The sequence below is a fragment of the Hafnia alvei genome, from assembly GCF_964063325.1.
GTDB lineage: Bacteria > Pseudomonadota > Gammaproteobacteria > Enterobacterales > Enterobacteriaceae > Hafnia > Hafnia alvei_B.
In genome coordinates this window covers 974709-1205394 of the sequence record NZ_OZ061315.1, presented here as the reverse complement: position 1 = coordinate 1205394, position 230686 = coordinate 974709, and the positions used below count along the sequence as shown (strand labels likewise).

The 230686-nt window shown below is 47.9% G+C and carries 218 protein-coding genes, 1 tRNA gene, 1 other RNA gene, 3 pseudogenes and 1 riboswitch (1 of these 224 running past the window's edge); of the genes and pseudogenes, 120 read left to right on the top strand and 103 right to left on the bottom strand.

Annotated elements, in window-relative coordinates:
• The 5 genes from AB3Y96_RS05725 to yiaA all read left to right on the top strand — a co-directional run.
• Positions 1-474 carry the 3' portion of an amino acid permease gene (locus AB3Y96_RS05725; protein WP_072308942.1) on the top strand. It extends 810 nt beyond the left edge of the window, so the window shows 474 of its 1284 coding nt (coding positions 811-1284); the start codon falls outside the window, past its left edge; it ends in the stop codon at positions 472-474.
• Positions 475-609: 135 nt separating this feature from the next.
• Entirely contained in the window at positions 610-2127 is a 1518-nt protein-coding gene (locus tag AB3Y96_RS05720; RefSeq protein ID WP_367298709.1) for a sigma-54 interaction domain-containing protein, read from the top strand.
• 415 nt (positions 2128-2542) lie between these two features.
• Positions 2543-3181: an OB-fold-containig protein gene (locus AB3Y96_RS05715; RefSeq protein WP_367298708.1), complete on the top strand. Its 639-nt coding sequence runs from the start codon at positions 2543-2545 to the stop codon at positions 3179-3181.
• A gap of 44 nt (positions 3182-3225) precedes the next feature.
• On the top strand, positions 3226-4947 hold the full coding sequence (locus tag AB3Y96_RS05710) for a flotillin family protein (protein WP_072308996.1): 1722 nt from the start codon (positions 3226-3228) through the stop codon (positions 4945-4947).
• Between the two features lie 321 nt (positions 4948-5268).
• Positions 5269-5718 carry an inner membrane protein YiaA gene (yiaA, locus tag AB3Y96_RS05705; RefSeq protein ID WP_072308939.1) on the top strand — a complete coding sequence of 150 codons (450 nt, stop codon included), beginning with the start codon at positions 5269-5271 and terminating at the stop codon, positions 5716-5718.
• A 38-nt stretch (positions 5719-5756) separates the two neighbouring features.
• On the opposite strand, the gene AB3Y96_RS05700 is transcribed toward yiaA, so the two are convergent.
• From AB3Y96_RS05700 to AB3Y96_RS05690, 3 genes and pseudogenes are all read right to left on the bottom strand, one after another.
• Positions 5757-6422: a hypothetical protein gene (locus tag AB3Y96_RS05700; protein WP_367298707.1), complete on the bottom strand. Its 666-nt coding sequence runs from the start codon at positions 6420-6422 to the stop codon at positions 5757-5759.
• A gap of 455 nt (positions 6423-6877) precedes the next feature.
• Positions 6878-7055 (bottom strand): annotated as a pseudogene (locus AB3Y96_RS05695) (integrase); the annotation flags it as partial.
• Positions 7056-7409: 354 nt separating this feature from the next.
• Positions 7410-7730, bottom strand: coding sequence for a S24 family peptidase (locus tag AB3Y96_RS05690; protein ID WP_367298706.1), 321 nt, complete (start codon positions 7728-7730; stop codon positions 7410-7412).
• Positions 7731-7882: 152 nt separating this feature from the next.
• Here AB3Y96_RS05690 and AB3Y96_RS05685 point away from each other — a divergent pair, with 152 nt between their 5' ends.
• From AB3Y96_RS05685 to AB3Y96_RS05675, 3 genes are all read left to right on the top strand, one after another.
• Entirely contained in the window at positions 7883-9004 is a 1122-nt protein-coding gene (locus AB3Y96_RS05685; RefSeq protein WP_367298705.1) for an acyltransferase family protein, read from the top strand.
• Positions 9005-9010: 6 nt separating this feature from the next.
• Entirely contained in the window at positions 9011-10012 is a 1002-nt protein-coding gene (locus AB3Y96_RS05680) for an acyltransferase (protein WP_096388193.1), read from the top strand.
• Between the two features lie 153 nt (positions 10013-10165).
• A complete protein-coding gene (locus AB3Y96_RS05675; protein ID WP_096388194.1) occupies positions 10166-11152 on the top strand; it encodes an acyltransferase family protein in 987 nt (328 codons plus the stop codon).
• A gap of 32 nt (positions 11153-11184) precedes the next feature.
• Here AB3Y96_RS05675 and AB3Y96_RS05670 read toward each other — a convergent pair whose 3' ends face one another.
• The 7 genes and pseudogenes from AB3Y96_RS05670 to AB3Y96_RS05640 all read right to left on the bottom strand — a co-directional run bounded on the left by AB3Y96_RS05670 (position 11185) and on the right by AB3Y96_RS05640 (position 18033).
• Positions 11185-12348, bottom strand: a complete 1164-nt coding sequence (locus AB3Y96_RS05670; RefSeq protein WP_367298704.1) for a hypothetical protein — start codon at positions 12346-12348, stop codon at positions 11185-11187.
• 189 nt (positions 12349-12537) lie between these two features.
• Positions 12538-13716 (bottom strand): annotated as a pseudogene (locus AB3Y96_RS05665) (IS3 family transposase).
• 222 nt (positions 13717-13938) lie between these two features.
• The gene (locus AB3Y96_RS05660; protein ID WP_367298703.1) at positions 13939-14619 is read right to left on the bottom strand and encodes a Gp138 family membrane-puncturing spike protein; all 681 of its coding nucleotides are present in this window, start codon (positions 14617-14619) and stop codon (positions 13939-13941) included.
• The gene (locus tag AB3Y96_RS05655) at positions 14619-15554 is read right to left on the bottom strand and encodes a phage protein (RefSeq protein ID WP_004094721.1); all 936 of its coding nucleotides are present in this window, start codon (positions 15552-15554) and stop codon (positions 14619-14621) included. Before AB3Y96_RS05655 ends, AB3Y96_RS05660 begins: the two co-directional genes overlap by 1 nt.
• Positions 15529-15870, bottom strand: coding sequence for a phage baseplate plug protein (locus tag AB3Y96_RS05650; protein WP_004094718.1), 342 nt, complete (start codon positions 15868-15870; stop codon positions 15529-15531). Before AB3Y96_RS05650 ends, AB3Y96_RS05655 begins: the two co-directional genes overlap by 26 nt.
• Positions 15870-16580, bottom strand: coding sequence for a phage baseplate protein (locus AB3Y96_RS05645; protein WP_149228641.1), 711 nt, complete (start codon positions 16578-16580; stop codon positions 15870-15872). The genes AB3Y96_RS05650 and AB3Y96_RS05645 overlap by 1 nt, the downstream gene beginning before the upstream one ends.
• 1 nt (position 16581) lies before the next feature.
• A complete protein-coding gene (locus tag AB3Y96_RS05640) occupies positions 16582-18033 on the bottom strand; it encodes a tape measure protein (protein WP_367298702.1) in 1452 nt (483 codons plus the stop codon).
• Positions 18034-18065: 32 nt separating this feature from the next.
• Between AB3Y96_RS05640 and AB3Y96_RS05635 the strand changes: the two genes are divergently transcribed.
• From AB3Y96_RS05635 to AB3Y96_RS05540, 20 genes and pseudogenes are all read left to right on the top strand, one after another.
• Positions 18066-18335, top strand: a complete 270-nt coding sequence (locus tag AB3Y96_RS05635; RefSeq protein ID WP_367298701.1) for an antitermination protein N — start codon at positions 18066-18068, stop codon at positions 18333-18335.
• A 38-nt stretch (positions 18336-18373) separates the two neighbouring features.
• Positions 18374-18604 (top strand): hypothetical protein, encoded by a 231-nt coding sequence (locus AB3Y96_RS05630; RefSeq protein WP_367298700.1) that lies wholly within the window; start codon positions 18374-18376, stop codon positions 18602-18604.
• Between the two features lie 38 nt (positions 18605-18642).
• The gene (locus AB3Y96_RS05625) at positions 18643-19134 is read left to right on the top strand and encodes an HNH endonuclease (protein ID WP_367298699.1); all 492 of its coding nucleotides are present in this window, start codon (positions 18643-18645) and stop codon (positions 19132-19134) included.
• A 75-nt stretch (positions 19135-19209) separates the two neighbouring features.
• Positions 19210-19404, top strand: a complete 195-nt coding sequence (locus AB3Y96_RS05620) for a hypothetical protein (RefSeq protein ID WP_061553682.1) — start codon at positions 19210-19212, stop codon at positions 19402-19404.
• Between the two features lie 32 nt (positions 19405-19436).
• On the top strand, positions 19437-19568 hold the full coding sequence (locus AB3Y96_RS05615; protein WP_257574499.1) for a hypothetical protein: 132 nt from the start codon (positions 19437-19439) through the stop codon (positions 19566-19568).
• A gap of 331 nt (positions 19569-19899) precedes the next feature.
• Entirely contained in the window at positions 19900-20907 is a 1008-nt protein-coding gene (locus tag AB3Y96_RS05610) for a cell envelope biogenesis protein TolA (RefSeq protein WP_367298698.1), read from the top strand.
• 189 nt (positions 20908-21096) lie between these two features.
• A complete protein-coding gene (locus tag AB3Y96_RS05605) occupies positions 21097-21297 on the top strand; it encodes a hypothetical protein (RefSeq protein ID WP_367298697.1) in 201 nt (66 codons plus the stop codon).
• A complete protein-coding gene (locus AB3Y96_RS05600) occupies positions 21294-21464 on the top strand; it encodes a hypothetical protein (RefSeq protein ID WP_367298696.1) in 171 nt (56 codons plus the stop codon). Before AB3Y96_RS05605 ends, AB3Y96_RS05600 begins: the two co-directional genes overlap by 4 nt.
• Positions 21442-22113: an exodeoxyribonuclease X gene (exoX, locus tag AB3Y96_RS05595; RefSeq protein WP_367298695.1), complete on the top strand. Its 672-nt coding sequence runs from the start codon at positions 21442-21444 to the stop codon at positions 22111-22113. The genes AB3Y96_RS05600 and exoX overlap by 23 nt, the downstream gene beginning before the upstream one ends.
• 4 nt (positions 22114-22117) lie before the next feature.
• Positions 22118-22984, top strand: coding sequence for an ATP-binding protein (locus AB3Y96_RS05590; RefSeq protein ID WP_046360915.1), 867 nt, complete (start codon positions 22118-22120; stop codon positions 22982-22984).
• Positions 22985-23485 carry a single-stranded DNA-binding protein gene (locus AB3Y96_RS05585; protein WP_367298694.1) on the top strand — a complete coding sequence of 167 codons (501 nt, stop codon included), beginning with the start codon at positions 22985-22987 and terminating at the stop codon, positions 23483-23485.
• Between the two features lie 12 nt (positions 23486-23497).
• On the top strand, positions 23498-24010 hold the full coding sequence (locus AB3Y96_RS05580; protein WP_367298693.1) for a hypothetical protein: 513 nt from the start codon (positions 23498-23500) through the stop codon (positions 24008-24010).
• A gap of 9 nt (positions 24011-24019) precedes the next feature.
• Positions 24020-24388: a hypothetical protein gene (locus tag AB3Y96_RS05575; protein ID WP_367298692.1), complete on the top strand. Its 369-nt coding sequence runs from the start codon at positions 24020-24022 to the stop codon at positions 24386-24388.
• Entirely contained in the window at positions 24375-24599 is a 225-nt protein-coding gene (locus tag AB3Y96_RS05570; protein ID WP_115103017.1) for a hypothetical protein, read from the top strand. The genes AB3Y96_RS05575 and AB3Y96_RS05570 overlap by 14 nt, the downstream gene beginning before the upstream one ends.
• Positions 24589-24978, top strand: coding sequence for a hypothetical protein (locus tag AB3Y96_RS05565; RefSeq protein WP_367298691.1), 390 nt, complete (start codon positions 24589-24591; stop codon positions 24976-24978). The genes AB3Y96_RS05570 and AB3Y96_RS05565 overlap by 11 nt, the downstream gene beginning before the upstream one ends.
• Positions 24971-25849 carry a DUF551 domain-containing protein gene (locus AB3Y96_RS05560; RefSeq protein ID WP_367298690.1) on the top strand — a complete coding sequence of 293 codons (879 nt, stop codon included), beginning with the start codon at positions 24971-24973 and terminating at the stop codon, positions 25847-25849. Before AB3Y96_RS05565 ends, AB3Y96_RS05560 begins: the two co-directional genes overlap by 8 nt.
• Positions 25849-26868, top strand: coding sequence for a DNA cytosine methyltransferase (locus AB3Y96_RS05555; RefSeq protein ID WP_367298689.1), 1020 nt, complete (start codon positions 25849-25851; stop codon positions 26866-26868). Before AB3Y96_RS05560 ends, AB3Y96_RS05555 begins: the two co-directional genes overlap by 1 nt.
• A 213-nt stretch (positions 26869-27081) precedes the next feature.
• Positions 27082-27321 (top strand): DUF4060 family protein, encoded by a 240-nt coding sequence (locus AB3Y96_RS05550; RefSeq protein ID WP_367298688.1) that lies wholly within the window; start codon positions 27082-27084, stop codon positions 27319-27321.
• Positions 27318-27859 (top strand): annotated as a pseudogene (locus tag AB3Y96_RS05545) (phage N-6-adenine-methyltransferase). The gene AB3Y96_RS05550 and the pseudogene AB3Y96_RS05545 overlap by 4 nt, the downstream one beginning before the upstream one ends.
• Positions 27860-28281: 422 nt before the next feature.
• Positions 28282-29448, top strand: coding sequence for a tyrosine-type recombinase/integrase (locus AB3Y96_RS05540; protein ID WP_367298687.1), 1167 nt, complete (start codon positions 28282-28284; stop codon positions 29446-29448).
• Positions 29449-29458: 10 nt separating this feature from the next.
• Here the strand turns inward: AB3Y96_RS05540 and AB3Y96_RS05535 are convergent.
• Positions 29459-29535: transfer RNA gene (locus AB3Y96_RS05535), tRNA-Arg, on the bottom strand.
• A 204-nt stretch (positions 29536-29739) separates the two neighbouring features.
• Here AB3Y96_RS05535 and folD point away from each other — a divergent pair.
• The 3 genes from folD to ybcJ all read left to right on the top strand — a co-directional run bounded on the left by folD (position 29740) and on the right by ybcJ (position 32640).
• Positions 29740-30597, top strand: coding sequence for a bifunctional methylenetetrahydrofolate dehydrogenase/methenyltetrahydrofolate cyclohydrolase FolD (folD, locus tag AB3Y96_RS05530; RefSeq protein WP_072308917.1), 858 nt, complete (start codon positions 29740-29742; stop codon positions 30595-30597).
• Positions 30598-30873: 276 nt separating this feature from the next.
• Complete coding sequence (locus tag AB3Y96_RS05525; RefSeq protein WP_367298686.1) at positions 30874-32241, top strand: NAD-dependent succinate-semialdehyde dehydrogenase; 1368 nt, start codon at positions 30874-30876, stop codon at positions 32239-32241.
• A gap of 186 nt (positions 32242-32427) precedes the next feature.
• Positions 32428-32640 carry a ribosome-associated protein YbcJ gene (ybcJ, locus tag AB3Y96_RS05520; RefSeq protein WP_367298685.1) on the top strand — a complete coding sequence of 71 codons (213 nt, stop codon included), beginning with the start codon at positions 32428-32430 and terminating at the stop codon, positions 32638-32640.
• Between the two features lie 65 nt (positions 32641-32705).
• Here the strand turns inward: ybcJ and cysS are convergent, their stop codons facing one another.
• Positions 32706-34091 carry a cysteine--tRNA ligase gene (gene cysS, locus AB3Y96_RS05515; protein ID WP_072308914.1) on the bottom strand — a complete coding sequence of 462 codons (1386 nt, stop codon included), beginning with the start codon at positions 34089-34091 and terminating at the stop codon, positions 32706-32708.
• A 298-nt stretch (positions 34092-34389) separates the two neighbouring features.
• On the opposite strand from cysS, the gene ppiB reads away from it, so the two are divergent.
• Both ppiB and AB3Y96_RS05505 read left to right on the top strand, forming a co-directional pair.
• A complete protein-coding gene (gene ppiB / locus AB3Y96_RS05510) occupies positions 34390-34884 on the top strand; it encodes a peptidylprolyl isomerase B (RefSeq protein ID WP_072308913.1) in 495 nt (164 codons plus the stop codon).
• Positions 34885-34895: 11 nt separating this feature from the next.
• Complete coding sequence (locus AB3Y96_RS05505) at positions 34896-35621, top strand: UDP-2,3-diacylglucosamine diphosphatase (protein WP_072308912.1); 726 nt, start codon at positions 34896-34898, stop codon at positions 35619-35621.
• 18 nt (positions 35622-35639) lie between these two features.
• Here the strand turns inward: AB3Y96_RS05505 and dnaC are convergent, their stop codons facing one another.
• The 3 genes from dnaC to AB3Y96_RS05490 form a co-directional block, all read right to left on the bottom strand.
• The gene (gene dnaC / locus AB3Y96_RS05500; RefSeq protein ID WP_072308911.1) at positions 35640-36386 is read right to left on the bottom strand and encodes a DNA replication protein DnaC; all 747 of its coding nucleotides are present in this window, start codon (positions 36384-36386) and stop codon (positions 35640-35642) included.
• A 2-nt stretch (positions 36387-36388) separates the two neighbouring features.
• Complete coding sequence (gene dnaT, locus AB3Y96_RS05495; protein WP_367298684.1) at positions 36389-36952, bottom strand: primosomal protein DnaT; 564 nt, start codon at positions 36950-36952, stop codon at positions 36389-36391.
• 211 nt (positions 36953-37163) lie between these two features.
• Positions 37164-38543 (bottom strand): GGDEF domain-containing protein, encoded by a 1380-nt coding sequence (locus AB3Y96_RS05490; protein ID WP_367298683.1) that lies wholly within the window; start codon positions 38541-38543, stop codon positions 37164-37166.
• Positions 38544-39058: 515 nt separating this feature from the next.
• On the opposite strand from AB3Y96_RS05490, the gene purE reads away from it, so the two are divergent.
• Together purE and purK are read left to right on the top strand one after the other, a co-directional pair.
• Positions 39059-39583 (top strand): 5-(carboxyamino)imidazole ribonucleotide mutase, encoded by a 525-nt coding sequence (purE, locus tag AB3Y96_RS05485; RefSeq protein ID WP_072308908.1) that lies wholly within the window; start codon positions 39059-39061, stop codon positions 39581-39583.
• Positions 39580-40650 (top strand): 5-(carboxyamino)imidazole ribonucleotide synthase, encoded by a 1071-nt coding sequence (purK, locus tag AB3Y96_RS05480; RefSeq protein WP_072308907.1) that lies wholly within the window; start codon positions 39580-39582, stop codon positions 40648-40650. Before purE ends, purK begins: the two co-directional genes overlap by 4 nt.
• A 191-nt stretch (positions 40651-40841) precedes the next feature.
• Here purK and AB3Y96_RS05475 read toward each other — a convergent pair whose 3' ends face one another.
• The 3 genes from AB3Y96_RS05475 to ybbA all read right to left on the bottom strand — a co-directional run bounded on the left by AB3Y96_RS05475 (position 40842) and on the right by ybbA (position 45590).
• Positions 40842-42260 (bottom strand): MASE4 domain-containing protein, encoded by a 1419-nt coding sequence (locus tag AB3Y96_RS05475; protein WP_367298682.1) that lies wholly within the window; start codon positions 42258-42260, stop codon positions 40842-40844.
• Between the two features lie 241 nt (positions 42261-42501).
• Positions 42502-44907, bottom strand: coding sequence for a putative ABC transporter permease subunit YbbP (ybbP, locus tag AB3Y96_RS05470; protein WP_367298681.1), 2406 nt, complete (start codon positions 44905-44907; stop codon positions 42502-42504).
• On the bottom strand, positions 44904-45590 hold the full coding sequence (gene ybbA / locus AB3Y96_RS05465) for a putative ABC transporter ATP-binding protein YbbA (RefSeq protein ID WP_072308904.1): 687 nt from the start codon (positions 45588-45590) through the stop codon (positions 44904-44906). Before ybbA ends, ybbP begins: the two co-directional genes overlap by 4 nt.
• Between ybbA and tesA the strand changes: the two genes are divergently transcribed.
• The 9 genes from tesA (at position 45561) to AB3Y96_RS05420 (ending at position 55184) form a co-directional block, all read left to right on the top strand.
• Complete coding sequence (gene tesA, locus AB3Y96_RS05460; RefSeq protein WP_367298680.1) at positions 45561-46199, top strand: multifunctional acyl-CoA thioesterase I/protease I/lysophospholipase L1; 639 nt, start codon at positions 45561-45563, stop codon at positions 46197-46199. The genes ybbA and tesA overlap by 30 nt on opposite strands.
• 54 nt (positions 46200-46253) lie before the next feature.
• Positions 46254-47027 (top strand): SDR family oxidoreductase, encoded by a 774-nt coding sequence (locus AB3Y96_RS05455; RefSeq protein ID WP_072308901.1) that lies wholly within the window; start codon positions 46254-46256, stop codon positions 47025-47027.
• A 74-nt stretch (positions 47028-47101) separates the two neighbouring features.
• The gene (locus tag AB3Y96_RS05450) at positions 47102-47956 is read left to right on the top strand and encodes a co-chaperone YbbN (protein ID WP_072308900.1); all 855 of its coding nucleotides are present in this window, start codon (positions 47102-47104) and stop codon (positions 47954-47956) included.
• A gap of 319 nt (positions 47957-48275) precedes the next feature.
• Positions 48276-49202 (top strand): hypothetical protein, encoded by a 927-nt coding sequence (locus tag AB3Y96_RS05445; protein ID WP_367298679.1) that lies wholly within the window; start codon positions 48276-48278, stop codon positions 49200-49202.
• Positions 49203-49273: 71 nt separating this feature from the next.
• Positions 49274-49618, top strand: coding sequence for a hypothetical protein (locus tag AB3Y96_RS05440; RefSeq protein WP_072308898.1), 345 nt, complete (start codon positions 49274-49276; stop codon positions 49616-49618).
• Positions 49619-49628: 10 nt separating this feature from the next.
• Positions 49629-50084, top strand: a complete 456-nt coding sequence (locus AB3Y96_RS05435; RefSeq protein WP_072308896.1) for a DUF5071 domain-containing protein — start codon at positions 49629-49631, stop codon at positions 50082-50084.
• A 341-nt stretch (positions 50085-50425) separates the two neighbouring features.
• Positions 50426-52114: a urocanate hydratase gene (hutU, locus tag AB3Y96_RS05430; protein ID WP_367298678.1), complete on the top strand. Its 1689-nt coding sequence runs from the start codon at positions 50426-50428 to the stop codon at positions 52112-52114.
• Positions 52114-53649, top strand: a complete 1536-nt coding sequence (gene hutH / locus AB3Y96_RS05425) for a histidine ammonia-lyase (protein ID WP_367298677.1) — start codon at positions 52114-52116, stop codon at positions 53647-53649. Before hutU ends, hutH begins: the two co-directional genes overlap by 1 nt.
• Positions 53650-53750: 101 nt before the next feature.
• Positions 53751-55184, top strand: a complete 1434-nt coding sequence (locus tag AB3Y96_RS05420; RefSeq protein ID WP_367298676.1) for an amino acid permease — start codon at positions 53751-53753, stop codon at positions 55182-55184.
• A 119-nt stretch (positions 55185-55303) separates the two neighbouring features.
• Here AB3Y96_RS05420 and AB3Y96_RS05415 read toward each other — a convergent pair whose 3' ends face one another.
• The 3 genes from AB3Y96_RS05415 to AB3Y96_RS05405 form a co-directional block, all read right to left on the bottom strand.
• Positions 55304-56026 carry an amino acid ABC transporter ATP-binding protein gene (locus AB3Y96_RS05415; RefSeq protein WP_367298675.1) on the bottom strand — a complete coding sequence of 241 codons (723 nt, stop codon included), beginning with the start codon at positions 56024-56026 and terminating at the stop codon, positions 55304-55306.
• On the bottom strand, positions 56013-56777 hold the full coding sequence (locus AB3Y96_RS05410; RefSeq protein ID WP_025800562.1) for an amino acid ABC transporter permease: 765 nt from the start codon (positions 56775-56777) through the stop codon (positions 56013-56015). Before AB3Y96_RS05410 ends, AB3Y96_RS05415 begins: the two co-directional genes overlap by 14 nt.
• Before the next feature lie 95 nt (positions 56778-56872).
• Positions 56873-57640, bottom strand: coding sequence for a basic amino acid ABC transporter substrate-binding protein (locus AB3Y96_RS05405; protein ID WP_367298674.1), 768 nt, complete (start codon positions 57638-57640; stop codon positions 56873-56875).
• A gap of 354 nt (positions 57641-57994) precedes the next feature.
• Between AB3Y96_RS05405 and AB3Y96_RS05400 the strand changes: the two genes are divergently transcribed.
• Entirely contained in the window at positions 57995-58222 is a 228-nt protein-coding gene (locus AB3Y96_RS05400; protein WP_072308888.1) for a YdcH family protein, read from the top strand.
• A 114-nt stretch (positions 58223-58336) separates the two neighbouring features.
• On the opposite strand, the gene eno is transcribed toward AB3Y96_RS05400, so the two are convergent.
• Together eno and pyrG are read right to left on the bottom strand one after the other, a co-directional pair.
• Positions 58337-59641 (bottom strand): phosphopyruvate hydratase, encoded by a 1305-nt coding sequence (eno, locus tag AB3Y96_RS05395; protein WP_025800559.1) that lies wholly within the window; start codon positions 59639-59641, stop codon positions 58337-58339.
• An 83-nt stretch (positions 59642-59724) separates the two neighbouring features.
• Entirely contained in the window at positions 59725-61362 is a 1638-nt protein-coding gene (gene pyrG, locus AB3Y96_RS05390) for a glutamine hydrolyzing CTP synthase (RefSeq protein ID WP_025800558.1), read from the bottom strand.
• Positions 61363-61958: 596 nt separating this feature from the next.
• Here pyrG and AB3Y96_RS05385 point away from each other — a divergent pair.
• The 5 genes from AB3Y96_RS05385 to AB3Y96_RS05365 all read left to right on the top strand — a co-directional run bounded on the left by AB3Y96_RS05385 (position 61959) and on the right by AB3Y96_RS05365 (position 68982).
• Positions 61959-63986 carry a DUF6531 domain-containing protein gene (locus tag AB3Y96_RS05385; protein WP_367298673.1) on the top strand — a complete coding sequence of 676 codons (2028 nt, stop codon included), beginning with the start codon at positions 61959-61961 and terminating at the stop codon, positions 63984-63986.
• Between the two features lie 4 nt (positions 63987-63990).
• Positions 63991-65976 (top strand): RHS repeat-associated core domain-containing protein, encoded by a 1986-nt coding sequence (locus AB3Y96_RS05380; RefSeq protein ID WP_367298672.1) that lies wholly within the window; start codon positions 63991-63993, stop codon positions 65974-65976.
• A gap of 1 nt (position 65977) precedes the next feature.
• The gene (locus AB3Y96_RS05375; protein WP_367298671.1) at positions 65978-66367 is read left to right on the top strand and encodes a hypothetical protein; all 390 of its coding nucleotides are present in this window, start codon (positions 65978-65980) and stop codon (positions 66365-66367) included.
• A 635-nt stretch (positions 66368-67002) separates the two neighbouring features.
• The gene (locus AB3Y96_RS05370) at positions 67003-68328 is read left to right on the top strand and encodes an RHS repeat-associated core domain-containing protein (RefSeq protein WP_367298670.1); all 1326 of its coding nucleotides are present in this window, start codon (positions 67003-67005) and stop codon (positions 68326-68328) included.
• 42 nt (positions 68329-68370) lie between these two features.
• A complete protein-coding gene (locus AB3Y96_RS05365) occupies positions 68371-68982 on the top strand; it encodes a hypothetical protein (protein WP_367298669.1) in 612 nt (203 codons plus the stop codon).
• Positions 68983-69371: 389 nt separating this feature from the next.
• Here AB3Y96_RS05365 and mazG read toward each other — a convergent pair whose 3' ends face one another.
• Positions 69372-70166: a nucleoside triphosphate pyrophosphohydrolase gene (gene mazG, locus AB3Y96_RS05360; protein ID WP_367298668.1), complete on the bottom strand. Its 795-nt coding sequence runs from the start codon at positions 70164-70166 to the stop codon at positions 69372-69374.
• Positions 70167-70237: 71 nt separating this feature from the next.
• Positions 70238-72310 carry a phenylacetic acid degradation bifunctional protein PaaZ gene (gene paaZ / locus AB3Y96_RS05355; protein ID WP_367298667.1) on the bottom strand — a complete coding sequence of 691 codons (2073 nt, stop codon included), beginning with the start codon at positions 72308-72310 and terminating at the stop codon, positions 70238-70240.
• 319 nt (positions 72311-72629) lie between these two features.
• Here paaZ and paaA point away from each other — a divergent pair, with 319 nt between their 5' ends.
• The 13 genes from paaA to paaY all read left to right on the top strand — a co-directional run bounded on the left by paaA (position 72630) and on the right by paaY (position 84107).
• Entirely contained in the window at positions 72630-73574 is a 945-nt protein-coding gene (gene paaA, locus AB3Y96_RS05350) for a 1,2-phenylacetyl-CoA epoxidase subunit PaaA (protein WP_211095620.1), read from the top strand.
• A 14-nt stretch (positions 73575-73588) separates the two neighbouring features.
• The gene (gene paaB / locus AB3Y96_RS05345) at positions 73589-73876 is read left to right on the top strand and encodes a 1,2-phenylacetyl-CoA epoxidase subunit PaaB (protein ID WP_043491508.1); all 288 of its coding nucleotides are present in this window, start codon (positions 73589-73591) and stop codon (positions 73874-73876) included.
• An 8-nt stretch (positions 73877-73884) separates the two neighbouring features.
• Positions 73885-74646, top strand: coding sequence for a 1,2-phenylacetyl-CoA epoxidase subunit PaaC (paaC, locus tag AB3Y96_RS05340; protein ID WP_367298666.1), 762 nt, complete (start codon positions 73885-73887; stop codon positions 74644-74646).
• Positions 74647-74673: 27 nt separating this feature from the next.
• The gene (paaD, locus tag AB3Y96_RS05335) at positions 74674-75183 is read left to right on the top strand and encodes a 1,2-phenylacetyl-CoA epoxidase subunit PaaD (protein ID WP_043491501.1); all 510 of its coding nucleotides are present in this window, start codon (positions 74674-74676) and stop codon (positions 75181-75183) included.
• A 15-nt stretch (positions 75184-75198) separates the two neighbouring features.
• Positions 75199-76257, top strand: coding sequence for a 1,2-phenylacetyl-CoA epoxidase subunit PaaE (gene paaE, locus AB3Y96_RS05330; RefSeq protein WP_367298665.1), 1059 nt, complete (start codon positions 75199-75201; stop codon positions 76255-76257).
• 9 nt (positions 76258-76266) lie between these two features.
• Positions 76267-77040 carry a 2,3-dehydroadipyl-CoA hydratase PaaF gene (gene paaF / locus AB3Y96_RS05325; RefSeq protein ID WP_367298664.1) on the top strand — a complete coding sequence of 258 codons (774 nt, stop codon included), beginning with the start codon at positions 76267-76269 and terminating at the stop codon, positions 77038-77040.
• A gap of 4 nt (positions 77041-77044) precedes the next feature.
• Positions 77045-77845 (top strand): 2-(1,2-epoxy-1,2-dihydrophenyl)acetyl-CoA isomerase PaaG, encoded by an 801-nt coding sequence (gene paaG / locus AB3Y96_RS05320; protein ID WP_149225980.1) that lies wholly within the window; start codon positions 77045-77047, stop codon positions 77843-77845.
• A 2-nt stretch (positions 77846-77847) separates the two neighbouring features.
• Positions 77848-79392 carry a 3-hydroxyacyl-CoA dehydrogenase gene (locus tag AB3Y96_RS05315; protein WP_367298663.1) on the top strand — a complete coding sequence of 515 codons (1545 nt, stop codon included), beginning with the start codon at positions 77848-77850 and terminating at the stop codon, positions 79390-79392.
• Positions 79392-79841, top strand: coding sequence for a hydroxyphenylacetyl-CoA thioesterase PaaI (gene paaI / locus AB3Y96_RS05310; RefSeq protein ID WP_367298662.1), 450 nt, complete (start codon positions 79392-79394; stop codon positions 79839-79841). The genes AB3Y96_RS05315 and paaI overlap by 1 nt, the downstream gene beginning before the upstream one ends.
• A complete protein-coding gene (pcaF, locus tag AB3Y96_RS05305) occupies positions 79838-81043 on the top strand; it encodes a 3-oxoadipyl-CoA thiolase (RefSeq protein ID WP_072307959.1) in 1206 nt (401 codons plus the stop codon). Before paaI ends, pcaF begins: the two co-directional genes overlap by 4 nt.
• 81 nt (positions 81044-81124) lie before the next feature.
• Positions 81125-82429, top strand: coding sequence for a phenylacetate--CoA ligase PaaK (gene paaK, locus AB3Y96_RS05300; protein WP_367298661.1), 1305 nt, complete (start codon positions 81125-81127; stop codon positions 82427-82429).
• A 127-nt stretch (positions 82430-82556) separates the two neighbouring features.
• Complete coding sequence (gene paaX, locus AB3Y96_RS05295; RefSeq protein WP_367298660.1) at positions 82557-83483, top strand: phenylacetic acid degradation operon negative regulatory protein PaaX; 927 nt, start codon at positions 82557-82559, stop codon at positions 83481-83483.
• A 27-nt stretch (positions 83484-83510) separates the two neighbouring features.
• On the top strand, positions 83511-84107 hold the full coding sequence (gene paaY / locus AB3Y96_RS05290) for a phenylacetic acid degradation protein PaaY (RefSeq protein WP_025800543.1): 597 nt from the start codon (positions 83511-83513) through the stop codon (positions 84105-84107).
• Between the two features lie 109 nt (positions 84108-84216).
• Here the strand turns inward: paaY and AB3Y96_RS05285 are convergent, their stop codons facing one another.
• From AB3Y96_RS05285 to rlmD, 4 genes are all read right to left on the bottom strand, one after another.
• Positions 84217-86799: an EAL domain-containing protein gene (locus tag AB3Y96_RS05285; protein WP_367298659.1), complete on the bottom strand. Its 2583-nt coding sequence runs from the start codon at positions 86797-86799 to the stop codon at positions 84217-84219.
• Positions 86800-86811: 12 nt separating this feature from the next.
• Positions 86812-87837 carry a GGDEF domain-containing protein gene (locus AB3Y96_RS05280; protein WP_072307963.1) on the bottom strand — a complete coding sequence of 342 codons (1026 nt, stop codon included), beginning with the start codon at positions 87835-87837 and terminating at the stop codon, positions 86812-86814.
• Positions 87838-88190: 353 nt separating this feature from the next.
• A complete protein-coding gene (gene relA / locus AB3Y96_RS05275; protein ID WP_072307964.1) occupies positions 88191-90434 on the bottom strand; it encodes a GTP diphosphokinase in 2244 nt (747 codons plus the stop codon).
• Positions 90435-90468: 34 nt separating this feature from the next.
• Positions 90469-91785, bottom strand: coding sequence for a 23S rRNA (uracil(1939)-C(5))-methyltransferase RlmD (gene rlmD / locus AB3Y96_RS05270; RefSeq protein WP_367298658.1), 1317 nt, complete (start codon positions 91783-91785; stop codon positions 90469-90471).
• A gap of 76 nt (positions 91786-91861) precedes the next feature.
• On the opposite strand from rlmD, the gene barA reads away from it, so the two are divergent.
• Positions 91862-94603: a two-component sensor histidine kinase BarA gene (gene barA, locus AB3Y96_RS05265; protein ID WP_367298657.1), complete on the top strand. Its 2742-nt coding sequence runs from the start codon at positions 91862-91864 to the stop codon at positions 94601-94603.
• An 82-nt stretch (positions 94604-94685) separates the two neighbouring features.
• On the opposite strand, the gene acpS is transcribed toward barA, so the two are convergent.
• The 11 genes from acpS to rpoE form a co-directional block, all read right to left on the bottom strand.
• Positions 94686-95066: a holo-ACP synthase gene (acpS, locus tag AB3Y96_RS05260; RefSeq protein WP_072307967.1), complete on the bottom strand. Its 381-nt coding sequence runs from the start codon at positions 95064-95066 to the stop codon at positions 94686-94688.
• Positions 95066-95797: a pyridoxine 5'-phosphate synthase gene (gene pdxJ, locus AB3Y96_RS05255; RefSeq protein ID WP_025800536.1), complete on the bottom strand. Its 732-nt coding sequence runs from the start codon at positions 95795-95797 to the stop codon at positions 95066-95068. The genes acpS and pdxJ overlap by 1 nt, the downstream gene beginning before the upstream one ends.
• A gap of 131 nt (positions 95798-95928) precedes the next feature.
• A complete protein-coding gene (gene recO / locus AB3Y96_RS05250) occupies positions 95929-96657 on the bottom strand; it encodes a DNA repair protein RecO (protein ID WP_025800535.1) in 729 nt (242 codons plus the stop codon).
• Positions 96658-96669: 12 nt separating this feature from the next.
• Complete coding sequence (era, locus tag AB3Y96_RS05245; RefSeq protein ID WP_025800534.1) at positions 96670-97575, bottom strand: GTPase Era; 906 nt, start codon at positions 97573-97575, stop codon at positions 96670-96672.
• Positions 97572-98252, bottom strand: coding sequence for a ribonuclease III (gene rnc, locus AB3Y96_RS05240; RefSeq protein WP_008812639.1), 681 nt, complete (start codon positions 98250-98252; stop codon positions 97572-97574). The genes era and rnc overlap by 4 nt, the downstream gene beginning before the upstream one ends.
• A 308-nt stretch (positions 98253-98560) precedes the next feature.
• Positions 98561-99535, bottom strand: a complete 975-nt coding sequence (gene lepB / locus AB3Y96_RS05235) for a signal peptidase I (RefSeq protein ID WP_367298656.1) — start codon at positions 99533-99535, stop codon at positions 98561-98563.
• Positions 99536-99650: 115 nt separating this feature from the next.
• Entirely contained in the window at positions 99651-101444 is a 1794-nt protein-coding gene (gene lepA / locus AB3Y96_RS05230; protein WP_072307969.1) for a translation elongation factor 4, read from the bottom strand.
• 132 nt (positions 101445-101576) lie between these two features.
• Positions 101577-102041: a SoxR-reducing system protein RseC gene (rseC, locus tag AB3Y96_RS05225; protein ID WP_040046817.1), complete on the bottom strand. Its 465-nt coding sequence runs from the start codon at positions 102039-102041 to the stop codon at positions 101577-101579.
• Positions 102038-103000, bottom strand: coding sequence for a sigma-E factor regulatory protein RseB (rseB, locus tag AB3Y96_RS05220; protein WP_072307970.1), 963 nt, complete (start codon positions 102998-103000; stop codon positions 102038-102040). The genes rseC and rseB overlap by 4 nt, the downstream gene beginning before the upstream one ends.
• The gene (gene rseA, locus AB3Y96_RS05215; protein WP_072307971.1) at positions 103000-103644 is read right to left on the bottom strand and encodes an anti-sigma-E factor RseA; all 645 of its coding nucleotides are present in this window, start codon (positions 103642-103644) and stop codon (positions 103000-103002) included. Before rseA ends, rseB begins: the two co-directional genes overlap by 1 nt.
• Before the next feature lie 29 nt (positions 103645-103673).
• Positions 103674-104249 (bottom strand): RNA polymerase sigma factor RpoE, encoded by a 576-nt coding sequence (rpoE, locus tag AB3Y96_RS05210; RefSeq protein ID WP_008812634.1) that lies wholly within the window; start codon positions 104247-104249, stop codon positions 103674-103676.
• A 214-nt stretch (positions 104250-104463) separates the two neighbouring features.
• Here rpoE and nadB point away from each other — a divergent pair, with 214 nt between their 5' ends.
• Complete coding sequence (nadB, locus tag AB3Y96_RS05205) at positions 104464-106065, top strand: L-aspartate oxidase (protein WP_367300276.1); 1602 nt, start codon at positions 104464-104466, stop codon at positions 106063-106065.
• Positions 106066-106275: 210 nt separating this feature from the next.
• Here the strand turns inward: nadB and AB3Y96_RS05200 are convergent, their stop codons facing one another.
• On the bottom strand, positions 106276-107025 hold the full coding sequence (locus AB3Y96_RS05200; protein ID WP_367298655.1) for a tRNA1(Val) (adenine(37)-N6)-methyltransferase: 750 nt from the start codon (positions 107023-107025) through the stop codon (positions 106276-106278).
• A 149-nt stretch (positions 107026-107174) separates the two neighbouring features.
• Here AB3Y96_RS05200 and srmB point away from each other — a divergent pair, with 149 nt between their 5' ends.
• Entirely contained in the window at positions 107175-108503 is a 1329-nt protein-coding gene (srmB, locus tag AB3Y96_RS05195) for an ATP-dependent RNA helicase SrmB (protein ID WP_072307974.1), read from the top strand.
• A 304-nt stretch (positions 108504-108807) separates the two neighbouring features.
• Here srmB and grcA read toward each other — a convergent pair whose 3' ends face one another.
• A complete protein-coding gene (grcA, locus tag AB3Y96_RS05190) occupies positions 108808-109191 on the bottom strand; it encodes an autonomous glycyl radical cofactor GrcA (RefSeq protein ID WP_025800524.1) in 384 nt (127 codons plus the stop codon).
• Positions 109192-109572: 381 nt separating this feature from the next.
• Between grcA and ung the strand changes: the two genes are divergently transcribed.
• Positions 109573-110268: a uracil-DNA glycosylase gene (gene ung / locus AB3Y96_RS05185; RefSeq protein ID WP_367298654.1), complete on the top strand. Its 696-nt coding sequence runs from the start codon at positions 109573-109575 to the stop codon at positions 110266-110268.
• Between the two features lie 62 nt (positions 110269-110330).
• Here ung and grpE read toward each other — a convergent pair whose 3' ends face one another.
• Positions 110331-110918: a nucleotide exchange factor GrpE gene (gene grpE / locus AB3Y96_RS05180; RefSeq protein WP_072307976.1), complete on the bottom strand. Its 588-nt coding sequence runs from the start codon at positions 110916-110918 to the stop codon at positions 110331-110333.
• Positions 110919-111041: 123 nt separating this feature from the next.
• On the opposite strand from grpE, the gene nadK reads away from it, so the two are divergent.
• The 3 genes from nadK to bamE all read left to right on the top strand — a co-directional run bounded on the left by nadK (position 111042) and on the right by bamE (position 114142).
• The gene (gene nadK, locus AB3Y96_RS05175) at positions 111042-111920 is read left to right on the top strand and encodes an NAD(+) kinase (protein ID WP_025800521.1); all 879 of its coding nucleotides are present in this window, start codon (positions 111042-111044) and stop codon (positions 111918-111920) included.
• A 97-nt stretch (positions 111921-112017) separates the two neighbouring features.
• Positions 112018-113679, top strand: a complete 1662-nt coding sequence (recN, locus tag AB3Y96_RS05170; protein WP_367298653.1) for a DNA repair protein RecN — start codon at positions 112018-112020, stop codon at positions 113677-113679.
• A 112-nt stretch (positions 113680-113791) separates the two neighbouring features.
• Complete coding sequence (gene bamE, locus AB3Y96_RS05165) at positions 113792-114142, top strand: outer membrane protein assembly factor BamE (RefSeq protein ID WP_040046809.1); 351 nt, start codon at positions 113792-113794, stop codon at positions 114140-114142.
• A gap of 58 nt (positions 114143-114200) precedes the next feature.
• On the opposite strand, the gene AB3Y96_RS05160 is transcribed toward bamE, so the two are convergent.
• On the bottom strand, positions 114201-114485 hold the full coding sequence (locus AB3Y96_RS05160) for an RnfH family protein (protein WP_025800518.1): 285 nt from the start codon (positions 114483-114485) through the stop codon (positions 114201-114203).
• Positions 114478-114912 carry a type II toxin-antitoxin system RatA family toxin gene (locus tag AB3Y96_RS05155; RefSeq protein ID WP_025800517.1) on the bottom strand — a complete coding sequence of 145 codons (435 nt, stop codon included), beginning with the start codon at positions 114910-114912 and terminating at the stop codon, positions 114478-114480. Before AB3Y96_RS05155 ends, AB3Y96_RS05160 begins: the two co-directional genes overlap by 8 nt.
• Before the next feature lie 157 nt (positions 114913-115069).
• On the opposite strand from AB3Y96_RS05155, the gene smpB reads away from it, so the two are divergent.
• The 3 genes from smpB to AB3Y96_RS05140 all read left to right on the top strand — a co-directional run bounded on the left by smpB (position 115070) and on the right by AB3Y96_RS05140 (position 116680).
• Positions 115070-115552 carry an SsrA-binding protein SmpB gene (gene smpB / locus AB3Y96_RS05150; RefSeq protein WP_025800516.1) on the top strand — a complete coding sequence of 161 codons (483 nt, stop codon included), beginning with the start codon at positions 115070-115072 and terminating at the stop codon, positions 115550-115552.
• A gap of 49 nt (positions 115553-115601) precedes the next feature.
• Positions 115602-115965, top strand: a transfer-messenger RNA (tmRNA) gene (gene ssrA, locus AB3Y96_RS05145).
• 454 nt (positions 115966-116419) lie between these two features.
• The gene (locus AB3Y96_RS05140) at positions 116420-116680 is read left to right on the top strand and encodes a DinI-like family protein (RefSeq protein ID WP_367298652.1); all 261 of its coding nucleotides are present in this window, start codon (positions 116420-116422) and stop codon (positions 116678-116680) included.
• An 84-nt stretch (positions 116681-116764) separates the two neighbouring features.
• On the opposite strand, the gene dgcJ is transcribed toward AB3Y96_RS05140, so the two are convergent.
• Entirely contained in the window at positions 116765-118273 is a 1509-nt protein-coding gene (gene dgcJ / locus AB3Y96_RS05135) for a diguanylate cyclase DgcJ (protein WP_367298651.1), read from the bottom strand.
• Between the two features lie 451 nt (positions 118274-118724).
• Here dgcJ and AB3Y96_RS05130 point away from each other — a divergent pair, with 451 nt between their 5' ends.
• Together AB3Y96_RS05130 and AB3Y96_RS05125 are read left to right on the top strand one after the other, a co-directional pair.
• A complete protein-coding gene (locus AB3Y96_RS05130) occupies positions 118725-119915 on the top strand; it encodes an MFS transporter (RefSeq protein ID WP_367298650.1) in 1191 nt (396 codons plus the stop codon).
• Positions 119916-120156: 241 nt separating this feature from the next.
• Entirely contained in the window at positions 120157-120507 is a 351-nt protein-coding gene (locus tag AB3Y96_RS05125) for a hypothetical protein (protein WP_367298649.1), read from the top strand.
• Between the two features lie 177 nt (positions 120508-120684).
• Here AB3Y96_RS05125 and AB3Y96_RS05120 read toward each other — a convergent pair whose 3' ends face one another.
• A complete protein-coding gene (locus tag AB3Y96_RS05120) occupies positions 120685-121662 on the bottom strand; it encodes a TDT family transporter (RefSeq protein ID WP_367298648.1) in 978 nt (325 codons plus the stop codon).
• Between the two features lie 106 nt (positions 121663-121768).
• Here AB3Y96_RS05120 and AB3Y96_RS05115 point away from each other — a divergent pair, with 106 nt between their 5' ends.
• From AB3Y96_RS05115 to AB3Y96_RS05105, 3 genes are all read left to right on the top strand, one after another.
• Complete coding sequence (locus AB3Y96_RS05115; RefSeq protein ID WP_367298647.1) at positions 121769-122650, top strand: LysR substrate-binding domain-containing protein; 882 nt, start codon at positions 121769-121771, stop codon at positions 122648-122650.
• A 344-nt stretch (positions 122651-122994) separates the two neighbouring features.
• Positions 122995-123531 carry a fimbrial protein gene (locus tag AB3Y96_RS05110; protein WP_367298646.1) on the top strand — a complete coding sequence of 179 codons (537 nt, stop codon included), beginning with the start codon at positions 122995-122997 and terminating at the stop codon, positions 123529-123531.
• A 10-nt stretch (positions 123532-123541) separates the two neighbouring features.
• A complete protein-coding gene (locus tag AB3Y96_RS05105) occupies positions 123542-124543 on the top strand; it encodes a fimbrial protein (protein ID WP_367298645.1) in 1002 nt (333 codons plus the stop codon).
• A 266-nt stretch (positions 124544-124809) separates the two neighbouring features.
• On the opposite strand, the gene AB3Y96_RS05100 is transcribed toward AB3Y96_RS05105, so the two are convergent.
• From AB3Y96_RS05100 to AB3Y96_RS04960, 29 genes are all read right to left on the bottom strand, one after another.
• The gene (locus AB3Y96_RS05100; protein ID WP_080723920.1) at positions 124810-125010 is read right to left on the bottom strand and encodes a FaeA/PapI family transcriptional regulator; all 201 of its coding nucleotides are present in this window, start codon (positions 125008-125010) and stop codon (positions 124810-124812) included.
• A gap of 191 nt (positions 125011-125201) precedes the next feature.
• Positions 125202-125903 (bottom strand): LuxR C-terminal-related transcriptional regulator, encoded by a 702-nt coding sequence (locus AB3Y96_RS05095; protein ID WP_367298644.1) that lies wholly within the window; start codon positions 125901-125903, stop codon positions 125202-125204.
• Between the two features lie 19 nt (positions 125904-125922).
• A complete protein-coding gene (locus tag AB3Y96_RS05090) occupies positions 125923-126585 on the bottom strand; it encodes an EAL domain-containing protein (protein ID WP_367298643.1) in 663 nt (220 codons plus the stop codon).
• Positions 126582-128309, bottom strand: coding sequence for a Wzy polymerase domain-containing protein (locus AB3Y96_RS05085; protein WP_367298642.1), 1728 nt, complete (start codon positions 128307-128309; stop codon positions 126582-126584). The genes AB3Y96_RS05090 and AB3Y96_RS05085 overlap by 4 nt, the downstream gene beginning before the upstream one ends.
• A gap of 63 nt (positions 128310-128372) precedes the next feature.
• Complete coding sequence (locus AB3Y96_RS05080; protein ID WP_367298641.1) at positions 128373-128903, bottom strand: fimbrial protein; 531 nt, start codon at positions 128901-128903, stop codon at positions 128373-128375.
• Between the two features lie 50 nt (positions 128904-128953).
• Positions 128954-129577 (bottom strand): fimbrial protein, encoded by a 624-nt coding sequence (locus AB3Y96_RS05075; protein WP_367298640.1) that lies wholly within the window; start codon positions 129575-129577, stop codon positions 128954-128956.
• Between the two features lie 11 nt (positions 129578-129588).
• Positions 129589-130311, bottom strand: coding sequence for a fimbria/pilus periplasmic chaperone (locus AB3Y96_RS05070; protein WP_367298639.1), 723 nt, complete (start codon positions 130309-130311; stop codon positions 129589-129591).
• Positions 130312-130315: 4 nt separating this feature from the next.
• Positions 130316-132871, bottom strand: a complete 2556-nt coding sequence (locus AB3Y96_RS05065) for an outer membrane usher protein (protein ID WP_367298638.1) — start codon at positions 132869-132871, stop codon at positions 130316-130318.
• A 187-nt stretch (positions 132872-133058) separates the two neighbouring features.
• Positions 133059-133586 carry a fimbrial protein gene (locus AB3Y96_RS05060; RefSeq protein ID WP_367298637.1) on the bottom strand — a complete coding sequence of 176 codons (528 nt, stop codon included), beginning with the start codon at positions 133584-133586 and terminating at the stop codon, positions 133059-133061.
• A 151-nt stretch (positions 133587-133737) separates the two neighbouring features.
• Positions 133738-134283, bottom strand: coding sequence for a fimbrial protein (locus AB3Y96_RS05055; RefSeq protein ID WP_367298636.1), 546 nt, complete (start codon positions 134281-134283; stop codon positions 133738-133740).
• Between the two features lie 786 nt (positions 134284-135069).
• The gene (cobT, locus tag AB3Y96_RS05050; RefSeq protein ID WP_367298635.1) at positions 135070-136119 is read right to left on the bottom strand and encodes a nicotinate-nucleotide--dimethylbenzimidazole phosphoribosyltransferase; all 1050 of its coding nucleotides are present in this window, start codon (positions 136117-136119) and stop codon (positions 135070-135072) included.
• Between the two features lie 34 nt (positions 136120-136153).
• On the bottom strand, positions 136154-136702 hold the full coding sequence (gene cobU / locus AB3Y96_RS05045) for a bifunctional adenosylcobinamide kinase/adenosylcobinamide-phosphate guanylyltransferase (protein ID WP_367300275.1): 549 nt from the start codon (positions 136700-136702) through the stop codon (positions 136154-136156).
• 2 nt (positions 136703-136704) lie between these two features.
• Positions 136705-138243, bottom strand: coding sequence for a cobyric acid synthase (locus AB3Y96_RS05040; RefSeq protein WP_367298634.1), 1539 nt, complete (start codon positions 138241-138243; stop codon positions 136705-136707).
• Between the two features lie 9 nt (positions 138244-138252).
• Complete coding sequence (locus AB3Y96_RS05035; RefSeq protein ID WP_367298633.1) at positions 138253-139083, bottom strand: ATP-binding cassette domain-containing protein; 831 nt, start codon at positions 139081-139083, stop codon at positions 138253-138255.
• A complete protein-coding gene (locus tag AB3Y96_RS05030) occupies positions 139080-139757 on the bottom strand; it encodes an energy-coupling factor ABC transporter transmembrane protein (protein ID WP_072307999.1) in 678 nt (225 codons plus the stop codon). The genes AB3Y96_RS05035 and AB3Y96_RS05030 overlap by 4 nt, the downstream gene beginning before the upstream one ends.
• Positions 139744-140025 (bottom strand): energy-coupling factor ABC transporter substrate-binding protein, encoded by a 282-nt coding sequence (locus tag AB3Y96_RS05025; RefSeq protein WP_072308000.1) that lies wholly within the window; start codon positions 140023-140025, stop codon positions 139744-139746. Before AB3Y96_RS05025 ends, AB3Y96_RS05030 begins: the two co-directional genes overlap by 14 nt.
• A 1-nt stretch (position 140026) precedes the next feature.
• Entirely contained in the window at positions 140027-140755 is a 729-nt protein-coding gene (locus AB3Y96_RS05020) for an energy-coupling factor ABC transporter permease (RefSeq protein ID WP_072308001.1), read from the bottom strand.
• A 140-nt stretch (positions 140756-140895) separates the two neighbouring features.
• Entirely contained in the window at positions 140896-141609 is a 714-nt protein-coding gene (locus AB3Y96_RS05015; RefSeq protein ID WP_367298632.1) for a cobalt-factor II C(20)-methyltransferase, read from the bottom strand.
• Positions 141609-142400, bottom strand: coding sequence for a sirohydrochlorin cobaltochelatase (locus AB3Y96_RS05010; RefSeq protein WP_072308003.1), 792 nt, complete (start codon positions 142398-142400; stop codon positions 141609-141611). Before AB3Y96_RS05010 ends, AB3Y96_RS05015 begins: the two co-directional genes overlap by 1 nt.
• Positions 142397-143188, bottom strand: coding sequence for a cobalt-precorrin-6A reductase (locus tag AB3Y96_RS05005; protein WP_367300274.1), 792 nt, complete (start codon positions 143186-143188; stop codon positions 142397-142399). Before AB3Y96_RS05005 ends, AB3Y96_RS05010 begins: the two co-directional genes overlap by 4 nt.
• Before the next feature lie 58 nt (positions 143189-143246).
• Positions 143247-143972, bottom strand: a complete 726-nt coding sequence (locus tag AB3Y96_RS05000) for a precorrin-3B C(17)-methyltransferase (RefSeq protein ID WP_367298631.1) — start codon at positions 143970-143972, stop codon at positions 143247-143249.
• Positions 143972-145081, bottom strand: a complete 1110-nt coding sequence (locus AB3Y96_RS04995) for a cobalt-precorrin 5A hydrolase (RefSeq protein WP_367298630.1) — start codon at positions 145079-145081, stop codon at positions 143972-143974. The genes AB3Y96_RS05000 and AB3Y96_RS04995 overlap by 1 nt, the downstream gene beginning before the upstream one ends.
• Positions 145062-145835, bottom strand: a complete 774-nt coding sequence (locus tag AB3Y96_RS04990) for a cobalt-precorrin-4 methyltransferase (protein ID WP_367298629.1) — start codon at positions 145833-145835, stop codon at positions 145062-145064. Before AB3Y96_RS04990 ends, AB3Y96_RS04995 begins: the two co-directional genes overlap by 20 nt.
• Positions 145828-146397 (bottom strand): decarboxylating cobalt-precorrin-6B (C(15))-methyltransferase, encoded by a 570-nt coding sequence (locus AB3Y96_RS04985; protein WP_072308008.1) that lies wholly within the window; start codon positions 146395-146397, stop codon positions 145828-145830. The genes AB3Y96_RS04990 and AB3Y96_RS04985 overlap by 8 nt, the downstream gene beginning before the upstream one ends.
• A complete protein-coding gene (locus tag AB3Y96_RS04980; RefSeq protein WP_072308009.1) occupies positions 146387-146989 on the bottom strand; it encodes a cobalt-precorrin-7 (C(5))-methyltransferase in 603 nt (200 codons plus the stop codon). The genes AB3Y96_RS04985 and AB3Y96_RS04980 overlap by 11 nt, the downstream gene beginning before the upstream one ends.
• Entirely contained in the window at positions 146986-148161 is a 1176-nt protein-coding gene (cbiD, locus tag AB3Y96_RS04975; protein WP_367298628.1) for a cobalt-precorrin-5B (C(1))-methyltransferase CbiD, read from the bottom strand. Before cbiD ends, AB3Y96_RS04980 begins: the two co-directional genes overlap by 4 nt.
• Positions 148158-148802 (bottom strand): cobalt-precorrin-8 methylmutase, encoded by a 645-nt coding sequence (locus AB3Y96_RS04970; protein ID WP_367298627.1) that lies wholly within the window; start codon positions 148800-148802, stop codon positions 148158-148160. Before AB3Y96_RS04970 ends, cbiD begins: the two co-directional genes overlap by 4 nt.
• Positions 148803-148928: 126 nt before the next feature.
• The gene (gene cbiB, locus AB3Y96_RS04965) at positions 148929-149882 is read right to left on the bottom strand and encodes an adenosylcobinamide-phosphate synthase CbiB (RefSeq protein ID WP_367300273.1); all 954 of its coding nucleotides are present in this window, start codon (positions 149880-149882) and stop codon (positions 148929-148931) included.
• A complete protein-coding gene (locus AB3Y96_RS04960) occupies positions 149882-151246 on the bottom strand; it encodes a cobyrinate a,c-diamide synthase (RefSeq protein WP_367298626.1) in 1365 nt (454 codons plus the stop codon). Before AB3Y96_RS04960 ends, cbiB begins: the two co-directional genes overlap by 1 nt.
• Before the next feature lie 149 nt (positions 151247-151395).
• Positions 151396-151592, bottom strand: a riboswitch (cobalamin riboswitch).
• A 128-nt stretch (positions 151593-151720) separates the two neighbouring features.
• Here AB3Y96_RS04960 and cobD point away from each other — a divergent pair.
• The 13 genes from cobD (at position 151721) to AB3Y96_RS04895 (ending at position 163922) form a co-directional block, all read left to right on the top strand.
• Positions 151721-152800, top strand: a complete 1080-nt coding sequence (cobD, locus tag AB3Y96_RS04955; protein WP_367298625.1) for a threonine-phosphate decarboxylase CobD — start codon at positions 151721-151723, stop codon at positions 152798-152800.
• Positions 152793-153656 carry a GHMP kinase gene (locus tag AB3Y96_RS04950; RefSeq protein ID WP_367298624.1) on the top strand — a complete coding sequence of 288 codons (864 nt, stop codon included), beginning with the start codon at positions 152793-152795 and terminating at the stop codon, positions 153654-153656. Before cobD ends, AB3Y96_RS04950 begins: the two co-directional genes overlap by 8 nt.
• Positions 153657-153819: 163 nt before the next feature.
• The gene (locus AB3Y96_RS04945) at positions 153820-154374 is read left to right on the top strand and encodes a Dps family protein (RefSeq protein WP_367298623.1); all 555 of its coding nucleotides are present in this window, start codon (positions 153820-153822) and stop codon (positions 154372-154374) included.
• Between the two features lie 127 nt (positions 154375-154501).
• On the top strand, positions 154502-155323 hold the full coding sequence (locus AB3Y96_RS04940) for an AraC family transcriptional regulator (protein WP_072308016.1): 822 nt from the start codon (positions 154502-154504) through the stop codon (positions 155321-155323).
• 98 nt (positions 155324-155421) lie between these two features.
• A complete protein-coding gene (locus AB3Y96_RS04935; RefSeq protein WP_072308017.1) occupies positions 155422-156399 on the top strand; it encodes a DMT family transporter in 978 nt (325 codons plus the stop codon).
• 302 nt (positions 156400-156701) lie between these two features.
• Positions 156702-157226 (top strand): PTS sugar transporter subunit IIA, encoded by a 525-nt coding sequence (locus AB3Y96_RS04930; protein WP_367298622.1) that lies wholly within the window; start codon positions 156702-156704, stop codon positions 157224-157226.
• Entirely contained in the window at positions 157223-157501 is a 279-nt protein-coding gene (locus AB3Y96_RS04925) for a PTS sugar transporter subunit IIB (protein WP_072308019.1), read from the top strand. The genes AB3Y96_RS04930 and AB3Y96_RS04925 overlap by 4 nt, the downstream gene beginning before the upstream one ends.
• Positions 157502-157593: 92 nt before the next feature.
• Complete coding sequence (locus AB3Y96_RS04920; protein ID WP_072308020.1) at positions 157594-158994, top strand: PTS galactitol transporter subunit IIC; 1401 nt, start codon at positions 157594-157596, stop codon at positions 158992-158994.
• 54 nt (positions 158995-159048) lie between these two features.
• The gene (locus AB3Y96_RS04915) at positions 159049-161112 is read left to right on the top strand and encodes a BglG family transcription antiterminator (RefSeq protein WP_367298621.1); all 2064 of its coding nucleotides are present in this window, start codon (positions 159049-159051) and stop codon (positions 161110-161112) included.
• A 68-nt stretch (positions 161113-161180) separates the two neighbouring features.
• Positions 161181-161837, top strand: coding sequence for a class II aldolase/adducin family protein (locus AB3Y96_RS04910; RefSeq protein ID WP_367298620.1), 657 nt, complete (start codon positions 161181-161183; stop codon positions 161835-161837).
• Between the two features lie 129 nt (positions 161838-161966).
• On the top strand, positions 161967-162983 hold the full coding sequence (locus AB3Y96_RS04905) for a dihydroxyacetone kinase subunit DhaK (RefSeq protein ID WP_367298619.1): 1017 nt from the start codon (positions 161967-161969) through the stop codon (positions 162981-162983).
• A 5-nt stretch (positions 162984-162988) separates the two neighbouring features.
• The gene (locus tag AB3Y96_RS04900) at positions 162989-163636 is read left to right on the top strand and encodes a dihydroxyacetone kinase subunit L (RefSeq protein ID WP_367298618.1); all 648 of its coding nucleotides are present in this window, start codon (positions 162989-162991) and stop codon (positions 163634-163636) included.
• A 19-nt stretch (positions 163637-163655) separates the two neighbouring features.
• Positions 163656-163922 carry an HPr family phosphocarrier protein gene (locus AB3Y96_RS04895; protein WP_072308025.1) on the top strand — a complete coding sequence of 89 codons (267 nt, stop codon included), beginning with the start codon at positions 163656-163658 and terminating at the stop codon, positions 163920-163922.
• A 52-nt stretch (positions 163923-163974) separates the two neighbouring features.
• Here AB3Y96_RS04895 and dhaL read toward each other — a convergent pair whose 3' ends face one another.
• Together dhaL and AB3Y96_RS04885 are read right to left on the bottom strand one after the other, a co-directional pair.
• Positions 163975-164619 (bottom strand): dihydroxyacetone kinase subunit DhaL, encoded by a 645-nt coding sequence (gene dhaL / locus AB3Y96_RS04890; protein WP_367298617.1) that lies wholly within the window; start codon positions 164617-164619, stop codon positions 163975-163977.
• Position 164620: 1 nt separating this feature from the next.
• Positions 164621-165625: a dihydroxyacetone kinase subunit DhaK gene (locus AB3Y96_RS04885; protein ID WP_367298616.1), complete on the bottom strand. Its 1005-nt coding sequence runs from the start codon at positions 165623-165625 to the stop codon at positions 164621-164623.
• 572 nt (positions 165626-166197) lie between these two features.
• Here AB3Y96_RS04885 and AB3Y96_RS04880 point away from each other — a divergent pair.
• From AB3Y96_RS04880 to emrB, 14 genes are all read left to right on the top strand, one after another.
• Entirely contained in the window at positions 166198-166947 is a 750-nt protein-coding gene (locus tag AB3Y96_RS04880) for a DUF4123 domain-containing protein (protein WP_367298615.1), read from the top strand.
• 34 nt (positions 166948-166981) lie between these two features.
• The gene (locus tag AB3Y96_RS04875) at positions 166982-171760 is read left to right on the top strand and encodes an RHS repeat-associated core domain-containing protein (RefSeq protein WP_367298614.1); all 4779 of its coding nucleotides are present in this window, start codon (positions 166982-166984) and stop codon (positions 171758-171760) included.
• A 670-nt stretch (positions 171761-172430) separates the two neighbouring features.
• Positions 172431-172661: a hypothetical protein gene (locus tag AB3Y96_RS04870; RefSeq protein ID WP_168780215.1), complete on the top strand. Its 231-nt coding sequence runs from the start codon at positions 172431-172433 to the stop codon at positions 172659-172661.
• A gap of 315 nt (positions 172662-172976) precedes the next feature.
• Positions 172977-173132, top strand: coding sequence for a GH-E family nuclease (locus AB3Y96_RS04865; protein WP_367298613.1), 156 nt, complete (start codon positions 172977-172979; stop codon positions 173130-173132).
• A gap of 41 nt (positions 173133-173173) precedes the next feature.
• Positions 173174-173593: a hypothetical protein gene (locus tag AB3Y96_RS04860; protein ID WP_367298612.1), complete on the top strand. Its 420-nt coding sequence runs from the start codon at positions 173174-173176 to the stop codon at positions 173591-173593.
• 138 nt (positions 173594-173731) lie between these two features.
• Entirely contained in the window at positions 173732-174142 is a 411-nt protein-coding gene (locus AB3Y96_RS04855; protein ID WP_254663930.1) for an AHH domain-containing protein, read from the top strand.
• Positions 174139-174360 (top strand): hypothetical protein, encoded by a 222-nt coding sequence (locus AB3Y96_RS04850; RefSeq protein ID WP_367298611.1) that lies wholly within the window; start codon positions 174139-174141, stop codon positions 174358-174360. The genes AB3Y96_RS04855 and AB3Y96_RS04850 overlap by 4 nt, the downstream gene beginning before the upstream one ends.
• A gap of 855 nt (positions 174361-175215) precedes the next feature.
• Entirely contained in the window at positions 175216-175710 is a 495-nt protein-coding gene (locus tag AB3Y96_RS04845) for a DUF1198 family protein (RefSeq protein WP_072309004.1), read from the top strand.
• A 238-nt stretch (positions 175711-175948) separates the two neighbouring features.
• Positions 175949-176707 (top strand): AzlC family ABC transporter permease, encoded by a 759-nt coding sequence (locus AB3Y96_RS04840; protein ID WP_072309005.1) that lies wholly within the window; start codon positions 175949-175951, stop codon positions 176705-176707.
• 25 nt (positions 176708-176732) lie between these two features.
• Complete coding sequence (gene ygaH, locus AB3Y96_RS04835; protein WP_072309034.1) at positions 176733-177074, top strand: L-valine transporter subunit YgaH; 342 nt, start codon at positions 176733-176735, stop codon at positions 177072-177074.
• A 156-nt stretch (positions 177075-177230) separates the two neighbouring features.
• Complete coding sequence (gene mprA / locus AB3Y96_RS04830) at positions 177231-177749, top strand: transcriptional repressor MprA (protein ID WP_046458672.1); 519 nt, start codon at positions 177231-177233, stop codon at positions 177747-177749.
• A gap of 32 nt (positions 177750-177781) precedes the next feature.
• Entirely contained in the window at positions 177782-179239 is a 1458-nt protein-coding gene (locus tag AB3Y96_RS04825; RefSeq protein WP_072309006.1) for an efflux transporter outer membrane subunit, read from the top strand.
• A 24-nt stretch (positions 179240-179263) separates the two neighbouring features.
• A complete protein-coding gene (emrA, locus tag AB3Y96_RS04820; protein WP_367298610.1) occupies positions 179264-180439 on the top strand; it encodes a multidrug efflux MFS transporter periplasmic adaptor subunit EmrA in 1176 nt (391 codons plus the stop codon).
• A gap of 17 nt (positions 180440-180456) precedes the next feature.
• Positions 180457-181992: a multidrug efflux MFS transporter permease subunit EmrB gene (gene emrB / locus AB3Y96_RS04815; RefSeq protein ID WP_040046772.1), complete on the top strand. Its 1536-nt coding sequence runs from the start codon at positions 180457-180459 to the stop codon at positions 181990-181992.
• Positions 181993-182019: 27 nt separating this feature from the next.
• On the opposite strand, the gene AB3Y96_RS04810 is transcribed toward emrB, so the two are convergent.
• From AB3Y96_RS04810 to dgt, 4 genes are all read right to left on the bottom strand, one after another.
• Positions 182020-182361: a type II toxin-antitoxin system RelE/ParE family toxin gene (locus tag AB3Y96_RS04810; RefSeq protein ID WP_367298609.1), complete on the bottom strand. Its 342-nt coding sequence runs from the start codon at positions 182359-182361 to the stop codon at positions 182020-182022.
• A complete protein-coding gene (locus tag AB3Y96_RS04805; protein WP_072309009.1) occupies positions 182358-182642 on the bottom strand; it encodes a damage-inducible protein J in 285 nt (94 codons plus the stop codon). The genes AB3Y96_RS04810 and AB3Y96_RS04805 overlap by 4 nt, the downstream gene beginning before the upstream one ends.
• 265 nt (positions 182643-182907) lie before the next feature.
• Positions 182908-184335, bottom strand: a complete 1428-nt coding sequence (gene degP / locus AB3Y96_RS04800) for a serine endoprotease DegP (protein ID WP_072309010.1) — start codon at positions 184333-184335, stop codon at positions 182908-182910.
• A gap of 259 nt (positions 184336-184594) precedes the next feature.
• On the bottom strand, positions 184595-186103 hold the full coding sequence (gene dgt / locus AB3Y96_RS04795; protein WP_367298608.1) for a dGTPase: 1509 nt from the start codon (positions 186101-186103) through the stop codon (positions 184595-184597).
• Positions 186104-186334: 231 nt separating this feature from the next.
• On the opposite strand from dgt, the gene mtnN reads away from it, so the two are divergent.
• The 3 genes from mtnN (at position 186335) to AB3Y96_RS04780 (ending at position 188699) form a co-directional block, all read left to right on the top strand.
• Entirely contained in the window at positions 186335-187036 is a 702-nt protein-coding gene (gene mtnN, locus AB3Y96_RS04790) for a 5'-methylthioadenosine/S-adenosylhomocysteine nucleosidase (RefSeq protein WP_072309012.1), read from the top strand.
• A gap of 20 nt (positions 187037-187056) precedes the next feature.
• Positions 187057-187884, top strand: coding sequence for a vitamin B12 ABC transporter substrate-binding protein BtuF (btuF, locus tag AB3Y96_RS04785; RefSeq protein ID WP_367298607.1), 828 nt, complete (start codon positions 187057-187059; stop codon positions 187882-187884).
• A gap of 200 nt (positions 187885-188084) precedes the next feature.
• A complete protein-coding gene (locus AB3Y96_RS04780; RefSeq protein WP_072309014.1) occupies positions 188085-188699 on the top strand; it encodes a TRIC cation channel family protein in 615 nt (204 codons plus the stop codon).
• 71 nt (positions 188700-188770) lie between these two features.
• On the opposite strand, the gene AB3Y96_RS04775 is transcribed toward AB3Y96_RS04780, so the two are convergent.
• Both AB3Y96_RS04775 and AB3Y96_RS04770 read right to left on the bottom strand, forming a co-directional pair.
• Entirely contained in the window at positions 188771-189094 is a 324-nt protein-coding gene (locus AB3Y96_RS04775) for a cupin domain-containing protein (protein WP_367298606.1), read from the bottom strand.
• A 63-nt stretch (positions 189095-189157) separates the two neighbouring features.
• Positions 189158-190447, bottom strand: a complete 1290-nt coding sequence (locus tag AB3Y96_RS04770) for a PTS ascorbate transporter subunit IIC (protein WP_367298605.1) — start codon at positions 190445-190447, stop codon at positions 189158-189160.
• Positions 190448-191013: 566 nt separating this feature from the next.
• On the opposite strand from AB3Y96_RS04770, the gene yjdN reads away from it, so the two are divergent.
• Positions 191014-191442: a VOC family metalloprotein YjdN gene (gene yjdN, locus AB3Y96_RS04765; protein WP_072309017.1), complete on the top strand. Its 429-nt coding sequence runs from the start codon at positions 191014-191016 to the stop codon at positions 191440-191442.
• 54 nt (positions 191443-191496) lie between these two features.
• On the opposite strand, the gene erpA is transcribed toward yjdN, so the two are convergent.
• Together erpA and clcA are read right to left on the bottom strand one after the other, a co-directional pair.
• Complete coding sequence (gene erpA / locus AB3Y96_RS04760) at positions 191497-191841, bottom strand: iron-sulfur cluster insertion protein ErpA (protein ID WP_025800446.1); 345 nt, start codon at positions 191839-191841, stop codon at positions 191497-191499.
• Positions 191842-191965: 124 nt separating this feature from the next.
• Entirely contained in the window at positions 191966-193414 is a 1449-nt protein-coding gene (clcA, locus tag AB3Y96_RS04755; RefSeq protein ID WP_367298604.1) for a H(+)/Cl(-) exchange transporter ClcA, read from the bottom strand.
• 249 nt (positions 193415-193663) lie between these two features.
• Between clcA and hemL the strand changes: the two genes are divergently transcribed.
• Positions 193664-194950, top strand: a complete 1287-nt coding sequence (gene hemL / locus AB3Y96_RS04750) for a glutamate-1-semialdehyde 2,1-aminomutase (protein ID WP_072309019.1) — start codon at positions 193664-193666, stop codon at positions 194948-194950.
• A 57-nt stretch (positions 194951-195007) separates the two neighbouring features.
• On the opposite strand, the gene AB3Y96_RS04745 is transcribed toward hemL, so the two are convergent.
• The 3 genes from AB3Y96_RS04745 to guaB all read right to left on the bottom strand — a co-directional run bounded on the left by AB3Y96_RS04745 (position 195008) and on the right by guaB (position 198485).
• Entirely contained in the window at positions 195008-195166 is a 159-nt protein-coding gene (locus AB3Y96_RS04745; RefSeq protein WP_367298603.1) for a YqaE/Pmp3 family membrane protein, read from the bottom strand.
• Positions 195167-195336: 170 nt separating this feature from the next.
• Complete coding sequence (gene guaA, locus AB3Y96_RS04740) at positions 195337-196914, bottom strand: glutamine-hydrolyzing GMP synthase (RefSeq protein ID WP_072309021.1); 1578 nt, start codon at positions 196912-196914, stop codon at positions 195337-195339.
• A 104-nt stretch (positions 196915-197018) separates the two neighbouring features.
• Complete coding sequence (gene guaB, locus AB3Y96_RS04735) at positions 197019-198485, bottom strand: IMP dehydrogenase (protein ID WP_040046758.1); 1467 nt, start codon at positions 198483-198485, stop codon at positions 197019-197021.
• 170 nt (positions 198486-198655) lie between these two features.
• Here guaB and xseA point away from each other — a divergent pair, with 170 nt between their 5' ends.
• The 3 genes from xseA (at position 198656) to AB3Y96_RS04720 (ending at position 203182) form a co-directional block, all read left to right on the top strand.
• Complete coding sequence (xseA, locus tag AB3Y96_RS04730) at positions 198656-200032, top strand: exodeoxyribonuclease VII large subunit (protein ID WP_367298602.1); 1377 nt, start codon at positions 198656-198658, stop codon at positions 200030-200032.
• Between the two features lie 376 nt (positions 200033-200408).
• A complete protein-coding gene (gene malX / locus AB3Y96_RS04725) occupies positions 200409-201980 on the top strand; it encodes a maltose/glucose-specific PTS transporter subunit IIBC (RefSeq protein ID WP_367298601.1) in 1572 nt (523 codons plus the stop codon).
• Between the two features lie 14 nt (positions 201981-201994).
• Positions 201995-203182 (top strand): MalY/PatB family protein, encoded by a 1188-nt coding sequence (locus AB3Y96_RS04720; RefSeq protein ID WP_367298600.1) that lies wholly within the window; start codon positions 201995-201997, stop codon positions 203180-203182.
• Positions 203183-203236: 54 nt separating this feature from the next.
• Here AB3Y96_RS04720 and AB3Y96_RS04715 read toward each other — a convergent pair whose 3' ends face one another.
• The 11 genes from AB3Y96_RS04715 to ndk form a co-directional block, all read right to left on the bottom strand.
• Positions 203237-203461 (bottom strand): zinc ribbon domain-containing protein, encoded by a 225-nt coding sequence (locus AB3Y96_RS04715; RefSeq protein ID WP_367298599.1) that lies wholly within the window; start codon positions 203459-203461, stop codon positions 203237-203239.
• 9 nt (positions 203462-203470) lie between these two features.
• Positions 203471-204427 (bottom strand): AEC family transporter, encoded by a 957-nt coding sequence (locus AB3Y96_RS04710; protein WP_072309026.1) that lies wholly within the window; start codon positions 204425-204427, stop codon positions 203471-203473.
• A gap of 131 nt (positions 204428-204558) precedes the next feature.
• Positions 204559-206046: a ribosome biogenesis GTPase Der gene (gene der / locus AB3Y96_RS04705; RefSeq protein WP_043491279.1), complete on the bottom strand. Its 1488-nt coding sequence runs from the start codon at positions 206044-206046 to the stop codon at positions 204559-204561.
• Between the two features lie 147 nt (positions 206047-206193).
• Positions 206194-207372 carry an outer membrane protein assembly factor BamB gene (gene bamB / locus AB3Y96_RS04700; RefSeq protein WP_025800434.1) on the bottom strand — a complete coding sequence of 393 codons (1179 nt, stop codon included), beginning with the start codon at positions 207370-207372 and terminating at the stop codon, positions 206194-206196.
• 11 nt (positions 207373-207383) lie between these two features.
• The gene (locus tag AB3Y96_RS04695) at positions 207384-208004 is read right to left on the bottom strand and encodes a YfgM family protein (protein WP_367298598.1); all 621 of its coding nucleotides are present in this window, start codon (positions 208002-208004) and stop codon (positions 207384-207386) included.
• A gap of 14 nt (positions 208005-208018) precedes the next feature.
• Positions 208019-209293 (bottom strand): histidine--tRNA ligase, encoded by a 1275-nt coding sequence (hisS, locus tag AB3Y96_RS04690; protein ID WP_072309028.1) that lies wholly within the window; start codon positions 209291-209293, stop codon positions 208019-208021.
• Positions 209294-209426: 133 nt separating this feature from the next.
• Positions 209427-210551, bottom strand: a complete 1125-nt coding sequence (gene ispG, locus AB3Y96_RS04685) for a flavodoxin-dependent (E)-4-hydroxy-3-methylbut-2-enyl-diphosphate synthase (RefSeq protein WP_025800431.1) — start codon at positions 210549-210551, stop codon at positions 209427-209429.
• 203 nt (positions 210552-210754) lie between these two features.
• Positions 210755-211765 carry a cytoskeleton protein RodZ gene (gene rodZ, locus AB3Y96_RS04680; RefSeq protein WP_367298597.1) on the bottom strand — a complete coding sequence of 337 codons (1011 nt, stop codon included), beginning with the start codon at positions 211763-211765 and terminating at the stop codon, positions 210755-210757.
• Positions 211755-212507, bottom strand: coding sequence for a type IV pilus biogenesis/stability protein PilW (gene pilW / locus AB3Y96_RS04675; protein ID WP_072309030.1), 753 nt, complete (start codon positions 212505-212507; stop codon positions 211755-211757). The genes rodZ and pilW overlap by 11 nt, the downstream gene beginning before the upstream one ends.
• Positions 212508-212594: 87 nt before the next feature.
• Entirely contained in the window at positions 212595-213806 is a 1212-nt protein-coding gene (locus AB3Y96_RS04670) for a bifunctional tRNA (adenosine(37)-C2)-methyltransferase TrmG/ribosomal RNA large subunit methyltransferase RlmN (RefSeq protein WP_367298596.1), read from the bottom strand.
• A gap of 345 nt (positions 213807-214151) precedes the next feature.
• Positions 214152-214583: a nucleoside-diphosphate kinase gene (ndk, locus tag AB3Y96_RS04665; protein ID WP_025800427.1), complete on the bottom strand. Its 432-nt coding sequence runs from the start codon at positions 214581-214583 to the stop codon at positions 214152-214154.
• A gap of 428 nt (positions 214584-215011) precedes the next feature.
• On the opposite strand from ndk, the gene AB3Y96_RS04660 reads away from it, so the two are divergent.
• The 7 genes from AB3Y96_RS04660 to AB3Y96_RS04630 all read left to right on the top strand — a co-directional run bounded on the left by AB3Y96_RS04660 (position 215012) and on the right by AB3Y96_RS04630 (position 221902).
• Positions 215012-218551: an RHS repeat-associated core domain-containing protein gene (locus tag AB3Y96_RS04660; protein ID WP_367298595.1), complete on the top strand. Its 3540-nt coding sequence runs from the start codon at positions 215012-215014 to the stop codon at positions 218549-218551.
• Complete coding sequence (locus AB3Y96_RS04655) at positions 218548-219060, top strand: M91 family zinc metallopeptidase (protein ID WP_367298594.1); 513 nt, start codon at positions 218548-218550, stop codon at positions 219058-219060. Before AB3Y96_RS04660 ends, AB3Y96_RS04655 begins: the two co-directional genes overlap by 4 nt.
• Positions 219061-219068: 8 nt before the next feature.
• The gene (locus AB3Y96_RS04650) at positions 219069-219533 is read left to right on the top strand and encodes a hypothetical protein (RefSeq protein ID WP_367298593.1); all 465 of its coding nucleotides are present in this window, start codon (positions 219069-219071) and stop codon (positions 219531-219533) included.
• Positions 219534-219598: 65 nt separating this feature from the next.
• A complete protein-coding gene (locus AB3Y96_RS04645; RefSeq protein ID WP_367298592.1) occupies positions 219599-220681 on the top strand; it encodes an RHS repeat-associated core domain-containing protein in 1083 nt (360 codons plus the stop codon).
• A complete protein-coding gene (locus AB3Y96_RS04640; RefSeq protein ID WP_367298591.1) occupies positions 220678-220929 on the top strand; it encodes a hypothetical protein in 252 nt (83 codons plus the stop codon). The genes AB3Y96_RS04645 and AB3Y96_RS04640 overlap by 4 nt, the downstream gene beginning before the upstream one ends.
• A gap of 35 nt (positions 220930-220964) precedes the next feature.
• A complete protein-coding gene (locus AB3Y96_RS04635) occupies positions 220965-221315 on the top strand; it encodes a hypothetical protein (protein ID WP_367298590.1) in 351 nt (116 codons plus the stop codon).
• 227 nt (positions 221316-221542) lie between these two features.
• Positions 221543-221902, top strand: a complete 360-nt coding sequence (locus AB3Y96_RS04630; RefSeq protein ID WP_367298589.1) for a hypothetical protein — start codon at positions 221543-221545, stop codon at positions 221900-221902.
• A gap of 437 nt (positions 221903-222339) precedes the next feature.
• Here the strand turns inward: AB3Y96_RS04630 and pbpC are convergent, their stop codons facing one another.
• The 3 genes from pbpC to sseB all read right to left on the bottom strand — a co-directional run bounded on the left by pbpC (position 222340) and on the right by sseB (position 230646).
• The gene (gene pbpC / locus AB3Y96_RS04625) at positions 222340-224661 is read right to left on the bottom strand and encodes a peptidoglycan glycosyltransferase PbpC (protein WP_367298588.1); all 2322 of its coding nucleotides are present in this window, start codon (positions 224659-224661) and stop codon (positions 222340-222342) included.
• 13 nt (positions 224662-224674) lie between these two features.
• Complete coding sequence (locus AB3Y96_RS04620; protein WP_367298587.1) at positions 224675-229672, bottom strand: alpha-2-macroglobulin; 4998 nt, start codon at positions 229670-229672, stop codon at positions 224675-224677.
• A 137-nt stretch (positions 229673-229809) separates the two neighbouring features.
• Positions 229810-230646 (bottom strand): enhanced serine sensitivity protein SseB, encoded by an 837-nt coding sequence (gene sseB / locus AB3Y96_RS04615; protein ID WP_072307672.1) that lies wholly within the window; start codon positions 230644-230646, stop codon positions 229810-229812.
• Positions 230647-230686: the final 40 nt, after the last annotated feature.

The window sequence follows — 230686 nt, the reverse complement described above, 5'->3', positions numbered from 1 at the left end:
ATGAGCCACGAGCAAGCCGTAGAAGCCTTTAACCTAAATATTTCTGCTCTTGCCATGGCAGCAAAAGTTATCCCTGGAACACTCGTCCACGTTATGACTACGCTGCTCAACATTTTTGCAGTATTAACGGCTTTTTTGGGTATCTATCTAGGTTTTCAAGAAGCGGTTAAAGGCATTTTAGTTAATATTATTCAGCGCTTCATTCCAGAAGATAGGATCAACCATAAAGCGCTTGGGCTTGGTGTTTACGTCTTTATCGTCCTTCTATTGTTTGCTTGGGTTTCTCTCGGGTTCTCTGTGGTGATATTTTTCCATATCGGCAGCCCACTTTACGGCATCGTATCATGCTTAATCCCATGCTATCTTGTCTATAAAGTCAAAAAACTACATAAATTCAAAGGAGTGCAAACCTGGTGTGTGTTGGCGTTTGGCATTTTACTGGTCATATCACCGTTCCTTAAATTTTTTGAATAGCGGTTAGTCCATTCCAAAAATCTCTCAGTATTGTGATGTCCGGCGGGTACCAAATCACTCGCCGGACAATCTGCAATTGCCCAACGAACAAACATTGCTACCATAGTCGGCATACATTTGACTCTGGTGGTTATCATGCTTACCGTTGGATGGAATATAAAAACTATCGATCGCACTGCCATGATTGCTGATGTAATTAGTGAGTTCAGCAACATGGATATTTATATTGATACTTTGCACGTATCATCTTGTGAAATTTTTATTCGTTTTAGCATTCCCTCGGAAAAAAAACTTCAGTTTCTTTTAGGCAACCTTCTGGTTAATAATGATATTTTGAGTATTTACCCGGCTAAAGACGAATCCACTGTATTATCACTGTCCAACTATGCCCATATCGTTATTTCAAATTATGGCGTCATTAATGACTTTAGCCCTAGCGCAGAGGCAACATTCAACCTCTTACGCCACGAAGTGATTGGTAGGAATATATCTACACTTATTGACTGGGAGGAAGTTAAGGATTTTCGCTGTGGTAAAGTCAGCACTAAAGAAATTGGAAACAAGATAACAGGGGCATTTATTAGCTGCACTATCCGCCCCATTTTGCATAACAACAAAATTACTGGTGCTAATATCATTCTTGGCAAAGCCAAGAATGCATCGCTGACACACAAGCCCAAGAGTAAAAAACTATCTTCTGATTTCGATGAGCTCATTTACGCAAGCCCCATTATGGCTGACTGCTTAGCCGCAGCACGCAAAATAGCGCAAAGCAAATACACCGTCCTCATTCGCGGCGAAACGGGGACAGGTAAGGAGCTGATTGCGCGATCTATTCACGATTCCAGTGAACGACGCAATAATGCATTTGAAGCCATAAACTGCGCTGCGATCCCCGAATCTTTAGTTGAAAGTGAACTGTTTGGCTATGAATATGGCGCTTTTAGCGGTGCACTTAAAGGCGGGAAAATGGGTCTGTTTGAAAGTGCCAATCACGGCACTGTTTTTCTTGATGAATTTGGTGAGCTTTCACTTTCCCTTCAAAGTAAGCTCCTGCGAGTGTTGCAAGACGGAATGATTAAACGCGTAGGAGGACTCAAAACACAGCATGTTAATGTGAGAGTGATTGTTGCCACCAACCAAAATCTAGAGCATCTGATTGAACAGAAGCAGTTTCGTGAAGATCTCTATTATCGCGTAAATATCCTGCCTATCGTCATCCCTCCACTTAGAGATCGTAAAGAAGATATCCTTCCACTAGTCAGCTATTTTTTCCAAAAATACAGCCTAGAATTGGATAAAAAGCTCACTCTGCTACCTAGCGCTCTCGCGACGCTAACCGCGTACTCATGGCCTGGGAATGTTCGTGAATTAAAGAATATCCTACTCAGAACTATGCTATTAGCAGATAAACAAGAGATTGCTGATATCGATATTCCGTTGCCACGAAATAATAATCTAGAAATGCACACTCACGATGATAGCATTAAGGCTATGATTGAAAAGCAAGAGTACGAGATTATTAGAAAACATCTAGTTTCATTAGGTTCTGCCAGAAAAGTCGCAGGCCAAATCGGGCTATCCCATACCACAGTGCTCAATAAAATTAAGCAGTATCATTTAGAGCATTTGCTATCACGTAACAGAAAGTAGCCTCTTGGGGTTCAAATATTTTTATTATTACTATGTTTTATATGAATAAGATTATTTGTATCTCAAATTGAGGCCCCCACATTTACAGAGTGAATTACACAGATAACCCCAGAAGCACGAAAAATTCATTCATAGCCAGATAAGATCACAGTCTCACCGTACTATCATGAAGTAGCCAACTGCTCTATGCCTAAAAAGCATTAAATTACGATTATTTATATCGTTAAATTTATTTTCGGCGAGATAAAAACCCATCTAAGGCAAAAAAAACTTAAGCCTCAATAAATTCCTTTTAAATATAATTAAAGATTATTTCACCTCAGTATTTTCCTATATCTCTGTGCCTCCGTATCCGAAATAAAAAAATAACGTTAGAATAGTCGCTATTACGGATATACATAGAAAGGATCTCCTAGTGGTACTACTATCAGCCTATAACGCTCCTTTTCTTTTCGCGCTCGCATTCATCATTTCACTAGGTGTATTAGAGGTATTATCGTTATTAATAGGCGCAAGTGCATTCAGCCATATAGATTCCTCTCTAGAAACTCATCTTGATCTTGCTAGCGGAGATAATCTGCTAGTACAAGCGCTAAGCTGGTTGCATATTGGCAGGCTTCCGTTGCTGGTTGCACTCGTTTTGCTACTGGGTAGTTTTGCTATTATTGGCATCAGCGGGCAATACCTAATGATTAGCCTGCTTCAAACGCCGTTATCTGCAGGGGCAATGGCCCTGATTTCATTTGCTCTATCGCTGCCGACTTTACATTTCATAGGTCGATGGCTTGCCCCTTACCTTCCGAAAGATGAATCCTTCGCCGTATCAGAAGATAGTTTTGTTGGCTCAATGGCTCTCGTTACTCAATCAGCAGAGCAACCCGGCATGTCTGCCGAATGCAAAATTATTGATACCTTCGGCCAATCTCACTATTTATTGATTGAGCCAGAAAGTTCAGACGTTATTTTTATCCGAGGAGAACGTGTGCTAATTATTGCCCAAATAACGGCAGCGCGATTTTTAGCAAGTAAAAACCCTTGGCCTAATTTACTGTAGTTCTATATTACTTAATGATATCAAAAGGAAATTTTATGTTTGAAATGGATAGCATCCCTTATTGGGGATTTGTTTCATTTGGCGTATTAATCGTATTGTTGGTGATCGGGATTATTTTTTCTCGACTCTATGAGCGTGCTTCTGCCGAGCAATCTTTTGTTCGAACCGGTTTAGGGGGGCTGAAAGTCGTGATGAGCGGAGGTGCTATTGTACTTCCTATATTTCATGAGCTTATCCATATCAATATGAATACCCTCAAGCTGGAAGTCAGCCGCTCCATGAAAGACAGCTTGATCACCAAAGACCGTATGCGAGTCGATGTGGTCGTCGCATTCTTTGTTCGTGTTAAGCCAACGATTGAAGGCATCGCAACCGCTGCACAGACGTTAGGACAAAGAACGCTGTCACCAGAGGATCTGCGGATCCTTATCGAAGATAAATTTGTAGATGCACTGCGTGCAACGGCATCACAAATGACCATGCATGACCTGCAAGATACCCGCGAACACTTCGTTCAAGGCGTACAAAATACGGTCGCAGAGGATTTAACCAAGAACGGCCTAGAGCTGGAAAGTGTTTCATTAACCAACTTTAACCAAACCTCAAAAGAGTTCTTCGACCCTAACAATGCGTTTGATGCAGAGGGGCTAACCAAGCTGACTCAGGAAACCGAACGCCGCCGCCGTGAACGTAACGAAGTCGAACAAGACATAGAAGTGGCCGTGCGTGAAAAGAACCGCGATGCCATGTCACGTAAGCTAGAAATTGAGCAGCAAGAATCGTTCATGACCTTTGACCAAGAGCAGCAGGTGAAAACCCGTAGCGCTGAGCAAAGCGCCAACATTGCTGTATTTGAGGCTGAACGTCGTCGAGAAGCTGAACAGAGTCGTATTAGTACTGAACGTCAGATCCAGGAAGCAGAAATCGCGCGAGAGCAGGCTGTTCGCACTCGTAAGGTGGAGGCTGAACGTGAAATTAGAATAAAAGAAATTGAACAACAGCAAGTTACCGAAATCGCAGCACAGGACAAAGATATTGCTATTGCCAGTAAATCTGAACAGCAATCCCAAGCTCAAGCAAGGGCAAACGATGCATTAGCCGAGGCAGTCCGAGCCGAAGAGCATGTGGTGACAACCAGAGAAACTGCAGAGGCGGATCGTGCAAAACAGGTTGCACTAATCGTTGCTAAACAATCTGCAGAAACCGAAGCCGTACAGTTAACGCTAAAGGCACAAGCCGAGAAAGAAGCAGCGGAACTGCAAGCATCAGCCATCATTAAACTTGCTGAAGCAACATTGAAGAAAGGGTTGGCTGAAGCTGAAGCCCAGAGGGCGTTAAACGATGCGGTCAATATACTGTCGGATAATCAGACCAGCTTAAAATTCAAATTGGCGCTATTGCAGTCCCTGCCTAGCATCATTGAGAAATCCGTTGAGCCAATGAAATCTATCGACGGAATTAAAATAATTCAGGTTGACGGTTTAAACCGTAATGGTTCTGCCACAGCCGGAAGCTCATCAGAACCAAGCAACAATGGTGGCGGTAATCTCGCAGAACAAGCGATGACGGCTGCATTATCCTACCGTACGCATGCACCTATTGTAGATTCTCTGCTCAAAGAAGTCGGCCTTTCAGGTGGTTCACTAGCCGCACTCACAGCAGCATTACCCAACACTCTTGGCCATGCAGACCTAACAGCGGCTGAGCATCCTGTACAAGAAAATATATCGGTTGTTAGCAACGAAAATCCTCCGCTACCTGCTTAAGATATTTTCAGCATAACTAGGCCGTGTCAGACGTTTTTCAGTAGAGTTTTGCGATAAACATCTGACGCGGCCTAGCGTCATGCCACAAAAAATGGCCTACTAAGACTAAGGCTAATTTGACGCACGGGTAAGTGGCCGCCATTGTAGCGATGGGCGCGTCGTGTGACCTCCTCACGTACAATCAGCGGCCGCATGTTTGCGAATCAAAAATTATTCTTGGAGTCACTATCTTGGAATGATGCGTTAGTCCATATGGACCAACCAAAAATTGAGTAGCGGATAGTTCCCGTGCTCTAAAATCAACAAGGAACGAGGTTTTTAATGAAAACAGCTTTGAAAAATACTTCTCAGGCTTTTAATGCTATGTCTTGGCTGGCACTGGGCGGTGGCGTTGTGGTCTACCTGATAGGACTCTGGCGTTCTGATATGGCATTGAACGAAAGGGGATACTATTTTGCCGTGATGTTGCTCGGGTTATTTGCATCAGTATCACTGCAAAAAACGGTGCGGGACCGTATTGAAGGCATTCCTACCAGCCACATCTATTACATATCTTGTGTTGCCTCTTTTGCCATCTCTATTGTTCTGTTGGCGATTGGCTTGTGGAATGCCGGGTTGTTGCCAAGCGAAAAAGGCTTCTATGCCATCGCCTTTTTCCTGAGTTTATTTGGTGCTATTTCAGTACAGAAAAACGTCCGGGATTCTCAGGCTGAGTACGGCGATGTCATTCAGAATAAAGTGAATGAAACGCCGCTTGCCGAAGAAGAGTAATTCTTCCAGTGTGCAGGTATTCCTGCACACACAAAATATCAATGGTGGGTAGCAACGGAAACGATAAGAAACTGTAAAGGTAGCGTCACCACGTCTAATGCTAGCGTGACCGGCAACAGAACCCAAGCCGATCTTGGCCCAATGAGGTCTCTTTTATACTGATAGAATTCAACAACAAATGGGTGGTAAAAAGGGAGAAGTTTTACTGCATTCTGATCGCTATTTTTCTGATGGATGGTTCCGCTTAAATTGTTTATCGATAGTGAACATGTGATGGCGTTATCTTTACAAATAAATCCATAGCCTATCGCCGCAGTTTTATCTTTTTCATTAGTCCACGTGTAGCTTAGTGTAATTTCTCCCTCGAATTCTTTTTTATCTGGATTAATTAGAAAATGTACGTTGTTAGCAACCTTTATTTTTTCCCGGTAGATAGCGGGATCCATTAACAGTTCAACAACGTTATCCCCGCCTTTTGTAAGAAGGTAGTCAAAATGTTTTCCGACAAATACCCAACCGGTTATTCCGTTACTATCTTTGCCTAACGAGAGCGCGGTGATGGTATCGGATTTCCAAGTTGATTTATGGAAATCATTATTCCGATCGGTAGAGAGCATCAGACCCAATGATATACAGCCTGATAACGAGGAACAAACTAGCAAAAGGCATAACATTCTGATAATTAATTTTTTGTAGCGAAACATACTTTAAATTTTTCACGAATTGAATTGGTCTAGCCACGTTACTAATAAAAGTTAATATTTGCAACCCATGCAGAATAAATTAGGAATATCGGATATCTTTTCACGTCAAACACTTGAAAATAAAGAATTTAAAAAAAATTCATGAAATTGACGCCACTATTTTTAATGGAGCCCACAGATAAAAAATCCATATAAACAACATCCATTATAAATAACGCAAGACTTCCCTATAAGCTTGGCAACTTAACGCACTAGATTGAATTAAAAATTCATTTATCTTAAAAAATAGAGCCGTAATGAAATCAAACTCGGGAATAAGCTGAAATGAAAATAGACGTATTTATGATGATGCCTTATAGCGCTCAATGACATTATCAGAACCACATTCTGGCATGTCGTTGTCATATTCATTTATCCCTTCATCACGTTAAAAAGAAAATAAGCTCAAGCTATATGGCAATTGCTTGGCTGGAAAGTGGCACAAGGTGAGAACGACGCAATTTCATCATCTCAATAACCCACCAAGTACACTTATCGAAATCTATCCAACCATACGCAACGAACGCCTGTTAGCATCAAAAGCAGTGTAGCCAACCGCGTGATGGGGCTACCGGTATACATGGCGAGTGCTTGAGACAGAAAAATCCAGTGATTTCAGAGAGTATAAAGGAGAAAAAGCGAATTCAGTTGAGGTGTGTTGACTTGAAAATGGTACGCCCTACAGGATTCGAACCTGTGACCTACGGCTTAGAAGTTCATAGATCCACATTATAAACCAGTAACTTACCGCACCACACGGCGCTCACACGTCCCAATACACTGAAAGTTACGGTAACTGACTGAAGGCAACCTTTGGTAACCAGTCCCAAATCTGTCCCAGAGAATTACCGCAGGCCACCAAGTGGGTGATCTGCGATAGTGCTCTCTCCCATCAAATACACGGGTTGTCATCGAACTCGCTCATCGTCATATCGTTGACTACATGCGTCACCCCCCGAATATCTCAAATCCCGTCTCTTCATCAGCAAACGTCACATCATCATAATTTTCCAGCTTCGCTAAGCAAGGCACAGGCATCGTTAGCAACCGACGCAATACGAACTCACCACAGAGCGCTGCAACAACGACGCTTCCGTGGACCGCCCTTTTAGAGCTATCGATCACTAGTAGCGCGTCTTTCAACACGCCAGCGCTCGGGCAATAGTCGGGACACTTCATGAAGTATGTGGCGTGTGGTGTTTTAATGCATAGCTTATCAAGGCTTATTGGTTTGTCGATGTAGTCTGCTGCGGGGGATGGAAAGCCCATATGTCACCTATAAAACACACTGTTTATGCATACAGTATATTTATGGTGTAGGCGGTTGTGAAGAGAGCAGACGTCAGATTAGTTCAGAAATCATCTTCGGTGCTTGCGTGTGATCTGATTCTGCCGTTCTATTCATTCAACAACCCCACCTGATGATGTTATACTCCTCTAAACACTACAATTATTTTGATGACATGAAGATTACCCCCACTCAATCTCTATCACTAAGTTATGTGCAGGCAATAGGAATTTCTTTTGTTGTCATAGGGCACTTGTCGATAACTTTATTTGATCTATTCAAGCCATATGTTTTTCATATGCCACTGTTCTTTTTCCTCGGAGGAGTTCTTTATAAGGATAGAGCTGCATTCAAGTCAGTATTAAAAATATTAAAGAAACATATTCCTTATATAATTTACACATATATTATAATTTCAATTATAGCTATATATCTCAGTAACAAGTTTGGATTTTATGTTGGAACTATTTACGAACCAACAATAGGAGAAACAATAAAAACCATTTTTAAAAGAAACTTCAATAATAATAGCTTTTTCCTTGTTGCTTGGTTTTTATTTGCATACGTACTTGTTTCAGTTTTAATGACATTTATACTAAAGATTAAAAGCAATTCAATACTTTTTATTTTTTCATTATTATCTGGGTATTACGGAATGACATTCCTATCATTGGAATACATCCACAGTGATAATCAAGTATTTAATTTGGCGTCTCAGGTATCTGTTGGCAGTATGTACTATGTTTTAGGGCATTTATTCAAGGATGCATATCTAAAAATGAAGTCCCCTTACATAATCCTAATTTCATTTATTATTCTTGTATCAATAAATAATGTAACACCAATAATACCTATAGGTATGGCTTGGAGTAAATATGGAATGAGTTTCTATTTGCATCTAATTACATCAATGCTATGCATAACTACCATTTTTGTTATATCAAATATCGTGGCGGAATACTACAAAGAGCTGTCACTTGTTAAGTTAATAGACGGTTACAGCAAGTCAATAATGAGTTATCATTTATTAGCTTTTTTATTGGTAGATTTTGTTTTTTATTATCTAGGAATGTATGATATAAAAAACAGTAGTGGTACAAAACATTATGCCAACAAGCAATTCTTCACGTTATATTTTATGGCTGGTTTGTTTATTCCGGTATTGGCAACATACATGATCAATAGTTCTATTAATAGAATGAAGATAAAATATCAAAGCACAATTGCGTCGTTCAATAGCCATCAGGATATTTGATTTATTATGGAATTAAAAAACCTTCAAATAATTAGAGGTATCGCTGCACTAATGGTTGTAACTAACCATTTCTTAAGTGGCACATATGCTGGTATTTTTAAGTTAAATGGTGGATTTGGTGTTGATATCTTTTTCGTGCTTAGTGGTTTTTTGATGATTCACACGCTAAGACCAGAAAAGACTCCATTAAATTTCTTTTTTTCAAGAGTTAGACGAATTTATCCATTGTATATAATTTTATCTCTACCACTAATACTAACGACCATAGCGCTTAAGGATAACTATTTTTTTATCGGTAACATATTGCTCCTTCCCGGTTTTGGCTTTGAAAAATATCACATGGCAAACGGCCCTGCATGGACTCTTGTTTATGAAATGATATTTTATTCCATTTTCACAATTGCACTTATATTTTCTAAAAATAAAATAATAACATGTGCATTCGTTTGCATTGTAATATTTATATGCGTTTACAGCATAAGCGGCCATGCTCGAATGGGTTGGGTAAATATTGGTTACATCCTAGGTGATGCGTTGATGATTAATTTTGCCCTAGGATGTATTTTAGGGTGTATATACCCTATGATGAAAGATAGAATAAGTATAAGGTTCATGGTTTTCTTTGCTATATTCATTCTCATATGCTATATAGCCCTCGATACACTATCATCTTACGATAGATTCTTTAAGTTTGGCATCCCCGCCCTTATAATAGTATTATTGGCTACCATAACTCAATCTGGTAGTGGTTTCGTTTATAATATATTCCACAAAATTGGTGACGCCTCATATAGTATATATTTGTCGCACATCTACATTACATTTATATATCATGATTTTGTAAAGGTTAACGGAAACAACTGGGTGATTTCTCAATATTCATCCATAGCATTTGCTGTTGCGTCAGTAATTTTCGGTTTATTCATACACTTAGCTATCGAAAAAACTATCGATTCAAGGTTGAGAATGATCAATAAAAATAATAACAGAGTAAGAATCCTGTCATGACCACTCGCTGGTATGCCGTCTATTAGACGGCGGCATGCCACACGATAGCGCCATACTAGTGATAACAATCGTTTAAAAGCTATTTTAATTGATACCAATTTTGCAATTGCTACGTTACAATAATTTATATTAATCATTCTCTGAGTAGATGTAATGGAAAGAGATAACAGCATTGACATCGCACGCGTAGTTTCATGTTTTTTGGTGGTAATGACACATGTAACTGCATACTGGAATTATAAATTTCAACCTGTCTGGGAAACGGTCAATTTTTATAATTCACTATCAAGATGCGCAGTTCCAATATTTGTTATGATATCAGGAATTTTGTTAATCAAAGATAATATTGATCCACTAACATTCTATAGAAAAAAACTACCGAAAGCTGTATGTGTACTTTTTTCATGGTCTTTATTTTATTACATATTTTATAACAAGGACATTTCATCTCTAGGCTTTATTGTCAAGATTTTCACAGGACAGGCAATGTATCACCTTTGGTACTTGTACTTCTTGATAGGGATGTATTTCATGACACCATTTATATCTTTTTCCTATTACAAAATGAATGAAAAACAAAGATTCTTTGTTTTCATGATCATATTAGCTTTATTTCAGTTGAATGTATTTAAGTCATTAACCGGTATAAGTATTCAGTCTAAATTCAATCTTGACTCCATGGTTTCTTTGACTTGGTATATGTTTGTTGGAAAATTAATTTATGACTCGAGAGAAAAAGTAGCTAAATCCACAATTCTTTTTTTGACCTTTCTTTCATCAGTATTTTCCACAGCTGCATTTACCAGCATATATTCAAATTATATCGGGAGACCAGAGCAGGCGTTTTTAGATAATTTTGCTTTAAACACTTTTATTGCAGCTTGTTCTTTGTTTCTACTATGCACGAAAATCAATAACAAGTTTATTGTTAACCTTTCAAACAAGATTAGCGGATATACATTTGCAATCTATTGCATACATCCTGCCATATTGATACCTCTGAAACAAAATGTATGGGAACTAAGTTGGACAAACCCTATGATTTACTTCCTTCCACTGGTATGCGTGTTTATGTTTACGTCATCGCTAATTGTAGCAGCAATATTGAAGAGGATACCTATTATTCGCTATGTTTGCTGATTAACTACGCCCTGTTTGAGGGCGCTAGTTATTTATAGCCTTCTTATTCTCCATCTCGGAGTTGTTGTAGATAAACCATTTAATGTGAATACACCATTCATGACATATGTAGTAGTTCCAAGCCTAGTGGCGTTGGAAACACTATGAGAAATCGTATATTCATAAGCATCCGTTGTATCATCATAACCATTTGAAGTAACTGTAAATGATGGATCTGATAGTAGAGATGAGTTATCTTTTGCTGATGAGTGCAATTTTACAACATACACTCCCGATCCAGCTTTAGATGACTCAGGCAAAGTTATAGCTATCATATACTTTTCTAAGCCTTGTATATAAGCCTCACTAATACTTTTAGTTAAAGCAGAAATTTCAAGCATCATTTGCCGAGGATTTTGCCCAACTGGAACGTAAACCTTAAAAACATCTACTGGGGAGGTGGAGATATGTGACTTATAATTTACATAAGAGGGAATTATAGAGTTCCAGTCGATTATTGACTGTGGCCTTGGGTCCAAATGTATAGCAGCACTATGCATGGCAGACCCATCCCACAACCCCGTCCTTCCATAATCAGCTCCGTCAGCAAAGCCACCTGCTATCTCACGGTAACGATGGAACCAAACTTTAGTATTATTGGCATTTAATGTGACGCTTGGAGAATTGGACCAACCACCATCGAAGTAGACTGTAATGTTTTTACCAAGGCTCCCTAGAGTACTACCCAGCCGTAACATGCAGTCTTTAACTGTGACACTTTGAGAGGTGCTTTGCCCTTCGATAAGGTATACACCACCAGTAGAAATATCGTTTTCGACATAGCAATTATCTATTAAAACATCATAAGGGATTATTGTGGTATAGAATTTTACTCTCGCCTCACCTATCGTTTCGAGTGATCCCCCTGTGAATTTAATAGCCTGAAGTCTGCAATATATCGCCAGAGAATGTTTTTGAGGTTCAGCGCACCACACACTGCTAAATTCAAGATTATTCACTTCTTCCGTTGGGTAATTGAAACCAAGACGTATGTGAGCCCCTTTAAGCACAACAGAAGATGAGCTTCGTCTAAACCTAATATTTCGATATACCGAGTACCAGCATTTATCGATATCCAGTCCGAAGTGGAAGTCCTCAAGGATACAGTTCAGTACACCGCCATTATCTGAATTATAATAGCTTGAAATACCCTTCATATTCTCGTTATCTTTATTTCCTTTCAGCGCGATAGTGTCTACTCGTGAACGGAACCCTGTCAGAGTGATCAGATATCCTGTATTAGTGTTTTCCGATGAATCAATTATGGTGAATAAGTCCTCGCCGATTAGAGACGTTCCGTTAGGCAAAGCGATCCCCGCCCCGTTGTAGATATATGTTTGAAGTGGTCAACAAAAACTGGCCACAGTTTTAGAGTTTTTCCAGAACAATCGCTCTGATTCATTGGGTGTTAAGCCACCGTTATATTGGTGGGGTCTGAGCTGGCTGTAATAACCAATGATGTAATTCGTTATTGATCTATTTGCTTCGCTAAAATTAGCGTATCCACAGTTCGGGACCCATTCTGATTTCAGGCTGCGGAAAAATCGTTCCATTGGGCTGTTGTCCCAGCAGTTCCCTCGTCGACTCATGCTTTGCTTTATACGATAACGCCACAATAACCGTCTGAATTCCCTGCTGGTATAGTGACTTCCCTGGTCAGAATGATACATAACGTCAGCCGGTTTTCCCCTGGTTTCCCAGGCCATCGTTAATGCTTTTCCTGTCAGAACTGAGTCCGGAGAAAACGACATCGCCCAGCCTATTGGCTTGCGAGAAAATAAATCCAGAACAACCGCCAGATAAGCCCAGCGTTTGCCCGTCCAGATGTAGGTCACGTCGCCGCACCATGGTCTGATTAGGTTCCGTTACTGCAAACTGGCGATCCAGATGATTAGGGATATCCACATGCTCTTTTGTGGCTTTTTTGTAGCGATGCTCCGGTTGCTGGCAACTAATAATATTCAGCTCTTTCATTATCTTACTGGCCCGCCAGCGACTCAACGGAACACCTTTTGCGCTGACCATATCGGCAATGCTCCGGGCCCCCGCAGAGCCATTACTGGCATGATGAACTTCACGAACCAGGCTAAGTATAACGATGTGTTTTGCATCAGGTTTCTGCGGTCGGCTTAGCCAGTACCGATAGCTACTGCGATGGATCCCGAACACATTGCAAATAAAGGCAACAGGAAACCGCGTCCTGAGTTTCTCAACTAACGAGAATTGTTCAGGGAGTCTGACATCAAGAGCGCGGTAGCCTTTTTTAATATATCGTTTTCCATTTCAACACGTTGTAGTCGTTTTTCTAATTCACGAATGCGAAGTTGCTCAGGCGTCATCGGAGAGGCCTTTGGGGATTTCCCTGCGCGTTCTTCTTTAAGCTGGCGAACCCATTTATCCATCGTGGATTTACCGACATTCATTGCTGTTGCAGCGGCGGCAACGCTGTAGTGCTGATCGAGTACAAGCTGGGCAGCTTCGAGGCGAAACTCGGGGCTAAAATTGCGTCTGTTACGTCCGGTCATAATGTCACCTGTTTTGACTATGAGGCGATGATATCACCTCTATTCAGGTGGCCAGATTTAGTATTCCACTTCAGGTTGCTATTTTTTCCAGTAGCTCAATAATCCTCTTTTGATTATCAATATGCTCTTGAATCTTCCAGTACCAAAGGTTGAATTTTCTAAATACAACAAAGAGCACAATACAAATGACTAATACCGTTAATAGGTTTTCCATGTATCACCTTAATTAATTGGTCCATCAGTAATGCCGCCGCCATCACCGTTTTCCTGATGTTTGTGAGAGCTTATTTTAATACCATTAATCACTACATCACCAGTTACATTCATTGTCCCTGTAATGCTCGCCACCGAACCAACTCCGCCAGAACCGGTCATTCCACCTTGATAGGTGAACATATTTTCAACGGTCATTTTTCCCTTAACCGTATGTAGGGGAGTGGTTTCCTCTATTCCGCCCGGCGCATTTATCGTTATTTTTCCATTGGCATCTATCGCTATAAATGCATCACCATGATACATGCGCATATCGTCATTACCCGGAACGGCGTCACTATAGCCAGCTCCCGGTATTACGTAAGAATCGATTATGTCGAAACGGCGAGTATCATCACTACCATCTATTGCTTGCTGACAAACAATCAAGAAACATTGGTCACCAGCCATAACTGGCCCTTTAATGCCAGCTTGACCACCGGCGAACTGTGGCCAGATCATTCGAAGGTCGCTTAAAACTGGGTAAGCATTCGCATCACCATCTGAATAGATTTTCTCCCCATCTGGCTTTATGGTTACCCTTCCAGCGTTATAACTGACGACTGTACACGGTAATGCAGTGTTAACTGTGTCCATTTCAGTGCTTACGAGCCGTCTTAAAGCTTCAACCACATCACTGTTATCAGCCATTAAATGAACCTCAATAGCGCCTCTACGCTCCATTCCTGCCCATGTGTATCACCGCTGTAACGCGCCTCTTCCACACGAAAGAACTCACCATCAATCCCGCGCGATTTCACCTGCACATAAGCGCCCGGATAAATCGCCGGATTAAGGAGTGATTTCACCCTGTAGCCCTGCACCTCAAGCGTCACCCTGTCCTTCAGCTTCGCGGTAGGGTCTTCGACATCAACAACGGTACGCACTATCCCTTTTTGACCGTACTTAATCCCCTGCTTGGCGGCAGTCTTCTCAGTCATCGTCTTTGCTTCGCGGCGTGGGTATCCAATCATCCCAGTGTCTTTCGACAGGACAACCGCCGTATCTGCGTAAACTCCGCCCTTCTTGATGATCTGAATTTCCCCATCCTGTGCGCTCCACTCAAGCCCAAGATAGTTACAAACCCTATCCATAGCATCACGCACCCTGCCGTTATAGGCGAACCCTCCTACATACTGCTTATCCTGTACCTTGCTAATGCTTTTCTTAATGGGTAATCCAAAGTTTTTGGCAACGCCATCAAGTACCGTCATCGCAGAGGTGTTTGGGGGGAATGAAACACTGATCTTCGCGTCACGAAGAGGAATAACGCTATCTAGCAGCTCCATTTCTGTAATGGTGTCTGGACCGTCCTGATAGGTTAGGCTGCGGCAATTGGTTCCCGTGAATATGGTGATTGCCCCAATATCTTTTACGTAGCCAGCTTTGATGATGACGATATTATTAATCGTCTCAAGCATGGTGATCGTGCTAGGGGCTGCATTGTAGATTTTAAGAGAGGCTTGATTGGCTGTTTTGCTGGCTGTTTTTGTGATGTCGAACTCGAATCTCAGGTCTTTAATGCTTACCGCATCGCCTTGTGGCTGACCAACAACTATCTCACCCGTTCGTAGAAATAAACTCATTTATCTCTTCCTTAGAGGCATAGAGCAAAAGGTGATCTCCACCAATGGAGTCAATATCTGGTCTGGTTTTCTCGCCATAGGTACGAATGAAATACAGATCGCCAGTAAAGTTATCTAGGCTGAAGTTCTTTAGTAAAGGGTAATTCTGAACAAGCTTTACTCCAGTTATGATGGGAACAGATTCACGATCATAAATACCTAAGGACCAGAATCCGAACCTCTCATTCCATCGCAATCTTAGAGATACAGGAGTGTCATCAAACACAGCCTGAAGCGTCTGGTCAGTAAACCCTGCTTGAAAATTTAATGGGGTCATTACGTAACACCGCCTATAATTTTACCTAGATAATCACCCAACTTTCCGCTAGCCCCAGATAAACCATCAGATGCCTGTTTGAGAATTGAACCGGTATTTTTGCCGTTATCCTTTGTGGGAGTTGCTCGATTAGCTGTTGCCGGATCTGATGAGTTGGATGTTCCAGCCTTCGAAGTCCCAGACGTTCCATTGCCAGATTTTTTTACGCCAACACCGGGTGGAAGTTCAGTAGTTGCAGTGCTAACGATATTGCATTGAACGGCATCTATAGTGAAGTTAACCGCATCCCCATCGCCAGATCTACGAGGTATATTTATTGCTTGAATAAGCATGTTCTCGTAGGTGTAATTTTTGGTATAGATGGTGACTAATTCGTTAGATTGGTAAAGCGAATCAAGTAGCTTGATTGCTGTGTTGACCCGATCCTCACCTGAAAACCCGCTAGCTAAGGCATTTGATAACTGTGTTAAAACACCGGTTACCGGCGCATTGCTAATCATGCCAGCAACCGTGAGCTTTCTTGGCTGCCTGATGATATGGTCAGATATCGGTGAACCATTCTCTACAGGGTTCATGGTGACATCACGATTCCACTCGTGTGTCTCCTGATCTAGCGTGTCGAATTCTAGATTGCCGATAGATGGGTCATTAAGTCGGAATGTACTGTCGCCAGATGTATTCCATAGAAAGCCAAGCACATCTGTCGCCATGCTAGCCCCCTGTATTAAAGTTAAGAGTATTGCCTAGCGCGTTCCAGCCAACATCATTAAAAGTGCTCTGAGCGCTATCACGCAAGAATTGAGCTTGCTCCTCTGATGTGCCAGCAGGAACAGAAATATTGCCAATATGTACATCAACCTTTGGGCCAGACATCGAAGATGATTGAGGGGATGATAGAGACTGATAACTTGGCAGCAGGGTGTTTGCGCTAGCTGAATCACTGTTGTACTGAGCCATCCCAGAAATCATATCAGACCACATTCTAGGCACATCAAAAGCACCATTAGTCTGATTATTCCCCCATGACGCCCACTGCCCTAAATCTTGAGTCAGCCAGCCAGCTTTCTCTTTTAACCACGGACCAAACTTAGTCGTACCGAGTTTATCCCCCCACTCCTTCACAGTGTCCTGACTGGAATTGAAGAAATCGGCCAAGCTATTAAGAATATTCAAAGCCCAGACAGCCATGTCTTTCATATCAGTCAAGGCTACCTTCAGTGAGTTAATCGCATCCGTATACTCTGTTACTGGGCCTATCATGTCGCCTAGCAAAGACGGGCTACCACTCAGCCACTTATTAACATCCTCACCGACCAGAAAGAGCGCGGCTAACGCAGCAATAATTAAGAAAACTGGGCTAGTTAACGCAGTAAATGCAGCGGAGAGAAGGTAAACAGCACCGACCAATCCAGCCGCGCCTAACGCTACGCCAAGTATCTTTACAGCGTTCTCAGCACCACCAAGCGCCTCAGTAACAACATCCAGAGAGTATTCAACCTTGTCAGCTAGCCATAGAAAATTACTCGCTATCCAAGAAATCGCGGTTGTACTGCGGTTTAACCGGTGAATAAACATATCCCACCGATTACCAATGATCTCCATAGCTTGATGGACTGTCATCGGCATTGAGGCGAATTCCTTTTTAACCTCACCAGACATATTTCTTAGCGCGTTAACGATTTTATCTGCGCCGATGCCACCGCCATTACCTTGAGTGGCTTTCACCATTTCATTTAGCGTCATGCCTAATGACTTGGCCAATCGTGACGCGAATGCATCCGAGTTTTGCATAATGATACGCATATCAGCCCATTGCAGTTTCCCCACTGCAATAGCCTGAGTTAACTGCATCATGACACTGGTTGTTTGCTGAGTGTTTGCACCAGCTAGCTGCAATCCCATTGCCACTGAGTCAGTAACATTAAGCAGATCTTGTTCAGACTTGATTAACTCATGTGTCGCTGCACCAATTCCCGTGTAAGCCTCTGCATACGACTCGATATTTACACGGGCATCACTAGCATGCTTTGACAGGTTTTCGATGGCCTCTGCGCCACCGTTCGTTGAAGTGATCATCTGACCGAGACGAAACTCTAGTGATTGCATCTCATCAGCAACGTCAATGATGGATTTTAGGCTAAACCCAGCAAGAGCACCGGCCACAACACCGCCAAAGTTTATTGATAGGAGGTTGTATGGATTCTCAAGCTCGTCGTCGTGAACGCCGCAAGGCTAAGCAGGAAGAATATAAACGTTCCAACCCACTGGTTGTTGGGATATGCGCTAAGCCTTCAGGTCGCCCTCTTCTCACGCTTAATCGAAAAGTTAACCGAGTAGAGAAAGCGCTGATCGCTCGTGATGAAGTGATATATGACAGCGCTGATAACCGTTGTCTTCCTGATGTCGCGCTATACGCAGCAGGCCATCGTAATACACGCAAAGAAGCGGTTCATATTATTAAGTAGATTCGCGGGAAGAGCATTCCCTTAATTTGAGGTGGAGCATGTCGAGCAAACCAAACCATGTGTTGCTTACATCAATTAACAGTAATGCCAACGCAGAAAATAATCTTCGCAAACAACGGATGATGGTCAGTGTTGCTATATCAGCGTGGGATAAAGGGGGAGATTGCCATGAAAGAAATAATCATATTCAAGGCTACTGTGAGCAGCAAAAAGAATATTTCGTCGAGGCGTTAACCATCATTGACAAACATCTTAAAAAATTTAACTAACAGGTCGCTAAGGCGGCATCATTTAGTGTGAGGAAAGCATGGAACTGGATTATGAGCATGTTAAGGAAATGCTGGCATATGACCCAAACTCTGGAACCTTAACTTGGAAGTTGAGCCGAGGGTTTAAAGCGAAAAAGGGGGATGTTGCTGGTTATGTAAATAAGCTTGGCTACAGGCTTATTTCAATTAATGACAAGCCCTATTTTGCTCATAGGATTGCATGGCTTCTTTCTACAGGAGAAATGCCAAAGCTATATATCGATCACATTAATGGCAACCCATACGACAATCGACTCTGCAATTTGCGAGAGGTTACCCACCAACAAAACATGGTAAACAGAAAGATAGGTAAAAATAACACATCTGGATTTAAGGGGGTCACCTTTAATAAATACCAGAAAAAGTGGCAGGCTAGCGCAAGGGTGAATGGCAAAAGAATTCATCTCGGCTACTTTAACAATCCATCTGAAGCAAGTTCAATTTACACTGAATTTACCAAGAAAGTTCACGGTGAGTTTACCCGAGAATAATAGCGAAAAAATTTATATTTAAATCAACAAGGCCGCTTTGAGCGGTTTTTTTATTGGGTGAGCAAGGGGGGTGAGATGGAAGAAGCAAGAAAAGAGTTTGAGCTTTTATGTCCGCTCAACGGATTGAAAAAAGACAACCCAATCATTCTTTCTGCAAATGCTGGCGTTGTCTATCGTGATGCCAAAACCCAGCAGGCATGGCGCTTCTTCTTAAAAGGATGGAGAGCTAAATCAAAAGCACTGGCAAAGAATAGTGAACAGGCCGCCTAGCGGTCTTTTTTATACCCAGAATGGAGATAGATATGAAGCGCTACCACGTTATCTGGTCACATAAAGGTGCTGAAGTTGGACGCCGCACTTGCTACGACTGGAATGGTGCTCGGCAGTTTGCAGAGCAAAAACGCAAAGAAGGTTACATCGTAGAAATTGAATAGAAGTCGAGTATGCACCTAGCAGGTATTCACTGAGTATCTGCTGTGAGCAATCCTGCTCATAACTGGAGAATGACTGTTCTCTGGTTAGATGACACGTTTTGCCCCTCTCGTTAGGGGCTTTTTTATACCCGGATTTCAGGCAAAAAAAAGACCTGATACGGACGCAGGGTATCAGGTCTAAAAAGGCCATATAGCGATATATGACAAGTCAAAGTTCACTTCTAGGATGGACGGCAATCATACCAACTAATCTCCACACAGATTTTGTGCTTATAGCGACCGTTCAGAAAGCGTTGATATACCCCATCTAAACAAACAAAGGAGATAGCCAGTGAGCGAGGAAAAGAACGAAATTGCATTAGTCATTCTGCCGAGCGTACCGGCTGAACTAGAAGCCGCTTTTATCAATGACGAATTCATTGAAGGATTAATTAAAGACATCCGTGAAAAAGCATCTTCTGTAGTTGGTGACCTGAATACAGTTAAGGGACGCCGTTCATACATCAGCATGGCGGCGAATGTCCGTAGCACTAAGACAGCTATTGATGAGGCTGGTAAGAAGTTAGTTGCAGAGATGAAGAAGCGCCCTGCTCTGGTCGATGCCAGCCGTAAAAAAGTTAGGGATTCACTGGACGAACTGGCGGTTGAAATTCGCAAGCCAGTGACTGATTGGGAGGCTGAGCAGAAAGAAAAAGAGTTCAACGCTATGTGGGATGAGGCATTAGAGCTGGATGCCAAAATTACAGCGGAACGCGCCGCGGCTTTGGCGGCGAAGATTGAATCCGATCATGAAATGGCTTTACTCATGAACGAGAAGATTGACCGCGAACGCGAAGAAGCACGACAGAAAGCCGAGCAAGCCAAACGCGAGCATGAAGAACGCATTAAGCGTGAGGCCGAAGAGAAAGCACGGCGCGAAGCAGACGAATCGGCAAAGCGTGAAATAGAAGCGGCAGCCGCCAGAGAGCGTGAAGCGACATTAGCTAAGGAACGCGCCGAACGTGAAGCCAAAGAGCTGGCAGAGAAAGCAGAGCGTGAGCGCATCGCCGCCGAGGAAAAAGCTAAGCGTGAAAAAGAAGAAGCCATTCAGCGTGAACGCGCAGCGGCAGAGGCCAGAGAACAAGCTCGATTAGCCGAAGAAAAGCGCATCAAGGATGAAGAAGCTCGCCGCGCAGCTAATATCGCTCACCAGAAGAAAATCAATAATGCAGCTATGGCGATTCTTATGAGTACAGGCTTAAGCGAAGCAGCAGCTCGTGAATGTATTTGTGCCATCGTTAAGAATCAAAAAGCGTTAGCCGCATCCGGCCAGCGCCCACCTATCAGCATCAACTACTAATCAAATTCAAGGAATAGCCCATATGCAACTTGCACTTGCTGGGCAGTCCGCATCGGGCTGCTCTACTAACTATTTGTTAAAAATCCAGCATCACCCATCTAACCGCCTTACCTCTGCCAGCTTCACCCCACCACCTCGTAAAAGCTGGTTAGACAAACTAGTCGATATGTTGAGACAGGAAGGTAGACCATGAAACTTCAATTTTTATGCAGCAACGTCACCACGCGATGCGGTGACCGAGCAGGAGAAATGCGAGTGATTGCTGAAAATACCGCTCTCTTCGGTGAGACAGATACGAAAGAGATTATGACTCAGCTCGATATGGCGGCCGTTTTCGAATACTTGAACGAGCTCGGCTACAGCGTTAGCGAAAAGCAGGTGGCAGCATGAGCGAAACAATAGACCCACTGGAACAGCAGCTAATCCAGTGGATGCGTTCCCCAGAGATGATTCCGATTATGAACGACCAGATTGCTCAACTAGAAGCGGTGGCAGATCACCGTACAAACATGCAAGAGAAAAGGATGGGAATTAATGAGTGTGCTCAGAGTTATTGATACAGAGACATGCGGGTTGAATGGCGGTGTTGTTGAGGTGGCAAGTGTGGATATTGAAAACTCATTATCCATCATCAATCCAATGAGTGATTTCGTTAAACCAGACCGCCCTATCGAATTCAGCGCAATGGCTATTCATCACATCACAGAGGATATCGTTGCTGATAAGCCATTGATTGATGATGTGGTTGGTCGCTATCAAGGGGCTGATTTCTACATAGCCCACAACGCAAACTTTGATAAAGGCGTACTTCCTGAAATGGGCGGCGAATGGATATGCACCAGAAAGTTAGCAGCGCGTCTTTATCCAGACCTTGATAGCCACGCCAACCAGTTCCTACGTTACGCGCTTGGGCTTGATGCGTGGGTTCCTGAAAAACTACACGCCCACCGTGCGCTATATGACTGCTATGTAACTGCTGCACTTTTTATTCGCATCTCAAGTGATTCTTCTTGGTCAGTTGACGAAATGCTAGAGATCAGCGCTCAGCCAGTCCTACTAAAAACACTGAGAATTGGGAAGCACAAAGGTAAGACGTTCGCTGAGGTAGCAAAAGAGGATCCTAGCTGGCTCAAGTGGGCTTTAAGCACCATCAGCGACATGTCAGATGACATGCGATTTACGATACAACACTACCTAAGAGACTAATTTAATGAAATTTGAAAAAGCCATGAGAAAGAAAGCCAAGCTACGGCTGGCACTTACTGGGCCAAGCGGGGCTGGGAAAACGTATAGCGCCCTTGTTATCTGTAAAAGTATGGGGGGAAAAACGGCAGTTATAGATACAGAGAAAGGGAGCGCGTCACTTTACTCAAATGAGTTCGATTTCGATGTTCTTGAATTAGACCCGCCATTTAGCCCCGAGAGATTTATTGAGGCTATAGCAGCCGCCGAAGCTGCTGGGTATGACAACCTTGTTATTGATTCTATCTCTCACGAGTGGGGTGGCGTTGGTGGTTGTCTTGATGATCTGGATACGATCGCAAAAACAAAATTCAAAGGAAACACACACGCAGCATGGAGTGCATTAACCCCACGACATCGCAAGTTCCTTGATTCAATACTACGAGTGAATTGCCATGTCGTAGCGACTATGCGAAGCAAGACTGAAACAGCGCAACAGGAAGGTAGCAAAAAGGTCGTAAAACTTGGAATGAAATCTGAGCAGCGCGATGGTGTTGAATACGAGTTCACAACCGTTCTTGATATTAACCACGAAACTCACACAGCCACAGCATCCAAAGATAGGACAGGTCTTTTTTCCAATGTGGATTACACGGTAATTGACGATTCGGTAGGGAAAAAGCTTGTCGATTGGCTTAACGATGGAAGAACTAAAGCTGAAATAGACTTAGCCCACTTCGTTCTTGTTGCTGAGAAGTCCCAATCATTTGATTCCCTGAAGTCTGCATGGGCTGAGGCTTACCGTTCATTGAGAGATACGCCAGAACAAGCCAAGGCACAAGAAATATACGAAGCAAGAAAATCAGAACTATTACCAACTGAGGAAGCTGAATAAATGGCGAGCAGAGGCGTAAATAAAGTAATCCTTGTCGGGAATTTGGGAAATGACCCAGAAGTTCGTTATTTACCGAATGGGGGCGCAGTGGCAAACATCACGCTGGCCACATCAGAAAGCTGGCGAGACAAGCAGACTGGTGAGCAGAAGGAAAAAACTGAGTGGCATCGCGTAGTGCTATTCGGAAAGCTGGCTGAGGTTGCGGGTGAATATCTGCGTAAAGGCTCTCAGGTTTATATCGAAGGTGCTTTGCAGACTCGTAAGTGGACCGATCAGGCTGGCGTTGAAAAATACACCACTGAAATCGTCGTAAACGTTGGAGGCACCATGCAGATGCTGGGTGGACGTCAAGGTGGCGGTGCGCCTATGGGCGGCGGTCAGGCACAGGGTAATCAGTTCAGCGGCGGCTTACTGCCAGCGGCTCGCCCTCAGAGTGCTCCAGCAGCTCAGCCACAAAGCAATGAACCTCCAATGGACTTTGACTCCGACATCCCCTTCTAACAGGTAACCACCATGACGCCGCAGAGCATCCTGCGCGTCCTCAGCCAGCACCCCGACAATAACATCACCGAATTCCACCGAGCACTTAACTCAGTGGGCGGCAAACTATTGGGCGGTGGTGCCACTGGCGGGGTGACGCTGAACTACAAAGAACTTTATTACACCTGGCGCAACACAAAGAGTTGCGAGTACATCCAAATCAACCACCTCTTCGCAATCAGGGAATACCTAACAGCGGAACCTTGGGGAAATGACGAGCTAGGCGGTACGGTTTACCGGCTAAGAGATGATATCGATGTAGATGCTGTTATCGAGAAAATCACACCAAAGCGACCACCACCTAAGCCCATCGTTATTCACCAGCCAAAAGCTGGTCAACGATATATAGGCAAGCGCGGCATTGAGTACACCATTATTTCAGCCTCCGACCGCAGCATCGTTTATAGCTTCAACGGCAAAACTCATCAGTCACTCGAACCTACCAAATTCATGTACGGCATGGAGCTTATAGCCGATGCCGCATAGGAGATATTCATGAACAACCTACCAATCCAGAAATACGAATCAGTAGTTCATCAGCGTGATGCGCTGGAGAAGAAGTTAGCTGATGTGGTGGCTGAGAATACCAAAATGCGTAATGCCATTGAGTTCGCCACGGCACCAGATATGTGGATTGAGCAGCACGATGGCATGCTCGAATATCGCTATGTTGACTGGTATGTCGATGTGCTAAACGAAGCAAAAGAAACGCCGGCCACCGAAGCATTCACCAGGGAGATGATGGCGCGTGGTGTGGAAGCGTTTGCCAAAGACTGGAAAGGAGCCGCTAGCTATAGCCAAATATCAGAGATGGCTAATAAGTTCGCAGCTCAGCTTCGCAAGGGGATTAATGATGCACAGTAACAGCAAAGAGAAAAAGCTCATCATAAATTGGCTTGAATGCGACTTATGCGGCTCAAGCAATATTGAAGTCACAACCACTTACGGCAACCCAGAATTGCTATATGCAGAAGACAAATGCCAGTGCTTGGATTGCGGCGCGGACGGTGTAATTGAATGTGATGATGGCATTGCGTGGGCGAACTGGCATGAGGTGCAGCCTAATGACCAGTAACAGCAAAGAGAGCGAGTACTTCATTTTGAGCGTTCATCACTGTTCTAGCGAGGATTCATTCATTTTGATGTTTAGAAGCGATGATTCTGGATACACATCCCGACTTAATGCTGCTGGGCGTTATACCGAGCAACAAGTGATAAAGCGTCTTGGATATTACAACGATGGTAACTGCAATATAGCCGCCCCATGCGATGTGATTGAGTCTTTATCCTCCCCTGCTCCAGATGGTTACTTTGACGATAACGGCGGTGTTGTTGTTCTGAACAATGCCAAGAACTGGCGAAAGGCCATAAAGAACGCTGTAGCCAAACCAAAGTATGAGCCAAAGCCAGAATATCCACGCGCACGTAGAAATAAGGAGCAGAGTCATGAATAAGTTAACAACTGATCGTTTAGAAAAATTCGTCAGCGATATTAAAACTGATGGGATGTGCGACGTAACTGATCATCAAGTTGCACTGGCGTTGCGACAGCTTCTGGCATACGAGCAAGCAGCTAAGAATCCTGTGGCTTGGGTAGCAGCAGATAGTGAAGGCTTTCCAGAATACAACGGTCATAACGAGTTTAGCGCTGACTGTGGTGCGGGAACACCACTCTATGCAGCACCGGTATTACCTAAACAGCCTGAACTTGTAGATTTGAGTCAGCAAGTGGAAATACTAAACAGAATCTTGAATTGGATATTAAAAGAGCTTCCAGTCCCGACTCAAAAAGCAACGGTGATGGCTATTCGATTAAGTTCGGTAATTGGCATTATTTCAGACCTTGAGGTTTCAGCACCGGCACAACCTGTAATACCAGAACAAAACGATTTGAGCGAAAAACTAATTGGACTTGCAAATCACATAGCCAGCGCAGCGAATGGTATTCCGTTCGGTTGGCAGGATTGGGCTGATGAGATTGTTACTGATTTACGCTCGCTCGCGTCTACAACACAACCTGTAAGCGAGCCTTACAAGTTGCCGGTAATTCCGGATGGCTGGGTTGCTTGCAGTGATCGGATGCCGGAGCCTAAAAGATGGCTTGCGTTATATGGAGCGCGTGTTTTTACACATGGCGATAAGAGCTGGCAGCCATACGAGGAACTTTGCGTCGATCAAGGGTATCTTGGTTGTGATGGTAAATTTTACCTTTTAAATTGGGACTATCCAGGAATATTAGGCGACAACTATAACAACGATTTAGCTGTAGCAACGCACTGGATGTACTGGGAATTGCCAGAGCCACCAATGCAGGAGATCGAATAATGGCGGCCTATTACAACGAAATAGACCCATACGCTGCTCAGTGGCTAAGAAACCTTATTGCAGCTGGCCATATTGCAGCCGGTGATGTTGATGAACGCTCTATTGAGGATGTAACTCCAGATGACCTACGAAATTACACACAATGCCACTTCTTTGCTGGAATTGCAGTCTGGTCTTACGCACTGCGACGAGCTGGGTGGTCAGATGACAAACCAGTCTGGACAGGTTCATGCCCATGCCAACCTTTCAGCGCGGCAGGCCAAGGCGGCGGGTTTGATGACGAGCGGCACCTATGGCCTCATTTCCACTATCTCATCGAGCAGTGCCGACCTCCGGTCGTGTTTGGTGAACAAGTTGCAAGCAAAGACGGCCTTGGCTGGTTCGACCTTGTACAAGCTGACTTGGAAGGAGCGAACTACGCCGCAACAGCTGTCGATATCTGCGCTGCGGGCGTGGGTGCTCCGCATATCAGACAGCGCCTTTTCTGGGTGGCCCACTCCGAACGCGAGCAACGTCAAAAACGCGTATCAGGATCCATTGAAAGTTATAGCCAGAATGATGGCGGGCAGGCAGTCGAATCTGCAAGATTTTGCCTGCCTAGCGGGGTGGAATACTCCAACAGCAACGGATGGGAAAGGGGGGTATCAGGGAGGGAGGATTCGCAACGGGAAGCTGCCAACGGATCGGCTGGATGTGACAGCACAGTTATCCGGTTGGACAACTCCGAGTGCATCGGACGGAACCAGGGGCGGGAGGGGGATCACTCCGGCGATGACGGGCAGCAGTCTGACCCAGCAATCAAAAATGATTGGCCCCATCAGGTTAACGGCTTCTGGCAAGATGCTGACTGGCTCTTCTGCCATGATGGAAAGTGGAGGCCAGTTAAACCCGGACTTAAGCCGTTGGCTAATGGCATTACCGCAAGAGTGGGACGATTGCGCGCCTACGGAAATGCCATCTGCGCGGAAGTCGCAGAAACGTTTGTAGGGGCTTATATGGCAGCACAGGAGCAGAAATAGATGCTGATAGCCGGTTATATCCTTCTAGTCAGCGCCTGCGGATTAGATGCTTGCGACGCCCTCCCCGTTACACCTGAAGTCATGCCAAAAGAAACCTGTGAACAATGGATAAAGCTGATTCATGAGAAGCGGCCTAACCACGTTCTAATGTGCTTACCTGTTAACCAAGATTAATAGCCGCTAACCAGCGGCTTTTTTATTGCCGGAGGATGCATGCGACACATCATCAAGGGTAATCCAACACCGATAGAACGCTCAGCAATGAAAGCGGCGCTTAATCAGCATCAAGACAAGTACGGTGATTACGCTCCCTCTAAAGAGTCAGAAAACTACACCGTTTTGGTTGATGGAATGAAAATCGTCGTTGAAATCATGAACCGTAAAAAATCATATGTGGCTACGTCAATGATGCGGCCTAGGGATTTATCGAAAGTGTGGGGTAATGCAGCGTGAGTGAATTTGCTAGCAATACGCCGCTAGAACATAAAGACCGGTGGCAGACGCCGATAGAGGTATTCGCCGCGCTTGATGCTGAGTTTGGTTTCTATCTCGACGCGGCAGCCGACCACGGAAACGCCTTGTGCGCCAGATATCTGACAGAGCGCGATGATGCATTGAATAGCGAGTGGGTAAGCTACGGCGCTATCTGGTGCAATCCCCCTACTCCGCAATAACTCCGTGGGTGGGAAAGGCAGCAGAGCAGTGCAAAGCACAAAGCCAGCCGGTTGTGATGTTACTCCCTGCTGATACATCAACCGGTTGGTTTTCTCTGGCGCTCGAGTCTGTTGATGAAGTCCGTCTAATCACTGGTGGTCGATTGTCATTCATCAATGCCGGCACCGGAAAGCCAGGTAAAAACGGAAACAGCAAAGGCAGCCTGTTATTTATCTGGCGCCCATTCATCAAACCACGTTGCCAATTCACAACCGTATCACGCGACGAACTGATCGCAATCGGCAGCGATATTATGGCGGGAGTGAAAGCGGCATGACATGACAGCAGAACAAGACAACGCGATCCGCAATGTGGCAAGAGCCCTTCTCACCGAACTCCGCAGCAAAAACAATTCTCAAACATAGCGCCAGTTACTCGATAAGCATTCAGCAAAGATAGCGCCACTATGCGGCAAATTTAAGCCGTGGATGGTGCTGTCTTGCTACTGCATGAAAGTGACGGATAAGGATAAATGATGGAGAAATTCAGTCTAAACCGCCACGAGGCCGCCGCCTTCATTGGGATAGATAAAGATACGCTAACTCAGTGGTGCCGGTCTGGGCGCATTGCTTACACGAAGAAAAACCCTACGAAACCAAATTCCCCCTACATGTTCACTCGCACTGCATGCATTGCGGCGCTAAACAATCCGATCCAAACTGTGCCGGTGAGCGCGGTTGGTGCGACAGGAGAATCACTATGTCACTCTTCCGCAGAGGTGAAATATGGTACGGCAGCTACTCGACGCCAAGCGGCAAGCGAATTAAGGAATCACTTGGCACGAAGGACAAGCGCCAAGCGCAGGAGTTGCACGATAGAAGGAAGGCAGAGCTCTGGAGGATAGAGCGGTTAGGCGACTTTCCTGATGTGACCTTTGATGAGGCTTGCCTCAGATGGATAGAAGAGAAAGCCGATAAAAAGTCTCTTGATGATGACAAAAGCCGGATGGGATTCTGGCTAATGCATTTTGATGGGGTCAGTTTAAAAGATATTACAGAGGCCAAAATATATACGGCGATAAGCAAAATGACCAACCGGAGATATATGGCAAACTGGCTGGCTCAATCCACGGCGCTGGAAAAAAGAGGGAAGGAAGTTCCAGCTTTTTCTGATAAGCAGGTGTCTACATCAACAAAGGCCAAGCACCTTGCCTTGATGAAGTCTTTGCTTAGAGCGGCTGAGCGCGATTGGAAGTGGTTAGAAAAGGCACCAATAATAAAAGTACCGCAGGTTAGAAATAAGCGCGTCCGCTGGCTGGAACCGGCTGAGGCGCAACGGCTAGTTAATGAATGCCCAGAGCCGTTAAAGTCTACGGTGATTTTTGCTCTCGCTACAGGCTTACGCCGATCCAATATTATCAACTTGGAATGGCAACAGATAGATATGCAAAGAAAGGTAGCTTGGATAAATCCTGAAGATAGCAAGTCTGGCAAGGCCATCGGTATAGCCTTAAATAATACTGCATGTAAGGTACTACGGAATCAACTTGGCCAGCACCAGAAATGGGTATTTGTTCACACCGAAGCCAAAAAGCGATCAGATGGGACATTAACGCCAGCAGTGAGGAAAATGAGGGTTGATTCTAACTCTGCTTGGCGATTAGCGCTTAAGCGGGCTGGGATAGAGAATTTCCGTTTTCACGATCTGCGCCATACGTGGGCAAGTTGGCTGGTTCAGGCTGGAGTACCGCTATCTATATTACAGGAGATGGGTGGTTGGGAGAGTATAGAAATGGTGAGACGCTACGCTCATCTAGCCCCGAATCATTTAACCGAGCATGCGCAGCAAATAGACGTCATTTTTAATGATGATGTCCCAAATATGTCCCAGTTGGAAAAGTTGGAGGTGATAGGATTTGGTAAGTGATTGATTTTAATGGTACGCCCTACAGGATTCGAACCTGTGACCTACGGCTTAGAAGGCCGTTGCTCTATCCAACTGAGCTAAGGGCGCACTGAGACGATTGAGCAGTTGCTCTCTGTCAGGTCGTGCAGCGGATTTGGATTATACGGTCAGCACGGTTTGAGTCAATGCCTTTTGTCCGTTTGATCATCTACTTGGTTATTTTATGGTTATTCTTTGCCTGACAGCACGCTTTGCATCTGACACAATAGAAGCCCTCCCCCGCTTGAACAATATTGATGGATTTCGTCACTGATGGCAGCAAAGATTATTGATGGTAAAACGATTGCGCAGCAGGTTAGAAGCGAGATGGCTGTGCGCGTAGAACAACGTTTGGCTGAGGGGAAACGTGCCCCTGGGCTGGCGGTAATATTAGTAGGCGAAAACCCTGCCTCACAGATTTATGTCGGTAGCAAACGCCGCGCATGTGAAGAAGTCGGTATCGTATCAAAATCTTACGATCTGCCGATATCCACCAGCGAAGAGCAGCTATTAAGTTTGATTGATGACCTCAACGCCGATAACACTATCGACGGCATTTTGGTTCAGCTTCCGCTGCCTGCCGGTATCGACAACGTAAAAGTGCTGGAAAGAATCAGCCCAGATAAAGACGTTGATGGCTTCCATCCTTATAACGTTGGCCGCTTATGCCAGCGTTCGCCAAAGCTCCGCCCTTGCACCCCTCGCGGCATCATCACCATGCTAGAACGCTGCGAAATCAATACCTATGGCTTGAACGCCGTGGTCGTTGGGGCGTCAAATATCGTGGGCCGTCCTATGGGACTCGAGCTGTTATTGGCTGGTTGTACTACCACCATTACCCATCGCTTTACCAAGGATCTGCAAAAGCACGTTGAAAATGCCGATCTGGTTGTGGTTGCCGTGGGTAAGCCGGGCTTTATTCCAGGTGCATGGATCAAACCTGGCGCCGTAGTGATCGATGTTGGGATCAACCGTTTAGCCAGTGGGAAAGTCGTTGGTGACGTTGAGTTTGACGTTGCCGTTGAGCGCGCGGGTTGGATCACGCCGGTACCGGGTGGCGTTGGGCCAATGACCGTAGCAACGCTGATTCAAAATACCCTGCAGGCTTGCGAAGAGTTTCACGATATTTAAGCAGCAAACCACTTTCAATATAAGCCAGTCATTGACTGGCTTCATTCATTTTTAGCGCCGGTCAACTCAGCAAGATAATTCCTAGTCTCACGCCATTTCCTTGTAGATATGTCATTCCAGCCTATAGTTATTCATTACACATCTGCGATTGAGCCGCGAACTCGTTAACCTCAGTTGCTACATTCACGTTCATAAACATCATGTCATTCAATCACCTAGCTCGGAGAATATCCAACTCGTCTTCGTCAACATGATCTATACCGATAAGGAGCCATCATGCCATACCAGACAATCAACCCTTACACCGATAAACTCATCAAAGAATATCCGCAGCACAACGATAAATATGTCGAATCGGCCTTAGCAACCGCACACCAACTTTATAAGTCAGACTGGGCACAAGGCGATATATCTCAACGCATTAACGTTCTTAGCAAGCTGTCTGAGCTGTTTACCCAACACGAAGAAGAACTGGCGAAAACGATCAGCCAAGAAATGGGTAAACTTATTGAGCAGAGCCGTGGGGAAGTTAAGATCTGCGCTGCAATCGCCCAATATTATGCAGACAACGCTAAAGCGTTTCTAAAACCTGTCAAATACCCTTCATCGCTCGGTGATGCGTGGGTTGAACATCATCCCATTGGCATCATCATGGCCGTTGAGCCTTGGAATTTCCCGTTCTACCAGCTTATGCGCGTATTAGCCCCTAATATGGCCGTCGGTAATAGCGTGATGGTGAAACACGCTAGCATCGTCCCCCACTGCGCAGAAACCTTCGAACGGATGGTCTCTCAGGCTGGTGCCCCCAAAGGTGCCTATACCAATTTGTTCATCTCACAGGATCAAGTCGCCAGCATCATCGATGACGATCGTGTCAGCGGCGTTGCTCTTACCGGTTCAGAACAAGCGGGTAGCGTGGTGGCTGCACAGGCGGCCAAGAACCTTAAAAAATCCACCATGGAACTTGGTGGGAACGACGTATTTGTGGTTCTTGATGATTGCGACCTCGACAAGGCGATAAAAGTAGGCGCTCAGGCTCGTCTGCAAAATGCGGGTCAGGTGTGTACCGCAGCCAAACGCTTCATTATTCATGAAAAAATTGCCGATAAGTTTCTTGCTGGTTTTACCCAAGCGTTGGCATCCGTAAAAATGGGCGATCCGCTCGATCCGAGCACCACCTTGGGGCCGCTATCTTCTAAAGGCGCATTGCAGAACTTGGTTAAACAGGTTGATAAAGCAGTCAAAAATGGCGCTAAGGCCACATTAGGTGGCAAGGCGGTGGATCAACAAGGCTATTTCTACCCCCCAACAATTCTCACCGACATCAAGCGCGATAATCCAGCCTATTTCGAAGAGTTCTTTGGCCCAGTTGCGATGGTGTTCGTCGTGAAGAGTGACGATGAAGCCATCAGCTTGGCGAACGATTCACACTATGGCCTTGGTGGTGCCATCTTCACTAACAACATTGAACGCGGTAAAAAAATGGCCTCGCGCATTGAAACCGGTATGGTATTTATCAATACCTTGAGCGGTACTGCGCCAGAACTGCCGTTTGGTGGCGTAAAACGTTCAGGCTATGGCCATGAACTGGCCGATCTGGGGATTAAAGAGTTCACAAACCAAAAACTGGTCGTTGTGGCTTAAATTATTCTTGGGGTGAATTCTCCGCGGGTGTGGCAACGCACCCGCACTCGTAGATTAGCTATGCGCCATTGCGTGCAAACTGGCATAATAGCGCATTGCCCGCCGTATATTGATAGCCATGCACTGGCTATATGATGGCTACGGCATCTCGAACGAATCACTCCCAAAGAATAAAGAGATAACACCATGGAAATCTTCCATCTGGAAAACCATCCGCACGTTGAACTGTGCGATCTGCTGAAACTACAAGGCTGGAATGACAGCGGCGCAGCAGCAAAAAACGTTATTGCTGACGGCTATGTGAAAGTTGATGGGAAGATCGAAACCCGTAAACGCTGCAAAATTATTGACGGCCAGACGGTGACTTATAACGGTCAAAGCGTGCAGGTCAAAGCGTAATCTCTACGCTTGATGTGAAAAAGCCGGCTTATCCGCCGGCTTTTTTATTGGATAAATCGAACGTCTTATTTACGACGCCAAGTCGTACCCTGCGGGCCATCTTCGAGCACAATACCTAGCTCATTCAATTGGTCGCGCGCCGAATCGGCCATCGCCCAATCTTTTGCCGCACGAGCATCGTTACGCTGTTTGATTAATGCTTCAATCTTAGCCACTTCGCCGTCGTCAACCTGCGCACCGCTTTGCAAGAATACTTCTGGATCCTGCTCCAACAGGCCAAGGATTTTCGCCAGCTTACGTAGCTCGGCCGCCATGGCATTAGCCAGCGTCATATCTTCTGATTTCAGGCGATTAACTTCACGCGCCAAATCAAACAATGCCGAATAGGCTTCTGGCGTGTTGAAATCGTCGTCCATAGCTTCGCGGAAACGTGCTTCAAAGACGTTGCCACCGGCTGGTTCAGCGTGAGGATCGGTGCCACGCAGCGCGGTATACAGACGTTCCAAAGCAGCACGTGCTTGCTTCAGGTTCTCTTCGCTGTAGTTGAGTTGGCTACGATAGTGGCCTGACATCAGGAAATAACGCACGGTTTCAGCGTCATAGTGCTGCAGCACATCACGAATAGTGAAGAAGTTGCCCAGCGATTTCGACATTTTTTCGCGGTCAATCATCACCATACCGGAGTGCATCCAGTAATTCACATAAGGACCATCGTGCGCACAGCTTGATTGCGCAATTTCATTCTCGTGATGCGGGAACATCAGGTCAGAACCGCCGCCGTGAATATCGAAATGTTCGCCCAACTGTTTGCAGTTCATGGCTGAACATTCAATATGCCATCCAGGACGACCTAGGCCCCAAGGGGACTCCCAGCTTGGCTCACCCGGTTTCGACATTTTCCACAGCACGAAATCCATCGGATTGCGTTTCACGTCGGCAATTTCAACGCGAGCACCTGCCTGCAGCTGATCCAAGTCCTGTCGAGAAAGCAGACCATAATCCGGATCGGTATCCACGGCAAACATCACATCGCCGTTGCTGGCGACGTAAGCATGACCGCGCGCAATCAGCAATTCGACGATTTCAATAATCTCAGGAATATGGTGCGTCGCACGTGGCTCCAGATCGGGACGCGCAATATTCAACGAATCGAAATCTTTGTGCATCTCAGCCAGCATACGTTCGGTCAACTGCTCGCAGGTTTCGCCATTTTCCAGCGCACGCTTGATAATTTTGTCATCTACGTCCGTCACGTTACGCACATATTTAAGGTTGTAGCCTAAATAGCGTAGATAACGCGCCACCACATCAAAAGAAACGAATGTACGGCCATGGCCGATATGACACAGATCGTAAATGGTTACCCCGCACACATACATACCGACTTCACCGGCGTGAATAGGTTTGAATTCCTCTTTTTGACGACTGAGTGTGTTAAAAATCTTTAGCATCGGGGCATCCGTGATGTTTGACATAATATTAGGTGTATTGAACCGCGAAGAAAGGCTGTTTGCAAGAATAACCCCTATTTTCACCCGTTTGGGGGCCGATTTCTTGTGTTCTTCTTTGTACTCTTTCAAGTTTTCGATTTTCACAGAGTTTTGCAGCCCAAGGGGTATTTCCGTTATCGTAGTGATGTACCGTTAAGAAAGGCGATACGCTAACTGCGACAAAAGGGTGTCAGCGCCCTGCGCATCGGCTACAATCGCATTCTTTCGTCCTCTACATCAAAAAAACAGGATTATTGATATGGTTACTTTCCACACCAACCACGGTGACATCGTCATCAAAACTTTTGACGACAAAGCACCGGCTACCGTTGCCAACTTCCTGGAATATTGCCGTGAAGGTTTCTACGACAACACCATCTTCCACCGTGTTATCGATAGCTTCATGATTCAGGGCGGCGGCTTCGAACCTGGCATGAAACAAAAAGAAACCAAAGCTCCGATCAAAAACGAAGCGAACAATGGTTTGAAAAACACCCGTGGCACGCTGGCAATGGCGCGTACCAACGACCCACATTCAGCAACTGCGCAGTTCTTCATTAACGTGGTTGATAACGATTTCCTGAACTTCCGTTCAGAGCGTCCAGACGGTTGGGGCTATGCAGTCTTTGCCGAAGTCGTTGAAGGCTTAGACGTAGTAGACAAAATCAAAGCTGTCTCTACTGGCCGTAGCGGCATGCACCAAGATGTTCCACGTGAAGACGTGTTCATCAAAAGCGTCACCGTAAGCGAATAATCGCTTTCTTGATGCGTACGCTATTTATTGCAGATTTGCATCTTAGCGAACAGGAACCGGCGATTACCGCCGGTTTTCTGCGTTTTTTACAGCGCGATGCCTATCAGGCAGATGCTTTGTATATTCTCGGTGACTTTTTTGAATACTGGATTGGCGACGACGATCCGCAGCCGCTGCACCGTGAAATTGCCGCAGCATTACGCGATCTAACATCCTCTGGCACACCTTGCTATTTCATTCATGGCAATCGTGATTTCTTGATCGGTAAACGTTTCGCGCAGGAATGCGGGATGACGTTACTTCCCCAAGAAACTTTATTGACGCTGTATGGACACCGCATTCTCATCATGCACGGTGACACCCTGTGTATCGACGATGAAGACTACCAACGCTACCGCCGTAAAGTGCATAACCCGCTTATTCAAAAATTGTTTTTGTGGTTACCCCTGCGTACCCGCTTAAATATCGCGGCCAAGATGCGCGATCGCAGCCAAATGACCAACGGTGATAAATCTGACGCCATCATGGACGTCAATCAACAGGCTGTTATAGAAGCGTTAGAGAGAAATCAAGCCGAGTGGCTGATTCATGGGCACACTCACCGTCCAGCGATTCATGATGTTTCCATGCCAAACGATAAGCTTGCAAAGCGGGCCGTACTGGGCGCATGGCACTATCAAGGTTCGATGATAAGCGTTACGCCCGCAGGTATTGAACTGATTGAGTTTCCCTTCTAAATACGCCTTGAACGCGCGTTAGTATTCGTTACCCACTACGCGGCTGCGATAGCTTTCCCAATCAAAATTAACCCATAAGCTATTACCTAAGCTCATGCGATCCATCACGCGTTCGCCGAGTAACGTATTCATGCTTTGCACGTTTAGGTTAGACAGCATGCCAGTTGGTCGTTTAGACGATGAACGGCGGTCAACGATTTGATTGATGATTACTTTTTCATAGCGAGATTCAGTCTGCACACCAATTTCATCGATAACAAGCAAATCCACCGCGCTGAGATCCTCTAACAGGCGCTCTTCGGTGGTGTCACTGTGGCCACTAAACGTGCCCTTCATGCTCGACATCAGATCCGCCACGGTGACAATAAGTACTGACTTATTTCGCAAAATCAGATCGTTGCCGATAGCCGCCGCCAGATGATTTTTCCCTGTACCAGGCTTACCAGAAAACACAAAGCTTGCGATATTGCCGTCAAATTCTGAAGCATATTGGCGCGCGCGCTCTAGAGCAATACGTTGCCCTTCGCACTCGACACGATAATTATCAAACGAACAGTTCATATGCAGGGGGCGAATGCCAGAGCGCTTGAAAACGCGCTGCATTTTCATTGCCTGATTCTCACGTGAAATGGCTTCTGACCGTTTGCGCCCTTCTTCTTCCTGCCAAACCCGCCACTCTTCGGCGTTAGTGAATTTAGGCTCAACGTGAGCAGGCATCATTTTCTTCAATCTCTGCATCAGGTTCATGCTAGCGGCATCTTTCATCTTTAACCTCTGAAACCTTTAGGGATGGAATAATCTTGTTCGCCTATGTCATTAACATCACGTTTTGGCTGCCCGCCGTTGCTCATGCGGTTTTGCTGCACGCTACGTGCGAGTTTTTGCTGCCATTGTATATGATGGAAGGCTTTCCCCTCTGCTTGCCAATAAGCAACAAAGGAGGCCAGTTCGGTTGGCGTCACCGGTGAGGTCAAAATACATCCCCACATTGCCGCCATGCGCAAAAAATCAGCGTCAGGCTGCCATCCTGCGTACATCACAAATTTACCCAACGGCGTTGGAATATTCTGTACCACAGGCGCGGCAGCGTCATGGCTAAAATCATCATTAAACAGAGACTCTTCAAGAGCGACATCTGAATTTGCACGACCGGCAGCATCTTCAATGGCCAACAGCTCAGCCATTCTCTCTGGCGTCACGGCGTAAAAAATTGGCATGTTGTTATCGAGCACAGTCATCACTCCGCGATCGCCGGATTTTAACGCCGTCGCCGGATCGCGGCTAAATGAGTCTAGGCTCGTAATGGAGGAGGCCAAAATTTTGACAGACATGTTTTCTTTTTACTCTGATGAAGTGTGAACTGATAAAGCGAATAACGGTGCATACCGTCCAAATGCCACACGCCTAGGGCATTTTAGCCTTAAGCGATGTGGCGGTATATTACCAGTCCATACAGTATAAATCAGTCTTATCTCGAACGAGAAAAGGAATGAAATAGTCAGATGAATGAGAAAACGCGAAAATTCTGATGTTTGAGGGAAGCTAAGCGATTGTGTGCTCAACGTCGGAGATAGAATGAGAGAAAATCACAACACAATTTCGTCCGCTTTTTTTAGCTTGATACATCGCGGTATCGGCTCGGGATATGCCTTCATCTGCGCTGAGATGTTGATCGGTTATAGTGTACACACCGATGCTGACCGTAACTTTTTCCGGTCCCCCATGAACGCGAACGTCTTCAGACACACGATTGCGGATATTCTCAGCAATTCTAGATGCCGACTTTGAATTTAACCCTTTAAGAATAATGGCAAATTCTTCACCACCGTAGCGCGCAACCACATCCGATTTACGCACTGATGCCACCATTGTATCAGCAACATGACGAATCACTTTATCGCCAACCGGGTGACCGTAGCCATCATTGATACTTTTGAAATGGTCAATATCAATGAAAAACAGTGAAATCGGTGACGCTTCAGAAGCCCCTTTAATCCGGCTAGCCAACTTATGGTTAAAGTAACGCCGGTCATAGAGATGCGTGAGAGAGTCACGGATAGAATTTTCATAGGATTCAAGATAATCCTCCAAGCCTTTTTGATAAAGCTTGTAGATATCGTAAATAAACGCCAGAACAACGCACAATGTAGCCAGTACTTCAAACAAATGAGAGCCGTACCACGCTAACGAGGTTACGTATTCACTACGCCACATCAACAAGATACTGCCAAGAAATGCTAGGCAACTGAGACTGAGACTAAACCAAAATCCATTAACTAACTTAGTAAAGAACACAACCGTGAATGTTGTTATTACCCAAATAATTATCAAGACATTGCCAATATGTGAACTCCACAGGCGGCGGTAGTTAAGTTCATCCGTTTCAATTATTGGCAATTGTAAAATGTCATTATTGCTTATAATAACAACCGCTAAGCTAACGGCTATCAATATGACAATAGCACAGCTCGCGGCCACAGTGCTTTTATTAACATAATTACATTTTCTTTTTATATAGAAGAACACTGAGAGCAAAAATAACGCGGCCATTGAAAAGCTGCGAATAACGAAATCAACGGCTAAAGCATTTGCGCTTTCACTAATTTTAGACTCTGAGATTAAAACACCAGGGTATATAAATAGACTATTCGCAAGAAACAAACTCGATAGTCCATAAGCACTTGCTATGGCGATTAAGTGCAGATGGGTATTATTGAAGTGAAAGCGTATCAAAATAATAATAGTTAAAAACATATGCAAAACTAAGACAATAGCTGTAGATACTGGAAAAAAAGAGCGCAGAGCATCAAACCGATGCTCACCAAAGCGGACAAAAAATACAAATAAACAAAATAGTAATAAGAACGAAACTAAACTTAAAAAATGACCTTTTTCCAGAAAGGAAAATTTTTTTTCTAACATAGCGAACATCCTGTTCTCTAACCACCACTAAGGTTAAGTTAGGATTTTCATGTTATTTAATTTGTTAACTGATATATATCATTATATAAACAGACATTCAATGAATAAAATTAATCGTTACAATTTACAATTACACCATCAATGAAATATATAACATGACTATAATAGATCGAATTCTTATATATTTTAAAACTAATAAGCAGTAATGTAATTTAGCTGAAAAAGTATCTAGAAAAACAAAATTAACAACCTGTTCAATGACGACTAATAATTATAACTAACTTTTTTCGAGCTATTATAACAATATACATAGCGTCATATCTGTTCAAAAACACAACAGCACGGCATACATAATGTTGATGCTCAAAGTGCTATTGTTGACGCTAAAACTCGGTATAGGCAACGCTACGCAACCGTTTTCGTCACTATAAACACGTGATATACTTCGCACCTCTTTACTCGCTCAGCGGTGCTGAGTTACCAAAGTTAGTTCGTTAAACAGGAGCTTGCCATCAATGTCAGCCAATGTTGTTCCGGCTAACCCATCCGAGGCAAAAATTGCCATCGTTATGGGTTCCAAAAGCGATTGGGCTACCATGCAGTTTGCCGCCGAAGTTTTGACCCAGCTTGATGTTAAGTTCCATGTCGAAGTGGTTTCCGCTCACCGAACTCCAGACAAACTCTTTAGTTTTGCCGAGCAGGCCTGCGAGCGAGGCTTTGACATCATTATCGCCGGTGCGGGTGGTGCTGCACATCTGCCAGGCATGCTGGCGGCAAAAACATTAGTTCCTGTACTCGGCGTGCCCGTGCAAAGCGCAGCGCTCAGCGGCGTAGACAGCCTCTATTCCATCGTGCAAATGCCACGAGGTATTCCCGTTGGCACGTTAGCTATCGGTAAAGCCGGTGCTGCAAACGCAGGGTTATTGGCAGCCCAGATTTTAGCCTTGCATGACCCAATGCTCGCACGTCGCATGGCGGCATGGCGCCAGGCACAAACCGACGAAGTACTGGCACACCCCGATCCTCGGGAGGAAGCATGAAGCCCGTTTGCGTTTTAGGTAATGGCCAGCTTGGCCGTATGCTACGTCAGGCGGGTGAACCGTTGGGGATCACCGTTTTCCCCGTCGGACTCGACGTTGACCCAGAAGCCGTTCCTTGGCAACAAGGCGTTATTACGGCTGAAATCGAACGCTGGCCAGAAACTCCACTGACCCGAGAGTTAGCACGCCACAGTGGCTTTGTTAACCGCGATATTTTTCCGCGTCTAGCAGACCGTTTGACACAAAAACAGCTGCTGGATGAGCTGAACCTAGCTACCGCACCATGGCAGCTATTAGCCTCAACAAGCGACTGGCCAGAAGTATTTGCCAATATTGGTCAATTCGCGATAGTGAAGCGTCGCACCGGCGGTTACGATGGCCGCGGTCAATGGCGAATTCGCCCTGGTGATGAGGTTGAATTACCCGCAGACGTTTACGGCGATTGCATCGTTGAACAAGGCATCAACTTTTCTGGCGAAGTCTCATTAGTGGGTGCCCGCGCCCATGATGGCCATTGTGTATTTTATCCGTTAACGCACAACCTGCATGAAGATGGGATCCTGCGGGCTAGCGTCGCCCTTCCTCAGCCAAATGCTCAGCTTCAGCAGCAGGCAGAGCAAATGCTCAGCGCTATCATGAATGAGCTTGGTTACGTCGGCGTAATGGCGATGGAGTGCTTTGTGGTGGATGATGGTTTACTGATTAACGAGCTTGCGCCGCGCGTCCATAACAGCGGGCACTGGACGCAGAATGGCGCATCGATAAGCCAGTTTGAATTGCATCTGCGCGCTATTCTGGATTTGCCGCTCCCGACTCCCGTGGTTAGCACACCTTCAGTCATGGTTAATTTGATTGGCACCGAGCTGAACTATAGCTGGATGGCACAACCGTTAGTCCATCTTCACTGGTACGACAAAGAAGTACGTCCGGGGCGCAAAGTTGGCCATCTCAATCTCAATGACACCAACGCTTCACTTCTCAGCGCCGCGTTAAATGAGCTCACGCCACAGCTTTCGGCGGAGTATCACAGCGGGATACGTTGGGCGCAGGAAAAACTACTCGCCTAATTCTGATCATGAAAAACGGAGCCTAAAGGCTAATGCAGATCGTTTAAGAGTTCGAGATACACGGGGCTAGCACACCGCGGGGCGCTCCGGCAGCTAAAGCTGCTACGACCCCATCGGTGTACTTCCCCTAAAATCACGCTTAAGTGACCAGCATTAACCTAAAGGCTCCGTTTTTACTTCACAGCAATAAACTAAGTATATATTGCTCTTAATGGCGCTGAGTTCTCGCGCCCCATCATTTTCGCGGTGAGCGCCGAATAGATAACCACACGATCGCGGCCTTCCAACTTCGCTCGGTACATTGCCTCATCAGCACGTGCAACGCATTGTTCAGCGGTAAGCTCATTCCCCGTTACGGTATAAATGCCAATGCTGATAGTCATTTTCTCGGGAACATCCTTCCCATATGGCGAGTCCTGATGATGGCAAATCTTAACGCGTATTTTCTCTGCAATCTCTAGCGCATCATTTGTGCTAACACCATCTAGCATCACAGAGAACTCTTCTCCCCCAATACGTGCTGCAATATCTGTTTTGCGTATTGTGCTTTGCAAGGTTTTTGCCACATATTGAATCACACGATCACCGGTTATATGCCCGTAGATATCGTTAATCCGTTTGAAATGGTCAATATCAGCCACGAGTAAGGTAATCGGCGCGCTTTTTGATACGCTCTGCATTCGATTGACTAAAGAATCATAGTAGTAACTACGATTATATAAACGCGTCATAGGATCACGAATGGAATTATTGTAGGAAATCTTATAATCGATACGTGCTTTTTGATAAAGTTTAAAAATATCGAATAAGAAAGCCAGCATCACAACAAATGTCGCAAGCACTTCAAAAAGATGAGCGCCATACCATGCCAGGGACGTCATATATTCGCTGCCGCTAAGCAGCATAGTGCTACCTAAAAATGCCATACAGCTAAGACTTAGGCTTGCCCAAAAATTATTCTTCACACCGGCAAACCACATCACCGCACAGGTGGTTCCGCCCCAGAGAAAAACCAGATAAATCCCTACGAATGAGCTCCAAAACTGCTGATAAGAAAGACTTCCCTCATCAACAATTGGCAAACTTAAAACCAAACTATGGCTTGAAACAAAATAGGCAGTAGACAGCAGAATAATCGTCAAGCACGTGCACAGAGCAGTGACCGAAACCATATTAATAAATCGATTATTCCATAAGCGATAAACAGCTAAAGATAAAAGAAAAAATATCGCCATGCTGGCGCTGCGAAAGATAAAGTAGATAGCCAGATCGTTAGCGTTGGTACCAATACCGCCATCGATAAAAATAACTCCCGGATAACTAAGCAGTTTGCTCATGAGGTAAAGAGAAGAGATACCATAAGCGAACGCCAGCACCACCAAATAAAGGTGTTTTCTATCGAAGCTAAATTTCATCAGCATAAATAGTGCTAATAAAACATTTAGCACCAGCGTTACTGATGTAGAAACCGGGAATAATGCTTCCAATGCGGGAAGTCTGATGTAACCAAACAGGCGAAACAAGGCAAAAAGTACAATCAATAATGCAATTGAAAAGATAACAAATTTATTTATTTTAATAGACTCTGCACTAACCTCAGTTCTATTCATATTTAAATTCCTTTTAAATATTAAACAAACACCCATATATTCTACTAAAACCATATAAAACGATATTACTTATGAATGACATCACATGCAATTAATCACACTAAAAACATATGATTTTATAAAATAAACGAGCAAACACTTCGGAATTTATATCTCAATCAACCAGAGAAATTAGTATTAAGAAAGAGATGAATTGAATAATATATCGATGAGCACGCCCATGTCGGCGTGCTCATATTAATTATCTCTTCAGCAAGCGAGCACCTAAGAAGCCACCGCACAATGAAAGCAACAGCGCACCGCTAATAGGAACTAAGGCCCACATTAAGTAATTCGGCTGCCACGGGAAATCAAACACCTGTCGTTGCAGCAGCCACAATGCTACTTCGGCACCCGCTGCCGCCGCAATACCAGACACCAATCCTAATAAGGCAAACTCGCTCCACAATGTGCGGCGTAATAAACGCATCCCTGCACCTAGCGTACGATAAACGCTTAGCTCCTGCCGACGCTGTTGCATTCCCACCTGCACCTGCGCCATTAGCAGCAATACGCCGCAGATAATGACCAGAATCACCATCACTTCTAATGCGCGGCTTACCTGCTGCAATACCTGACTCGCCTGTTGCAATATCGCACCGATATCAAGCAGGCTCAGCGTTGGAAATTGCCGATTAAGCTGAGTCAGTAGCTGTTCGTCGCCCACATAACGGAAGCTGGTTAGCCAAGTCTGTGGCTGCCCATCCAACGCATGCGGGGGGAAAATGAAGTAGAAGTTTGGCCGCAGGCTTTCCCAGTCAACTTTACGCAGGCTGGTGATTTTGGCGCTAAAATTTTGCGTATCACCACTGAACGTCACCTCATCACCAATCCCCAAGCCAAGACGTTCTGCAATCCCCTGCTCGATGGAAACCTCACCGGCCTTAGGCGGCCAATAACCCGCGGTTAACGGATTATGCTCAGGTAATTTATCTTGCCACGTCAGATTGAGCTCACGGTTAACCGCCTCTCCCCCAGGCGCATCTTCAGCAATTAACTTTGTCGCCTCATGTCCGTTAATTTCCGTTAAACGCACGCGCACCACGGGATAAAACGTACGTGCCTCTACCTGATGTTGCTCAAGGAAATTTTTTACCAGTGGAACCTGCTGCTCCGTCATATTCATCAGAAAATAGTTCGGGCTGTCCGGCGGTAATTGCTGCTGCCAACGATCGAGTAAATCCCCACGCAGCACTAACAGCAAAGCCAATAACATGAACGACAGTGAGAACGCAGCCAGTTGACTGATGGTCGCCGCAGGTTGGCGCAATAAGCGGTTAACCGCTAAACGTAGCGCCAAATTCTTAAGCGTAAGCCTACGCAGCACAACTAACCCACCCCAGCCCACCACGCTAAGCAGAAATGCCAAGGCCACCATGCCCAATAACAACGACCACAGCAGCGTGCTCAGCCCAACTAACGATATCAAGCCTGCAATTAAAATCAGCGCCGTAATGGGAAGGTAATAGCGCAGCGGCCACACCACGCGAAAAGCATCGCTACGCAGCACTCGCAGCGGTTGAGTGGCTATCAGTTGGCGATAAGGTCTTAAACCAACCACCAGCGAAATCAGAACCATGCCTCCCAGCGACCAAACCCAAGGCCAGCCTCCCGCAGCAGGAAGTGCTGTCGGCAAAACCGGTGCCAATAGGCGGATCAACAATGCTTCAAACAATAGCCCTAGCGCACTTCCCGCAACACCAGCCACCAGCAGCAAGGCCAGCCATTGCCCTGCAATTAAACGCAACAACGTTTTACGCCCAGCGCCGAGCGTTTTTAGGATCGCCACCAGTTCATAGCGGCTTCGGCAGTAATGGTTCATCGCAACGGTGACCGCCGCCACCGCCAGTAAAAGCGTTAGCAGCGCGGATAACAGCAGAAATTGCTGCGAGCGTTGCAATGATTTACCCAGCGTCCCACCGGATTCCTCCAGCCCAAACAGCTTTTGGTCAGGCTTCAGCTGTGGCGTCAGATACTGCGTAAATCGTTCGATAGCATCAGCGGGGCCGGCAAACATATAACGATAGCTCAGGCGGCTGCCTGGCTGCACCGCACCCGTTTTATCAACATCAGCAAGGTTGATAAGAATTCTTGGTGCAGTTTGAAACGGATTAAACCCGTTATCAGGCTCTTGCACCACCACGCCAGCCACTTTTAGCGTCGCGTCCCCCACATCTAAACTATCCCCAACTTTTAAATTTAACAGGGATAGCAAACGTGAGGCGACCAGCACTTCGCCAGGCTCAGGACGTAATCCGGCAGGTTGCGTAATTAATTCACCATACAGCGGGTAAAGCGTGTCAGTTGCCTTTACATCCGCCAGCTGTGGTCTATCTCCAGCAAACGTCATGGTGGAAAAAGAAAGCTGGCGGCTTACGCTCAGTCCGTCGCGCTGAGCCTGCGTCAGCCACTGTTCATCAGCAGGATGTGCGCTGCGCAGAACTTTATCACCGGCCAGAAAATCTCGGCTTTGCTGACTAAGTCCACGCTCCATTCGGTCACTGATGCTTCCCAGTGCCAAAACGCAGGCCACTGCCAACGTTAAAGCCATCCACACAATCAATAGCGAAGGCGATTTCCACTCGCGCCAAAACCAACGCAAAATCATGCTTCCTCCTGCAATACGCCTTCAACCAAGCGCATACGCCGCTGGCATCTTGCTGCCAACTGAGGATCGTGAGTCACCAGAATCAACGTGGTATCAAAATCGGTATTTAGGGAAAACAGAAGATCGGCGATACGGTCGCCGGTATGGCGATCGAGATTACCGGTTGGCTCATCGGCAAACAGAATTTTGGGACGGCCACTGAACGCACGCGCCAACGCCACGCGTTGTTGTTCTCCACCTGATAGCTGCGCCGGTAGATGATTCAAACGCTTGCCCAGCCCGAGCTGGTTTAACAGCTGCACCGCCTGTTGACGGCTTTGACGATCGCTATCACCACGTAGTAACGCGGGTAGTTGAACGTTCTCTAATGCCGTTAGCGTGGGCACTAACATAAACGACTGAAACACAAAGCCAACGTCTCGCGCACGCAACGCCGCCCGCTGCTCCTCATCCATTTGATCTAAACGCTGGCCTAAAAGAGACACCTCACCGCGCGTTCCATCATCTAAACCGGCTAAAATCCCCAGCAGCGTTGATTTACCCGAGCCTGACTCACCAATCAACGCTAATGTCTGCGCAGGTTTGACAACCAGCTCAACTCCGGTAAGGATGGAAAGCTGACTATCACCTTGACCGACCTCTTTGGCTAAATGATGAACTTCAAGAACATTTTCCGTTGGCATATCCCTTTCCTTCTTCTATTCAGCCTGTTATGTGGGCGGGCAATGGCCGCTGATACATTGTTAATATTAGGCGACAGCCTTAGTGCAGGCTATCGATTACCCATTGCCGATTCATGGGCCACACGTCTTGCACAGCAATGGCAAAAAACGACGCCATCGGTTTCTGTGGTTAATGGTAGCATTAGTGGTGACACTGCCGATCAAGGTCTTGCTCGACTTCCTACTTTGTTGAAACAGCATCAGCCGCGCTGGGTATTGATAGAACTCGGCGCTAACGATGGGCTGAGAGGTTTTGCCCCCGCCGATATTGAAGCAGCCTTAGACAAAATCATTACTCAGGTACAACAGGCGAAAGCGCAGCCTCTGCTAATGCAAATTCAGCTACCGCCTAACTATGGCCGCCGCTACACCGAAGCCTTTGCGGCCATTTATCCCAAACTGGCAAAACAGCATCAAATACCGCTTATTCCATTCTATATGGAGCAGGTGGCGTTAAAACCCGAGTGGATGCAGCAGGACGGATTACATCCAAACGGTGAAGCACAGCCGTTTATTGCGCAATGGATGAGCGAACAGCTTCACCCCTTGCTGACGAATCCCCATCAGTAATGTTTTAATTAAACATCTTTAACGCCGTGCCAACAGGTTTACATAGGTAAAGTTATGCAAAAAGCTATCCTTATCACCGGCTGCTCCAGCGGAATTGGACTTACCGCAGCACAGGATCTCCGTAACCGGGGATATCGAGTGCTAGCCGCTTGTCGCAAGCCGCAAGACGTTGAGGTGATGCGCGATCTGGGCATGGAAGGTATTGAGCTGGATTTGGACGACAGCGAGAGCGTGGAACACGCCGCTGCGGAAGTGATTCGTATCACTGAAGGACGCCTATATGCGCTGTTTAACAACGGCGGTTTTGGCCTCTATGGCCCGCTCAACACCATCAGCCGAGCCGAATTAGAACGGCAGTTTGCCACTAACCTGTTTGGCACCCACCAGCTCACTCAGCTTTTATTACCCATTATGCTGCCACACGGTGAAGGCCGAATTATTCAAACCAGTTCAGTGATGGGACTCGTCGCAACGCCGGGGCGCGGTGCTTACGCTGCAAGCAAATTTGCGCTTGAAGGCTGGTCTGATGCACTGCGAATGGAGCTGCACGGCAGCGGCATCCATGTTTCACTCATTGAACCGGGCCCGATAAATACCCGCTTCACGAGCAATGTGCATCAAATGGAAAAAGATAAACCGGTGACCAATCCAGGCATTGCGGCGCGCTTTACGCTCACGCCTGATGCCATTCTGCCTAAGTTGCATCATGCCTTAGAAAGCAAAAGGCCAAAACTTCGCTATCCGGTTACGCTGGTTGCTCACGCGCTAACCGTGCTGCGCCGTATTTTGCCAGGGAGATTACTCGACAAGGTTCTAAGTGGTAATTAACGCCTTGGCATTGCAAACGGCCAGATAAGCCCCATATCGTTTTTATATGTTTAAGCGTCTGAGAGAACAAAAGAATGCTAAATAATTCCGTGATCAACGTTACCGAAGCCAACCTACATCAAACGCTAGAGCAGTCTGCGTCTATTCCGGTGCTGTTCTACTTCTGGTCTGAACGCAGCCAGCATTGCCTACAGCTCAACCCTATTCTCGACAAACTCGCGTCAGAATACGCGGGCCAGTTCGTGCTAGCTAAAGTGGACTGCGACGCAGAACAAATGGTGGCCTCACAGTTTGGGCTGCGTGCCATCCCAACGGTTTACTTATTTAAAGATGGTCAGCCAGTAGATGGCTTCCAAGGGCCACAGTCGGAAGAGTTTATCCGCGAACTGTTAGGCCGCTTCTTGCCAAAAGAAGAAGAGCTGAAAGCTGCACAGGCTGCAGAATTCATTGCCGAAGGCAAAATGGCCGAAGCCTTACCGTTGCTGAAAGAAGCGCGTGCGTTGGATACTAAACGCAGCGATATCGCGCTGATGCTGGCCGAAGTACAGATCGCACTCAGCCGCAGTGATGAAGCAGAAGCGGTATTAGCGACCATCCCAATGCAGGATCAGGATTCTCGCTATCAAGGCCTTGTGGCACAAATCGAGTTACTGAAACAGGCCGCCGATACACCTGAAATTCAGCTGCTGCAAAAACAGGTAGAAGCTGAACCAGAAAATGCGGTTATTGCCGCTCAGCTGGCTTTACAGCTGCATCAGGTCGGACGTAACGAAGAGGCTCTTGAATTGCTGATGGTTCATCTACGCAAAGATCTGACCGCCGCCGACGGTGCTGCGCGTAAAACCCTGATGGACATTCTTGCCGCGTTGGGGAATGGCGATGCATTGGCGTCTAAGTACCGGAAACAACTGTATTCGTTGTTGTATTAATCAATAGTTATTCATTCCCGATGCTAATGCCGCCGATATTAAATCAGCGGCATTTCATAATAAAATCTGATATATACACTTTTTTAAATAGCTTAATCTAACTCTTAAAAAAACATCAAAAAATAAAGATTGATCGAAATCAATATATTAGCCTCATCTAAGAAAAAATATGATTATCCTCGCTTGATAATAGACAGTCTTAATCTATCATTTTTAGTGATAGTTTGAGTCCGATGACGAGCATCGTATTTTCCGGCTATCACCAAATCTATTTTTATTAAAAATATTTGTCTCTGATATTAACAAGAGAGGATAAATCATGGGTAAAAGTCCAAGTGTTGAAGAAATGGAAAAGAAAGATAAAAAAAGCCGTGAATATTTAGATGACATAGCCAATGAACTGACTAACAAACTCGGAAATACCTACGCAACGTTAGAAAAAGAAGCTGAAAACTTCTATCAAAAAGAACATGAAAAACCCTGGTCGAGCGATCTTTATATTACGGGCAAACAATTTGATTACCAATCCGTGCAAGAGTGGTCGCTCGCATCTGTATCTGCCATTATTAACAAAATATCCGCTGCGGTTATTGGTACCGTCGATGGGAAAATAGAGAATCTGCCAGCAGGAACTGATGCAGGAGATAAAGCACAGGATATTAATAAAAAGTATGATATGAATAAGGATAAGCGGTTATTAATTGCGACTAACTGCTTTAACCTACTGGCCGGTATCGTTGGATCGTTCGGCAATGCCACCTCCATTACCGTGAAGCACGGTACCAAGTCAGATCCTATTGGCGGTGGGCTACGAATTTTCGGCTCCGTCGGAACCCAAACCTTCCAGCGTTCCTCTTTCTTTAATAACGAGAAAATCGCAACCTATCAGGTTGCTTATATTGTTAGATTCTCCGTTGAAGAGTTTGAACTGCAGGCAAAAATCGCGCTTATCGATCAGTATCAAAACACGTTAAACGTGACTAAATTTGCCTCGGACAAAAATGACCAGCAATTCTTTGAGGATAAAATAACCTATGAACAGTGGTCTGTCATGTCCGCTAAATTTGAAAAAGTCATAGAAGATGTTTTAAAGAAAATACGCGAACTCGATCCGAAAAAAGAAAGAGGAACACAATTGGCAAAAGAATTTATTTCTCAAAACGCTCTATACAGAATATTTTACTCCAGTAACAAACATCTACTCGAAGCAATAAAACGCAGAGAGGCTGGGTTGTTAAAAATATAATTAAAACACAAATATATTCACTTCAGATCAAATTCATACCCACAGCAATTAAATATCATAGGAAAACCGCTATGCCTAATTACTATCGACTTGGGAATAGAACCCCAGCTAATTTCACACCGCGTATTGCCGATACCGTAGGGCCCGGCGCGGGGCTCTCCATGGCAAATGCGGCGCCAGCAGTAAGGGCGCAGGTTATTGACTCAGACTTAACTCAGGTGACCCAAATTATTAATACGCCTACCCCAGGGAACCCACAGCATTATTCAATTTTGCCAAATCCCAATGTAGGACAGGATTTGCTAGATTGGGCCGCAACTCGAGAGGCTCTGCTCGCCGATAATACATGGACGAATCCTCTCATCGGCCCCTACACGACGGACGTCAACACGGCACGTACAGGCCAAGTTAACTAGGGGAAGATTTATGGATCTCATTAAACAAATGTGCGGTTCATTTGATTTCACAACGATTTCTTCTGAACTCTATGCACTTATCCCACAGGATAAAATGGACGTAGAAACCGCCAAAAAAGCGGTGGACTACGGCTATCCAGGAGTTGCTACTATTCTGCCGGTGCTCATCTATTGGCTGCAGGATCTTAACTGGCCGGTAGCGCAGGAGCTAACACCGTTTTTAGCCCAAATTGGTGCCCCGCTAAAACAGCCAGTACTTGATGTGCTTGAAACTCAAGACTCGATTTGGAAATATTGGGTCATCAGTGAATTAGTCGATACAGCCGACCTACAACTGGCCAAAGCCATCGCCCCTGAACTGCAGCAGTTGAAACTCAAAACAGCGGCGAGCCTCGACGAGGATGATATTAGCGTCAATTCAGCTATTGACGCGATTTTGCATAAACTCCAAACACAGCGCCCTTAGTTTCACCTGATATAAAGGCGGCGAAATTCAGTGTGTTTTTCGTCGCCTTTCTCTATTGTCTTTTCATTGATTCACTCCCCACCTGTGATCCCCTTCCCAATTTTTATACAACCGCCCCTGCGACTATCGGCTAAAACCCTTCACAATTAAGAAATTAATTCGTTGTTTTATCTATAAATACTTTTCTTCTCCACGTCCTTATTCCTTTAAATCACTCGCATAAAATCTATTTGCATATACTTGTCTATACAAGTATATGTTAATCAATAACGGCTTTTGTTAAACACTAGTTAACTAGTAAATCCTGATATCTGAACTGATAACGCGAAAGGAAAATAAAAGTGACTCTTCCAAACCGACTGCGTGAAATCGACATCCGCGCCCCGCGTGGTACTCAACTCAATGCCAAAAGCTGGCAGACCGAAGCGCCATTGCGCATGCTGATGAATAATCTTGATCCCGAAGTTGCAGAAAACCCTCATGAATTAGTGGTTTATGGCGGCATCGGGCGCGCTGCACGCAACTGGGAGTGCTACGATAAAATCGTTGAAACACTAAAAAAATTAAACGACGACGAAACCCTGCTGGTGCAATCGGGTAAACCCGTTGGCGTATTCAAAACCCACAGCAATGCACCGCGCGTATTGATTGCTAACTCCAATCTGGTACCTCACTGGGCAACGTGGGAACACTTCAATGAACTCGATGCCAAAGGCTTGGCGATGTACGGCCAAATGACCGCTGGCAGCTGGATTTACATCGGTAGCCAAGGCATCGTTCAGGGCACCTATGAAACGTTTGTGGAAGCAGGCCGCCAGCATTACAACGGCGATCTAACCGGTCGTTGGGTTCTGACCGCAGGCTTGGGCGGCATGGGTGGCGCTCAGCCGTTAGCCGCAACCATGGCAGGGTTAACGTCATTGAACATCGAATGCCAGCAAAGCCGTATCGACTTTCGTCTGAAAACGGGCTACGTCGACGAACAGGCGACCGATCTGGACGACGCGCTGGCACGCATCAAACGTTATACCAATGAGGGTAAAGCTATCTCTATTGCCCTGTGCGGCAATGCGGCAGAAATTCTGCCTGAATTAGTCCGTCGCGGCGTACGCCCAGACATGGTAACCGACCAAACCAGCGCGCACGACCCGCTCAATGGCTATTTACCGAAAGGCTGGACATGGGAAGCGTATCGCGAGCGAGCGCAGGCCGAGCCTGCATTCGTGGTGAACGCTGCTAAAGAGTCCATGGCTGAGCACGTTGAAGCCATGCTGGCTTTCCAAAAGATGGGTATCCCTACCTTTGACTATGGCAACAACATCCGCCAGATGGCCAAAGAGATGGGCGTGGCTAACGCTTTCGATTTCCCTGGTTTTGTCCCCGCGTATATTCGTCCGCTGTTCTGTCGCGGCGTAGGTCCGTTCCGCTGGGCGGCATTGTCAGGTGATCCTGAAGATATCTACAAAACCGATGCCATGGTCAAAGAACTTATTCCTGACGATGAACACCTGCACCACTGGCTGGATATGGCGCGTGAGCGCATCCACTTCCAAGGGTTGCCAGCGCGTATTTGCTGGGTTGGCCTAGGCCAGCGCGCTAAGTTAGGTTTAGCTTTCAATGAAATGGTACGCAGCGGCGCGCTTTCTGCCCCTATCGTGATAGGTCGCGACCACTTAGATTCAGGCTCGGTTGCCAGTCCAAACCGCGAAACAGAATCCATGCAAGATGGTTCTGACGCCGTATCCGACTGGCCACTGCTGAACGCATTATTAAACACCGCCAGCGGAGCAACATGGGTTTCACTGCATCACGGCGGCGGCGTTGGGATGGGCTTTTCTCAGCATTCCGGCATGGTTATCGTGTGTGATGGCACCGACGAAGCCGCTGAACGCATCGCCCGCGTATTGCACAACGACCCCGCAACCGGCGTGATGCGTCATGCGGATGCTGGCTATGAGATTGCCATTGAATGCGCACACGAGCAGGGATTAAACCTGCCAATGATTACCTCCGCTCAGGGGAAAAAATAATGTTCGAATTAATGCTTCAGCCAGGAAAAATTACCCTTAGCCAGCTGCGTGAGATCTACCATCATCCGGTGCATATTCAATTGCACAGCAGCGCGCGTGAGCCAATTCGTCAAAGCGTGGCCTGCGTCGAACGTATCGTGGCCGAAGGTCGTACCGCCTACGGCATCAACACCGGTTTTGGCCTACTGGCTTCAACACGTATTGAAACCTGCGACTTAGAAAACCTTCAGCGCTCCATCGTGCTTTCACATGCGGCAGGTGTAGGCAGCGCTAACGATGACGCGATCGTGCGTTTAATCATGGTGATGAAAATCAATAGCCTAGCGCGTGGCTTCTCGGGAATTCGCGAAGAAGTGCTGGACGCTTTGATTGCCTTGGTGAATGCCGAAGTGTATCCGCATATTCCGGTGAAAGGCTCAGTCGGCGCCTCTGGAGATTTAGCCCCGCTGGCACACATGAGTCTGGTGCTGCTGGGTGAAGGTCAGGCACGCTATCAAGGCGAATGGCTACCCGCCACGCAGGCGCTGGAGAAAGCCGGTTTGAAACCTATTCAACTGGCGGCCAAAGAAGGGTTAGCGTTACTTAATGGCACCCAGGTTTCGACCGCTTATGCACTGCGTGGCCTTTTCGACGCAGAGGATATGTATGCATCTGCGTTAGTGTGTGGCGGTTTAACCGTTGAGGCCGTGCTGGGCTCACGTAGCCCGTTTGACGCCCGTATTCACGACGTACGTGGACAGATTGGCCAAATCGACAGCGCCGCAGCCTACCGCCATTTGCTCGGTGAACGCAGTGAAATTTCTGATTCCCATCATAACTGCGGAAAAGTTCAAGACCCTTACTCCCTACGCTGCCAGCCACAGGTGATGGGGGCTTGTCTGACACAAATCCGTCAGGCCGCTGCCGTGCTTGAGATTGAGGCTAACGCAGTTTCCGATAATCCGTTGGTCTTTGCCGAACAAAATGACGTGGTTTCTGGCGGCAACTTCCACGCAGAGCCGGTGGCAATGGCGGCAGATAATCTGGCGCTGGCGTTGGCTGAAATCGGCGCGCTGTCTGAACGCCGAACTTCGCTGATGATGGATAAGCATATGTCACAGCTGCCGCCATTCTTAGTTAACAACGGCGGCGTTAACTCCGGCTTTATGATTGCTCAGGTCACTGCGGCCGCGCTGGCCAGTGAAAACAAGGCCCTCGCGCATCCTTCTAGCGTCGATAGTTTACCGACTTCCGCTAATCAGGAAGATCACGTTTCGATGGCGCCAGCTGCGGGCCGCCGACTCTGGGAAATGGCAGAAAACGTGCGTGGAATTCTGGCGATTGAATGGCTTTCAGCTTGCCAAGGGTTAGATTTCCGCGACGGCTTAAAAACCAGCCCACGGTTGGAACAAGCACGTCAGCTGTTACGCGAAAGCGTGGCTTATTACGACAAGGATCGTTTCTTCGCCCCCGACATTGAAGCCGCCAGCCAGCTACTAGGTTCCGGCCAGCTCAAAGCGCTTATTCCTACCGCGCTGCTGCCTAGCCAAGCCTAAGTCCTCTCTCATTATCTGCAAAAAGTAAGAGCACGCAGGGTATATATTCTATACCCTGCGTCGGTAATCTGTACCTGCCGACCAATATGACGGGATAAAACATGCAAAATAATAATGAAACATCGCCCCTGCAAGCTCACAACACTTCGCACCTCAAACGTGGTCTGAACGCACGCCACATTCGTTTTCTGGCCTTAGGCTCGGCTATCGGCACCGGTTTGTTTTACGGTTCTGCGGGTGCAATACAACTCGCCGGCCCCGCGGTTTTATTAGCCTACCTCGTGGGCGGGCTTGCCGTTTTCATGGTGATGCGCGCGCTGGGTGAAATGGCGGTGCATCAGCCGGTATCCGGCTCTTTCGGTCACTATGCCAGCCGCTATCTTGGCCCCTTAGCCGGTTTCATCACCGGTTGGACATATACCTTTGAAATGGTAATTGTCGGCATGGCAGACGTCACGGCCTTCGGCATCTACATGGGGCTCTGGTTCCCCGATGTTTCACAATGGATTTGGGTGCTCAGCATCGTGTGCTTTATCGGCGCGCTAAACCTGTGCAGCGTTAAAGTATTTGGCGAAATGGAGTTTTGGCTCTCGCTGATTAAAGTAGTGGCGATTATCGCCATGATCGTTGGCGGCGGTGCCATTATGATGTTTGGATTCGGCCAGCATGAACAGGCAACGGGCTTTAGTAATCTGTGGCAACATGGCGGATTTATGCCCAACGGCCTCACCGGCGTTATCGCCTCACTGGCCGTGGTTATGTTTGCCTTTGGTGGGATAGAAATTATCGGCGTAACGGCGAGCGAAGCCCGCGATCCGGCCAAGGTAATCCCTAAAGCCATCAACACAGTTCCAGTCCGAATCTTGCTGTTTTATGTCCTCACGCTGATGGTATTAATGGCGATTTACCCGTGGAATAGCATTGGCCAGCACGGCAGTCCGTTCGTTGAAATCTTTAAAAGTCTGGGGATCAGTTCTGCCGCTCACGTCCTCAACGTGGTAGTGATCACCGCGGCAATATCAGCCATCAACAGCGATATTTTTGGCGCAGGCCGAATGATGTATGGCATGGCAAAAGATGGACAAGCACCTCAGTGCTTTACCAAATTAACCGCGGGCGGTGTGCCATGGATGACCGTTCTAGTGATGGCGATTGCGCTGCTCACCGGTGTGGTATTGAACTATCTGATCCCAGAAAAAGTGTTCTTGATTATTGCCTCTATTGCCACCTTTGCCACGGTGTGGGTATGGCTGATGATCCTGCTTTCTCAGGTTGCTATGCGCCGCCAGATGAGCAAAGAAGAAGTCGCTACGCTGAAATTCCCAGTACCGTTCTGGCCATTAGCGCCAGCGTTAACCATCATCTTCATGGCCTTCGTTATTGCCCTGCTGGGTTATTTTGAAGACAGCCGAGTCGCTCTCGCCGTGGGTGTGGTGTGGATGGCGCTACTGACTTTGGCATGGTGGATTTGGGTGAGAAAACCGAAAGGCCAATCTGTGAATGATTTTAATGCAGAAACTGAGGCGGATGTGTAGCTCAGCGAATACCCCCTCCCAGCCCCCCCCCTTGACAGGGGGGAGTTGATCGAGAATTCTCACAATCTACGCCGAACGGTTCCCTCCCCTGCCAGGGGGAGGGTTAGGGTGGGGTCTGTCTAGAGAACCTTACTCAAAAACGCTGCCGTACGTGGATTCTGTGGCGCGGTGAAAATCTGCTCCGGCGTGCCCTCTTCCTGAATGATGCCTTGGTCGATAAACACCACGCGGTCGGCGACTTCACGGGCAAAGCCCATTTCGTGAGTAACGATCACCATCGTCATTCCTTCTAGAGCCAGCTTCTTCATCACTTCCAGCACTTCGCCAACTAACTCAGGATCAAGCGCAGAGGTAGGCTCATCAAACAGAATAATCGAGGGTTCCATCGCCATAGAACGTGCAATTGCCACTCGCTGTTGCTGCCCACCAGACAAGCTAGCAGGCCATGCATCGATTTTGTCGAGTAGGCCGACCTTATCCAGCAAAAGCTCAGCGCGCTTGAGCGCATCGGCACGCGACATCCCTTTCACCGACATCGGCGCCATAATCAGATTGTCTAACACCCTCATATGCGGGAACAGATTAAAACGCTGAAACACCATGCCAACGCTTTCGCGCATTTTATTTAAATTAGTTTTGGGGTTATGAACGTCAAAACCATTAACCGACACTTCGCCGCCATCGGGTTTTTCTAGGGCATTGAGGCAGCGCAAAAATGTGCTTTTCCCCGATCCAGACGGGCCAATAATGCAAACCACTTCCTGCGGTTTGATATCGCAAGAGATCCCACGCAGCACGTGCGTTTCACCAAATTGCTTCTGCAAATTATCAACGTGAATCACTTTTGCTCAACCTCTTTTCCATATGTTGCACCAGCAGCGACAGAATGAACGTAAGCATCCAGTAAATCACTGAAATCGTTAGGTAGGGTTCCCAATAAGTCGCATATGCGCCAGATACGGTACGCGCCGCATACGCAAGATCGGCCAAGCCAATGGCGGAGGCCAATGAAGAATCTTTAACGATAGCAATCGCGTTATTCCCCAGCGGCGGAAGGATCCGGCGAAACGCCTGCGGCAAAATCACTTTGCGCATGGTTTTACCCCAGCTCATACCAAGCGCGCGTGAGGCCTCCATTTGTCCGTGATCGATAGATTGAATGCCTGCACGGAAGATCTCCGACACATAAGCGCCAGCATTAAGCGTAATCGCCACGATACAAGAGAGGAACGCGCCATAGTCTGAACGCAGCATGCGGGCAAAATCCACGGACATCAGTCCGCTCGTCACCAAAACACCGTCGCGTGGGTTTATCAGCAGAGGAACGAGGGCAAAATGCACCACCATAATCTGTACAAACAGCGGTGTGCCACGGAAAGCACTCACGTAAACACGTACAGGCCATTGCACAAAATAACGCAGCACGAAGCGCCATGGGCCGTTTTCCGCCTTAGCCATTCTTCCTAAGCCTAAGGTTAACCCCCAAAGCGTGCCTAAAATTACACAGATAATGGTGCATTTAATGGTCATCCACGCGCCTTCAGCAAACAGCGGTGCATATTCCTGAATGATTTCCCAACGGAATCCGGTCATACAACTTTCCTGTTTATTACATTTTTTCTATTTATGACAGCAAGTTATAACAGCTATACCGGTTGCGCCCAGTCCATAAGCGCAACCCACAGCGTTTACTTTTCAGGCAGCGTTGGAACGTTCGTATCAAACCATTGGGTATAAATCTTGGCATAGGTCCCGTCAGCCACAATTTTCTTCAGGCCGGCATTAATTTTTCCGAGTAATTCTTGGTTTCCTTTTGCCACGGCGATACCAAAATACTGGCGTTCAAATTTGCTATCGGGAACCAGCTTGAATTCTTTCTCTGGATGATTTTTGATGTAGTACTTCACCACGCCCACGTCACCAACCGCCGCGCCTAAACCATCCTCATACAGCTCTTGCAGCATCAGCGGCGTATTATCGAAACGTTTAATATCAGTACTGTTTTTGCCTAATACCTCAGACACCACAATGTCGCCGGTGCTTGAATTCACCACCCCAACCTTCTGCCCTTTTAACGCATTAACCGAGTCTACTTTTGAACCATTCGGCACCACGATAGACTGTTCGGCTGGGAAGTATGGCGCGGAGAAGTCCACCATCTGCTGGCGTTTGTCGGTAATGGTGATACCAGAAATAATGATGTCGCGATCGCCTGAGTTCAGCGTGGCGAAAATGCCTTCCCACGGCGTATTAACCAGTTTGATATCAAACCCTTCAGCCTTAGCGACCGCTTTAATAATATCGATATCAAAACCTTCCAGCTGCTTCTGGCTATTTTCAAACTCAAATGGGCGATAAGTGCCGCCAGAACCCACGACGTAAGTTTGTTGTGCAGCGAAGGTGCTCCCCATCATGGCAGCCATAAAGCAGCCTGCTAATACCATTTTCTTCAACATGTCTTTCCCCTGACGCTAGATGTTTTATTTATGCAGTTTTAATGCATAAAAATACACAACAAAGCATACCAACTCAATACCATTGCGAATAAAATTTCATTATCAGCATAAAAATTCAATCTAGCACCACAATTAAGCATCTGTTGTTGCAGGAGTTCAGTATTCCAGTGGGAGATCTTATAAACACACGCAAAGGCTATGTTTTATACGAAATCAGATAGCATGATAGGGAGGAGAAACGGCGGAGAGAAAGACATAACTTTACGCTTTATCGAACACGTTGAGATATCGATTACAAAATAAGCAGATTTTTTGTGGCATAGTACTTCTAGGTTTTGACAAAAAGGAGTGCATATGTTCCCAGAGTATCGAGATCTTATCTCAAGACTGAAAACAGAAGACGTCCGTTTTGCCACGCTCTTTCATGAGCACAACCAGTTGGATCATACGATCCGAAGGGCTGAAAGCCGGCCAGGAGCCCCGTTTGATGAGCAAATTGCAGGATTGAAGCGAGAAAAGCTCAGATTGAAAGACGAGCTTTATAAAATCCTGCGTTCGTATGAAGATGAAACAACAACCTGATAGGTTATGGTGTCGTTTTCTTCTAAATACAGAATACCGAATAAAAAAAACCCGCTCATGAGCGGGTTTTTTAATGAAGCCGTTTTTAATTAAAAAAACGTGCTCAGTAACGAATTACTGACCTTTAACTTCTTTCAGACCGTTGAATGGTGCTGGGGTGCCTTGTGCAGCCAGAGCTTCTTCGATACGAATCAGCTGGTTGTATTTAGCAACACGGTCAGAACGGCTCATAGAACCGGTTTTGATTTGGCCTGCAGCGGTACCAACAGCCAGATCAGCGATGGTAGCATCTTCAGTTTCACCTGAACGGTGAGAGATAACTGCAGTGTAACCAGCGTCTTTAGCCATTTTGATTGCAGCCAGAGTTTCGGTCAGAGAACCGATCTGGTTGAATTTAATCAGGATGGAGTTAACGATACCTTTTTCGATGCCTTCTTTCAGGATCTTGGTATTGGTTACGAACAGATCGTCACCAACCAGCTGGATTTTGTCGCCCAGTACTTTAGTCTGGTATGCGAAGCCATCCCAGTCAGATTCGTCCAGACCGTCTTCGATAGAAACGATTGGGTAATCTTTGGTCAGGTTTTCCAGGAAGTGGGTGAATTCTTCAGAGGTGAAAGCTTTGTTGCCTTCGCCAGCCAGAACGTATTTACCGTCTTTGTAGAATTCAGATGCAGCGCAGTCCATAGCCAGAGTAACGTCTTTACCCAGCTCGTAGCCTGCTGCTTTAACCGCTTCAGCAATTACAGCCAGCGCTTCTGCGTTAGAACCCAGGTTAGGCGCGTAGCCACCTTCGTCACCAACAGCAGTGTTCATACCTTTAGACTTCAGAACTTTAGCCAGGTTGTGGAACACTTCAGAACCGATGCGAACCGCTTCTTTCAGAGTTTTAGCGCCAACAGGCTGGATCATGAACTCTTGGATATCAACGTTGTTGTCGGCATGTTCGCCACCGTTGATGATGTTCATCATAGGCAGAGGCATAGAATATTTGCCTGGAGTGCCGTTCAGTTCAGCGATGTGCGCATACAGCGGCAGGCCTTTAGAGGCAGCAGCAGCTTTAGCAGCAGCCAGAGAAACAGCCAGAATAGCGTTAGCGCCAAACTTGGATTTGTTTTCTGTACCATCAAGATCGATCATGATCTTATCGATGTTAGCCTGGTCTTTCGCATCTTTACCCATAACCGCCTGAGCGATTGGGCCGTTTACAGCGGCAACGGCTTTCAGTACGCCTTTACCCATGAAACGGGATTTGTCACCGTCACGCAGTTCCAGCGCTTCACGGGAACCAGTTGAAGCACCTGATGGTGCAGCAGCCATACCTACAAAGCCGCCTTCCAGATGAACTTCAGCTTCTACAGTTGGGTTTCCGCGTGAGTCGATGATTTCGCGACCAATGACTTTAACGATTTTGGACATTAGGTTTTCCTCGATACAAGTTAAACTAAAAACTCCAGACGACAGGCGCGAAACCGATGCTTCGCGCCTACCAGTATATTCACTTATTTTGCCTGACGCTTCTGGTACTCACCGGCCGCTTTAACAAAACCAGCGAACAGCGGATGTCCATCACGCGGCGTAGAAGTAAACTCAGGGTGGAACTGAGAGGCTACAAACCATGGGTGGTTTGGCAACTCAATGATTTCCACCAGCTTGTTATCCGCAGAACGGCCGGTCACTCGCAGACCCGCAGCTTCAATCTGTTTCAACAGCATGTTGTTTACTTCATAGCGATGGCGATGACGCTCAACGATGGTTGGTGAACCGTACATCTGACGAACCAAACTTCCATCGGCCAGATTACATTGTTGTCCACCTAAACGCATCGTGCCACCTAGGTCGCTTTCTTCTGTACGTACTTCTACGTTGCCTTCTTCGTCACGCCATTCTGAAATCAGCGCAACCACTGGATATTTGCAGTCTGGTACAAACTCGGTTGAGTTCGCATCAGCCATGCCTGCCACGTTACGGGCAAATTCCATCAGAGCAACCTGCATACCCAAGCAAATGCCCAGATATGGAATATTATTTTCACGCGCATAGCGTGCGGTAGCGATCTTGCCTTCGATACCACGGTAGCCAAAGCCGCCCGGTACCAAAATCGCATCCAGACCTTTCAGCAACTCAACGCCTTTGGTCTCTACGTCTTGCGAATCGATAAGCTTGATGTTCACGGTAACGCGATTTTTCAGGCCGCCGTGCTTCAATGCTTCGATAACAGACTTATAGGCATCCGGTAATTCGATGTATTTACCGACCATACCGATGGTCACTTCACCACCTGGATTAGCCTCTTCGTAAATCACCTGCTCCCATTCTGCCAGATTTGCTTCAGGACAGTTTAAGCTGAATCGTTTACAAATGTAATCATCAAGTCCCTGAGATTTCAAGAGACCTGGAATTTTATAAATAGAATCAACGTCTTTCAGAGAAATAACGGCTTTCTCAGGAACATTACAGAATAGCGCAATTTTTGCGCGCTCATTCGCAGGAACAGCACGATCTGAACGACAAATCAGCACATCAGGCTGAATACCGATAGACAGAAGCTCTTTTACAGAGTGCTGAGTAGGCTTAGTTTTCACTTCGCCAGCCGCCGCCAGATATGGCACCAAAGTCAGGTGCATATACATGGTGTGCTCGCGACCCACTTCTACCGCCATTTGGCGAATAGCTTCGAGGAATGGCAAGGATTCGATATCACCGACGGTACCGCCGATTTCAACCAGAACCACATCGTGACCTTCGCCACCTTCAAGGATGCGTTCTTTGATTGCATTAGTAATATGAGGAATAACCTGAACGGTAGCGCCCAAATAATCGCCACGACGCTCTTTACGCAGCACATCGGAATAGATGCGGCCAGTGGTAAAGTTATTGCGGCGGGACATTTTGGTACGGATGAAACGCTCGTAATGACCTAAATCCAGATCGGTTTCTGCGCCGTCTTCGGTGACGAAAACTTCTCCGTGCTGGATAGGGCTCATCGTGCCCGGATCGACGTTGATGTACGGATCCAGTTTCATCATGCTTACGTTGAGGCCACGGGCTTCAAGAATAGCCGCCAGGGAGGCTGCGGCAATGCCTTTACCCAGAGAGGATACAACCCCGCCGGTCACAAAAATATAATTAGTTGTCATGCTGAACCTGAGAGTTAGGTTTAAAGACGATGGAAGAACCAAGACGGGACAGTAGTATACCCGAACCTTTCATTTGCCACAAACGATCTCAGAGCCTAAGTCACATTTGTTTAGGGTAAAAGGTATGACTAAATTCATTTAATCTTTAAGTTACAATTAGATAAAAATTTCATTGGTAAAAAAAACCTATAAACCAACGATAGGCGGTGAAATTTGTTAAAACGGATGATAACTCATCCAATTTCCCCTCCCAAAGTCAGTGGCATAAACCAAATAAGACCTCCTAGTTATCACCGAGGCTTACCAACGATCTCGAGCCCGCGTCAGCCAAGCTGGTCTGCTAGCAATAGCACTAATGACGCTGCTGTTTTTATTGGGAACCCGAGGGATTGCACTGCCGGATGACAAATGAGGGCGGAAAAATTTGCACTATCCATTTAAACTGCCTCGAATATCGCCCTATTCATAGGGCGTTTTTCCGCAAACACTTAAATTTCCCTTAATTAATTCATAAATCAAACGCCATTTAACAATCCCTCAGCCCGTGGCATAGATAAGCACACTCGGTGTGCATATTACGTACAGGGATAAGTGCGATGGCAGGATTACCCGCAGCGCGTCAAACAGACGAAACTACAATCGGCGGCCCTATCACTCAGGGCTCGTTAGGCGTGTTGATTGGCGCGCCCAGCGGCGTGGCCTGTTCGACCTGTCCCGATGGACAAAAGGTCGGTAAACCCGTCAACCCGTTATTGGGCGCCAAAGTCCTCTCCGCCGAAACCGACGTTGCCTTACCGGCCGCGGTGCCTTTTATCCTGTCCCGCAGCTACAGCAGCTACCAAACCGATACCCCAGCGCCCGTGGGCTTGCTCGGCCCCGGCTGGCAGTTGCCCAGCGGTATCAGCCTGCTGGTGACCAAAAACGGCCTTATCCTCAACGACAACGGCGGGCGCAGCCTACACTTCAACACGCTCGCCGTTGGCGAAGCCCATTTCAGCCGCAGCGAATCCCTGTGGCTGGTGCGCGGCGGCCTGCTGGAGCGTGACAAAAACCACCCGCTGGCGATGCTTTGGCACACCCTACCCGAATCATGGCGGTTAAATTCACACCTGTATTTGTGCACCGCTGATGCACTTGGCCCGTGGTGGGTACTCGGTATTTCGGAAGACGAAGGCCACACCGCACTCCCTGCCCCCTTATCAGCGCGGCGTTTTTTGCGCGGCATGCGTGACCGTTTTGGGCAGGAATTACAGTACGTTTACGCCGGTACTGACCTATTTCCCGGCGTCATCACCGAGGTCGAGGACAGCGTAGGCCGGCGTTATCGGCTGGAGCATCAGCATATCGCCGATGCGGTCTGTACGCAGCGCGGCGGCTGGGGGCGTGACAACGGCGTTCGCCTGTCGGCGGTGTTTTTGGTGCATGACCCTGACTTTCCTGATGTGCCCGCCGACCCACTGGTGCGTTACGAGTACACCCCGCGCGGTGAGCTACAAACCGTGTATGACCGCAGCGGGCAGGCCATTCGCCAGTTTGCTTATCATCCCGATTTGCTCGGACGCATGACCGCCCACCGCTATCTGGGCCGTCCCGTCAGCCGCTATACCTACGACGCACAAGGCCGCGCCGTGACCCAAAGTAACCCCAACGAGCTGGATTATCAGTTCGATTACGCGGCAGAGAGCACCACCGTGACCGACAGCCTGGGCCGTAGTGAAACCTATTATTACACCGGCGAAAAAGGCCTTAAGCGGGTGGTGAAGCGGGCCTACGCCGACGGCAGCGAGAGCCACAACGAAGTGGCGGGCTATCTGTTGATGGCGCAAACCGATACGCTGGGGCGAAAAACGGCGTTCACCCACGACATTACCACCAGTCAGCTCACCAGTATTGTGTCCCCCGACGGCCACCGTACCCGCCTTGCCTACAACATCCACGGTTTACTTACCCAGACGATACTGCCCGATGACCGTCGCCTCACGCGCAGCTATGACGCGCTTGGCCGTCTAACGGCTGAAAGTGACGCCCTTAACCGCACCGTGCGCTATGCCTATGCCGATGACGCCAGCTCACAGCCCTGTGCCATCACCGATGCGGGCGGCGGAGAGAAACGCCTGACGTGGACGCGCAGCGGCCAGCTCTCCCGCTACACCGACTGCTCGGGCAACACCACCGAATACCGCTATGACCGCTGGGGGCAGCGCCGTGAGATTTGCCGCCCCGCGGGCCTCACCTTACGTTATGCATACGATACCCGTGGCCGCCTGATAAGCACGGAAAATAGCGCCGGTGAACGCACCCAGTATCACTACAATCCCGCGGGTGATTTAATCACGCTGACCGAGCCCGACGGCAGCCAAACCGTGATGACCTACGATGACAACGGCCGTTTGCTCACGCGCACCCACGGCGGTGCCACCCAGCAGTTTGCCTATGACGCCGCCGACCGACTTATCCTCCTCACCAATGAAAACGATGCCCAGATGCGTTTTAGCTATGACGTGATGGACCGATTGGTGGAAGAAATTGGCTTTGACGGACGGGTTCAGCGCTATCGCTACAACGCGGCTGGGGAATTAATAGAAAGTGACGATGCTGGCCTGAGTAACCCAGTGGCAGCATGATATTTTGGGGCGATTAGTCAGCCGCACCCACAATACCGAAGATGCCGAAAGTGACATAGCGCGCTGGGAATATAACCTCGACGGCCAGCTAATAGCCGCGCATCACGTCAGCGAAGGCTACCCCGTCAGCATGTTGTTTGAACGCAACCTGTCTGGGCAAATTAACCAAGAGCAGCAGATTGTCCGCGCGCCCGACGGCAGCGTGTTGTGGCAACACCGCATCCAGCATCGTTATGATGCCAACAGCGCCCTGCTGTTCACCACGCCCGATGGCCTACCTACCCTGCACTGGCACACCTACGGCCCCGGTCATCTGCTCGGCGTGGCGCTCGGCGAACACAGCCTACTGGAGTTCGACCGCGATACCTTACACCGAGAGACTCAGCGCCGCTTTGGCGAGAGCGTGTTGGAAACGGGCTATACCGAGGTCGGACGCCTGCACAGCCTCACGCTCAGTACCCCCAACGCCGACCCGCGCGCACAGGAATACCGCAATACGCCGCGTGGCCAGCTGAGCGATATCGTCAGCCCATTCTCATCCCAGCATTATGAATATGACGCCGCCGGCCGCCTCATCCATGAACGCAGCGCCCACCGCGGCGCAGACTACCACCTTGACCTTGCGGGCAACCGACTCATCAACCGCTACATGCCCGAAGCTTTTATGGCCGACATGCGCCATCCGGGTAATCGCCTGAGCGAAGATGCGCATTTTTATTATCAGTACGACCAGTACGGCAACCTCAGCCAAAAAACCCGCAAACGCGACGCGGGCGAAGTCCATCACTACCGCTACGACCGCAGCCATCGGCTCGTCAGCTACCTCTGCGCGCAAGACGGCGAAGCCCTACGCGGCGGCCGCTACTGCTACGACCCGTTAGGGCGGCGCATCGGTAAACAGGTCATGCAGCGCAACCAGCCCAAGCACATCAGCTGGTTCGGCTGGGACGGTAACAAACTGGTGCTCACCGAACGCGATGGCACCCGCATTCACACGGTCTATTTGCCCCACAGCTTTGTGCCCCTGCTGCGTTTTGAAGGCGATAGGCCGCCCACAATCACCCCGCTGGCCGACAAACTTGAGCAGGAAGTGGGTATCACCCTGCCGCCCGATTTCAAGCAAACCCTGCACCACATCGAGCAGGCGCTACGCGACAACCGCCTCAGCGAAGAACAGCATGCGTGGCTCAATCAGGTTCAGCTCAGCCCGGAATATCTGGCCACCCTGCTCGACCCGCTGCCGGATACGCCTTACGCCGCCCAGCTGTACGACTGCAACCACCTCGGCACCCCGCAGCAGCTCATCAACCTCAACGGCGATATCGACTGGTCCATCACATTGGACGCCTGGGGCAATGCGCTCAGTGAAGAAAATCCGCATCAGCTGCACCAACCAATCAGAATGCAAGGGCAGCAATACGATGAAGAATCAGGCCTGCACTACAACCGCCATCGGTACTACGACCCGACAATAGGCCGGTATATTACTCAGGATCCGATTGGGTTGGTTGGGGGATTCAACTTTTATGGTTATCCGTTAGATCCTTTACAGCAAGTCGATGCATTAGGACTAACACTTGTATCAGCTGATCTACCGGGATTAGGTGCAACATATTTAGATGATGCTTTCCTGCCTTTAGTAACAAAATTTATTGCTAACGCAGAAAAAAACGGTGTCCATCTACACTTCAACAGTGCATATCGTAGCCCAGAACATCAGTCAGCTTTACATAATGATCCAAATGCCATTACCCCTGCAGATCGGAGCCTTCATTCTTGCGGATTTGCAGTAGATGTAAATTACAGTAGCCTACCAAGTAGTCAGCAAAAAATTATTCGAGAGGCTGCAGTAGCTGCAGGACTTGACTGGGGCGGCAATTTTCGAACTCAAGATCCTCCACATTTTTATAATGATCCTAGAAAAAATAGAGACATGCTTATTCACAACGCAACTCAGGAGTATTTGCGTTTAACTAAACAGGGAAACTAATGTGAATTATAAATATATAATAAATATATTTCTCACTCTCTCTCTTTTTTATGCTGATATAGTAACAGCGAAATTACCGTTTAAGGTTACTGGAATATATTCTAGCTTATCTTTTAATACTGAATCGGGCGATATTGTAGGTGAAGAAATCATGGTTGTTTTTTCGAATAAAGGGTATATCGCAACTTATCAAAGCAGTGATGGCGAGCCAACAATTCCAGTAGTTACAAAAGTAAACATTGTTAATGACACTATCACTTTCACACTTCCCCCACCTTTTGATATACAGGGTGAGTTCATAGGAGTAATATCAAAAAACATGCTTACTGGAAAATTCAAAAAGAGCAATCAAGTTTTAATTCTCGAAAGAAAAAATAGTTACTGGCAATAATTAAATGATAGAAAAATGCATTATGTATTTTAATTGAAAAAAGAAGATTCAATCATCGCAAACTCAATGCACAGAAGTAGGTGATTGCAAATACCCCATACAATACAGTCTATTTACAAATATGCATCCCTGATTAATGGAGATAAATTATGCGTTATTTCTTGTTTTTTTATTTCAGCAAGTCAAGCAACAACATTAAAGGATTGGGGGAGAATCATCCCAGAGGGAAGGTAACTCTAGACTATTGGGGGGAGTCTTGCGATATAGACATGGGAGTTCCTATTTTAAAAGGTGGAATCATTCCTTATTTTGACTGCCAATCTTATATTTATTGAATATTAGACACCTACATATCCATTCGCGATTTTATTCCTAAAAAAACGTGTTTCTTCCCTAAAAACATTACACCATGGCAAGTATTACAAGATACTCAATACATTGATTTATCAGACGATAAAATAACGCTAAGAAAACCCTATAATGGTTTCAATACAGCCTCTGTGGAGATTATTAAGGAGTTACACAAAAAATACTCATGCAAATAATAAATTGATAATTTATTTTAATTAAAATAAATAATATCAGTCAAAAAAAAATAGATTAAAATAACATAACGATACAATAGGTAAATTTTAATGATATTCGCCTACTGGCGCTATTACTTCGAAGGTAACCAGCTCATCAAACACAATATGGCCGACATGCGCCATCCGGGTAATCGCCTGAGCGAAGATGCGCACTTTTATTATCAGTACGATGCCCACGGCAATCTTACTCAAAAAACCCGCAAACGCGACGCGGACGAAGTGCATCACTACCGCTACGACCCGCAGGGGTGGCGTATCGGTAAACAGCTCATGCAGCGCAACCAGCCCAAGCACATCAGCTGGTTTGGCTGGGACGGCGACAAACTGGTGCTCACCGAACGCGATGGCACCCGCATCCACACGGTCTATTTGCCCCACAGCTTTGTGCCCTTGCTGCGCTTTGAAGGCGATAAACCGCCAGCAATCGCCCCACTGGCCGACAAACTCGAGCAGGAAGCGGGTATCACGCTGCCGCCGGAGTTTAAGCAAACACTGCACCACATTGAGCTAGCGCTGCGCGCCAACCACCTCAGCACGGAGCAACACGCGTGGCTCAATCAGGTTCAGCTCAGCCCGGAATATCTGACCACCCTGCTCGACCCGCTGCCGGATACGCCCTACGCCGCCCAGCTGTACGACTGCAACCACCTCGGCACCCCGCAGCAGCTCATCAACCTCAACGGCGATATCGACTGGTCCATCACATTGGACGCCTGGGGCAATGCGCTCAGTGAAGAAAATCCGCATCAGCTACACCAACCAATCAGAATGCAAGGGCAACAATACGATGAAGAATCCGGCCTGCATTACAACCGCCATCGGTATTACGACCCGACGATAGGTCGGTATATTACTCAGGATCCGATTGGGTTGGATGGGGGATTGAATTTTTATGGTTATCCAACTAATCCTTTATCTGGAGTGGATCCGCTAGGATTGAGTAACCAAATTAATCTCGGCTCTGGTTTTGAAAGCTACGGTAAAAGTATTGATAGTCTGGATGTGTTAATGACACAAAATAACTCATCGCCAAATGAGATATCGCAGGCAAATCACAATATGTGTATTGCTACTAATGGCTGGAATCCAGGAAATCAATATACCAAAGGTATCGTATTCGGCTCATCAGCTATTGGCTTAGGGGCGTTGGGGGTCGGTGCTGCCTTAGAGCAAGGTGTTGCTGTAGGAATTGCTAAAATGTCTCTAAGCTGTGCTAAAAATGCAGGGAAATCAGCTATTGATAAAAAACTACAAAACAAAAAAACCAGTCCCGCAGAACTTTTTACTGAATGTATAAAGGGTGCCGTTGACTCGGGTCTAAATGAGATTGGCAGCTATGCCTTTGACACTTCTATCGATAATTTACCAAACTAAAATAGATGTCCATTAAACTAAATATTATTCAAAGGAGACATCATGAACCTCGCTATTAAAAAAAAGTTAAAAATTTTCATATTTGCACTCACTTTCAGTAATGTTTCTGCAACTGCTAACAACAGAAAACCATCCTTAGATATTGCAGAAGCCGATGCCAAAGTTAAGCAGTTATTTACACTCTATAATGATCATAAAGAACATTCCATTTATCAACAATTCACCGATACATTAGGTGCCAAAGTTGATGAGAATGAATTTCTTACTGACTTAAAAAACAAACATAACACATTAGGAAACTTGATAAAAACAAAACTTATCTTTAGCCACTCAGCCTACCCCAGCTTAATATATCTTTTTTATCAATCCACCTATGAGCGCACTACTTTAACAGAGTATTTTGTTTTATCCCGCCATCACCCAATGAAGGAATTACAATTTAACACTGATTATGTCGATACACATGGGATACTAAAAAATGACGAGATATTAGATGGTAAAACTAAGAAAGCCATCATGTACATTCAAACACTTAGGGTTTTATATAACAATTCAAATTATTACATATATTATAAAAACATGGATCCAGAGACAACCGAAGGGATATTATCAAAGGATAATTTTATATCAAAAATGGCAATTCAAAAAAAATAAACTCGGGAAATATATTAGTTCAAAAGTTTTATTTACAAAAAAAAATAAAATCAGACGTGATTATTATAACGTACCTAACACAATATGAAAAATACTCAACCATAGAGTTTTTTGGGGTAGGTAAAGATCATAAAAGCGAAAAGTTTAAAATAATCATCTATAGCCTTAATTTAAAACTCACAAATTAATAAACATTTAATACTACAGCAAACAACCAGACTTGCACTATAAGTATCATCAATATCATGATTCTAAAATAGTTAGGTATATTAATCAGAATCTAGTTTACACAAAATCGCCATGGTTTCTAAAAATCAATTTATCAATTATGAGTGATAAAAAGAAGAGGAACACTCAGCATTCCCCTCCTCTGCACTTCACTGGCGGTATTATTTAGCTTCAGCCTTTTTCACCTGCTGCCAATGCGCTTCCATTTCATCAAGCGTGGCTTCTTCCATAGTTTTGCCGGAGGCACGCACCGCATCTTCTACCGCGCGGAAGCGGCGCTCAAATTTGCGGTTAGCCGCTTGTAGGGCGTTTTCAGCTTTATAGCCTAGATGGCGCGATAAATTCACCGTTGCAAACAGCAGATCGCCAATTTCTTCGCCTAGCTTCTCCTCGTCCACCACCGCCTGCTGCGCCTCATCCATCACTTCGTCGATCTCTTCATACACCTTGCCTAACACCGGGCCAAGCGTGTCCCAATCGAACCCCACCGCCGCACAGCGTTTCTGGATTTTATAGGCCTTCATCAGCGCAGGCAGCGCATTCGGAATATCGTCCATCGATGAACTGAGATCCTTTTCAGCGCGCTCCTGCGCCTTACGTTGCTCCCAGCGCGCTAGCGATGCTTCGGCGCTTTCCGAGTGTTCTGCGGCAAAAACATGCGGATGACGGCGTTCTAACTTATCGCTGATGGCGTTACACACGTCATCAAAGTTAAACAGCCCTTGCTCCTGCCCCATCTGCGCATAGAACACCACTTGAAACAGCAGGTCGCCCAACTCTTCACGTAAATCACTGAAATCTTCACGCTGAATCGCGTCAAGCACCTCATAAGTTTCTTCCAGCGTATAGGGCGCAATCGTGGCGAAAGTCTGCTTCTGATCCCACGGACAGCCGCGTTCTGGGTCGCGCAGGGTTTGCATGATGGTCAGCAGGCGGTGCATTGGGGAGGAAGTCATAGTGCAGCTCTCAGGTATAAAAAATAACCGCCGCAGAATGCGGCGGTTTCTGTGCTGACTATCTTACGGATTTAAGCGGCAGGGATAAAGTCACCGTTTTGGCGCGCTACCAGCGTCAGAATGCTGTACAGCGCCACCGGCTGCTGATGCTGGTTTAGCACCTGCACATCCCACACCACCACGCCATGCGGTTTATCTTCAGCGGTTTTCTGGGCCTTTTTAATTTTTTTCTTGCAGGTTAAGCGAACCTGAATGGTATCGCCGATTTTCACCGGTTCGATAAAACGCAGGTTTTCCATACCGTAGTTAGCAATCACCGGCCCTACGCCCGGATCGACAAACAAGCCTGCCGCCGCTGACACCACAAAATATCCATGCGCCACGCGCTCACCAAACAGGGACTCCGCCGCACCAATTTTATCCATGTGGGCATAGAAATGGTCGCCGCTCAGGCAGCCAAAATTCACAATATCTGCTTCGGTGATCGTGCGGCGCGCGGTCAACAGGCTTTCACCAATCGCCAATTGTTCAAAATATTTCCGGAATGGATGAACCGGCTCTTCCACCACGTTTGCGCCACGCACCCATTCACGGCCAATCGCCGCCAGCATCGTTGGGCTTCCTTGAATCGCGGTGCGCTGCATATAGTGTTTTACCGCGCGTAAGCCACCCAGCTCTTCGCCACCACCGGCTCGTCCTGGACCACCATGTACCAACATCGGCAACGGCGATCCATGGCCGGTGGATTCTACGGCCGCATGGCGATCCAAAATCAGCATACGCCCATGAGCACAAGCCGTTGCGCGGATAATATTCGCCGCAATCTGCTCATCCGCAGTAACCAATGAGCCAGCTAAACTCCCCTGCCCCAACAACGCTAATTCAACCGCTTGCTCTGCGTTTTGATACGGCATCAGCGTAGCAACGGGCCCGAAGGCTTCGGTGCCATGCACGGCCTGATGCGTGAAAGGGTCGGCACAGTAAAGCAGCGTCGGAGGATAAAATGCGCCGTTCTCTGCGCCGCTGCCGGTTAGTTGCAACGCCGAAAGTGAACCACCGCACAAAGGCTCGCAGCCGTTACGCAGCAGATAATCGACTTTTTGTTGCACATCATCACGCTGTTCAAGATTGACCAATGCGCCCATTCGTATATCGGGATGCGCAGGATCGCCCACCGTGATACCGCTTAAACGCTTAAGCAACGCTTGTTGAACGGCGTCCATCTGCGCTGCGGGGACAATCACGCGACGAATAGCGGTACATTTTTGCCCCGCTTTCGTGGTCATTTCTCGCACCACTTCTTTAATGAAAATCGCGAATTCAGGCATCTCAGGTGTGACATCTTCGCCTAAAATGCAGCAGTTGAGCGAGTCAGCTTCCATGGTGAAGGCGATGGATTTTTGTAATAAGCGTGGATGTGAACGCAGCTTCTGGCCGGTTTGGGCTGAACCGGTGAAAGTCACCGCATCCTGATAGTCCAAGTGCTCAAAGATATCGCCAACGCCGCCGCAGATAAGCTGCAAGGCCCCTTCTGGCACCAATCCGCTTTCAATAATCAGTTTAACCATCGCCTGAGTGAGCTGCGCCGACGCCGTTGCCGGCTTGATAATCGCAGGCATTCCCGCCAGCCACGTTGGCGCCAGTTTTTCCAGCATGCCCCAGCAAGGAAAGTTAAACGCGTTAATGTGCAGCGCAACGCCGGGACGAGACGTTATGACATGACGGGCGGCAAACTGTGATTGTTTGGAGAGAGGGATTAATTCGTCTTCGGGCCAAAGGGTATCGTCAGGAAGCTCGCGTCCAGCCAAACCTGCATAGGCAAACAACGTCGCAATGCCGCCTTCAATATCCACCCAACCATCACCGCGCGTGGCTCCGGTTTCAGCCGAAATCTGATACAGCGATTCTTTGTGAGCCAGCAGGTGCTTGGCGACCGCTTTCATCATTTGCGCTCGCTGTTGGAACGTCATCGCGGCCAACGCTTTGCCGCCGTTCTGGCGCGCATAGTCCAAGCTTTCAGCCAGCGGTAAACCATCTGAACACACCTGATACAGCGCTTCACCGCTCACGGCGTGGTGGATCGCTCGCTCTTTGCCCTGCCCATATGCCCAGACACCTGAAATATAACTGGTTAACTGCTGCATCCTACCCTCCAAGCTTCACTTTATGACTAAGTATTTACTCAAGGTGTATCACATTATTTTAGTTACCCGCCACTCATTAATTTAACAAAATAGAAACACATCGCATTTTAAAAAAGCACCCATCAAGCTTGGTAAATCTTTACACCAAATCAAAATACTGTTTTTAAACAATTAAAAATAAAACCCTGTGACCTGTACGACAAATACGCACAATAGGTGTTTGATCTTTTTGTTACCAGAATGTAGCTTTTGAGTTATTGAAAGTGATTCACAATTTAAATTAAAACTTAAAATATTCGAATCATTAAGTGAGGAAGCAATGACCCAAAACGCTCAACATCAGGCGCTCTTCGAGGCAAAAATTGCCGCAGATACATCAATAGAAGCCAAAGACTGGATGCCTGATGCCTATCGGCAAAACCTCATCCGTCAAATTGGTCAGCATGCACATTCAGAAGTTATCGGCATGCTGCCAGAAGCCAACTGGATCACTCGTGCACCCAGCCTACGCCGCAAAGCCGTGCTGCTGGCAAAGGTGCAGGATGAAGCAGGGCATGGTTTATATCTGTACAGCGCTGCGGAAACGCTGGGCTGTTCACGCCAAGACATCTACCAAAAGATGCTCGATGGCAAAATGAAATACTCCTCAATCTTCAATTACCCAACCCCGAGCTGGGCTGACGTTGGCGTCATCGGCTGGTTGGTTGATGGTGCCGCTATCGTTAACCAAGTGGCTTTGTGCCGTGCCTCCTATGGCCCCTACGCTCGCGCCATGATCAAAGTCTGTAAGGAAGAAAGCTTCCACCAGCGCCAAGGCTATGAGGCCGTTACGGTGCTGGCCAACGGCACCGCCGAACAACGCGCCATGCTGCAAGATTCCATCAACCGTTTCTGGTGGCCGGTACTGATGATGTTCGGCCCTAACGACAGCGACTCTCCACACAGCGCACAAAGCATGGCTTGGAAAATCAAACGCCATAGCAATGACGAGCTGCGTCAGAAATTTGTTGATAACACGGTGCCGCAGCTAGAAGCGCTAGGCATGACTGCGCCTGACAAAGATTTGCTGTGGGACGAAGCCAGCGGCCACTACCGCTTTGGCGAAATCGACTGGAGCGAGTTTTATCAAGTTCTCAAAGGGCAAGGCCTCTGCAACCACGAGCGCCTAAGCGCGAAACGCCGCGCTTGGGAAGAAGGCTGTTGGGTACGTGATGCCGCAATGGCCCACGCAGAAAAATCTGCCACCAACGCCACCGCGGCATAAACAAGGAAATCTATATGACTCAAGCACATTGGCCACTCTACGAAGTTTTTATTCGGAGCAAACAAGGATTAGCCCACCGCCACGTTGGCAGCCTTCATGCCGCAGACGATCAAATGGCGTTGGAAAACGCGCGCGATGCTTACACTCGCCGCAACGAAGGCTGTTCAATCTGGGTGGTGAAATCAGAGCATTTAGTGGCATCGCAGCCGGAAGATCGCGCCGCATTCTTTGATCCGTCAGACGATAAGGTTTATCGCCATCCGACGTTTTACACCATTCCTGACGGCATCAAGAACATGTGAGGCAGCTGATGACAACGTTAAATCAAGACCTCATCCAATACGTACTACGTCAAGCCGATACGCCGCTCATTTTAGCCCAGCGCCTGTGTGCATGGTGCGGCCATGCGCCTGAGCTGGAAATCGACCTCGCGCTCTCAAATATCGGGCTGGATCTGCTCGGGCAGGCACGCAACTTCTACAGCTATGCCGCCGAATTATCCGGTGAGAACGTCGACGAAGATAGCTTGGCATTTGGGCGCGACGATCTGGCGTTCTGCAACCTGCTTTTGGCTGAACAGCCGAACGGCGGCTTCAACGACACCTTGGTGCGCCAATTTTTCCTCGATACCTACCATTTTTTGCTGCATCAAGGCTTAAGCCAAAGCAGCGATCCTCAGCTTGCCGCTATCGGTGCCAAATCACTGAAAGAGGCTGAATACCACCTACGTTTCAGTCGTGGCTGGATGATCCGCCTCGGTGACGGCACCGAACTGAGCCAGAAAAAAATGCAGCAGGCGATTAACGATCTGTGGCGTTTCACCGGCGAACTGTTCTACAGCGATGACGTTGAACGTCGTCTCGCTGAGCAAGGCATCGCCGTCAATCCTGAAAGCCTTCAGGCTCCGTGGCTGCAAATCGTGCAGCAAGTTCTGCAAGAAGCCACGTTACAGCTTCCAGAAGAAGAGGCCTACCGCCACGGCGGAAAACAGGGCAAACACACGGAACATCTTGGATTCATGCTGGCCGAAATGCAGTTTCTACAGCGCGCTTATCCGGGCTGTCGCTGGTAACGCGGCAACGGGGAACAGGAGAAGATCATGGAACAACGTCAACCACTCAATAGCCTGTTAACGCCAGAGATCCATCAGATCTGGCAGTGCCTGCATGAGATTAGCGATCCTGAATTACCGGTGCTTTCAATCACCGATCTTGGCATGGTGCGCGGCGTTGCCCCTCTGAAAAACGGCTGGCTGGTCACGTTTACGCCCACCTATTCCGGCTGCCCCGCAACGGAGTTTCTCATCGACGCGATTCAAACCACGCTAACCGCCGCTGGCTTTTCCCCGATCAAAGTTGAAATTCGGCTCAGTCCGGCATGGACAACCGACTGGATGAATGCCGAAGCCAAAAAGCGCCTGCGTGAATATGGCGTTGCGCCTCCGCAAGGGCTGGCCTGTGAGAAGCCACTTTCCTCCGGCGCGGTGCAGTGCCCGCAATGCGGCAGCCATGAAACTCAGAAGATCAGCGAATTTGGCTCCACCGCCTGTAAAGCGTTGTACCGATGCAAGCAGTGTCTTGAGCCTTTCGATTACTTCAAATGCATTTAAGAGGTCGCGAGAAAAATGACCGTATTTCACCGTTTAAACATTGCCGCTATTGAGCGGGAAACCCCAGAGGCCGTGGCGATTACGCTACAAGTGCCCGACGAGTTAAAAACACATTACCGCTATAAACCGGGGCAGCATCTCACGCTTAAGGCCAACGTGAATGGTGAAGAGCTGCGCCGTTGCTACTCCATTTGCAGTTCGCCGCAGGATGGCGTGCTACAAATTGGCGTGAAAGCGATCCATCAAGGGCGCTTTTCTTCTTTCGTCAATCAGCAACTCAACGTGGGTGATGCACTTGAAGTGATGCTGCCGCAGGGGCGCTTTGGCTATCAGCCTACCGCCGAGCGCCAAGGCAACTATCTGGCTATCGCGGCAGGTTCAGGCATCACACCGATGTTGTCGATCATTAAAACCACGCTGCTGCTGGAGCCGGAAAGCGAATTCACCCTGATTTACGGCAACCGCACCAGCCGCTCCATCATGTTTAAAGAAGCGCTGTGCGATCTTAAAAACCGCTTCCCGCAGCGCTTACAAATTCTCTATCTGTTTAGCCAAGAAAGTCTGGACAGTCCGCTGCTTAATGGCCGTATCGACAGCGAACGTTTAAGCCTGATGGGCAAATCACTGCTGGATTTCACCACGTTCGATCAAGCGTTTATCTGCGGCCCTGAAAGCATGATGGACGATGCTCACACCACGCTCGAAGCCGCAGGAATGGCGGCGGAAAATATTCATAGCGAACGCTTCAACACAGCGGGTGTCAGCGTGCGTCCTGTGAATATGACCGAGCGAGAGCAAACCAAGGTGGAAATCCAGTTGGATGGCCGCCGCGTGAATATCACGATGAGCGCGCAGGATGACAGCATTCTGGACGCGGCGCTGCGCCAAGGTGCCGATTTACCCTATGCCTGCAAAGGCGGCGTATGCGCTACCTGCAAATGCAAACTCAAATCTGGCGAAGTGGAAATGGGAGTCAATTACAGCCTAGAACCCGATCAGCTCGCAGCCGGTTATATCCTCAGTTGCCAGTCGTGGCCGAAAGGCGACGGCGTAGTTCTCGACTTCGACGTCTAAGGAAACCCCATGAGCAACGACTGGATTTTATGCCACCAGCAACAGCGGGTTTTAACCCTGACGCTTAATCGCCCTGATGCACGTAACGCCCTCAGCACCGCCTGTTTAGAGCTGTTGGTCTGCCATTTAGAAAACGCCGATAGCGATGACAGCATTGGTGCCGTAGTGATCACCGGCTCCTCGCGCTGCTTTGCCGCCGGTGCCGATTTACGCGAGCTCCAGCAGCAAAAGGTGGCAGACGCCATTGTCGACCGTCGCCCACAGGTATGGCAGCGCTTCAATGCCATCAGCAAACCGATCATTGCCGCCGTCAATGGCTACGCGCTTGGCGCAGGCTGTGAGCTAGCGCTGGCCTGCGACATCGTGGTAAGCGGTGAAAATGCGCGCTTTGGGCTGCCTGAAATCACCCTAGGACTGATGCCCGGTGCCGGAGGCACCCAACGTTTGCTGCGCAGCGTCGGGAAATCACTGGCCTCGCAGATGGTGCTGACAGGTGAGCCGATTAACGCGCAACAGGCGCGCGATGCACAGCTCATCAGTGAAATCTGCGTTACCGAACTGACGTTGGAACGCGCCCAGCAAATTGCCACCCGTATTAGTCAGCAATCACCGCTCGCGCTGCGTGCGGCGAAATCAGCGCTTAAGGCCGCGCAGGAAACCACGCTTTCACAGGGATTAAATCTGGAACGTCAGCATTTTGTCTCACTAGCAGGGACTGACGATCGCGCCGAAGGCATCGCCGCCTTTTTTGAAAAACGTTCACCTGAATTTAAAGGACGCTAATCCTATGACTCCCTCTGATGAAAACATGGTTCTCACCCACATTGAGGCTGGCGTTCTGACTATCACGCTCAATCGCCCCGACCGTTTAAACAGCTTCAATGACGAAATGCACCGCCAGCTTAGCGAAGCATTAAACATCGCCGAACGCGATGAAGCCGTACGCTGCGTTCTGTTCACCGGCGCAGGACGTGGCTTCTGCGCGGGGCAAGATCTGAACGATCGCAACGTCAGCGTTGAGCAAGCGGCTCCCGATCTGGGGCTGTCCGTTGAGCGTTTTTATAATCCGCTGATCCGCCGTATGACCGCCTTGCCGAAACCGATCGTTTGCGCCGTTAACGGCGTTGCCGCCGGTGCCGGTGCCGCGATTGCTTTAGCGTGTGACATTGTGATCGCCAGCGCTAACGCCAGTTTTATTCAATCATTTTGCCGTTTAGGTCTGGTGCCAGACTCCGGCGGCAGCTGGTTCTTACCCCGCTTAGCCGGTCATGCGCGCGCCATGGGAATGGCGTTGTTGGGCGATAAGATCAGCGCTCAGCAGGCGTTGGAATGGGGCATGATCTGGCAAGTTGTTGAACCCGAAATGCTGGCAGCACGCACACAAGAACTCGCTCAGCACCTCGCGACCCAGCCGACCTATGGTTTAGGGCTAATTAAAAAGGCAATGTACAGCGCCGCCACCAACACGCTCGATCAACAGCTGGATCTTGAACGCGATCTACAACGCCTCGGAGGCCGAAGCGAAGACTATCGCGAAGGCGTGAGCGCGTTCTTCCAGAAACGCCAGCCTGAATTTAAGGGGAAATAATCATGCCTTCTCCTTTGCTACAAGGCTCTGTTGGCGTGATTGGCGCGGGGACAATGGGCATTGGTATTGCTCAGGTTGCCGCCAGCGCAGGACATAGCGTCATGCTTTTTGACGTTAACGCCGAAGCCTCATCGCGTGCGTTAAGCGCTTTACATCAACGCCTGCAACAGCGCGTGGACGCAGGTAAAGCAGATGCTCATACCACTCAACAGCTTTTAACGCGGATTCAAATTGCTACTGCGTTCACCGAGCTGGCGCCTTGCACTTTAGTGATCGAAGCCATTGCCGAGCGCCTAGAGATCAAACAAAGCCTGTTTCGCGATCTCGAAGCCATTTGTTCATCGCAAACGTTGTTTGCCAGCAACACCTCTTCGCTATCAATTACCGCCATTGCCAGCGCGCTGAAACACCCGCAGCGTCTGGCTGGATTACATTTTTTCAATCCCGCGCCGGTGATGAAGCTGGTCGAAATTGTACGTGGCTTGGAAACCGATGCGGACACGCTCAATGCGCTGCGAGAACTGGCCATAGCATGGAAAAAACAGCCGGTGGTTTGTCGTTCGACGCCCGGTTTTATCGTTAACCGCGTTGCGCGTCCTTTCTACGCCGAAACCCTGCGTGCGTTAGAGGAGCAGATCGCCACACCGGCCACGCTGGATGCCGTGTTGCGCGATGCGGGCGGCTTTGCGATGGGGCCGTTGCAGCTAACCGATTTAATTGGCCACGACGTGAACTATGCGGTAACGGAATCGGTATTTCATGCCTTTGGCTCTGATCCTCGCTTTCAGCCCTCGTTGGTGCAAAAAGAGCTCGTAGAGGCTGGGCATTTAGGACGTAAAAGTGGCCGTGGTTTTTATCGCTATCAGAGCGATATTCAGCCGATTTCCCCTGAGTTTGCACCGATTGAAACTGGCGCGATGCCGCAACGAATTAGCGCCCATGGGCGCTGGTCGGCGCTGCCTGAATTTGCTGCCCTGTTGCAACAAAATGGGATCGCGATTGAAGAACTCAAAGAGAGTGCCGAATCGCCTCCGTTTTTACGCCTCGACGAAGTTACATTTATGTTAACGGATGGTAAATTATCATCAAGACTCGCCGCAGAAACGAGAACGCCCGTGGTTCAGTTCGATCTTTCCGTGAATCATCAACAGGCTTCGGCCATCGCTATTAGCGCAGCCAGCTGTAATAGCGCAGCGCAAACGGCGTTAGTGATTCGCTTCCTGCAATCCTTAGGCAAAAACGTCATTGTTCTTCCTGATTATCCGGCGCTGTTAACCCTGCGCACGGTTGCCATGTTGTGCAACGAGGCGCTTGACGTGGTGAACAAAGGGATCGCCAGCAGCGAAGACACCGATTTGGCGATGCGTCTGGGCGTGAATTATCCCGCAGGCCCGTTAGCTTGGGGCAACCAGCTTGGCTGGCAGCATATTCTCACCACGCTCGAAAACCTTAATCACTTCTATGCCGACACCCGCTATCGCCCAGCGCCGCTATTGCGCCAACTGGCGGCTGGCTACGTTTCGCTTGCCACTCAGGAGCTTCATTGATGAACGCCTCATCACCAACTCATTTAGCGCAACGCTGCGCCGAGCTGATGTTTGCCCAAGATACCTGCGCGCAGTCCATGGGGATGACCATCGACCGCGTCGATAGCGGTTTCGCTCAGGTCAGCATGACTATCGCCCCCAACATGCTTAACGGGCACCAAACCTGTCACGGCGGGCAACTTTTCAGCCTTGCCGATACTGCGTTTGCCTATGCCTGCAACAGCCAAGGACTAGCCGCCGTGGCTTCTGGCTGTTCCATTGATTTTATCCGCCCAGGATTTAGCGGCGATCGTCTAACCGCCAGTGTCGAAGTGCGACATCAGGGCAAGACAACGGGTCTATACGACGTTGAGATCACGAACCAAGATGGCAAAACCGTCGCGTGGTTTCGTGGCCGTGCGCATCGTCTTGGTCATTCCCTTTTAGAACAGCAAGGAGAGCAGCCATGAATCACGCTTTTATCTGCGACGGCGTTCGCACCCCGATTGGTCGCTATGCTGGTGCATTAGCCGGCCTGCGCGCCGATGATTTGGCCGCGATTCCATTGCAAGCCTTGATGGCCCGTTATCCCACGTTGGACTGGGAGCGCGTTGACGACGTGATCCTCGGCTGCGCCAATCAGGCCGGAGAAGACAACCGTAACGTAGCCCGTATGGCCGCGTTATTGGCTGGATTACCATCAACCGTTTCAGGCACCACCATCAATCGCCTGTGCGGCTCCGGCCTTGATGCACTGGCCTTTGCTGCCCGCAGCATTAAAGCCGGTGACGCTCAGCTGATGTTGGCCGGAGGCGCGGAATCCATGACGCGTGCTCCGCTGGTGATGGGCAAAGCCGACAGCGCCTTCAGCCGTCAGGCACAAATATTCGATACCACTATCGGCTGGCGCTTTGTGAATCCGCTCATGCAGGGATCTTTTGGCACCGACTCCATGCCTGAAACCGCCGAAAACGTAGCCGCTCAGTTCAATATCAGCCGCGCCGATCAAGATGCCTTTGCGCTGCGCAGTCAACAGCGTACCGCTAAGGCGCAGGCTTCAGGCGTGTTAGGGCAAGAAATTGTTCCGGTGGTTTTGAAAGGTAAAAAGGGGGCGGAGATCCGCGTGACACAGGATGAGCATCCTCGTCCAGAAACCACGCTGGAGCAATTGCAAAGCCTGAAAACGCCTTTCCGTATGCCGGGCAGCGTGACGGCCGGGAATGCCTCAGGGGTTAACGACGGTGCTGCCGCGCTGATCGTGGCATCTGAAGCGCTGGCTATCGCGCAGGGACTGACACCCAGAGCGCGCATTGTCGCCACCGCAACCTGTGGCGTTGAACCACGCATTATGGGGATCGGCCCGCTGCCAGCCACACGCAAAGTGTTGGAACTGGCCGGCTTAAGCCTGAACCAAATGGACGTCATTGAACTCAATGAAGCCTTTGCGGCGCAGTCTCTGGCCGTGATGCGTCAGCTTGGCCTTCCTGACGATGCCGAACACGTGAACCCGAACGGCGGTGCCATTGCGCTCGGTCATCCTCTTGGCATGAGCGGAGCACGTTTGGCATTGGCAGCCACTTTTGAACTGGAACGGCGCGGCGGGCGCTACGCACTTTGCACCATGTGCATCGGTGTAGGGCAAGGCATCGCCATGATTATCGAGCGTGTCTGATCCCTCCGCCTCTGTCCCTACAAACCAGAGCCTGTGAGCGCGATTCAAATACTAAGAAAAATATTATCAGGAATGGCAAACATGACTAAGACATTACCGCACATTGACCCGATTGAATTCGCCTCATGTGATGAAATTCAGGCATTGCAGTTGGAGCGTATGAAGTGGACGCTGCATCACGCCTATAACAACGTGCCGATGTACAAACGTAAATTTGATGCGGCTGGCGTTCGTCCTGATGACTTTAAGCAACTGAGCGATATTGCGAAATTCCCCTATACCACCAAGCAAGATCTGCGTGATAACTACCCTTTCGACACCTTCGCGGTACCGATGGAGCAAGTGGTTCGCGTGCATGCGTCGTCGGGAACGACCGGTCGCCCAACGGTTGTCGGTTATACCCAACAGGATATCGATAACTGGGCGGATATTGTGGCCCGCTGTTTGCGTTCCGCGGGAGCCACAGCCAAAGACAAAATTCATGTGGCCTACGGCTATGGGCTATTCACCGGGGGATTAGGCGCGCATTACGGCGCTGAGCGACTCGGTGCAACCGTGATCCCAATGTCCGGCGGGCAAACGGAAAAACAGGCGCAGTTAATCCTCGACTTCAAACCCGATGTCATCATGGTCACGCCTTCTTATTGCCTGACGCTGATTGACGAACTCGAGCGCAAAATGGGCGGTGATGCCCGCGGGTGTTCACTGCGCTTGGGCGTATTTGGCGCAGAGCCTTGGACTGATTCTCTGCGTAGCGAAATCGAAACCCGTATGGGGATCAAAGCGCTAGATATTTATGGTCTGTCTGAAGTGATGGGCCCAGGCGTGGCGATGGAGTGTGCAGAATATGCCGACGGCCCAACTATCTGGGAAGATCATTTCTACCCTGAGATCATTCATCCCGATAGCTGCCAAGTGCTGCCAGACGGTGAAGCCGGAGAATTGGTTTTCACCACCCTAACCAAAGAGGCGATGCCGGTGATCCGCTATCGCACCCGCGATCTTACCCGCTTGCTGCCGGGATCGGCACGCAATATGCGTCGCATGGATAAGATCACCGGCCGATCTGACGATATGTTAATTATTCGCGGCGTAAACGTGTTCCCTTCTCAGCTTGAAGAACAAATAATGAAGTTCCGCGAGCTGTCGCCGCACTACCAGTTGGAAGTCACACGCAAAGGTAATTTAGATAACCTTTCAGTCAAAGTTGAACTGAAAGAACCTAACGTTCTCAACCACGACCAGCGCTGCGATATCTGCCATCAGCTGCGCCACCATATTAAATCGATGGTCGGCGTGAGTACTCAGGTCAGCATCGTCAACTGCGGTGATATTCCGCGCTCAGAGGGTAAAGCCGTTCGCGTGGTCGATTCTCGGGGACGGTAACCAATCCCCACCTTAACCCTCCCCTTATCAGGGGAGGGAACCGTTCTGCGCTGTTTGGAAGATCCCACAACTTTTCATCCGGTTATGCTACTGTGATGACACACTAAAAACTGACCGGTGAAGAATAATGGAACACAAAATTGACGACTTTATTCGTCATGCGCTGGATGCCCAGCCGATCAGCGGTACGTCACTGATTATCTCGTTGTATGGCGATGCACTCAGCCATCGTGGCGGTGAAGTTTGGTTAGGTAGCCTGAGTGCGCTGCTTGAGCCGCTTGGGTTTGGCGATCGTTTTGTCCGTACCTCCATTTTTCGGCTGCAAAAAGAGGGATGGCTGGACGTCATAAAATTAGGCCGTCGCAGCTACTATCGCGTCACCGAGCGCGGCATGAATCAGTTTCGTCATGCAGAAAGCAAAATCTATCTCAGCGAACAGCCTGAATGGGATGGACAGTGGGATTTGTTGTTGCTCGAAATGGCGAGTAAAGCAGAACGAGTCCGATTGAAGAAAGCACTTAGCTGGCTTGGTTTTGGTCAAATGAACAGTTCGCTGATGGCAGCTCCCGCACGCGAACAGAACGACGTTCCCGCTATGCTAAGCGAGTTGAACGCCAGCGAATCAGTGATCTATTTCCGCGCTGACTACCCTTACAACCGCTCGGAGCACAGTTTGAAAGAACTGGTTTCCACCAGTTGGTCCCTGAATGAAGTTGCAGAGTATTATCATGAGTTTATCGCCTCGTTTCGCCCGCTCATGACGCTGCTGCGTGATACACCAGAAGAAGAACTCACCCCTGAGCGCTGCTTTCAGCTGCGTTTGCTGTTGATCCACTACTATCGCCGCGTGGTTTTGAAAGATCCGCTGTTGCCCGATGCGCTTTTGCCGAACCAGTGGGAAGGACAGATCGCCCGTAATCTATGTATCAATATTTACCAACGCATCGACCATGCCGCCACGCGCTATGTGAGTGAGAAAACAGAAACCACCATCGGAGAACTCCCCCAGCCAGCGGTCGCCTACTATCGCCGCTTTGGCGGATTACCCCGATAAAGCCTTACACATTAAGGAGATTTAACGATGCCCGTGTATCAGATTGATGGTTTAACTCCGGTAGTCGACAGCAGTAGTTTCGTTCATCCTACCGCCGTATTAATTGGCGATGTGATTATCGGCAAACGCGTCTACATCGGGCCTAATGCCAGTCTGCGTGGCGACTTTGGCCGAATCGTAGTGCAAGACGGGGCGAACATTCAAGATAACTGCGTCATGCATGGGTTCCCACAGCAGGACACCGTGGTAGAAATCGATGGGCATATCGGCCACGGCGCAATTCTGCACGGCTGTCGCATCCGGCGTAATGCGCTCGTGGGCATGAATGCCGTGGTGATGGATGGCGCTGATATCGGCGAAAACACCATTATTGGGGCTGCTGCTTTTGTGAAAGCCGCCGCAAAATTTGACGCAAATAAACTGGTGGTTGGCAGCCCTGCCCGCGTGGTACGGGAGTTAAGCGAACAGGAATTGAGTTGGAAGCGTGCGGGCACCCGCGAATATCAAGAATTAGTGATCCGCTGCAAAGAAACGCTGCGTGAAGTTGAACCGCTGCGAGAAGAGGAAGCCGGTCGCAAACGACTGAGTTTCAATGAAGATATTGTACCGAAGGGGCAGATTTGAGATTGACTCGGCATCAGCATGATGACGGTGTAAGGTTTCGTTCGCCTATCTCTATTGGAGTCCTTAGCGTACGAAACCCACCACCTGAGCCAGCAAGCGTATCACCTGACTATGGCAAGACCTTTCCAATATCCGGCCACTCGCTGAGCGGCATCGGCCGAGCAAAGTAATACCCCTGTGCTTTTTGGCACCCCATTGCCTGTAGTTTGTCGGCCACTTCCGCCGTTTCAACCCCTTCGGCCACCAATGGGACATTAAATCCGTGGGATAGACGGACCACCGCCGACACAATCGATTCGTTGCGGCTATCGGTGAGAACATCGCTAACGAAATCTTTATCGATTTTTAAGGTATCAAATTCAAGCTTATGCAGATAAGAAAGGCTTGAGAAACCTGAACCAAAATCATCAATGGCAACGGAAACGCCCCCGCGACGGATAGTGCTGATGGTTTCCATCAAAATATCGGTTTCTTTCATCATGCTCGTTTCGGTAATTTCGATCGAGATGTTGTGTGGCGCAATATTATGCCGAGCCATCGTAGCAAAAAGTGTGTGGGCAAAATCTTGCTGCATAAGCTGTACCAGCGAAATATTCACATGCAGTTTAAAGTCGCTTGGCCACTCACCGCTGGAGAGTTTTTCACTCAGCTGCATGCAGGCGTTATCTAAAACCCATGCGCCTAAAGGAACAATAAACCCCGTATCTTCCGCCAAAGGAATAAAGTGATCGGGGCCAACCATGCCAAGTTCTGCATTGCGCCAACGAATTAAACATTCAGCACCGGTAATATGACGCGTGGTCAAATTCACAATCGGCTGGAATACCAAGAAGAACTCATTCAGCGCCAGCGCACTCTTTAGATGACGCAACATATTAATATTGAGGATTTCTTCAGCACGAATATCCGAGTGGTATAACATGCTGTAGCCGTTGCCTTTGCTGCAGGCAAATTTCAGCGCAATATAAGCATCCATGATGCTGTCATTAAGCGTGCTCGGGTTGATAACGTCATGCACAAAACCGGTATTTCCCGCATATACCTGCCCGTCTGCATCATGCTCTACGTCTAATCCTCTGAAGAAACGCTCAAACTTATGTTGCTCTGCTAAGCAGAAATCCTGCGTTTTTACGCCCGGATAGCAAATAATAAACCGCTCTTCGGCATCCCGTGCAAGCCATGTCCCCGCGGGTAAAATAGCCTGTAGATCTTGAATAAAGCGCGAAACAAAATCTCTACCGTAGCTGCGCCCTAAACTACTGGTGATAGCATTAAAATTACTTAAACCAACAATCGCAAGCAATCCAATCGCAAAACCGCCCTGTTCTTCATGACATTCTCGAAACTTGCCCAGCAAGCCCCTGCGCGTCAGAAGTTTAGTATCCTCATCAATATTGAGCTGGTTTTCTAGCTTAAGGAACATACCTTCCAACTCATCCGACATTTGTGCAAAGGCGGTATTCAGCACTCTAATTTCAGAAAATTGAGCCTGATGATTCAGACTGGGTTTCCATTTTCGTCGAGCAATCATCGGCGCTTGCCGCGCAATATCTAATATAGGGTTCGTTACCATCGAGAGTAATTTCACCGCGATCAATGAACCCAGTGCAAATATAATGACCGAAAGAATAATAGTAATAATACGGTTGCTCAGTAAATCACCGGTTAAATCATCTTGGGCTGAGAGCACAACGATCCGCCATCCAGGCAAATTAAGATCGTTGCCTACCGGCATCACTTTGCCAAAATACATTGAGCTACCGGACTGAATACGCTCCACTTCGCTAGGGTTATTTTGCAGGATTTTAACCGTCGATTTTATTAACGGATCGGTACTGTCCATGACCGAAACCAGCCCGCCACCGTCCTGATCGGCAATACCAAATGCGAGATCGGAAATGAGATAATCATCTTTAGAGGACGCAATAATCTGATTAGAACCATTAACAATAAAAATGACGTTGTTTTCATTTTTTGTCAGTTCCATCAGATAGCGACTAAATCGGCTTAAGCGCAGATCGCTTGAGATAACGCCAATGTAGCGATTTTTTTTGTCATATACGGGAGAGCTAAAAGAGATGCTGATGCCGCTATCCGAGTTAAAGTCTCGATAGGCTTTGGTCCACGAGGATTGTTTACTTTCATCAACATAGCGAAACCAAGGTCGTTGGCTGACGTCATAGTTTTCAATGCTTTCTCTTGGTTTTTCATCCTGAGAAAGGCCGTTGTAGTAATTCAGCCTGCCCAGAGTGACTCGCGACTTCAGGATGAGGTATTCTTTATCCGTAATATTATTCCGACCAACACCGATATAATGGCCATCCCTCGTGCCAAGCGCAACCATGCTTAAATACTTGTCACCCGAAAAAATCCGTCCCATAGTTTGAAGGAGAATTTCTTTTATAAACGGCATTTGATCGCTGGTTTCACTGAAATCCATGGCTTTCAGTGACGTGGCTACGGCGGCATTCGACTGCTTAGGCACGTTGATATAGTGCTCCAGCATGCTTTTTACCGTTTCCCCTTTAGACGTGATGACCTTTTCGCTCATCCGATTCAGCGCATGGTTCTCTTGCTGAAACTGGAGATAAAGAATAAAGATGACAATAAACGTGGTAAAAAATACAAATACCGACAGGACAATCGTCTTGAGAGAGTAGCTCTCTATAAACGCCAATTTATTTTTTTTCATACGAACTAGTGCTCAGAAGGTGAACTGTTTCTTACCGCGACTCTTCGACTCGTATAAGTTAACATCTGCCAGTTTCATTGTCGTGGAAATATCGTCGTCAAACTTCGCAACACCAATTGAAACGGTCATTTTTGCCGTCACGCTCTCAGAAATATAGAGTTTCTCATCATTAATATCATGTAAAATTTGCTCAGTAACATGTTTGGCATCCTTTAGGGAGGCATTAAACAAAAAGACCACAAATTCATCGCCCCCCATTCGAACAACAATATCACTTGCTTTGATATTACCCTGCATGATCTTTGTACACTTGTACAAAGCTTCATCACCAATATCATGCCCATAGCTATCATTAATTTGTTTAAAATGATCGATATCGATGGCAAGAATATAGTCTAAGTCAGCTCGTTTTTTAATCTTAGGAATATAGCGACGATTATAGGCTTTGGTCAAAAAATCCATATAATAGTCTTTGTTCATCTTATCAAAGATATCTATATAGTAGAGCCCATGCAGCGTGCGGATCACGGCAATAAAAAAAGGGATCAAGATCAACAGTATTAGCTGCCAATGGAATGTATATTTTATTTCCTCTAACGACTCTTCGATGATGGCTCTGAAGTTTTGGGTATTTTGCGGTAATACCATGATGCCAGAATCGCCATGCCGAGCATTAATAACGCGATTAAATAATTCGTTTGATGCTGTTTCTTCTCTCTCTTTTAAGCGCCCTGGAATTGAAAAAGTGTGCAGCAAATTAATATAGTTTGAATAGCTTAACTGCAAAGCTTGTAATTGGCTGTCTTTAAGCTGCTTATTCGTTTTTTGATTATCTATATTATAAAACGTAGACGCGGAAAGAGAGAGGAAGTCGCTGCGGGCACTGGAGAGTTTCAACAAAAACTCCATCTGCTTAACTGTTGTTTCAGTTTTGTAATAAAAAAGTGTAAAACAGGCTGCGCTGATAACGAACAAGATAACCGTTATTACATCTTGACGCTGACTTAACAAACGAAAAAAAAGATTATTTGAGCTCATAAGCCGAACCAGAATTTTCTCATGAGTAGATTATTCTCTTTAGGATTATTGTCTAAAAGTCACAACTGAGATCGCATGCTCAGTGAATATATATTTGATCATAAATCAGATGTAAATAATTATCCAGAGATGCATTATGAGACTCATAAAATAAGAATTTTCATGAAACAAAAATTACGATGGATAGCTAAAATTAAAATGATAACAGACTGATAAATAAAGAATAAAAATATAATTTAAAATTCAATAATATATTATTGGTTAGAGCTGGTTTGATAGGATTTTTATTGGAAATAGAATTATCTTAATATAAATAGAGGCGACGAGTAACGACGCCTCTATTTTTTCACTGGCTATTTCTCTGTTTTTCCACCGTGTAAACGGCGCGCATCGATAACATCCGGTAACTGGTTTAATTTCGCCAGCACACGTCCAAGCACCTGCAGGTTGTAAATTTCGATATCCATATCAATCGTTGCCAGCTGTTTTTTGGTATCGCTACGGCTGGCAACACCTAGCACGTTAACCTTCTCATTAGCGAGAATAGTCGTGATATCACGTAGCAGGCCGCTACGGTCATTGGCCATCACACGTACCACCAGCGAATAGCCACTGGAGTAACTCTCGCCCCATACAGCATCGATGATACGTTCCGGTGCATGCGAGCGTAGTTCATTAAGCTGATCGCAGTCTGAACGGTGGATTGAGATGCCGCGCCCCTGAGTGATAAAACCAATAATTTCATCACCAGGGATCGGCTGACAGCAACGTGCTATGTGGTGCATTAAATTACCCACACCTTCCACCACAACACGCCCACTGCTCTTATCACTACGTGACTGAGATTGGCCTTTTTGCGTAAGCTGTTTTAGCGCTTCACGGTCAGCTTCTTCCGCACTTGGCTTATTGGTTTTGCCCTGCAGGAAGTTGACCATCTGATTAACGCGGATATCGCCGCCGCCTATCGCCGCCAAAACCTCATCCATCGAGTTGACGTTATAGCGAGGGATCAGAAGCTTTTCAGCTTCTTTCAGGCTGATGTCCAAGCGCTCAAGCTCATCATCTAGAATTTGGCGGCCTGCGAGGATATTTTTGTCCCGATCTTGTTTGCGGAACCAGTTGTGGATTTTGGCGCGTCCACGGCTGGTTGTAACGTAACCAAGGTTTGGATTCAGCCAGTCACGGCTTGGGTTCGGCTGCTTCTGAGTGATAATTTCAACCTGATCGCCCATCTGCAGCTGATAGGTGAATGGCACAATGCGACCACCGATTTTAGCACCGATACAGCGATGGCCTACGTCGCTGTGAATATGGTAAGCAAAGTCGAGCGGTGTTGAGCCCGCAGGGAGATCCACAACGTCGCCTTTTGGCGTAAACACATAAACGCGATCGTCAAATACCTGGCTGCGTACCTCATCCAGCATTTCGCCAGAGTCGGCCATCTCTTCTTGCCATGCAATCAGTTTACGCAGCCACGCAATTCGACCTTCGTAGCCGGAACGACCTGCGGCCTGCGGCCCCTCTTTGTATTTCCAGTGCGCAGCAACGCCCAGCTCGGCATCTTCATGCATCTGGCGTGTCCGGATTTGAATCTCTAGCGTTTTACCGCGCGGGCCTAAAACGACGGTATGAATCGACTGATAACCATTAGGTTTCGGGTTAGCCACATAGTCGTCAAATTCATTAGGCAGATGACGATAGTGAGTGTGCACTATCCCCAATGCCGCGTAGCAATCCTGCAAGCGTTCAACCACGATGCGTACTGCACGTACATCAAATAGCTCATCAAACGCCAATGCCTTTTTCTGCATTTTGCGCCAGATACTGTAGATGTGTTTTGGCCGGCCATAAATCTCGGCTTTGACACCTTCTTTGGCCATTTCCTTGCGCAGCGCTTCAACAAAATCATCGATAAACTGCTCACGATCGATACGGCGTTCATGCAACAGCTTGGCAATCTTTTTATATTCATCTGGATGCAGATAACGGAAGCAGAAATCTTCTAGCTCCCACTTTAGCTGCCCAATCCCCAGACGATTTGCCAACGGTGCATAGATGTTGAAGCACTCTTTGGCCGCCAATACGCGTTCTTCTTCCGGCGCATCTTTAACTTCGCGCAGATGAGCAATACGCTCAGCGAGCTTTATCACCACGCAGCGGAAATCTTCCACCATGGCCAGTAGCATGCGGCGGATATTATCCACCTGCTCAGAGGCACCGGAGTCATTTTGAGTGGCTTTTAACGCGCGGATTGCATCCATTTCCAGCACGCCATGTACCAGATTGGTGATCTCTGTGCCAAAATCCTCCTCGACTGTTTCACGATCGATGACTTTGGCTTCCACCAGCGGAAACAGCAGCGCGGTGCGCATACTGTCGTTGTCCATACTGAGCGTGGAGAGAATTTCCACCATCTCAACGCCGCGCCACAGTAATAATGCCGCATCGGGATGATTAAGTGTTTTTTGCTGACAATAACGCCAAGTTGCAGAGAGACGCTCACACGACTGCTGGTTCGACAGATTTAGGCTCTTCACCCACTCATCAAGGGCAAATTCACCAGCCGTATTTAGATGGGCACTTCTTACCGCAACCATATCCTCTCCCTTTTACTCATCAACTTGAGCCGTACTACGACGCAACAAACAACGCCATCGACTCTAAATGCCCCGTGTGGGGAAACATATCTAGCATTCGCACGCGTTCCATTCGGTAACCCGCTGCGATTAAAATCTGACTGTCACGCGCCAGCGTGGTGGGATTACAGGAAACATAAACCACCTTCTGCGGTGCTAGTTTAACAATGTGATCCATAACGCCTGCGGCACCGGCACGCGCTGGATCCAACAACACTTTGTCAAATCCAAGTTTAGCCCATGGCTGCCGAGTCACATCATCCTCCAAGTTGTGCTGGAAGAATTCGACGTTATTCAATGCATTAATCTGGGCATTATACAGACCATTTGCTACCAGCGTAGCAACACCTTCAACGCCGACCACCTGTTTTGCGCGTTTTGCTAAGGGTAATGTGAAATTGCCCATCCCGCAGAACAGGTCTAACACGCGATCGGTCGATTCTACTGCTAACCATTCCAACGCCTGCGCAACCATTCGTTGATTCACCGCGTCGTTAACCTGAATGAAATCTCTTGGGCTAAAAAATAATCGTAGCCCGTCGACTTGATAAAACGGTGTGTCATCGCACAGCTTAATCAGATCGTCTTCATTACCTTGTAGGTAGAGCATAGCGCGATGCTGCGCACTAAAATTGTGCAAACGAGCCAAATCTTGTTCTTTCAACGGTTCAAGATGGCGCAATACCACTACGGGGCCATTATCAGCTAGCACAAGTTCAGCATGGCCTAAACGGCGAACGGCCTTCATCCCGACCAAACACTCATGCAGCGGTTGCAAAAGCGATGCCAGCGCAGGTGCTAATACAGGGCACGCTTTAACAGGCACTAAATCATTAGAACCTAACTTGCGAAACCCCATCACCAGCTGCTGTTGTTTAGGCAGGAATTGCAATCCTAAACGCGCACGCCGACGATAGCCGTATTCTGGCCCGCTAATAACGGATTCTGGTATGATATTCAAACCCGGTTCGCGGTTAATCAGGCGTTGAAGAGAAGCCGATTTACTTCGCTGTTGTAGGGCCTCGCTGGCATGCTGCTGCTGGCAGCCGCCACAGACACCAAAATGCGGGCAGCGCGGCGCTACGCGCTCTGGGCTGCGAGTGAGTAAGCGCTTCACTTTGGCGCGAGCAAACTGCTTTTTATCTTCGGTTAAAGTGACTTCGGCTTGCTCATCTGGCAATAGGCCGGAAATAAAGATAGCTTTACCATTGTGGCGTGCAACTCCTTGGCCAAAGGGATCAAGGTCGGTTGCCGTCACAGTTATGGTTTGTCGGGTCGCCACGCGGCGTCCCGGAGAGTAAAATTGAGCCATGTTTTATCGATTTGTCGTTGGTTTTAGCTTTCGCTAATAATGATATCTGCCACCAATTCTCCCACATTGGACCCACATGACCAAATACAGCCTGCGTGCGCGCATGATGGTACTGATTTTAGCCCCCACTTTATTGATTGGTTTGCTGCTCAGCACCTTCTTTGTTGTTCATAGATACAATGAGTTACAAGCACAATTGGTGGATTCCGGTGCCAGTATCATTGAGCCGCTTGCCGTGGCGAGCGAATATGGCATGACCTTCCGCAGTCGTGAAGCGGTGCGACAGCTGATTGGCCTGCTGCATCGCCGTCATTCCGATATTGTGCGCTCCATCGCCGTTTTCGACGATAACAACGATCTGTTCGTTACCTCAAACTATCACCATAACTATTCGCTGCTACAGCTCCCCAAAGGTGTGCCTATGCCTAACGACCTGATGCTTTCCAAGCATGGGGATTCGTTAATCCTGCGCACACCGATCATCTCGGAAGACAGATTTATCGACTCCACCAGCGCCGAAAACCCGCACCTTGGCTATATCGCGGTTGAATTGGATCTGCGTTCAGTGCGCTTACAGCAATACAAAGAAGTATTTGTTGCTACGTTGCTGCTGATTATCTGTATGTGTATTGCCTTGCTGTTTGCCTACCGGCTGATGCGCGATGTCACAGGGCCTATCCGCAACATGGTTAACACCGTTGACCGCATTCGTCGAGGGCAGCTCGACAGTCGTGTAGAAGGCCATATGCTGGGCGAGCTGGATATGCTCAAAAACGGTATTAATTCGATGGCGATGTCTCTGACGGCCTACCACGAAGAGATGCAGCAAAATATCGATCAGGCCACCTCTGACCTGCGTGAAACGCTCGAGCAGATGGAAATTCAAAACGTAGAATTAGATTTAGCTAAAAAACGCGCTCAGGAAGCCGCGCGAATTAAATCCGAGTTTTTGGCCAATATGTCGCATGAGCTGCGTACACCGCTCAATGGGGTTATCGGCTTTACCCGACAAGTTCTGAAAACCCCGCTCAATGCGACCCAAAGTGATTACCTGCAAACCATTGAGCGTTCTGCGAATAATCTACTGACCATCATCAATGATGTGCTTGATTTCTCGAAGCTTGAAGCCGGTAAACTGGTGCTGGAACATATTCCTTTCCTGCTGCGTGAAACCATCGACGAAGTTACCGTTCTGCTTGCTCCTAGCGCACACGAAAAAGGCATTGAGCTTACCCTTAATATTCGTAACGACGTTCCCGAACATGTGATCGGCGACCCGATGCGCATACAGCAAGTCCTTACTAACCTATTAGGCAATGCGATTAAATTTACCGAGAAAGGGAATATCGATATTCGCATTGAGCTACGCAGCGTCACCCCACATCAGGTGGAGCTTGAAGTATTGGTGCACGATACCGGTATTGGTATCTCAGAACGCCAGCAATCACAGCTGTTCCAAGCATTCCGTCAGGCAGATGCCAGTATTTCTCGCCGCCATGGCGGCACCGGATTGGGCTTAGTTATCACCCAGAAACTGGTGAATGAAATGGGTGGGGATATTAGTTTCCATAGCCAGCCGAACAAAGGCTCTACATTCTGGTTCCACATTCAGTTAGAACTCAACCATAACGCGCCGGCAAGTCACTTCCCGATGCAGAGATTGGCCGGGCAAAAACTGCTTTATGTCGAGTCAAATCCGGTTGCCGCGCAATGTACGTTGGACTTACTTCAGGCGACGCCGCTGGAGGTGAGCTACAGCCCGCTTCTGGCACAGGTTATTCCTGACTCTCACTACGATATCCTACTGGTGGGGCTGCCGGTTAACTTCACCTATGATGATGAACAGGGTCGCGATAAGCTGAAAACCGCGTTGTCATTAGCCAACCGCGTGATCCTTGCGATGCCGAGCCACAAGCTGCTCTATAGTGATGAATTGAAAGAAGAAGGAGTACGCAGTTGTTTAGCGAAACCGCTAACCAGTAATCGCCTGCTGCCTATTTTGCTGGATAATAGCCTGCCGAAACGTGCGCCAGTGGTGATTGAGCAGAAGGTTGAACGTCTGCCGCTGAACGTCATGGCGGTTGATGATAATCCGGCCAACCTTAAGCTGATTGGGGCGCTGTTAGGTGAGCTGGTCGAACAAATTATTCTGTGCAATAGCGGTGAAGAAGCGATTGCTCAAGCTAAAGAGCATCGTTTAGACATCATCCTGATGGATATTCAAATGCCTGAAATGGATGGCATTCGTACCAGTGAATTAATCCGCAAAATACCGCGCTATATTGATACGCCGATTATCGCCGTAACGGCACATGCGATTAACGGTGAACGTGAGCGCCTACTCCGCGCAGGAATGGATGACTATCTGGCAAAACCCATCGATGAAAATATGCTGCGCCAGCTGCTAGCGCGTTACTATCGCGATCCTAACGGGCAAGAGCCACATACCGCCACGGTATCAGTCGAAGCCGATAGCGATCTAACGCTAGATTGGGATATGGCACTGCGACAGGCGGCGAATAAAGAAGATCTGGCACGGGATTTATTGCAGATGCTGCTGGAGTTCCTTCCTCAGGTCAAAACACAGGTAGAAGCGGCGCTCGAAGGCAATCAGGATCCGGCGATAGTAGATATTATCCACAAACTGCACGGTAGCTGCAGTTACAGCGGTCTTCCACGTTTGAAACGCCTTTGCCGTTATATCGAACAACAGCTGCGTCATGATATTGCGGTGGGTGATTTAGAGCCGGAGTGGATGGAGTTACTCGACGAAATTGAAAACGTGGAGAAAGCCGCTCAGGAGAAACTGAACGGCTAGCGTTGTTGGGCGCTCAATCACTCGTAGAACGATGATTGAGCGCTAGCGACTAAATAGCTATTCCTCAGCTCTTCAGCAACAATTACCCTTCAACAATCACGGTTGCGCAGGCGTAGCGGCGTTCATCAGCTAAAGAAACGTGAATAGACGTAATCCCCATTTCCTGAGCCAGTTCGGCGGCACGCCCGTGTAAACGCAGTATCGGTTTGCCCAGCGTATCGTTGTAAACCTCAAACTGAGCAAAGGCCAGCCCGTTACGAATACCGGTGCCAAATGCCTTAGCGGCAGCCTCTTTAACCGCAAAACGCTTGGCTAAATAACGAACTTTCTGCTGATGAGCGCAGTATTGCTCCCATTCAGCGGGCGCCAATACGCGTTTCGCCATTTGATCGCCACTGCGCTCGACCACAGCCTCAATGCGAGAAATTTCGACAATATCGGTGCCCAAACCTAAAACAGCCATTAGCGACGCGCTTCCAACATCAGCTGTTTCATCGCACTCACGGCCTCAGGCAAACCGCTCATCACCGCTCGACCAATAATACTGTGGCCGATATTCAGCTCATGCATTTCAGGTAATGCAGCAATCGGTAGGACGTTATGATAGGTCAAACCGTGGCCCGCATTCACTTTTAAGCCTCGTTCGTTGGCAAAACGCGCGGCTTGGGCAATGCGCTCAAATTCTGCCTGACGCTTTAGTTCGCATTCTGCATCGGCATAAGCACCGGTGTGAATTTCAATATAGGGCGCGCCAACGCTCACTGCGGCTTCAATTTGGCGCTGGTCGGGATCGATAAACAGCGATACCAAAATACCCGCCTGAGTTAGACGCTCCACGGCGACGGTCATTTTATCCAACTGACCCGCAACGTCTAGCCCGCCTTCAGTCGTCACTTCTTGGCGTTTTTCTGGCACTAAACAGCAAAAATGCGGCTTCAATTCACAGGCAATATCGATCATCTCATCGGTCACCGCCATTTCCAGATTCATCCGCGTCTGAATAGTTTGGCGCAGCAAACGCACATCGCGATCGGTAATGTGACGGCGATCTTCGCGCAGATGCACGGTGATCCCATCGGCCCCTGCTTGCTCAGCAATAAAAGCCGCTTGAACAGGGTCTGGATACTGGGTGCCACGCGCATTGCGTAGGGTTGCGATATGATCGATGTTGACGCCCAACAGTAAATCAGCCATGACAAATCCTCTTAAGAAAACGTTTAAGTCAGAGATTACAGACAAAATAAGGCTTAGTTCGCATCAGTGTACACCGAACTTAGCGGGATAGGGTCAAACAGAATTATGGCGATGTAGGGGACAGTGAAATTTTAAGCTGAAGCCGGTTTAACAGGGCGTTTTCCAACAAATTGGCGAAACAGTTCACGGCTTTTTAGCGGTTTTCCGCCTAAATAGGGTTTCAGCGCCATACGCGTAAAACGTTTAGCCGCACGCAGCGTGAGTGGATCAGGGAATCTACGTTCGGCCAACGCTTTTAAATCACGGCCGGTAAAGCTGAGCTGATCGACCAGCAAGCTGGCGATAAACCCTTTCTCTTCACGGTAGCGATAGGTCATCTCATCAGAGACCGGTTCGCCGCTGCCAGCGCAGTGCAGAAAATCGATGCCATAACCAAGATTACCCAGCAAAGCGAGCTCGAATTCACGCAGCGTATGCTCAGGAGAACCAACGGTTGCCGCCAAGTTTTGTAAACAGTTTAGGTAATCGAAGAATAACGAAGAGTAGTTGGTTTCCTGCTCAAGCACGCGGGAAACCAGCTCATTGACATATAAACCGCTATAGAGCGAAATGCCCGTCAGCGGTAGCCCTAACGAAACAGGCTCAGCATTACGTAGGGTTTTGACTTCCCCTTTCCCGCCCCAACGAACCAGCAGCGGCGTAAAAGGTTGTAACGCGCCTTTGAGGCTTGAGCGTTTGCTACGTGCGCCTTTCGCCAACAGACGAACACGTCCGTGCCCTTCAGTAAACAGGTCTAACAGGAGACTGGTTTCACTGTAGGGACGCCCATGTAACACAAATGCGCGTTGCCAACCTTCCATAGGCGCGATCTCTTAGAGATCTTCACCATAACCCAAGCTACGCAGCGCACGTTCGTCGTCTGCCCAACCGGATTTAACCTTAACCCACAGCTCAAGATGGACTTTAGCTTCAAACATGGCTTCCATGTCTTGGCGAGCTTCAATGCCAATCGTCTTGATTTTTGAGCCTTTATTACCGATAACCATCTTCTTCTGGCCTTCACGCTCAACCAGAATCAGACCGTTAATGTCGTAACCACCGCGTTCGTTAGAAACGAAGCGTTCAATTTCAACGGTAACGGAATACGGCAGCTCTTCGCCCAAGAAACGCATCAGTTTTTCACGGATGATTTCAGACGCCATAAAGCGCTGTGAGCGGTCAGTAATGTACTCTTCTGGGAAGTGGTGGATCGCTTCCGGCAGTTTTTTACGCACAATGCTGGCGATGGTATCTACGTTCGTTCCCTTCTCCGCAGAGATTGGAACCACGTCCATAAAGTTCATCTGTTCGCTGAGGAACTGGATATGAGGCAGCAAAGCCGCTTTATCCTGAACGTTATCGACTTTGTTGATCGCTAAGATAACCGGCGCTTTCAAATCACGCAGTTTATTCACGACCATTTCGTCATCGGCGGTCCAGTGCGTCCCTTCAACAACGAAAATCACCAGCTCAACGTCACCGATTGAGCTGCTGGCTGCGCGGTTCATCAAACGGTTGATGGCGCGTTTTTCTTCAATATGCAACCCGGGGGTGTCCACGTAGATGGCCTGATATGGCCCTTCCGTGTGAATACCCATGATGCGGTGGCGGGTCGTTTGTGGCTTACGCGAGGTGATCGAAATCTTCTGCCCCAGCAGTTGGTTCAGCAATGTCGATTTGCCAACGTTAGGACGTCCAACGATGGCAATAAATCCGCAATAAGTTGTTTCTTCGCTCATTCAAGCTCCAGCTGTTTCAGCGCTTGTTCAGCCGCTGCCTGCTCGGCCTTGCGACGGCTTGAGCCAACACCGATAACCGGTTCGCTCAGGCCGCTGACCTGACAGTGAATAGTAAATTCTTGATCGTGTGCTTCACCGCGAACCTGCACCACCAAATAAGATGGCAGCGGCAGATGGCGTCCCTGCAAGAACTCTTGCAGACGCGTTTTCGGGTCTTTTTGCTTATCACCTGGACTAATCTCGTCCAAGCGTGAGCGGTACCAATCAAGGATCAGTCGTTCAATCGTTTGGATATCACTATCCAGGAAAATGCCGCCAATTAACGCTTCTACGGTGTCAGCTAAAATAGATTCGCGGCGGAAACCACCACTTTTTAGCTCACCCGGCCCAAGACGCAGGCACTCCCCCAAATCAAATTCTCGTGCCATTTCTGCCAGCGTATTCCCACGTACTAAAGTAGCACGCATGCGGCTCATGTCGCCCTCATCAACCCGCGGGAAGCGGTGATACAGCGCATTGGCAATAACGAAACTAAGAATTGAGTCGCCCAGAAACTCAAGACGTTCATTGTGTTTGCTGCTGGCACTGCGATGAGTCAATGCCTGCAATAACAGCTCCTGCTGTTGAAAAGTATAGCCCAGCTTCTTTTGAAGCCGGTTAGTTACGATGGGATTCATGAGATACCAAATAGATCTAGAATGCGTCAAAAACCGCAGCATACGGAACAGGCCTGCTTGCCGTTAGCCAATCCAAAGCTGTTTCGTTTGCAGTGGCTTCCAGATCGGAAGCCAACTTTTTATCGCTCGAAGGGGTATTCTACAACGACTGAAAATATAATGCTGCGGTAATATGCCTTATTCGCTGAAGTTGCCTAGCTATTAATGCAACGGAAATAAGTTTAGGCGTATATTTTAATGCTGGTTAAAACGTCACGCTGATTTCACGCTGTAGGAAGATACCCACAGCGTGAATGATAAGCAGGAAATTAGTGAATTCCACCAATACGACTCAGGCGAACACCGGTTGGCCACTGACCTTCCTGTTTTTCAAAGCTCATCCAGATTGCCGTCGCTTTACCAACGAGGTTCTGCTCAGGAACAAAGCCCCAATAACGGCTATCGGCGCTGTTATCGCGGTTGTCGCCCATCATGAAGTAATGACCTTCAGGTACTACCCAAACGCCCTGTGGCTGGCCCGGCTGACGGTAGTAACGTGACATTATGTCCTGCGCCTGAGGCACTGTCAGAATACGATGAGTAACGGTACCCAGCGTTTCTTTTCGCTCGCTCATGCGGTATCCATCATCCACGTTTTGATCCAACGGGATTTGGAAGAAGCCACTGCTGGCCTCGCCATTACCCATTTGGCCAAAGGTCTGTACCCATTCGCTTGGCTCAGCCGCGCTGTAGGTAATGGGCAATAACTTGTCGCAGTTCTGCCCTGTTTGGCAGGCAGGGTAAACCGTGACTTCTTTACTGTATGGATCGTAAGTCACTTTATCGCCCGGCAAGCCGATAGCACGCTTGATATAGTCCAAACGTGGATCCAGTGGATATTTAAATACCACGATATCGCCGCGTTTAGGATGTCCGGTTGGAATAATCGTGTGCTGCGCTACAGGCTCTTTAATTCCATAAGCAAACTTTTCTACCAGAATAAAATCGCCGATCAACAGCGTCGGCATCATTGAACCTGATGGGATCTGGAAAGGCTCATATATAAATGAGCGGATAATCAGAACCAGCGCTAAAACAGGGAAAACGGAAACACAGGTTTCAATCCAACCTGACGTTTTCACAGCCTCTTTAGCGGTCTGCTTATCTAAGCCGTCAACCGTTTGGGCGTTAATCGCCGCGATCTTTGCCCGACGCGCCGGAGCCAACTTGAAACGGTCGATACACCAAATCACCCCGGTAACCAACGTTGCAATCACCAGAATTAGAGCGAACATATTGGCCATGCCAATAACTCCTTAAATAACCCCGAGACTTCAAACTTAACTGCGTTGAAATCTATTTGGGCATAAGCCTCTCAATGATAACGGCACCTCAATCGGTGCCGCTCATCATAGAACTTTAGTCTTTACCTACATGCAGAATGGCCAAGAAGGCTTCCTGCGGCAGTTCGACGTTACCGACCTGCTTCATACGTTTCTTACCGTCTTTCTGCTTCTGCAGCAGCTTTTTCTTACGGCTGACGTCGCCGCCGTAACACTTAGCAAGAACGTTTTTACGCAGTTGCTTAACCGTTGCACGTGCAATGATCTGATTCCCAATAGCCGCTTGAATCGCAATATCAAACTGCTGGCGCGGGATCAGTTCTTTCATTTTTTCAACCAGTTCACGACCACGATACTGCGCGTTGTCGCGATGAGTGATCAGTGCTAACGCATCCACACGTTCGTTGTTGATTAACACATCAACACGAACCATGTCAGACGGCTGGAAACGCTTGAAGCTGTAATCCAGCGACGCATAACCACGCGATGTAGACTTGAGGCGGTCGAAGAAATCGAGCACCACTTCTGCCATCGGTATTTCATAGGTGAGCGCAACCTGATTGCCGTGATAAACCATATTAGTCTGAACACCACGCTTCTCAATACAAAGCGTAATAACGTTACCAAGGTACTCTTGTGGTAACAGCATATGACATTCAGCGATCGGCTCACGCAGCTCTTCGATATTGTTGATTGGCGGCAGCTTAGACGGGCTATCAACGAAGATCTCTTCACCACTGGTCGTTTGGATCTGATACACAACCGTCGGTGCCGTTGTGATCAAGTCTAGATCGTATTCACGTTCCAGACGCTCCTGAATGATCTCCATGTGCAATAAGCCCAAGAAACCACAGCGGAAGCCGAAGCCCAGCGCGGTTGATGTTTCTGGCTCGTAGAACAGGGACGCATCGTTCAGGCTTAATTTGCCCAGCGCATCGCGGAAAGCTTCGTAGTCATCAGAGCTTACAGGGAACAGCCCCGCATAAACCTGAGGTTTTACTTTTTTGAAGCCCGGCAGAGATTTTTCAGCTGGGTTACGCGCCAGCGTCAAGGTATCGCCTACGGGTGCGCCGTGGATGTCTTTAATCGCACACACCAACCAGCCTACTTCGCCACAGTTAAGTACGTCGCGGTCGATCTGCTTCGGCGTGAAGATGCCAAGACGGTCAGCGTTATAGGCCTGACCGGTACTCATTACCTTCACTTTCTCGCCTTTACGCAGCGAGCCGTTTTTAATACGAATCAAAGAAACCACGCCCAGATAGTTATCGAACCATGAGTCGATAATCAGCGCCTGTAATGGGCCTTCTGGGTCACCTTCCGGTGCAGGGATATCGCGAACTAGGCGTTCAAGCACTTCAGGAACACCAACGCCGGTTTTTGCTGAGCAGCGCACAGCATCCATCGCGTCGATACCTACGATATCTTCAATCTCCTGAGCAGCCCGGTCGGGATCGGCCGCTGGCAGGTCAATTTTGTTCAGTACAGGAACAACTTCCAGATCCATTTCCATGGCTGTATAGCAGTTCGCCAGTGTCTGAGCTTCAACGCCTTGGCCTGCGTCCACCACCAGCAATGCACCTTCACACGCCGCCAGAGAACGAGAAACCTCATAAGAGAAGTCAACGTGTCCTGGAGTATCGATGAAGTTCAGCTGATAAGTTTCCCCATCCAGTGCTTTATAGTCGAGCGTTACGCTCTGCGCTTTAATAGTGATGCCACGCTCACGCTCCAGATCCATAGAATCCAGAACTTGCGCTGCCATTTCACGGTCAGTCAAACCGCCACAAATCTGAATAATACGGTCAGACAGTGTCGACTTACCGTGGTCAATATGTGCGATAATGGAGAAATTTCGTATACGCTTCATTATTAAGATATTTTGCCTGATGATTTCTAGATTACTCGCCTAAGGACACACTGATGGGTTCAAAGCGATGGTTTAACGTTTGGCGGTATTTTGCCAGATTCGATGCATTCTACACATCGAACCCAGTAAAACCTAGATATTCGTGGGGGTGCGGATCATGGATGGAGGCAAACCTACCTGCAAAACGATCGGCTGATAATCTTGCCGGTCACTTAGTTTTTTCGCCTTAAATCGCGCAAACATGAAACCAGCACCAGCGCCAACCAATGCGCCTAACGCAGCCCATGCATCAGAATGCATAAATGACTGCCCCACGCCACCGCCAACGATAAGGCCGAGCAATGGCGTGAGATAGACTAACACCGCAGAACGCAGCAGATTGGCTTCAGTAATACCAATCTCAACTTTTTGTCCTGGTTCTAACGGTTGAGCAATTTCAACCTGAAGCTGATGCTGCGACTGAGGATTGATTTTATTCAACACCGCCGTACCGCAGGTGTTTTTCGCCCCGCAAGAACCGCAGCCAGAGCGCTGCTCACAGTTTAGCGTAGCGATACCCTGCTGCCAGGATGCCACCGTTGCCCATTCACGCATCATGATTTACGACCATTGAGCGTAATGCTGTTTGCAACACGTTTAGCCGTTGACGGTGGTAATTCTCCGACGACGGTAATATCAGTATTGTTGCGCGTTTCGGTGTGAATGGTACGACGCCCTTGGCGCAAGAATTGCTCACTCACCGCAGCACCAGCAGCGGCGCTGCTGATATTGACAGAGAAACTAAACAACCCATCGCTATACAAGCGTGACTCTACAGGCTCAGAGAGTGAAGGCAAAGTACGACGACTGCGTGAAACCTCTTTGAAACCCTGCGGGAGCCAAGACGTTTGCCAGTTGAAGTTAACCTTATCCGTTGCAGGTAATTTCAGCAACGGTGGTAGCGTGAGCTGAGCTAGGCTCGCCATCGCAGCGCTAACCTGATCGCCAACCGTAAAGGAGATCACACGGAATTGTTCTAACGTTTCGCCATCACGATCTAATAGATCGACTCGCAAAGGCAATTTCGAACTTTCGTCAATCCATACGATATAGCTAAAGCGCAAACCATCACGCGATACGATGCGGATCACCTCACATGGGCGATCGGCTACGCGGGTTCTACCGACGGAGATAAAGTTATAATACTGACTCAGTTGTTTAATATCGGAGAAAATTATCGATGGCAACGCATCAACAATGTGATCGCCGTTGAGCGTAAATGGCTCAAGCCCGGGCTCAAAATAACTGATTTCATTGCCACGCAGTAATACCTCACGACGCGGGCCATCCATCTGCAAGAGCTGAGATAACAACTGATTATTAGAAATGGCATGACGATAGCGTAACGACTCAATCCCCTGCTTGGTGATATTGATATACGCTAACTCATAATTGAGTGACTGACTGGCGCCATTCATTTGTTGCAACATCGCCTCAGACGAATCTTGCGCTGAGGCGATATTAGAAACAAATAGGCTACCAGCGAATACGCTGATGGCGAACCAAAGTTGCTTCATTACTGCTGCTGAGTTCCTAATGACAGAGTTCCTGGCACCTGAACTGACGCCTGAGTATTACCATTGTCCATTTGCAACTGTTCGGTATGCAGGCGGCGTTGCAGTTCATAATCCTGCAAAATCGCATTAATGCGTTTACGCTGCTGCTGAACCTGCTGCTGTCCATTGGCGTTGCTGCTCTCATTAGGAACACCAAAACTTACTGGAGAAGCTTGGCCGCCCATAGGTAACGTGTTGAATGCAGGAGCATCCGAATCACTTACGCCACCGACTGGCTGATTATACTGCTGCACACCCACCAGCACCGCGAGAGAAACGCAGGCCGCAATACCGATTTGGGTGATTTGACTGGCCCAAGGACGAACCTTGTTCCAAAACGGCATATTTTTCCAGCTATGTGGTTGAGGCTGGGATTCGGGAATTGCATTGGGAACCAAGCGAACTGGTTCATCATCAAGCGCCGCGGCAATACGATCGGAGATATCAAAATCAATAGCGTCGCTCACGTCACCGCGCAGGGTGTCACGTATCAGGTGATAGCTCTTCCACGTTTGTTGAAGCGCATCGTCTTTACCCAGTGAACCAAGCAGTTCACTGTCCAGCACTTCACCATCCATCAGAGCCGAAAGTTGTTCTTTCTGCATGCCTAAATACCCTTCCTGTGCCCGCATAATTAACGCTGTATCAGCGGTTGAACTTTATTATCGATCGCTTCCCTCGCCCGGAAAATACGAGAACGTACCGTTCCAACCGGACAATCCATGATGGCGGCTATCTCTTCGTAGCTTAAACCATCCAATTCTCTGAGGGTGATTGCCATACGCAAATCCTCAGGAAGAGACTCTATGGTTCGGAAAACAATCTGCTTCAGTTCATCTGACAACATTAAGTTCTCAGGGTTCGAAATTTCTTTCAAAGCACCCGCACTTTCGAAGTTTTCTGCCTCACTGGCATCAACATCGCTTGATGGCGGACGTCTCCCCTGAGCAACCAGGTAATTTTTTGCTGTGTTTACAGCAATACGATAAAGCCAGGTGTAAAAAGCACTCTCGCCGCGGAAAGACTCCAACGCACGATAAGCTTTGATGAACGATTCCTGCACGACATCAGGAACATCGCCTGATGGAACGTAGCGGGATACGAGACTCGCAACTTTATGCTGATAGCGAACTACCAGTAAGTTAAAAGCCTTCTTATCTCCTTTCTGGACTCGCTCGACCAGCACCTGATCCGTTAACTGCTCGCTCATCCGAGGTAATCTCTCCTCAAATCTCTCTCCACGCATGAAAAAATAGTACTGCCAGTTGTCTCAATCGATCCTGAGCAAGCACTAGCTTAGAGTTCATACGTACTAAAAAGTTCCGTACGATGCTGTTTTTATATTCGTTGTTCATTAACCGTGCATTTACACGTTGGCATAGGCTAACATGATTTTCACTTTTCAGCTGCACACACCACAACCTATGCAATCAAATTCAGAGCATTTTAACGATGTATTGATTATCGGTAGCGGAGCTGCCGGACTTTCACTCGCCTTACGTCTTGCCGATCACTGCAAAGTGACCGTTTTAAGCAAAGGTCCCTTTAATGAGGGGGCCACGTTCTATGCCCAAGGCGGTATCGCCGCAGTCTTTGATGAAACCGACAGCATCGAATCGCACGTGCAGGATACCCTGATCGCGGGTGCTGGGCTGTGTGATCCCTCAGCGGTTGAATTTATTGCTCGTAACGCAAAGGATTGCGTGCAGTGGCTCATCGACCAGGGCGTTCTGTTTGATACTGAAATGAGCCCCGCTGGCGAATCTCGTTACCATCTAACTCGCGAAGGCGGTCATAGCCATCGCCGTATCCTGCATAGCGCAGATGCAACGGGTAAAGAAGTAGAGACCACTTTAGTACAGAAAGCAAATGCGCATCCTAACATCCGCGTTTGCGAGCGATACAACGCCGTCGATCTAATTACATCAAAAAAAATCGGCTTGCCGGGTACCCAACGCGTGGTAGGTGCCTATGTCTGGAACCGTGAACTCGAACGCGTTGAAACTCTGCGCGCTCGCACCGTGGTATTAGCTACCGGCGGTGCTGCAAAAGTCTATCAATACACCACCAACCCTGATATCTCTTCAGGAGACGGCATTGCTATGGCATGGCGCGCCGGTTGTCGTATTGCCAACTTAGAATTTAACCAATTCCACCCCACCTGTTTGTACCACCCGCAGGCGAGAAACTTTCTATTAACCGAGGCCTTGCGTGGCGAAGGCGCATTCCTCAAACGCCCTGACGGCTCACGGTTTATGCCAGACTTTGACGAACGCGGCGAACTTGCGCCGCGTGATATCGTTGCTCGCGCCATTGACCACGAAATGAAGCGTCTTGGCGCAGACTGTATGTATTTGGATATTAGTCATAAACCGGCAGACTTCATCACGCAGCACTTCCCTATGATCTATGAAAAACTGATGGATTTAGGTTTAGACCTCACCAAAGAGCCGATCCCGATTGTGCCTGCCGCGCACTATACCTGCGGCGGCGTGATGGTTGATCATCAAGGAAGAACTGATTTAGAAGGGTTGTATGCCATCGGTGAAGTCAGCTACACCGGCCTGCACGGAGCCAACCGAATGGCGTCTAACTCACTGTTAGAATGCGTGGTATATGCTTGGTCGGCATCGAAGGATATTCTGCAACGCCTACCGCAAACCAGCCTCGCACCGCGTCTACCCGAATGGGATGATAGCCGGGTTTACAACTCAGATGAGCGCGTAGTGATCCAGCATAACTGGCACGAACTGCGTTTGTTTATGTGGGATTACGTAGGCATTGTGCGAACCACCAAACGCTTGGAACGCGCGCTGCGCCGCATCCAAATGCTTCAACAGGAAATCGACGAGTATTACGCCAATTTCCGCATCTCAAACAATTTGTTAGAACTGAGAAACTTAGTGCAGGTTGCTGAGCTCATTGTACGCTGCGCCATGGAACGCAAAGAAAGCCGCGGCCTGCATTACACGCTGGATTATCCAGACCTTTTAGAGAACTCTCAGCCAACGATTTTACAGCCTTAGAGAATCATCAACGTTAGCGGCAATGCCGTAGAAACTAAAAAAGCCCTATTGGGTAATGCTGGTAACTTAAGCATGATTTTAGGGGAAGTACACCGATGGGGTCGTAGCAGCTTTAGCTGCCGGAGCGCCCCGCGGTGTGCTAGCCCCGTGTATCTCGATCTCATAAACGATCTGCATTACCCCTATTGGGCCTTTTCCATGTCCTAACCCTCAGAAAAAAAGATAAAACGCTTTAGTTAATTGGCGGAAATCGTCCGAGTAAGCATTGCTCTCATCACGAATAACCAATCGGTCTGACTGCGGTGACACTGGCTCCAAGCCAAATAGCATTAGAGCACGATGTGGCGCTCTATTAGCAAACTCCGCAACTTCCATATGCTGCAATAAAAACCATCCTTTGCGTGCCGCCAGTTGAATAAAATCAACGCTGATATCGCAAGGCAGGACCACAGCCATTTTTCCCTTATCAGATGCTAACGCATGCGCATGTTTGAGCAACGTTTGATGACTAAGCTCAGAAGTATAACGAGCTGTGCCCCGGCTCTCGTTGCGACACTCGAAGCCAGCCTGATAATAAGGAGGGTTGGTAACAATCAAGTCATAACGTGAGGCCGTCTGTGCAGCAAAAGACTGCAGTGCGCAGTGATGCAGTTGCATTCTGCTGGCCCATGGCGACTGCGAGAAGTTTTCCGCCGCCTGCGGAGCAGCGTTATCATCGAGCTCAACTGCATCAATTCGTACTGAATCTGTGGTACGCTGCGCCAACATTAACGCTAAAAGGCCGCTACCGCTGCCGATATCCAGTATCTTTCCGTTGATATCGCTGACATCTGTCCATGCGCCCAGCAAAATACTGTCAGTACCAACCTTCATCTCACAGCGATCGTGAGCAACAAAAAATTGCTTAAATGTGAATCCGTTACGACGTAATGGCACTGATTCTGATGGGCATTGAACCACGGTAGCTCCTTATTTTTGGCCACATAGCATAAAATATCCGCATAAATTCGCCAAGGTTGGATCAGAGCAAACATGCTATTTCCCCCGCTTTAATGGGTGAACATCTGCTCCAACCCGTCTATAATCGGCGCCCCAAGTAGAGGTAGACCATGACAGCAAGCAATTTTTCCGAACTCGAACTCGATGAACGCCTACTCGACGCATTGCGCGATAAAGGCTATGACCGCCCGACAGCTATCCAAGCTGCCGCCATTCCTCCGGCAATGGACGGTCGCGACGTTCTGGGCTCTGCGCCTACCGGAACCGGGAAAACCGTCGCCTATTTGCTGCCAGTGTTGCAGCACCTGCTCGACTTCCCGCGCAAGAAATCCGGCCCACCGCGTATTTTGGTGTTGACCCCAACGCGTGAACTGGCAATGCAGGTTGCCGAGCAAGCCATTGAATTGGCTAAACACACAAACTTAGATATCGCAACCATCACCGGTGGCGTTGCCTATATGAACCACGCTGAAGTATTCAGCGAAAATCAGGACATTGTGGTAGCAACCACAGGCCGTCTGCTGCAATACATCAAAGAAGAAAACTTCGATTGTCGCGCGGTTGAAACCCTGATCCTTGATGAAGCAGACCGCATGCTAGACATGGGCTTTGCGCAAGATATCGAAACTATCGCGGCAGAAACTCGCTGGCGCAAACAAACCATGCTGTTCTCGGCAACGCTGGAAGGCGATGCGATTAAAGAGTTCTCTGAACGTCTGTTGCAGGAGCCGGTTGAAATTGAAGCCGACCCATCGCGCCGCGAACGTAAAAAGATCCAGCAATGGTACTATCGCGCCGATACTCTTGAGCATAAAACCAAGCTGCTATGCCATCTGCTGAAAGAGCCTGAAGTGACCAAATCCGTGATCTTCGTGCGCAAGCGTGAACGTGTTCATGAACTGGTAAGCTGGCTGCGCGAAGCGGGCATCAACTCCTGCTACCTAGAAGGTGAAATGGTACAGGCCAAACGTAACGAAGCCATGAAGCGTATGCTCGATGGTCGCGTAAACGTTCTAGTTGCTACCGATGTCGCAGCACGTGGTTTGGATATTCCAGATATCAGCCATGTGTTCAACTTTGACATGCCGCGCACCGCAGATACCTATCTGCACCGCATTGGCCGTACTGGCCGTGCTGGTCGCAAAGGCATTGCGATTTCTCTAGTTGAAGCACACGACCATTTGCTGCTGGGCAAAATTGGCCGCTATGTTGAAGAGCAGATTAAGTCGCGCGTGGTTGACGAGCTTCGTCCGACAACCAAAATACCTAGCGAAAAGAACAAAGGTAAGCCGTCTAAAAAGACGCTGATCAAACGCCAAGAGAAAAAGGCTGAAGAGAAGAAAGATAAAAAGGTAAAAGTGCGCCATCGCGACAGCAAAAATGTCGGGAAACGCCGTAAGTCGAAAGAAGTTGAACAGTCGACCAAGACCGAAGAATAAATCAGCACCCAAACATAAAAACCGCCTTTATCGGCGGTTTTTTTTCGCTCTAAGCTTAGGGAATATCACTCTCATTTAAAAAAGGGCACCACATCATGATATTTTCATTTTGCGTTTTATCCGCTTAGCTTACTTAGCGCTATCCAACTCTAACACCATGAAATGGAATGATAATAAAACCAATTATGAGATTGCTACTCATGATGATATTTTGCACCGCTAAGCAAAGATCTCTGCGCTATCAGACGTAAAAAAGGAGCCTTTCGGCTCCTTTTTGCTATTTCTTTATGCCTTCAGCCTAAAATTACAGGCTTTCGGTAAAGGTACGAGCAATAACGTCACGCTGCTGTTCTGGAGTCAGTGAGTTGAAACGCACTGCATAGCCAGACACACGAATAGTCAGCTGTGGATATTTTTCTGGGTGCTTAACAGCATCTTCCAGAGTTTCACGGCGCAGAACGTTAACGTTCAGGTGCTGGCCGCCTTCCACACGTACCGTCGGTTTGATATCCAAAGGTACTTCGCGATATTCAATTTTGCCCAGTTCGCTTACTGCAACGATCTGGTCTTCTGCGTAGCCTGCTTTTGCACATACACAACGTGCTTCGTTTTTATCTGTATCGAGCAGCCAGAAAGAGTTCATCAGGTCTGCATTATCAGCTTTAGTGATCTGAATACCTTGAATCATTTGTTGCCTCCGTCAATAGAGCAAAAAAATCTTGGATTAATTTCTTAGTTTACGGCCTTAACTTCGGCCATTTGGTAAAACCAATGTTGTCTTGATGTTTTATATACCAGTATAGAGTGGGGTTTTCTTTGATTTAAATCAATTTTTTAAGGGTGTCAATTTTACCAATTGTGGCAAATTTATGTTTTACATCAAATTTAACCATCTCAAGATGCTTTTTCTATTTTTGTAAATTTTCAAAAATAATTTAATTTGCGCACAAAAAAACACCACTTTTGACTGTTTTCTAAAATGGCTAAATTTTCATCACGGTTTAAATTCATCACCTGAAACGGTAAGCTACGACAAAATAATTTCCGTATAAACAAAGAGGAAGTGCAGATGACTTCTCCACAAAACTGGCACGATGTCATCGGTGCCGAGAAAGAAAAACCCTACTTTCACGACACGCTCGCTTTTGTCGCCGCAGAGCGCCAAGCCGGTAAGACCATTTATCCACCGCAGAAAGACGTGTTTAATGCCTTCCGTTTCACGGAACTTAACGATGTTAAAGTCGTGATCTTAGGCCAAGACCCCTATCACGGCCCTAATCAGGCTCACGGTCTCTCCTTCTCGGTGCGTCCTGGCATCCCAGCGCCGCCTTCGCTAATGAATATGTATAAAGAGCTCAAAACCGATATCGAAGGTTTTGAAATTCCTCAGCACGGCTATCTAAAAAGCTGGGCTGAACAAGGGGTTTTATTGCTTAACACGGTATTAACCGTTGAACGCGGCCAAGCACATTCACACGCCAAGCTAGGCTGGGAAACCTTCACCGACAAAGTAGTCGCTGCGCTCAATGAACATCGCTCAGGCATTGTCTTCCTGCTATGGGGAGCGCACGCGCAAAAGAAAGGCAGCATTATTGATACCCAGCGCCACCGAGTTTTAAAAGCTCCGCACCCTTCACCGCTTTCAGCCCATCGCGGCTTTTTAGGCTGCCACCACTTCTCACAAACCAATCAGTTGTTGATTGAACAAGGTTTAGCTCCCATTGATTGGCAGCCACGTTTGCCGGAGAACGGCAGCGAAGAGTAAGTTTCAGGCGAAAAAAAACCAGTCAATCGACTGGTTTTTTATTTTCGGAAAAGACGTCAGGATCACGCTTTCGCTTTAGATACCGCAACCATCGCTGGACGAATCAAACGACCGTTCAAGGTATAGCCTTTCTGCATAACCATCATGACGTGGTTAGGCTCGTGTTGTTCAGACTCCATTAGCGTCATCGCCTGATGCACTTCTGGATTAAACGGAACGTTCACTTCACCCACCTGCTCTACGCCGAATTTACGCACCACATCCAGCATGGATTTCAGCGTTAATTCGATACCTTCAATCATAGAGGTCAGTTCTGGGTTAGATTTATCAGCCAGATCCAGCGCACGCTCCAGATTATCAATCACTGGCAGCAGTTCGTTAGAGAACTTTTCTAAAGCGAACTTATGCGCTTTTTCAACGTCTTGCTCAGCACGACGGCGAATATTATCCGCTTCTGCACGAGCACGCATCACAGAATCACGCTCACGCTGAGCGGCTTCCTGCAACTGAGCTTCTAATTCGGCAATACGCTCATCGCGCGTATCAACGACGTCCGCCGCATCGACCTGAGCCTGTTGGTGCTGCTCTTGTCCGTTTTCCATTTCTTGTGAGGCTTGCTCATTCGACATGTTCTGTTCTTTACTACTCATGAAATTCTCCGCGGTTTGGCATTAATCTCGCTACTTGGCTTATTATGGGGATGAAAGCTGGCGATTCAAGAGAACCGCGCATAATGAGAGCCATTAAATTGCGCTCGGTAGGAAAACCACCGTATGAATAAAAAATTTGAATGTATCGGTCTGGTCGGTCACCCGCGTCATCCTGCCGCGCTGGCCACGCACGAAATGCTATTTCACTGGCTTGTCAGCAAAGGCTATCCGGTGATCGTCGAGCATCAAATTGCGCACGATCTAAAACTGGAAAACGCCGAAACAGGCAGCTTGGCGGATATAGGCCAAAAAGCCGATCTCGCCGTCGTAGTCGGCGGCGATGGCAATATGCTTGGGGCAGCCCGCATTCTGGCACGTTACGATATCAAAGTGATTGGCGTGAACCGTGGAAATCTTGGTTTTCTTACCGACTTAGATCCCGACAATGCCAAACAACAGCTCTCAGACGTTCTCGACGGTGAATATTTTAGTGAACAACGCTTTTTGCTTGAAGTGCAAGTTTGCCGCGAGCAACAGCAAAGACGCATGAGCACCGCCATCAATGAAGTGGTTTTGCATCCAGGTAAAGTCGCTCATATGATTGAATTTGAAGTTTATATCAATGAAAACTTTGCGTTCTCTCAGCGTTCCGATGGCCTGATTATCTCCACACCGACGGGCTCTACCGCGTATTCATTGTCTGCTGGAGGGCCTATTCTTACGCCAACGCTGGATGCCATTGCGCTGGTTCCGATGTTCCCACATACCCTTTCAGCTCGCCCGCTGGTTATTGATAGCAACAGCAAAATTCATCTGCGGTTTAGCCATTTCAGCAACGACTTGGAAATCAGCTGTGACAGCCAGATCGCGCTGCCGATCCAGCAAGGTGAAGAAGTCATGATTCAACGAAGCCAATTTCACCTCAATCTTATTCATCCCAAAGACTACAACTATTTCAATACATTAAGCACGAAGTTAGGATGGTCGAAAAAACTTTTCTGAAGGGAATAATTTTTTGCGTTAGCTACTTTACTGTATAAAAAACCAGTTTATACTGTAGTTAAATACAGTTATGTGATTCCGTACAGGGGAATTTCGAATGCTGACGCAGCTGACCATTTCTAACTTTGCTATTGTTCGTGAACTTGAAATTGACTTCCAGCGTGGAATGACCGCCATCACCGGCGAAACAGGCGCAGGTAAATCAATTGCTATTGATGCGCTAGGTTTATGCCTTGGAGGGCGCTCAGAGGCTGCTATGGTGCGTTTAAATACACCTAGAGCCGATATCTGCGCACGTTTCTCTCTGGCTGACACGCCGTCAGCACGGCAGTGGCTTGAGCAAAATCAGTTAGATGACAGCAATGAGTGCCTGCTACGACGCGTTATCAGCGCCGACGGGCGCTCTCGCGGATTTATCAATGGCACCGCAGTTCCTCTTTCACAGCTACGCGAACTCGGCCAACATCTGATTCAGATTCATGGCCAGCATGCGCATCAGTTACTGCTCAAGTCCGAGCACCAAAAACAGCTGTTAGATGCCTATAGCAACCAATCTGAGCTATTAGCAGAAATGCAAGCCGCCTATCGCCAATGGCATCACAGCTGCCGCCTGCTGGCTCACCATCAAAAGCAGGTTGCCGAGCGTGAATCGCGCAAACAGCTACTGCAATATCAGCTAAAAGAACTCAATGAGTTTGCTCCCCAGCCCGGAGAGTATGAGCAGATCGATGAAGAGTATAAGCGCCAAGCCAATAGCGGCCAGCTTCTAACCATCAGCCAGCGCGCATTAAACATGCTGTCTGACGCCGACGACGGCAATATTCTCAGCCTGCTGCACAGCGCAAAACAAAACGTGTCTGAGCTGATTAGCTACGACAGCCAGTTTTCACCTCTGCTAGATATGCTGGAAGAAGCTTCAATTCAAATATCAGAAGCCAGCAATGAACTACGCCATTACGGCGATACCATTGATATGGATCCTGCTCGGCTTTATGAATTAGAACAGCGGATATCTCGCCAAATTGCGCTAGCACGTAAACATCATGTTACGCCGGAAGAACTGCCTCAGTTTTATCAGCAGCTTTTGGACGAGCAGCAGTCACTCAGCCAGCAGGAGAGCGATCAAGAACAGCTGGCTGAAAACGTACACAAGCATCATGAGTACGCGCTTTCGCTCGCACAACAGTTGCATCAACAAAGAGTGAGTTTCGCTCAAGAGCTTTCTCAGCTCATTACACACAGTATGCACGAGCTATCCATGCCTCATGGTCAGTTCGCGATTGACGTTAACTTCATGCCTGAAGCACTAACAGCAGATGGGGCAGACCGCATTGAATTTAGCGTAACCACTAACCCAGGACAGCCACTCCAAGCGTTAGCTAAAGTTGCCTCTGGTGGTGAGCTCTCGCGTATTGCGCTAGCTATTCAAGTCATCACCGCCCAGAAAATGGATACCCCCGCACTTATCTTTGACGAAGTGGACGTGGGGATCAGTGGGCCGACCGCAGCTATCGTCGGAAAAATGCTACGCCAGCTTGGTGAGTCAACACAGGTCATGTGTGTCACCCATTTACCTCAGGTCGCCGGGTGCGGACACCAGCATTTTTATGTCAGTAAACACACCGATGGCTCTGAAACTGAAACAACCATGCAATCACTGGACAAAAAAGCGCGTTTGCAAGAGCTGGCGCGGCTGTTAGGGGGAAGTGAAGTCACGCGCAATACGCTGGCAAATGCAAAAGAGCTGCTTGCCGCATAAAAAACATCAACTTTTTTTGATTCCTGAGGTCATATTGGAGTCTGTTGAGGTTTCCAACTGTTGCAAGGTCGATTATCATCGGCAACCTATGTCCAAAAGGAATGAGATTACTATGCGTTGTAAAATGCTGACTGCCGCTGCTGTGGTTATGGTTACGCTAACCGCAGGCTGTTCAACCTTTGAAAAAGTGGTATACCGTCCTGACATCAATCAGGGAAACTACCTGACTGCTGCTGACGTAGCCAAAATTCACAGAGGGATGACGCAGCAACAAGTCGCCTACACGCTAGGTACACCAATGCTGCAAGATCCGTTTGGAACCAGCACATGGTTCTACGTGTTCCGCCAACAGCCAGGCCATGAGGCCGTGTCTCAAGAGACACTGACCCTAACCTTTGATGGAAGTGGTCTTCTGACGGGAATTGAAAACACCAAGAAGCTTCCTGAAAGCAAAGAAGACTGATCGACGCCGTGAATACGGCCGGTGTAAAAAAACTAAAAAATAAGGCGCCTACCACGCCTTATTTTTTTGCTCGCTCAGCGCGTAAGCGACGTAGCTCTTTTGGGTCCGCAAGCAATGGGCGATAGATTTCCACCCTATCCCCCTCATGCACCTTGTCTGATAATTTGACCGTGCGGCTGTAAATCCCAACCTTGTTTTTCGTTAGGTCAATTTCAGTACGCAATGCTAACAAGCCAGATTGTTGAATCGCCTGCTCAACATTTGCCCCTTCAGATAATTTAATGCGACGAAGATATTGGCGCTCAGGCAAGGCATACACCACCTCTACATTGATATCAGGCACTGTAGACCTCTTTTGCTCGTGAAGTAAAAGCCTGAACCATATTCCCCGCAAGTTCTTTAAATACTTTACCAAACGCCAGTTCAACCAGCTTATTAGTAAACTCAAAATCGAGATGCAGTTCAACCTTGCACGCATCATCGCTTAATGGGATAAAATGCCAGCCACCCAGTAACTTACGAAATGGTCCATCCACAAGTTGCATTTTAATACTGCTGCTATCAGCCAACGTATTATGAGTCGTAAAAGTTTTGCTTATCCCTGCTTTTGAGACATCAACAGCAGCTGTCATCGAATTTGGCCCTGATTCTAAAACTCGACTTCCCACGCAGCCGGGTAAAAACGCCGGATAGGCAGAGACATCGTTGACCAATTGGTACATTTGCTTGGCACTAAAAGGCACCAACGCAGAACGGCTAATCTGTGGCATATCAATTCCTGAGTAACATAAAACGCACAAATAATACCATTTATCTGTGGACAGAGAGAAACACGTTAAGCACACTGGGCTAATGTATTAAAAAACAACGACAGCTTAGGGTGAAAGGATGTTCATCCCATGACTGGTTCAGTATAATGGCAGCACTATGACAAAGAAAAAAGCACACAAACCCGGTTCAGCAACGATTGCTATGAACAAACGCGCTCGCCACGAATACTTCATTGAAGAAGAGATCGAGGCGGGGTTAGCGCTGCAAGGTTGGGAAGTTAAGTCGCTGCGAGCAGGTAAAGCAAATATTGCCGATAGCTACGTAACTTTCCGCGATGGCGAAGCATACCTCTTTGGCGCGACTATTCAGCCGCTTAATGTGGCGTCTACGCACGTGGTATGCGACCCAACACGTACCCGCAAACTGCTACTGAAAAAGCGTGAGCTAGAAACACTGTTCGGAAAAGTTAGCCGAGATGGTTTTACCGTTGTCGCGCTGTCTCTTTACTGGAAAAATGCTTGGTCCAAAGTCAAAATTGGGCTCGCAAAAGGTAAAAAAGAGCACGACAAACGCGATGATATTAAAGATCGTGAGTGGAAATTAGACAAAGCACGTATTATGAAGAACTCAAACCGCTAAGCTACTGGCTTTACGGATATATTTTCTGATACAATGCACGATAGTACTTGGGGCTGATTCTGGATTCGACGGGATTTGCGAAGCCCAAGGAGCATGCCGAGGGGCGGTTTGCCTCGTAAAAAGCCGCAAAAAAATAGTCGCAAACGACGAAAACTACGCACTAGCAGCTTAATAACCTGCTCAGAGCCCTCTCTCCCTAGCCTCCGCTCTTAGGACGGGGATCAAGAGAGGTCAAAACCAAAAGAGATCGTGTGGATACCTTGCTTGGGGTTGAAGCATTAAATCTAATCAAGCTAGTTTATTAGTAGCGTGTCTGTCCGCAGCTGGTAGGCGAATGTAAAGACTAGACTAAGCATGTAGTGCCGACGGTGTAGTAATTTCGGACGGGGGTTCAAATCCCCCCAGCTCCACCAAATTTGGTAGGACAGTGACCGGACAAGAGCATAAAAACCAGTAACTTATGCGAATTGAATGGACACAACAACGACCCAAGTAAGACAAAGAAATGCACGTATAGTGCACGTGCATTTCGAAGGTAATAAAAGCCCGCCTAGTGCGGGCTTTTTTATTTCTACGCACGGGACAGGCTCAATACGTCTATACAGTATTGAGTCAGTTTTGTATGAGCCTGCCCAAGCGAGCCCAATCCCTGCTTTTACTGGCTTTTCTTTGAATCTCATACATCACTTGCCTGCTCATACCTGCCCACTCGAGACAAATTTTTGCCCCATTTTTGCCCCATTTTTGCCCCATTTTAAAATACTGGTTAAAAATGCAGTTAAAGTCTTGCGCTCAACTTTAAAAAGTACAAAAATAACAACTGTGTTTTTATACAGTAATTTGTAAGTTTAATGATGGGGGAAGGTCATGCGTGTAGAGATTAAGATCGACAGAAGAAATGAGAAAAGTTTACCGCCTGATGGGTTGCAACAGATCGCTCAGGAGCTAAAAAAACGTCTGAATAAAAAGTACGTGGGTGCCGATACTTCTACTCGATTTGCCACCGCAACAGATATTGTGATCACCGGGGCAAGTAAAGAAGCTTCTAAAGTGATCAGAAAGATGGTTGAAGAGATGTTCGAGGAAGCCGATGAATGGTTAGTATGTGAAGAAATTGAAATGACTTAATACTACTTGGCCACTCTGTTGTTTAGAGCAGCCATAAGATATTAAAACCATTGAGGCAAAACATCATCATCAACACCACAAAACCTAACCCTTCGTTTTCTTATGCTTATACAACAGTTCATCGGCTACAATTTGTGCGGTACTCAGCGTATCACCGGCCTTCATCTGATAGCAGCCATATGAGAAATTCACAATTGCATCAGTATCAATCACTTTTAATTTCTGCTGAATAAGGTCAATGGCGATAACAGCACGCTCTATATCGCAATCAATAAGAATAATGCAGAATTCATCACCACCGAGCCGAATACCGTAATCACTCTTTCTTATCGAGGTTTGTATCGCTTCTCCCAACAAAGTAATTGCCTTATCCCCCATATGGTGACCTAAAGTGTCATTGATGGTTTTTAATTTATCGCAATCAAGTGCAATAATAGTGACTGGAATAAGTTTTTCGGCTAATGATTTTAAATGGGTATCTAGGGTATGTGTTAGTACCTTTCTATTATATAATCCCGTCATCGAATCGGTTATATTCTCTAAAGAAAGAATTTCATTTTTTGATATCTGATACTTAAAGTACTTACAAAGTGCAAAGGTTATAAAAGCATATATAATAAAAAGAAAAATATTATTAATAATAAAATATTGAACATCTAGCTTAAGATGCACAGTATAATATCGGGTAATATCTTTGTCATAATTTAAAATGGCAAAAAACTGTTTACTGGGTTGATTAAAGTTAATTTCTTCAGATGAGTTTCTATCTACTACTGAAAGCTTTAAATATTTCCACAAAAAAGGACGATCAAACGTATAAAACGCCTTGGCTAACTCATTGATACTCACGTCAGTCACAATGATACCTTTAAGCTTACCACCAAAAAACAAAGGCGTAATCATGCTAATTATTTTCTCACCGGTATAGCCATCATTATATATATGTGAAGTAATACTTTGTCCATCATGTAAACTAACCAATGCTTCATCATCAATCTTGATACTGCGGGCATTGTTATCTACATCGATAAACTCTCCATTGTATCTCAGCCAATTATTGAACACATACCGAGAGCTATCAACTAACTTATTGATATATATGTATTGATTTTCAAAATCGATATAGTATCTAATACTATCCTGGACTTTCCAATGGTAATTGGAAAAACTGTACTCTTGCGAAATAGCCTCTTCTTGGCTATTAAACTTTGCGAGATATTTTATATCCCTCGCCCAATCAGCACAGGATGGATTTTTAGTTTGTAACGTCCCAGAAAGTTCAGAATATTTATGCCCAGTCAAATTTAAACCATGAACATCGTTTATGATCTCCATTCGACTACAGACCCGCTGTATATTTGAATCTGCTTTTTTGTTTTTATATTCAGAAATTGAAAATGACTTTATTAAATTAAGTGCTATTTTTTGATTTATATATTCTTCAGCAAAGATGGCTGAGCGACCTTTATCTACCGTATATCCCAGATAGTTTTTTAAATCTTGGTAGTCATTCCATAAAAAGAATGCCAAAACCATCGTTGTTAATGACGTAGTGATAAAAATTCCCTTTTTATAACTTTTTGTCAGCAACATATTAAAACCTCTTAGGATTATTCTACAAACAACGCAATTTTGCACACACTCACAGCCGCATACAATATTTTAGCAATGATGGGAGATTTAATCTCTCTAATAGTGAAATTGTTATATTAGTATAGCGTTTTCTTTTACCTATGGTGACAGAATGCACACAATCATAACGAGACTATACTTATAGCATGCAAATTATTTTTTATGCTGGGGTTTATTGCTTCTGAGTACCTTGAAAACTGTTAAATATAATTATGTAGCTACTGGACTAATACTCATCCTTTAAACATAGAATAGGTCTAGAACTAAGTGTGTCCTTTTTCAGGTCGCTATTCATTGTAATGCTTACTCTTTTACCTTGAAATACGAATAAAAAAGGTTAGTGTACCTATGTTCACTAACGTTTCAGACGATAATAGATGTTCTCTGTCTTTGCACTTCTAGGAAGGTTCCTTTGCCCAGTCCCACGTTAAAACAGCGCAGCCTCGCCCTCTTTGTTTTCTTTTTCTTGCCCGGCGTATCAATGGCCTCATGGGTGACCCGAACTCCAGCAATACGAGACAAACTTGGCGCATCCACGGCAGAAATGGGGCTTGTTCTTTTTGGTCTGTCGATTGGGTCAATGGCTGGCATTCTCTGTTCTGGCTATTTAGTACAGCGCTTTAGTACTAAACCTGTTATTGCGGCAGGGACAGGTTTAGTGATCGCCGGTATTTTACTTGTTGCCGTCGGGGCATTTTTCTCATCGGCGATCACCGTTTCATCTGGGCTGTGCTTATTTGGCGCGGGTATGGGCTCGGCTGAAATAGCGATTAACGTTGAAGGAGCCGATGTAGAACGCATATCTCATCGCCCTCTTCTTCCTATGCTACATGGATGTTTTAGCTTAGGAACACTGGTTGGTGCAGGCATTGGCAACGGCCTTACCTCGGTGAATTTCCCCATTCAATGGCATCTTTTATTCATTGGTGTTATTTGCGTTCCAGCAACGCTATGGGCATTAAAATCTGTGCCGAAGGGAAATGGTCTTCGTCCCGTAGAGCATACGCGGGATGGCAACCAACCGACGCTGATTAAAACAAATATTTGGCGAGATAAGCGGCTCTTGCTTATTGGCCTGATTGTCCTTGCTATGGCACTTGCCGAAGGCTCAGCCAACGACTGGTTGCCGTTACTGATGGTCGATGGTCATGGCTTCAGCCCAACCTCAGGCTCGTTAATTTATACAGGTTTTGCACTAGGAATGACGATTGGACGCTTCTGCGGGGGATATTTTCTGCGCCGATTTGGTCGCGTCAACGTGGTGCGGGGTAGCGCTATTTTCGGCGTCATCGGCTTAGGGTTAATCATTTTCGCTGAAAATACGTTTTTAGTCAGCGCTTCGGTTTTATTCTGGGGCGTAGGCGCTTCGCTGGGTTTCCCGCTTACGTTGTCAGCCGCCAGTGACACTGGGCCAAATCCAGCGGCTCGCGTTAGCGCTGTGGCAACCACAGGCTATATTGCATTTTTAGTTGGGCCGCCCATGTTAGGTTTTTTAGGCGAACATTTGGGATTGCGCTCCGCCATGATAGTGGTGTTAGCATTGGTCGCTTTTGCAATTTGGTTAGCGCCGGCCGTTGGTGAACCACCCAAATCAGATGCGTGATAGCTCAAGTTCTCACCCGTCTATTTTTTCAACGGGTGAGAACTTGATTCCAAAATATTTACCGTATTGCACATCAGCCGCATTCTGTTTGATACCCCTCTCTCATTCCCTTTCTTCTCCGTTTGTTGTCATTATTTAACACGATATGCTGATCATCGAGCTAGCATATCGCGCCGGAAATTCGATTCCGCTCAAGCTCCAATAACGAAGCTAAGCCTACTGGCACATTCAGGAGTGAGTCATGAAAGACTCTACAATACAGATCCTACAAAACAACATGTCATGCCTTCATCAGATTATTAATACCAATACGCAAACCGGGCTCCACGGCAATTTACTGGATGTGCTGGCATTAAGTTTTAATCTGTTAAATATGAGCAACAATGAATTAATCCAGCTACAGCAAAAACAAGACGCGCTTTCATGTCATTCAGTGGGGTTAGTTATCCAGCAATGCAGTGCCCTGTTGTGGATGGTGCTCGAGTATGCAAGCACCCAGATGGAACAAGCCAGCGTGGATAAGTTGGCCGATATCTATCTACATACGCATTACCTTGCTCGGTCAATATCTGGTATTTCATGCCCATCATAAGTGAAGCTCCAGTCACTCAGTGGCTGGAGCCTCTTTTGGAATATGCCTATGTATTTGTACTCGCAGGACTTATAAAAATAGCGCCCAAATAAAACAGACAATAAAGAGCACTAACGCGGCAGCGGGAACCCAAAAGATCTGATCGGACGTTCTTATTACGTTTTTCCTTACGCTCATTTATTTCACCGTGCCTTGTTGAATATCTACTCTCTGCGGCAGCAGATAGTTATGAATAAATCTTACGGATACATAACCAACTACCAACGTCGCAATTACCGCCTCTACCGTCGCCATCATATGCAGTTGGCGGGCATACTCGGCTGCTTGTGGGTAACTGCTCACTAAGTTTGCCATTTTATAAAGGGCGGTTGCGCCAATCGCCATAGGGAACGTAAAAGCGGCATAGCCTGGGCTAAACGGCAATCGCATTAGGCGAAAGAAGGCGCAATAAATAACCATGGTCATCAGCAACGCGATGCCAAGCAACACCGCACAAATCAGCATTGAAGGCTCTTTGACAACGCTCAGATAGCCCGCCAATGACAAACTAGCCGGTGCCGCCATAATCGCGATCGTGGGTTTCGCTGCATCGGGGACTTCATCACGAAACATAAAACGGTAGATCATCATTGGCAGCATCAGCAGATAACTCACCATCCCTATTGCCAATAAAATCAGGGCAAACTCGGTATAAGCCTCACTTGGACAAGTCACATCGGCCACAATAATGCCCACCGGCGGCACAAACCAGCTAGGGACTAAATGATGCAGTTTTGGTTCTTTCGCCCGGTGATAAATAAAAAGCGACAGCGAGGCCAGATGAACAATAACAGCCCCCAGCCAAAGCACCTGACCCGCCGTCGGCATAAAGTTACCCAGCGCCTTAGAAACCACCATTGCCGCCATTGCAAAAGTTGGAACGATGCTTCCTAGCACCGGATGTTTAAGATCTTGAGTCAGCGTATCGGGATGAAAAAAAAAGCGAATGGCCAGAACAACAAGCAACAGCCCAGCAATCAATGCGCCCACGTTTTGCCCTACACCGTGAAGCGGCAAAGCATTCTCTAAACACCATCCCAAGCTTGCGATCCCCAGAGCTAACCCCGCGACGGGAGTTGGCAATCCACGAACCTTATGATGTAGGTATCTCAACATGTCATCACCTCGATTTTTTTCATTCTTCTGCGGTAAAAACTATAGCCATCCGCTATCATTTAAAAAATCGAGTTATTTTTTACATTAGGTTTAGAGAAACTAAACGATGAACATCACCTTCAAACAGCTTTCCGTCTTCGTCGCCATCGTCCGCAGCGGCAGCATGACGCTCGCCGCAGAAACCCTATTTATGACGAAAGGAGCTATCTCACAGACATTAGCTGAATTAGAAAGTCAGCTAGGAGTACGACTCTTTGATCGACAACATGCACGCTTATATATCAATCATGAAGGACAAAAGTTACTGCCTGTCGCAGACGAACTCTTGTCACGAATGCAGGGGGTCGAGCAATTATTCGGCGAAAATAGCCAAGACACCCAGCTAAAGGTGGGATGTACCAAAACCATCGGCAGCTATCTTCTACCTGATATGTTAAAGCGATTTGAAGAGCGCAAAAGCTGGCTACCGCAATGTACTATCGCCAACACGCAAGAGATCGGCAGTATGGTCAGCCATTTTGAAATTGATGTCGCTTTACTAGAAGGCCCCGCCAGTGAACCAAACCTTATTTGCGAGCCGTGGCTAGAGGATGAAATGGTGGTCATCGCCGGTAAGAACCATCCGCTCGCCAAACAAGAAACGGTTTCATACCAGAGACTGAGCCAAGAACGCTGGCTGCTACGAGAGCAAGGTTCGAGCAGTCGCGCTTTTTTTGATAATCAGCTGGCATTACATTTAAACAACCCACAAATCGCCCTTTCACTGAATGCTTTTGACGCTATTCTTTCTTGCGTCGCTCACCACTTAGGCATCACTTTTATTTCAAAACGCATGCTACATAGCTCATTTTATACGGGGCATTTTGTGCAATTGCATACCGAGGATCGGTTTATGCGGAAATTCACGCTCTGCTACCATAAGAGCAAGTTTATCTCACCAACATTAGCAAGCTGGCTAAGCTTCAGTCGCTCATGGTCTCAGCCTTAAATAGCGTGGCTTGTCATACGCAAATGACGACAAGCCAGCCTAAAAAAACATAACAAATTGTTTTTAAATGAAAATATTTCTAAAAGAGAGAAACTGAGACATCATCAGGATTTAATAGTTTTTTATACTGTTTTATGCGAATAAATTGATTATTTTGGTCGCGTAATAAATATCAGATCGCCCATACGATAAATTACCTCGCATTTTATTTCTCACCATAAAGTTAGTTTTTACCAGCATATGAATACGTTACCCTTACTGCGCTCAATATATCTCCCAACGTCATTTGAGCTAGATTAAGCCAAGGAGATAAATTCCGTTTTATGTGGTAACGAGTTAATAAAATGAAAATGCGCCTTTGCGACGTAAAATTATTTCTTTTAGGAGTTTTGCTCTCTATTAATGGCTCTGCATTTGCAGCTTTAGCCCCGGTGAGTGGCGGTCAGGCAAAAGATGACTCCAAAAGTACGCTATACATTCGCGGTAATATATTTGAACCAGCCGCCTGCAAAATTAACCAAAACAATAATCTCGATGTGGATTTCAAGCGCATCGCACTAAAAAAAATCGACGGTGTTGCTTTCGCTAGCGTGACTCCCGTCGATATTGTATGCAGCATCACGACAGGGGCAACCGTACAGCTAGAATTTCAGGGGACATCCTCGGGTAAAAGCAACTACCTGACCACAAGCCTTGATAACCTAGCCATTGCCCTCTCAGATGATGTCACCGGCAAAAATATCGATCTGAATACATTCTTTACCATTCAGAAAACACAGACTATTCAACTACGCGCGGTGCCCATAAAAATATCTGATGCGGTGGAATTAAAAGAAGGCGAATTCAAAGCCACATCCACGCTGGTTACACGCTATCTCTGACAGGTGATAAATGAAACACGCTTTATTTTCAAAACTTCATGGAAAACGCCTGCTACCACTTGCGGGATTATTATTTGCATCGTTTCATGCCTCTGCTTTTGACTGCGTTGAATACGGCACCAATGTTGTCGACAAACCCGCTATCGATATCGGTGAATTAGCGATCCCCGCTAACGTTCCCGATAAGACCAAAGTATGGGAGTCTAACCCAATTACGGTTACCGCCTACTGTGACAATAACGTTGAGTCAAACGTAAGGGACTACGTCACTTTCTATTTCAACCCAAAATCTATGTCTCTCGGTCAAGGGCTGAGGCTTGGGGTGACTTATGAAGGAAAAGATCTTGAGCAAAATGGACAAGGATTGCAGGTACCTGGTGGCGGTCCTGTATATAAACCCGGCTACGGTACTCCAACCTCTAAGATCGTTACTGTTACTTTCCGCCTTTATATTCGTGTAGACGGTAAACCGCCAGCCTCAGGGCACTATCAGGGAGCCGATCAATTTGTCGTATTCCAGCTTGATGGCGCCGGTGGGATCAACTTCCAGCCTAAGGCTAAAAACCTCAAATACTCTTTATCAGGCTTAACCGGAACACGTTTTTTAAGCTGCGGCGCGCAGATAAAACTCTATCCAGAAAATCAGAATCTCGACTTTGGTGATATTGACCGAACAACGCTCAGCGGCGGCAGCATACTCTCAAAAGATTTCAGCGTAAAAGCGGTCAAGGAAGGCGGATGCCTTGAAGATTTCTCCTTAACATCTGAGTTCTCAACAACTGAAACCCTGCTTGATAGCACGCATATTAATTTAAACAACGGCGTAAAACTCAGTTTTACAGACCAAGATAGCAAAGCCGTTGAGTTCAATAAATATACTAATTTCGGTAGTATGAAAGGTATTACTGAGCTGAGTAAAAATTACAAAGCCAATATTTCAATAATACCGGGCAAAACGATTAAGGCCGGACCTTTCGTGGCAACGACGATCGTTAAAGTCAATTACTATTAACCTTGTTTAGAAAAATCCTAATATTCTATTTTCCTAAGTAATATTTTTAGATTAATAAGTAGAAACGCAGACGAGGTTCCCCTCATCTGCGCTATTATTAAAACATATATTAAATTCATCTGCTGGTTATTAGGATTTTTCCATTGCAAAATGCCGCAAAAATACTCCGTACATAAATATGTTCGGAGAAATGAAAATGCGACAGTCTACCCGCTAAAGGAATAAGTGCAAAAGCTAATAATCAACGATGGGGTTGAGCTCTAAAATTAGCGGGTTGGAATGCACCAGCGTAGAGAATTGCTACGGCCAGCTCCTCCTTGATAGCAATTTACCTTACCTTCGCCAACAAGCTGCAATAACCAGTGGCGCGTAACATAAATGCTTTCACCACTTTCTTCTGCAACCTCTCTGGTTTTTGGCCAGCATGATTCAGGTAGATAAGGGTCTGTGCTGCGAGTTTCCCCCATTCTAATTGAACATATTTTACCCAGATTCATGTAGATTCTTTCTTTCTTCGTTAATTTATCCATTTCCAACTCCATTGACTCGTTATCGTTGAACGTTATGTGTCTTTGTTGTTGCTACCGCACGTGCGGCAATTCTACCGTCCCTGGCGGATACTTCTCTCATCGTAGATGAGGGTCCAAAATCAATTCCATTAAAGCGCGACAGTATGAATTAATTTCTCTTGCAAACGACGTTTATTATTTAACTCAATCACTGGTGTGTTTAAATAAAAAAGACGGCGGCGGCCAGAGACATAAGTGAGTCTCTCTTCGTAAATTTTCATCAAAGCCAAAAGCTCTGCATCGCTGTTCAAATTAAATTTGTGCATCACTGAGCGTTTATGGCTGCTAATGGTTTTAATATTTAAAGAAAGTATCCATGCAATGCGCTCAACGCTAAAACCTAGACATATATAACGCACCACCTTCTCTTCTTGAGGAGAAAAATAGAGCGCTTGGCACTCCTGACAGTTGCGGACTCTCTCTTCTTCAAGTTGTACACGCTTCCACGCCTGCAGCAGCTTGAGGCCCAGCGTATTCAAAGTTTCTTTGCGGCTAACAAACAGTACATTTTTCAAACAATCAGGTAGCCGAGACAACGGTGGCTGCGCAGCTTCACTACATACGCCAACCAACAACAAATTCGCCTTACGATGCAATAACTCATGGTGACAAACTTGAGCACCACCATTTTGGAATATCTTTACTACAATATCGGAAACCACCAAGTTATCTTGACTGGTTTCGAGTAGTTCAAGGGTTCCATAATCACCTGAAGCAAAGTTTTTCTTTATAAAATTCCACAGACCTTCACGGTAGAAAGCATTATCATCATCAATCAAAACTCTAATCATCTTGTCACCCGGAAGCTTATTATTGGATTATTGTTTCTGGCCAAAGATAGCCCTGTAAATGGCTAGCGCCTGAGCGAGCAGCAATATCCCTATGCTGTAAAGTTTCAATACCTTCAATTAATACGTTGGATGTTATTTGATAACACCTTTTGACTAGTTGATTGAGCTCGAGTGGAGAAGATTGAGTACGCCAAAAGGCATACTTATCAATCTTGATGCCATCAAAATAAAAATTAAGCTCGCAGACCGTAGACAATAGTGATTCATCAAGATCGTCGAGCCAAATAGCGATATGACGTTCACGCAATCGCTCAAGATTTTTGACTAATTGAATTTTCTCTACATCACTCAGATTAACTAGGTTTTCTGGATCCTGTAGTTCGATAACCAGCTTCTGCTCTGGAGGTAGCTGAATTTTACTTTCTAACTCCGAGCTCAATAGATCTCGTACCGACAAATTTATAAAATAATGGTATCCAGCAGGATGACTCGCCACCTGCTTAACCTGTTGGTTGAAAATCGAAATTAATATATTTTCAGGTGCATGCTGAAAGTAATATTCAGAATCAACGTCCTCGGTAAAATAGCTAAGCACCTCATAACCAATAATCGAGTCGGTTTTTAATTCAACGATAGGCTGAAGCTTAATTCCTGCTGGAGACTGATGGTTAAACATCGTCATTCCCCCTCCCTTGACGTAATCGCTACCGGCCCCTGAAAGCGGGGATCATGCGAAAATATTTGGCTAGCCTCATGACGCTGTTTTTCCGCCTCATCTGCTTTATTACTGAAATGCAATATGGCAATACGATAGGCATATACATTTTGATCAACATGGTGTGAAAGATATTGCTGCGACCACGTGATATAGCTCTGTAATATCTTAGGATCCCGACTGGCGTTATATTGCAAAAGCTGGTTAACCTGCCGGTCGTAATCAATGCGTTCTTGAAATATCCAAGTCTGCCAAAGCTGTTGCTCTAATTGAGGGAAATCGATATTTACCTGTCTTAGCTGTAGCTGTTCGGCTTTGGTCAACCATATTTGAGCTTGCAATGTAGAAAGCATGATCCCCAGACCACCGCATGCTCCGACTATTGACGCAGCTTGAATCCCCTTCGCAATCTTAGGCTTCGTGACAACAAGCCGCTTAGAGAGCGCAGAATCCGTAAGGCTTAACAACAGTAAAAAAATGAGCCAATGCCCGGTGGACATATAAAACGGATATTCCAACTGGGTATGCACCGCAAAAGGCAGCATCACCAGCCACAATGTAAACTGACTTTTATCCGTTCTCCGCCATGCCACTACCATTAATCGGAAATAGGCGATGGCCAGAACAACATACCCTGCTAGGGCCGCAATTCCCCCCTCAACCCAGCCAAACAACAACTCGTTATGCGGGTGTGTGATAACGCCCATTCCGGTTATCGGTGGTGTCATGCCAAGGGCAAAATGGGCAAAGCTGTACTCAAAGCTGCCATATCCCCAACCAACAACCGGATGATTCATCATCATCGCTAGTGTGATCTGTAAGATCTTCCAACGCTCCAGATTTGAACCATCATGGGAGACAGGGATAACCAGATCTGCGCCGGCGATCAGGATATAGCCAAGCAAAATACCGCCAATAATTAAGCAGATAAATACAGCGGTACGACGCGGCTGGCTCCTTGCGCGTAATAAGAAGTTAATCAGTACGACAGCCATCGCACCGATATAACCAGCGCGTGACTGAAGCAAAATGAGCATTGCGGGCAGTAAAACCAGCGCTGCTAGCTGCTGTAGATGCATTAAGTGATGAATCACTGCGCTCGTTTTACTTCTGGTATTTAGCGATTGCGGTAAATAAAGAAGATGCAGCGAACAAGCCAGTCCCGTAGCCATAAACGAGGCCATCACATTGACCTGACGAAACACGCCGGTTGGCCTAACCCCCTCATCTCCCAGCGCCATCAAGACTGAGTTAGGGGGCAGCAGAGTGAGCTGAATAAACCCGACGACGCTCTGCACCAAAGTCGCAAACAGCAAAAAATTAAGCAGCAAGACGCGCCAGCGAGCGCTAAAGCGGCATTGTAATAAGGTGAAATAAAAGACCAGCCCTGCCACTATGCCAGCCATTTGCAGAACTGCCTCTTTCAGCCATTTTTCTGACGTATAAAGCAGAGGAAGTAGCAGCAATAATATGCCGATAGAAATTAGATTAGATGTGGTTGTCGTAATAATGGGTTGATTAAGATTAAGCAACCAATAAGCAAGCACAGATAGCGCAACGAATATCCAAGCGACAATATTTCCCGGCACCCGCAATCCGCTACCGCCCATACTAGGAATAACGACGTGCATCGCCAATGCTAAATAAATTAGCAACATGACTAAAATAGCTTTTCGGTTAATTACTTGCATTCTTTACTCTTAATAACGCTTTACGCTATATCGATTGGAAACGCTTTTCGTTAGATATATCGACTAGGGATATTCAAGATGAAATTCAGCCGTCGTATTAAAATCCCCTTCGGTAATGCTGTGGTTGGCAATACTTTTTGGCGATGCCTGTAAAAATGCAGCAAACTTAAAGGAGTTAGCGCCTTGATTTAGGCTGAATTTAGCCGACCCAGTATTCAATGGGATAAGCGTAGACGGGCTTTGCACATCGCCAGACACCGACTCTATGCCGATAGCCAATCCTTTAACCTGAGCACTTTTTAACGAGAGATACCCTTTTTGATCGTTATCTTCTGTGCCAACAAAAGACACCAGCACCGTTTTCGAAATTGATACATCGCAGTTTTTCAGACCAATGTTGAAAGATTTAGAATCAGAGCGACCTTCTGAATAAAATGTCTTAATCGCGGTAACACCAAAATCAACACTCTGCCCATCAGAATTGATATCAACCTCGCAGGGTTCACTGACAACTTCACCATGAAAGTTAATATCTATCGTTGCCCATGAAATGCTTGAAAATAGTGCTAAACATAGCACGGCTAAAAACTTCATATTTATTTCCCTCAGCATAACTACGAGCGCATATTTACGTTTAAGAAATTTTATTGGTACGAAATATTTAAATTAACCGTAGTGTGAAATTCGCCTTCGATCAGCTCTTCAGGAATGCGTTCCAGCATGGCGTGCATCACTAAATCCATATTTCCTTGAGACATAATCAGCGGCTCGCTATGTTCGCCAGGGACTAACTGACGATGTTTTTCGTCTTCCAACCGCAAACCAACTCCTCGTGCCGAGCCAAATACCTTCATCAGATATTTATTGTTATCGCTCTGCACCCCATTCACGGTGATATAAGAAACCAACTGTCCTGGAAGGTAGGTGATATTGCCGCCGTGTATATTGTCTCGCGGTGAGTTCCCCACCACGCCGCAGTCCTTCAGCCGAATATGCACCGCTACAGGATCGGTTCGATTTCCCACCCGATTCAAACTCACACGGGAAATCGTTCCTAAATTCACAGCTTGCTCTTTCGACTCCATTTCCAGCACACAGGTAGGTTCCGTTAATGCGCCCTGCACCAAAAGCTCGCCATGCATACCAAACACATCCCAGCCATCAATGTCATCTGCATTAGCCAGTCGCAGACCTAGCGTGGTGACTAACCCTGAAAGTAGGCAGAGCCACAGCGTTGTGCGGGCAAACTTTAGACATGAAGTACGCATAGCATTCACCACTAGCCTTGGTTGGCAACGGCACGGCACTCGCTACCGCTGCAGGTAAATTTCAGTTCAGGGCGACCGCCAAAATCGTTGATATAGGTGACATATGGCGTGGCATAAACCGGAGAGATCGCCTTAAGCGTGGATTTTGGCGGCACCATTACAGGGCGAAAATCGCTTGCAGAATCGGATTTCGCCTGCCCAGAAATACCAATCACGGTGAGGTAATAAGGCGTTGGGTTATGGATCTGATAGCCATCGCCGGCTTTAGTCAGCACCACTTTTTCCTGCCAAATCACATCTGAATCGATCGCGATCGGTGCTGGGCGATAAAACAGTTTGATCTTGGTCTGCAACGCAATCTGCATCACGTTTTGTTTAGTGCTGCGCGGTGGGATTTCACGCACGTTAAAATAGAATACGGATTCGCGATCCTGTGGCAGCTTGGCAACCCCGGCCATGGCATTGATTCTGATTTGGCTCTTAGCGCCAGGTTCTACGCGTTGAACAGGCGGTACAACCACCAGAGGATCGGTAATCTTCTGGCCATTGCTATCTTCCAACCATGACTGTGCTAAATAAGGCAGCTGAGTATTATCGTTGCGAATATTCAGGCTGATCGATTTTTGGCTACCATCGAAAATGGCGCGGGTACGATCGAGAGCAATGGCTGCCTCTGCTGCCTGAGCAGCCAGTAACAAGACGAAGCCTAATGATAAAGTTTGTTTTAATTTCATAATGTTATTGCTCTTCATGGATGTTATCTGTCGGTTCTATAGCAGCGCTATCTTTCGCTACCGTGGATGTTTGGCTTTGCGCTACCGTATGACACGGTAAAAGCAGCTGCTCCTGATCTCGCAAGGTTTTAGGAATGGATATCACACACTGTGCTGCGCCATCCCATAACACATCGAGTGACTCTCCGCCCTGCAGGCCTGTTAGCCAAGCCATGCCGCCATCACCTACGATGGCCAATTCCTTGCCTTCACTATTTCTTACGCTGGCGCCAAACGGCGGATGGCTACCATCTGCCATTGCCAATACCGCTAGAGCCTTAGCACCTTTGATTACGCCAAATTTGCGATAACCAATCGCCCCTTCAGTCAGCGCTGAGTCCACAACGGAACGGCTAGAATCCACATCGTCGGCCATTTTGGTTAAATCAATACTGGTTGAATTACGGTAATAGCTGTTCATATCCGTAATCACCCCGATACCGTAACCGTTGGTATGCACACGGCCGCCGTTAATCGGAACGCCGCCAACGCCTTCGGTATCCACCATCAAGCGAGTACCTCCGCTGATCCCGCCCGAATGCAGCGCCGCACCTTTCGCCGTAATCGTGGCCCCCCCCTGCATTGTCATCCCCGCCGAGCTGTAGTTACCCTGCGAATAGGCGGCATTAGCGCTCATATCAGCAAAATCGCCGCGATGGCTGTAATAGCCATTAAACTGTGTTCGGGTGCTCTCATCACCGCCGCTGCTGACCCCGGTAGACACTCGGTAGTTGTTGTTATTATCAACACGGTCGTAATAGCTGACGTTCTGGCTATATCGATTGTTGCTGTACTGGCCGTCATAGCCGATTGATGCAGAATTCCCCATCGGAATAGACAGGCTCACAAACACCGCATCATCATTGCGTTCATTAATTTTGCTGCGCGTGGCAGAAACGTTGAGAGACACATTTTTCAGCGAAAATAGACTCACATACGTGTTTCCAGACAGGCTATAACGGTCATCCGTTGGCTGATCCCAATAGGTCTGATGGCTGTAGCTGAAGTAAAAACTCAACCCCACTTCGGAGAAGTTTTTATTCGCCGTGATGGTATAAAGCTCTTTATCGTGACCTGAATTTTCCTCGTGATAGCGCGCATCGAGGAATTCGCCCATCGACATATAATCACGCTCGGAGAAGCGATAACCCGCAAAGGTCACTTCACTGTCGTACTCATCAAAGCGTTTGGAATAGCTCAAGCGCCATGATTTCCCTTGGCGTTGCTCTTCACCGGGTAAGCGAGCAAAAGACTGCGTCACGTCGGCAGAAACGGCACCGAGCAAAAACAGATCGCGCCCAATACCCATCGACGCCGAGTTATAGTCCCCTGCAAGAATGCTACCGCCATACAAAGACCAACTATTGGCAATCCCCCATGAAAACTCACCGGTTGCAAAAGTTGGGCCTTGTATATGATGTTCGTAGGTTGACGGACGCCCCATCGCAAACTTATAACGCACCATTCCGGGGCGGGTCAGATAAGGGATCGTCGCGGTATCAACCTGAAATGTTTGAACCGTTCCATCTTGTTCCTCAACCTTTACGTCAAGCTTGCCGGTCACCGCGCTACTCAAATCTTGAATACGAAATGGACCTGATGGCACCGTGGTCTCATACAGCACACGTCCTTGCTGAGTCACCACAACCTTGGCGTTCGTTTTGGCAATCCCGGAAACTTCCGGTGCATAGCCACGTAACGCGGGAGGCAGCATCCGGTCATCGCTGCTCAAAGACATCCCGGTGTAACGCCAAGAATCGAAAATGCTGGATGAGAGATAGTTTTCCCCCACCGATAGCGTTGAACGCAGCGTGGGGAGCGCGCGATACATATAAACGCGGCTCCAATCCATATTGTGCTGACTGCTCTGCGATGAGCCTGAAGCACGGCTATAGCTCCCCTGATAATCGCCACGCAAACGCCATGCACCGGCGTTAGCCCCCACGGTTCCGCTTATGCTGGCATTTTGGCTATTGCTACCTTCATTAGGGCGACTCATCGAAGCATTCAGGTTGTAGTCCAGCAGCAAACCTGGGATCCCTTCATCCCAACGTGACGATGGAACCCAATTTGGATCGCTGTACTCAATCCATGCCTGTGGAATAGAAAGCTGCAAACTTGAGTTCGATAAATCTCCGCGAACCGTTGTACCTTCAAGCTGGCTAAAATCTGCGCACTCTCCCTGATGCCAGTAGGTCACTTTATTTAAGGCGGCAGGTTTCAATCCCAATTCACTGACTATTTGCGGTGAAACGCAGGCTTCACTGCTGTCTGGCTGGTTTTCTCGTGGGTAGTAATTAAACGGATACTCACCCACGTTCTGGTCATTAACTCTCAGTGCTAACTGATACAGACCAGGCAAGATATAGTTTGCTTTTGAGAAACGAGAAAAGTCGATATTTGCCTTATCTGCGGTATCTAGCATATCCGTATTAAACTCTACGGCTTTGCTGGACATGCTGGTGCTAGCCAATGCAAACGCCATGGCCAAACTGATTTTATTGATATGGAATGTAGACATTACCGTCTCTATTATTCTCTAGCCCAGATGTACCAAACAAAAACAGTTCTTACAGAAAACCATTCACCTAATGTGCGCATAACATGAAGACAAAAACCTGTCTGAAATTCGTTTTATGCGCAAACTCCCCCGTACCTAATATGAGGTAACGATGAGGAGAGTAATTATTTTTCTATAAAATCTTTTTTTATAAATATTCCACTTTGAATTTCACAATAACGCTGTAATTCCCAGCGCGTAATTCATGCTTATTTCGCTGAATCGCCAGCTTATAATTCAAATCCATCGACCCCACATTCAGTGGAATATCTGCTATGGCTTTCCCCGGCACAATAGTATTGCCAGCCTCATCTTTCAGTATCAGACCAATCCCGCTGGCCTCTCCATTAATACTTAGCAAATTGGCGGTATCATCTCTAACCCCATCAAACGTGAGGTGCACACTTTTAAAATCAGGACGCAAATTATCCTGAGAAGTCAGTTCACAGTTTTCCAATTTGATGACGAATGCTTTTTCTGGACCTTGCCCAGTACGCGCAAGCTCACTAACCGGCAGAGAGCCTAAATCAATAACCTGTTCTAATGATCCAGAAGATATGCTGCATGCTGTTGCCACCAAGGTGCCGCCCATTTTGACGCGCCCCTGCTGAACACCCATAGCCCCCGCCGTTGTTACAAATAAAACCATAAAGGCACAGAGCGTACGGACCACCATGCTATCTCTCCTACTAAACCACTCTCTGGAAATAAGGGCGTTGTCATCAACGCCCCAATCCATGACCACAACATCATTCTTAAGTAATTTTCTCTGTAATCAGTGATTTATATATTTCAATGTGAATACAGATCCAATCATTCAAGAACAATTAGTTGTAAGTAATCACGAAGTCAGTCTGGCTGGTGAAGTCACCTGCGGTGATAGCAGATCCTGAAGCACCTGTTGCCTGAACATAGGCAGCAAAATCAAGTGAGTTCTCACCTTGAATCAAGGTCTTAACTTCGGTTTCTTTACCCAGCTCGAAATCTTTACCGTTAGCATCGGTAATACCAACACCCACGCCCGACGCTGTGCTGCTGACGATACCCAACAGTTTGGTTGAACCCGTAGCGGTAGTACCGTTGAAGGTAATAGAAGCTTTAGGTGCAGCACCGCCGCTAATGTCACAGCCAGTCAGCTTGATGTGGAAATCAGCTGGAGTTGATTTAGCGCCGCCTTTCAAGGCCTTAATTGCAATAGAACCCAGATCGATAGTCTGCTCGCTGTTATTAGGCGCAATTGAACACGCAGCATCAACAATAGAACCGTTGAATTTAATAACACCGTTGCCGCCTACTGTGCCTGCTGCATTAGCTGCTGCAGACGCAATACCCATAGTCATAACCAATGCCACAGCTAATTTATTCATTTTCATTTTTGTTTCCATAATTTAGATAATAAGAGTTCCTTCGCCGGCTAAGGCGAAAATATCCATAATGTATTTATTCCCTGTGAAATTTTATTTTTTGGTTTTCAGATAAATATATTTATAAATTTATCTTATGCAAACAGGAGATTAAGCCATAACACCAGTTAAAAATTTCACTTCCCAGATAAAAATTGTGTAATCCGTACTCATATCTGGCTCCGGAAATAATAATTCCGACAATGTCATAAAAAAACAAAAATTTACACTAATAGGTTAATACGACAGTTTCACCTGAATAGGATAATTCCTATGACTTATGCGAGCTACTTTGTCGCACATTGAAAAGTTGCGATACATAATCTTTTAAAGAAAGATATTATAAAAAGTTAAATTTTATAAAGTGTAAAAAACCGGTGTTTAAAGCTGAAAACCACCGTTTTTGATCAAATCAAAAACAATAATTAAACATAAATGCAACAATGTGATATGAAATACATATGTGGCAATAGGATTAATACCAAATAATAAATTTTATGGTTTTTAATAAACGCTAGGAATTCGTAAATAGTTTTTTCACTTGCCGAAAATACATTGATTTCCCTGCTGACTAGGCCTATTCGCGCTAATAGCATGATTACTATTGTTTTGAAATATATCTCTCAGGGTTTGAAATGTTATAACCAAAATAATGTCGCGAAATGGCGAGAAACTTCGTAAGAAATTGACGAGGGGAAAGTGCGGGAGAACCCCTGTACCAAAGGGATACAGGGGAAATTAATGCTGAGGAAGACGTTAAGCAGGAAGTACGATGTTGCTATCAGCCAAGCTACCAATTTCGTTATAGGCCGCACACGCTGCATCTACGATATGCATGGCAACAGCGGCTCCGCTGCCTTCACCCAGACGCATTTCTAGCTGCAGGTAGGGTTCAAGTCTCAGTTTCTCTAGCGCAATACGCGCACCTTTTTCCGCTGAAAAATGCGAAGGGATCAAATAATCGTGAACCTGCGGTGCAATCTGGCAAGCAACCAGCGCCGAGGCGTACGAGAGAAAACCATCAAGCACCACTGGCAGCCCCGCTGCCGCAGCACCTAACATCAACCCGGTCATACCCGCTAAATCGAAACCTCCCACCTTGGCCAAAACGTCGATTCCGTCGTCAGCGTTCGGTTGATTACAGGCAATGGCACGGCGTACCACGTTCACTTTGTGCTGTAGTTGCTCGCTGGGAAAATTCGCGCCAATGCCAACGACGCGTTCCGGATCGTTATCCGTCATCACGCTGACAATCGCGGCGGCAGGGGTGGTATTCGCTATTCCTAATTCACCCACGCCGAGCAACCGCACGCCGTTCTCTGCCTGTTGCATCGCAAGCGCTGCGGCTTTCACCAATAGGATCTCTGCCTGCTCACGGCTCATCGCTGCGGTTTTGGCAATGTTTCCACAGCCTCGCGCCATGCGCATATCCACCGCGCCCGGAATCGGATCGCAATCAATGCCCGCGTCAACAATCATCACCTCAGCGCCGGCATGTTTTGCCAATACGCAAACGCCCGTCACACCATGCACCATATTCTGGGCTTGAATCGCCGTCACCGCGCGCGGAGAAATCGCAACCCCCTCTGCAAAAACACCATGATCTGCCGCCATCACGATAATTTTCTTCTGCGCTACACTCACCGCATCTTCGCCAAAAATACCGGCTAGCTGCACGGCTAACTGTTCTAAACGCCCCAAGCTCCCCGTTGGTTTTAGCAAACCATCGAGCTTTATCTGGGCTTTACGCATCGCGTCTTGGTTCAGCGGTTTAATCTGAGCAATGATCTGTTCTAATGTTTGCATGGTTGTCTCTGTTGAAATGTAAACGACCGAATTATCAGCCTTTTATTTTTACTTCAATCCCTGAAATGACGAGGTAGACCTGTTGGGCCTGAGCAGCCAGCCGCTGATTGACGCGCCCGGCAATATCTCTGAAACGTCGCGCCAGCAGGTTATCCGGCACAATGCCCATCCCAAGTTCGTTGGTCACGATATAAATGGGAACATCGCTCTGGCGGCATGCCATTATCAGCGCGTCGATTTGCTGGTGAATGCCTTGCTCGAGTGCGGCAAAATCCATCTCTTCAGCGGCCACATTGCCCGCCTGCTCAAACAGCAGATTGGTGATCATCGTCGTGATGCACTCCAGCATAATGGCGTGACAGCCTGCGCCTTTATCCCTCACAACGGCGCCCAGATCGCGATAGCCCTCGTGCGTCATCCACTGCGACGGGCGAGTTTGTCGATGGATTTGCACCCGCTGAGCCATCTCGTCATCGGTTATCACCGAAGTCGCGATATATAACACCCTATCGCCACGTTGAGCGGCTAATTTCTCCGCCAGCGTGCTTTTCCCGCTGCGCGCCCCACCGGTAATCAAAATCATCATTAGCCCACCTGCTCAGTAACGTGTTCACGCATAAGGCGATACACGGCGTCAATATCAATATTCTGGCGCATTGCCGCAGCCAGCAGATCAAACTGTTGATCCCTGAAAGCCTGATACTGAAAAGCTTCCCCAACGAGCGGCGCTAAACCTTTGCGTTCTCGCAGCGCGTTTAGCAAACTGCGCGTGAAATCGTCTGAATCGAAAATACCGTGAATATAAGTACCGGCCACCGAGCCATCAGGGCTAATTGCGCCCTCACATTGATTGATGTCTTCACCGTTACGTTGCTGCAATAACGTCAATGGTGACGCCTGCTCACCAAGCTCGGTGTGCCCCATGTGAATTTCGTATCCGGCTAATGCTTGTTCTTGGCAGGCGGCAAAGATACCGCTTAACGCGGGCTGAACTTTGCCAATCACGCGGGTGGTCATTTTCTGGTGCGAAAATTTCGTTTCACAATCTAACAACCCCAGCCCTGACATCTGATCAACGCCAGACTCTACGCCATCAACAATATGCCTTCCCAGCATCTGAAAACCACCGCAGATGCCCAGCACCGGCGTACCTTTCTGATGCGCAAGCAAGATTTGATGCGTCAGACCGCTATCGTGTAAGTAGCTGAGGTCGCTTAAGGTATTTTTACTGCCGGGTAAAATCAGCAGGTCGGGTTCCCCCAATTCATCACGATGCGTGACGTAGCGCAGCCGCACATCCGGCTGTGCATTAAGCGCATTGAAATCGGTGAAATTAGAAATATACGGCGTTTGGATCACCGCAATATCCAGCAAATTCGCACCCTGCTGCCGGTACTTACCTTTTTGCAGCGCAACGCCGTCCTCATCCTCCAGTTGTACATCGATCCACGGCATTACGCCGATCACGGGCACGTTGGTGAGTTCTTCTATCTGACGCAAACCCGAAGTTAATAAGCTCACATCGCCGCGAAATTTATTGATAATGACGCCTTTTACCCGCGCCCGTTCATCAGGTTCCAGCAAGGCCAAGGTGCCATAGATGGAGGCAAACACCCCGCCACGGTCGATATCTGCCACCAGAATGACGGGAACATCCACTTTCTCGGCCATCCCCATATTCACAATATCGCGATCGCGTAGGTTGATTTCCGCCGGGCTACCTGCGCCTTCCAGCACCATGATATCCACTTCATCCGCTAGGCTGTGATAGACCTGTGCAATCTGTTCCAGCAGTTGCGGTTTGAATTCATGATAGGTCACGGCGTCCATCTGATCGGCCACCTTCCCCATCAGAACCACCTGTGCACGGCAGTCGCTGGTTGGCTTGAGCAAAACCGGATTCATGCGTACATCGGGTTCGATTCCCGCCGCTTCAGCCTGAAAAATCTGCGCGCGCCCCATCTCACCGCCATCAGCGGTAATCCCTGAATTCAACGCCATATTTTGAGATTTAAACGGTGCCACGCGGTATCCGTCTTGACGGAAAATACGACACAGCCCAGCGACCAGAACACTTTTACCTACGTCCGATGCGGTGCCTTGCACCATGATGGATAAACCCATGATATCTTCCTATTTAACCTGTTCTGGCATGAATTCCGGCTTGAAAGCAAACAGCTCATACTCGGTTTTAAACAACGGCAATCCCAGCTGCTGATGCATTTTCACCAGCCACGGCTGGACCAACCCCGCACGTTGCAACATATCGCGCTGTAGGAAAACCTCGCTCTCGCGGCCCTCACTCACCAATTTTCCCTGCGCGAGAACATACAGGTAATCACAAACTTCATAAATTAAATCAATATCGTGGCTGGAGATCACCACGTGCTTACCCTGAGCCACAATCTTCTGAATAATATGAATCATCTGCTGACGGCCTGAAGGATCAAGTCCGGCGGTCGGTTCATCCAACAGCAGATAATCCGCATTCATCACCAAAGCGCCTGCAATCGCCACCCGTTTTTTCTGCCCGTGGCTTAAATACTGCACCGGTTTATGGCGAAAACCGAGCGCATCCACCAGCGTGAGTGCCTGTTCGGTGCGATGGCGAATGGTCTCTTCATCAACGCCCAGATTGCGCAAGCTGAAGGCAATATCGCTGTCGATATCGGTATAAAAAATTTGCTGGTCTGGCTCTTGGAAAACCATCGCCACCTGTTGACGCAGCGCGCGTAGGCTACGTTTGTCATAGCGTAGTTTTTCACCCTGCCACATCACGCAGCCCTGCTGTGGCTGCAATATTCCCAGCAGGTTCATGAATAACGTGGATTTCCCGCAGCCGTTCGCGCCTAACAAACCGGTGACCTGACCGCGATTAAAATCCAGCGAGAGATCGTGCAGCACGGTCTCTCCGTCCTGATACTGAAAACTGAGGTGCTGAGTGACGAGTCCCGAAGTGCTCACAGATGAAAATCTCCGTTGTACAATTTAACTTCTAACGCAATGCTCATCTGCTTATGCCGCTCCATCACGCGCGACAGCAACATGCCGACCAACATCGACAACGAACGGTAGCCACTGCGCAAAGAGACATAACCAAAACGCAGTGATTGAGCGCGATGAATAGCGGCGGCTTCCTCAATAAAAATGAAGATAAAGCGGTAGGTCAGCAGCACCTGTTCAACCAATACCAACGGAAGACGGCTGCGCTTGAGCAGCCGCACCCACTGACTGAAAGGCGTAGTTAGAACGAAGAGGTAGGTCGCCGATAACGCCGCCAAACTGCGGCACAGCGTATTCATCCCCGTGGTTAATCCATTCTGTTCAACGCCTAAGGCCAGATGGCCGATGTGAACGCTATACAGCAGCGTATCCGCCTGCCATGAGAACGACAGCACCACGCCCAACAGTCCGGTGAACAAAAAAGCCAACGGCACCGCCAGCCAGCGGAGATAGCGCCGTACGCCTACGCGTAATAGATAGCAAGTGAGACCAGCGCAAAGCAGCAGCACGCTCAGTTGGATCCACGGAGAGCCCAACAATGCGGTCAACAGCAAAACCAAATACAGCGCAAACTTGTACTCTGGTTTTTTCTGGCTCCAGCGGCTGCTATAAGAGAGCTTATCAATCTCCAGCATGAACGACGCGACGCCCTCGGTAATAGCCCAAGATATAGAAGATCACCGCGGCACCGAAGGAGCCTTGCAGCGTGAACAACAGGCTTTCTATTTCACCGCTTGCGGGTTCATACAACGGTTCAAACCACGGTTTATAGCTAGGCGCCATTTGGGCAATCACGCCTTCGGCCTGATCGTCTGAACCGCCATACTCGCCGCCGTGATTAATGAAGAACGGCAATACGGCCAAAGCAATCACTAGAAAAATCAAAATCAGCGTTTTTTTCATTTTAAATGCTCCTTACGCCAATCAGTTGGCGCTTGCATAATTGGTCATAAATCAGCACGGTTAACAGCCCTTCAGCAATCGCGATAGGCACCTGCGTCAGGCAGAAAATGGCCATAAACTTGGTCACCGATGCCATAACGCCCAGTTGAGGATCGGGGAAAGCCAATCCCAACTGCACCGACGTCACGAAATAGGTCACCAAATCGGCTAACGCCGCGCACAGGAAAACCGCAATATCGCGTCGCATGCCTGCTCGAGTCGCTAATTTCCATACCACGTAACCCGCCATTGGCCCGATAACCGCCATCGACATCCCATTAGCGCCCAGCGTCGTCAAACCGCCATGCGCCAAGAACAACGCTTGGAACAGCAAGACGATAGCGCCTAACACCGAAACCACCCACGGACCAAACAAAATCACGGCTAAACCCACGCCGGTTGGATGCGAACAGCTGCCTGTCACCGAAGGAATTTTTAGCGCCGACAGCACAAAGATGAAGGCCGCACATAGCGCCAGCAGAACTTTTTTATCGCTGTCATCGCGTACGATGGCTTTAAGGCGGGTTGCCCCAATCACTAAACAAGGCAAGAACATCAGCCACCACGCCAAGGCCCAGAAAGGCGGTAAAAAGCCTTCCATGATGTGCATAGCAAATGCTTCTTGCGGCGCGAGCGTCAGCAGAACCGCCAGCGCCATGCCGTAGAGCGGGAGTTGTTGGAGGTTTTTCATTTTTTATCCTTAGTTAAAGACCCCACCCCAACCCTCCCCTTCGCAGGGGAGGGAGCTGTACAGAGTTAATAGCAACCTCGGAGTGCTCCTCCCCCTGCGAAAGGGGAGGCTGGGAGGGGGTTAATCACCCATAGGGGCATTCAGCTAGCCCGATTCACCAAAATCGTCGAAAAGTACGGCAGTTTGGTGTCTTGGTGGATCTCATCGAGATGACGGAAACATTGCTCATTTGGCAGTGAGGCTTCGGCCATTAAAATTGCATGGTCGAGCAATCCCAAACGACGCAGCATTTCGCGTATTTGAATAACTCGGCCATACACTTTCATCATCACCACGCATTCATGGTTAAGCAGCGCCTGCTCAAGTTCTTCTTCTGGTGCGGTACAGGCCACCACCGCCATGGATTGCTGCTCCATCGCCAAAGGGAACTGGGCGCGGGCGGCAATGCAGGCAAACGAGGTCACGCCGGGAATGATTTCGATATCCACGTGTCCGCGCAGGCGTTCCAGCAAAAATACCCACGTGCTGAACAGCATGGCGTCACCCAGCGTAATAAAACCGACCTGAAGCCCGTGCTCTGCGTCGGTTTGCATCTCCTGCGCAACACAGTCCCATGCGGCGCTTTTTTCCCCTTGATCGGCGCTCATCGGGAAATGACGCTCTTTGATGTCGAGCGTTGACGATAAAAATTCACGCACGATAGACAACGCAAGACTATCGCCCCCCTTACGACCCGCAGGGGCATACAGCACGTCCAGCTCACCGAGCTGCCGCGCTGCGCGAACGGTAATCAAGTCGCTGCTGCCGGGACCGGTGGCAATCGCCCACACTTTTCCCTTTTTCACGTGGCTCATCAGGCTGCCTCCTCTGCTGGGTGTAAAACATCGTGCAGGTGCTCAACAAACATGTGTTGGATAAGTGGATTTTCGCCCAGCCCTTGCAGCCACGGCGTGGCTTCAATCCCGGCCAGAGCGAGCTGGGTTTTCCACGAATCCTCATCGTCAGAGGCCATATCGTTGATGGCGTGATCGCCCGCCACCAGCATCAGCGGCATCAAATGCACACGGCGTACGTTTTGCTGCTGCAAACGCGTCACCACATGATGAATTTCGGGATAACTCTCAACGGCCCCCACCATCGCGGGGATCTGGTGGCTCATCAGCATGTGATCGAGGCAGGCGTAAGCCGCAAAGGCATGATGCGTTGCGCCATGGCCCATAAACACCACCCGCTCATCTTCGGCTAAAGCGGGCATCTGTGACTTCATGGCGGCGATCAACTGTTCAAAATCATCATGGCTGCTCAGTAACGGCACGCCGATACGCAACCGTTTAAACATCCCTGCGTGAGCGCGTACCTGAGTCACGACTTTTTCGTATTCATCGCCGTTGATGATGTGCAATGACTGAATGACAACGTCCTGATAGCCCTGTTCCGCCAAACGCTGCAGCGCCTGATTTGGGTTATCGATTTGCATTCCATCTCGCTTCGCCAACTTGCGAATAATCATCTCGGATGTGAAGGCGCGAAACGCATCGCGATCGGGACAGGATTCCGCTAAACGACGTTCGCAGGCCTCAATGGTTTTCGCTCGCGTCTCGTGATAGCTGGTACCAAAACTGATAATTAAAATGGCTTTTTTCATAGGTATTGGCTCTTTTTATTCTGTAACCAGTTGGCTAAATACGGCTCAAGTTCAGCCAGAGAACTCACTCGAATCTGTCCTTCAGCCATAGGCTCGGGAGGGCGACAAATCACAATGCAGGGAATATTCAGCGCCAAACAAGGAACGACTTTTTGCTGATATCCCCCTTCTGCGCCAGACTCTTTGGTGATCACCACGTCAGCCTGGCAATGCTGATACGTTGCCTGATTCATTTCGGCGCTAAATGGCCCCTTCAGCGCCAGTACGTTATCTACGCCCAGCCCTAAATCCTGACACTGCAATAGGACATCCGGCGTCGGCAATACGCGGGCGAAAAGGTTTTTTCCCGCCAGCAAACGCACAAACTCAGCCAGTTGTTTGCTACCCGTGGTCAATAGAACCCGCTCGCCCAAACGATGTGCAACCACGCAGGCCTCTTCCACGCTCGCTACTTTGTGCAGCAAAGGATGTTCTAAAGCATCAATTTCGCTAGGGCGTAAATAACGCAACAGCGCAATGTTCTGAGTGGCACAGGCGTGTGCGATATTGGCGCTTAACACGCCCGCGTAAGGATGTGAGGCATCAATAACCTGCGTAATCCGGCGCGCTTGCAACCATTCGCTCATCTGCGCGGCATCCATGCGCCCAACGATAATTTCACCGTTGATATCCCCTGCCAGTTCGCGTCCCGCCTCGGTTGCGACCGAGAGGCTGTAATTCAGCCCCATCTCATCAAGGCGCTGACAAATATGACGCGCATCTGACGTACCGCCAAAAACGTGCAGCATGGGGTTGCCTGCCGTTTTAGACGCATTGGCATCGTGCGCATTGCTATCGGAAATAGGGTTATAAAACATAGCCGCGCGGCGTAATCATCAAGCCGTCCTGACAGTAAGTGGTTTTATTGCCGACAATCACCAGACTGGTCATATCGACATTTTCAAAATCCATCTCACCGAAGGTGGTTAGCCACTTCTCCTGCTTTTTGCGACCCGCAGCTTTGACCACGCCCACCGGCGTGCTGGCGGCGGTGTAAGGGCGCATCAGTTCAAAAGCGCGAGCAAGATGGTCAGCGCGGCCACGACTGCGCGGATTGTAGAAACAGATAACGAAATCAGCCTGCGCAGCGGCAATCACGCGTTGTTCAATCACCGGCCACGGGGTCAGCAGATCGCTCAGGCTGATATGACAGAAATCGTGCATCAGCGGCGCACCCAGCAACGATGCCGCAGCGGTACTGGCGGTAACGCCAGCAATCAGCTTGACCTCAACGTCTAGCTTCTGCTTCGTCACCAGCTCTAGGATCAACCCCGCCATGCCATAAATGCCCGCATCGCCGCTGCTGATCAACGCGACTTTTTTGCCTTGTACGGCAAGATTCAACGCTTCCTGACAGCGCTCAATCTCTTTACACATGCCCGTTTTGATCACCTCTTTATCGGTGGTCAGGGCTTTTACCAAGTGGGTGTATGTTTTGTAGCCCACGATAATATCTGCGTCACGAATAGCCTCGATGGCTTCCAGCGTCATCATGGACTGACTGCCCGGGCCAATGCCGATTACATATAACATCAGAGAGTTTCCTGAAGGGTTAGAGCCAAAGTAAGGGTGACGCCCTGCTCGCGCAGCGTCTCCCCAATGATTTTCCCGCCGCCGTACTCTTCGAGTAGCAGACAAGCAGCAGGCTGAGACACACAGCCCACGCCCACGATTTGACGCACGAAATCCGAACACGGGAAGCGATGTTCATGCACGCGTAGCGCTTCAGGCGTAAACACGTGAAAAGGAACGCGATAGCAATGTGCCAGCTGCTGTAACGCCGCTTCATCCTGTTTCAGCGTAATGCTACCAATGGCGCGCAGCGCGAGTGGATCGATATGCAGCTCGGCAAATTTCTGCAATAGCAGCGGATGCAACGTGGCAAACGGCGTATCTCTACGGCAACCCACGCCCAATACCACGCGCTTAGGCACCAGTTGGTAAACCGGGATCGCGCTTGGTGGCAGATCCGAGTGATAGCTAACGCATACCAGCGCAGAAAGATCGGGCAATGAATGAAGATCGGCAACGGGAATAAATCCGCGTCGATCGTGCTCGGTGAGCTGCACGTTAGCGCGCGGATCAAGCCATAGCCCAACGCGATCGCCGCTCACTAGCATTTGGTTCACGCTTTTCACCGCACGCCGAAAATCCGCGATCTCCGCATCGAGCTTCTGCGCCAATAGATCCAGCGCAGCAACGCCGTTTACGTCGGTCGAGGTCGTGATCACTGGATCGGCGTTAATCAACTCGGCGATCTGCTGAGTGAGCCGATTCGCGCCACCCATATGTCCTGAAAGTAAACTGATCGCATGCTCGCCGCGTTCATCAAGCACCACTACCGCAGGATCGGTTAATTTGTCCTGTAACAGCGGCGCGATCACCCGCACCACGATCCCCGTTGCGCCGATCACCACCAGCGCATCAAAGCGTTTAAACGCCTGCGCCATCGTTTCGGCAAAGGATCCGCTAAACGGTGTGAAACCCACCTGTAGCAAATTTTCACTGGTAAAGCATGCGCTGGCGGTAGATAGCTGCGGCAGCAAAGGACGCAGGCGCTGTGCCAAGCGAACGCCGCCCGGCGTCAGGCAAAATAGCGCCAGCGATCCCACCTTTATCGGCTCAGGCCTGGCGGTATTCATGGCTGAAACCCGCGTCATACAGCTTGGAATAGTGGTATTCATCACCAAGGAAAGCGCCCACTAAAATCAGCGCCGTTTTTCGAATACCGGCGTTGCGTACTAAAGGTGCGATGGTGTCCAAGGTGCCGCGCACCGTTTGGTGATCTGGCCAAGTCGCTTTATAGACTACCGCCACCGGCGTGGTGGCTGGATAGCCGCCGCTCAGCAGGCGCTTCACAACGTCGTCAATATCTTGTACCGAAAGGAAAATCGCCATCGACGTTTGGTGCGCGGCAAAGGATTCTAATGACTCACGCTCAGGCGTTGGGGTGCGCCCAGACATGCGGGTGATCACCAAACTTTGGGAAACCTCGGGCACCGTATATTCCACGCCCAGCTGTGAAGCGGCCCCCAAGAACGAACTCACACCCGGCACCGAACTAAAACCAATGCCCAACTTGCCCAGCTCTTCTCCTTGCTCACGGATAGATCCGTACAACGACAGATCGCCGGTTTGTAGCCGCACGACCAGTTTTCCTGCACGAATACCTTGCTCCATCAGGTCGATAATCTGCTGGAGGTTGAGCCCTGCGCTATCGTGGCATTCTGCCCCTGGTTTGCAGTAATTCAGCAGATCGTGATTAATCAGCGATCCGGCAAAAATCACTACCTCCGCCTGCGATAGAATTCGATGGCCTTTTAGCGTAATAAGCTCGGGATCGCCCGGCCCTGCACCGATGAAATAGACCTGTGCGCGATCGATAGACTCAGCCATGCGTTTGCTCCTTACGGCAGGAAATCAGATAGGTAGGGTTATTGGGTTTGAAATAGTGACCGCTGCCCAGCGCGGTGAGGCGAGAGATCTGAATCAGGCTGCTTTCTAGTTCAACCACCGCACGGTTTTGCAGTTGACTGAACGCCTGCTGATAGTTTTCCAGCAGAATAAAATTCATCGCCAAGCTGCCGCCGTCGTTGAGTAATGCCAGCGCCCAATCAATGATGTCGGGGAGATTGCCACCGCTGCCGCCGATAAACACCGCATCGGCGCGTACGTCTAACGCCAGCGGCGCATCTGCCGCCACAATATCAATATTCGAGCAGCCAAAATGACGGCAGTTTTCTTCAATCAATGCCAGAGCCGCAGGGTTGCGCTCAATGGCGGTAATAGAGAGATCGGGATATCTGAGGGCGGCTTCCAAAGAGACGCTTCCCGTTCCTGCGCCAACGTCGATCAAGCGCTTGGCAGTACGCAGATTGAGTCGCTCCAATGCCGCAAGACGCACTTCTTCTTTGGTCATCGGCACTTTATGGCCGCGTAGAAACAGATCATCTTTCATTGAGGATCGCCACCACGTTCATTGCGTACGCCTGCTGTACCTGCTCTGGGCGCAAAATATGGATGCATTCATCGGGATAGGAGAGATTCTCGCCAATCACCATCGTCCGCTTTGCCCCACGACGTAGGATTTGCTGGGCAATTTGATACGGCCCCATGTGGTGGTCGGTCACCATCGCCACTTTTTCGTGCTGCAGAATAAAATCAAAATCAGGCTGTTTGCCGTGACAGCTGGTGATGTAGATATCGTTCATATCCACGGCGATGCGCGAAAACAGGTACTGTATGGAGCTAATACCCGACACGATATTGAGCTTTTCCGGCGCAAGATCCTGTATCAAACGTTTTCCAATGCCGTACAGCATCGGCTCACCCGATGCCAGAACCACGATATTGCGGTCAGCGTTGTCCTGTAGCCACAACGCCATCTGAGTCAGATCGCTGCCGATGGCCAGTTTTTCACCATGAAATTCGTGGTAAGCACTTAAATGGCGTGACCAGCCAACCAGAACGTCAGCTTGTGAAATTAATCTTTTTGCCAGCGGCGTGATGTAATCCTGATGCCCCGGCCCCATGCCAACCACGTGAATCATGAAGACTCCTTTTCGCAGAGAATTTCTTGGGAAATTTCGGTACGTAAATCGGCAACAATGTCGTTAACTGGGCGATTACTGCCGAGCACAATATTGTCGAATGAAAACAGCACCGCGTCGCATTGCAGCGGCTGTACCGCAAAGCGCAACATTTGGTTGATGCGCCCACAGATTGCCTGAGCGATATCGTTATAGACGGCCTGCCAGCCTTGTTGCTCTATTAGCTCCATCGCCGCTTCCGTGGTGCTACATTCAAACACCGCTTGCAGTAATTCACGTGGAGCGCCCATCAGTGCAAGTCGTGTAACCAGCGTTTCCATGCGGCCATCGGCAATATGGCTATGGGTATGAAAAATGCCGGCAGCGACCTTAATCAGCTTGCCTAAGTGGCCCACCAGCACCACACGTTGGAAACCGAGGCGCTGAGCTTCTTGCAGCATATAGCCAACAAAATTACTCATGGTGACCACACGGTCGCCGTTTAACTGCATCTGTTCTTGTACAAAGCGCTCGCCGTGATTGCCTGGCACGAGGATCACGCTGGTCATCCCCTGAGCGCGCTTCATCTCGAGCTCTAAGGCCAGCGAACGTTTCCAGCTCTCTTCAGACATGGGCGTCACAATACCGGTGGTGCCGATAATCGAGATCCCACCTAAAATGCCCAGCCGTCCGTTGTAGGTTTTTTGCGCCCGCTCTTCGCCTTCTGGAGCAAAAATAACAATCTCGGCACCGCGTTCCGGCCCGATAACTTCACGCACCGCTTCTTCAATAGTGTGCAACGGCGTGCGATTGATGGCTGAACTTCCCACCGGCAAACCAATGCCTTTGCGCGTTACGGTGCCGACACCGTCACCACCAACGATGCAGATACTGCCGCCGTCGTTAAGCGTCACCTGAGCAAAAATCAGCATTCCATGCGTGGCGTCCACGTCGTCACCGCCGTCTTTACGGATGGCAGCGCTGGCCTGTTGACCACAAATCAAAGGCTGTTCAACGTTCAACCGCAGCGTAACGCCCGAAGGTGTCACGATAGAAATCTGATTAATCACCTGCTGGCGCAGCACCATCAGCGCAGCAACTTTCGCCGCTGCGGTGGCACAAGAGCCGGTGGTGTAACCCTTGCGATAGCTTTTGCCGTTATGCCAGAGCGTATCCAGCCCAGTGTCGCTCATTGCGCATCTCGCATGTGGTACAAAATGGCGTTAACGATGGCTGCGGCAATATTGCTGCCGCCCTTACGCCCTAAGGCTGCAATACCCGGTAAATCGCTTTCTGCCAGCGCCTGTTTGGATTCCGCTGCGCCAACAAAACCGACCGGTACCCCGATGACCGCGGCGGGTGTCATTACGCCTTGTTGATGCAGTTCTAATAAGCGAAATAACGCAGTCGGTGCATTGCCGAACACAAACAGCTTTTCCCCTTGATCCTGCGCGGCAAGATCCACTGCCGCCATTGAGCGGGTAATCCCCTGTTCCTTGGCAATGGCGACCGCACGCGGATCCGAGATGTAGCACAGCCATTGGCACCCTAACTGCTCGAGCTGGGTTTTATTGATGCCGGAAAGCGCCATGGTGGTGTCGGTATAAATTGTGCAGCCGCGACGCAGAGCCTGAGTAATACGGGATAAAACATCGGGCGAAAAATGCAGGATATCCAGCCATTCGAAATCAGCGCTGGTGTGAATTGCGCGTTTAATAATTTTTTCTTGCAGCTCATCGACAAAACGGTAATCAGGGCGCTCGTCGGCGATGATCTGAGAAATGATTTCAAAGCTGTGCTGCTCAATATTCTGGGGATTCTTGTTGTAGTTCATTGTTCATCCTGTTTGGTTGATCCAGCGTGACTTTCGTACCTCTATCTTTAAGGGCAATCCCATCTTTAAGTGCAATACCCCCCTCCCTGCCAAGGGGAGGGTTGGGGTGGGGTCAAGTTGGTCAGGTCAAAACACCACTGCCCATCTGGCGAGTGCAAAAAGTACCAATGCCAGCACGGAAGCCGTCATCATGAGGCGAATACTGAGGCGAATATCTTGAATGCCAATCTCGCGCTCTTGGTCGCCGATCCACGGTTTCTCTACCCATTCGCCGAAGTATTTATTCGGCCCACCGAGGCGAATACCGAGCGCGCCAGCCACGGTGGCCTCAGACCACGCGCAGTTGGGGCTTTTATGCAGATAGCGATCGCGCCAGCCGATTTTGAGTGCCTGTTTGCTGTTAAGACTCAGCAGGCGAGCGGCAACGCTGAGCAGCAGCCAGCTCAAACGAGCAGGGATCAGATTGGCAAGATCGTCCATTCGCGCAGAAACACAGCCGATAGCGCGGTATTTTTCCGTCCGATAGCCGACCATGGAATCAAGGGTATTCACCGCTTTGTAGGCCACCATCAGCGGTACACCGCCGATGAAAAGGAAGAAAAGCGGCGCAATCACGCCGTCCACGCTGTTTTCCGCCACCGTTTCAACTACCGCTCGGGTAATCTGCGGGCGATCGAGCTCAGACGTGTCGCGCCCAACAATGTATGAAAGCTGGCGTCGGCACTCTTCAAGCGATCCATTTTGTAGTGCGACGTATACCCCCATCGCCGCATCACTCAGGCAACGTCCCGCTAGCAGCGTATAAATAATCCACACCTGCGCTAGCCAGTTGAGCCACGGGTTTAGCTGCGACAAAAACTCAAGCAGCGCGTAGGTCGCCCCCCAGCACACACCAACCACAATCAGCCATAAAAATGCACCGCCGACATACAACGCACCTTCGGTACGGCAAAGCGTGCGGATACCTTTCTGAACCCAATTGATAAAATTACCGATCCAGCGCACCGGATGGGGCCACGTTGGTGGATCGCCCAAGCGCAGATCTAGGAGATAGGCCACCAAACAAGCAGAAAAACTGATCACAGCGCCTGCCCCCTTTTTAACCAGTGGCTCAGCATTTCTGGGTGCTGGTAAAAATGAAGGTGGAGATAGCTGGCGAGGGTATTCCCCATTTGATATCCCCCTTGCCAACGCTGCTGCGTCACGCCGTCGCGTTGTTTTTCAAACTGAAAAATAGGTGGGAAATCAGTATGGAAATCAGAATAGTGGAACTCATGGCCGCGGAGGATTTCCCCTTGTGCCGCCAGTAAACTGTCCTGCATCGCGGTGGCTTGGCAGTAACCAAAGCGCTTTAAACGTCCTTCCATGCGGCTTTCTCCAGGGAAAATACCGGTCATCGCGTGCGTGTTTCCAGACTGATCTTTTAACGTCGAACCCAAATACATCAGCCCGCCGCACTCGGCGTAAATTGCTACGCCGCGCTGATGCGCATCACGCAGCGACTGACGCATGCTGCTGTTTTTCGCCAGCGTTTCTCCATATAACTCGGGATAACCACCGCCGATATAGACCATCTGGCACGCAGGCAGCGCCGCATCGCGCAATGGGCTAAAGCGCACGATGTTGATACCAAGCTGTTCAAGCAGCTGTAAATTATCGGGATAGTAAAAGTGAAAAGCTTCGTCGTCGGCGAGCGCAAGAGTTAGGCCTCGGCCAGAATCAGGCGCAGGTAACGCAGGTGCACAGGCATGCGGCGCGGGTTGTACATCGCTCAACGCCAGTAAACGGTCGAGGTCGATATGCTGTTCGAGGCTATCCGCCAAGGTATCCCATATCGCATCCATGCCCTGTTGTTCATGAGCGGTAATCAAACCGAGATGGCGTTCAGGCAAACTTACGCTGGGTAGAGTTGGCATTCGCCCTAGCACAGGAATTTTGGTGTAGGTTTCAATCGCGTTTTTCAGCAGTTGGTAATGGGTTTCGCTATTGACGCGATTCACAATGACGCCCGCGATACGCACCGCCGGATCAAAATGACAAAATCCCATCACGGTAGCTGCCGCCGAGGTTGAAACGGCTTTACCATCAATCACTAAAATAACCGGGCAGCCAATCTGCTTGGCCATGCCGGCGCTGCTGCAATAGTTGGGGTCGGTGCCATAGCCGTCGTATAGCCCCATCACCCCTTCAATCACGGCCACATCGGCGGCTTGAGCATGTTGGTTATAGAGCCAATTTAGGGTGGGCAGAGGCAGCATGAAGGCATCGAGATTGCGCGACGCAACGCCAGAAACGGCGCTGTGCCAGCCGGTATCAATATAGTCAGGGCCTACTTTGTAGGGTTGCACCCGCAAACCGCGCCGCGTTAAAGCTCGGAGCAGTCCAAGTGTTAGCGTTGTTTTACCGCATCCGCTACCGGTTCCACCAATAAGAAATGCCTTCATTCACCCGCCTGCCAAACAAAAAAGCCCGTCCTTGCGGGCGGGCTTTGCGTTGTCATAGCAGCTCGATGCACGGCGGCAAAAGCGCAGCATGCAGGGAAAGAATGACAACTCACTTCCCACCGAAGGAGCTGAAATAGATGTTGATATCCCAATGTTGGGATTTTACAGGCTGGTCTTCTGGCTTAGCGTCATCCTTACCCACACCTTCCCGATATTCATCAGTGGCGTCTTGTGGGCTCGTCGGCATCACAGCAGCGGGGGCTGCGGAGGAATTGTATTCTCACAATACGCACCTCCTTCCTGACGTCCTTACAGCACGTCAAAAACCTGTATTTATACTTTTCTATATATGATCTGGGTACATAAGTTAAAGCATTCATCACAGATATACCCATTGTGAGATCAACAAAAGCCTAGAATGGAGTGTGAATGAGTTAACATATCTCAACTTTTTAGGGACCAGCGAGGATACCTATGGCCATCAGCAGTCAGCACGGCGGTAACGTGCTAGAAACCGCGCTTACTCTGGGCGTTTCTCCGCATGACATCATCGATTTCAGCGCCAACATTAATCCGCTTGGCATGCCTGAGTCACTTAAGCACGCCATCATCGAACAAATGTCGGTGGCTGAAAAATATCCTGACGTGGAATATCGAAAACTGCACGCGGCGCTGGCTCAGCACCATGCCTGCGCGGAATCATGGGTGATGGCAGGCAATGGTGAAACCGAGCTGATCTTTGCGTTAATTAACCAGCTGAAACCCGCCAAAGCGCTGCTATTAACGCCCGGTTTTGCTGAGTATCGCCGTGCGCTAACGCGGATCAACTGCGACATTGTTGATTATGCTTTGCATGAAGAAGACGGATTTCAGCCTGACGTGCGTATTCTCGACGCGCTGACACCCGATCTCGATTGCCTATTTTTATGCACGCCCAATAACCCCACCGGATTACTACCGGATAAAAATCTGCTTTTAGCCATCGCAGACCGCTGCCGTGCGCTGAATATTGCGTTGATCCTTGATGAAGCCTTTCTCGATTTCGTTCCTGCAGAAACCGGCTTTATTCCTTTATTAGCACAATATCCTCAGCTGTATGTGCTGCGTTCATTAACCAAGTTTTTCGCTATTCCGGGGCTACGTTTGGGCTATTTGGTTAGCGCAAATGCGGCGTTAGTGACGCAAATGAAACAGCAACGGGAGCCTTGGACAATCAATGCGTTTGCCGCGCTGGCGGGCGAAATTATCTTGCAGGATACCCATTATATTGAAGCCACTCATCGCTGGCTGGCACAGGAGCAACCTCGCGTATTTTCTGCGTTAGAAGCATTGCCACGGCTGAAAGTATGGCGTCCCGTCGCTAACTACATCTTTATACGCTGTATCGACAGTCAGCTTGCACTGCAGCAGGCGCTATTGAAACACCATATTTTGATCCGACACTGCGCCAACTATCCGGGGCTAAACGCCAATTATTATCGCGTGGCAATTAAAAGCCCGCAGGACAACGACCGCCTTATTAGCGCTCTAACCCAGATTCTGCATCATGGCTGAAGCTCGCTGCCCCGCGTCGTGCGGTGAGTTAATTCAAGGCTGGATCCAAGGCGGCGAAAAGCTCGTATCCTGCCCGGTCAATTGGTTTAGCACGGTGGCGGTAAGCGAGGGAACACCGCTGCCCACCGAGCGCGCGCGAATGCGCTTGGTATTGCGCACGGTATTACAGCATTTGTCGTTGCCCTCTTCGCTTGAAGCCGAGCTACGCATTGAGTTTGAATCCTCTATTCCCGTGGCAAAAGGGATGGCCAGCAGCACGGCAGACATCGCCGCCTGTGCAATAGCGACCGCTCGTCACTTTGGTATGCAGCTAACTGAAAAAGAATTAGCGTCGCTGTGCGTTGGCATTGAACCGACCGACAGCACGATTTTTCAAGCGCCGACGCTGTTCGATCACCAACAGGCACTGACGCAAACCCCGCTGCACAATCGATGTCCTGAGTGGGATATGTTGCTGTTGGAAAGCCCTGATTGCTTGCGTACCGAAGACTACCATCGCCGCCCGCGCCAAACGCTGTTGCAAGAATATGCGCCGCAGTTGAAACAGGCGCATCAGTTGCTCACTGAAGGTATAAGGGAAAATAACCGCCATAAAATTGGCGCAGCCACCACGTTAAGCGCCCAAGCCAGCCAGGCTTTGCTGCCCAAACCGGCGTTTAATGACATTGTAGAAATTGTTGAGCAGCACGATTTATTCGGTTTGAACGTCGCACACAGCGGCAGCGTGGTGGGTTTATTGCTCGATACGCACCTTCATGACCCAGAGAAAATAATTCACGCGATGCGCGTAAACAATATTCTTGTTTTTTATCCACACGTTAGGCTGCTGCGTACCACCTTAGGGGGCGTACGCTGATCGGCATGGCTGCCAAAAGCGTACACATTCACGTACATGATAAGACGTAATTGTCATACATATAAAACTCTAATTTTGTGAGGATGATCTATACTGACTCGGTACTAAACAGTTACTAGACGGCAATTTGTGAATCTATCAAGACCTTTAGGAGATGATAAAGATGAGCACACCAAAACTGGAAAAAAGCAAAGTCGGTGACGCAAAAAAACGTCAGTTCACTCCTCTAGCCACCCCAAGTGATTTGGGCGCTGAGGCCACCAAAGACATTAGCGGTGCAATGAACGCCATCCTTGCTGATATCTATGCGCTTTATTTAAAAACTAAAAACTTCCACTGGCATATGAGCGGACCACACTTCCGTGACTATCATTTGCTGTTGGACGAACAAGGCGCAGAGCTATTCGCAATGACCGATGATATTGCTGAACGTGTACGTAAAGTCGGTGGTATGACCCTGCACTCTATCGGCCAGATCTCTAAAATGCAGCGCATTAAAGATAACAACGCCGATTACGTTGAGCCGCTTGATATGCTGGCCGAGCTGTGTGAAGACAACAAGCTGCTGGCCGCAGAACTGCGCGCAGCGCATGTGGTGTGTAGCGAACATAATGATGTTTCAACCACCAGCCTGATTGAAAACTGGGTAGATCAAACCGAACGCCGCGTGTGGTTCCTGTTTGAAGCTTGCCGCCAATCACAAACTTCTGGTCACTAGTTTTTCCCGTTGATAAACACGAAAGCAGGCCTTTAGGTCTGCTTTTTTATTTTCAGCGCCTCTAATTCCGCTATAGTTACTACTCATCCCCCGCTCATTGCCATCGTCTGTAGACCCGAGACTTCTTATGCACGGCGTTCCAAACCAATTTATCGATGATCGAGATCGCGCCCAGTTTAAGCACTTCGCCCACATGCCCGGCGTTGAGGTGTATCGAGCGCATATTGAACATCATGAATTTGAGCCGCATACGCATGAAGCCTATGGCATTGGCGCGATTGAGTATGGTGCCGAGCGTTTTCGCTATCGTGGCGCAAACCACGTTGCACCCGCGGACTCTTTGGTATTGATGAACCCAGACGAGCTGCACACAGGCCAATCGGGTACTGAAGGTGGCTGGCGCTATCGCATGATTTATCTCACGCCCGAAATTTTGGCCGAGGTGAGCGGTGAATCTGACTGGTGGTTTAACGACGCGGTGAATCATCATCCTCAGTTTGCCCGAGCAACCACTTCGCTAATAAACGCCCTGTGGCAAAACGATGAGCCCCTCGCACAATCCAGCTTGCTGAGTGAACTGCTGACATTAACGCGCCATTGGGCAAGAGCGCCGCAGACGCTTAAGCTTGATGCACCTCAGCGTTTTACACTGGTAAAAGAGTATCTCCGCGCCCATTTAGATCGGCGCATGACTTTGCCCGAATTGGCGCAGTTGGTCGACCTCAGTCCCTATCATTTTTTACGTCAGTTTAAGGCGCAGTATCACGTTACCCCACAACAAATGCTGATGGCTTATCGACTGTATGAGGCTAAAAATCTGCTGACCCGAGGCTTACCGCCCGCCCAGGTCGCCGCCGCTGTTGGTCTTACCGATCAAGCCCATCTTACCCGTGCTTTTAGCCGCTTTTACGGCGTCACGCCCGCCCGCTATCAAAAGCAGGTACGTTAATTTTTTAGCTGTTTTTACCTAAACAGCAATCTGCTACAAGACGCTTTTCCTTTCACCTTCTAGACTTGCTGCATAATCCCTTTTAAGAGTTAAGAAAGATGTTAATAGGCGTGCTTTACGCGCTGGCGGCGGGGCTAATGTGGGGGCTGATTTTCGTTGGGCCGCTCATCGTGCCGGAATATCCGGCCAGCTTGCAATCCGTCGGTCGCTATCTGGCCTTTGGCCTGATTGCGCTCCCGCTGGCGTGGCACGATCGCCACCGCCTACGGCAGCTTCTGCGCAGCGATTGGGTTGAAGCCCTTAAGCTCACCATCGTGGGAAATTTCATCTATTACCTCTGCTTAGCCAGCGCGATCCAACGCACGGGCGCACCGGTCAGCACCATGATTATTGGCACCTTGCCGGTGGTGATTTCAGTGAGCGCAAATCTGAAATACAGCCATCGAGACGGAAAATTATCGTGGCGACATCTGGCCCCTTCGCTGCTGTTAATTGCTTTAGGATTGGGATGCGTCAACGTGGCGGAGCTACAGAGCGCACACGCACCCACTGATATGTTCCGTTACGTCACCGGTTTGATCTTGGCCTTCATCGGCGTGGTGTGCTGGACGTGGTATCCCATGCGCAACGCAAGCTGGCTGCGCACACATCCCGATAAAAGCCCCACGACGTGGGCCACCGCGCAGGGATTAGTGACGCTGCCGTTGGCGGTCATAGGGTATTTGCTGGTTTGGGGGCACTCCGCCATAACCGCCAATGATTTTCCTATGCCGTTTGGCCCGCGTCCTGCGGTATTTATTGCGCTTATGCTGACCATCGGTTTGCTGTGCTCATGGCTGGGAACGCTGTGTTGGAATCAAGCCAGCCAACGCCTGCCAACCGCTAAAGTGGGGCCGCTGATCGTCTTTGAAACGCTAGCAGGCCTTAGCTATGCCTTTATCTGGCGGCATGAATGGCCACCGCTGCTAACGCTGGCCGGAGTGGTGTGCTTGGTCATTGGCGTGATGAGCGCAATGAAAGTGAAACCAACGCCGGTGGTGATAGTTCCGCTGCAAACGTCGGGTGGGAGTCGCTAAAGTATTTATTAAGCGTATTTCAACAGTTCAACATTTTGCAATAATCTGGCTTGACTGAAGAAAATTAGGGGACGTTTGCTCCCCTAAACTCTTTTCCTTTAAAATCTATTCTGTGACATAAATTACATATCCAACCTTTATTTTAAGTTTACTGATTATAAATCAGTGAACCTGATCAAACTTCCACGAATTAATATGATGCCCAATGTATAGGGCATTTTTTGTTATCGATACTATTCGTCATAGTTAACTCGGATGATTAGAATCACTACAACTCCTAGCTTTTAAGTAAGGCTAATTTTATGACAATAGCGGCTATAGATAATATCGATACGCATTCAGATCCCGATGCCTATTTTTTCGAGGAACTCACTTTTATAGAGAGTTCTTTTCAACATCAAAGTGATTACTTTGATTCAATCTTTCTCTCATTAAAAAACCGTGGCTATGTACGCGATTCGTTTTTATCGGCTATTAAACAACGCGAGAAACTGTACCCTACGGCGCTCCCCACTCACCCCTATGTCGTAGCCTTACCACATACGGATACCGAGCATGTGATAAGGCCATTTATTTGCGTGACACGCTTGCACGATGAAATTGCCTGGCATGAAATGGCAAATGACGATAATGAACTTCAGGTTAAATTCATTTTTCTTCTCGGTTTTATAGATAAAAATCATCACATTACACTCTTACAAACGCTAATGGAGTGTTTAAGTGATGAAGATTTCATTCAAGAAATGAATCAAGCGCCAACACCAGCCTCTTTAGTAAAACTACTCAAATCAGCCATTACAATTAATAACGAGGAAAATATAAAATGAAAAAAATCATTGTCGCTTGCGGAAGCGGCGTAGCAACATCACAAACCGTGGCAAGTAAAGTTTCCCGACTATTAAAAGAAAAAAACCTTAATGATATTAACGTAGAAGTTATTGACCTTAAATCACTCGACACACATATCAAGGATAGCCTCGCGTATATTGCCATTACAAAAGTAGATAAAAAATACCCTATCCCTGTAATTAACGGAATTGCATTTCTCACCGGCATCGGAATGGAGGCTGAGTTACAAAAAATAATTGACGCATGTAAGTAATCATATTGGCGGGCGAGATTTTTTTCTAACAAAAATCAGCAAAACAAATAAACGATAGGATTAATTAAAACATAAAGTAACGGAGCAAAGCGATGAACTTTCTCAGTACAATTATAAATTATATTCTAGCTCTAGGTGCACCAGTTTTCGTTCCCCTAATTATGCTAATTGCGGGCTTAATTGTACGCATGAAGTTTAAGGATGCAGCATCGGCGGCTATCACCCTCGGCGTGGCTTTCGTCGGCATGAGTATGCTGATTAGTTTTATGGTCGGAGCTATTGGTGTTGCGGCACAAACGATGATGAAACGCACAGGGCTCGAGTTAAGCATCATTGATGGCGGTTGGACAACCATGGCGAATATCTCATGGGCTTGGCCCTATGCCTTTGCCATGTTCCCGTTACAGGTTGGGGTTAATATCCTGATGCTTATGTGCAATAAAACCAACACGTTTAATGCTGACCTCTGGAACGTTTGGGGCAAAATATTCACCGCATTCATCGTTATCAGCGTGACTACCCCCATATTTGGCAGTGGTTGGAGCTTAGCACTGGCATTTCTCATTGCCGCATTCCAGATAGTCATGGAACTGAATGCGGGTGATATTCATCAACATCGAATAGAAAAGCTGACCGGGATCCCCAGCGTAACCTGCACCCATAGGATGGTTTTTTTTGGCGCCATTTATTATCCCTTCGACCTACTGCTGCGTAAAATTCCAGCATTAAACAAGCCTATGGATGCAGCAGCTTTACGCCAGAAAGTGGGGGTATTTGCTGAAAACCATACTATCGGTTTTCTCCTAGGCATCATGTTCGGAATTATTGCCGGATACAGTCTTGCCGCAACATTAATGCTTGGGGTACAAGCAGCTACTGCTTTAATGTTATTCCCTATGATTTCAAAGCTGTTCATGCAAGCGCTGTCTCCAATATCCGAAGCCATTAGTACCTACATGAATAACAAATTTTCAGGTCGAAAACTGTTTATCGGTATTGATTGGCCCTTTATGGGCGGCGCGAGCGAAATTTGGTTTGCAGTGATTGTTGCTATTCCATTAACCCTCATCTGGGCCGTTATTTTACCTGGAAACAAGATACTGCCTTTTGCCGGAATCATTAATATTGCCTTAATTGTGCCCGCTTATCTGGTTACCAAGGGCAATACTTTGCGTATGGTGATCCTCAGTATTATTGGCATTCCATTCTTCCTGTTTGTTGGCACTCAGTTTGCTCCGATGATTACAGAGTTAGGGCTCGCAACTAAGGCTATTGATATCCCTGCTGGACAATTAATCTCCAATAGCTCCATTGATGGCCCTGTCTTTACTTATGCTTTCTCATTTTTATTCAAGCTATTGCAAGGCAGCTTTGTCCCTCTGTTGTTAGCTGTGTTCTGGGCATGTAGCTACTTTTTCTATGCTCAGGAATTAAGAAAAGAGACAGACCAAGAAACAACCAATATTGAAGCAGAACAGATACCAGAGGCGTAATAACTAAAAAGGCAGAGCGCTGAAGTCACCCCTAACATACGAGGATCTTGCATTATGGCTGTTGATAAACGTGTCTTCACCGTACTTGACGCGATTGTGAGCGATCCTAGTATCACGGGTGTAGCGCTTGAGTCTGAATTTAATCTGACGCGCAAGCAATTAAGCTACACAATTAAAAAAATAAATGATTACCTTGAGTCACACCACGTTGAAACTATCACTCGATTAAAAACAGGTAAACTTCACGTTCCCAAGCATGTGATCGAAAAATTTCGACACCAAGAAGATGTCGTATTTAATAATCGCTATCTTTTCGCAGAGGAAGAGCGAGGGGAGTTAATTATTTTCTTTTTGTTAACCAGAGCAGAACGTTTATCTCTATTACACCTGACATCAGCACTTAACGTTAGCCAAAACACCATCATCAACGATATTAAGAAAATTAAATCCAGTGTTAGTCAATATAATTTAAAAATTCACTATAACCGTGAACAAGGATACCACGTTGAGGGAGAGGAAATTAAAAAGCGCTATCTGCTTCTCAGCACATTGCGTAAAATCCTCATACTACCCGTATCTAAAAATATCATTGCACAATATAACAATGTTATCTCTGAATACATTGAACAGGTCGGCAATACTTTTAGCGAGATAGAAAAATGTCTAAAAATTCAATTTACCGACCAGCAACTACAAGAGTTAATCTATTTTATTTGTTTTATCCAACATCGGATAAAACTTGGAAAAACAGTAGAATTACTTCCTGACACTTACAGCGAAATCACCCACGGTCGTGATTTTAAACTTATGCAAAACATCATTCACAAAATGGGAATCAATCAATACAATGAACATATATTTCTAACGGCAATAATCCAAAGCTCTAACATTCAAACTATCTCAGATAAATATTTTCATTTAGACACTCTGCTGCTTGAAAGCGTGGTTGTGGTAGTGGATAACTTTGAAAAAATCAGCTGCATTACAATCAAAGAGAAGAGTGAGCTCATCGAGAAAATTTATCAGCATTGGAAGCCTGCTTATTACCGTATTCGCTACCATCTCACCAATACCAATAGCGTATATGACTTAGTTGCGAAAGAATTTAACCATCTACATGAGATGGTACGCCGCGCAGTGTTGCCTTTCGAAAAAATATTACACTGTGAAGTACCAAATGAAGAGGTGGCTTTCTTAACTGTATTATTTGGTGGATGGCTCACACGCGAAGGGCTTATTAACAACATAAAAATGCAAAAAACAGCCATTGTCGTTAGTGAAAACAGTGCGACTGTCTCGACTTATCTTTATTTAACATTACAAGTTTTATTACCAGAGCTGCATTTTATCGAAATGATGTCGCGCCGAGAATTTGAAAAATACTCTCGCCATTATGACGTCGTTTTTTCCACGACTTTTATTAAAACAGATAAAATTTTATTCGTCGTAGACCCTGCGATTAACAGCTTTCATAAAAGTACATTTCGGCATCAAGTCATTAGCTCACTACAGGGGGTTGACCCACATATTATCCAAGTGGAAGAACTTCTATTGATACTTGAAAAATACGGCACAATCCATGATAAAAAAGGTCTACAAAAAGAGCTGACTAGCTACATTTACGATGAAAGCAGCTCCGAGTGTCAGCCTCATTCCTTAACCTCTGAAACACCATCGCTAAGTGAACTGCTGTGTGATGAACACCTTTGTTTTCAGGATACAAACACGTTGTCTTGGGAGCAATCCATTGCTAAAACAGCATCCCCATTGCTGACTCAAAACCTGCTAGAACCCCGTTACATAACCACTATGCTTAACAAAATTTCTATTGAGCAGCCATATATCATGTTGGCTGAGGGGCTCATTATTGCTCATGCTGGCGTGGATGACGGCGTAAATAAAACCTGCATGTCCCTCCTACGCTTACCAGAGAAAATTAGCATTGCAGGTTATATGCAAGCCGACATCATTATTGTGCTTGCAACCAATAACCCACAAAAACACCTAAAAGCGCTAGCACAACTTAACGAATTTCTTGAGTTTAATGAGGGCGGAGAAAAAATCCGCAGCTCGATAAATAAAGAGGCGTTATTACAGCATCTATCTGTCTATTCTTAGTTTTGTTATATCTCGTGGCGTTTATTTTTCGCCATTACCTCCGTCATTCTGACTATAGGATATATATCATGTTAGACGTTCATAAAAAGCAAGTTGTAGAAATGGCCAAACTGGCTCAGCAATGGGGGCTATGCAAACATAAGGCCGGAAACTCTAGCGTTCGAGATAAAGAGACAGGATATATCCTCGTTACCCCTACAACGATTGATAAGTCTGTACTCACACCACGCGACATTGTCGTTATGGATATTAATGCTAACGTTATTGAGAGTGAGTCTGGTCTTCGTCCTACTAGCGAATGCCTCATGCACATTGAAATTTATAAGGCGCGTGAAGATATATTTGCCATATCTCACACTCATTCAATCTATGCCACCTCATTTGCAGTATTAAATAAACCGATCCCCGCGATCGTATACGAATGCGCAATTTTAAACTTAAAAGATGGAATTATTCCTGTTGCACCTTACGGCAGACCCGGAACGCCTGCACTTTCCACCAGTGTTATAGAGCCCATTTTACGTGCAGATGCGATTTTAATGGAAAAACACGGCGCTATCGGGGTAGATAAAGAGCCGTATGAGGCCGTATTAAAATCGGCTTACATCGAGGAAATGGCTGAAATCTATTACCATGCATTACTCGTCAACGGCGGAAAAGAGCCAGAAAGTTTCCCACCTCACGAATTACAAAGCTGGGCTTACCCTAAAGAAATAAAATTCTAATTAAGCATTTCGCATAGATATATTACTTCCTGCCAACACCAGGCCGGCACTAGCCTGTGCTCTATTCTATCGCGCAGGCTATTTAATATAACAATAGCAATTATTGTTTTAACTCCATTGAGAAACAATATGAAAAAATTCATCAACTCAGCAGAAGACTTTATTCCTGAAGTATTAAATGGAATTTATCTTGCTCATGCCGAAAAATTTAATTTTGTTAATAACGATCTGCATTGTTTAGTTTCTACCGATAAACATCCCGGCAAAGTCGCCATCGTTACCGGTGGTGGTTCTGGACATTTACCCCTTTTTCTTGGCTACGTGGGTAAAGGTATGCTAGACGGCTGTGGCGTTGGCGATGTTTTTCAATCTCCTAATCCTGAGCAAATTTTATCAATCACGCAGGCTGTCGATTCAGGCGCAGGCGTACTCTATCTGTATGGCAACTATAACGGCGATATTTTTAATTTTGATATGGCCGCGGAAATGGCTGAGTTCGAAAGCAATATTGTCACAGCTACCGTCATCGCTGGTGATGATATCGCTTGCCCACCAGCATCTACTGGCGAGCCTAGCCGCCGCCGTGGCGTTGCGGGTATCTTTTTTGCGTACAAATGTGCTGGAGCAGCTGCCGCACAAATGCTGGATTTAGCCAACGTTCAGCGTATTGCCCAAAAAGCCTGCGATAACATCAGAACCATCGGCGTTGGGCTTTCGCCATGTATCGTTCCTCGCGTAGGCAAACCGAGCTTTCATATTGGCAATGATGAAATGGAAATCGGCATTGGTATTCACGGCGAAAGCGGTATTCGCCGCGGAGAGAAACTGCCAGCCAACAGTATTGTTGACGAATTAATGAGTAACCTACTTGCCGATTATCCGCTTCATGCGGGCGATGAAGTTGCCATCCTGATCAATGGCCTCGGCGCAACGCCTCTGGAAGAGCTTTATTTAGTTTATGGCAGGGCCTGTCAAACGCTAAAGAATGCCGGAATCATAGTATTCAAAACCTATGTTGGAGAATATGCCACTGCCATGGAGATGGCTGGGTTATCAATCAGCTTAATGCGCGTAGATGATGAACTAAAACAGCTTTTGCTACATGAAGCTAATACGCCCATGTTTAAGCAATTTCAGGGGAAATAGTAAACATGCGCCTGACAACCAGCCAGCTTAAATTACTGTTTGCTCAATGGGCGAATATTATGTCGGCCCAAAAAGAAACGTTGATTGCAATGGATAGCATCGTCGGTGATGGCGATCTTGGCCTCACCATGAGCGACGGCTTCAGCGCCGCCTATCATGCAGTATCTCGCAGTGATGAAACTGATATAGGGAAATTTTTCTACCTCGCGGGGAAAACGATGTCGTCCTCAGTCCCTTCCACCATGGGAACCTTAATGGCCGCCGGCCTTATTGAGGTGGGTAAAATATTTAAAGGAAAAAACCGACTCAACAGCGAAGATTTTGGCGTCTTGTTTCAGGCCTTTTACAACGGAGTGCAAAACAGAGGTAAGGCTCAGCTTGGTGAGAAGACGTTCCTTGATGGCCTATTCCCCGCAGTCTGTGTTCTCAACGGGAAAGATGCGGAGACACAGGATTGGGTTTCTCTTGCCTACCAAGCCTATGAAGAAACAAAGCAGGGAGTACAAAACACCACCACGCTAATAGCAAAACATGGACGCGCCGCAACACACGGGGAACGTTCGCGGTCATTGCTTGATCCCGGTGCCTATGTTGCCCAACTATTAATTAGCGGGTATTGCACGTTTGCTAATGATTATTTAGCTCAAGACTAACGATAAAGAGGATTTTTCCATGCTAAAAGAAATCGTCATCGTGGGTAATCAAACCGGTATTCATGCCCGACCCGCAGGGGTGCTTGCTAAAGCCGTGGGAAAGTTTCAATCACGTATTGAGCTGGTTTATAACGGAAAAACCATCAAAGCCAAAAGCATTATGGGAATTCTTGGCGCAGGGATTAAGGGGCGCACTCAGGTAGAGATTATCTGTGACGGACAAGATGAAGAGCATGCCATGCAGGAGTTAAAGCAGCTTTTTGCACGTGGCTTTGGGTTTGACTAAGCAAAGCGCTAACGGCCACGCCGCGTGGCCGTTAGCATAAGGTCTGATCATCTCACCTTTCAGTCTCGGCATATTGCTCGGCATATTGCGCCATAAATCGTAGAATAAGCGCCATAGATACCGCCCCCGGATCGCAATGCCCTATTGCTCTCTCTCCCAGATTTTTTGCCCTGCCAAAAGATGCCACCATCATTTTAGTTCCTTCAGCGCCTTGATCTGCAGCCTCTGCACAGCGGGATAGCGCCTCGTCCAGCGGTAAAGATTGCGCTGAGTTCGCAGCTTCTGCCGCTGCAGCTAACGCGTCAACCATCGTTTTGTCTCCAGGCTTAGCGCCTCCACGCGCGTGCACCGCAAGCCACCCTTGATTCAGCCAACGTGCTAATGAGACAGCGCTAAATTCTGTTTCGCCAGCTAAGCTTTTGCCTCCTGCGCGAAATAATGTGCCAAATACGGCTCCTGAAGCACCGCCCATAGACGTCATCAGCGTCGTCCCCATTTGCACCCAACACTCTCCGACGTTTAGTGGCTGAAAATTTTGGTCATTAATGAGTTTAACCAGCGCCGAAAACCCTCGCTTCATGCCTATACCGTGATCGCCATCGCCGATCACCTGATCTAATTCAGTCAGCATGGGCTCGCGCTCAATCATCTGCTGCGCGGTTGATAACATCATTTGCTTTAACTGTGAGGTATTCATTTTATTTACTCCAACCTAACGTGGAATGCGGCATGTCATAGAGAGCCTGTAGTTCCTCATCAAGCAACATTAGGCTGATAGAAAAACCAGACATTTCTAGCGATGTACAAAAATGACCAATAACCACGTCGTGGGTTTCTAAGCCACGCGATTCCAGCGCTATGCCAACCCTGCGGCCAATCACGAGCAATTCTGTATTACTGAGTGCGCCTAAATTATTTACAGCGACGCACAGGCGATCACCTGCTTGGAAGGGTCTGTCCTGACATAGGCGATCGATCATGACGTCTACAATCTCATCTGCCGTCGTTAATTTTTGGCGGTAGAGCCCCGGCTCGCCATGGATGCCAATACCAACTTCGATTTCGTCGTCATCCAAACTAAAATTAAATGAATCGGACTGCGGTAACGCACAACCATCTAAAGCGACGCCAATCGTACGAGTATTAAAGTTCGCCTTAATCACTAGGTTTTGCAGCTGAGAAAGATCATATTTTTTATACTGCGCCGCCGCGCCAGCAATTTTATATAAAAACATAATGCCACCGACGCCACGCCGATCTGACATTCGTTCTAAAGGCGCAGAAGCAATATCATCGGTTGCTTTCACCGTGCGCGTTTCAATCCCCTCCTCGGCTAGAATTTCTGCTGCAATATCAAAATTCATACCGTCGCCAGAGTAATTTCCATAAAGGAATAGCACTCCCTTATTTTTATGCGTCGCTTTAGCTACCGCGATGATTTGATCGGGAGAAGGAGAAGTAAATACTTCCCCTAACGCACAGCCATCGATGCCGCCAGCACCAATAAATCCGGCAAAAGTAGGTTCATGACCACTTCCACCACCGCTAATGATGACCACTTGTTCAGGATTAATATCTCGGCGGTAAACTGCCGAAAATTCATCTATAGAAATCATTTTCCCTTGATAGGCATAAACCATTCCCTGCATAATTTCATGGCGTAAATTGTCAGGATTATTTAATATTTTTTTAGGTTTTCGCATAATATTATTCGCTCGATAAATTAATGATTATATAAAGAACCTTCTAGCATAAATACCAATAGCTATTTACATTCTATTTAATACATTTTTATTGAGCCACTACCGTTAATGACAATTAATATCCTACCCATGGCGCATGATTGTTACGTCAATTCTTCTCGGATATAACTCACTCTCAATATAACATTGAGCGATATTACTTTATGGCTATTCTCTCTTATCCTGATTCCCCTTATAAACTCCGTTATCTTTGTTGATAGAGCCAGCCATGATTTAGTTAATGCTGACCGAACCTTTCGTTCCTCATACTCGCACCTCAAATTCATAACTATGCCTAAACATTAGCCCGCCTTATTTTTAAATTAAAAAACAAATTAATATATAAAATACATACACTTAATCAAAATATCACCATCAATAATTCTCACCTGCTGTCAGTTACAACAGTTATATTAATCCTTCAAAAAAACACCCCCGTTCCAGAATATTAAGCTGCCGAATAAATACGGAGATCAGAGCGATTTTCAGCGCGGGAAGGGCATGGATTGGTTTAAGAAATACAGGTCTGTGATATGCAAGGAAAGCAGCAAGAACCTCACGTCGATGTCGCTGAATGGCTAGCCAACGCCTCGACCAGTAGCTCGCGTCTTTATGCCGTGCTGGCTAGCACCAACGGCGCAACTGGATTAAAAGCCTATTACAAACTCGACGGGCGGCGTACCCCCGATGGATTGTATGCAGACACGCCTTACGCCAACTGGTATCCCGTTATGCCCATGCTGGTTGAGCTTTCACCTTACAGCGCTTTTTTATCGTGGGTTAAAAATCAGGCTGAGCCTGGTTGGGGCTGGTTAGCGCTTTCTCCTTTGCCTGAAGAAACCATCGTGCAGCATTTGACCAGCCTGACGCAGGTGTTCATGCCTGACGGCCAAACGGTATTTTTTCGCTATTGGGACGAACGTTTTTTTCGCCTGCACCTTGAGTTTTTAGGCGACGACTGGCGCTACATATTGCCGGCTTTTTCCAACTACTGGGTGGCTGGAAAAACCTTTACCTTCACGCTGCCTGCGGATTACCCACTGCGTACCTCACCGTGGTGGCACGTGCCCCAACCTTTGCTCAGCCAGATACTCGCTGAAAATCCAGCGCCATTGGTGCACAACCTGCTGCAACTCCTGCGTGAAAACCATCCTGAGATATACAGCGCGATGCCGGAGTCATTACTGAGCCGCAAAGCCGAGCAGCTATGCCGCTACAGCGATCTACATTCAGGACAAATCGACCAGTTAATGGCCGCGCTATTAGCTTCACTGACCTCTTAACCACATGCTTTGATTGATTTCACGGACGATACACATGGACTTACTTACTGAATACGTTGCCAGTATCGATGAAGAACTGGCGATGTTTAAAAATAATTCGCTCATCACTCAGGATTATCGTGACTGCGTGGCTAAGTGGGCAAAAGAGAGCGCGATTTCAGGCGCGTTCGGCGGCCCAACGCTCGAAATGGAACGCGTTATTAGCATTAACGGCACCAGCACGACCGCTTCACAAAATGATTCGGAATCTCTCAGCGCCGCCATTGTTTGTCCAAAAAATCGCAAAATCACCGTGGTGATCAAACATGAATCTACGCTGGATTTGCCGATCCCCGACGTCAGCGTTGAGCTGTTTCATAACGCAACATTCAGCCCCGATAGCAAAATCAGCGCCAAGAAAACAGATGCCGATGGCAAGGCCGAATTTGACGATCTCACGCCGGGAGAACGGTATTACGCACGTACTCTCGACGATAGCCTTGAGTCACATAATCAAGAGATGTTGGCCGCCTATGACGTGTTGTCACAGGATATCTTTGCACAGCTATCCGCCTCGTGGGCCAGCGAAAAACCGCAATGGACGCTGAGCGCCATCGCGACATCGATAGCTGAAGCATTTGCGACGGGTTTATGCAGCAGCGTGACCGATTTGTGGGACGACACCAAGGTGGCCTACAACATCATTTCCGATCCTGTCGCCAGCGCCGAAGCCCTAGGGCAAAAAGCCAGCGGTGTCATGGCCTGTATCGGAAATCTCGGCATACCGGATATCAACGGTATCTTGAACGGCAGCAAAGATCTCGCTCGCGATCTTATGGCCTTCTTTAACGATGAGGCGGCACTGTATCTGTTTGCCCGCGCCGCGATGCTACGCCTACGAATGTTTCCTTTCGGTGATTTACTCGCCTCTATTGCAGGCATGATTGGCGATATTCTTTCCGGAATTATTTTTGGTGCCTTGCTATCTATGGTCGCCGCTCCGGTAGGTGCCCTATTTTTAGCCTCCAAGTTAGAAAAACTGGTTTCTAAGGGTATAAAAATCGTTCAAGAGGTGTGGAACGCGCTGAATAAAATCCTTTCCTCTATTTTCGAGCTGGTGAGTGATTTTTTCTCACCTTCACACAAAAAAAACCACATTCGCCAAACCAACGCCAAACTGGGCGCAGATAAAGAAACTCATCTTGGCCCTAATAACAGTAGTGAAGTTCAATACGAGCAAAAAACGCATAACGCCTCTTCGGAAAATGGCAACGACGCCCCTTCGGATAACACCATCTGCACAGAGGAAAATGGCTGCCCCGTCTCCATGGTTAATGGTGAAGAGCTTCTCAGGTTAGAAGATGCTTCATTGCTTGGTATTCACCCTTTCAGCTTTGTTCGCCAGTACCGCAGCACTTCTGTTGAGTGTGATTCCGTATTTGGCTATGGCTGGAGCCACAGCCTGCAACATAGCGTTCGGTTTACCGATGAGCACATCATTTGGCTAAACCACGAAAACCTAACAACCACCCTGCCGCTTCCCGACCAACACATCCCTAGCGGCGTTAACCCCCTAGGCAAAGCGGCCGTTTGGTTGGGTAGCAGCGATGATGAATATTTGTTGTCCTGCGCTGCGTTAGAAGGCTGGGTGATGCACGTCAAGCGTGCAGCCAACGGTGAACATGGCCTGATAACGGGTTTTTCTAACCAGCAACAGCACCTGAACCTGCATTACGAAAATGGGCTGCCAACGCGATTAGATAACCCAGCAGGTACATCGTTGCAGCTTCGCTATAGCAAAACGCCGCACGGTATGCGCTTGACCAGCGTGGTGCGCGTACACAACTGCCATGCGCTGATGCCCGACACGGGGCATAAATATTTCGTTCACATGCGTTATGAGTACGATGCCAACGGGCAGCTTTGTGCCGCGATTAACGCCGCGGGTGAAACCGAGCGGTACGCTTATCGAGACGATTACCTATTTACCCTGCGGCAGTTAGCCGGCGGCGCAGAGTTTTATTGGGAATGGGACGGGCGAGGGAAATCGGCTCGGGCAATACGCCATTGGAGTAATCTGCCTAACCTCGACCGCAGCTATCAGTGGGATATTCCAAATGGCTGCGTCACGGTCTGTTATGAAGACGGTAGCCAAGAAGTTTGGCAGCACGATATCCGTACCGCGCGTTTACTCAAAAGCATCACCGCTGATGGCGGCACCACTGAGAATCACTACGGGCCACAGGGCGAGTTACTGAGCACCATAAATCCGCTCGGACAGAAAACTCACTACAGCTACAACCGCGACAACCAAGTCATCGCCGAGCATCTGCCTGATGGGCAGTGGCTTCGCTACCGTTATTCTCGCGGGCGCCGGATTGAAAAAATCCATGTGAGCGCCGATGGTTTGGCTAAACACCGCGAGCGCTGGCGCTACGACCAGCACGGCAATGTGAGCCATTACATTGACGCTGAAGGGCATACCACTCAGTACGTATGGTCAGATGACGGGGCTTTAACCCGAATTCATTTTCCTGACGATAGCTATGAAGTCTTTGCCGTTAACCCATTAGGCCAAATATATGAGCACACCGCGCGCGATGGGGTCGTCACTCATTATCGTTATGATGAGCAAGGCCGATTAGTCTTTCAGGGCGAGCGCCCACCGCAGACGTCAGACTCGAACTTATCGCCTAACGCCACGCAGTTTGCTTGGGACAACGCCGATAGGCTGGTGGCTATTCGCTGGCCCAACGGACAGATTAAGCGCTGGCAATACAACGCCTATCACCAAATTACCCTCGAACAAGACGAGCTGGGTAATCAGACCCAGTTCGAGTATCTGCCCCACTCTACCCTGCTCAAACACATCATCTATGCAAATGGCACCAGCGAAGAATATCGCTATGACAATATACATGGGCAGGTCAGCGACATTATCAACGCGCGTCACGAGCGCTATCACATTGATTACACGCCGGGCGGTCTGGTCAGTCAGGAGCAGACCTTTGACGGGCGGCGTTTGTGCTGGGAGTACGACGCCAGCGGAAACGTCGCCAAGCGCACCGAATATGGCGACAGCCTGCGCGACGACACCGCATTAATCACCACCTATCAACGGGATGTCGCCGGCCGACTCAGCAGCAAAACCACGCCGGATGGCGTTACCGTGACCTACGGCTACGATGGCTTTGGCCGCCTCAATTTGGCCGACGATGCCGCGTGGCCGCTGGCCTGGCAATATGATAAACGCGGGCGGCTCACGCAGGAGCATCAGTGTTTTGCCAGCCAGCATTATGCGTATGACGCCGTCGGTAATCTCACCCAGATGCGTTTACCTGACGGCCAGCAGCTCGATTTTCTGCACCATAACGGGCGCACGACCCGCATCGACCTTGACGGGCAGTTGCTCACCGAGCACGGCTGGCGCAACGGGCAGGAAGTCACCCGCCGCCACGGCGAGCTGGTAAGTCAGTTTATCCATGACCCGCTACAACGCCTGCAACGCCAGCAGGTGCAGCGTCAGGGCGAGCCTAACCTGTTGATACAGCGCGATTATACCTACGACGCCGTGGGTAATCTGGCCAGCATCACCGACCAACAGAAAGGCAGCAAAACCTTCAGCCACGACGTGCGCGGGCGCTTCACGCAGGAAACCTATCGCCCAACGCCGGCGCTGCTTCAAGCGGGATACGCAGGTCACAGCGAAATATTCGCCCCTGATGCGACCCATAACGTGTTGGGTGCTTCGGCGTCGCCGGAGCTTCAGGCGCTGAAGCGCACCACCGGTAACCGCCTCACGCTGCTCGGCAGCCATCACTATCGCTACGATGAATACGGCAACTGTATTCAAGACAGCTATGGTTCTGACCAACACGCCGTGCGCCATTACCGTTGGGACGGTGAACATCGGCTGGTTGGCTTTCGTGAAACCCGCCACGGCAATGAAATAACCTCGTTTAGCTACGACTATGATTGCTTTGGCCGACGCGTTCGCAAACACAATGTGCGCACGGGCGAAAGCCGGCTGTTCTTCTGGCAAGACGACCGCCTCATCGCCGAATGTGACGAAAAACTCGCCTGCCCCGGCGGGCACCCCAGCGCATTCGGCCCCGAGCCACACACCGATGCCACGAATTGCCGCAGCTACGTTTATGAACCCAACGGTAACAGCTTTCGCCCACTGGCGATGCTCGGCGGGCGCGGCAAAAACACCAAGGTGTTCTACTACATTAACGACCACCTCGGCACGCCGCAGGAGCTGGTTTCCCCGAGCGGCGAAATGGTATGGAGCGCGGTGTATCACGCCTATGGACAACAGGCCTTCACCCTCGCCAACCACATCCCGCAGCCGCTGCGTTTTCAGGGACAATATCATGACGACGAAAGCGGGTTGTCTTACAACCGCTATCGCTATTATGATGTCTCTGCCCTGCGGTATTTATCGCCAGACCCGATAGGTTTAGCCGGCGGCGTTAATGCGTACGCCTATGTGCCAAGCCCGCTGAGCTGGGTGGATCCGTTGGGGTTGAGTTGCAAATCTATACAGCCAGGAGATAAAACCCCTGAAGGAAGAACTTTTACGATACACGGTGCAGAACAAGCAACATCGCGAGGATTTTCATCAAAGAATATCGACGAGATCATAAGTAATAACAAAAAATCTCGAGTGAAAGAGATTGATCCGGCAACAGGACAAATACAATGGCGCTACCAAGACAGTCGAGGTAATACAGTCATTACAGATGAATTTAGTGAGAGGATTGTTACTGTTTACTCACACCCAATAAGTGCTAATAACTCAAAATACATACCAAAACTAACAATGAGGTAAATATGATAGAAAAAATATTAGCCAATATGAAATTGATTACTGAGTCAGGTATATCTACTGATATCGCAGAGTTCCTAAAGGAGCGAAATGATATTTCATACTATAATATTAAAAAAGAAAATGAAGAATTCATTATCGACATAAAACTAATCAAATTCAATTCAGATGAAGTAAAAGTAATATTTAGTTCAATCATAGTTTTTATTCAATACTCCTATTTCACCTATTATCAAACCAACACTGGACCAGATAAAATCCATTATGAATTCGTTACAGGGAATGATTATAATGTAGGTTTTCATTGCAAATTTAATTTCACATAATTTCATTAACTCTTGATCGATTACCATCACAACGATGAGCATGGCAACTGTATTCAAGAAAGTGATAGTCCAGAGCAACAAAACCGCGTTTATTATCTCAAAGGAGTAGATGTGAATAAAATAATTAAGTTAGAAAATACTAATGATAGTGATATAACTTATTTACCCTTACCAGAGCATCCTAGTAGGGGCTCTGGAACTTCCATTGCAAAACAATTCCCTTACATAAAATTATTGATAACTATCATGGAATTGAGGTTTTTTAGACGACTAACATACTCTCTATATACAACCTAGTATAATTTAGAAAGTTATCAAACAAAGTATAATAAAACTGGCGATAAAAAATGAACCAACTTAGGAAAGATTTTATTACTGGGTTAGAGGAAAGAGTCCGTGACAACTATACCCCATCTATTGTTGCAAGATATGCGCTAGAGTTTTATCTCGATCATGATTTTACAGATAGCAAACTAGAGTATGTAATTAATTACCTTAGGGGCATTGATGCAGGACCACAATTTGAACTAAGTAAAAAAGAAGTTATTAATTTTATTAAAAACAAATTAACTGATTAACTGATTAACTGATTAACTGATTAACTGATTAACTGATTAACTGATTAACTGATTAACTGATTAACTGATTAACTGATTAACTGAAGATTCTCTTCCATTCACGTTCCAAACCAATGAAATTAAGGTATTTAGATAGTACATGCATCAATCACAACCATGTAATACATGATAATAACATCTTAAATAATTATAAACTTAACTAAAAAATTATTGAAAGAATGCAAATTGACAAGCTAAAAAAAAGCCTAAGACACTTATAAACATATTAAACTTCAATCATCAGATAACAAGTAACATCCAATAACTGAAGCAGATATGTCTCATACTACCGACGCAGTCACATGGTGGAATCAAACAGGGAGGCACCAAGGAGAACGATCTGAAGAAGTAAGGAAATGGATGCTTGACTCAAATAACTATGTGCTTGAGCACAAATCAATAAACCGCTCAGCTGGCGCTAAATTGAGATAAGTTTACTTATCTGTGATTATTAAATTAGGAATAAAAAACAAATGACAATACCTTATGAAATGATTGTAAAAAGGATTGAAAAAGGAAACAGTCTTCATGAGCAGGGTAAAAACAAAGAGTCTCTCGATATCTATTTTTCCGTCTTGGATGATCTTCGTAACTCTTATGAGAATATTTATGATATTGATGAGACTCGATGGTTAATAAGATGCATTTATAATGTTTATTTTTCTTTGAAGGATTATATTTCTGCAGAAAAATGGGCTAAGGAAGTATTTAACTGTAACATTCCTTACAAAGCAACATCAGAGTTAATTAATTTAGGGAAAGTATATGTTGAACTTGGCCTAGAGAATGAGGCAATGGAGCAATTTGAAAAAGCCTATCAAAAGGGGAAAATAAGAGCATTTCAAGGATTAGATAATAAATACCTACAGTTTTATTTGTCTCATAAAAAATAAAAATATTTTCAATGGCAATATCACGACGACGAAAGCGGGTTGTCTTATAACCGCTATCGCTATTAAGATGTCAGTGCCCTGCGGTATTTATCGCCAGACCCGATAGGTTTAGCCGGCGGCGTTAATGCGTACGCCGATGTGCCAAGCCCGCTGAGCTGGGTGGATCCGTTGGGGTTAACAAGCTGTAAGTTAGCCGAGGCCATAGAAGAGGCTGGAATATCAAGACCCGCCAACTCAGAAGCGCATCATATTGTTCCGGAAAGAGCTCAATCGGCAGGCCCTGCGAGAGATATATTGAATAAACATGGCATTGATATTAACGGCGCAGATAACGGCGTATTTTTGCCGAATCGTCATAATACCGATGACCTGCCGGGGATAGAGCACAATGGCAGGCATCCTGATGATCATATTGATGATACAAATGAAAGAATAAAGCGTGCAGATCGTAAGGGTGGCAAGTTTCAAATTATTACAGAACTAAGAGTAATGCGAAACATCCTTCTCAAAGCAAACCGTAATACATCATGGAGTAATGTATTAAAATGAGTAAAATATATAAACTAAGGTCTGATGTAGAAGGTTTTTGTTCATTTATTGAAAACTATCCTCAAGGGCAAGAAAGCATTATTGGTTTAGCAATGGATCAAGACTGGCGATTCTTCGATGATAGTTATGTTCCAATCACTCTTGAATTACGAAGAAATGGAACAGGCAAGAAAAACTTTAAGTTTGATATTAGCAGTGCACTATCCCCTTTTTTATAATAAGTGAAAATACTCTCAGTTTATTAAGTGATATTTTGTTACCCAGAGGGCAAATTTTACCTATCATATCACGGAGTAAAAAGAAAAAATTCTTTGGATATTATCCAACAAACTCACTATCGAATTGTTTCAATCACGAACTTTCAGACTATATAGAATACCCCAATGGCTTGATGATTTATAAACCGGTGTTAATATCTGAAAATATTTCAGATGAGTATCTTTTTTCTATCGAAGAAGGTATTAATTGGTTTTTTGTTACAGACAAATTCAAACAACGCGTAGAAGAAGCCGGTTTATTAGCCTTCGACTTTTCATGGGAAATACCTACATCGTGAGAAGGAAAAGCCGAAAGGAGTGTGTATTCTTTTCGGCTATTTTTATTTTCATGACACCATTAATTCCAAAGTTCATGTCAAACCCAGCCTAAGATGAGTTATATAAAATTAATAACACCGCTATCTAAACCAGTAAGTAAATAACCTAAACGCTGGCAATACAACGCCTATCACGAAATTACCCTCGAACAAGACGAGCTGGGTAATCAGACCCAGTTCGAGTATCTGCCCCACTCGACCCTGCTCAAACACATCATCTATGCAAATGGCACCAGCGAAGAATATCGCTATGACAATATACATGGGCAGGTCAGCGGCATCGCCTCACGCTGCTCGGCAGCTATCACTATCGCCACGATGAATACGGCAACTGTATTCAAGACAGCTATGGTTCTGACCAACACGCCGTGCGCCATTACCGTTGGGACGGCGAGCGACGCCTACCTATGATGTGATTATTTTGCGGCAGCGTTTTTTGCCATTATGATGTCACTCACTTTTCTTGATAGGGCTTTCCATGATTTGGTTAATGCTGGCAACGCTGGTGGTGGTATTTATTGTCGGCTTTCGGGTGCTGAACTCCGACGCGCGACGCGCGTCTCAAGCTCTAACGAAACGGTTGAACATTGAGCCGGTGTATGTTGAGTCGATGTTGAGCCAGATGGGGAAAACGGCTGGTGGAGAGTTTATCAGCTACCTGCTGCAGGATAATGAGTCGCACATGGGGAATGCCGCTGGCGTGTTGCTTATTTATCAGACATTTATCGTTGATGAATCAGACGAAAGCTTAACATTTTGGCGCTCGGTTCTGCGCAAAGCCCATCTGCCCACTGAAATTACCCATAAACACGTGCGCTTGGCGCTAACATTTTTGCGCGAACTTGAGCCAGATCCTAACGAGATGGCGGCCTATCGTCTGCGCTACAACGCAAGATTCACGGCAATATCCACGGAAGACGGTGCGGCTAACAGCAACGTCTACTATATGGATGGATCTTCAGAGCAAGATTAGTTCGTTGTCGGCCACTGAATATCTCGCCCAAAACCTAACGGCTATGAGGATGCGTAGTTATTTCTGCTATGCATTTTAAATAACATATATACAATGCGCATAAATTAGCCTGCGAATAGTTATTTTTTATTTTAATTATCTGCGGGACTATCATGCATGTATACAGTCTGATAATGTGATCACCTTAACGATTCATACGCTTGTAGTGTCTCTAATCCAATCAAATAACGACTCAAAAATGCAAACTCATACTTCTGTTGAACAAGCCGCAGAGCCTGTTGCAACGCCGTCAACATTTAAAGAAGGCGTAGTGGATAGTCTGCCTATTGTGATTGGTTACTTTCCCGTCGCCTTTGCTTTCGGTTTAACCGCAGTAAAACTCGGGTTCTCTCCGCTCGAGAGCATTTTCTTTTCCAGCGTCATCTATGCAGGTGCCAGCCAATTTGTGATCACCGCATTGCTCAGCGCGGGGATGTCTCTATGGGTTTCAGCACTCACCGTGATGGCGATGGATATTCGTCATATCCTGTATGGCCCGTCGCTACGTCATCGTATTGTTACCCGAATGAGTCCGGGGAAAACCGCACTGTGGGCATTTGGCCTAACTGATGAGGTGTTTGCCGCCGCAACCAGCAAACTGATGCGTGATAATCGCCAGTGGAGCGAAAACTGGATGATTGGCATTGCGCTTTGCTCGTGGCTTTCTTGGGTGATCGGCACCGCCGTAGGTGCTGTTTTCGGCAATGGTCCCCTGAAGGCCTATCCGGCCATTGAAGCGTCCCTCACCTTTATGCTGCCCGCGCTCTTTTTGAGCTTCCTGTTAGCCTCCTTTAAGCGCCAGCAAAGCTTTACGGTAGTTGCATCCATCGCAGCGTCTTTGGCCGCGCTGCTTATTTTCTCGATCCCTGCTTCTATTTTGGCCGGTATCGCAGCGGGTTGCATTGCCTCATTGTTGAGTCCTAAACCACAACCCATCCCAGAGGTTTGCGATGATTAGTCATTTCTCCTTCAGCAGCCTCGCCATGGACTCGACGGTAATCACCATCAGCTTAGTTGTGGGGGCGGCGAACTTCCTTTTTCGTTATTTGCCGCTTCGACTAGGCCGCGCACGTAAAAGCGATACGGCTAAGCAAGGTATTGTCACCCTTCTGTTAGACAATATTGGCATCGCCTCAATTTGTGCGTTGTTGGTGGTTTCCAGCACGCCAGAGATCTTAGCCCAGCATGAACGCCTGATCCCCACCCTGTGTGGTTTCCTTGCTCTCGCACTGTGCTTCTACCGCTCGCAAAGCATCATTATGTCAACGTTATCCGGCGCTGTGACCTTTGGGCTGGTTTTTAAGATGATGATGATGTTCACCTGATTTCGACTGAATGATATTAACCCGTCAAACTATTTTTATGGATAATGTTTCTAACAGCAATTAATAACAATTATTGCTAATTATTTATGTGTTAGATTATTTACATTATTAATCCCTGTAGTTACTATACCGCCTGAAACTAATGAGGTTACACCCATGTCAAGTTCTATAGCTCATATTGAGGAAATGCTGAAGCAACGCGCGCTCCGTCAGAAGGACTTCCCTTATCAAGAAATTTTACTGACGCGTTTGTGCATGCACATGCAAAGCAAATTGTTGGAAAATCGCAACAAAATGCTAAAAGAACAAGGGATTAACGAAACACTGTTCATGGCTCTGATCACGCTGGATGCACAAGAGAGCAAAAGTATTCAGCCATCTGAACTGAGCGCGGCGTTAGGCTCATCACGCACCAATGCCACCCGCATTGCCGATGAGTTAGAAAAACGCGGTTGGATCGAACGTAAAGAAAGCGACAGCGACCGCCGTTGCCTGCATTTACACCTAACCGAAGCCGGTGAGGCGTTCCTCGGGGAAATTATTCCTCCGCAGCATAAATGCCTGCATTTCTTATGGTCTACTCTGAGTGCGGACGAGCAACAACAGCTCGAAACCTTAACGCGCAAGCTGCTGGGTCGTATCGAAGAAATGGAACAATCTGGCCTAACGCAGTAATCGCGCGCCAACTCAATCGTCAGGTATTAACCATGCAATTCCCTATTCGTAGGCAAATGACTGTGCTCGCTACGATGCTTCTGCTGGCTGGCTGCGCATCAACTAATAATATTGAACCGCAGTCTTCACTGCTGAACTCACAGCAATTGCAGTTATCGACGTCGACGAACGCCGCCAAAGCGGTGAGTATCAACTGGTGGACGGCAGCCAACGACGCGCAGCTTAATGCGTTGATGACCGACGCCCTGAAAAATGCGCCGACGCTGAAGCAGGCGGCAGCACGCGTACGTGAAGCCGAGAACGCGGTAGGTATGGCGAACTCGGCCAACGGCCCAAATTTGGATTTAACCGCCAACAGCCGCCGCGATCGTTTCTCCAAGAACACAATCCAGCCGCTGGCGCCCAACGTGCCAAATCCACAGCCGCTGTATGAAACCACCAATAACTTAGGCTTAAGCTTTAGCTATGAGTTTGACTGGTGGGGGAAATATCGCAATCAGGTGAATGCCGCAAAAGCTCAGGTGAATGCCGCTCAAGCTGAACAACAGCAAACGGCGTTGTCTCTGACATCTGCTATTGCGTCTGCGTATTATCAGTTGCAAAGTGACTATGCGATGCAGGATTTGCTCAACCAGCAAATCCAATCCTATCAAGCATTGGCTGAAATCAATGAGCAGCAATACAACGCGGGCGTCATCGGCATTGAAGTATGGCAACAGTCGCAGGCACAGGTTGATATTAATCGCCAGCTCGTGACACAAATTCAGACGCAAATTGATTTGCTGTCTCACCAAATTGCCGCATTGACAGGGAAAAGCGCCGCCGGAAAATCCAACCTCCAGCGCGTTGCCTTACCGGATAGCAATCTGCTAACACCGCCCACAGAGTTAACTATCAATCTGTTGGGGCAACGCCCAGATATCACGGCTCAGCGAGAGTTAGTCGAATCGTATGAACAAAGCGTTCAGGCGGCCCGCAAAGATTTCTATCCAAGCGTATCCATCAGTGGTTTTGCCGGTTTTACCACTGCCAACTTTAAAGGCACCAACCCCACTCTGCTTGAGGCCGCGAGTAAGGCATGGAATTTAGCGCCAGCGATTTCGTTGCCAATCTTCCACGCGGGTGCGCTACAGAGCAAATTGGGTGAAGAATCAGCGCTATACGATCAGGCGGTAGAATCTTATAACCAGACTATCCTTAGTGCAGTTCAAGATGCGGCTGATGCTATTACCCAGCAACAAAGCGCAAGCCAAATGTATCAGCAGGCACAGGGCGCTTCGCAGTCTACGGGGCAGGTTTACCGTGTTGCACAGGCTCAGTACCAAAGCGGGCTGACAGGACGTCTTCCTATGCTCAACAGCGAAACTCAGCTGTTACAACAGCAACAGGCAGAATTGAATGCCAAAAATAATCTGTTGCAGTCAAAAATTGATCTTATTCGTTCACTTGGCGGCGGCTACCAAGCCCCAGCAGTGAATTCAAAAGCATAATATTTTAGTAAGGCGGAGATACACATGAGCGAAAGCGTGGCAGCTCAAACCACTCAGCAGCAACCTTCAAACAAAAAGAGACAGCGCAAAACGTGGCTCACGATTTTGACCATCATTTTTGTTGTTATTGGCATTGCCTATTTGGCTTATTGGTTCCTCGTTCTGCGTCATCATCAGGAAACTGACGATGCGTATGTCACCGGTAATCAGGTGCAGATCAGTGCACAGGTTTCCGGCAGCGTAACCAAGGTTTATTTCGACGGAACCGATCTGGTTAAAGCCGGTGATATTCTGGTTACGCTCGATCGTACCGATGCGGAGCAGGCCTTCGAGAAAGCTAAAACCGCGCTGGCAAACAGCGTACGTCAAACCCACCAGCTGATTATTAATAGCAAGCAGTATCAAGCCAACATTCAGCTGCGTAAAACCGAGCTGAATAAAGCGACCGATGACTATAAACGTCGCCAAGTTTTAGGCAGCGTTAACGCTATTGGCCGTGAAGAACTGCAACACGCGCAAGACGCCGTTGAAAGTGCGAAAGCCGCATTGGACGTTGCCGTTCAGCAGTACAACGCCAATCAGGCGTTGATTCTGAATACGCCGCTAGAAAAACAACCAGCCATTCAACAGGCTGCAGCGCAGGTTCGTGATGCATGGCTGGCGCTGGAACGTACTCAGATTCGCAGTCCTATCACCGGTTATGTATCACGCCGTAGTGTTCAGGTGGGCGCTCAAATCACCCCAAGTACCCCGCTGATGGCGGTTGTTCCTGATAACCAACTGTGGATTGATGCCAACTTTAAAGAAACCCAGTTAGCCGGTATGCGTATTGGCCAACCGGCTACCGTCGTGAGCGATATGTACGGTGACGACGTGGTTTATAAAGGTAAAGTCGTCGGTTTAGATATGGGTACTGGCAGCGCGTTCTCTCTGCTACCTGCGCAGAACGCGACCGGTAACTGGATCAAAGTAGTTCAGCGTTTACCTGTGCGTATTGAGCTTGATGCGAAACAGATTGCAGAGCATCCGTTACGTATCGGTTTGTCTACGCTGGTGACGGTGGATACCGCGAATGCCGACGGGGTAGTGCTGGCAAATACCGTACGTAAAACGCCTGCATACGAAAGTAATGTCCTGACGTTGAATCTGGAACCGGTGAATCAGGTGATTGCCGAGATTATTCAGGCTAACGCAAGCTAAAAACGGCAGAGGTTAACGTGCAACAAAAACCGCTTGAGGGCGCACGGCTTGCATGGATGACGGTGGCGCTAGCAATGGCCACCTTTATGCAGGTTCTGGACTCGACGATCGCCAACGTGGCGATCCCTACGATCTCCGGGAATCTGGGTGCATCTAACTCGCAGGGAACCTGGGTGATCACATCATTCGGGGTGGCAAACGCCATCTCGATCCCGATCACCGGCTGGCTAGCAAAACGCTTCGGGGAAGTTCGCTTATTCCTGTGGTCGACGATCCTGTTTGCCGTCGCGTCTTGGCTATGTGGGATCTCCTCTAGTCTGGAAATGCTGATCTTCTTCCGCGTTTTGCAGGGGATCGTCGCAGGCCCGCTGATCCCGCTTTCGCAAAGTCTCTTGCTCAGTAACTATCCGCCAGCGAAGCGAAGTATGGCGTTGGCGATGTGGTCGATGACCGTAATCGTCGCGCCGATTTGTGGACCGATTCTGGGTGGTTATATCAGTGATAACTATCACTGGGGCTGGATCTTCTTTATCAACGTCCCTCTAGGGATTGCCGTTGCGCTGGTCGCGATGTCTACGTTGAAAGGACGAGAAACCAAAACCGAGATCAAACCTATCGACACGGTGGGGCTAGTACTTCTGGCGCTTGGCGTGGGCTGTCTGCAGGTCATGCTGGATAAAGGTAAAGAGCTCGATTGGTTCAACTCCACCGAGATCATTGTGCTGACGGTTGTCGCCGTGGTAGCGCTGTGCTTCTTGCTGGTCTGGGAACTCACCGATGATCATCCGGTCGTCGATCTGTCGCTCTTCAAGATGCGAAACTTTACCATCGGCGTGCTGTGTATCAGCTTGGCCTATATGCTCTACTTTGGCGCCATTGTTTTGCTGCCTCAGTTACTGCAAGAGGTCTATGGGTATACCGCAACGTGGGCCGGTCTGGCATCTGCACCTGTCGGTTTGATTCCGGTTCTGCTTTCGCCAATTATTGGTAAGTTTGCGCCGAAACTGGATATGCGCCGCCTAGTGACTTTCAGCTTCATTATGTATGCGGTTTGTTTCTACTGGCGTGCTTATACCTTCGAACCCGGCATGGACTTTGGCGCATCCGCGTGGCCGCAGTTTATTCAGGGCTTCGCCGTGGCGTGCTTCTTTATGCCATTGACCACCATCAGCCTTTCTGGTCTTCCACCAGAACGTTTGGCGGCGGCATCGAGCCTGAGTAACTTCTGTCGTACGTTGGCGGGTTCAATCGGGACGTCGATTACCACTACGCTGTGGACGCGCCGCGAAGCACTGCACCATTCACAGCTAACGGAATCGGTGAACCCCTATAATCCGATAGCGCAACAGACATACAGTGAACTGGAAAAGCTGGGCATGAGCAGCAAGCAAGCTTCAGCCTACTTGGCAAATGAGATTACCGCGCAAGGTCTGATTATTTCGGCCAACGAGATATTTTGGATTTCAGCTGGCGTATTCCTCGCCCTGCTGGTGCTGATTTGGTTTGCTCGTCCACCGTTCTCAACCGCCGGCGGCGGTGGCGGCGCGCACTAGTTAGTAAAGTATCGTTAAAGATAAGGCTCAGACTTCGGTTTGGGCCTTTTTATTTGAATTAATAGCTTTTGTTTGGCTATAGCTAGCTGCAACCTTCCTTGCGGTATGGATGACGCGCAATAGGCGTACCACATCAAGTTCCAAAGCATAAACCATAACAAAAGGAAAACGGGGAACAACTAGCTTCCGCCGGTTAGCATTGCCATTAATTGAATGACCCGACTTAGGATGTTGAGCAAGGAGTACTGACAACGCGACAAAACGATCATCCGTGGTAATCGCGACGCTAGCTCCAGCCCTTCGAGCTAAAAATTGGAAAATCGAGACTCTGTCAGCGACCGCTTGATTTCCCCATGTCACGAAGCTCACAGTTTACCCTGCCGTGCCAACGTTTTTAGTCGATCCATTTCTGAATTCATTTGTTCATCAGAAATAAACTCTATTTTTCCGCCATCATAATCACTAAATGCCTGCTCGATAAGCACTTCAAGCGCAGCATCCGCATGCGCGGACTGGAACTGACGTTCCTCCTCAGCCAACTCTTCAACTCGTTCCCTCACCAGCTCAGTTAAAGTCATCTTTTTGCGCTCCGCAGCCTGCATAGCAAGACGTTTGGTTTCTTCTTCAATACGAAAATGGATAGTACTCATTATGTGCAGCTCTCATTTAAAATCTGTGGTGTCATTTGTGTTGTCATTATGACCAGATAATAAACAATAGCCAGCTCACTTTTGTGCTCACTACAAGATAGCGCGGCAGATAGAAGAAGAAAACATCAGACACCAGTTACAGTCTAATTGCATTCAAATCAGCAATACTCCTCGCAAATTCCGTTCATAAAAAATGCCCTGAGAGCATGAACTCGCAGGGCGTGAGCATTTATATACTGGCCATCGAAAAATGGCCGACAGAAGATTACTGCATCAACAAATACAGTGAGCTATCACCACGTTGGATGTTCAGCGCCAGAACCGGTGGTTTGGAATCCATAATCTTGCGCAGTTCGCCCAAGTTGGCGACCGGCTGCTGGTTCACGCCCAGAATAATGTCGCCTTTCTGTAAGCCAACGCGTGCCGCCGTTGAACCTTTTTGCACGTTATCAACCTTAACGCCTTTAACGTTACCGGTGGTCACGTTGCTCAACTCTGCGCCTTCAATGCCAGCAAAGACATTGCTTGATGCGACTTGGCTTTGTTGACTCTGCTCTAAGGTCACGTCAACCGTGATTGGTTTACCTTCACGGATCAGGCCCAGTTTCAGCTTGCTGCCCACCGGCATAGTCCCGATCTCAGCACGGAACGACGCGAAGCTGGAGATCGCTTTACCGTTCAGCGAGACCACAACGTCACCGGCTTTAATGCCCGCTTTCGCCGCAGAAGATTTCGGCAATACTTGGCTAATGAATGCGCCACGCTGTGCATCTACCTTCATGGCCTTAGCCAATTCAGAGTTCAGCTCGGTGCCCATAATCCCCAATTCGCCACGTTTCACCTGACCAAACTCGACCATCTGACCAGTGAGGTTTTTCACCATGTTGCTTGGGATAGCGAAGCCGATACCTATATTACCGCCGTCCGGTGCCAGGATCGCGGTGTTAATCCCAATCAGCTCACCGTTCAGATTCACCAGCGCACCACCGGAGTTACCACGGTTAATGGCCGCATCTGTCTGGATAAAGTTTTCGTAGTTTTCAACATTCAGGCCACTACGTCCTAGCGCAGAAACGATACCTGAAGTGACGGTTTCACCCAGACCATATGGGTTACCGATAGCCACGGTGTAATCACCCACGCGCAATGCATCAGAATCGGCCATTTTAATCGCCGTTAAGTTTTTCGCGTCTTTCAACTGGATCAAGGCAATATCCGTACGTGGATCGGTGCCGATCACTTTCGCGTCATACTTACGTCCATCGCTCAATTGAACTTGGATGGAATCTGCGTTTTCCACGACGTGGTTATTCGTCGCAACGTAACCTTTGGCTGCATCGATAATGACGCCAGAACCCAAGGCTTTGAATTTTTCTTTAGAAGGGCCATTGGCGCCGCCGCCCTGACACATCGGTGAACCGCTAAATGGCGAGCCTTCCTGACAGAAAGGAGAATTATCACCAAAGAATTGCTGGAATTGCTGTGGCATACGCGCGTTGTTATTCACAGTCGCACTACCTTCCACATTGATGCTCACAACGGATGGCATCACCTTCTCCAGCATGGGTGCCAGACTAGGTAGCTGCTGGCTGGTCGCAGCCGACGCCGTTTCAGCCGCACTGGCTGACATCGGGCTTAACGCCATTCCCAAACTCAATGCTACTGCACTCAATACTAAAGTAGATTTTTTCATAGAACTTTTTTCTCTTGTATTATCAACGATAAATAATGTGGGGGAACACTTAACATTATCCAGATACTCTTATCTATAAAGTAGGTCTGATTCGAGCATTTTCAATATGTTCCAACTAATCTAATCTCTGGCAAATAAGCCATGATATTTGTGCATATTAAGAGTCGAATAAAACAATGAAGTTCCCTTTACATGAGTCAAGGAAGCGTAAAAAATTATGGCAAGCCTTTACAAAACTAGACTTTATTCATCATCCTTATTATTCCGCTGCCATTAGGCGTCGATATTCATCATATGCATAAAGATCGGTCATACCGCTGATATAGTCTTGAATTAAACGGGCCCGATGATAATACTCTCGAACCTCATGCTGCTCGTTAGATAGATGTTTAATCTGTTTAAGGGCTTCACGATAAGCGGCAAGGTGCTTCCCCGAAAGCTTATGAAATAGCCGAGTTTCAATAGGAAATTTTTTATGTTTATTATCTTCAACGAGTTGAGCAAAGTCGTCTGTTGGCATATCAAGCAAACCACTGTAGATATCTAATAGTCCAGTGATAACGCGATATCCCTGCAGCTCAAGCTGCTCAACTTCGTGATGATTAAACACATAGCTACGCGCAACATTTTTAAACACATCAAGCAGACGATTTTCTTGTCCTTCATCGTCAATGAGCGGCTCATTAAATGCCCCTTCAACAATTGACTCAAGATGACGACAGAAACGGTCGGCGGCATGCGGCACCAATACTTTAATGACATTAACTCTCAAATACATGAAGAACGCTTCTGAGCGACCCGCTTTTTGCATACGGCAATATGCGTCATCCACAATCGTGGCGAAGAGTTCGCCGTCTCCATTTTTGTTCCATTCAACTTTGAGGTAGTCATAAAGCTGTTCTACGGTAAAAATGCTTTTTTCTACCGCATCCTCTAAATCTGCAACACAATAGGAGATATCATCCGCTGCTTCCATTATATAAGTCAGAGGAAAGCGGTGGTATTGCTGGATATTCACTTTTTTTTGTAAGGTATGAATAAAACTTTCTTCCGCCCAATAATAGCCGGGCTTTTTCATTAAATAACTATATTGCTTCGGCTTCTCACCGGTCCAATAGGCTGGGCGGGTATATTTAAAAACACAGGCAATTTGCGCGTAGGTTAAATTTAATCTCAATAAGGTATGAATAAGTCGTATTGCCTGAGCATTACCTTCAAAATTACAGAGATCAATTCTAATTTTAGCGCGCAAAGTATTCAGATCTGCATCAGCCATGTCACGACGCAATGCAACAACCTGACACTGTAATTCATCATCTGAACACTTCTGACCTTCAGCAATTACGCCTAATCGTCGACTAAACCAATCGTTAATCGCTGATTCGCCAAAGTGGCCAAACGGTGGATTGCCGATGTCATGCATCAGACACGCCATTTCAACGATACTTTCAAAGGAATCAAGATACAGATCCAGACCGAGTTCGCTTATGCGCTCTGTTCTTTTCAAATGATGGATCACTTCTTTAGCAATATGCCGTCCAACCTGCTGCACTTCCATCGAATGAGTCAGGCGGCTCCGAACGGCGGCGTTGCGTTCCAGAGGAAAGACCTGTGTTTTCTGCTGTAGTCGGCGAATGGCAGCTGAATTGATAATACGACCACGATCGCTTTCAAAACGTCGTGCTATTTCATATCCATCGTCGAGTTCTTGGCAATCTGCGCTATAGAACCGCTGATAGCAAAATTTAGCACCTAGGTTAATATCCATTCTGCATCCTTTTCCAAGCCCTCAAACAACAGACAAAAAATAACCAATAAAAGAATACGCTAACAGTAATATACTGAAAATTCATCCTTTTTTCGCCATCCCTCTTGCATTAGCGGCCCATTTACAGCCAAAAGCACTTTTTATCTCCTCATGATAGACTAGGGCAGGTCTTTGAATGGCTTAAGCTTGAATATTTAACGAGCATTAACTCACAATTTTGCAGGTATTATCATGAAAGTAGGCATCATTGGTGCAATGGAGCAAGAAGTTGCTGTGCTGCGCGATCGCATCGAAAATCGTCAAACGCTGCAGCGTGCAGGCTGTGAAATCTATACCGGCACCCTTGGTGGTGTTGAAATCGCTTTGCTCAAATCGGGGATTGGTAAAGTCTCTGCCGCGATGGGTACCACCTTGCTGCTGGAACACTGCCGCCCAGACGTGGTGATAAACACGGGTTCTGCTGGCGGTTTGGCTAACACGCTGAAAGTGGGCGATATTGTCGTTTCTGATGAAGTTCGCTATCACGATGCCGATGTGACTGCTTTTGGCTATGAGCCAGGGCAAATGGCTGGTTGCCCTGCCGCATTTGTCGCAGACGCCAACCTGATTGCGCTGGCAGAGCGCTGCATCGCTGCGCTGAATCTGAATGCGGTTCGCGGCTTAGTTTGCAGCGGCGATGCTTTCATTAACGGCGCAGAGCCGCTGGCTCGCATTCGTGCAACCTTCCCAAACGTTGCTGCGGTTGAGATGGAAGCAGCAGCGGTTGCCCATGTTTGCCACGCATTTAACACGCCGTTTGTGGTTGTGCGCGCTATCTCTGACGTGGCGGATAAAGAATCGCACCTGAGCTTTGATGAGTTCTTAGTGGTTGCCGCTCAACAGTCGTCACTGATGGTCGAAGCGATGCTGCAGGAATTCGCTAAACAGGCTTAAGACATTATGAGACCCCAAAAATGAAACTGAAACAGCCTGTCTCACGCCTGTTAGGCGCTCTTTGGCTGCTGCTGTGTCTGCCGCTCTCTGCGGCAGACCGCGTCATTAGCCTCTCACCACATACCACCGAAATGGCGTACGCCGCCGGACTGGGCGATAAGATGGTTGCGGCCAGCGCTTATTCTAATTATCCGCCAGCTGCGGAAAAACTCGAAAAAGTGGCCTCATGGCAGGGAATAAACCTTGAACGTATTCTCGCGCTGAAGCCTGATTTAATTCTGGCGTGGCGCGGAGGTAATCCTCAGCGCGTGCTCGATCAGCTGGCCGGATTCAATATTCCCATCTTTTATTCCGATCCTAAGAGCATTGATGGGATCGCTGACGATCTCGATCGCTTAGCCTCTTATAGCCCAACGCCGAAAGTTGCTCACGATGCAGCAAACCATTTTCGTGACGAGGTGAAAATGCTACGTGAGAAGTATCAACGCCCAACGGCAACTCGCGTACTAATGCAGTTTGGCACCCAGCCACTTTTCACGACCTCTAAAGCCACCATCCAGAGCGATTTGTTGTCGCTGTGCGGCGCGACAAACATTTTTGCTGACAGCCCAGTGCCTTGGCCTCAGGTGAGTCGCGAGCAAGTCATTGTCCGTAAACCACAGGTGATTGTAGTCAGTGGTTCGCAAGAGCAAGTCGAAACGGTGAAACGGTTTTGGCAACCACAGTTAAACGTTCCCGTTATCGCCATCAACGAAGACTGGCTAAACCGCAGCGGCCCGCGCATTATTCTGGCAGCTCAATCTCTTTGCGAGCAGTTAGATAATCTCACGCCTAAAACGGCACAATAGCTAAAAACACTTTTCTTTAACCAGTGAAGAAAAGTGTTTAATTCTGTATCCCGCCATAGAAAGTGTTCAAAATTCAATGTATCTTATTGCATCATAAGAAATAAAATAATCAATTAAAACAATAATTTAATTACATAATCACTCACTCTCGTATTTGACAGTTGTCATACATTGCAGAGGAACAGACAGGGGAACCAACCATGCTGGTATATTGGCTGGATATTTTAGGCACCGCGGTATTTGCCATCTCAGGCGTTTTATTAGCAGGTAAACTGAGAATGGACCCATTTGGCGTACTGGTTTTAGGCGTTGTTACCGCCGTTGGTGGCGGAACTATTCGTGATATGGCACTCGACCACGGCCCTGTTTTTTGGGTCAAGGATCCTACCGATCTCGTTGTGGCAATGGTTACCTGTCTGGCAACCATTGTGCTGGTACGGCAACCACGTCGCTTACCAAGCTGGGTCCTGCCAGTACTGGATGCGGTTGGTTTAGCGGTATTTGTGGGTATCGGCGTTAACAAAGCATTTGCCGGTGGCGCAGGCCCGCTTATCGCCGTTTGTATGGGGGTGATTACCGGCGTGGGCGGTGGCATGATCCGCGATGTTCTCGCGCGCGAAATCCCGATGATCCTGCGCACTGAAATTTATGCAACGGCCTGTATTATTGGCGGTATTGTCCACGTAACCGCTTATGCAACCTTCGGAATGGCTCTACAGAACGCGATGATGCTAGGCATGTTCGTGACGCTAGCCATTCGCCTTGCCGCTATTCGTTGGCATTTGAAACTGCCCACGTTTACTCTGGACAGTTAACAGATCCTTCTAGGAGCGGTACTTAGCCGCTCCTACCAATGCACCATCTTGAATCTATTTATCTTCAAGCATTATGAAATAAAGTCCTGCCTCTGCGGTGTAAACACATCAACTAACGTCCCCGCCTCGATGCATACACAGCCATGCGTAACATTTGGCTTTTTATAGAGCGTGTCGCCCGCACTCACCCGATGCGTTTCGTCACCAATCGTAAAATCGAAAACGCCTGATTTTACGTAGGTACTCTGTTCATGTGGATGATTGTGCAATGGGCCAATCGCCGCTGCTTGGAAGCAAACCTCCACCATCATCATACTGCCACCATGCGCGAGAACCTTTCGGGTAACGCCTTCACCGGCGGGTTCAACTGCAATATTTTGGTAAAAGAAAAACATGGTTTATTCCTTTCGATATAGGCTCTTCGTTAATATATTCGCCATAGTTAAAGCAACGTTTTCTTAGTGCGCAAGGCCAAACGTGTATTTAATAAAAGCGGATAAGATAGTGAAATCAGGATCGGCGAAGGTCACGCCAGTGGCACCTAAATAGCTGAATAACGGCAAAACCAGCGCGGGAAGAAAACACAATAATAAGCCGTTAACGAAGCTTGCGATGATTGCACCTCTTAAGCCACCGGTGGCATTACCAAAGATGGCTGCGGTACCACCGCAGGTAAAGCTGGCGAGAATTCCCGGCACAATAATCGGTAAGCCAAGCGATGGGAAAATCGCAATACAGCAAAGTTCAGCAAAGAAACTCACTAAAAAACCAATCAATACCGCGTTAGGCGACTTATCAAAAAGAACCATGGGATCAACAGCCGGAATTGATCCGGGAGCAATAGTTTGGGAAATACCTTTAAATGCGGGAACAATCTCCTCGGCAAATAACACCACGCCTTTTTTAGCAATAAATAGACCACCGGCAAACACCGCCGATTTTTCCAACAGCCAAACAAGATAAGGTTTCTTCTCCATAATGCTAACCAAATATTCATTGCTGGAGAATAAAGAGGAGACACCAAGAAGGCAGAACATGGTGAGGAACGTTGCTACGTCTGAGTTTTTCAAAAAGCTGAATTTATCGCTGACGTTAACGTGTTCGACGTTAACAGAGGTGTTGCCAAACCATTTACCTAAGAAAGAAGCGATAAGATAAGAACTGGATGCTGCGTGAGCGATACAATAATCATTATGACCGATAATTTTTCGACTAAACCGGGACAAAATTGTTGGAAACACGGCCATATAGACGCCAATAACAACTGAGCCAAAGACGATGGAAAATAGCTCGCTATAGCCTAAACCCACCAGTGCTGCTGTCACTGAAAAAGCCATAAAGACAATAAGATGCAATGACAGATAGATAGATTTAAATCGTGTATATCGCGCAAGCAGTATATTAATTATCATGGCAAAAAATAGAATAATTGCCGCAGGCCGACCTAGTCGGTCAATAGTCAGCGCCATAATCGCTTCGTTACTGGGAACCACGCCCCTCAAGCCAAATGCGTGAGTAAACAGGTCGCTGAACATGGTCAATACGCCACCCAGTATTCCGCCTCCGGTTTTAATCAGCACAAAGCCTAAAAAGGCTAATACGGTCCCTTTTATAATCGTGGTTAACTTTGCCTTTTGCAGGCAAAGTCCGCAGAAAGCAATAAAAGCTATGATGATCGATGGTGTTCCAAAAACCTTTAATAAATAGTCCATGAGAAACCTTATTTTTATATTAAGTTTAAAAATCATGTCCAGCAAGAAACGGCAACACTCATCCCCTCATCAAATAGCTAATTTAATGAGCCGCATTCTTTTTATAAATAAAATTTGTTATTAGGCGTATTAATTTATTCCGTAGAAAAATAGTTAAATACTCTCTACTGTTATTTAATTAAATAATCCCCAACCATTTCACATGGCATAAAATTTATAATTTTGGCTAATATATCTAACACCAAATGTAAAAAGACATCTGAGTAAGTAGGTTTATTGACTCATGCTTCGCCCCATTATCCCCATAAAAATGAACCGGCATTTCAAGTAGAGAAACATTCTACCAAAAAGGAGCAATATTTTTGTGACACCGATAACTAAACCTGTATTTCAAAAATTATGAAACGAAATTAAAAGACGTTTGATGATGATCACCCGTAAAGCAGCGCGGCGGCAATAAATACGGCCTGTCTTTGACTACACTTTCTGTTGCGGATTACTTTCAGCATATAATTTCTCTTACAGCAGATCCTAACGCTCAGGTACGAAGCGCTAAGATCATGAGCACTCGGTAATCCAAAACGCTACCGAGGAATATATCTATGCAATTAAGTACTTATCTTTTCTTTGACGGGAACGCTGAAGAGGCAATTGCGTTCTATGCTCAGGCGCTAGACGCCGAAGTTTTATTCAAAATGCGCTTTGGTGACGCTCCTGTCGATGATGCTCAATGCGCAACCACGCCACCGTTCCCTACCGATAAAATTATGCATGCTTCGCTTAAAATCGGAGATAGTTTGCTTATGCTGAGCGATGGCAACATGTGTGAGGAAGAGAAAAAGCACGGCGGCTATGCCGTTAGCCTGCACTCGAATGACTTAACACAGGGGAAAATTTGGTTTGAGCGACTATCGGAAGGGGCAACGGTGACGATGCCTTTTCAGGAAACCTTTTGGGCTTTAGGATTTGGGATGCTAACCGATAAGTTCGGGATCCCTTGGATGGTGAACGTAGAAAAGGCCATGGGGTAGTGGGTTGTTAAAAACAAAAAGCCCGCGATAGACACGGGCTTTATTTACTAACAGTTAAACACTGAAAGAGGAGCCGCAGCCGCAGGTCGATTTCGCGTTCGGGTTAGTTACGATGAAACGAGAACCTTCCAAACCTTCGGTATAATCGACTGAACCACCAACCAGATATTGCAGGCTCATTGGATCGACTACCAGCATAACGCCCTGCTTCTCAATGGTCATGTCACCGTCGTTTACCTTATCGTCAAAGGTAAAACCATACTGGAAGCCGCTACAGCCTCCACCGGTGATATAGACGCGCAGTTTCAGATCCGGGTTTTCTTCGTCTGCGATCAGTACTTTAACTTTATTAGCTGCAGCTTCGGTAAACTGCAACGGCAGAGCCATATCTTCACTCATTTCTCACTCCCAAACTCTGCTTTTCACAGAATGTTTCTACACAACATGGAGACACGTACATGCAGGTATCGTCAGAAATCCATGTTGATTTATGCGGTCATTATCTAATACCTGACTAATTCGTTCAAGTATTGCTCGTCGGTAACGATGCCTTTTCCGCTTCTTGCTGAGCTGCTTGTTCTTGAGCCTGCTTTTGTGCCAGCTCCTGACGCTTGAGCGTTCTTTCTAAGATGCAAGAGTACAGCGGTTTTCCACCTAAAAACTGGGCTAATAGTGTAGCGCCAAGACAGGTAATGATCATCGGTAAAATGAGCTGATAGTTATCGGTCATTTCTAAAACCAGCACGATTCCGGTGAGCGGAGCCCTAACGGTGGCGGCAAATAGGGCCCCCATTCCGGCAATGGCGAACGTGCCAGCCTCAATGCCGTATTGTGGAAACAGATGTGCACTTGCCATCCCAAATGCCGTTCCCAGCAACGTTCCCAAAGCCAGCATAGGCGCAAAAATGCCGCCTGGCGCACCGGAACCAAAGCACAGTAACGTAGTGACTACGCGGGCAATAAAGATAAACAGCAACATGCCCATCGTGTAATTCCCAGCAGCAGCAATTGGGATGAGATTAAAACCACCGCCCGCAGCCTCTTGCTGAATCAGTCCTAGCACGCCGCACAGCCCGCCTAGAACGCCGCCAATCAGCACCAGTTTGCGCCAATCGCCACCGTGTAACCGCTGGAACATATCCTGAACACGTAATACGCCACGGTTAAACATTACCCCGACCACGCCAAAAATCATGCCGAGCAGCAGGTACAGCCACAGAGTATTAATGCCAACGTTGCCCAACTTACCCACTTCAATGACCGTGCGTTCGCCGTTGAAAAAACGGAACACCACGCAGGACATAATAACGCCAATAAAGACCGCTTTGATTGAAATCAGGCTATAGCGAAACTGCGGGCGCATCTCCTCAATCACAAATAAGATGCCCGCCAGCGGCGCATTAAACGCGGCGGTTAACCCCGCAGCCGCACCGGTTGCCAGAAGGCTATGGCGCGCCTCCGTGCTGCGAGCGCGAAACAGGTCATATACCATTTGGCCAAGGTTCCCCCCCATCTGCACGGTGGGTCCTTCGCGTCCTAACACCATGCCAGCGCCAAGCGTTCCCAAACCACCGAAAAACTTCACAGGGATCACTCGCCACCAGCGTACCGGACGTAAATTTTCTAGCGCCCCTTCAATTTCGGGAATGCCGGAACCGCCTGCCTCTGGGGCAAAACGGCGGACCATATAATAGCCAAACATCGCTAACAGCGCGGAGCCAATAAACGCCATCGGCCAAACAATAATCCAATAATCAGCTACGTGGGCCAATCCACCCAATCGCTGCTGCTGCACCCAATCGACGCTTTTTTCAAACGCTACGCCGATAAGACCCGCAAGAGTCCCGACCACCGCGGCCATTAATAAGATGGCCACTGGAGTTTTATCGCGGCGTAAAATTTGCAGCATCACGTCACTACGACGCAAACGCGTGGCAGACGGCAGAGAAGTTTGTTGTTCTTTCTGTGTCATAATCAGTCAACTAAAGGTGTGGTTGATAAGTAATACAAATAAAAGAAGCGTTATTCTACATGGCAAACGTCGCTAAGTCCCCTTTGTGAGTGAGAGATTGCTACTCCATAAGGATAGCGTTTAGATCCACGTTGTGGAGATTGAATTATGTTCAACGCCAACCTGACGTTTTTCTTCATTTCATCTCAGTGACGACTTCTTTAGAATAGAAGCGACTTTTTACATTCAGCACAGGTCAGGAGCCGATTTATGAGTAAGTCTGAAAGTCTGTACGCTCAGGCAAAAGAGCTAATTCCGGGTGGCGTTAACTCCCCGGTTCGCGCCTTCACCGGCGTTGGTGGTGTGCCTTTATTTATTGAGCGCGCAGATGGCGCTTACCTGTACGATGCCGATGGCAAAGCCTACATTGATTACGTTGGCTCATGGGGACCAATGGTTCTCGGCCATAATCATCCAGCGATTCGCGAAGCCGTGCTAGAGGCCGTTGGACGTGGTTTGAGTTTTGGTGCACCAACCGAAATGGAAGTAAAAATGGCCGAACTGGTCACCACGCTGGTGCCAAGCATGGACATGGTGCGCATGGTGAACTCGGGTACAGAAGCAACCATGAGCGCCATCCGCCTTGCTCGTGGCTTCACAGGGCGCGATAAGATCATCAAGTTCGAAGGTTGCTACCATGGCCACGCCGATCACCTGCTGGTGAAAGCTGGCTCGGGTGCCCTCACCCTAGGCCAACCAAACTCTCCGGGCGTTCCGGCTGACTTTGCTAAACATACGCTGACCTGCACCTATAACGATATTGAGTCCGTTTTACAGGCGTTCAAACAATACCCTGACGATATCGCCTGTATCATCGTTGAACCGGTAGCGGGAAACATGAACTGCATTCCTCCGCAGCCTGAATTCCTGCCAGGTTTACGTGAGCTGTGCGACCAATACGGTGCGTTGCTGATTATTGATGAAGTGATGACAGGCTTCCGCGTTGCGCTGGCTGGCGCACAGGATTACTACGGCGTGACACCGGACTTAACCTGCTTAGGCAAAATCATCGGCGGCGGCATGCCCGTTGGCGCATTCGGCGGTCGCCGTGATGTGATGGAAGCACTGGCACCCACCGGTCCCGTTTATCAAGCCGGTACGCTATCAGGTAACCCTGTCGCGATGGCCGCGGGCTTCGCCTGCCTCAACGAGATCTCTCAGCCGGGCATCTACCCACAGCTAACCGAACTGACCGACAACCTCGCTTCCGGCCTGTTAGATGCTGCGCAGAAAGAAGGTATTCCACTGGTAGTGAATCACGTGGGCGGCATGTTCGGGATCTTCTTCACCGATCAGGAAACCGTTACCTGCTACCAGGATGTGACGCGCTGCGACGTGGAACGTTTCAAACAGTTCTTCCATTTGATGCTGCAAGAAGGCGTGTACTTCGCTCCTTCAGCGTTTGAAGCGGGCTTTATGTCGCTGGCGCATTCTCAGGAAGATATTCAGAAGACCATCGACGCTGCGCGTCGTTGTTTTGTGAAGATGAAGAAGTAGGTTTTATCCCACGTACGCCGCGGTGCGGCGTACGGTTTTCACTAAATATCGTTCATTTTAATCACGTGTTTGGATCCAGAACGCATGGATAAGCCCCGGAATATACCCTAGCAGCGTTAAGATAATATTTAGCAGAAAAGCACCACCAACCCCTTTGTCTAACAACACCCCTAGCGGTGGCAATATAATGGTGAAAACAATTCGCCAAAATCCCATCTCACTCTCCTTAAATTGTGTTAATGAATTCCCATCATCTTGATGAGACACAACATTAAGCATAGACCGCCATCCACAACTTGGTAAAAACTCAGATAATTAGACATAAAAAAACCCCGCCGTAGCGAGGTTTAGTGTTTACCCATTAGCGAAAAATAATCCTTAAACGATTATTCCCACTCAATGGTAGCCGGTGGTTTGCCGGAAATGTCATACACCACGCGGGAAATGCCGTTGACTTCATTGATAATGCGGTTAGACACGCGGCCAAGGAAATCGTATGGCAGATGTGCCCAATGCGCAGTCATGAAGTCGATAGTTTCTACCGCACGCAGAGAGACAACCCAGTCGTATTTACGGCCATCACCCATCACGCCAACGGAACGAACCGGCAGGAACACGGTGAATGCCTGACTCACTTTGTTGTACAGGTCCGCTTTGTGCAGTTCTTCGATGAAGATAGCATCCGCACGACGCAGTAGATCGCAGTACTCTTTCTTCACTTCGCCCAGCACACGTACGCCTAAACCAGGACCAGGGAACGGATGGCGATACAGCATGTCGTATGGCAGGCCCAGTTCCAAACCGATCTTGCGCACTTCATCTTTAAAGAGCTCTTTCAGCGGTTCAACCAGACCCAGCTTCATCTCTTTTGGCAGGCCGCCCACGTTATGGTGAGACTTAATCACGTGCGCTTTGCCCGTTGCTGACGCTGCAGATTCGATCACGTCTGGGTAGATAGTACCCTGTGCCAACCACTTAACGCCTGGCTGTTTACACGCTTCTTCATCAAAAACTTCAACAAATACGCGGCCAATGGTTTTACGTTTAGCTTCAGGATCGCTGATGCCAGACAGCGCGCTCAGGAAGCGCTCTTCTGCCTTAACGTGGATGATATTCAAGCCGAACTTATCGCCGAACATATCCATAACCTGCTCACCTTCGTTCAAGCGCAGCAGACCATTATCAACGAATACACAGGTCAAACGTTTACCGATGGCACGATGCAACAGCAGCGCGGTCACAGAAGAGTCAACGCCGCCAGACAGGCCTAGGATCACTTCATCCTCGCCCACTTGTTCACGCAGACGTACCACCGCATCTTCGATGATCGTTGCTGGCGTCCACAGCGCTTCACAGCCACAGATATCCAGAATGAAACGCTCCAGCATGCGCTGGCCCTGATGAGTATGAGTCACTTCAGGATGGAACTGAACGCCGTAGAAGCGTTTTTCGTCATTCGCCATAATGGCGTAAGGACAGGTTTCAGTGCTGGCAACGGTGACAAAATCGGAAGGAATAGCGGTAACTTTATCGCCATGGCTCATCCAAACGTCCAGCACTGGAGTGCCGTCTTTAGTCAGAGAGTCTTTGATATCGTCAAACATTTTGCTGTGCGCGGTCACTTCAACCTGCGCATAGCCAAATTCGCGTTCGTTTGAGCTTTCTACATGGCCACCCAGCTGCATCGCCATGGTCTGCATGCCGTAACATACGCCGAATACAGGCACACCGGCAGTAAAGACATATTCTGGCGCACGTGGGCTGTTGTTTTCAGTCGTACTTTCAGGGCCACCGGACAGAATAATACCGCTTGGGTTGAATTCACGGATCTGCTCTTCGGTAACATCCCATGCCCACAGCTCGCAATATACGCCGATCTCACGTACGCGGCGTGCCAGAAGCTGAGTGTATTGGGAGCCGAAATCCAGAATCAGAATGCGATGCTTATGAATATTTTGAGTCATGTCAGGCCTTGTTTAGAAAAATAAATAGCCAAAAAAAACGAAAATAGGTCACTGAATATTGAGCGGCGAGAAACAGCTTTGCGCCCTCGCCGCCTGTAGAGATATTACGAACCCATGCGGTAGTTCGGTGACTCTTTGGTGATGGTCACATCGTGAACGTGGCTTTCTTGAATCCCTGCTCCGCTGATGCGAACAAATTCAGCTTTGGTACGCAGTTCATCAATGGTTGCACAGCCTGTCAAACCCATGCATGAGCGTAGACCGCCCATTTGCTGATGGATAATCGCTTTCAGGTGACCTTTGTAAGCTACGCGGCCTTCGATACCTTCAGGAACCAGTTTGTCGGCAGCGTTATCGCTCTGGAAGTAACGGTCAGAAGAACCTTTAGACATCGCGCCCAGTGAACCCATACCGCGATATGATTTGAATGAACGACCTTGGTACAGTTCGATCTCACCAGGGGATTCTTCGGTACCTGCCAGCATCCCCCCCACCATGACGCAGCTTGCGCCAGCGGCCAGTGCTTTCGCGATATCACCGGAGAAACGGATACCGCCATCGGCGATAACAGGAATACCGGTACCTTCCAGCGCTTCAACGGCGTCGGAAACGGCGGTGATCTGTGGAACACCAACGCCGGTAACAATACGTGTAGTACAAATAGAACCAGGGCCGATACCCACTTTAACCGCGTTCACACCGGCTTCAGCCAATGCTCTAGCGCCCGCAGCCGTAGCCACGTTGCCGCCGATAATTTGCAGGTCAGGGAATTTAGCGCGAGTTTCGCGAATACGCTGTAACACGCCTTCAGAATGGCCGTGGGAAGAGTCAATCAGCAGTACGTCAACGCCGGCTTCAACCAGCGCTGCAATGCGCTCTTCGTTGCCTGCACCAGCACCAACCGCAGCACCTACGCGCAGACGGCCATGCTCATCTTTACAAGCGTTAGGTTTGCGCTCTGCTTTCTGGAAATCTTTAACGGTGATCATGCCGCACAGGTGGAAGTTTTCATCGACAACCAACGCTTTTTCCACACGTTTTTCGTGCATGCGCTGCAGAACAACTTCGCGAGCCTCACCTTCTTTCACGGTAACCAAACGCTCTTTCGGCGTCATTACCGCAGTAACAGGCTGTTCTAAATCGGTAACAAAGCGCACGTCACGACCTGTGATGATACCAACCAGTTCCAGATCGTCAGTAACGACTGGATAACCCGCAAAACCATTACGCTCGGTCAGCTCTTTCACTTCGCGCAGAGTGGTGGTTGGCGTCACCGTTTGAGGATCTTTTACCACGCCGCTTTCATGTTTTTTGACGCGGCGAACTTCTTCAGCCTGACGCTCAATAGACATGTTTTTGTGGATGAAACCAATACCGCCTTCCTGTGCCAAGGCAATCGCGAGGCGCGCCTCGGTAACGGTGTCCATTGCCGCAGACAGCATTGGGATATTCATACGAATGGATGAAGTCAGCTGAGTGCTAAGATCGGCAGTGTTTGGCAGAACGGTAGAATGGGCTGGAACTAAGAGAACGTCATCAAACGTTAGGGCTTCTTTTACGATACGTAGCATGGGCAATATCTCACCAGAGTGGTAAATCAAATAGATTTAATATTGCCGCGGCATTATACAGGCCGAAAACGGTTGCCTCCAGTACTTTTTATAAAAAAGTCTTGCGAAGGTCATTCAAGCATGTAGTATCGACTGATTAACACCTTGATTTAGAGTTTGATCTACGTCACATGTCGCTGCTATCTTCCCCACCAATTTTTACCGTTAGCCGGTTAAATCAGACCGTCCGTCAGCTGTTAGAAATGGAAATGGGGCAGATCTGGTTATCAGGCGAAATCTCCAATTTATCTCAGCCTTCATCGGGCCATTGGTACTTCACGCTGAAAGACGATCGTGCTCAGGTTCGCTGCGCGATGTTCCGCAATAGCAACCGCCGGGTCACTTTCCGCCCGCAAAACGGTCAGCAGATTTTGATGCGTGCCACCATCACGCTGTACGAGCCGCGTGGGGATTACCAACTGATTGCTGAAAGTATGCAGCCCGCCGGTGATGGTTTGCTGCAACAGCAATTTGAGCAGTTGAAGCAACGCTTACAGGAAGAGGGTCTGTTCGATCCTGCCCACAAGAAACCATTACCGTCGCCAGCCCACTGCGTGGGCGTTGTGACTTCATCAAGCGGTGCCGCGCTGCACGATATCCTTAACGTATTAAAACGACGCGATCCGTCTCTGCCAGTCGTCATTTACCCGACCGCCGTTCAAGGCGCAGATGCACCAATGCAAATTGTGCGCGCCATTGAATTAGCCAACCAGCGTAAAGAGTGTGATGTGCTGATTGTCGGTCGTGGCGGTGGCTCGCTTGAGGATTTATGGAGCTTTAATGATGAGCGCGTGGCGCAGGCTATTTTTGCCAGCCTAATCCCTATCGTAAGCGCCGTTGGCCATGAAACCGATGTCACTATCGCTGATTTCGTTGGCGATCTGCGAGCGCCAACGCCGTCCGCGGCCGCAGAATTAGTCAGCCGCAATCAAACCGAGCTCATGCGCCAAATGCTTTCACAGCAGCAGCGCATGGAAATGGCGATGGATTATTATCTTGCTCGGCATCAGCAGCGCTTCACTCGCTTGAATCATCGTTTACAGCAGCAGCATCCACAGCTACGTCTGGCACGCCAGCACACATTGCTGATTAAGCTACGCCGCCGTTTGGACGAAGCGGTGCAAACGCGCCTGCGCCTGGCGGAGCGCCAGCAAGAACGTGCCAATCAGCGCCTAAATCAACAGCAGCCTTCTGTACGCATCCAGCGCCATCAACAGCGCATCGAGCAGCTTCACAACCGGCTGGAATTACTCGTCCAACGCCAGCTTAGCGGCAATCGTGAACGCTTTGGCGCACTCTGTTCGCAGTTAGAAGGCGTTAGCCCACTTGCAACGCTAGCGCGCGGATTTAGCGTGACGCAGCCACCAAGCGGCGGCGTGCTGAAAAGCATTAAGCAGGTGACTCATGGCGATCTGTTAAAAACCCGAGTGCAAGACGGGTGGGTCGAAAGCACCGTGACATCCATCGCAACACTGCCTAAAAAGCGTAACGTGAAACATGACTCGTAGGCCTAAATAGTGAGTTCTGTGATGTAGGTCACTTCGCATAATAAAAGCGGTGACCTGAATCCTGTTTATACCCACTTTCGTTATTCTGTCATCCCTTCCTTGCTTTATAGATAAAAACAACGCATTTAAATTTCACTTTGCTTTTGATTGGTTATGAATCGAAAGCTAAATGGCGTGAAATCGATGCAAAATAAAACTGTGATCCTCAGTGCATTCTATAAACACCCGCTTTGTTTTAATTCCTCACAGCCCATTAAGGCTATTAGGGGATCATCATATTTATTAAATATCTCCTAGTTCACAGATAAAACATTATCACCATTCGTTTTTAATAATGGCGGTTTATTATCATTACCTGTTTATTGGGAGTGCCCACATGTCGGACACAAAATCTTTTAAGTCAAGGTTATGGGAATTTTTTCAAAGTCTAGGAAAGACTTTTATGTTTCCCGTTTCGTTATTGGCCTTTATGGGTTTGTTATTAGGCGTCGGAAGTTCAATTACTAGTCCCTCTACCATCAAAAGCTTTCCATTTTTAGGCAATGAATTAGTTCAGCTAACGTTTGGATTTGTTGCAACCGTGGGTGGGTTCGCATTCACTTACTTACCTATTATGTTTGCAATGGCAATTCCATTAGGTCTTGCTAAGCGTAATAAAGCCATTGGCGCATTTTCTGGTTTTGTTGGCTATATGATAATGAACCTTTCTATTAATTATTATCTTATGAGTAGTCATCAACTTGCCGATGCAGCACATATGAAGCAAGCTGGGCAGGCCATGGTATTAGGTATTCAGTCGCTTGAAATGGGCGTTCTCGGCGGGATTGTTGTTGGGGTTATTACCTATTTCTTGCATGAGCGTTTTCAAGATACGCAACTCCATGATGCTTTTGCCTTTTTTAGCGGCATCCGCTTTGTACCAATCATCACAGCACTCACGCTCTCTATCGTTGGGCTGATCATTCCATTTTTGTGGGAATATGTTGCCATCGGCATCACTGCCATTGGGCGATTAATTCAGAGCACTAACGTATTTGGCCCATTCTTATATGGCGTCGGCGTTCTATTATTAAAACCATTTGGCTTACACCATATTTTATTAGCCATGGTAAGATTCACACCGGCAGGTGGCACCGAATTCGTCGGCGGGCAAGAAATATCAGGAGCCCTTAATATTTTCTATGCTGAACTAAAGGCCGGCTTGCCATTTAGTCCACATGTAACGGCGTTTCTCTCTCAAGGCTTTATGCCAACCTTTATCTTTGGCCTACCTGCTGTTGCTTATGCTATTTACCGTACCGCTAAGCCTGAAAATAGACCAATTATAAAAGGACTTTTACTTTCTGGTGTTTTAGTTTCCGTAGTAACAGGCATATCAGAGCCGATTGAGTTCTTATTCTTATTTATTGCACCTTTCTTATATGTCTTCCACGTTATCATGTCGGGTCTAGCGCTTATGGTTATGGCACTTTTAGGTGTTACCATAGGGAATACCGACGGTGGGATATTAGACTTATTAATATTCGGTATCATGCAAGGAACGGCAACAAAGTGGCATCTCATATTCCCAGTTGGCATTATTTGGTTTGCGATTTATTTCTTTGTATTTCGTTGGTATATCCTCAAACACGATATTAAAACACCGGGCAGAGAAGATGATGACATCAGCGTGACTGCGAAAGCAGAACAGAAAGCTGAAAAGAAGAAAGGCTCCAAATACGATCCCGAGTTAATTCTCTCGGCGTTGGGTGGCAAAGATAATATCGACTCTTTAGATAACTGCATCACTCGCTTGCGCTTGGTGGTAAAAGATATGGCGCTTATCAATAAAGATATATTAAAGAAAGCAGGCGCACTTGCCGTCGTGGTTCTCGATAGCCATAGCCTACAGGTTATTATCGGCCCACAGGTACAAAGCGTTAAAACCGGCATTGAAGCATTAATTTAGCCCAAGGGAACCGTATGTATAATTTTGATGAGATTATCGATCGTAGCGTTGATAAATGCCGCAAGTGGGATTATGACTACGTCTGCTCACGCTTTGGGGCTGTGCCAAAAGATTTTATTCCCATGTGGATTGCTGACATGGATTTTAAATCGCCACCGGAGATCATCGCAGGACTGCGCCAAATCGTTGAGCACGGTACTTTCGGCTATACCTATTGCTTTGATGAGTTCTATCAGGCCGTCATCGATTTTCAAGCTAAGCAGCATAATGCAGATATTGCACGAGAGTGGATCACGCTCACCTATGGCACAGTCTCAACGCTGCACTATACCATTCAGGCATTCTGCAACGCAGGCGATGCTATTCTCATGAACACGCCGGTGTACGATCCCTTTGCATTGGCGGCAGAGCGCCAAAAAGTACGCGTAATAGCCAATCCTCTGGTTGCCGTAAATCAGCGCTATCAGCTCGATTTCGAAAAATTAGAGCAGCAGATAAAAGAGCACCAGCCAAAACTCTACCTGTTTTGCTCACCGCACAATCCATCAGGAAGAATTTGGACGGCGACAGAGATCCGTCGGGTGTCTGAACTGTGCCAAAAGTATCAGGTGATATTAGTTATTGATGAAGTTCACGCTGAGCATATTCTGCACGGCACCTTCATCAATGCCTTAAATGAGGGCTGTGCGCATGCAGATAATCTTATTCTGCTCACCTCCCCCAATAAGGCCTTTAATCTCGGCGGGCTTAAGACTTCTTATAGCATTATTCCCGATGAAGAATTACGTGCACGTTTTCGTCAGCAGCTAGAGAAAAACTCAATTACCTCGCCGAATATGTTCGGCGTATGGGGATTAATTTATGCCTATACGCAAGGATTGGACTGGCTAAAAGCCTTGAATAGCTACTTAGCTGAAAACGAACGTTATCTTTATGAGTTCATTAGTGAGCGCCTACCAACATTAAAGATGATGCGTTCCGAGTCATCGTATCTCGCGTGGATTGACGTTAGCGCAACAGGAATGAGTGCCTATGATTTTACACATCGGCTGGCTCATGAAACCGGCGTAGTTGTTGAAGATGGCACGCACTACGTACAAAACGGTGAGCTCTATATCCGCATTAATTTTGGCACGCCGAAAGCGCTTATTGAACAAGCGATGGCTCGTCTGGAAGGTTTTGTTCAAAGGCACCGCGTGTAGGGAGCCAAACCGAGCTAGCGTAAGCTAGGCGCACGGATGCGCCTAGTTTAAAATTTACGCTTTAACCGCGTAGCTAAATACCACGCGTTTCTTGGAAATCATTCCATGACCGTTCGGGCAAAAATAGTCAACGGAGCCACAGGCTTTCAATTCCTGAAGTGGCTTACCACAATCTGGACACTCAACACGTTGCTGGTAGGTTTGCTGGCAATGCTGACAAAAATAATCGCCCTGCCGCCACGCCATTTCATGCTGACACTTCGGACAAAACACGTCCATTTAAACCTCCTAAATAACACCCCAGCCGCGTAGAAAATAAAGCCCCAGCGCCGTGGTGAAAAAAGATCCTACGGTAGTAATCGCAATAATATTAGCCGCTAAGGTTGCATTTCCGCCCATCGCTCTCGTCATTACGTAGCTAGCTGCGGCGGTTGGCGTGGAAGTGAACAAGAAAATAACCCCCAACGTCACACCACGAAACCCAAACAGCCAGCCGCCCAACGTCATAAGTACTGGGACGGCAATTAACTTAGCCGCACTAGAATAGCCAGCCACGTTAGAAGAGCTGAACATGGCATGCCAATCGATACTTGCTCCGGTACACAGCAACGCCAACGGTAGCGCCATCGATGAAATAAATTTCCCGGTTGAGGACAAGACTTCTGGAACCGGTAGTTTGGTCAGCGAATAGCATAGTCCAAGAACAATGCCGATGATCAGCGGGTTGGTTATAACTCCGCGTAATATCTTACCCCAGCTGATTTTCTGCTGGCCGTCTGAGCTCAATGTTCTGGTCAAGGTGACCACTGAAAGCACGTTAAACAGGATCACGGTTACAGCCATATACATCGACCCAACGGCAACCCCTTCGCTACCATAAGCGCTGGCACAATAGGCTAAACCTACAATAGCGGTATTCGCACGAAAACCACCCTGAACGAAAATACCTCGCTCACGCGGCTCTTTCACCAATTTGAGTGCAACCAATTCCAGCAGCAAGAAGCTCACCACTGTTGCCACGCCCCCATAAACAACAAAAGCTAAATTATTGCCAAGCGTCGAATGATTGGTAGCAATGCTGAAAAAGAGCAGACAAGGAAGTGAGAGATTAAACACCAGACGGGTAGCGCCATCGCAGAAAGCATCATCTAATAGACGAAACCGGCGCAGCACAACGCCCAGCAGCAACATCAGTAAATTGGGCACCGTAACACCAAAGGCAAAACTCCACGTCTCCCACGACATACTCAAATCCTTGTTGGCGTTGAAAAAATAGTTTGCAGACGAAGAGAATACACTGAAAATTCACGGCGCTACCATAAAAAAATAGGGCGCATATTCTGCGCCCCATCATAACTTTGCGTATTAGCTATACGTTATTTGCTCTTTTTAATATGAGCAAGCAGACGTTTACGTTTACGCAGCTGAGTTGGATTCAGCATGTTACGTTTACCCGCATACGGGTTATCGCCTTCTTTAAACTGAATGCGAATAGGTGTTCCCATCACTTTAAGTGAACGACGGAAGTAGTTCATCAGGTAACGCTTGTAAGAATCCGCAAGATCTTTCACCTGATTGCCGTGGATCACCACAATCGGCGGGTTATAACCACCGGCATGGGCATATTTCAGTTTTACACGACGACCACGAACTAACGGCGGCTGATGATCTTCCTGCGCCATGTTCATGATACGCGTTAGTAAGGATGTACTTACGCGGCGAGTCGCACAGTCATAGGCTTCTTGAATGGATTCAAACAGATTACCCACACCGCTGCCATGTAATGCAGAGATAAAGTGAATGCGCGCGAAGTCCACAAAGCCTAAACGCAGATCCAGCATCTCTTTGACCTGAGTTTTGACGTCTTCAGACAGGCCATCCCACTTATTGACCACAATTACCAGTGAGCGCCCACTATTCAGGATAAAGCCTAATAGCGACAAGTCTTGGTCTGAAATACCTTCACGAGCGTCAATCACCAGTAACGCAACGTTCGAATCTTCAATCGCCTGCAGCGTTTTGATGACGGAAAATTTCTCAACCGTATCGGTCACTTTCCCACGCTTACGCACCCCAGCGGTATCAATCAGCACGTATTCGCGCTCATCACGTACCATTGGGATATAAATGCTGTCACGCGTCGTTCCCGGCATGTCGTAAACCACAACGCGATCTTCACCCAGAATACGGTTGGTTAGTGTGGACTTACCGACGTTTGGACGACCAACGATAGCAATCTTAATAGGCAGATCTTGAGGATTGAAGTCGTCTTCTTCCTCTTCAGCCATCTCATCGGCTTCATCCGCTTCAAGCTCAGCCCAGTAGGCCGCGTTAGCTTCTTCTTCCGTCAGCTCCCGCTCTGGTTCTGGCGCATCAACGAAGGGGATCAGCGCTTCTTCAATCAGCTGAGCAACGCCACGGCCATGGGAGGCTGCAATTGGATAAACTTCGCCAAAGCCTAATGAGTAAAAATCGCCGATGGCAACGTCAGGATCGATACCATCAGTTTTGTTAGCAACTAAGAAAGTGGCTTTCTCGCGGCTACGTAGGTGCTGGGCAATACCTTCATCGGCAGGCATTAAACCCGCACGAGCATCAACCATAAACAGCACGATATCCGCTTCTTCAATCGCCATTAACGATTGCTCAGCCATGTGCGTTTCAACGCCATTTTCAGTGCCATCAATACCACCGGTGTCGATGATAATGAATTCATTTCCATTAACTTCAGCACGGCCGTATTTACGGTCACGGGTCAACCCAGGGAAATCCGCAACCAACGCATCACGAGTGTGCGTTAAGCGGTTAAATAAGGTGGATTTACCCACATTCGGGCGCCCGACCAGCGCGACGACAGGTATCATTGTTGAAGCCTCTATTACTTAATTTAATTCCAAATACGCGGGGAATATTCACTCCCGAGCAAGGACTTTTCAGAAGACGAAACGGCCCCTGAGGTGATCAGGAGCCGTTCCCAGACGGCTAATTCGCCGCCCTAAATAATTGTTTTATTAGCGAGTAAATGCGTAAACTTTACCGCCACGAGCCTGAATAATCAGCTTATCGCTGGCTACCAGAGGCGCGCTGAGCAGACCAGAGCTGTCTACTTCTTGCTGAGCGACAAAACGCCCATCATCGGTATTGAGCCAATGCAGATAACCTTCGCTATCACCCACGACTAAATAGCCGTTATACAGCGCAGGCGCGGTCAGATTACGGTGCAATAAATCGCTTTGTTTCCACAGAGAAACACCGCCATCAGCGCTTAATGCCGCAACGCGGTCATCTTGGTCAACAACATAGATACGGCCTGCATCAACGATGAAATCGTTCACTGAACCCATCTCGCGTTTCCATTGGATTTGTCCAGAACGCAGATCCAGCGCCGCCAAGTTACCGTTGTAACCCAGAGAGTATACAACACCATCGACTACGACAGGGGTAGTATCCACGTCATTTAAGCGGTCGATTTCGGTTGAACCCATTGGCTGTGCAACACGCTGCTGCCAAATCATTTGGCCTTGCTGCATCATGATTGCGCTAACGCGACCATTGTCACCACCAACGATAGCAGCACCAAATGCCGTAGCAGGCGCTGACTCACCACGTAAGGTCAGAGAAGGCATATCAAGGTTAACGGTCCACTTGATAGAACCATCTGCTTCATCTAACGCCTGCAGCATACCGTTGGAGGTATGGATCAATACCAGACCATCGCTAATCACTGGGCGAGAGATAGCTTCACCAGCAACCGTCGTTTTCCACGCTTCGGCACCGTCTTCAGTACTCAGCGCATACACAACGGCACGTTCTGAACCAACAAAGACTTTTCCGCCAGATACCGCTAAACCACCAGACAACAGCGCTGTTTTGTGTGAGAACCAGCCATCTTTTTCAGCCAAGTTCACAGACCAAACAACGTCGCCGCTATCCGCATCCATTGCTTTTACTACACCCATACGGTCAGCCGCATAGATGCGGTTATCCTGCCAAGTTGGACGCAGGTGGGAATAGAACTCACCGACACCATCACCGACTGACGTGCTCCACACCTTGTTCGGTGTGAATTGGTTTTCAACTTTTGGCAACGGTGACATGGTGACCACATCAGTTTCACTGCTGAACCAAGAGCATCCGCTCAAAAACGTCACAGACAGCAATCCGACCAAGAGCGTTTTACGCAATTGCATTGATTATCCCCTTAGTTGGATAAATTGTTCAGTTTCATGCGCAGTAAACCCTGCAATGACTGGGAAGCATCAGAGGCTAAGCCTTTGCTGTATGCTTCACGGGCGCCTTTTACGTCGCCTTTCTTAACCAGCACATCACCGCGAACATCCTGCGCCATAGCAACCCAGCCGGTCGCTTTAATTAAATCCAATGTTTTGAGTGCGTCGTCCAGCTTATTTTCCTGCAGCTGCACACGAGCTAAACGCAAATCAATCAGGGATTTCAGATTTTCGTCTTTAGTTTGACCTTGAGCCCAAACCAGCTGCTGTTCAGCTTTAGCAAAGTTCTTCTGGTCAACTTCATGTTGCGCTAGCTGCAAAGCAGCCAAAACACCATAATTGTTAGCGTTTTTTTCAATAAACTTTTCAGCCAACGCCACACCATCGGCTTTACCACTGGTCAGCGCTTCACTTGCTTGCTGGTATGACTGGGATGCCCCGGTCATCTCTGCCTGCTGATGATTCTGCCAGTAACGCCAACCGAGCAGTGCGCCAATCCCAATTACAACACCAATCGCCAACGCCTTACCGTTTTCGATAAAGAAGCGGCGCAGGGCATCAACTTGTTCGTTCTCTGTGCTATAGACTTCCACTGTTCTCTACTCCTTTACGCCAACATTGATGCCAGGAGCGCCGCAACGTCATCCTGTGCAATAGTTTGCTGATCGCCACTTTGCAGGTTCTTAACATTCACCTGGCCCGCATTCATCTCATTTTCGCCCAATACCAGTGCAACGCGAGCGCCCCACTTATCAGCACGGGCGAACTGCTTCTTAAAGTTACCGCCGCCATAGTTGGTCATCAGTTTGACCTGCGGATATGCATCACGAATTTTTTCTGCCAAACGCATAGCAGCGCTTTGTGTACCTTCACCGGAAGAAATCAGATAGACATCAACGGCGCGCTGAGGTTGGAAATCAGGGTTTACCGCTTGAACCAACAGAACCAGACGTTCCAAGCCCATGGCAAAGCCAACCGCTGGCGTAGCATGACCGCCAAGCTGAGCAACCAAGCCATCATAGCGTCCACCTGCACAAACAGTACCTTGCGCGCCTAAGCTATTCGTCACCCATTCAAATACGGTACGGTTGTAGTAGTCCAAACCGCGAACCAAACGCTCATTAACGGTATACGCAATGCCCGCTTCATCCAGCAATTTGCACAGGCCAGCAAAATGCTCACGAGACTCTTCGTCCAGATACTCTGACAGACGCGGTGCATCGTTGAGCAACGCCTGTACGTCTGGATTTTTAGAGTCCAGAACGCGCAGCGGATTGCTATACATACGGCGCTTGCAGTCTTCGTCCAACTTGTCTTTGAACTGTTCCAGATAGGCCACTAATGCATCACGATAGTTAGCACGAGCTTCCTGAGAACCGATTGAGTTCAGCTCCAGAGCAACGTGCTCAGAGATCCCCAGCGCACGCCACCAACGAGCCGTCAGCAGAATGAGTTCTGCGTCTACATCAGGACCATTCAGGCCAAAAACTTCAGCGCCCAGCTGGTGGAACTGGCGATAGCGACCTTTTTGCGGGCGTTCATGACGGAACATCGGACCGATATACCATAAACGTTGTTCTTGATTGTACAGCAGACCATGTTCGATACCGGCACGCACACAGCCAGCTGTCCCTTCAGGACGCAGCGTCAGGCTGTCACCATTGCGGTCATCGAAGGTGTACATCTCTTTTTCAACGACGTCGGTCACTTCACCAATCGCACGTTTGAATAACGGGGTCTGCTCTACAATCGGCAAACGGATTTCGCTGTAACCGTAGCTGGTCAGGACTTGTTTGAGCGCAGCTTCAATCGGCTGCCAAAGCGCCGTGTCTTCCGGCAGGTAGTCGTTCATGCCACGAATAGCTTGGATATTCTTCGCCACGTCAATTCTCTATACTATGTAATTCAAAAAAATGACCCCGATTATGGAGGATTGAAGCCATCTCATCAATCGGGAGCATTGTTTATTCAAAGCAAATGAGATTACAGGCCGCCTAAAGCGACCTGCTATTCAATTACTTCTCGTCGATCTGGCTGACTTCGATGCGCTTGTTAACATCCAGCATCGATGCTTTGGCACGGATCTTAGCCTCTAGCTGATCGATCATCTGTTCGTTATCAAAACGCTCTTTTTGACGCACACCGTCTTCATAGAAGCCGCTCTTGTTGTGTCCGCCTGTCACGCCAATCGTTGAAACCAAGGCTTCGCCTGGGCCATTCACCACACAACCAATAATCGATACATCCATTGGTGTGATGATGTCTTCCAAACGCTGCTCTAGGGCATTTACCGTGCCAATAACGTCAAATTCCTGTCGTGAGCAGGTCGGGCAAGCGATAAAGTTAATCCCACGCGAACGAATACGCAGCGACTTAAGAATATCAAAGCCCACTTTCACTTCTTCAACAGGATCTGCCGCCAGCGAGATACGCAGCGTGTCACCAATCCCTTCGGCCAGCAGCATGCCTAAGCCCACTGCTGATTTAACCGATCCACTACGCGCGCCTCCTGCTTCGGTGATCCCAAGATGCAGAGGCTGATCGATACGTGAAGCTAACAGACGATAAGACTGTACCGCGAGGAATACGTCTGACGCCTTTACGCTGACTTTAAACTGATCGAAGTTAAGACGATCAAGAATATCGACATGACGCATAGCTGACTCGAGCAATGCTTCAGGCGTCGGTTCGCCGTACTTCTCTTGAATATCTTTTTCCAGCGATCCGCCGTTAATTCCAATACGGATGGGAATATTTTTATCACGCGCACAGTCAACAACCGAGCGAATGCGTGATTCGTTGCCGATGTTGCCTGGATTAATACGCAGACAATCAACGCCATACTCAGCAACTTGCAGCGCAATGCGGTAGTCGAAATGAATATCGGCCACCAGTGGCACTGAAACCTGCTGCTTAATCAGTTTGAATGCTTCAGCAGCATCCATAGTCGGAACGGAGACACGTACAATATCTACGCCAACACGTTCAAGTGCGCGTATTTGTTTTACCGTGGCATCAACATCCGTTGTTTTGGTGTTAGTCATCGACTGTACGGCAATCGGTGCACCATCACCGATAGGCACATTACCGACATAAATGCGGGTCGATTTTCTCCGCTTAATGGGTGACTCATTATGCATATTAATTCTCCATGAATGTCGTGCTATCAATTGAAGCGCGCATATTCTGCTTACAACATTTAACCGACAATCAGGTAAACAAAGTACTTGTACTGCCAACGCTGTACAAAATAAACCGCCTTGCCCCTGCTTAATGCAGAATGTCAGAGCGGTTCATTTCGTATTCACAGCACGCTGCATTCACCATAGGTGACTCTACCGAATCACTCAGCATTCAACGTCAAACGAGCAACCTGACTTGATTTGATAAAGCGGCTCAAATCAACTGGCTTACCTTGATACGTGATATCCACGGCGGCTGGTGCACCAATTTTCAGCTTATACGGTGCCGTACCGGCTAAATCCAGTGAAGCACCGGATTTTTGCATTCCGCTGAACAGCGTTTTACCCGTTGCGTCTTTAACTTCTAACCAGCAATCAGCTTTAAATTTCATCGCTAAGTTGTTGGATGCTGACGCTGCAGAATCAACGGTCGCCCCTGCGGTTGGTAGAGTTGCGCCATTCGCAGTGGTGGTATCAACCGGAGCCTGACTCGGAGCAACAACGGTATTATTGCTTTGGTTTGGCTGGGTTGGAGCCGTTACGGCTGGCGCGGTAGCGGCATCAGTAGGTGCCGCGGCCGCTTGACCATTATCTGCTGCGGTCACTGATGAATCTGGCGGTGTACCGACAGACTCTTGAGTATCCGCAGATTGCGCAGCTTCATCAGAACCATTAGCCGATTCTGACGGTTGTAACTGACCATTTTTTGCCAGCTGAGCAGAAGACTCATCCGCCATTGTCGCAATATCTTCTTGTTGAGCTTTGTGATTTTCCCACCACCAAGAACCGGTGATGCCAATAACCACAAATACCACCAACCAGGTAAACATCATCAGCCAACCATCGCGCTTTTTGCGTTTTTTACCCAGTGAGAAGCTTTGCATCGGCGCAACTTTTGCCGCCTTCAACGGCGCCTGCTTTTCTAACAGCGGCGTTAGTTCGTCTTCCGGGATATGGACCAGTTTTGCATAGGAACGAATATATCCACGCAAAAACGTTGAGGCCAAATCAGCCGGAGCCTTGTCTTCTTCAATATCGCGAACCGTTGAAACTTTCAGGCACAGACGTTCTGCAACAGCCTGCTGTGTAAGTTCTAACTTTTCGCGCCCTTGGCGCAGGCGTTCGCCTGTAGTCAATGGAGCTGTTTGATCTTGGGGGGCTTCAGTATTCATTCGCTAGGAACTGCTGGTACTGTTGAGATTGTGGAAAATTTCGCGCTAGTTGTTTGCCATAACGCTCTAAGTTCGTTTGGCGCCCATCTAACGCAGCGAAGCGGATTTGTAACCATAGGCTATTGGCACTCGCCGGTAGAATATGATTGTAAACATCCAACATTACTCGCGCATCTCCGCGCTTCCCTTGGTCAAATTCTCGGATAGCTTCCGCAATTAGCGAAACTCCCTTATCCGGATCGCTCTTCAAAGCGCGACTAAATAATTTTCGCGCTTCGTCAGTCTGTCCTGCTTTTAGAAAACAATAACCTGCATTTTCGAAGCTATCTGCAACCTGACCGTAATCAGGAAGATTTGCAGCTGAACTAAACTGTTGTTGTGCCGCTACATACTGCCCTAAACTACACAGAAACGCACCGTAATTATTCATCACAGTGCCATTCTGTGGCGCTAAATTCATCGCTTTTTGATAACTTTTCTGCGCAGCATTGTTATCGCCCGTGCGTTGCTGGTAAAGCGCCATGCCAAGCTGGGTTCGGTAATCATCTGGAGCCGCATCTCGTGCCTTCTCCAGATTTTGTTGGGCGGCTTTTAAGTCGCCCTGATTCAAGTATTCCAAGCCAAGTTCGAGCCGGCTTTGCGATGCCGCAGCCATCTGCTCTCCTTCGGGTTTAGAGCTTGAACAGCCCACCAACAAACTCGCCGTCAGTAGTCCTATTACCCATCCCATTTTTAGCTTCATTGCTTTACCCCGTTATCCTTTTCGCTGAATCATCAAAAAATCTGACCAACAATGCTAGGGAAATCACTAATATGCATGCGCTCTGCGTCAGACCTCGCGAACCATAATAGGTTCACCGGCCATTTTTTTCTTAATCGTGCGTTTCGTGCGGTCAATAACATCACCGGCCAACTGTCCACAGGCCGCATCAATGTCATCACCACGCGTTTTACGCACAATTACGGTAAAACCATATTCCATCAGAACCTTAGAAAAACGGTCTACGCGGCTGTTTGAGCTACGTCCGTAAGGTGCATCAGGGAACGGGTTCCATGGGATCAGGTTAATCTTACATGGGGTATCTTTCAGACACTCTGCCAACTGATGTGCGTGATCCATACCATCATTGATATGATCCAACATCACGTACTCAACCGTGACACGTCCTTGATTAGCGTTAGATTTCTCTAAGTAGCGGCGCACAGCCCCAAGGAAAGTCTCGATATTGTATTTACGGTTGATAGGCACAATTTCGTTACGAATTTCATCCGTCGGCGCATGCAGAGAGATAGCCAGCGCCACGTCGATCATGTCACCCAGTTTTTCCAATGCAGGGACAACACCTGATGTCGACAAGGTGACACGACGCTTAGACAGACCAAAACCAAAGTCGTCCAGCATGATATTCATGGCTGGCACAACGTTATTCAGGTTCAGTAAAGGCTCGCCCATCCCCATCATCACCACGTTGGTGATCGGGCGTTGGCCGGTAACTTTGTGAGCACCAATAATCTTAGCTGCACGCCATACCTGACCGATAATTTCAGATACGCGCAGATTGCGGTTAAAGCCCTGCTGCGCGGTAGAACAGAATTTACACTCCAACGCACACCCCACCTGCGAAGAGACACACAGCGTGGCGCGATCGTCTTCTGGGATATAAACCGTTTCTACACGTTGGTCGCCGACCTGAATCGCCCATTTAATGGTGCCATCGGTTGAGCGTTGCTCCTCGGCCACTTCTGGTGCGCGAATTTCAGCGATCTCTTTGAGTTTGTTACGCAACACCTTATTGATGTCGGTCATCTCATCAAAATTATCGCAGCAATAGTGATACATCCATTTCATCACCTGATCGGCGCGGAACGGCTTCTCACCTAACTTAGCGAAGAACTCACGCAGTTGTTGGCGATCAAGATCGAGAAGGTTAATTTTTTCCGACGAATTGGCCGGGGCAGGTTGCACAGTATCAACCTGCGCAGCATTTACTGGTGCGCTAATTTCAGACAAGTTTGACTCGACGACAATAGATTCAGACATAGCATCTGAATTGGATGAATGGGGGGTAGTTGTTGGATCTTCAGACATGCTTATAGACATACTAAACTCTGGCCTCGTTGTTACACTTTGCGGCACGGTATTAAAGTGACTAACCCGACAAGCGTAGTGCCTGTTGGCGACGGATACAAACCCAGTTTGCATCTGATTCAGTCTTGCTCGGTACAACACATTAAAAACACTTATTAAATAAAGCGGTTAGCAATGTGCTTAAAAAAAAGTCCCTGAGGATAATCACTCAGGGCGCGGTATTGTACTCGGTCTCTCATCGGTATGCTATGCCATTAGGCTTAGCTTAACGAATCAATTCCCGATTTGCGTAATCGATTAACGAGTGCGCGGGCAAACTTCATTGTTTGCAAAGAAATATGCGATTTCGCGCTCGGCGGACTCTAATGAATCAGAACCGTGAGCGGCATTTTCAGTCAGGCTATCCGCATAGTCAGCACGCAATGTGCCAGCTAAAGCATTTTCAGGATTGGTCGCGCCCATGATTTCACGATTACGACGAACGGCATCTTTGCCTTCCAGAACCTGAACCATGATTGGGCCAGAAGTCATGAAATCCACCAGACCGTCAAAGAACGGGCGACCTTTGTGTTCGGCATAGAAACCTTCAGCCTGTTCACGAGTCAGATGAACCATTTTTGCCGCAACAATTTTCAGGCCAGCTGCTTCAAAGCGAGAATAAATAGCGCCGATAACATTTTTAGCCACCGCATTCGGTTTTACGATGGAGAAGGTACGTTCTACTGTCATTTAAACCTCTGTCTAACTTCCAATGAGAGCCGTTATTTCCGCTGGACCTTGGCATAACACCAATGATTCTAGGGATACTTTTTATGAGTTTACGAGCAGTAAGAGGCAGATGGAATATTTTTAGAGCACTAACCATTTGAATGAAAGGATTATTCTCTTATTTCACACCTCAAAAGCCGAACCCCGGCTATGAATCGCCGCCGATTATAGATGGGCGGCTAATATTTGCCTATTGAAATGAGATAAAAATGTTAAGGAAATATTACTTTTTTGATTTAAAGCACATCTTTCAGATGTAGCCAGACTAAAGGATAAAACACTTAATTTTCCCTTAATTAATTCATAAATCAAACGCCATTTAACAATCCCTCAGCCCGTGGCATAGATAAGCACACTCGGTGTGAATATTACGTACAGGGATAAGTGCGATGGCAGGATTACCCGCAGCGCGTCAAACAGACGAAACTACAATCGGCGGCCCTATCACGCAGGGCTCGTTAGGCGTGTTGATCGGCGCGCCCAGCGGCGTGGCCTGTTCGACCTGTCCCAATGGACAAAAAGTCGGTAAGCCCGTCAACCCGTTATTGGGCGCCAAAGTCCTCTCCGCCGAAACCGACGTTGCCTTACCGGCCGCCGTGCCCTTCATTCTGTCTCGCAGCTACAGCAGCTACCAAACCGATACCCCTGCGCCTGTCGGACTGCTCGGCCCCGGCTGGCAATTGCCCAGCGGCGTCAGCCTGCTGGTGACCAAAGCCGGCCTTATCCTCAACGACAACGGCGGGCGCAGCCTGCATTTCAACACGCTCGCCGTTGGTGAGGCGCATTTCAGCCGCAGCGAATCCCTGTGGCTGGTGCGCGGCGGCCTGCTGGAACGCGACAAAAACCACCCGCTGGCGATGCTTTGGCACACCCTACCCGAATCGTGGCGGTTAAATTCACACCTGTACTTGAGTACCGCCGATGCTCTCGGCCCGTGGTGGGTGCTCGGTATTTCGGAAGACGAAGGCCACACCACACTCCCTGCCCCCTTATCCGCGCGGCGTTTTTTGCGCGGCATGCGTGACCGTTTTGGGCAGGAATTACAGTACTTTTATGATGGCACCGGCGTCATCACCGAGGTTGAGGACAGCGTGGGGCGGCGTTATCGGCTTGAGCACCAGCATATCGCCGAGGCGGTCTGTACGCAGCGCGGCGGCTGGGGACGTGACAACGGCGTTCGCCTGTCGGCGGTGTATTTGGTGCATGACCCTGACTTTCCCGATGTGCCCGCTGAGCCGCTGGTGCGTTATGAATACACCCCGCGCGGTGAACTACAAACCGTGTATGACCGCAGCGGGCAGGCCATTCGCCAGTTCGCCTATCATCCCGATTTACTCGGACGCATGACCGCCCATCGCTATCTGGGTCGCCCCGTCAGCCGCTATACCTACGATGCACAGGGCCGCGCCGTGACCCAAAGCAACCCCAACGGGCTGGATTATCAGTTCGATTACGCGGCAGATAGCACCACGGTGACCGACAGCCTAGGTCGTCGTGAAACCTACTATTACACCGGTGAAAAAGGCCTTAAACGGGTGGTGAAGCGCACCTACGCCGACGGCAGCGAAAGCCACAACGAGGTGGCGGGTTATCTGTTGATGGCGCAAACCGATGCGCTGGGGCGAAAAACGGCGTTCACCCACGATATTACCACCAGTCAGCTCACCAGCATCGTCGCCCCCGACCGCACCCGCTTTGGCTATAATCTCCACGGTTTACTGACTCAAACGATACTGCCCGATGACCGTCGCCTCACGCGCAGCTATGACGCGCTTGGCCGCCTGACCGCAGAAAGTGATGCCCTTAACCGCACCGTGCGCTATGCCTATGCCGATGACAGCAGCTCACAGCCCTGTGCCATCACCGATGCGGGCGGCGGAGAGAAACGCCTGACGTGGACGCGCAGCGGCCAGCTGGCCCGCTACACCGACTGCTCGGGCAACACCACCGAATACCGCTATGACCGCTGGGGGCAGCGCCGTGAGATTTGCCGCCCCGCAGCCCTCACCTTACGTTATGCATACGACGCTCGTGGCCGCCTGATAAGCACGGAAAATAGCACCGGTGAACGCACCCAGTATCACTACAATCCCGCGGGTGATTTAATCACGCTGACCGAGCCCGACGGCAGCCAAACCGTGATGACCTACGATGACAACGGCCGTTTGCTCACGCGCACCCACGGCGGTGCCACCCAGCAGTTTACCTATGACGCCGCCGACCGACTGATTGCGCTCACTAATGAAAATGATGCCCAGATGCGTTTTACCTATGACGCGATGGACAGATTGGTGGAAGAAGTGGGCTTTGACGGACGGGTTCAGCGCTATCGCTACAACGCGGCTGGGGAATTAATAGAAAGCGACGATGCCGGCCTGATAACCCAGTGGCAGCATGATATTTTGGGTCGATTGGTGAGTCGCACCCACGCAGTGAGTCACGATACAGAAAATACAGAAAGCGAGATAACGCGTTGGGAATATAACCTCGACGGCCAGCTAATAGCCGCGCATCACGTCAGCGAAGGCTACCCCGTCAGCATGTTGTTTGAACGCAACCTGTCTGGGCAAATTAACCAAGAGCAGCAGATTGTCCGCGCGCCCGACGGCAGCGTGTTGTGGCAACACCGCATCCAGCATCGTTATGATGCCAACAGCGCCCTGCTGTTCACCACGCCCGATGGCCTACCTACCCTGCACTGGCACACCTACGGCCCCGGTCATCTGCTCGGCGTGGCGCTCGGCGAACACAGCCTACTGGAGTTCGACCGCGATACCTTACACCGAGAGACTCAGCGCCGCTTTGGCGAGAGCGTGTTGGAAACGGGCTATACCGAGGTCGGACGCCTGCACAGCCTCACGCTCAGTACCCCCAACGCCGACCCGCGCGCACAGGAATACCGCAATACGCCGCGTGGCCAGCTGAGCGATATCGTCAGCCCATTCTCATCCCAGCATTATGAATATGACGCCGCCGGCCGCCTCATCCATGAACGCAGCGCCCACCGCGGCGCAGACTACCACCTTGACCTTGCGGGCAACCGACTCATCAACCGCTACATGCCCGAAGCTTTTATGGCCGACATGCGCCATCCGGGTAATCGCCTGAGCGAAGATGCGCATTATTATTATCAGTATGACCAGTACGGCAACCTCAGCCAAAAAACCCGCAAACGCGACGCGGGCGAAGTCCATCACTACCGCTACGACCGCAGCCATCGGCTCGTCAGCTACCTCTGCGCGCAAGACGGTGAACCCCTGCGCGGCGGCCGCTACTGCTACGACCCGTTAGGGCGACGCATCGGTAAACAGGTCATGCAGCGCAACCAACCCAAGCACATCAGCTGGTTCGGCTGGGACGGCGACAAACTGGTGCTCACCGAACGCGATGGCACCCGCATTCACACGGTCTATTTGCCCCACAGCTTTGTGCCCCTGCTGCGTTTTGAAGGCGATAAGCCGCCCACAATTACCCCGCTGGCCGACAAACTCGAGCAGGAAGTGGGTATTACCCTGCCGCCCGATTTCAAGCAAACCCTGCACCACATCGAGCAGGCGCTACGCGACAACCGCCTCAGCGAAGAACAGCACGCGTGGCTCAATCAGGTTCAGCTCAGCCCGGAATATCTGGCCACCCTAATCGACCCGCTGCCGGATACGCCCTACGCCGCCCAGCTGTACGACTGCAACCACCTCGGCACGCCACAACAGCTCATCAACCTCAACGGCGATATCGACTGGTCCATCACGCTGGACGCCTGGGGCAATGCGCTCAGTGAAGAAAACCCGCATCAGCTGCACCAGCCAATCAGAATGCAGGGGCAGCAATACGATGAAGAATCCGGCCTGCACTACAACCGCCATCGCTATTACGATCCGACGATAGGGCGGTATATTACTCAGGATCCTATTGGGTTGAGGGGGGAATGAGTTTTTATTCCTATCCTGTGAACCCGTTGCAATTTATAGATCCATTGGGGTTAAAGTTCAGTGTCACTGGAGATAGAACAGATTTTGATACAGCAATTACGTATCTGAAAAAAGATCCAGGGATGGCGAAAATGATTAATGAAATAGAAAAATATAAATATTCACTAGGAGTCGATACTAATACGAATAGTACCAATGGCGATAACTTTAATAGTATGGTGATGAAAATTCATTGGAACCCACATGCAGCCTTATTATGTTCCAATGGTAAAAAACAATCTCCTGCCTTGGGCCTCGGGCACGAAATAGCACATGCTCACGAGTATATGTTTGGAAATATAGATGATTATTACAAAAGAATAAATAGCAAAATGAGCAATTATGAAAACAAAGAAGAGTATAGAGTCATTACAGGCCCAGAAAGCACAGCGGCTAAAACTTTAGATGAGGGAATAAGAACAGATCATTTTGGAACTGATTATTCCGTCCCCAGCCCAATATCTCACTGAGAAATATCATGAAACTATTTTTAATATTAATATTTTTTGTATCCTCTCAATCCTATGCAAAAAATGCTATCGATGGTACATTAATAGAGACATTGCAATGCTTTAAAAATGGAGTAATCGACACCATAGAAATTAAACATATGCCATCGTATATACTAACCAGATCTAACGTAACCCCAGATAGCCTAGAACAAATGTACAGTTATAAAGTAACCATTCGAAATTTTTTCGATACACCTTATGGTTTTAAAATAACTAGTTCAGTCAATAAAACCAGAATAAAAAAGAGCACATTCAATGGAGACCTTAGATGGAGTATACTTTTATTTGATAACAAAAACATAGTATGCTCAGTTTATTTTGATGGCACTGGTTCATATGGCGAAATCAACGGTGAAAAATATTATTTCACCGACAATAAAATTCTGAAATGGATAAATAAAAACATTAGTTTCATTACTATGAATGATTAGAATCTATAAGTATTGATTGCTGTAGGTTATGGGTAGTTATCTCGCAGCACAACAGATGAGACAATATGACATTCACTTATTGGCGATATAATCTCGCGGGCAACCGACTCATCAACAGCTATATGCACGAAGCTTTTATGGCCGACATGCGCCATCCGGGCAATCGCCTGAGCGAAGATGCGCACTTTTATTATCAGTACGATGCCCACGGCAATCTTACTCAAAAAACCCGCAAACGCGACGCGGGCGAAGTCCATCACTACCGCTACGACCGCAGTCATCGGCTCGTCAGCTACCTCTGCGCGCAAGACGGTGAAGCCCTGCGCGGCGGCCGCTACTGCTACGACCCGCTGGGGCGGCGCATCGGTAAACAGGTCATGCAGCACGACCAGCCCAAGCACATCAGCTGGTTCGGCTGGGACGGCGACAAACTGGTGCTCACCGAGCGCGATGGCACCCGCATCCACACGGTCTATTTGCCCCACAGCTTTGTGCCCCTGTTGCGGTTTGAAGGCGATAAGCCGCCCACAATCACCCCGCTGGCCGACAAACTCGAGCAGGAAGTGGGTATCACGCTGCCGCCCGATTTCAAGCAAACCCTGCACCACATCGAGCAGGCGCTACGCGACAACCGCCTCAGCGAAGAACAGCATGCGTGGCTCAATCAGGTACAGCTCAGCCCGGAATATCTGAAAACCCTGCTCGACCCGCTGCCGGATACGCCCTACGCCGCCCAGCTGTATGACTGCAACCACCTCGGCACACCGCAGCAGCTCATCAACCTCAACGGCGATATCGACTGGTCCATCACGCTGGACGCCTGGGGCAATGCGCTCAGTGAAGAAAACCCGCATCAGCTACATCAGCCAATACGAATGCAGGGGCAGCAATACGATGAAGAATCAGGCCTGCACTACAACCGCCATCGCTATTACGATCCGACGATAGGGCGGTATATTACTCAGGATCCGATTGGGTTGAGGGGTGGGTTAAACTTTTATGTTTACCCTTTAAGTTCTCTTCAATTTATAGATCCATTGGGTTTAGCATCAACTAAACTGGATGGAAAAAAATACAGGTACATAACAATGATGTTGATCCTTGGCCAAGCAAGCCGCATGGACATATTTACGATGAAAATCAAGTGATTGATAAGAATGGGAAAATATTCGATAAGTCGACAGGTAAAGAAATATGTTCTTTATCAAAAAAATCATTGGCCAAATGGACAGAATTTCTTGGGAAAATTGGTAAACTTTCATTTATCGGTGATATTGTGATATTCCATGATCTTCTTACTAATGAAGCTAAAGAGAGATGTGAAAATGGGGATTTTGGTATGTGTGGTGTTTTAAAAATTTTAGATAACGAACAGAGCAATCCAAATGAAATATAATACTTCACTTAAAGTCAGTCATGAAGGAAAAGAAAATGAAAACAATAAAAACACCCCCTATCATCGATGAACAAAATTATTTATTTTTTTGCAAAACTTGGGATGAAAATGATGATATTTGGGTAGACTCCTCTGAGTTAACTCACTCAGATGACATTGTGAAATATGTAAGCCTAGCGTTTGCCTTTCCTAATGAAAATTTCACCACAGTGATACTTAGTGAAATAGCAGAAAAAAAACAGACTCCAATGGCTTTGCTAAAAAAAATCATCTTATTCGGCGTTCAAGGAGCTATTGAAAGTGTCTGCATGCGAACTGATCTTAATGAGAATCTAGAATACACATGCAATTCACTTAAATTGGAACATGAAAAGAAAAAAGTATAATTCATACTATTGATTTAATATAAAAAGAAACAGCAATTATTTTAGTATAAAAATACATACTCTAAAAAAATACAATCGTAGGAATTATTATCATTAATTGATAGAACTCATATACACATGAGAGACTCTTGCCGGATATTTGTAAGGCTATTCAAGCATGTGTTTTATATTCAAAAGCCTCGGTGGAGAAATTCAGAATGCTAACGAGACCTAAAGATGGCGTTAATATGGAAAAAAAAGAATTCCTTAGTCTAATGAAGTTCCCAGATGAATGGACAGAGCTAGATATGTATCCCGATGAGTTATTTACTGGACAGTTAAAATTATATAAAACAGATAATGACAGTGACGGTTCTGAACATTATAGAAATGGTGCATTTCATTGGTGGATAAAAATAAATCCAAGCAATTTATTTTTATTAAACCTAGTTAAACTAAGTTTCCTAGACCCTGACCAATTGATGGCAGAGGATATAAGATCATATATAATAAAACAAATAAACTATGACGAAAAGGTTGAGGGAATGATGAAAGAAATGTATATACAGAACCTAAAATTCATCGCAAATGCACGCGAAAAATCATAAATTGATAACGATAAATCTAAAGAAATTGCACTCAAACATTGTAATGGAATATTACTAGATTTCCGACTAGTGCAATGGTTAATAAACCTCATCTAAGTACTGGTCGGATCTTCTTTCTTAGGTAGATCCGTAGTCATTCAATACCGATAATTTCGCCGTAGAAATGTACATCACTAACTAGGGATTAGAATATTGGATGGAGCAATAGGCAGAGTGCCTCCCATCAACTGCACCAGCCAATAAGAATACAAGGCAGCAATATGATGAGGAATCAAGCCTACACTATAACCACTATCGATGCTGCAACCCGACGATAGGTCGGTATATTACTCAGAGTCCAAATAGTTCGCTGGCGCAATAAGAGGTCGGAACAGCCGCCTGAACTGAACAATCGAGCTCGACGCATGGTGCAGTTCCTTAATCAAGCACCTGTAAAATTATTCCACCTGAAAATCAGCGCTAGTCAGTTGGCCGCCGTCGTCCATTACCGTTAGCTGATATCGTCCTGCACGCGTGAAACTATAGGCAAACTGTGGTTCCTGAGAAACCAGTTCTCCATTTAAAAACCACCAGCGTTCCCCTATCCCACCTTGCGTCGTTAAGCGCAAATCGATGCGAGTCTTACCCGGCGGACGGCGCAGAATCGAACCATTATTGAGCCCAATCAAAATGAGTGGTGCAGAAATTGTCTCGACCGGCGGTGGACAGGTTTGGCTTACCATCGGCAAACGGTGGGATCTTTTTTCGGCCTCAGGGAGCCACGGTTCTAATGGCAACGGCCATAGCGCCAGCTTTTTCTCAACCGCTCCCACGCATTCAGGAGCAACACGTTCGCCTTTATCGTTTAACCACTGACGCAGCCAAATTCCCTGACTGCTTTCCTGCCCTGGGGCAACGAGCGTAGGTGGAATGGTGCCATCCAGTATCCATGCAAAGCGGCGTTGGCGACAGTTGGTATCCTGCGCGTTCAGCGGCTGGCCGCCGGGCCAGCAGATCACCGCACTGGAGACCGAGCGCGGCCGAGGGTCTGTCGGCCATCCATTGCCGCGTAAACGTGGATTATTCAGCAGTAAATTATTAAGTTGAAACAGCAACGGTATCGCAGTGGCGTAGCCAAATTGTCCAGCAACCGGAGTACCGTCTGGACGCCCAACCCACACGCCAATAGTGTAGCGAGCGTTCACGCCTACGGCCCATGCATCACGATAGCCAAAACTGGTTCCCGTCTTCCATGCCAGCGGAACTACCGCCGATAAGGAGTCATCCGGTTCAGGCCTTGCCTGCCCTGCCAGCGTGCGACGGATAATCCACGCAGCCCCCGGCGACATCAGCGGTCGATTATGAATTTTTTCTGTCGGTACAAAACGTAAATCAGCACTTTGTCCCTGCCGCGCTAACGAGCTGTAAGCAGAAACCAGCTGATCTAGCCTAATGCCCGCGCCGCCTAGAATGAGTGATAAGTTAGGCTCAGCATAAGCGGGAAAACGTAATGTTAGCCCTGCATTGCGCAGTTCGGCGGTAAAACGTTTTGGGCCATAGGCCTCCATCAGCTGTACCGCGGGGAGATTCAACGAACGCGTGAGTGCTTCACTCGCAGCTACGGCGCCATGAAATCCCGTATCAAAATTTCCCGGCCGATAATCGCCAAAACGGCGCGGCACGTCCTGCAGCAAAGATTCGTTGTGGATGATCCCATCATCTAGCGCAAGCCCATACAAAAACGGCTTAAGAGTGGAGCCGGGAGAACGCCACGCGCTTACCATATCCACATAGCCAAAACGCGAGCGGTCAGCAAAGTTCAGCGATCCCAAATAAGCCTTCACCTGCATATCCGTATGATCGACAATCAGCACGCCTACTGATGTTTTCGCCGGCAGACGCGAAAGCCATCCCTGCGCTAACGTTTCAAGCTGCCGCTGTAGAGCGGCATCAATTGTTGTCTGAATGACATCCTGATGTGGATAGGTTTGCACCATGCGCCGTGCTAACAGTGGCGCTGTCTGCGGCATTTGTCGTGAAGCCAACCAAACAGGCTCCTGCTTCACATCATCCGCCTGCTGTTTTGTCCATACTTGATACTGCACCAAGCGATCGAGCACCTTGTTGCGCGCCGCCTGCGCACGCTCTGGGTAGCGATCTGGACGTAAACGACTTGGCGCCTGAGGTAATACGGCGAGTAAAGCAGCCTCTCCGCGCGTGAGCTCATCAGGCGGCTTGCCTAAATAGGCCCAACTTGCCGCACCGATGCCTTGTAGCGTGCCACCAAAGGGCGCGCGATTAAGATAGAGCTCAAGGATTTGAGTCTTGGAGAGATGCCATTCTAGCTGTGCCGTACGCCAGATTTGACGCACTTTGCCACCGAAGGTGCGGGGATGAGGATCGAGTAAACGCGCAACCTGCATAGACAGGGTGCTTCCTCCGGAAATAATCTCACCGTGACTGAGGTCTTGCCAAGCCGCCCGCGCAATAGCAAAAGGGTTAATACCCGGGTGCTTATAGAACCAGCGATCTTCGTAAGTTAACAGAGCCTGAAGATAATACGGTGACACTTGCTTGATCGTAACAGGATAGCGCCATACGCCTTGCCCATCAGCAAAGCGCCACAGCGGCGAGCCGTCCTCAGCCACTACAACCCGCGCGACTTGCACATCGCTAAGTGGAAGCGGCCAGACCTTATCAGCCAGCCACAACCCACTACCAATCAGCAGCGCAAGCAGTGCGATTATCACGCACCGCTTGCGTAAACGTTTCAGTGACATCCTCAATCAGCTATCACTGGCCGATAATCACAGTTGAAGGCGTTTCCCCAACGGCACGCCACTGCGGGATATACATTGATTCAACCTGCGGCGCAGGCAGTTGATATTTACCCGGCGTTACCGCTCTTGCCAGATACAACAGAGTCGTATGCTGGCCAGACTGAATATCCACCGCCGCCACATAGCGATCGTCACGGAACTCTTGATGTTTGAGCGTAGTCTGGCGTGATGCATCGAGCAGCGAAGTCACCTCGGTTGCCGCATCATCCAAGCTTGCGCTGGCATCATTCAGGCTTTGATTTTCAAGCTCAACGCCTGCGGGCAGCAGATCAACCACCAGCGCATCCGGCACGTGTTCTGACGACCACACATCCAGATGAACCAAGATGAGCTGCCCACTTTTCAGCTGCGTCAAATCAACCGGTTTGCCATCTAATCCTAAGAAATCACGTTTGATATTGAGAATATTGCTCATTGGCTGCGGAGCGCTACTTGGATAGCCTACAACGTCAAAACGAGGATAAAGCGTTGACTCGCCTTGGTTATTAATCACCAAGCCGTTAGTAAGCCAAGATTCATCATAGTTTTTAACCTGAGCCTGTTCGCCATAGGCTAAATCAACGCCCTTCGCCGATGAAATAACTCCTTTCCATTCACTTTCCGGCTGGCCAATAAAACCTTTGCCTGCCATAAATACCGCGTTCTGTTCTTGGGTCGAAAGATATTCTGTGGTCGTTAATCGATCCGACAACGAAAGTAAGCGTTGCTCCTGCGTTGTTGGCTCGAGGTTAAACTCTTCCATCAGCGCCAGAATCATCGCATCGTCCCGCACTGGGCTGCCGTAGTCTTCCAGCCAATAGTTCGTTGCCGAACGCTGCAGTGCCAGACCTTGCTTGAGCACTTCTTCGCTGCGCGGTGTATCACCCATGAGCTTAAGCGCAATACCTAGCTGGATCAGAGGTAAACCGGACTCGGCCTGAGCACGACGCTCATACAGCTGGCGCAAAGCACCTAGCGGTGCCTGTTTCTGCTGTGCCAAAACGAGTCCTGCATAGGCCTGCACGGCAAAACGCGTCGCATCTGGGCGTGCGCTGCTGTTTACGTCTATTTGATTGCGATCTTGGAGATAGCGCAACAGCGCGGCATCTGCCTGTTTCAACCCGTCATCCTGTACGGCAAAACCGCGTTCACGCGCACGATGCAAGAAATCGGTAACATATGCGGTTAACCAATACTCTTCTGGTCCATCGCTGCTCCACAACGCAAAACTGCCGTTATAGCGCTGCATACCCAGCAAACGGGTAATTCCCGTTTCAATATTCTGTCGGCGAACATCATCCGTAGAGGTTTTGATACCTAGCTGTATCAACTGTTGTTGATTGGTATACAGCGATGGGAACAGGCCACTGGTGGTTTGCTCCAGACAACCGTACGGATAGGCGTACAGCGCACGTACGTAACGCGCTATATTCAGCGGCGGTCGGCTAGTCAGTAGTAGTGATGCTTCTGGCGCAACGAGACCTGAAAGTTGCTCAGTATCTACGTGCCAGCTGTCACCAGGTTTAATCATGCTCGCCAAATGGCGAGTTTGAGCAGGGTATGCCGGACGCACGCCTATTTTCCAGCTATGTTCATAATCACTGACTTGTTCGCCCGGTAGCTGCATTCCGACGATGCGAATGGCTACGTTGCCATCCCCAAATCCATTATTCGCACTAACTGGGATGGTGAGAGTCTTACGTTGCCCATTTTCGAGCTCAACCGTTTGAGTATTGTCGCCACTCAGGCTGATAAGACCAGACGCGGTCAGTGCCACTCCCAACGTTTGCGGATGCCCAGACAGATTTGTGACATCCAGCGCCAGCTGGCTGCTATCGCCACCCGCGAGGAAGCGTGGTGTTTGTAGCTCTGCGATAATCGGCGCAGCGACCGTCATTTTACGTTCGGCGCTACCAAAGTTTTGCCCATTCCACGCTTGAGCCATAAGCCTTAGCTCACCGTTAAAATCTGGAACTGGAAGCTGAATCGTCCCGTTGCCATTTTCATCCAGCGTGATACGTTGCAGCTGCTGCGCGACGATATTCACTTCGGTTGGTGGTTTCTTGCCGCCACGTGACAGCGCATCTTCATCTTCGCCATCGCCACCAAAGCGCAGCGTTGCTAAACGTCCAGAGCCTTCGATGAGTTGCCCATAAACGTCATACTGATCCGCACCGTAGCGTTTACGACCTAAGAAAGCGTCGTACGGGTCGGGCGTTTTGAAATCAGTAATACTCAAAACACCGGTGTCCACGGCGGAAAGTAAAACGGTCACTTCTTTTTGTTTCTCGCCACCGGCCCCAGCAACGTTGACCTGAACCGGCACCGTCTGGTTTGGTCTGATTTTGTCTTGCGCTGTCAGCGTCACATTCAGCTTACGCGCTTCTTCATTGAGAGGAATATGTAATAAGCCTACCGCACGTTTTGGCGTTACCTGCTTATCTTTCTCTCCTGGGCGAACCACTAGCGCATTGAAATAGAGATCGTGACGACGCCATTCTTGATTGAGCGGAACCTCTACCGTGGTACCGGCTTCTGGTACATCAATTTCCTGCCACCATAAAGGCCCTTCGCCAGATTCCAGCATCAGGTATCCCTTGCCGGCGGTTGGCGCGTTGATGGTCACTTTCACCTTTTCACCCGGCTGGTAATTAGGTTTATCCAGCTTCAGCTTCACTTGATCGGGGCGCACTGCGCCCGTACCGTCAGTATTATCCTGCCAGCGATATCCAGCCCAGAATCGAACGCTGTTGATCAGGCCGTTGGCTGGATCTTTCACTTCAAGGCGGTAAGAACCCCATTCGACGGGGAAACTCACTTTAGCACTGCCGTCAGCGGCGATATTTAGCGTTTGCTCACCGACGGGCAGATCTTTTTGATCGTATTGAGACTGCCAGCCAGACCCTTCAGACCATTGCCAGTAATAATCGCGACGCTCTTGAATCAGCGTGGCTTTCAGACCCTGTTTGGCGAGACGTTTCCCCTGTGGATCGGCATAGATCACATCAAAGGCAGCGTCGCTATTTTCATCAACCATCGGCTGCTTACGATAGCTATTGGTCTGGTAATCATAAATATCTTGCTGGCCGAAAAGCGGACGGATCGCTGACAGCTGTTTGGCTGGCCAAATATCCTGTTCGCTACGTCGAGTCACCGGGCGACCACCAGACTCTAATAGACTCGCTTGGAAAATCAGACGTACAGGAGATTTAACATCGGCCCACTGACTTTCCGTTTCAATGCTTGCCATGCCCTGCTCATCGAGCGTGGTATCAACTTCATCTAAGGAGCGCTTTAGATTTTCTTCCGTGGCCGAACCAAAGCTGTAACCCGGCAATTCGGTAACCGCCTCACGCAACGGACGCAAATAAAGCTGCCCTTGAAGGCGGTTCATCGCCGCCGGAGCCCCATATAAATAGCGTCCTGACACATTGAAACTGGCGCTCTGCTGCATCTCAATAGGAGATGCGCTTTCCGGTTTTATTTCCAGAGCTATGCGTTCAGGCATGAAGTCTTCAACGTTAATCGCATAGTAGCGCGGCTGGTTGTCGCCCAGATTGAAACGCAGCGACCATTTCCCCGTCGCTGCACTTTCAGGCAGTGCATAGCGATATTGGTATAACCCATTCTCCGGCTTCCAAACGAAGCTCGACGCTACGCTATCGTCTGGACGTAGCACATCAACTTTTATCGGCTGCTCAGGCAAAGGCTGTCCATCGGCATCGCGCAGCAGAGCATTCACAATCACCGTTTCACCCGGGCGATAAAGATCGCGTGGGCCAAAGGCAAACAGCTGCTTGCTGAAGCCTTCAGGGCCACCAATATCAAACTCACTGAGATCGAGCGCAGGCTGCGTCAGGTCGATAATACTGGTCTGCCCATTTTGGTTAGCCAGTAACAGTTTCGCTTTTGGCGACTTGCTTAGCTGCGCGTGCCCCTGCGCGTCGGTTTTACCTTCTGTTAGCACACGCCCTTTTTCATCTAACACCTGCAATGCCACATCAGACATCGCGCCACCGCCCGCTAAGGCCTGAGTGAAGACATCCATGCGTTCATGATAGCTGTGCAGTGAAACACCGATGTCGCTCAACGTTAACAAAGTGGCTGGATTACTGTAGCTGTAACGCCCCGCTTGCTGCATCACGGCTAGATAAACACCGCTCTCTTGCAAAGGCTTTATGTCGCTAAGCGGAAGCTGAAGCTTTTCACGTGTATTGCGCTGAGGATTGAGATCAAAGCGTCCGCTGTAGACCAAATCAGCCATTTTTAGCAGTTCATCAGACCGCCATGATTCTACCGATTGGCCATAGCCCCACTCGGATAAAAATGCGGGCAACGACGCAGGTTTAATGCGGTAAAAATTGACGTCTACGCTGTTTACGTTGAGCGCCATCACCGGTAAACCGGCGGCAACTTTACCGGGCAATAACGAACCACGGCTGGCAAATCCAACGCTTGGCTGAATATCTTTGGTAGCAATTTTTTGCTGTGTTTCTTTACCTAGCGTTGCGCCATTAAGCGCCACCAAGGTGGGATCAATCGTGAGGAGCAATTTGCGTTTGGGCTCTAGATGACGCAACCGCAGTTCACGCAGGTTATCTGAAAGCTCCCATGCACCGTCGATTTTGCCTTTTTCGGTGTCCACTAAGTGGACGCTATCGGCAAATTTTTGTTTAGGATCTAAAGGAATGGAAAAGGTGAGCACAAGCGCAGCCGCGCCATCAAGCTGTAGCTCAGAGCCATCGAGTAAAGTTAGCGTTTTACCCTGCGATTGTTTCGCCATTTGCGCCAAATCTGTGTCACTCAGCGCTTTCTTTTGCGTGGCGACAGCGGCGGGATCCGATGTGGTTGTGGTTTTCACATCGTTGTTATCACAGGCAGAAAGCGCAGTAATAAGTGCTGCCACGAGTACACTACGACGCAACATGCGGACAGAGCGGCAGTTTTTTGACTGAGATGATCCTTGGCGCATAACATTTTCCATTTTTAATCCGAATAGCACTATTATCCGTGACAAACAATGAAAGTGAAATGGCGAAACCTTAATTCAGATTATGCTAGGCCTAAAATGGCAAAGAGAGCCTTGCGGCTCTCAACGTTATTGAAATATTAGGCAGTTCCGCTGGAAGGGATGCTATTGCGTAGCCAGCTGCCCCAGCGCCGCTGATAAAACGGCTGGGTATGCGTTTTCAGATAATGACTCACGGCATCCCCTTTTTCATCGGTGACAAGGCAAAGGTCTACCGGCTCATCTTCTGGCGCGGTTTCGCTCGCCAAGCTGCCTGTTTCCTGAATGAGCAAATCGATCTCTTCATCAGTGCCATCAATTTCTAACCCAATCAGTAAATTAGGTTTTTCATCGACCGCCTGATCCTGAAATATCGCTAAATAGGCATTGCGTACAATTTTGCGTTGAGTAAACAGCGTGGTTAACGCATCCACCATGGCAGACGGATACGCTTCAGGCTGCCCAAGCAAAATTTTACTTCCGCCATCAACCACCTGCTCCATCGGCTGTGCCATACCGCCCGTTTGCAGCAGCATTGCAACTTCCTGCGCGTAGAAAGCTTTGCCATATTCACATTTTGGATTCAAAAACAGCTGAGCGCCTTTAGTTATCGCGAACAGATCGCGAACCGGTAACGCCATAAACGGTTGTTCTTCGTCTTCCACTGCCTGCTGTAACATCTTCAACGAAGAGAAAAACGGGATCGTCGAGAGCCCATCTTGCATTTCCCAATGCTGTACATTCAGCTCACCGTTAGGGGCAATAATAAGCTCGCCTTTATCCTGAACGCCGCTTTCGGCCAGAATATAAACCGTAGAATCCAGCAGCGTGCGATAAAACAGTGTGCGATAGGCGGGGTCTTTTACCGCCTTTTCCAAGCTTTTTTCGAGCTGCTCTTCTGGGGTGTCGTGGTGGTGATCGTGATGATGAGAACTCATCGGGTGCTCCAAAATCGATATGTAATGACCCCACCCTAAC

Excerpts from the sequence above, each read along its gene's own strand:
- AB3Y96_RS05720 (WP_367298709.1), top strand. The coding sequence starts at position 610 with ATGCTTACCGTTGGATGGAATATAAAAACTATCGATCGCACTGCCATG.
- AB3Y96_RS05710 (WP_072308996.1), top strand. The coding sequence starts at position 3,226 with ATGGATAGCATCCCTTATTGGGGATTTGTTTCATTTGGCGTATTAATC.
- yiaA (WP_072308939.1), top strand. The coding sequence starts at position 5,269 with ATGAAAACAGCTTTGAAAAATACTTCTCAGGCTTTTAATGCTATGTCT.
- AB3Y96_RS05700 (WP_367298707.1), bottom strand. The coding sequence starts at position 6,422 with ATGTTTCGCTACAAAAAATTAATTATCAGAATGTTATGCCTTTTGCTA.
- AB3Y96_RS05690 (WP_367298706.1), bottom strand. The coding sequence starts at position 7,730 with ATGGGCTTTCCATCCCCCGCAGCAGACTACATCGACAAACCAATAAGC.
- AB3Y96_RS05685 (WP_367298705.1), top strand. The coding sequence starts at position 7,883 with ATGATGTTATACTCCTCTAAACACTACAATTATTTTGATGACATGAAG.
- AB3Y96_RS05680 (WP_096388193.1), top strand. The coding sequence starts at position 9,011 with ATGGAATTAAAAAACCTTCAAATAATTAGAGGTATCGCTGCACTAATG.
- AB3Y96_RS05675 (WP_096388194.1), top strand. The coding sequence starts at position 10,166 with ATGGAAAGAGATAACAGCATTGACATCGCACGCGTAGTTTCATGTTTT.
- AB3Y96_RS05670 (WP_367298704.1), bottom strand. The coding sequence starts at position 12,348 with ATGAAGGGTATTTCAAGCTATTATAATTCAGATAATGGCGGTGTACTG.
- AB3Y96_RS05660 (WP_367298703.1), bottom strand. The coding sequence starts at position 14,619 with ATGGCTGATAACAGTGATGTGGTTGAAGCTTTAAGACGGCTCGTAAGC.
- AB3Y96_RS05655 (WP_004094721.1), bottom strand. The coding sequence starts at position 15,554 with ATGAGTTTATTTCTACGAACGGGTGAGATAGTTGTTGGTCAGCCACAA.
- AB3Y96_RS05650 (WP_004094718.1), bottom strand. The coding sequence starts at position 15,870 with ATGACCCCATTAAATTTTCAAGCAGGGTTTACTGACCAGACGCTTCAG.
- AB3Y96_RS05645 (WP_149228641.1), bottom strand. The coding sequence starts at position 16,580 with ATGGCGACAGATGTGCTTGGCTTTCTATGGAATACATCTGGCGACAGT.
- AB3Y96_RS05635 (WP_367298701.1), top strand. The coding sequence starts at position 18,066 with ATGGATTCTCAAGCTCGTCGTCGTGAACGCCGCAAGGCTAAGCAGGAA.
- AB3Y96_RS05630 (WP_367298700.1), top strand. The coding sequence starts at position 18,374 with ATGTCGAGCAAACCAAACCATGTGTTGCTTACATCAATTAACAGTAAT.
- AB3Y96_RS05625 (WP_367298699.1), top strand. The coding sequence starts at position 18,643 with ATGGAACTGGATTATGAGCATGTTAAGGAAATGCTGGCATATGACCCA.
- AB3Y96_RS05620 (WP_061553682.1), top strand. The coding sequence starts at position 19,210 with ATGGAAGAAGCAAGAAAAGAGTTTGAGCTTTTATGTCCGCTCAACGGA.
- AB3Y96_RS05615 (WP_257574499.1), top strand. The coding sequence starts at position 19,437 with ATGAAGCGCTACCACGTTATCTGGTCACATAAAGGTGCTGAAGTTGGA.
- AB3Y96_RS05605 (WP_367298697.1), top strand. The coding sequence starts at position 21,097 with ATGAAACTTCAATTTTTATGCAGCAACGTCACCACGCGATGCGGTGAC.
- AB3Y96_RS05600 (WP_367298696.1), top strand. The coding sequence starts at position 21,294 with ATGAGCGAAACAATAGACCCACTGGAACAGCAGCTAATCCAGTGGATG.
- exoX (WP_367298695.1), top strand. The coding sequence starts at position 21,442 with ATGAGTGTGCTCAGAGTTATTGATACAGAGACATGCGGGTTGAATGGC.
- AB3Y96_RS05590 (WP_046360915.1), top strand. The coding sequence starts at position 22,118 with ATGAAATTTGAAAAAGCCATGAGAAAGAAAGCCAAGCTACGGCTGGCA.
- AB3Y96_RS05585 (WP_367298694.1), top strand. The coding sequence starts at position 22,985 with ATGGCGAGCAGAGGCGTAAATAAAGTAATCCTTGTCGGGAATTTGGGA.
- AB3Y96_RS05580 (WP_367298693.1), top strand. The coding sequence starts at position 23,498 with ATGACGCCGCAGAGCATCCTGCGCGTCCTCAGCCAGCACCCCGACAAT.
- AB3Y96_RS05575 (WP_367298692.1), top strand. The coding sequence starts at position 24,020 with ATGAACAACCTACCAATCCAGAAATACGAATCAGTAGTTCATCAGCGT.
- AB3Y96_RS05570 (WP_115103017.1), top strand. The coding sequence starts at position 24,375 with ATGATGCACAGTAACAGCAAAGAGAAAAAGCTCATCATAAATTGGCTT.
- AB3Y96_RS05565 (WP_367298691.1), top strand. The coding sequence starts at position 24,589 with ATGACCAGTAACAGCAAAGAGAGCGAGTACTTCATTTTGAGCGTTCAT.
- AB3Y96_RS05560 (WP_367298690.1), top strand. The coding sequence starts at position 24,971 with ATGAATAAGTTAACAACTGATCGTTTAGAAAAATTCGTCAGCGATATT.
- AB3Y96_RS05555 (WP_367298689.1), top strand. The coding sequence starts at position 25,849 with ATGGCGGCCTATTACAACGAAATAGACCCATACGCTGCTCAGTGGCTA.
- AB3Y96_RS05550 (WP_367298688.1), top strand. The coding sequence starts at position 27,082 with ATGCGACACATCATCAAGGGTAATCCAACACCGATAGAACGCTCAGCA.
- AB3Y96_RS05540 (WP_367298687.1), top strand. The coding sequence starts at position 28,282 with ATGTCACTCTTCCGCAGAGGTGAAATATGGTACGGCAGCTACTCGACG.
- folD (WP_072308917.1), top strand. The coding sequence starts at position 29,740 with ATGGCAGCAAAGATTATTGATGGTAAAACGATTGCGCAGCAGGTTAGA.
- AB3Y96_RS05525 (WP_367298686.1), top strand. The coding sequence starts at position 30,874 with ATGCCATACCAGACAATCAACCCTTACACCGATAAACTCATCAAAGAA.
- ybcJ (WP_367298685.1), top strand. The coding sequence starts at position 32,428 with ATGGAAATCTTCCATCTGGAAAACCATCCGCACGTTGAACTGTGCGAT.
- cysS (WP_072308914.1), bottom strand. The coding sequence starts at position 34,091 with ATGCTAAAGATTTTTAACACACTCAGTCGTCAAAAAGAGGAATTCAAA.
- ppiB (WP_072308913.1), top strand. The coding sequence starts at position 34,390 with ATGGTTACTTTCCACACCAACCACGGTGACATCGTCATCAAAACTTTT.
- AB3Y96_RS05505 (WP_072308912.1), top strand. The coding sequence starts at position 34,896 with ATGCGTACGCTATTTATTGCAGATTTGCATCTTAGCGAACAGGAACCG.
- dnaC (WP_072308911.1), bottom strand. The coding sequence starts at position 36,386 with ATGAAAGATGCCGCTAGCATGAACCTGATGCAGAGATTGAAGAAAATG.
- dnaT (WP_367298684.1), bottom strand. The coding sequence starts at position 36,952 with ATGTCTGTCAAAATTTTGGCCTCCTCCATTACGAGCCTAGACTCATTT.
- AB3Y96_RS05490 (WP_367298683.1), bottom strand. The coding sequence starts at position 38,543 with ATGTTAGAAAAAAAATTTTCCTTTCTGGAAAAAGGTCATTTTTTAAGT.
- purE (WP_072308908.1), top strand. The coding sequence starts at position 39,059 with ATGTCAGCCAATGTTGTTCCGGCTAACCCATCCGAGGCAAAAATTGCC.
- purK (WP_072308907.1), top strand. The coding sequence starts at position 39,580 with ATGAAGCCCGTTTGCGTTTTAGGTAATGGCCAGCTTGGCCGTATGCTA.
- AB3Y96_RS05475 (WP_367298682.1), bottom strand. The coding sequence starts at position 42,260 with ATGAATAGAACTGAGGTTAGTGCAGAGTCTATTAAAATAAATAAATTT.
- ybbP (WP_367298681.1), bottom strand. The coding sequence starts at position 44,907 with ATGATTTTGCGTTGGTTTTGGCGCGAGTGGAAATCGCCTTCGCTATTG.
- tesA (WP_367298680.1), top strand. The coding sequence starts at position 45,561 with ATGAACTTCAAGAACATTTTCCGTTGGCATATCCCTTTCCTTCTTCTA.
- ybbA (WP_072308904.1), bottom strand. The coding sequence starts at position 45,590 with ATGCCAACGGAAAATGTTCTTGAAGTTCATCATTTAGCCAAAGAGGTC.
- AB3Y96_RS05455 (WP_072308901.1), top strand. The coding sequence starts at position 46,254 with ATGCAAAAAGCTATCCTTATCACCGGCTGCTCCAGCGGAATTGGACTT.
- AB3Y96_RS05450 (WP_072308900.1), top strand. The coding sequence starts at position 47,102 with ATGCTAAATAATTCCGTGATCAACGTTACCGAAGCCAACCTACATCAA.
- AB3Y96_RS05445 (WP_367298679.1), top strand. The coding sequence starts at position 48,276 with ATGGGTAAAAGTCCAAGTGTTGAAGAAATGGAAAAGAAAGATAAAAAA.
- AB3Y96_RS05440 (WP_072308898.1), top strand. The coding sequence starts at position 49,274 with ATGCCTAATTACTATCGACTTGGGAATAGAACCCCAGCTAATTTCACA.
- AB3Y96_RS05435 (WP_072308896.1), top strand. The coding sequence starts at position 49,629 with ATGGATCTCATTAAACAAATGTGCGGTTCATTTGATTTCACAACGATT.
- hutH (WP_367298677.1), top strand. The coding sequence starts at position 52,114 with ATGTTCGAATTAATGCTTCAGCCAGGAAAAATTACCCTTAGCCAGCTG.
- AB3Y96_RS05420 (WP_367298676.1), top strand. The coding sequence starts at position 53,751 with ATGCAAAATAATAATGAAACATCGCCCCTGCAAGCTCACAACACTTCG.
- AB3Y96_RS05410 (WP_025800562.1), bottom strand. The coding sequence starts at position 56,777 with ATGACCGGATTCCGTTGGGAAATCATTCAGGAATATGCACCGCTGTTT.
- AB3Y96_RS05405 (WP_367298674.1), bottom strand. The coding sequence starts at position 57,640 with ATGTTGAAGAAAATGGTATTAGCAGGCTGCTTTATGGCTGCCATGATG.
- AB3Y96_RS05400 (WP_072308888.1), top strand. The coding sequence starts at position 57,995 with ATGTTCCCAGAGTATCGAGATCTTATCTCAAGACTGAAAACAGAAGAC.
- eno (WP_025800559.1), bottom strand. The coding sequence starts at position 59,641 with ATGTCCAAAATCGTTAAAGTCATTGGTCGCGAAATCATCGACTCACGC.
- pyrG (WP_025800558.1), bottom strand. The coding sequence starts at position 61,362 with ATGACAACTAATTATATTTTTGTGACCGGCGGGGTTGTATCCTCTCTG.
- AB3Y96_RS05385 (WP_367298673.1), top strand. The coding sequence starts at position 61,959 with ATGGCAGGATTACCCGCAGCGCGTCAAACAGACGAAACTACAATCGGC.
- AB3Y96_RS05370 (WP_367298670.1), top strand. The coding sequence starts at position 67,003 with ATGATATTCGCCTACTGGCGCTATTACTTCGAAGGTAACCAGCTCATC.
- AB3Y96_RS05365 (WP_367298669.1), top strand. The coding sequence starts at position 68,371 with ATGAACCTCGCTATTAAAAAAAAGTTAAAAATTTTCATATTTGCACTC.
- mazG (WP_367298668.1), bottom strand. The coding sequence starts at position 70,166 with ATGACTTCCTCCCCAATGCACCGCCTGCTGACCATCATGCAAACCCTG.
- paaZ (WP_367298667.1), bottom strand. The coding sequence starts at position 72,310 with ATGCAGCAGTTAACCAGTTATATTTCAGGTGTCTGGGCATATGGGCAG.
- paaA (WP_211095620.1), top strand. The coding sequence starts at position 72,630 with ATGACCCAAAACGCTCAACATCAGGCGCTCTTCGAGGCAAAAATTGCC.
- paaB (WP_043491508.1), top strand. The coding sequence starts at position 73,589 with ATGACTCAAGCACATTGGCCACTCTACGAAGTTTTTATTCGGAGCAAA.
- paaC (WP_367298666.1), top strand. The coding sequence starts at position 73,885 with ATGACAACGTTAAATCAAGACCTCATCCAATACGTACTACGTCAAGCC.
- paaD (WP_043491501.1), top strand. The coding sequence starts at position 74,674 with ATGGAACAACGTCAACCACTCAATAGCCTGTTAACGCCAGAGATCCAT.
- paaE (WP_367298665.1), top strand. The coding sequence starts at position 75,199 with ATGACCGTATTTCACCGTTTAAACATTGCCGCTATTGAGCGGGAAACC.
- paaF (WP_367298664.1), top strand. The coding sequence starts at position 76,267 with ATGAGCAACGACTGGATTTTATGCCACCAGCAACAGCGGGTTTTAACC.
- paaG (WP_149225980.1), top strand. The coding sequence starts at position 77,045 with ATGACTCCCTCTGATGAAAACATGGTTCTCACCCACATTGAGGCTGGC.
- AB3Y96_RS05315 (WP_367298663.1), top strand. The coding sequence starts at position 77,848 with ATGCCTTCTCCTTTGCTACAAGGCTCTGTTGGCGTGATTGGCGCGGGG.
- paaI (WP_367298662.1), top strand. The coding sequence starts at position 79,392 with ATGAACGCCTCATCACCAACTCATTTAGCGCAACGCTGCGCCGAGCTG.
- pcaF (WP_072307959.1), top strand. The coding sequence starts at position 79,838 with ATGAATCACGCTTTTATCTGCGACGGCGTTCGCACCCCGATTGGTCGC.
- paaK (WP_367298661.1), top strand. The coding sequence starts at position 81,125 with ATGACTAAGACATTACCGCACATTGACCCGATTGAATTCGCCTCATGT.
- paaX (WP_367298660.1), top strand. The coding sequence starts at position 82,557 with ATGGAACACAAAATTGACGACTTTATTCGTCATGCGCTGGATGCCCAG.
- paaY (WP_025800543.1), top strand. The coding sequence starts at position 83,511 with ATGCCCGTGTATCAGATTGATGGTTTAACTCCGGTAGTCGACAGCAGT.
- AB3Y96_RS05285 (WP_367298659.1), bottom strand. The coding sequence starts at position 86,799 with ATGAAAAAAAATAAATTGGCGTTTATAGAGAGCTACTCTCTCAAGACG.
- AB3Y96_RS05280 (WP_072307963.1), bottom strand. The coding sequence starts at position 87,837 with ATGAGCTCAAATAATCTTTTTTTTCGTTTGTTAAGTCAGCGTCAAGAT.
- relA (WP_072307964.1), bottom strand. The coding sequence starts at position 90,434 with ATGGTTGCGGTAAGAAGTGCCCATCTAAATACGGCTGGTGAATTTGCC.
- rlmD (WP_367298658.1), bottom strand. The coding sequence starts at position 91,785 with ATGGCTCAATTTTACTCTCCGGGACGCCGCGTGGCGACCCGACAAACC.
- barA (WP_367298657.1), top strand. The coding sequence starts at position 91,862 with ATGACCAAATACAGCCTGCGTGCGCGCATGATGGTACTGATTTTAGCC.
- acpS (WP_072307967.1), bottom strand. The coding sequence starts at position 95,066 with ATGGCTGTTTTAGGTTTGGGCACCGATATTGTCGAAATTTCTCGCATT.
- pdxJ (WP_025800536.1), bottom strand. The coding sequence starts at position 95,797 with ATGGCTGATTTACTGTTGGGCGTCAACATCGATCATATCGCAACCCTA.
- recO (WP_025800535.1), bottom strand. The coding sequence starts at position 96,657 with ATGGAAGGTTGGCAACGCGCATTTGTGTTACATGGGCGTCCCTACAGT.
- era (WP_025800534.1), bottom strand. The coding sequence starts at position 97,575 with ATGAGCGAAGAAACAACTTATTGCGGATTTATTGCCATCGTTGGACGT.
- rnc (WP_008812639.1), bottom strand. The coding sequence starts at position 98,252 with ATGAATCCCATCGTAACTAACCGGCTTCAAAAGAAGCTGGGCTATACT.
- lepB (WP_367298656.1), bottom strand. The coding sequence starts at position 99,535 with ATGGCCAATATGTTCGCTCTAATTCTGGTGATTGCAACGTTGGTTACC.
- lepA (WP_072307969.1), bottom strand. The coding sequence starts at position 101,444 with ATGAAGCGTATACGAAATTTCTCCATTATCGCACATATTGACCACGGT.
- rseC (WP_040046817.1), bottom strand. The coding sequence starts at position 102,041 with ATGATGCGTGAATGGGCAACGGTGGCATCCTGGCAGCAGGGTATCGCT.
- rseB (WP_072307970.1), bottom strand. The coding sequence starts at position 103,000 with ATGAAGCAACTTTGGTTCGCCATCAGCGTATTCGCTGGTAGCCTATTT.
- rseA (WP_072307971.1), bottom strand. The coding sequence starts at position 103,644 with ATGCAGAAAGAACAACTTTCGGCTCTGATGGATGGTGAAGTGCTGGAC.
- rpoE (WP_008812634.1), bottom strand. The coding sequence starts at position 104,249 with ATGAGCGAGCAGTTAACGGATCAGGTGCTGGTCGAGCGAGTCCAGAAA.
- nadB (WP_367300276.1), top strand. The coding sequence starts at position 104,464 with ATGCAATCAAATTCAGAGCATTTTAACGATGTATTGATTATCGGTAGC.
- srmB (WP_072307974.1), top strand. The coding sequence starts at position 107,175 with ATGACAGCAAGCAATTTTTCCGAACTCGAACTCGATGAACGCCTACTC.
- grcA (WP_025800524.1), bottom strand. The coding sequence starts at position 109,191 with ATGATTCAAGGTATTCAGATCACTAAAGCTGATAATGCAGACCTGATG.
- ung (WP_367298654.1), top strand. The coding sequence starts at position 109,573 with ATGACTTCTCCACAAAACTGGCACGATGTCATCGGTGCCGAGAAAGAA.
- grpE (WP_072307976.1), bottom strand. The coding sequence starts at position 110,918 with ATGAGTAGTAAAGAACAGAACATGTCGAATGAGCAAGCCTCACAAGAA.
- nadK (WP_025800521.1), top strand. The coding sequence starts at position 111,042 with ATGAATAAAAAATTTGAATGTATCGGTCTGGTCGGTCACCCGCGTCAT.
- recN (WP_367298653.1), top strand. The coding sequence starts at position 112,018 with ATGCTGACGCAGCTGACCATTTCTAACTTTGCTATTGTTCGTGAACTT.
- bamE (WP_040046809.1), top strand. The coding sequence starts at position 113,792 with ATGCGTTGTAAAATGCTGACTGCCGCTGCTGTGGTTATGGTTACGCTA.
- AB3Y96_RS05155 (WP_025800517.1), bottom strand. The coding sequence starts at position 114,912 with ATGCCACAGATTAGCCGTTCTGCGTTGGTGCCTTTTAGTGCCAAGCAA.
- smpB (WP_025800516.1), top strand. The coding sequence starts at position 115,070 with ATGACAAAGAAAAAAGCACACAAACCCGGTTCAGCAACGATTGCTATG.
- AB3Y96_RS05140 (WP_367298652.1), top strand. The coding sequence starts at position 116,420 with ATGCGTGTAGAGATTAAGATCGACAGAAGAAATGAGAAAAGTTTACCG.
- dgcJ (WP_367298651.1), bottom strand. The coding sequence starts at position 118,273 with ATGTTGCTGACAAAAAGTTATAAAAAGGGAATTTTTATCACTACGTCA.
- AB3Y96_RS05125 (WP_367298649.1), top strand. The coding sequence starts at position 120,157 with ATGAAAGACTCTACAATACAGATCCTACAAAACAACATGTCATGCCTT.
- AB3Y96_RS05120 (WP_367298648.1), bottom strand. The coding sequence starts at position 121,662 with ATGTTGAGATACCTACATCATAAGGTTCGTGGATTGCCAACTCCCGTC.
- AB3Y96_RS05115 (WP_367298647.1), top strand. The coding sequence starts at position 121,769 with ATGAACATCACCTTCAAACAGCTTTCCGTCTTCGTCGCCATCGTCCGC.
- AB3Y96_RS05110 (WP_367298646.1), top strand. The coding sequence starts at position 122,995 with ATGAAAATGCGCCTTTGCGACGTAAAATTATTTCTTTTAGGAGTTTTG.
- AB3Y96_RS05105 (WP_367298645.1), top strand. The coding sequence starts at position 123,542 with ATGAAACACGCTTTATTTTCAAAACTTCATGGAAAACGCCTGCTACCA.
- AB3Y96_RS05100 (WP_080723920.1), bottom strand. The coding sequence starts at position 125,010 with ATGGGGGAAACTCGCAGCACAGACCCTTATCTACCTGAATCATGCTGG.
- AB3Y96_RS05095 (WP_367298644.1), bottom strand. The coding sequence starts at position 125,903 with ATGATTAGAGTTTTGATTGATGATGATAATGCTTTCTACCGTGAAGGT.
- AB3Y96_RS05090 (WP_367298643.1), bottom strand. The coding sequence starts at position 126,585 with ATGACGATGTTTAACCATCAGTCTCCAGCAGGAATTAAGCTTCAGCCT.
- AB3Y96_RS05085 (WP_367298642.1), bottom strand. The coding sequence starts at position 128,309 with ATGCAAGTAATTAACCGAAAAGCTATTTTAGTCATGTTGCTAATTTAT.
- AB3Y96_RS05080 (WP_367298641.1), bottom strand. The coding sequence starts at position 128,903 with ATGAAGTTTTTAGCCGTGCTATGTTTAGCACTATTTTCAAGCATTTCA.
- AB3Y96_RS05075 (WP_367298640.1), bottom strand. The coding sequence starts at position 129,577 with ATGCGTACTTCATGTCTAAAGTTTGCCCGCACAACGCTGTGGCTCTGC.
- AB3Y96_RS05070 (WP_367298639.1), bottom strand. The coding sequence starts at position 130,311 with ATGAAATTAAAACAAACTTTATCATTAGGCTTCGTCTTGTTACTGGCT.
- AB3Y96_RS05065 (WP_367298638.1), bottom strand. The coding sequence starts at position 132,871 with ATGTCTACATTCCATATCAATAAAATCAGTTTGGCCATGGCGTTTGCA.
- AB3Y96_RS05060 (WP_367298637.1), bottom strand. The coding sequence starts at position 133,586 with ATGGTGGTCCGTACGCTCTGTGCCTTTATGGTTTTATTTGTAACAACG.
- AB3Y96_RS05055 (WP_367298636.1), bottom strand. The coding sequence starts at position 134,283 with ATGAAAATGAATAAATTAGCTGTGGCATTGGTTATGACTATGGGTATT.
- cobT (WP_367298635.1), bottom strand. The coding sequence starts at position 136,119 with ATGCAAACATTAGAACAGATCATTGCTCAGATTAAACCGCTGAACCAA.
- cobU (WP_367300275.1), bottom strand. The coding sequence starts at position 136,702 with ATGATTTTGATTACCGGTGGGGCGCGCAGCGGGAAAAGCACGCTGGCG.
- AB3Y96_RS05040 (WP_367298634.1), bottom strand. The coding sequence starts at position 138,243 with ATGGGTTTATCCATCATGGTGCAAGGCACCGCATCGGACGTAGGTAAA.
- AB3Y96_RS05030 (WP_072307999.1), bottom strand. The coding sequence starts at position 139,757 with ATGCTGGAGATTGATAAGCTCTCTTATAGCAGCCGCTGGAGCCAGAAA.
- AB3Y96_RS05025 (WP_072308000.1), bottom strand. The coding sequence starts at position 140,025 with ATGAAAAAAACGCTGATTTTGATTTTTCTAGTGATTGCTTTGGCCGTA.
- AB3Y96_RS05020 (WP_072308001.1), bottom strand. The coding sequence starts at position 140,755 with ATGAAAAACCTCCAACAACTCCCGCTCTACGGCATGGCGCTGGCGGTT.
- AB3Y96_RS05015 (WP_367298632.1), bottom strand. The coding sequence starts at position 141,609 with ATGAGCCACGTGAAAAAGGGAAAAGTGTGGGCGATTGCCACCGGTCCC.
- AB3Y96_RS05010 (WP_072308003.1), bottom strand. The coding sequence starts at position 142,400 with ATGAAAAAAGCCATTTTAATTATCAGTTTTGGTACCAGCTATCACGAG.
- AB3Y96_RS05005 (WP_367300274.1), bottom strand. The coding sequence starts at position 143,188 with ATGCTGCACGTTTTTGGCGGTACGTCAGATGCGCGTCATATTTGTCAG.
- AB3Y96_RS05000 (WP_367298631.1), bottom strand. The coding sequence starts at position 143,972 with ATGTTATATGTAATCGGCATTGGCCCGGGCAGTCAGTCCATGATGACG.
- AB3Y96_RS04995 (WP_367298630.1), bottom strand. The coding sequence starts at position 145,081 with ATGAATACCGCCAGGCCTGAGCCGATAAAGGTGGGATCGCTGGCGCTA.
- AB3Y96_RS04990 (WP_367298629.1), bottom strand. The coding sequence starts at position 145,835 with ATGGCTGAGTCTATCGATCGCGCACAGGTCTATTTCATCGGTGCAGGG.
- AB3Y96_RS04985 (WP_072308008.1), bottom strand. The coding sequence starts at position 146,397 with ATGAAAGATGATCTGTTTCTACGCGGCCATAAAGTGCCGATGACCAAA.
- AB3Y96_RS04980 (WP_072308009.1), bottom strand. The coding sequence starts at position 146,989 with ATGATTCACGTGGTTGGCATGGGGCCGGGGCATCAGGATTACATCACG.
- cbiD (WP_367298628.1), bottom strand. The coding sequence starts at position 148,161 with ATGAGCGACACTGGGCTGGATACGCTCTGGCATAACGGCAAAAGCTAT.
- AB3Y96_RS04970 (WP_367298627.1), bottom strand. The coding sequence starts at position 148,802 with ATGAACTACAACAAGAATCCCCAGAATATTGAGCAGCACAGCTTTGAA.
- AB3Y96_RS04960 (WP_367298626.1), bottom strand. The coding sequence starts at position 151,246 with ATGAAGGCATTTCTTATTGGTGGAACCGGTAGCGGATGCGGTAAAACA.
- cobD (WP_367298625.1), top strand. The coding sequence starts at position 151,721 with ATGGCCATCAGCAGTCAGCACGGCGGTAACGTGCTAGAAACCGCGCTT.
- AB3Y96_RS04950 (WP_367298624.1), top strand. The coding sequence starts at position 152,793 with ATGGCTGAAGCTCGCTGCCCCGCGTCGTGCGGTGAGTTAATTCAAGGC.
- AB3Y96_RS04945 (WP_367298623.1), top strand. The coding sequence starts at position 153,820 with ATGAGCACACCAAAACTGGAAAAAAGCAAAGTCGGTGACGCAAAAAAA.
- AB3Y96_RS04940 (WP_072308016.1), top strand. The coding sequence starts at position 154,502 with ATGCACGGCGTTCCAAACCAATTTATCGATGATCGAGATCGCGCCCAG.
- AB3Y96_RS04935 (WP_072308017.1), top strand. The coding sequence starts at position 155,422 with ATGTTAATAGGCGTGCTTTACGCGCTGGCGGCGGGGCTAATGTGGGGG.
- AB3Y96_RS04930 (WP_367298622.1), top strand. The coding sequence starts at position 156,702 with ATGACAATAGCGGCTATAGATAATATCGATACGCATTCAGATCCCGAT.
- AB3Y96_RS04925 (WP_072308019.1), top strand. The coding sequence starts at position 157,223 with ATGAAAAAAATCATTGTCGCTTGCGGAAGCGGCGTAGCAACATCACAA.
- AB3Y96_RS04920 (WP_072308020.1), top strand. The coding sequence starts at position 157,594 with ATGAACTTTCTCAGTACAATTATAAATTATATTCTAGCTCTAGGTGCA.
- AB3Y96_RS04915 (WP_367298621.1), top strand. The coding sequence starts at position 159,049 with ATGGCTGTTGATAAACGTGTCTTCACCGTACTTGACGCGATTGTGAGC.
- AB3Y96_RS04910 (WP_367298620.1), top strand. The coding sequence starts at position 161,181 with ATGTTAGACGTTCATAAAAAGCAAGTTGTAGAAATGGCCAAACTGGCT.
- AB3Y96_RS04905 (WP_367298619.1), top strand. The coding sequence starts at position 161,967 with ATGAAAAAATTCATCAACTCAGCAGAAGACTTTATTCCTGAAGTATTA.
- AB3Y96_RS04900 (WP_367298618.1), top strand. The coding sequence starts at position 162,989 with ATGCGCCTGACAACCAGCCAGCTTAAATTACTGTTTGCTCAATGGGCG.
- AB3Y96_RS04895 (WP_072308025.1), top strand. The coding sequence starts at position 163,656 with ATGCTAAAAGAAATCGTCATCGTGGGTAATCAAACCGGTATTCATGCC.
- dhaL (WP_367298617.1), bottom strand. The coding sequence starts at position 164,619 with ATGAATACCTCACAGTTAAAGCAAATGATGTTATCAACCGCGCAGCAG.
- AB3Y96_RS04885 (WP_367298616.1), bottom strand. The coding sequence starts at position 165,625 with ATGCGAAAACCTAAAAAAATATTAAATAATCCTGACAATTTACGCCAT.
- AB3Y96_RS04880 (WP_367298615.1), top strand. The coding sequence starts at position 166,198 with ATGCAAGGAAAGCAGCAAGAACCTCACGTCGATGTCGCTGAATGGCTA.
- AB3Y96_RS04875 (WP_367298614.1), top strand. The coding sequence starts at position 166,982 with ATGGACTTACTTACTGAATACGTTGCCAGTATCGATGAAGAACTGGCG.
- AB3Y96_RS04870 (WP_168780215.1), top strand. The coding sequence starts at position 172,431 with ATGAACCAACTTAGGAAAGATTTTATTACTGGGTTAGAGGAAAGAGTC.
- AB3Y96_RS04865 (WP_367298613.1), top strand. The coding sequence starts at position 172,977 with ATGTCTCATACTACCGACGCAGTCACATGGTGGAATCAAACAGGGAGG.
- AB3Y96_RS04860 (WP_367298612.1), top strand. The coding sequence starts at position 173,174 with ATGACAATACCTTATGAAATGATTGTAAAAAGGATTGAAAAAGGAAAC.
- AB3Y96_RS04850 (WP_367298611.1), top strand. The coding sequence starts at position 174,139 with ATGAGTAAAATATATAAACTAAGGTCTGATGTAGAAGGTTTTTGTTCA.
- AB3Y96_RS04845 (WP_072309004.1), top strand. The coding sequence starts at position 175,216 with ATGATTTGGTTAATGCTGGCAACGCTGGTGGTGGTATTTATTGTCGGC.
- AB3Y96_RS04840 (WP_072309005.1), top strand. The coding sequence starts at position 175,949 with ATGCAAACTCATACTTCTGTTGAACAAGCCGCAGAGCCTGTTGCAACG.
- ygaH (WP_072309034.1), top strand. The coding sequence starts at position 176,733 with ATGGACTCGACGGTAATCACCATCAGCTTAGTTGTGGGGGCGGCGAAC.
- mprA (WP_046458672.1), top strand. The coding sequence starts at position 177,231 with ATGTCAAGTTCTATAGCTCATATTGAGGAAATGCTGAAGCAACGCGCG.
- AB3Y96_RS04825 (WP_072309006.1), top strand. The coding sequence starts at position 177,782 with ATGCAATTCCCTATTCGTAGGCAAATGACTGTGCTCGCTACGATGCTT.
- emrA (WP_367298610.1), top strand. The coding sequence starts at position 179,264 with ATGAGCGAAAGCGTGGCAGCTCAAACCACTCAGCAGCAACCTTCAAAC.
- AB3Y96_RS04805 (WP_072309009.1), bottom strand. The coding sequence starts at position 182,642 with ATGAGTACTATCCATTTTCGTATTGAAGAAGAAACCAAACGTCTTGCT.
- degP (WP_072309010.1), bottom strand. The coding sequence starts at position 184,335 with ATGAAAAAATCTACTTTAGTATTGAGTGCAGTAGCATTGAGTTTGGGA.
- dgt (WP_367298608.1), bottom strand. The coding sequence starts at position 186,103 with ATGGATATTAACCTAGGTGCTAAATTTTGCTATCAGCGGTTCTATAGC.
- mtnN (WP_072309012.1), top strand. The coding sequence starts at position 186,335 with ATGAAAGTAGGCATCATTGGTGCAATGGAGCAAGAAGTTGCTGTGCTG.
- btuF (WP_367298607.1), top strand. The coding sequence starts at position 187,057 with ATGAAACTGAAACAGCCTGTCTCACGCCTGTTAGGCGCTCTTTGGCTG.
- AB3Y96_RS04780 (WP_072309014.1), top strand. The coding sequence starts at position 188,085 with ATGCTGGTATATTGGCTGGATATTTTAGGCACCGCGGTATTTGCCATC.
- AB3Y96_RS04775 (WP_367298606.1), bottom strand. The coding sequence starts at position 189,094 with ATGTTTTTCTTTTACCAAAATATTGCAGTTGAACCCGCCGGTGAAGGC.
- AB3Y96_RS04770 (WP_367298605.1), bottom strand. The coding sequence starts at position 190,447 with ATGATTTTTAAACTTAATATAAAAATAAGGTTTCTCATGGACTATTTA.
- yjdN (WP_072309017.1), top strand. The coding sequence starts at position 191,014 with ATGCAATTAAGTACTTATCTTTTCTTTGACGGGAACGCTGAAGAGGCA.
- erpA (WP_025800446.1), bottom strand. The coding sequence starts at position 191,841 with ATGAGTGAAGATATGGCTCTGCCGTTGCAGTTTACCGAAGCTGCAGCT.
- clcA (WP_367298604.1), bottom strand. The coding sequence starts at position 193,414 with ATGACACAGAAAGAACAACAAACTTCTCTGCCGTCTGCCACGCGTTTG.
- hemL (WP_072309019.1), top strand. The coding sequence starts at position 193,664 with ATGAGTAAGTCTGAAAGTCTGTACGCTCAGGCAAAAGAGCTAATTCCG.
- AB3Y96_RS04745 (WP_367298603.1), bottom strand. The coding sequence starts at position 195,166 with ATGGGATTTTGGCGAATTGTTTTCACCATTATATTGCCACCGCTAGGG.
- guaA (WP_072309021.1), bottom strand. The coding sequence starts at position 196,914 with ATGACTCAAAATATTCATAAGCATCGCATTCTGATTCTGGATTTCGGC.
- guaB (WP_040046758.1), bottom strand. The coding sequence starts at position 198,485 with ATGCTACGTATCGTAAAAGAAGCCCTAACGTTTGATGACGTTCTCTTA.
- xseA (WP_367298602.1), top strand. The coding sequence starts at position 198,656 with ATGTCGCTGCTATCTTCCCCACCAATTTTTACCGTTAGCCGGTTAAAT.
- malX (WP_367298601.1), top strand. The coding sequence starts at position 200,409 with ATGTCGGACACAAAATCTTTTAAGTCAAGGTTATGGGAATTTTTTCAA.
- AB3Y96_RS04720 (WP_367298600.1), top strand. The coding sequence starts at position 201,995 with ATGTATAATTTTGATGAGATTATCGATCGTAGCGTTGATAAATGCCGC.
- AB3Y96_RS04715 (WP_367298599.1), bottom strand. The coding sequence starts at position 203,461 with ATGGACGTGTTTTGTCCGAAGTGTCAGCATGAAATGGCGTGGCGGCAG.
- AB3Y96_RS04710 (WP_072309026.1), bottom strand. The coding sequence starts at position 204,427 with ATGTCGTGGGAGACGTGGAGTTTTGCCTTTGGTGTTACGGTGCCCAAT.
- der (WP_043491279.1), bottom strand. The coding sequence starts at position 206,046 with ATGATACCTGTCGTCGCGCTGGTCGGGCGCCCGAATGTGGGTAAATCC.
- bamB (WP_025800434.1), bottom strand. The coding sequence starts at position 207,372 with ATGCAATTGCGTAAAACGCTCTTGGTCGGATTGCTGTCTGTGACGTTT.
- ispG (WP_025800431.1), bottom strand. The coding sequence starts at position 210,551 with ATGCATAATGAGTCACCCATTAAGCGGAGAAAATCGACCCGCATTTAT.
- rodZ (WP_367298597.1), bottom strand. The coding sequence starts at position 211,765 with ATGAATACTGAAGCCCCCCAAGATCAAACAGCTCCATTGACTACAGGC.
- pilW (WP_072309030.1), bottom strand. The coding sequence starts at position 212,507 with ATGAAGCTAAAAATGGGATGGGTAATAGGACTACTGACGGCGAGTTTG.
- AB3Y96_RS04670 (WP_367298596.1), bottom strand. The coding sequence starts at position 213,806 with ATGTCTGAATCTATTGTCGTCGAGTCAAACTTGTCTGAAATTAGCGCA.
- ndk (WP_025800427.1), bottom strand. The coding sequence starts at position 214,583 with ATGACAGTAGAACGTACCTTCTCCATCGTAAAACCGAATGCGGTGGCT.
- AB3Y96_RS04660 (WP_367298595.1), top strand. The coding sequence starts at position 215,012 with ATGGCAGGATTACCCGCAGCGCGTCAAACAGACGAAACTACAATCGGC.
- AB3Y96_RS04655 (WP_367298594.1), top strand. The coding sequence starts at position 218,548 with ATGAGTTTTTATTCCTATCCTGTGAACCCGTTGCAATTTATAGATCCA.
- AB3Y96_RS04650 (WP_367298593.1), top strand. The coding sequence starts at position 219,069 with ATGAAACTATTTTTAATATTAATATTTTTTGTATCCTCTCAATCCTAT.
- AB3Y96_RS04645 (WP_367298592.1), top strand. The coding sequence starts at position 219,599 with ATGACATTCACTTATTGGCGATATAATCTCGCGGGCAACCGACTCATC.
- AB3Y96_RS04635 (WP_367298590.1), top strand. The coding sequence starts at position 220,965 with ATGAAAACAATAAAAACACCCCCTATCATCGATGAACAAAATTATTTA.
- AB3Y96_RS04630 (WP_367298589.1), top strand. The coding sequence starts at position 221,543 with ATGGAAAAAAAAGAATTCCTTAGTCTAATGAAGTTCCCAGATGAATGG.
- pbpC (WP_367298588.1), bottom strand. The coding sequence starts at position 224,661 with ATGTCACTGAAACGTTTACGCAAGCGGTGCGTGATAATCGCACTGCTT.
- AB3Y96_RS04620 (WP_367298587.1), bottom strand. The coding sequence starts at position 229,672 with ATGCGCCAAGGATCATCTCAGTCAAAAAACTGCCGCTCTGTCCGCATG.
- sseB (WP_072307672.1), bottom strand. The coding sequence starts at position 230,646 with ATGAGTTCTCATCATCACGATCACCACCACGACACCCCAGAAGAGCAG.